Origin of the sequence: Candidatus Accumulibacter sp. ACC007 (genome assembly GCF_907163205.1) — a bacterium.
GTDB classification, from domain to species: Bacteria; Pseudomonadota; Gammaproteobacteria; order Burkholderiales; family Rhodocyclaceae; genus Accumulibacter; species Accumulibacter regalis.
The window spans coordinates 115,343-341,480 of record NZ_CAJQUD010000008.1 but is presented as its reverse complement, the minus strand read 5'-3'; the positions used below and the strand labels follow the sequence as shown (position 1 = coordinate 341,480).

Genomic DNA, 226,138 nt, shown 5'->3' with positions numbered 1-226,138 from the left:
ATGACCTTCGACAAGGAGCAGGCGACGACCGTCGGCAGGATCTTCGGCCTGCCGGCCGACGCCGTCGCCTTGCTGCAAGTCGTTCCGTACAAGGGCTCACTGCCGACCGCCGTGCCGGCGGACCCGCTGCTCTATCGTTTTTACGAGTTGATCAACGTCTACGGGACGACCTTCAAGGAATTGATTCACGAGGAATTCGGCGACGGCATCATGTCGGCGATTGACTTCAACGTGAACCTGACGCGCGAAGCAAACGCCGCCGGCGACCGCGTGAGCATCGTCATGTCGGGGAAGTTCCTGCCCTACAAGAGCTACTGATCGCTGAACGAGGCGAACGGCTTGCCTATGGCCTGGCCAGCGCGGGGGCCGGTGAACCGGCGCGGATCCCGCTTCCACTCGCATGAGCACCGGCACGGGTAACCGGCTTTCCTTGGGTTGACTCCGTGCCGTGACCCGCTCCGCGCAAGCTGGGCCGCTACACCGCGGTTCAGGTGGATAACCAGTGTCGCCCAGTCAGCGCCAGTGACTTATCTCCGCATCATGCTCAACCAAGAAAGGGTGCTATCCTGCGCAACATCCCGCCATGGATTGAGATTTCATGATCCGTTCTCACCTCGTCGAACTCATGCGCCGCCATCAGCTGAAAACGACCGAGTTGGCGCGGCTGGCGAGCGTCAATCGCAGCACGGTGGCCGCATTGACGCGCGATCGGGCGACCCGGGTCGATCTCACCGCGCTGGAGCGAATCTGCACGGTCCTCGGCTGCGGGCTCGGTGAGTTGCTGGAAATCGTCCCGGACGAGCCTCGGCAAAACGACAACCCGCCGACTGCGGGAGCGACCTGAATGCCCATGAGCCTCAGCCGCTGGCAGGCCGTCTCACAGTCGCAGTTCGCCTGGGAGCGCGAGGCTCTGGACTGGCTTCGCAACCACCTTCCCGATCGCGAGCCCTGGCACGCCTGGACCAACTTCGAGTTCATCGACGAGGAGGGCAAGGTCAACGAGGTTGACGCCCTGGTCCTCACGCCAGCGGGTCTCTTCCTCATCGAGATCAAGAGCCGGCCTGGCGACGTCACCGGCGACGCGCATACCTGGCTGTGGGTCACCGACGGTCGTGAGCGGGCCTACGACAACCCGCTGATCCTCGCCAACCGCAAGTCGAAGCGACTGGCCAGCCTGTTGCGGCGGCAGTCATCGGTATTCAAGGCGAAGGTGCGCTTGCCCTTCGTTGAGCCGCTGATCTTCCTGTCGGCCACCAGCCTTCACTGCAAACTAAGTGGCCCGGCCCGGTCAGGCACCTACCTGCGCGGTCAGCCGGACAGCGAGTCCGATACCAGCATCATCGACGCACTGCAAAACGGCAGTGGTAGTGCCCGCGCGATTCAGCCCAGCCGCATCGACCATCAACACGCCCGGGTGCTTGCCCGGGCCATGGCAGAGGCCGGCATAAGGCCCTCGAACAAGCATCGCAAGGTCGGCGATTACCAGCTCGGCGCGCTGTTGTCGGAAGGCGGCTCCTACCAGGACTGGGAGGGCACGCACACCGCGATGGCGGCTGTACGCCGGCGCGTTCGCATCTACACGGTTGCTGCCGCCACCACGCCTGAGGCGCGCAAGTCGCTGGTTCGCCAGGCGCAGCGAGAGTTCCAGATCCTCGAAGGCATCGACCACCCGGGCATCGTCAAGGTCAAGGACTACCAGGACACCGAACTCGGCCCGGCGCTCATCTTCGATCACGACCCCAAGGCAATCCGGCTCGACTTCCTGCTGCGCGAGCGTCCTGTTTCAGGACCTTGCCGGCGCAACGCCACGGCCGCGCATCATGAACTGGCAGACGGGTGCACGAGAGGGCACGCAGAGCAGCGGCACCATCGATCCAGCGCGCCGTACGGTCGGTGGCACCATGCACGTCGAGGAGTATGTCGAGGACCCCGGCCTGGTCTATCTGGCTCCAGAAACCTCGCAATCAGAGACGCAGCAAGGCCCCAGCCTGGATGTCTTCAGCCTGGGTGCGATCACCTATCACGTCTTCTCCGGCCAGCCACCGGCAAGCTCGGTGCTCGATCTCGCCGAAAAGCTGCGCATCGGGCAAGGCCTGCGGCTGTCGGACGTGCTCGATGGCTGTGGCAAGCAGCTGCAGGACCTCATCCAGTACGGCACCTGCCGTCGGGTACGCCGGATGCAAGCGAGCTGGTTTTCGAGGGCGGCCGTGTGAAAACGGCGTCCGGTAACGCGGTGGTGTGCACCTGGTCGGAAGGCGTACGCCACGGGGCCAAGAAGAACGGCTATCACGGCGGCGTCTCCGCGCAGGAGGTCGTCGTGCCGCTGAGCGTATTCACGCCGCGCAACATGGTGTTGAAGGGCTGGCAGGTGGCGGCGGCATCACAGCCGGATTGGTGGGCGCCGCTGGAAGTGCCATTGCCGGCAGGCGGTGCTGAAACGCCGGCGCTCCCCAAGAAGCTGCTGAAAGCGAAACCGCCGGCTGCACCCACACCGCAGATCGATCTGTTCGGTGGGGCGCTACCTGTTGCGGCAGTCGATCCTGAAGTGCACTGGATCGATGCACTTCAGGCGTCGCCCGCCTACAGGGCGCAGAAGGCGCTGGCAGCGCGGGTGGCACCGGCCGATGCCGACGTGCGCTCCCTGTTGGAGGCATTGGCGGCTCGTGGCGGGAAGCTTTCCAAAGCAGCGCTCGCGCAGCGCCTTGGTATGCCCGCAATGCGCATCAGCGGCTTTGTCAATGCCGCCAAGCGCGTGCTCAACGTTGATCAAGCCGCGGTACTGGTGCTCGACGAGACGGCGGGTACCGTGGAACTGAACCGGGAATTGTTGGGGCGGCAGTTTCGGGTGACGGTGCGATGATGGGCGGATTACGGCGGAAACTGCGGGTGGTTCCAGCCGCCAACCGGGCAGGGGTTCCGAAAAAGTTGACGGCGTACCGTAACCGCGGAGCGCCACCTGTTGCATTCCTTTACAACACCTATTGCTGTTGTTAGTATTTACAACATGCCAGCCGTGCTGATCCTCGATGACCGCTACCCGCTCGGGGATGATGCTTTCGTCGCTGTGCGTGTATTCCGGGTGCCAACCGAGGTACCCGGCAGCACGCACGATCTGAAATACAGTCTGGCCTACGTGGTGGATGGGGTGCGCGCGCTTCGCTTTGACAACGAGGCCGGCAAGGGCGACCACGTCCACCGTGGCGAAGCGGAGGCTCCCTACCTGTTTGCCTCGCTGGAACAGATTTTGGCGGACTTCTGGACCGCCGTCGATGATTGGAGAAAGTGACATGACAAACACCGTAACCATCGGCGTTGCGTCGCGCGCAGAGATCAATGCTCGTTTCATGCGCGCAATGACCACCGGCGAGCGCGCCGCGCCCTTTATCGGCTTTGTCGATGAGCGGGCGCTATGGCGCACGCTGACACCGCTGCGTTGGGACATCCTCAAGGTGATGACGGGTGCCGGGCCGCTCGCATTGCGGGAAATTGCGCGGCGTGTGGCGCGCGACGTGCGCGGTGTGCATACAGACGTGCATTCATTGCTGGCCGCCGGGCTGATCGAGCGAGACGAGGCAGGGTTTCGTTTTCCTTACGATGCGGTGCATGTGGATTTCATTCTGACGGCGGCGTGACTTTCGAGAACGCTAACGCTTGCGGCAAGTAAATGCAGGACCTTGCACTTTGTCCCCTCCCGGCCATTATGCATAGTTCCCAGTTATGACCAGTTGCGGTGCGGGCCGCGGCATCGCACGAGCACAGGGTCGGTGTACGATACCTGCGGCCTGCGCATAATTACAGGGTCTTCAGGAACTCGAGCAACGAGTTGGGTGCCTTGTAGCGCCTGATCGCGGCGTCTGGTTCCTGCAGTCTCCCCAGGGCCTGCTCCTTCATCGCGAGGTCAGCTTCGACGTATAGGTGAGTTGTCGTCGGGCTCTCGTGCCCCAGCCACAGCGCGATGACGCTGATGTCTACGCCGGACTGCAAGAGGTGCATTGCCGTCGTGTGGCGGATGAGGTGCGGGGAGACCCGACGCTTGGCAAGCTGCGGCTGCGCTACAGTCGCGGCCTTGACGGCGAGTGTGAGGCGCTGGGTGACGTTGCCACGCGTCATGGCGTGGCCATCGCGGTTGGGCAACAGCGCCGATGTTGGTTGCAGCTGCGGGTTTAGTCGCAGCCACGCCCGAATCTGCTTCACCGTCGATCGCCACAGCGGTACCGTGCGCTGCTTGCGCCCTTTGCCATGCAGTTGCACGCACGCTGCACCGTCAAGCACCACGTCGGCCAGCGTCACGCCGATGATCTCGGAGACCCGGGCGCCGGTGTTGTAGAGCATCCTGATGAGTAGGTGGTCGCGCTGGCTTGTCCAGGACTCGTCCGGCTTGCCGATGATCGCCAGCATCTCCTCGCGCGTCAGGAAGCCCAACATCGGCCGCTCGAAACGCTTCATCGGCACGGCTAGCGCCATCTCGACGGCATGCAAGGCGCTCATGTCGCGCCGACCGGCGAACTTCAGGAACGCGCGCAGCGCCGCCAGCCGGGCATTGCGGCTCCTCACCGCATTGCCGCGCTCGCACTCGAGGTGGTCGAGGAAGGCCAAGATCAGCCCCGGCGTGATCTCCTCGAGCCGGATCTCGGTAGGCTGCTTGCGCAGCCGCACCTGGGCGAAGTTCAGAAACAGCAAGAAGGCATCGCGATACGCGGCAACTGTGCGTGGGCTCATCGCCCGCTGCTGCTGCAAGTGCTCGGCGAAGAACGCCTGTACCAGGGCCGCGAAGCTGGGCGCCTGGACTGAATCGGGCTTAACCATCGTCGTCCTCCTCGGCTTCGTACGGATCGACGAAGTGCTCGAAGCGCCTGCTCACCACTTGCAGGAGTTCGGGCGTGCCCGTGAGGTACCAGTACGTGTTGGAGACCTTGGCGTGGCCCATGTAGGTCGACAACGCCAGCATGTGCTCGTGCACGTTCTCGCCCTGCTCATGCCAGCGCAACAGGCGGCGCACCGCAAAGCTGTGGCGCAGATCGTGGATGCGCGCCGCACCGTGGCCGCCGCGGGAGACCCAGCCCAGTTTCCGGCGCAGCTGATCGAAGATGCGGTGTGCCTGCCGATCACTGAGCGCCCGGCCGAGACGGCGGCCGCGGGTGGCGATGAAGAACCGCCCTTCAGGATCGGCAGGCACATACTTCGTCCGCTCACCGCGGTAAGCGCACAGGGCGGCCACTGCACTGGGGTGCAGCGGCACCAGCCGCGACTTGCCGAACTTGCTGCAGCGGACGGTCAGCAAGCCGACCTTGAGGTCGACATCCGCGTTGACCAGTGCCAGGGCTTCGGAGATGCGCAGACCTGTACAGGCGATCAGCCCGAACAACGTCCGCATGACGGCACTACGCAGTGGCGGCCCGACCTGCCCGGCCGCTTCGAGCAACGCCTCGACCTCCTCGTCGCGGAAGATGTGTGGGGTCAGCCGGCCCGGGACCGGCCCGAAGGTCGCCTCATCGGGCACCTCGGTGGCCGGCTCGAACTGCTGCAGCCAGCGCGTAAACGGCCTGAGCAGACGTAAAGCGCGAGTCGCCGTACCCCGATCACCTTGGCCACCCTTGGCCTGACGCGCCCAGGAAGCCATTAACTCGACGGTGAGCGGCCCGCGGTGACCGGCTGCCTCGGCATAGCGCGCGAACCGGCCGAGCGCTTGACCCATGTAATGAAGTTCGAACCCGAGGCGACGCCGCTCGGCCAGGTACTCCGCGATCCGCTCGGGAAGGGATATGCGCGCGCTCATGCTGCGCTCCCGGGCCAGGGCAACGCCACTTCAGCCAAGGCAACGCGATCGGTCTTCGCGTAGATGAGAGAGGTGTTCAGCGAGCGGTGGCGCAGCACGTCGGCGACTTCCTTGATCGAGCCGCCGCTGTTGACCAGCCGACAGGCCAAGGTGTGGCGCAGCGCGTGTGCCCGGCCATGCGGGATACCGGCACGGCTGAAGGCGTCGCGGATCACCCGCCGGATGGCATGAACGCTCACCGGCGCATCGTGCGGTGCTATGCAGCGTACGAACAGGGATCGGTTGCTGGTAGCCGGTCGCTCATGCCGCAGGTAGGCCTCCAGCGCCTTGCCCGTGAGTACCGGCAGCGGCAGGACATCCTGGCGGCGAGACTTCGTCCGCCTCAGCGTGAGCGTGCCGTGCGGCCAGTCGATGTCGTCCAACTGCAGCCGGTTGATCTCGATACAACGAAGGCCCAGATCAAGCGCCAAGCGGACGACCGCATAGCCGCGCTTGGGCGAGCGCAGCGTCTGGCTGAATGAGCTCAGGACACGGCCGACCTCATCGGGCTGCAGCGCTTGCGGCAGCGACGCATGAGCCCAGTTGGCGGGCGAGGCGATGACGCCCAGCAGCGTTTGCACCGGATCGCCGCAAGTGGAGCGCCAGCGCAGATAGTCACGCACGGCGGCGTTGATGGTCACCGCGTTGCTGATCGTGTTGCGCAGCTCCAACTGCTCGCCGACGAAGCGGCGGATGTCCTCCGGCCGCAGCTTGCGCAGATCCAGAGGGCGGCCTGCGAATTTGTGCACCAGTAGCCGCTCGATGATCCGCAGTCGGACGGAACGGGTGCCGCTCGCCAGCCCGCGGGTATCGAGCATGTAAGCGTCGTAGTGACTCAGTTCTTCGGCGATCGGACCCGACGCCGTCGGCAAGTCAGCGATCACGCCGCGCTGGCGAAGGATGGCCAGCAGGGGCATCAAGGCAGCATGTGCCTCGCGCGGATGCCGCATCACCGGCGCTCTGCAACCACAGTGTGGCAGGTGCTCCTGGAGAAATTGATCGATGCGGCTCTCGTCGAGCTTGGCCACCGGCAATCGGCACAGCGACATCCAGTGAGCGAAGTGTGAGACGGCGTTCAGACATCGCTGGCTTGTGCTGGATGCGTAGCGGCCGCGCTCCAGTCGTTCGCGGTAGGCCGGCACATACGCGGCCAGCGGACCATTGAGCAACCAGCCTCGCAGCGTCAGATGCAAGGAGGGGATCTTGGGCATGGTAATCTCCTATCCGGAAGAGGAGTTACCGTGCTGCTCCTGCGCCGGACTTATGTCCAGCCCAAGGCTCGTCAACGCTTCAGATTAGGAGCAAGGACAGGCCGATTCAGCCATTGCGGTGGGCCAACTGTTCATAACTGGGAACTATGCATAATGGCCGTTATGAACATCTATCCATAACGGCCACAACCTGCCGGTCGAGGTGGTCATCCAATTTGAATAGCCAAGGCGTTCCGTGACGCGGCTGAATGTCCGGAATTCGGCAAGCAACTTGATGCCTGCACTGTCTCGACACGGCCACAACCTGCCGGTCGAGGTGGTCATCCAACTTAAATAGCCAAGGCGTTCCCTGACGCGGCTGAATGTCCGGAATTCGGCAAGCAACTTGATGCTTGCACTGTCTCGACCCGGCCAGGAGCAGACGGGGGAAAAATCTGCCGAGAGCGGCCATTGAAGCGGCCTGCGTGTATGCTATCGACGCGCTCTGGAAATCGCCATTTCTCGCGATTTTTTTATCCTCTAGAATCAGTACCCACTGCGCGCAGAGCCTGCTACGCTAAGGCGTCCAACTCTCCCGAGCGACGTCAATTTCGGCCGAATATTCCGATGCCATGCAGCAAAGCCGCCGTCACAAAACAAAGTCATATTTCTCGATGCCACAACTTACTAGCAGACAGTTATGGAACTCAAAGACTTCAAAGAAGAATCTATCCGAAACATCGTCGATGGTGTCACCGAGGCTCAAGCTCTAATCAAAGAGAAGGGTGCTGAGATCAATCCCAGTAGGGTGCAATTTAGAGACGCTGGGCAGTACAACTACTTCAACAGCGGAAAGCCTCACTTTGTTGAGTTTGATGTTGACCTTGCATCAATTCGGAAATCTGGTACCAGCGAGGGCATCGGAGTTTTTCTTGGCAGTATCTCGCTCGGCAAGAAGAACGATGATGGTGGTGAGCATGCAGCCGTAACCCGAATCAAGTTCTCTCTCCCACTTGTGCTGCCGAGTGGTGGAGGGGAGTACCTTGAGTAGCCGTGGTGGACGGTTCATTGGACGGGGTCAGCTCTTGACTTTTGCCCACAGCACGGGGACAGACCTGACTCCCAACGTGGTCTATTCGTTAGCGCAATGTAACGAGCACGCAGCACCAATAATTATGTCAATTTCAACCAACCACTGATAGGAGGGAAAACATGAAAGCAAAAATGCTTTTTATTCTAGCAACTGCGGCAGCCTTGCCGTTCATTGTTCTCGCTAAAGAGACTCGTTCTGGCAGCCATGGCCCCGTTTCTGATGAAGTCATCTCACATCAACGTGCGAATTTGGCAAAGAACACCGAAGGTAAGGGTTTCGGGCCGCAAGCTCCCCGAGACATCGACTCAGAGTCTGGTAGTAATACTATTTCCTTCGGTACTGCCCCTGCCCACACAGAAATGAACTTGTGCAATATCCATTTCCACAAGAATGCCGAGCACAAAGGTGGCGAGTTCACTAAGTACGCTGGCAATGGCGATGGGCACGGTTATCAATCAGGATTTAAATATTCTGGTAAGTTAACCGAGACAGAGTTGTCGCCAGCTGATCATGAGGTCTGCCCCAGCGAGCACGGCCGTCTCCACTCAGGTGATACGATCGAAGTTCACTATGTACATTCATCAGCTCAAATCAAACCTGGACCTACATTGGGAGCGTGCTTAAATGAATCAATCAAAAATCCACAGCTGCGCGTAGAAACTCAAGTCTATGTTCTGGTGAATGATGCCAACGCTTTGGACTTTGGGGAATTGACCAAACATGGAGAGAAGAATGGATTTCAACAAGCCTTGGGTATCCCCAGCAATACTGGCAAGCCTATTCAGTATTCAGGGTCTACCACGGGGCCTAGCTATAATGAACAAGGCTCACCGTTCCAGGTTACCTGGAGCGTCCGACCCAAGGTTGCCAAAGTAAACATCCAGTCGGTAGGGAAGTGGTGCAAAGGCAATGTGTTCAAGGAAGACCATGCTCATGGCGTGCGCAACCTTGTTGTGAACCAGAAGCTCATTTCAAAGATCGCAGACTGAGTAGACGAACAAGTAAGAAGCGCTAACGAATAAGGATAGATCGTGCGAAGCCACGATCTGATCCGTTTGTTGGACGAGCCCGGGCCGGAGCGCTGGGCGCGCGCTCTGCAAATATCTTTTTTGGAGTTACCCCGGAAGCATGAACTCCGGAGGACCGGGAGCGAGAAGTCCCGGTGCGCTGCTGCACCATCAGCGAAGATCGTGTGCATCCGGCCGTTTTAGCGTTCCCGCCACCGAATTCCGAGCGAGCGCGTCACGCAGCTTGGGGAAACTGAAGTCCCGAACGCGGCCGGACAGCGCTGTGAAGGCGGCTTACATGATCAGCTGGCGACCCCGACGGCCGGTGGAACAACGACGCCGCCGGGCGACGTCGATCGAATCCGGGTCCTGACGATCGCCATCACGGCGCCACAGCACGAGCAAAGCATCGCTGGCCGCTCCTTGCGCGGTGGCGTGAAGCGGCTGGGATCGAACTTCAGCAAGCGCTGAAGCAAGCCGATCAGGCGTTTGCAATTGGCGTGCAGGAAGCCGAAATTGCGCGCGCGGCGAAAGCCCCTGGGCAGCACGTGCTGGAGGATCAGCCAGAGGAAATCGACACCGGCGAGCGCGCGTTTTTCCACCTTGCCGGTCTTCGCGTTGCGATAGCGGAAGCTCACCCGGCCATTGTCGCAGGCGAGGAGATCCTGTTCACGGATGACGCCGCGGTAGAGATAGCGACCGAGGTAGATCAGAGCCTTCTCGCCGCTACCCACCGATTTGCAGTGCGCCACCCATTCCCGCGGATAGCACGCCGGCAGGCGAATGCCGGCCGCCTCGATCGCCGCCAGCATCTTTGCCCGGAAGACCTTGGCCATCGCCTTCTCGTTGAACAGGTAGGTGCCGTTCTTGCCGCGCCGCTTGCGTCGCCAGCGCTGCTTCGCCGCATCGATCGCCGCCGCGGGGACGACGAGATGGACATGCGGGTGGAAGTCGAGCCGACGCGAGTGCGTGTGCAGGACCGCGATCGCCCCCGGCGTCCCCTGCAACTGCCGGTCGTTCCGACTGAAGCGGTGCACCGTTTCCCAGGCACGGCGCATCAAGCAATCGAAGACGACCTCGGCGTGCGCCGCAGCGAGCCCGCGCAATTCGGCCGGCAGCGTGAAGGTCAGCAGAAAGTAGTCGGCCGGGACGAGGCGCAGCATCTGACGTTCCAGCCATTGCTGGCTCTCGTGGTGCTGGCAGTGGGGGCAAAGGCGATGGCCGCAGGAATGCGGAACGAGTTTTTGCTGATCGCAGCCTTCGCACTGGAGCTGCATCATCGGGCTGGCCGGGCTGCGGCAATCGCGCATCGCCGAGAGCGCCCGAAGCTGCTCGAAGCTCAGCCGGTGGCGAAATTGCGTCATGAAGTCCGCTTCGAATTGGGCGATGACAGAGCCGAGGCGGATCATCGCGGCGTCCCCTTGGCCAGCGAATAGCGGTCCATCAGCGCGTTGATGCGCTCGATCGCGTGATGCTTGGTCTGATCCGTCAGATGGGTGTAGCGAACCGTCGTGAGAATCGAGTGATGGCCGAGAATTCTCTGAACCTCGGTGAGCTCGACGCCCGCCTCGACGAGGTGCGTGGCATAGGCGTGACGCAAGCTGTGTGGCGAAATGTTTTTTTTAGACCGCAGGATTCGACCACCGCCTTCAGTGCTTTCTGGACGCCGCTGCGGTCGAGCGGCGTCCTGGCCGTGCGCACGCGCGCCAAGCCGCCGTGGCGATTGGGAAACAGCAGGACGGGATGACGGTGGCGCTGCCAGAAACGGCGCAGGAGTTGGTAGGTGGCCGTCGGCAGCGGCACCAGGCGATCCTTGTTGCCCTTAGCGTCGCGGATATGCACGCGCTCGCGCGCCGCATCGATGTCGGCGACCGTCAGCCGTAACCCTTCGCCCAGGCGCAGGCCGAGACTGTAGAGGGTAAAGAAGAAAACGCGGTAACTGAGCACCTGCGTGGCCAGGAAAATGCGCTCGGTCTCCTCGACCGTGACGATGTCCGGCAGGCGCTGTGAGCGCGGCGGCTTGATCAGGCCGGGCGCCACCCAGGGTTTCTTCAGCACGTGCTCGTAGTAGAACTTGAGCCCGTACAGATCGAGCTTGAGCGAACTCCAGGAGTGCGTCTCACGCAGGTCGGCGAAGTAGTCCAACAGGTCGGCCTCGCTCAGATCGTCGATCTGATGAGCGAAGTAGTCTCCCACCCGGCGGATAGCGCGCGAATACGCGTCGATCGTCTTCGGCTGCAAGCCCTTGAGCTTCAGGTGCTTCTGGTGCAGCTCGTAGTTCGTGTCAAAATTCGTCGTTGCGACAGCGGACATGTCTTTCATCTTGCGGTAACCTCGCATTCGTCATGAACATCCCTCGGATGAGGGGCGAGGTCACATCTTGACTTCAGCACGACGACAGCACCGCGCTTTCCTCCGCGTAGCGGCTTCGTCCAACAATGCCTTGCAGCGGACGCAGTCGCTACCGCGCCTGCTACGCTGAAGGCTGGCGTTGAACGTCTGCTTTCCTTAGCGCCGGTGGTCGGCTATGGGTCGTCAGCACTCGATAATGAATGGCCGCTTCCGGGAAGCGAAGCTTCACTGACCGCTTTCCGGCGACGAAGTCGACGAGAGGTCGGTCGCATCACGACCCAAAGCCGACCTTCGTCGCGGCTGGAAGCAGTCGTTCAACGACAAAGCCCACCGGACGGCAGGTCCGCTACGCTCCATTGCCCTTTGTTTGCCCGATTCCACAACACCGCCAATCAAAGGCTACTGCTGCGAATCCATGCTCGCCAGCAAGCCCCCTTGAATCAGAAGGTGCCTCTTCGCAACCGTCGGCTTGGGACTGCAATGCGGCACCCTCTATGGCCAGCGAGGCCCAAGCGTCCCAACAAGGAAACTGAATCGCTCCGGGTCTCTATGTGTCGGAAAACTTTACACATCGCCTTTCACTGCTTCATAGGCGGCGGTCAGGGGGGCACCTTCGATCGATCGATACATCGCATGCAAAGCGCTGATTATAAGCATTGAAATTATCTGAACGCGAACCAGGCCGGCCAGAGTGTGACTTTTGGCACGTTTCGTGCTTTTTTTCTGCCGGCGCCATTTCTTCTGACTTACTTGACGCCGCTCATTGACAGAACTTCCCGGTAGCTGCCAGAAAAACACCCAAATTCTCTTCACAGGAGGGTCTCCCCCATGGGTCTTAGCACCACCTTCAGCCGCCACTTCGTCGGCATCCGCGCACGTCACGCCGTGCTTGCCGTCACGGCCTCACTCGTGGCATCCGCTGCGCTGGCCTTGCCCGAGCAAAGCCCGATCGATATCACCTCAACCAACGCGGTGTACAGTGTGTTGCCGCCGCTGCAGTTCGACTACGGCAATTCGGTCGCGCTGATTGTCGAGAACACCGGCTCCCCGGGTGAAGAAAAGACGATCCGCGCCAACGTCGGTGCCGGTACCCATTCGCTGTTGCTGTCGGGCGTCAACTACAACCTGCTGCAATTCCACTTCCACACAGAGGCCGAGCACGCCGTCAACGGTGTTCGCTCGGAAATGGAGATGCACTTCGTGCACCAAGCCACCGACGGCAGCGGCAAGTTGTTGGTGGTGGGTCGGTTCATTGAAGCGGGCGCCTTTAACGCCGCGCTCGATCCGATCTTCTCTGCATTGCCGCCGACAGAGGCCTCACCGCACTTGGATCTGCCCACCTTCGACCTCGGCGCGCTGCTGCCGTCCGACTTGTCTAGCTACCGCTATGCCGGCTCACTGACCACCTCGCCCTACACCGAGGGCGTGAGTTGGAACGTGCTGGCCAGCCCGGCGACGATGTCGCATGACCAGATTGATGCCTTCCGCACGCTGTTCCATGAGCCTGAAGGCAATACCCGAGCGCTGCAGAGCTTGGAGGGCCGCGTGGTGCTGACCGACGTGTCGGGGTTCGCCGTGCCTGAACCCGGCACCTGGCTGCTGATGCTTATTGGCCTTGCCGCTGTTGGCGGCGTCGCCGCCAAGCGTCGCCAGTCGGCCTGAGACCACAGCGGGGCGCATTGGCGCTGACGCACAAGGCAGGGCTGGTGGCAAACACCAGCCCTGCCGGTGAGTCTGGCGCCCTTTATTGTTTCTGCCACGCGGTGTGTGATGCGTGGGCGATCAATTGATCAGCGGCTCCCAAGTGCTACGCCCCCTACCATCAGTCGCTTCTCAGCGCTGAAACGGCGCCTCGCAAACTAGGTCGATAGCATGCATCCAGGCGGCTGCAATGGCTGCTTTCGGCAGACTTCTCCACCGTCTCTTCTTGGCCGGTAGGTTGAGGTCGCCAAGGGCCGCTTCGGAGCAGTCCAGTTCGCAGAATCTGGACCTGGCTGACTGGCCGGTTTGGAGAAAGCTGACCGACGGCTTGGGGTCGTCAGCACTCGATGATGAATGGCCGCTTCCGGGAAGTGAAGCTTGACTGACCGCTTTCCGGCGACGAAGTCGACGAGAGGTCGGTCGCATCACGACCCAAAAGGGCCGTTCGACCCTCGATGCACTGTAGGTCGGCTATCCGAGATGGAACCGCCGCTCGCAAACTCCTTAGCGCATTCGGCTTATCCGGCTTATCCGTCAATAGGGCTACACGAAACAGCCAAGTGCACCAACGTTCAACCAGACTCTCAGACCCCTCGAGACAAGTCCCAACGGCGTTCGCCCGCGCCCGCCAAGGGGATGTTGTGAAGGTGTCGAGCGGCAGTGAGCACGAAGCGCGAAAGCGCACGTAAATGCGAACCGCCTCGGTCGTGCGACTACGACGACGATTCCCCGTCATCGAAACCGGCAAGCTCCCTGACAAAACCTCGAATCGCTCGCAGATCCCCGCCAAGCTCTGCCGGATCACGGTCGACAAGCCACTGCAGATGCTCACGGAGCACTGCACTTGCGGCCCCGGTGTCCCCGGCCTGGTGTAGCGTGCCAAACAGATTCCACGCGGAGATCGCCGTATCCGGGTGCTCTTCGCCCAGCACCCGCTGACGCACCGCCAGCGCTTGTTCGTTGAGCACCCGCGCCCCGGACAGATCGCCCTGCTCCAGCACCGTGCCGGCCAGATTGTTCATCGAGGCGAGGGTGTCCGGGTGCTCCTCGCCCAGCACCCGCCGACGCACCACCAGCGCTTGTTCGTTGAGCGCCCGCGCCCCGGACAGATCGCCGTGCTCCCGCACCGTGACGGCCAGATTGTTCATCGAGACGAGGGTATCCGGGTGCTCCTCGCCCAGCACCCGCCGACGCACCGCCAGCGCTTGTTTGTTGAGCGCCCGCGCCTCCACCAGATCGCCCTGCGCCCGCAGCGTGAGGGCCAGATTGCTCATCGAGGTGAGAGTATCCGGGTGCTCCTCGCCCAGCACCCGCCGACACACCGATAGCTCCTGCTCCTGGAGCGCGCGCGCGCCGCACAGATCGCCCTGCGCCCACAGCGTGAGGGCCAGATTGCTCATCGAGGTGAGTGTGTTCTGGTGCTCCTCGCCAAAGGCGTTGCGGCTCAACGCAAGCGCCCGTTCGAACAGGTGCTTGGCCTGCAAATACAGGGCGGGACCGCGTTGCAGGTAGATCGCAATCCGATCCCACAGGTATCTCAGCCGGACCGGGTCCAGCGGAATGCGCTCGGGGAAGCGCGCAAGATTTACACCGTGTGGCCACAACGCGGCACAGCACGGCCAGGCGACAGGAAGTTCAACTTTCTCGGGCAGTGCGGCGTGGAGCGCTGCCAGCAGCGCTTCGGCGTCCCGCGGGGCATCGGCCAGCATCGCCCGCACTACCTGCTGCGTCAGCCGGTGCAGCGTCAGCGCATGCTCGCGCTTGCCATTGCTGGCGTCGAGCGCCTGGATATCGATCCGCTCGGCCAGCCCGTAACGGCGCAACTCGGCAACGGTGGCCTGCCAGGTCAGAGGGTTCGCGGCCACTGCGGCGAGTGCATCCGGCAGTCTGTCGGCCGCTTCAAGCAGAAAGCGTTCGGGCAAGGGCTCTGGCGCGGCGAAGGAGGCCAGGCGAAGCAGTTCTTGCGCAGCCGGTGCGAGTCGGGTGAAGGCCAGACACAGCGTCGCCGCCACGCTACGCTCGTAGCCGGTGCTGGCGTGGCCGGTGTCTAGCACCAGGGCGCCGGTATCGACGCCGGCCAGCAGCTGGCGGTATTCGGCGATTGCCATGCCGGTTTCCTCGAGATAGCTGGCGGCCTGTTCGAGTGCCAGCGGCAACCCGCCCAGGTCAGCGCTGAGCGTCCGCAAGTCATCGCGGCGCCGACCGGTCAGCCTCCCGTGGAGAAAGTCGGCGCCCTCTTCCTCGCTCCATGTCTCCAGGCGCAGCGGCTCGGCCAAGCCACCCCACGCTGGATTGCGCGAAGTGAGCAGCACGTGATGGCGATCGCCATCGGGAAGCAGGGGGCGCAACACGCTCGGCTCCTCGGCGTTGTCATAGACCAGCAGCCAGGCGGCCGGCTGGCCTGCGAGCCACCGCTTCAGTGCGGCGCTGGGGGCTTCGCCCTCGCGCTGGGGCGCAGCGACTTCTTCGCAGCAGGCCGCAGCGTCGGTCTCCAGCAGCTCCGTGTGCTCGGCACGAAACCACCACACGCCGGCATAGCGGTCACGAAAATCATGGCTGTATTTCAAGGCCAGCTGCGTCTTGCCCAGCCCGCCCATGCCATAGATCGCGGCGCGGGCGACCAGTGCCACCCGCTGCCCACCGGCCAGCGTTTCACGAAGCTGGCCGAGCTGACCGTGGGGGTCCTGAAAGTGCGGGCTGAGCACGTGATCGATCAGGCGGAACGGCTGCTCCATCCCGGCCGGCGATCGGAAGCGCGGCGACGGCATGCCGGGAAGCGTCTTCAGCTTGTCAAGTAGGCGCATGAACTGGAGCTGCCAGTCCGCATCCTTGCCGATGAATCGATGTACCTCGATCTCAGCCAGCGCTTGCAGCGATTCCGGCAGCGAGGTGAAGTTTGGCAGCGTTTCGCGGCCGAGTAGCAGCGGGATCAGCGCCTGTTCGCCGGCCGCGGCTCGGGCCAACCCGGTTTCGACTTCGCGCCGCACCCAGTCTAAGGCGGGTAACTTGGCGCGCTCCGCCAAGATGTTTTCCCACTCCGGCCCGATGACCACGAGCAGTACCGTCGCGCCGGTCAGCCCTTCATCCAAGACCTTGGGGAAATGTTCACCGCTGTCGATGTTGCCTTGGTCGTAGAACAGCGATTCGGCATCGAACCAATGCGCCAGTCGGTCGCGTAGCCGGCCAGCGTGGCCGCCGGCGTCGCTGCGGCGGTAGCTGATGAAGATTTGAGCGGGCATGTTCTTGTTCTCGGCTTGGCAGCCCAGGGCCAGGCCGCCCGAAGGGGTATCTTGTTTTCATATCCGGAACGACGCAAGCACAAAATGCTGTTGGCGCACAGGCGACGTCAGTGGCCGCGTGAACGATGGAGTCGTCCCCGCCAACAAATGGGGTCTTGAGTGATTGACTGGAATGACATGCTCGACGAAGCCGGTGTGCATGCTTGGATGTCTGGTTATGGGGTTGCTGCTGACGCTCATGATAGCGCCCTAATTCATCGGTGAGTGACCGCAACTGGCCGGTAGGTTGAGGTCGCCAAGGGCCGCTTCGGAGCAGTCCAGTTCGCAGAATCTGGACCTGGCTGACTGGCCGGTTTGGAGAAAGCTGACCGACGGCTTGGGGTCGGCAGCGGTCGTTCACAAGCCAAGGTGACAGCAGTTCAGCCGTGGTCGTCAGAGCCCCCGCTCGAGTTTGCATCGCTATTGGCAGCGGCTTTCTGCCGTTTCGGCGAGTCGGTTCCGGGTGGCATACGCAAGGAGGGTTTACAAGTGATCAGTCCGCAGCGCAGAGCCGAGGTCATCGACGCCTTGAGGCGAGGCACGGTCCCCAAAGCTGGCCTGGAAGCGCTGGCCGTGGGCTACGACCGCCTTCAAGGCACGCTTGATTACGAGTTGGACGCCGTGGCGACCGGGCGCGGCGCCTTCAAGGCTATTCGTGGTGAATACGGCTCGGGAAAGACGTTCTTTGGCCGTTGGCTGCAAGAACGAGCCCGGGCGCGCGGACTGGCAACCAGCGAGGTGCAAATCTCGGAAACCGAGACACCGCTGCATCGCCTGGAAACGGTGTATCGCCGATTGGTCGAGCGCATTGCCACAGCGGATAGCGGCGAGGGCGCCTTCCGCGGCATCGTCGATGGCTGGTTCTACGCGCTGGAGCGCGACGTTCTGGAGGACACCCGCCTGGACCCGACGGATGAAGTGAGCTTGCTCGCCAAGACCGAAGCTCTGATGGAGGCGAGGTTGGCCGGCGTGACCAAGGTAGCGCCGGCCTTTTCCGCCACGCTTCGGGCCTACCGCCGCGCACTGCAGGCCGGCGATAAGGCCACGGCCGATGGGCTGATGGCCTGGCTCAGCGGCCAACCCAATGTTGCGGCATCGATTCGGCGCTCGGCTGGCGTGAAGGGCAACATCGACCACTTCGGCGCGACCAACTTTCTCTCCGGGCTGCTGACCATGCTGCGCGACTCGGGCTATGGCGGTCTGCTACTGGTCCTGGATGAAGTCGAGACCCTGCAACGGATGCGCGCTGATACCCGCGAGCGGGGCCTGAACGCGCTGCGCCAGTGGATCGACGAAATCGACGCTGGCCACTTTCCGGGGCTTTATCTCTTGATCACCGGCACCCAGGCTTTTTACGAAGGTGCACAGGGCGTTCAACGTCTTGCACCGTTGGCGCAACGATTGCACGTTGATTTCGCCACCGACTCCCGATTCGACAATCCGCGGGCGGTGCAGGTACGTCTGCCTGCCTTCGGACACGATGCGCTGCTCGAAGTAGGGCGCAAGCTGCGGGACATCTATGCCGATGGCGCTGTTGCCGGCGATCGGGTTCGCGCTTTGGTTGACGATTCCTACGTCGAATCCCTGGCCAGGGCGGTCACTGGCAACCTGGGCGGCAAGGTGGGCGTGTCACCCCGGTTGTTCTTGAAGAAGCTGGTCTCCGACGTGATGGATCGTGTCGATCAGTTCGCGGACTTCGACCCTCGCCAGCACTATGCGCTGACGATTTCGGAGAGCGAGATGACCGCGCAGGAACGTGCGTCCGTGGGCGTGAGCTCGGTCGATGACATCGAGCTGTAAGCGGTCAGACCCTCTGGGCGGCTGTTCGTGAGTCTGGAGGCCTTCGAGCGCCTGCACGGGGCGTTGCAGTATCACATCGTCAATTCGATGGGCTGGACTGGTCTGCGCTCGACACAGGCTGATGCGGTAGTCCCGATCCTTGACGGCAAACATTGCCTGATCCTGGCGCCGACGGCCGGTGGCAAGACAGAGGCGGCATTCATCCCGGTGCTGTCGCGCATGGCCACGGAGGAGTGGCCGGGGCCGAGCGTTCTCTACGTGTGCCCGATCAAGGCGCTGCTTAACAACCTTGAGTCGAGGCTGTCGCGTTATGCCGGCTTCGTCGGCAGGACCGTGCAGGTGTGGCACGGTGATGTCGGGCAAGGTGCCAAGGCGCGGGCCCGGCGCTCGGCACCGGACATCCTTCTGACGACGCCTGAATCTCTCGAAGGGATGCTCATTTCGACAAAGGTCGATCGAGCGTCGTGGTTCGGCAGCGTCCGCGTCGTCATCGCTGATGAACTGCATGCATTCGCCGGTGACGACCGTGGGTGGCACCTGCGCGCCGTGATAAAGCGCATTGAGGCTTACGCCAGGCAGCCGATTCAGAGGCTTGGCTTGTCGGCGACGGTGGGCAATCCGGATGAACTGCTGGATTGGTTTGCCGGGTCGGGTGAGCGACAAATCGTCGGCTCGTCATCGGTCAGCACGGACGCCGATGTCACCATCGATCATGTGGGTTCGATGACCAATGCCGCGACGGTTATCTCACGGCTGCACCGTGGCTCGAAACGTCTGGTTTTCTGCGATAGCCGCTCCAAGGTGGAAGAGCTGGGGGTCGCGCTGCGCAGCTTGAACACCCGTACCTTCGTGTCGCATTCGTCCTTGAGTGCGTCCGAGCGAAGGCTTGCCGAGACCGCGTTCGCCGAAGAGCAGGACTGCGTGATCGTTGCCACCAGCACGCTGGAGTTGGGCATCGATGTCGGTGACCTGGATTACGTGATCCAGATCGACTCGCCGAGCACGGTGTCTTCGTTCCTGCAGCGCATGGGGCGCACCGGCCGGCGCACCGGCAGCCGCCGCAACTACCTGTTCCTGACGACAACCGACGAGGCTTTCCTGCTGGCTTGTGCGATCACCACGCTGTGGCGCGAGAAGTATGTCGAGCACATCACGCCACCTCCGCTGCCGTGGCACATGGTGGCGCAGCAGATGATGGCGCTCGTACTGGAGCGCCCTGGTCTACCGAGGCACGAGGTCGTGGGCGTGGCTCGAACACAGTTCCCCGATCTCGATCCGGAGACGGTGGCGACGGTGTTCGATTTCATGGAGGCCAAGGGCATCCTGTTCGTCAGTAGCGGCCTTGCGTCAATGGGACCTGAAGGCGAGAAGCTGTTCGGGCGTGCTCATTTCCTTGACCTGCTGTCGGCGTTTGCGAGCCCGATGGCACTGGCGGCGCGGCACGGCTCCACCGAACTGGGTAATGTTGATCCGATGGCGGTTCAGCAGCAAAAGGATGGCCCGACTGTCCTGCTGCTTGGCGGCCGAAGCTGGAAAGTGATTTCAGTTGAGTGGTCCAAGCGTACCGTGTGGGTGGAGCCGACGGACGAGAAGGGCAAGTCGCGCTGGCTCGGAACGTCTCGCTGGTTGGGTTTCGAGGTCTGTCAGGCCATGCGCCGGGTGTTGTTGAAGGAAGGCGATGCGGAGTTGGGCCTGTCGAAGCGGGGCATTCAGCAACTCGATGAAGTCTGCGATCTGATCACCGCGCCCGAGCGCCAGGGATCGCTCCTGCTTGAGCACCTGCCGTCTGGCCGGCATCGGTGGTGGACATTTGCCGGCGGTGCGGTCAATAGTGCATTGGTGCTGAGGCTAGGTGACAGTGGAAGCACGCGGGTAGACGATCTGTGGGTGGAAACAGACGCTGACGTCCCGGTGCCTAGCTTGATTCAGCAGCCGGCCGACCATTCCGCCATAGCCGCGTTTGGCGTGAGACTTGCGGAGCGCAGTGAATTGAAGTTCGCGGCTTGTCTTCGCTTCGACTTGGTGGCGACGGTGGTGGCGAGGAGGTTACTTGATGAAGCCAATTTGTGCCTTCTACTCGGGGTCGCCTCAGAAAACGGAAAATAAAGCACGCTAAGCCGGTTGTGTCGTTTTCGTTAGTCGACTGCACCAAATCGCCGAAACCGATCGCACTGCAGAAAAGGGAGCCGAAATCGTAAGCTAACGCCCGGCCACAGACGGCGGAAGAGACAGTGAAGAGGGCCGCCCCAAAGAGTTGGCCTGCTTCGGCAGGTTATCTATACTTTTTGCCGCACCAGGGAGAGCCGTGATGATAGAGACGCGTATTGCCAAGCTGTTCAAGAACGGCGCCAGCCAGGCGGTGCGTCTCCCCTCGGACTTCCGCTTTGAAGGGGACGAGGTCTATGTCACGCGCGGCTGTCGGGCTTGCTGAAAGCCTCGTCGGGAGGGCGGCAACACGCCAGCCCGCTCGTCATTGCGAGGAGGCGCAGCCGACGCGGCAATCCAGTTCCATCCTCTTACTATCTTCCGCCGCATCGACGACGCAAAGCGCAAAATCTCTGGGTTGCCACGTCGGCTTCGCCTCCTCGCAATGACGGTGTGGGGGCATGGGCGCCGTGGGTGGTGACGAGGGCCGCCCCGGCATGGACCCTGCGAGTTTCAGCCACCACCGGGTTTTCGCCCTGCTTGCAGCAGTCGCCAAGAGTCGCATCAGGAATGCAGCACTACACTAGCGCTGCTGCATATGCTGGACACCGACACGGCAAGCACCCTGATCAAGGGAAAATCGCGCGCGATAGAGGCGCCAAACTGGCGGCCCTCATGCCGTCGATGGTTTGCATCTCGGTGATGCCGCGGACTGGTACGCCGAAATCCGCCACCAACTCGTCAGCACGGGGCAACCGATCGGCGAACTGGATATGATGATCGCCGCAAACTCGTTGTCCGCCGGTGCCGTGTTAGTCACCAACAACAGTCGCCATTACGAGCGGATTGCTGCACCGCTCATCCTGGAGAACTGGGCGTAGCTCACCAACGGCTGTAGCCCTGGCTGATCTGACGATGACCAACAGCTGACCCGGTTTTCCGTTCTTATCCCGGTATCACTGACCGAGCTCATCCGGCTCGGCGGCATCGAGATCGCCCTGACGCGCAAGCGGGTCCAGAACGTCCACCTTGCCGTGCAATTGTTCGAGGGGGCTGCAAGAGCTACCAGCAGCGCACTGTTCCCCTGATCGTTCCCCCAGCCACCAGAAAGCAAAAGGGCCAATCCGAAGATTGGCCCTTTTGCTTGATTCTTTGGCGCGCCCGGAGCGATTCGAACGCCCTACCCCTTGGTTCGTAGTTAGGTACGATACTGATGCTTGGCACAATCTGAAACACTCATATGTCACGGAAAGCCATGTAACACACTGAACTATAAGCGTTGCTGTGGTATCCTTTTGGTCAGACGGTGCCAAGTCGTACCACACCAGCCCGTCAGAAAGTGTCACCATATGTGTCACCATTCGAGCCGGGGAGCTAGCCATGGGTATACTCAAGGATGTTCAGTGCAAGACTGCAAAGTCTGAACACAAGGATGTATTTCTCGCCGACGGGGGAGGTCTGTACTTGCGTGTCAGGCCCGGAGGAGGGACCAAGAAGGCTTGGCTTTACCGCTTCAAGAGCTTGACGGGGTCCGGGTCGCGATGGTTCGAGATAGGAACCTATCCCGACCTCTCGTTGGCGAAAGCGCGCTCGCTGGCCGCCGAACTGCTCGTGAAACGGCGGGCAGGTATAGACCCTATTGAGGAACGTAAAGCCGTTGAAGCGGCCGATGCGGCCAAGAAAGCGGATGCTCAAGCATCTGCGACGGCGGCGAAGGCTAAGGCAGCAGCTAGACTGTCAGTCTCTTCTCTACTTGATCGCTGGCAAGCTGACTACCTAGCGCGCCATCGCAAGGACGGCGGTGCGGAAATCCAGCGGTCGTTTGCCAAAGATGTGCTCCCGGCAATCGGCGCGGTTGCCGCCGACGATGTAAGCCGGGGCATGGTGGCGAGCATATTGGATGGCGTGGTTCGCCGAGGTTCTCCGGTTATCGCAAACTATCTGCTTGCCGACATGCGGCAAATGTTTGAGTTCGCGCGTGCTCGGCAAGTCATCGAAGTGAATCCTTGCGCTGGACTTCGTAAGGCGGACTTTGGCGGTTCGAAGGTTGAACGTGACCGCGTTCTCAGCGAGACGGAGATCAGGGAGCTTGTCGCCAGGATTCCGGGAGCACGGTTGCAGAAACGCACTGAAGCGGCCATCTGGTTGATGTTGGCTACGGGCTGCCGCGTGGGGGAGATCAGTCAAGCCAAGTGGTCTGCCATCGATCTGGGGGGTAGGGTCTGGACAATTCCGGCAGAGGTTGCCAAGAACGGTAAGGAACACAAGATTTACTTGTCCGCGTTCGCGGTCAAGTGGTTCGAGGTGCTGGGTCCTGCAGCGGGGTGTTCGCATTGGGTGTTTCCTGCCGTGAGCAAGAGCAAGTTGGGTGAGCATGTCTGCGTCAAGAGCTTCGCCAAGCAGATAGGCGACAGGCAGCGCGAAAGCTCTCCCATGCAAAACCGCACCCAAGCGGCGGCCTCGCTGAAGTTGAGCGGGGGCGACTGGACACCGCACGACCTCCGCAGGACAGCAGCAACTCTGGCGGGGGAGCTGGGGACTCCTCCATACGTCATCGAACGCATGTTGAACCACCAGCAGAGGAATCCGCTTGAACGCATCTATCAGCGGCAATCCCTGGAGGCTGAACAGCGGGAGGGCTGGCGAGTACTGGGCGAGCGGCTCGACATACTCACGTGCGGCATGTCAAATGTAGTGACGATCACGCGCTGTGCATGACCATGCGATACATGGCCCTACTCGGACCTAGGCTTGGCTGCACACCTGTTTCACGTTCGGACCAAGGGGTGTCTCGCGTCTGAAGTTTTCGCCGCCGTGACGCCTGCAACCAATTTAGTAGCTACCGGAGGGAATACAGCATGCCGATCAAGAGGGCGAAAGACGTAAAGGGGTTCTGGCGCTACGACGATGAAGATGAGGGCCTGTTTGCTTTCGTGGCTTTGCCCACCTACTCGATCGAAAGCATTGATGATTTCATCCAGGGGCTTCAGTGCGTGCAGGTTGACGCTGGCGGGGGAAAAACCAGCGATGGGGTCGCGGTGCGCCTAGATGACAGCGTCCAGGCCGCCTTGCTGGAAAAACGCGACGCCGCATTTTCGGCGTACAAGACCGCGGACTTTGACTTGATGATGGCATGGCTGGACGCCCTGCATTGGGCCTGCCGCTCCTACGGCATGCAGGAGGCTGCGCGGCCTGAAGTCCTCGTGGCCCGTCGCCAGCGACAAGCCAACCGCGGCAATGCAAAGAAACCTCGCGGTAGCATCAAGTTCGATGGAGAGTCGTTCAGCATCAACTCAATCATCAAGAAGCTTGCATGTCGCCTAGACGAACTTGGCGACTTCTTGCCTCCAAGTCAGTTATGGGGGGAGCTGATCAGCGAGCTAGATGGCCGACGACTGGAGCCCGACGAACGCAACGACTGCATTACGTATCACAAGAACGATGAGGGAGATCGCGCTCGGCTCACCAGAGCTTCGTTCGGTTCGATGCTCTCCAAAGCCCGCAAAAAAATCCGTCAACTTAGCGCGGCTAAGTTATAGCCATCCGGACAGTTCGTCTCATGCTGATAAATAGCGGGGCGCCGGAGAGCACGGCATAGCTTTCTGTAGCGTGGCGCCAAGCTGAGGACATTCACATGAAACGACACACCCTATCGACTGCGGTTCGAGAATTCGATGATTTCCCTGACAGCGCACTGGTAAGCATTGCCGCAGCTGGCACAGTCGCTACCCGCAGCCGCACTTCAATCTACCGGCACTTCAGAGCCGGTGATCTCACCCCTATCAAGGTCGGCAGTTCGACCCGAGTCCGCGTGGGCGACCTGCGCCGGTTGCTTGGCGTGACTCCTGCAAATCAAGGAGTCACAGCATGAATGCGCCCGACAACACCATGCACCCGACCGCCCACATCGCCATTGCTCACATCAGGGCTCAGGGCGTGCCAGTCAACCCTGAGTGCTTTGCTGCCCTCAACGCCCTGTTTGCCCCGGCGGTACCGGGCGACGACCAAGCACTTGAACGCGCGTGTATTTTGTCCTCCGAGCTGGCACAGCACGCAGTGATGGCTGCAGACGGGGGCACGCGCCAAACGGTGATTTTCGCCCCGGTGATGATCGATACGTTGATCGCTGTCGCCGATGAACTCGGCAAACTCATGGGGAGGCGTCAGGCATGCAGATCGGAAAACTGACCGTCTTCACGGCTGAACAACCGGACACGCTCGGCAAGGTCTTCAGCTTGAAGTCAGACGGCACGTTGCACAAGGAAGTTGCCGGCCATATGACAATCGGCGAATACGAGGTCGTCGACTTCACGAGCGCTGCGGACCTTGCGGCGCTCCTGGCGAGGGTGGCGACCAATCAGGCTATATCGGCATCGTTGCCGCTGGCCAGTTTGCCGCTGTCCGGGCATGTGGTTTCATCGAAGTTGCTGGCGGCCACCCCGGGTGCTGTTACTCGCTCGAAGGGCAATTTCGCATTTCAGAGCAACACCCCCGGCATAATGACGATTGACTACGACCCGCAGCCCGGTGACGTCGTTCTATCCCCTGAGCAACTGTGGTCCTTCCTGCAAAGCACTATCGGCGGACTCGCTGCTGCTGGCGTCGTCCATTGGCTTTCCGGTTCGTCGCATATCTGGAACGGTGAAACCGAGTTGCAAGGTCGGCGGGGCCAGCGCTTCTACATCCTCGTAGCCGACGCTGGTGACGTGCCGCGGGCATGTGAAACGCTCGCCGCCCGCCTCTGGCTGGCGGCGCATGGGCGCATCGTATTGTCAAAATCGGGGGCAAAGCTAATGCGCCATCTTTTCGACGACGCGATGGGGGAGGCTGCAAGGCTCGACTTCTGTGGCGGGGCCGTGTGCAAGCCGCCGCTGGTGCAGAGACGAGGCCCGCCGGTTGTCCTGTCGGACGGCGGTTTTCTCGATACCCGCGTCGCGCTGCCTGATCTGACGGCAAGCGAACAGGCCAGAGTCGAAGGGCTGCAACAGGCCGCCAGGGACGCCGCCGAGAGCGAAGCCGCGGCTGTGCGCGCCGCGTGGGCGCTGGCACGTGGGGAGGCACTCACCACGCGTCTCGTCAAGGCTGGCGTGCCAGTTACTGAAGCCCACGAACGCGCAACACAAGCGGCTCGCTCTGCCGGTGGCGGCACTTTGCTCGGCGACTACACCATCATCCTGGAAAGCGGGCGGGAAGTCTCCGTCGAGCAGATTCTTGATGCCAACGACAAGTACGACGGTGCCATCTGCCTAGACCCCTTAGAGCCAGACTATCGGGGAGGCAAAGCTACCGCCAAGCTGTATCTACGCGGCGCCGTTCCTGTGATCCATAGCTTCGCGCATGGCTCTGCAATTTACCGGCTGCGTCGTCAGCCTGTACGTATCTTCTTGAAGGCCGGACGTCGCGCCGAGACGGCCAACGAAATCAGAGAGAAGCTGGCCGCGGAGCAAGACTTGTTTGTTCGCGGAGGCGTTCTGGTACGCCTGGACGGGGGGCGATTGTTGCCCATCAAGCGGTCGGCTGCGCTGTCATATCTTGTTGGTCTGCGTTATGCCCTCTACAAGCACGCCCGCGACGGGGCGGCCATTGCCGCCGACCTCGACGATCAGACGGCAGCGATGCTGCTCACCGCTCTGGAGGCATGATGAAAGTGCTTAAATCGTTGGTCACGGCACCGTTCTGTACCGCCTCCGAGGTCGTAACCCGCCCTGGTTATCATGCGGCGACCTGCACCTATGCCGCCTATGACCCGGACCTAATGGACACCTTCCCATTGCAGCCGGATCGGGGGGCGCTGGTAGCTGCGTTGCGTCAAATCTGGCGCCCTTGGATCGCCTTCAAGTTTGCGACGCCGGAAGATCGAGGGGCCATGCTCGCTGCCATTATCGGCGCCCTGGCGCGGCCGGGCTTGTCCGATGCGCCCGGGGTCCTGATGGACGCCCCGTGCCCCGGCTCAGGAAAAACTATCTGTGCTGCCGCAGTAGGTGCTCTGGTTCTTGGTCGGCGGGCGCCCGTAACACCGTTCAGCGGAGTCGATGACACTGAGCTGAAGAAGCAGATGATCGCTAACGCGCTGGACGGGTTCGACTGGCTGCTCCTCGACAATGTCGTCGGCGTATATGACAGCGCGGTAATGGCTGCGGTCCTGACCGGGGGCGCTCTCCGGGATCGTGTGCTGGGCTCTAGCCTGATGTTTGACGGCGAGATCCGGCTAAACGTCTTCCTCACGAGCAATAACGCGGCACTCAGTCGAGATCTTCACCGGCGTTTCATCCGCGTGCGGCTCGATACAGGTGTGGAATGTCCGCAAGCCTTGGAGTTCGACTTCAATCCGGTCGATCGCGCCCTGGTCGAGCGTCTGGCAATTGCTCGCGCAGTGTGTGTTGCGGTTCAAGGCTTCTTTGCTGGCGGTTCTCCGCGAATTGGGCGCGGCGATGCCGGATTCGCGACGTGGTCCCGGCTCGTCCGGGATTGCGTGCTGTGGTGCCAGCGCGAGGGGCTCAGCGAAGAAGCAGGCATCGGTGACCTTGGCGACCCTGCCCACCAGATCATCGTCGAAGCTGGACGCAGCGACCCATCTTCACAAGCGCTGAGCTTGCTGCTTCATGGGCTGCAAGAATGCTACGGGCATGACTGGTTCTACGCACGCGAGATCATGGGCATTCTGGCTTGCTCGTCAGCTGCTGATGGTGGTGACTACATCAAAGAAGCCCTTGAGACACTTTGTCCCGCGCGCTCGCAGCTCACGGCCCGCACCGTCGGCAATCTCCTGAAGTTCCGCGTGGACACTCACTGCGACGGGCTGGTGTTGAGGATGACCGACGGCGTGCACAAGACCAACCGGTATTGCGTCGAACGGGGGTAATGGGGGAGCGGGGGGATTTGGGGGACCATTTCCACCAGTACAGGAAATTACAAAATTTCCCCAGTGTACGGGGTTACTCCCACTACTCCCCCCAGTCCCCCCCTTTCCGATAGCTGAACTGAAAACTGAAAGATAGGAGGCCGCATGGCCGATCCAAACACACCAAACACACAGGCTGAGCTTATCTATCAACTCATTCGAGCCCAGACCGCAAACGGCAAACCAACATTGCCGCCGCAACCCATAGACGCCGACGAGGCCGCAGCGCAATGCCTTGCCCTACTGACGGACCCGGAGAGCCGAGTTCTTCCCGCGGAGGCGTTCCGCGAACTGGCAAGACGAAACGCCGCGCTACTCGACGCGCCGCGCGAAGAAATAAGAGGGGCGCTTGCTCGGCAGGCCGTACTTCTGGAAGCGGCCGCGACGCGTTTCATGAGCAAGGCTGCTATTGCCACCACCGTGGATCACGCGTGCGCCCTCACCAAGCTCAGCCTCAGCGCCAGCCGGTCGCTAGTTGCCACGTTGGGCGCGATCAACTCTATGAACCGGGACCACGCCGACGAGGAAGCGATAGATGGCACTATCGCCTGAGGAACACGCGACCGTCGTTTCGCGTTGCAACAAAGAAAGGCGGGCACACGAAAAACTACAGGGTTTGCAGACCGGCCCGAAGTCGGCGGCCGGTAAAGCTGCGAGCGCAGCTCGCAGCCTGAAACATGGCGCAAGGTCGGCGGGCGGTCTAGAAATGCAGCGGTGGATAGCTTCGGTCAACCGACTTGCGAGCGTGCTAGATCGGTGCAGCAGCCCTTGAGTTTGGCAATGGGAAAGCAGAATCGATCAAAACGAAGAGGGCCATTGTCCGCTGCCAACTGGCGAAAAAACTCTAGCGACGGTTGGCTATTCTGCTAATTTTGAATTCTGGTTAGTTTTCCGTCCGTGAAATAAAGATAATTTCCATTACCATAAACCCATTGCTCCGACGTGCCGTATGAGGTTTGAGTCCGATTAATGTGCCGCGGTTTCCCCCAACTGCTTGCGATAGCGTCCTCTTCACTCATCCCCAGACTAACGCCATCTCTCTTTCGAGTTGCTACAGCGGACTTAGTCGCGGCAACCTCGCTATCTCGATTTTCTCGCTCAGCCTCGCCAGCTAATTGTAAGCGACGCTTCTTAAATTCAATGGCTTGGTCTGGATAATCTGATAAAAAGGAGTCCAGTGCTATCAGACGGCTTTGTGCCTCGGAACGCTTGTCGTTTATCAGTGCAATATAATTGCGTACCTCGGCGTCTGCCAACATCGTTTTCAGTGTTGGATCGTTCAATATTGCAGCACATGAACGAACGGTGGTTGCTGCCTCCCAGTATTTCTTCTGCGCAGTTAATTTCTTGTAGCGCTCTTTCTGTTCGTCCATCGCCGCTACACATGAGCTAGGCTGAATTCTAGCTTCTGCCTCGACTTTCGCTTCTGCTTCTGCCTTGACTTCTGCTTCTTCCTTGACTTTCGCTTTTGCTTCTGCCTTGACTTTCGCTAGTACCTTTTCCGTGAGCAATCGCTGTTCTACAGCCTTGTTCTTCACCTCTTGCTCATGATTGCCGCAAGCGGCGATGGTGGCTACTAAAAAAATCACTGAAATAGATAATAGACGTTTCTTCACGATGTTTCCTGCGAAACGCGAATAAAGATGGCGGGGTTTATAAAAAGAGGGTTAAGCGCTGGAGGCGTTCTAATGCGGCCGGCACTCCCTCTGTATGGCCGCTCCGATGGGCAGTAGTAGACTGCTAAATCACTCGTAGAATTTCCTCGTCCGACACATACCAGCCTCACACACGACTTGAGTTATCTGGTTTCCTGACCCTCTCGCTTCATAGTAACTAAGATTGTCTTTTTGCTTGAAGAGAACGGGCACCCCAACAACAGGGAAACCGTCATCTGCCAGAAACTGAACAACCTTGGCGGTCTCGGCATCTGCGGCAATAGCCGTGTTGGTGGATTTTTCGCCCATAGGGCGGGTTGACTGATCCGTGCGGTGAGGCGTGGATTGCTGTTGATAAGTCGCTGAAGGCCCCTTGACGTAGCGGAAGGCGATCATGGACACCGTTGCGGGTCCGTTGAATCCCGCAGGCGGGCTTCTCGACTCTATGTACACAGCGTTGCCGCCGCAGGCGCAGGCTTTGTCCTTGTGCTTGGAGACAGCGACCTCGTAGGTATGCACGAAGCTGAACATGGAGGTGCCCGTGATCACACACAATTCGTCGATCTCGCCGCCCTTCAGGGCCTGGGCACGGGTCTGGTATACCTTGACGTCGCAAGTTCCTTCGGTGACCTGTCCTTCCGACCCATCCATCATGGTCACGGATGAGCAACCATAGAGTGCCGCGACGGCAACTAGCGACAGGTTTCTGCGCGGCAATTTTTTCAACGGATGGCCCAGCGAAACGGAACGGTTGACAGGGACCCAAACTTGAGGAAGCTCTAGGTAAAAGCCAGTTATGCAAGTAGGGATTCAAGTATCAAACGCCAACGGCATCTAGTCAATGCATCTTTTTCGGGCCACGTGCAACGCCGGCCGGCGCTGACCATTTTTCGACCGATATGAAAGCCTGGTCCGTGCCGACCTGCCGACTTCGTAACCGTTTGCCGCTACCTGAAATCCCACGACGGCCTTGATGCGGGCAGACGGTTAATTGAAAAGTTTCAGAAATGCCGGCTGGTGCGGAGTGCAGTTGGTGCCTGCTTCGGTGGAACGGCCCGCGGAAAAGCTATGCCGTCTGCACTTGGGCGCGCTCCGCAATGAGGTCTGGTGGTCGAAGAACGTTGCGGCTGGTGTTCAGGATTGCGCCGCTGTAGAAGAACTGCTGCGACCACCTGCCAGTGTACGGCTTGGCGCAGATTCGAGCGTCCAGAATTCGCCATCAAGTTCATGTTCCAAATTTCGGCCGCCCCGGTTTCGTGCACCGATGGTGTTACCCGCTCAGAAGTGTCACCAGATGTGTCACCAACTGTCGCAAAACGCAAAAAGGCCAATCCGAAGATTGGCCTAAGTGCTTGAATCTATTGGCGCGCCCGGAGCGATTCGAACGCCCGACCCCTTGGTTCGTAGCCAAGTACTCTATCCAACTGAGCTACGGGCGCCTTGCCCTACTGAAGCGGCGAATTATACAGAGGCGTCCGGCCTCGCTCAAGCACTATCTTGCCGATTCCCGGGTCGGCTGTCGGGCGCGCGCGCTTCGCCGGCGCGGCGTGCGACGCCGGCCTACTGCTCCAGGGCCCGCCCGACGATCTCGCGTACGTCGGGCGACAGGCCTGCGAGCGAATGCAGTTTTTCAAGGGCGAAGCTGGCCTGTTGCTGACGCGGCTCGTCGAACTTCCGCCAGCGATCGAAGCGGCGTGCCAGACGCGCTGCGACCTGCGGGTTGAGGCGGTCGAGCTCGCCGATCTGCGTGGCGAGGAAGTGGTAGCCGCTGCCGTCGGCGGCGTGAAAACGGACATGGTTGTTGCCGAAGGTGTTGAGCAGCGCGTAGACCTTGTTCGGATTGCGCAGGTCGAAAGCCGGGTGCTCGAGCAGCCCCCTGACCACCGCAAGGGTGTCGGGAAGGTGACTCGCCGCCTGCACCGACAACCATTTGTCGACCACCAGCGCTTCGTCGTGCCAGCGCTCGTAGAAGCTGGCCAGCGCCAGCACGCGTTCCTGGCAGTCATCCTGCGCCAGAGTGGCCAGCGCGGCGAACTGGTCGGTCATGTTGTCGGCCGACTCGAACTGGCGCATGGCCAGGGCGCGTGACTCGTCGCTGTGCAGCTCGCCGAGGTAGCTCAGACAGACGTTGCGCAGCGCGCGCCGGCCGGCGGCAGCCGGCGTCGCCTGGTACGGGGCGTCGTCGGCGTGTGTGGCGTAGCAGTGCAGCAGCGCGTTGCCCAGTTGTTCGGCAACGAAGCGGCGCAGGCCGTTGCGGGCGTCGTGCAATGCGCTCGGGTCGACGACGGTCATCTCTTCGGCCAGCGTCGCTTCGCCGGGCAGGGTCAGCGCTTCGGCAGCGAAAGCGGGGTCGTCGCTGGCGTGTTCGAGCAGGCGTGCGGCGGCTTCGACGAAGCTCTGCGGCCAGTAGGCTGGGCGGCCGACCGAGAGGTCCTCGGCGGCCGCCAGGATCAGGCGGCTGGCCAGGCGTTGCCCGGCTTCCCAGCGGTTGAACGGGTCGCTGTCGTGGGCCAGCAGGTGAGCCAGCTCTTCGTCGCTCCAGGAGAAGTCGAGAATGACCGGCGCCGAGAAGTCGCGCAGCAGCGAAACGACGGGGGCGGCGGGCAGTTCTTCGAAGACGAACTGCTGCTCGAACTCGGTCAACGACAGGACGCGCGTCGTTCGGCCGCTGCCGGCGGCGGCGCCTTCGCCGGCGATCATCAGCGGCATGTCTTCGCCGTGGGCGCCGTTGAGGCCGACGGCCACCGGGATGTGAAACGGCGTGTGCAGCGGGCTCTGAAGCGGTTCGGCGTTCGCCGCAGTGGCGCTCGCCAGCAGCGATTGCGACAGCGTCAGGGTGTAGGTGCGTGCCTGCTCGTCGTAGTGGCCGCTGGCCCAGACGTGCGGCGTGCCGGCCTGGTCGTACCAGCGCTTGAACTGCGTCAGGTCGACGCCGGAAGCGTCGGCCATCGCCGCGACGAAGTCGTCGCAGGTGACCGCCTGGCTGTCATGGCGCTCGAAGTAGAGGTCCATGCCGCGCCGAAAAGCCTCCTTGCCGATCAGCGTTTCGATCATCCGCACCACTTCGGCGCCCTTGTCATAAACGGTGCTGGTGTAGAAGTTGTTGATCTCGATATACGAGTCGGGGCGCACCGGATGCGCCATCGGGCCGGCGTCCTCGGGGAACTGCATGGCGCGCAGGGCGCGCACTTCGCGAATGCGGGTGACCGCGCGACTGTGCATGTCGGCGCCGAATTCCTGGTCGCGATAGACGGTCAGCCCTTCCTTCAGCGACAGCTGGAACCAGTCGCGACAGGTGACGCGGTTGCCGGTCCAGTTGTGGAAGTACTCGTGCGCGACGACGCGGTCGATGTTCTGGTAGTCGGCGTCGGTGGCCGTGTCGGCGCGCGCCAGGACGTACTTGGTGTTGAAAACGTTCAGGCCCTTGTTTTCCATCGCCCCCATGTTGAAGTCGCCGACGGCGACGATCATGTAGTGGTCGAGATCGCATTCCAGGCCGAAGACTTCCTCGTCCCAGCGCATCGCACGCTGGAGTGCGTCGACGGCGTGCGCGCACTGGTCGAGCTTGCCGGGCTCGACGAATACGGCAAGCTGGACGCTGCGCCCGCTGCTGGTGGTGAATTCGTCGCGCAGCACGTCGAGGCGCGCGGCGACCAGCGCAAAGAGATAGCAGGGCTTGGCGAAGGGGTCTTCCCATTTTGCCCAGTGCCGGCCGTTTCCTTCGTCGCCACTGCCGGCCGGATTGCCGTTGGCGAGCAGCACGGGCAGGCTGGCCTTGTCGGCGTGCAGGGTGACCTGGTAGCGCGACATGATGTCGGGACGATCCGGGAACCAGGTGATGCGGCGGAATCCCTGCGCCTCGCACTGGGTGAAATAGCCGTCCTTCGAGCGATAAAGCCCGGAGAGGCTGCTGTTGTTGTCGGGGTCGATGCGCACCTGCGTGGTCAGCGTCAGCGCGTCCGGCGGATTGGCGATGGTCAGCGTCGAGCTCGTGCAGCGGTAGTCGTCGGTGCCAAGGGGCGTGCCGTTCATGGCCAGCGAGATCGTTTCCAGCCCCTGGCCATCGAGTTGCAGCGGCGCTGGCTGGGCCGCCGCCGCTGGGTTGCGCCGCAGTTGCAGCTGACTGCTGACCAGGACCTCGCCAGCGTTGAAATGCACGTCCAGTTCGACGCTGTCGACGAGGAAGGGCGGGGGTGTGTAGTCCTGGCGGTGGATTCGCTGCGCAGTTTCGCTGTTCATCGGGGGCTCCTTTTCTGCCGGCTTGTCCGGCAATGATCATCAGCCGGCGCGCCGACGAGTGCGTCGCCCGCTCAGGGCAACTCTTCGCGAGACAGCAGGAAGACGTACTGGTCGCCGGCCGTGGTGTCCAGCCAGGTAAAGGCGGTATCCGGGAAAGCCGCTTCGAGTTCTTCCCGGTTGTGGCCGATCTCGACCACCAGCAGGCCGTTCGGCCGGAGTCGTTGGCGTGCCGCGGCCAGGATGGCACGGGTCAGCTCGAGCCCGTCGTCGCCGCTGGCCAGGGCCAGTTCGGGCTCGCGTCGGTATTCGGCGGGCAGGCTGCGCATCGATTCGGCCTTGACGTAAGGCGGGTTGCTGACGATCAGGTCGTAGCGCTCCTTGCCGAGCGCGGCGAAGACGTCGCTCTCGATCAGCCGGATACGCTCTGCCAGATGGTAGTCGGCGACGTTGCGCGCGGCGACCGCCAGCGCGTCCGGCGAGATGTCGATGGCGTCCACACGGGCCTTCGGGAAGGCGTGCGCGGCGAAGATCGCCAGGCAGCCCGAGCCGGTGCACAGGTCGAGAACCGACGTCACGCCGTCGGGGTCTTCGATCCACGGCGCCAGTTGCTCGCACAGCAACTCGGCGATGAACGAGCGCGGCACGATGACCCGTTCATCGACGTAGAAGCGATACCCGGCCAGCCAGGCCTCGTTGGTCAGGTAGGCTGCCGGCAGGCGTTCGCCGATGCGGCGCTCGATGATGCGCAGCACGGCGGCACGCTCGTCGCCGGTCAGGTGCGCGTCGAGGAAAGGTTCGAGCCGGTCGAGCGGCAGGTGCAGGCTGTGCAGGAGCAGATAGGCCGCTTCGTCCCAGGCGTTGTCGGCACCGTGCCCGAAGAACAGTCCGGCCTCGTTGAAGCGGCTGACGGCAAAGCGCAGCAGGTCGCGCAGGGTCAGCAGTTCGTTTTGCGCCTGTTCAAACATGGCTCGGCAGCAGGCTTTCGAGAATCCGGCGGTAGATGGCGGCGAGCCGTGGCAGGGCGGCGATTTCGACGCCTTCGTTGACCTTGTGAATGCTGGCGTTGAGCGGCCCGATTTCGATCACCTGCGCGCAGATCTCGGCGATGAAACGGCCGTCCGACGTGCCACCACTGGTCGACAGCTCGGCCGTTACGCCGGTCTCGGCGCAAATCGCCTGCAGCGAGGCGTCGATCAGCGCGCCGTGGCCGGTCAGGAAGGGCTTGCCGCTCAGGTTCCACGCCAGCTCGTAGCTCAGCTCGTGGCGGTCCAGCAGCGCGCAGGTTCTCGCTTGCAGCTCCTCGGGCGCGCTGGCCGTTCCAAAGCGGAAATTGAACTGGATATCGACGCTCCCCGGAATGACGTTGCTGGCGCCGGTGCCGCCGTGGATGTTCGAGATTTGCCAGGTCGTCGGCGGGAAGAATTCGTTGCCCTGATCCCAGATGGTCCGGGTCAGCTCGGCGATCGCCGGCGCGGCCAGATGGATGGGGTTTTTCGCCAGATGCGGGTAGGCGATGTGCCCCTGCACGCCCTTGACGGTCAGTTTCCCGGACAGCGATCCGCGCCGCCCGTTCTTGATCGTGTCGCCGAGCGTATCGACCGACGTCGGTTCGCCGACGATGCAGTAGTCGATGGTCTCGCCACGCTGACGCAAGGCCTCGGTGACGGCGACGGTGCCGTCGATGGCGTCGCCTTCCTCGTCGGAAGTGAGCAGGAAGGCGATCGAGCCGCCGTGTGCGGGCTTGGCGGCGACGAAGGCTTCGGCGGCGGTCACGAAGGCCGCCAGTGACGCCTTCATGTCGGCGGCGCCGCGCCCGTAGAGCACGCCATCCTTGCGCAAGGGCAAGAAAGGGTCGCTATGCCATTGTTCGAGCGGACCGCTGGGGACGACGTCGGTATGGCCGGCCAGACAGAGCAGCGGCCTGCTGCGGCCGCGCCGCGCCCAGAGATTGCTGACCTGGCCGCGGTTGATGAACTCGCAGCTGAAGCCGATCGCTTCGAGGCGGCGCGCGATGATCGGCAGGCAACCGGCGTCGTCGGGAGTCACCGAGCGGCAGGCGATGAGTTGCTCGGCGAGGTCGAGCGTCACCTCGTCCTCGTCGGCGACTGCCGGCGTGCGGTTGTCGCCCCGGTCGGCGCTCTGCTCATTGCCCATTTCGCGCCCGCGCCTAGGGCTGCTCGTCGGCATCGTTGAGACTGAGAGAGAACTCCTTGAAGGAGGCGCTGCCGGGGTCGCTCGCCGATAGCTCGTACGATGCGATGTTGCGCTTTTCGTCGCTGCGCGGCGCCGGTGGCGCCTCGTAGTTGTTGATCAGCCAGGACAGGTTGGTCGGTGAGTCGGCATTGTTCAAGGCTTCCTCGAGGGTGATCACGTCGGCCCGGAAGAGTCGGAAGAGTGCCTGCTCAAACGTTTGCGAGCCGGGCGCGAGGCTCTGCTCCATGGCCTCCTTGAGGGCCGGGATGTCGCCGCGCTCGACCAGTTCCTGGACGTGGTAGCTGTTCAGGAGAACCTCGACCGCGGGTGCCAGTTTGCCTTCCTTCCTTTTCACCAGGCGCTGCGAGACGATTGCCTTGAGACTGACCGAGAGGTCCATGTACAGCGAGCTGCGGCTATCGAGCGGGAAGAAGTTGATCATCCGGTTGAGGGCGTGGTAGCTGTTGTTGGCGTGCAGCGTGCCGAGGCAGAGGTGGCCTGTCTGGGCGTAGGCAATCGCTGCCTGCATCGTTTCCTTGTCGCGGATTTCGCCGATCAGGATGCAGTCCGGTGCCTGCCGCATGGCGCTCTTCAGAGCGTTGTTCCAGCCCAGCGTATCCATGCCGATTTCACGCTGGTTGACGATCGACTTCTTGTGCTTGAACAGGTACTCGATCGGATCCTCGATGGTCAGGATGTGGCCCGCGCAATTGCTGTTGCGATGATCGAGCATGGAAGCAATGGTCGTCGATTTTCCCGAACCCGTCGAACCGACGATCAGGATCAGACCGCGCCTTTCCATGACCAGGTCGGCAAGCACCGGCGGCAGGAGCAGCGAATCGAGCGCCGGGATGTTGCCGAGGATGTAGCGCACGACGATCGAGATCGAGCCGCGCTGGCGAAACAGGTTGATGCGGAAGTTGCCAAGCTTGGGGACGCCGACCGAGAGGTTCATCTCCTTGGTCGCTTCGAAGGTGTGGGCCTGCTCCGGGCTCATCAGCTCGAGCGCGATCTTGTCGATCATCGCCGGTTCCATCTTCTGCTGATTGACCGGTACCGTTACGCCCTGAATCTTGATGTGGATCGGCGCGCCGGCGGAGATGAAGATATCCGACGCCTGCCGGTCGGCCATCACTTGAAAAAGCTTGTCGAGGAGCATGGGTTTTCCCAGCATCGCTTCAGGGCGCGGCGCGGGCGCGCTCAGTCGCTGCGCAGCAGATCGTTGATGCTCGTCTTGGCGCGTGTCTGGGCGTCGACCTTCTTGACGATCACCGCACAGTAGAGGCTGTAGCTGCCGCCCTTGCCCGGCATGCTGCCGGACACTACGACCGATCCCGGCGGCACGCGGCCATAGCTGACCTCGCCGGTTTCGCGGTCCAGGATCTTCGTCGACTGGCCAATGAAAACGCCCATCGAGATCACCGAACCTTCGCCGACGATGACCCCCTCGACGACTTCCGAGCGGGCGCCGACAAAACAGTTGTCCTCGATGATCGTCGGATTGCTCTGCAACGGTTCGAGGACGCCGCCGATGCCGACGCCACCGGAAAGATGCACGTTCTTGCCGATCTGCGCACAGGAGCCGACCGTGGCCCAGGTGTCGACCATCGTTCCTTCGTCGACGTAGGCGCCGATATTGACGTACGACGGCATCAGAACCACATTCCTGCCGATGAAAGAGCCGCGACGCGCGGTCGCCGGCGGCACGACACGGAAGCCGCCACTGGCGAACTTCTCGCGGTCGTAGTCGGCAAACTTGCTCGGCACCTTGTCGAAATAGCGCAGCGGACCGGCTTCGATCACGCTGTTGTCGGTCAGGCGGAAGGAGAGCAGGACGGCTTTCTTGATCCATTGGTGCGTCACCCACTCGCCGTCGATCTTCTCGGCAACGCGCAGGCCGCCCTCGTCGAGTTGCCTGAGGACGGCGGCCACGCTCTGGCGGATGCTCTCGTCGGCGCTACCGGGTTGCAGCGAGGCGCGGTTTTCCCAGGCCTCATCGATGACTTGCTGGATTGCCTGCATGGCAGTTTCCCTAGAGTTTTGAAGCGAATGAATGGATTCGTTCGGCAGCTTCGACGCAATCGGCGAGTGGCGCGACCAGCGCGATGCGCACGAAACCGGCGCCCGGGTTGATTCCCCGTGCGCTACGTGCCAGGGCGCTTCCGGGCAGAAGGACCACATTATAGTCAGCGAGCAGCGCACGGGCGAATTCGCCGTCGTCGATCGGCGTTTTCGCCCAGAGATAGAAGCCGGCGTCGGGCAGCGCGGTGTCCAGCACTTCGCCCAGGCGCGGTGTCACGGCAGCGAATTTCTCCCGGTACTGGCGACGGTTCTCGACGACATGCGCCTCGTCGTTCCAGGCCGCAACGCTCGCCGCCTGGACCGCCGGATTCATCGCGCTGCCGTGATAGGTGCGGTAGAGCAGGAAGGCCTTGAGGATCGCCGCGTCGCCGGCGACGAAGCCCGAGCGCATGCCGGGAACATTGGAGCGCTTGGACAGGCTGGAGAACATGACCAGACGCTCGTAGCCGCGACCGAGCAGGCGTGCTGCCTGCAGGCAGCCGAGCGGCGGCTGCGTCTCGTCAAAAAAAATCTCCGAGTAGCATTCGTCCGAGGCGATGACGAAGTCGTAACGGTCGGCGAGGGCGAACAACTGTCGCCAGTCGTCGAGACTGAGCACCTTGCCGGTCGGATTGCCTGGCGAGCAGACATAGAACAGTTGCACGCGCTGCCATTCCGCTGTGCTGAGGCTCGCGAAGTCGAAGGCGTAGTCGTCGTCCGGCAGGGTGTTGAGAAAGCGCGGCTCGGCGCCGGCAAGATACGTTGCCCCCTCGTAGATCTGGTAGAAGGGGTTGGGGCTGACGACCAGCGGCGTGTAGCCACGCGTGCGGTCGATGACCGTCTGGGCGAAAGCGAACAAGGCCTCGCGCGAGCCGTTCACCGGCATCACCTGCGTTTCCGCGTCGAGGTCGGTGAGGCCATAGCGGCGGCCCAGCCAGGCGGCCAGGCTGCGGCGCAGTTCGACGCTGCCGAGGGTGCTAGGATAGCTGGCCAGTCCGGCCAGGTTGGCGCTCAATGCCTCCTTGATGAAGGCCGGTGTGGCATGCTGCGGCTCGCCGATCGACAGCCTGATTTCGCGCAGCTCCGGATTTGGAGTGATGTCGGCGAAGAGTTGCCGGAGCTTCTCGAAGGGATAGGGTTGCAGCTTGCTGAGGTGGGGATTCACAGGCGTGGGTTTCTCGTCACGGGGCGCTGGATTGTGCCGACGATTATAAGGGGCATCGACTGACGGTGAAAGGAAAGGCGCGGCAGACAGCCGGCGGCAGTGGTGCTCGCCAGCAGCGTCTGGCCATCGGCGCCCTGCTCGGCGGGGCGCTGATCTGGGGCGTCATCTGGTACCCCTATCGCATCCTGCGCGATGCCGGCGTCGACGGCATCGCGTCCTCGACGCTGACCTATGGCGTCGCTTTCGTCCTCGGCCTGCTGGTTTTTCGCCGTTCGCTGCTGGCCTGGGTGCCATCGTGGACGCTGCTCTGGCTGGCGCTGGCGGCCGCGGCCTGCAACCTCGGCTACGTGCTGGCAACACTCAGCGGCGAAGTCGTGCGCGTCCTGCTGCTCTTTTACCTGGCGCCTTTGTGGACCGTTCTGCTATCGCGCCTGTTGCTCGGCGAGCGCCTCAGCCGCGCCGGCGCCGGCGTCGTCGCCCTGTCGCTGCTCGGCGCCGCGACCATGCTCTGGGAGCCGCAGGCTGGCCTGCCGGCAGCGCCGGATCACGCTGACTGGCTCGGCCTGATCGCCGGCTTCTCGTTCGCCCTGTTCAACGTTCTCTGCCGGCGGGCCGGCCACTTGAGCATCGAAAGCAAGGCCATGGCCGCCTTCGCCGGGGTCGCGGTCACCGGCACGCTGCTCCTGCTGGCGGGCGTCGGCAGCCTGCGCCTGCCCGCCGCGCCGTCGCTCTGGCTGCTCGTCGCCGTACTCGGCTGCGTGCTGGTGGTCGCCAACGTCATCGTTCAGTTTGGTCTGGTGCGCGTTGCCGCCAACCGCGCGGTGGTCATCATGCTGACCGAAATCGGCTTTGCCGCCGTCGCCGCCTGGCTGCTCGCCGGCGAGGCGCTGGCGCCGCGCGACTGGGTGGGTGGGGCGCTGGTCGTCGCCGCCAGCCTGTTCTCGGCGCGCATGGACGAGCGCCCGGCAGGGTGCCGCTTCGATCGCGAAGGCTGACGATGGCGCGGCGGTGGCGGCAGCGCTACGCGCCGCAGCATTTCTTGAATTTCTTGCCGCTGCCGCAAGGGCAGGGGTCGTTGCGCCCGACCTTTGGGGTCTCGCGGCGGATGGTCTTGATGCTCCGCTGGGCGACCCAGAAGCGGTAGATCTCGGTCACCGCCTGCGGCAGCTTCTCCTCGCATTCCACTTGCAGGTGTTCGAGTTCCTCGCCCGACAGCCAGTCCTCGCCAGCAGCGAGGGCGGCCGCCTCGGCGTCGCCGGTGAGCATGAACAGCGGAAAGAGCTGCTCGTCGAGGTAGCAGATTTCGTCACTGTCTTCCTTGCCCTCTTCTGCTCCCAGGGCGTCGAACCAGTCTTCCGCCGCCGCATCGACGCCGTGCAGGTAGGCCTGGCACCAGGGCAGGTAGTTGCCGGCACCGCTTTCGTCGCCGTCGATGGCGTAGAGCAGCAGGACCGGTGCCTGGCCACGCGCCAGTTCGCTTTCCAGTTCGGCGACGAAAGGGCGCAGCAGGTCGGCTGCCTCGCGGCGGAGGTCTTCGCTGCCGGCCTGGGCATCGCCAAGCACTTCGCTAAGCCATTGCTCCTCGGCTATTGGACGCGGACCCGACAGCGCGGCACAAAGATAGCCGTGCGCTTCGTCGAGGCGCATTGCCTCAGGCAGTGCGGGGTCGCCGAGCAGCTGTTCGAGGCGCAGGAGGAGGGGGTCGGGGAGGGGCGCGGGCAGGCTCATGGTCTTAGCCTCGGGTGGTCGATTGCGTGTCGAAGGCGGCGAGTGCAACGCTTGGCGCAGGAGTCCAGCCCGGTTTGCGGTGTTCGGCAACGACCGTGGTGAAGATGCCGCCGCGCACGTAGAAGCGCGCGGTGAGCTGCATGTAGCGTGGCTGGGTAGCGCTGACCAGATCGTCAAGAATGCGGTTGGTGACGTCTTCGTGGAAGCAGCCGGTGTTGCGGAAAGACCAGATGTAGAGCTTCAGGCTCTTCAGCTCGACGCAGCTCTGCTCGGGGATGTAGTCGAGGATCAGGGTCGCGAAGTCCGGCTGCCCGGTCTTCGGGCACAGGCAGGTAAATTCGGGGATTTCCATGTGGATGCGGAAATCCCGTTGTGGGGCGGGATTGGCGAAGGTGGCAAGCGTTTCGGCCGGCGTTGTGCTCATGGTGGTTCCGAGTGGTGCTCCGCGCGGGGCGGGAGGGGCGAAGGGCCGGCAAATTGGCCAGGCAGAATGCTATTATAGGCGACCCATTTTGCACCCGGCTGGAATGTTGCTTGTCATGAGCTTTGCCGGTGCGAGGCGTCATGCGCCCGCGGCAAGGTTTTACCGATTTCTTCCAGCGCGGCTGTGCAGGCCGCGCTTCAGTGTTGATGCGCCTGACCAGACTGAAACTCGCCGGCTTCAAATCCTTTGTTGATCCCACGAACATCGCGCTGCCCGGGCAGTTGATCGGCGTCGTTGGGCCCAATGGTTGCGGCAAGTCGAACGTGATCGACTCGGTGCGCTGGGTGCTGGGCGAATCGAAAGCGTCGGAGTTGCGCGGCGAATCGATGCAGGATGTGATCTTCAACGGTTCGGGATCGCGCAAACCGGTGTCGCGGGCGGCGGTCGAGCTGGTCTTCGACAACACCCTCGGGCGGCTTTCCGGGCAGTGGTCGCAATACGCCGAGCTGTCGGTGAAGCGCCTGCTGACCCGTAGCGGCCAGTCCGAGTACTACATCAACAACCTGCACGTTCGCCGCAAGGACGTGACCGACCTTTTTCTGGGTACCGGCCTCGGTCCGCGCGCCTACGCGATCATCGGGCAGGGCACCATTTCGCGGATCATCGAAGCCAGACCTGACGAGCTGCGCGTCTTCCTCGAAGAAGCGGCCGGCGTGACGCGCTACAAGGAGCGGCGCAAGGAAACCGGGCATCGCCTTGCCGACACCCGCGACAACCTGACCCGCGTCGAGGACATCCGCCTCGAACTGGCCTCGCAGATGGAGCGGCTCGAAGGGCAGGCCGGCGTCGCTCGCCAGTATCGCGCTTACAGCGACGAGCTGACGCGCAAGCAGCAGCTGCTCTGGTTTCTGCGTCGTAACGAGGCGCAGCTCGAGCGTGAACGGCTGGCGCGCGAAGTCGAACAGGCGAGCACGGGTCTCGAAGCGCAGAACGCCGCGCTGCGCAATCTCGAGGCGCGTATCGAGGCGGCGCGCGAAGCACATTTCGCCGCCAGCGACGGCGTTCATGCCGCGCAGGGCGAACTGTTTGCCGCCAACGCCGAAGTCGCCCGGCTGGAAGCCGAGATCCGGCATCGCCGCGAAGCGCAGCGCGAGTACGAGACGCGTCTGGCCCAGCTCACCGCCGATCGACAGAATTGGCAGGCGCAGGCCGAGACACTGGCCGGCGACGAGCAACGCTGGCAGGGCCTGCTGGCGGTGGCCGACGAGCGCGTCGAGCAGGGGCGGCTGCGCCTCGAGGCGCAGCAGGAACGCCTGCCGCTGGCCGAGGACAGCCACGCCGCTGCGCGCCAGGAAGCAAGTCGCCAGCGCGCCGAGATCGTCCAGGCCGAGCGGCGGCTGCACGTCGAGCAGGCGAATCGTGGGCACGCGCAGCGTTCCTTGCAGAGCATCGCCAGCCGGCGCGAACGCCTGGCGCTCGAGCGCCAGGCGCTGGCCGCCCCCGACGAACGCGAGTTGACCGACAAACAGGGCGAACTGCTCGCCCTGCGTGCCGCGATCAGCGTCGCGCTGGACGAGCAAAAAGGCCTGCAACAGGCCCTGCCACAGGTCGAGCAACAGCGGCGCGAGATTCTCGCCGAAGTGCAGCACGCGCAGAAAGAGCGCGCCGAGGCGACGGCGCGCCGCAACGCCCTGCAACAGCTGCAGCAGCGGCTGCAGGCGGACGGCAAACTGGGCGACTGGGTGCATCGGCATGGTTTGCAGAACGGCGAGGCGCTGTGGAAATCGCTGCACGTCGAAGCCGGCTGGGAAGATGCCGTCGAAGCCGTGCTGCGCGAGCGACTCGGCGCGCTGCCGGCCGACGCCGCCGACCCGGCGTGGAGCACCGACCGGCCGGGTAGCAAACTGACTTTGCTGCTGCCCTTGGTCGGCGGCGCAGCCAGCCGCGTCGTTGGCGGCGACACCCTGCTGGCGCGTATTCGTTGCGACTCGCCGCAGTTGTCGGCCATTCTTGCCGACTGGCTTGGCGAAGTGCTCACCGCGCCCGATCTGGAAGCCGCTCTGGCGCAGCGCAGCGCGTTGCCGGCCAGCGCCTGTTGCGTGACCTCTGGCGGCGACCTCGTCAGCCGGCAGAGCGTGACCCTGTTCGCTCCGGATAGTGGTGAGCACGGATTACTCGAGCGGCAGCGCGAGATCGACGGGCTGGCGGCGGTGATCGGCGAGCGCGAGGAGAGGCTCGCACAGGCGCAGGCGAGGCTGGGCGAAAACGAGCAGCGGCTGCAGGATAGCCAGCACACCCTGCAGGAGTCCGGCCATCAGCTCGGCGTTCTGCAGAATCGGGCGCACGCCCTGCAGGTGGAGACGCTGAAGCTGGCGCAGGCAGGCGAACGCTTCAGCGAGCGGCAGGCGCAGATCGACGATAGCCTGGCTGAACTGGCTGTCGAGGAAGAGAGCGAAAGCGAGCGCCTGTTCGTTACCGACGAGGCGATCGATGCGCACGGCGAGCAGCTCCGCCAACTGCAGACGCTGATGCACACGGCGCAGATGCTTTTCGAGCACAGCGAAGGCGTCGTGCGTGAGCAGCGCGAGCAGCTCGGCGGCTGCGAACGCGAACTGCGCGAAGCCGAGTTTTCGCAACGCGAGTCACGCAGCAAGTTGCAGGAGCTGGCCGCTGGCCGTGAGCTCGCCAGCCAGCAACTGGCACGCGTTGTGGACGAGCTGAAGCGCTGCGCGGAGAACGCCTCGGCACTGCAGGCAGACGAACTGGAGCCCCGCTTGCAGGCGGCGCTCGATCATCGCGTCGCCCGCGAGCACGCGCTGGCGAGTGCCCGTGACGCCCTGGAGATGGCGACCAATGCCCTGCGCGGCCTCGACGAAGAGCGCCTCAAGGCCGAGCAGAGCCTCGACCCGCTGCGCAACCGGATCGGCGAACTGAAGCTCAAGGAGCAGGCTGCGGCGCTCAACGTCGAGCAGGCGGCGACGCAGCTGGCCGAGGCCAAGGCCGACGAGCCGTCGCTGGCCGGCGAACTGGGCGGCTGGCGGGCGGCGCCTTTGCAGGGCGCGATCACCGCTTTGCAGCGCTCGATCGACGCGCTCGGCGCGGTCAACCTGGCGGCGCTGGACGAACTGGAAGCGGCGCGCGAACGCAAGGGCTATCTGGATGCGCAGTCGGAAGACCTGACGCAGGCCATGGAAACGCTGGAAAATGCGATTCGCCGTATCGATCGTGAAACGCGCGACCTGCTGCAAAGCACCTACGACGCAGTGAACCGCAGCTTTGGCGAGCTGTTTCCAGCGCTTTTCGGTGGTGGCGAGGCGCGCCTGATCATGACCGGCGAGGAAATTCTCGACGCTGGATTGCAGGTGATGGCACAGCCGCCGGGGAAAAAGAACTCGACGATTCACCTTCTATCCGGCGGCGAGAAGGCCTTGACGGCGATCGCCCTGGTGTTTTCAATGTTTCAGCTCAACCCGGCACCGTTTTGTCTGCTTGACGAAGTCGACGCGCCGCTTGACGATACGAATACCGAACGTTTCTGCTCGATGGTGCGACGGATGTCGATCAACACGCAGTTTCTGTTCATCAGCCACAACAAGATTACGATGGAGATGGCGCAACAGCTCGTCGGAGTGACCATGCAGGAATCCGGCGTCTCGCGCATCGTTGAAGTCGATATGGAAGAGGCGCTACGCATGCGCGAGCAACTCGTTTAGGAATAGATATGACCGACTTGCAGATGGGTTTGATCGGCTTCGGCGGTGTCGCCGTGCTGGGAGTGCTGGCTTACAACAAATGGCAGGAGCGCAAGCACCGCAAAATGGCCGAGGAGCTGCTCAGCGCACGCCAGACCGACGTCCTGCTCGATGAGCCGGGCAGCGCAAGCAGCGGCGGCTTGGCGAATGAGGGCGCGCCTCCTGGCGATCAGGAACGCATCGAACCCTTGCTGCGCGCGCATCCGGACGAGTTCCGGGAGCCGGATGCGTCGGCGGCGACGCAGGAAACGGCGAGCGAGGCAAGCGCCGCGGCGGTTGCAGGCAGGTCCGCAAGTCACGCAGAAACGGCCGCCGCGGTCGCATCGCCGACGCCTGCTGCCGGCGACCGGGCGGAAGCCAGGGATAGTCCGGCGCCGCTTTGCGTGCTGTCGCCGAAGATCGACTACATCGCCGCGATTCAGGTCGTCGAACCGATCGCCGGCTACCGCATCCGTGAAGCACAGCGCGCCACGCTGACGCGGCTGAGCAAGGCAGTGCACTGGATCGGCCACAACGAAGACTCGCACGCCTGGGAGCCGATCCTCGAGGACAGCGAACACGAGTACCGGCACATTCGCGTCGGCGCGCAGCTGGTAGACCGCAAAGGCCCGCTGGCCGACCGTGAACTATCGGTTTTCAAGGTCGCCATGCAGGAAATGGCGACCGAACTGATGGGACTTGTCGAGTTGCCGGCACGCGAGCAGGCCTTGCAGCTTGCCGCCCAGCTGGACGACTTCTGCGCCGGCGTCGATATCCAGATCGGTGTCAACGTGATCAGCCAGGGACAGGTTTTCGCGGGCACCAAGCTGCGTGCGCTCGCCGAGTCGACGGGAATGGTCATGGACAGCGCCGGGCGTTTTGCCCGCTGCGATGAGAGCGGCAACGTGCTCTACATATTGGTGAATCAGGAGGCCGACGAATTCTCGGCAGAGTCGATTAAGACGCTGAGCACGCACGGGGTGACCTTTCTGCTCGACGTGCCACGTGTGGCCAATGGTGACCGGGTTTTGACCCAGATGTTCGAGCTGGCACGGCGGTTTGCCGAAGCACTGAATGGCGCGCTGGTCGACGATAACCGTCGCCCCTTGTCGGAGGCCGCACTGGACCCGATTCGTCAGCAGGTGACACAGTTCCAGGCGGCGATGGCGGCGCGAGAGCTGCCGGCGGGCGGCGCGCTGGCGCAGCGCCTGTTTTCCTGACTCCCGAAAGTGCCGGGATGAGTGCCAGCGATCGCGTTCAGCGCTTGCGGGAGGCGATCGAGCGGCACAACGAAGCGTACTACTGCCACGACGCGCCGCTGGTCAGCGATGCCGAGTACGATCGCCTGTTCGCTCAATTGGCGGCGCTCGAGGCCGCCCATCCGGAATTGCTGAGCGTCGATTCGCCGACCCAGCGCGTGGGTGCAGCGCCATTGCCCGAGTTCGCTGCGCTCGCCCACGCGACGCCGATGCTGTCGCTGAACAATGCTTTTGCCGACGACGAAGTCGCCGCTTTCGACCGCCGGGTTCGCGAGGGGCTGGCGAACGGCGACGAGAGCGAGATCCAGTACTCGGCCGAACCCAAGTTCGACGGTCTGGCAGTCAGCCTGATCTATGCGGACGGTCGCCTGCTGCGCGGCGCGACGCGTGGCGATGGTTCCACCGGCGAGGAGGTCACCGCCAATCTGCGCACCTTGCGCAGCATTCCCCTGCGCCTGCGCGGCGACGACTGGCCGGCCATGCTCGACGTTCGCGGCGAGGTGCTGATGCTGCGCGGTGACTTTGCGCAGATGAACGAGCGGCAGCGCGAGAAAGGCGAGAAAGAGTTCGTCAACCCGCGCAACGCGGCTGCTGGCAGCCTGCGCCAGCTCGACCCCCGCATCACCGCGACGCGTCCGTTGCGATTCTTCGCCTACGGCATCGGGGTCGCCACAGGTGCTGCCCTGCCGGCGACGCATTTTGAATTGCTCGATCGGCTCGTCGCCTGGGGCTTTCCGGTCGCCCGCGAGCGGCGCCGCGTCTCCGGACTTGCCGGCCTGCTCGCCTACTACGCCGACATCGGTCGCCAGCGCGCCGCACTGCCCTACGCTATCGACGGCGTGGTCTTCAAGGTCGACGACCTGGCGGCGCAGGCGCGGCTGGGTTTCGTTTCGCGCGCGCCGCGTTTCGCGCTGGCGCACAAATTTGCCGCCGAGGAGGCGGTCACCGAGCTGCTCGAGATCAGCATTCAGGTCGGGCGCACCGGCGCCCTGACCCCGGTGGCGAGGCTCAAACCGGTGTTCGTCGGCGGGGTGACGGTGATCAACGCGACTTTGCACAACGAGGACGAGATTCGCCGCAAGGACGTACACATCGGTGACACTGTCGTCGTTCGCCGGGCCGGCGACGTGATTCCGGAAGTCGTTCGCGTGCTGGTCGACAAGCGGCCCGTTGCTGCGCGTCGTTTCAGCATGCCGGAGAACTGTCCGGTCTGCGGCTCGCGCGTCGTGCGCAGCGACGACGAGAGTGGCGTCAAGGGCGTCGCGGCGGTGGCGCGCTGCTCGGGGGGGCTGTATTGCCCGGCGCAGCGCAAGCAGGCCCTGCTGCACTTTGCCTCGCGGCGGGCAATGGACATCGAAGGACTGGGCGACAAGCTGGTCGAGCAGCTGGTCGACAACGCGATCGTGCGTACGCCGGCCGACCTCTACCAGCTCGGTCTTGTCGCGCTGGCGAAGCTTGACCGCCTGGCCGAGAAGTCGGCCGGGAATATTCTCGCGGCAATCGAGAAGAGCAAGCGGACGACGCTGGCGCGCTTCATCTACGCGCTCGGAATCCGCAACGTCGGCGAAGCGACGGCCAGGGATCTGGCGCGTCACTTCGGTTGTCTGGAGGGCCTGCTGGCCGCCGACGAAGGGCTGCTGCAACAGGTTCCCGACGTCGGTCCGACCGTCGCACAGTGCATTCGCCAGTTCTGCAGCGAGGCGCACAACCGGACGGTCATCGAGCAGCTGCGGGCCGCCGGGGTGAGCTGGAGCGAAAGCGAGCCGGCCGTGTCCAGCGCTGGTGCAGTCACCGGCAAGGTCTTCGTGCTCACCGGTGCGCTGCCGTCGCTGACGCGCGATGACGCCGGCCGACTGATCATCGCGGCGGGGGGCAAAGTGACTTCGGCGGTGTCGAAGAAGACCGATTTCGTCGTTGCCGGCGCCGACGCCGGCAGCAAGCTCGAGAAGGCGCAGCAGCTCGGCGTGGCGGTGCTTGACGAAGGGCAGTTGCTGGCCCTGCTGCAGGCAGGCGCGGAGGTGCCGGCGCAATGACGGCGAGGAGCGCACGGCGAGCCGCCGCCGGCCGTGGCCGTGCGCCAAGCCCGCCAGCAGCTCGGCAAGGCGCATGATGGACGGGCAGGCGGCAATGACGCTTCTGGCCAGGGCCGAGCTGATCCATTCGGCCGAGACGGTTTCTGCGGCCGTGAGCCGTGTCGCGCGCGAGATCAGCAGCAGGCTGCACGACTGCCAGCCGCTGTTGTTGTGCGTCATGAAGGGCGGTGTGCCTTTTGCCGGCCAGCTGTTGACGCAGCTGAATTTTCCCCTTGACTTCGACTACCTCGACGTCAGTCGCTACGGTCCGGCGACGACTGGCGGCGCGCTGTCGTGGCGCGTCGCGCCGTCGTTGCCGGTGGCTGGGCGTACGCTGCTGGTGGTTGACGACATTCTCGACGAAGGCGTGACGATGGCCGCGATTCGCGATCGCTTACTGCATATGGGGGCGGCGGCCTGCTTCACGGCCGTTCTCGCCGACAAGCTGCACGGCCGGGAAAAGCCCCTGCGCGCCGATTTCGTTGCGCTGACCGTTCCCGATCGTTTCGTTTTTGGCTACGGCATGGACGCGCGCGGGGCGTGGCGCAATCTGCCCGCGATCTACGCCATGCGGGAGGATTGACATGCTGGCAATCATCGGCGGCAGCGGTCTTAGCCGGCTCGCCAGGCTTGCCGTCTCGCATCGGCAGGTCGTGAGTACGCCCTACGGCGAGCCCTCCGCGGCGCTGAGCTTTGGCCATCTCGCCGGTCGGCCGGTGGTTTTCCTGGCGCGTCATGGCGACCAGCACGGCATTCCCCCACACCAGGTCAATTATCGGGCCAACATATGGGCGCTGGGCGAGGCGCGGGTGCTGGGCATCGTTGCCGTCGCTGCCGTCGGCAGCATTCGTGCGGATCTCAAGCCTGGCGATCTGGTCCTTCCGGAGCAGATCATCGACTACACCTGGGGGCGCCCGTCGACCTTCCACGAAGGACCCGGCGCTACCGTCGCGCACATTGATTTCACCGAACCCTACGACCATGCCCTGCGCCAGCGGCTGCGCGCCGCGGCGGCAGCGACGGGCAGCAGGCTCGCCGATGCGGCGGTCTACGCGGCGACCCAGGGACCGCGCCTGGAATCGGCCGCCGAGATCAACCGTCTCGAGCGCGATGGCGCCGATGTCGTCGGCATGACCGGAATGCCCGAGGCGGCTCTCGCACGCGAGCTGGCGCTGCCTTACGCGGCGATCAATGTGGTCGCCAATTTTGCCGCCGGGCGCGGCGACAGTCGTGCCGGCATCAGCCTCGAAGCGATCCACGCGGTGCTGGCGGCGTCGATGCAGCAGGTCCACGCCATCATCGAGAGGATGCTCGGAGACGATGATTAGACCGGTGCTGAAAATGGGCGACCCGCGTCTGTGGCAGCAGGCCAGGGTCGTTGAGCGCTTCGCCACCGAGGAACTCGCGGCGTTGATCGTCGATATGCAGGACACCATGCGCGCGCTCGACGGTGCCGGCCTGGCCGCGCCGCAGATCGGCGTCGATCTGCGCGTCGTGATTTTCGGAATCGATGGCAACCCGCGCTATCCTGACGCCGAAACGGTACCACGCACGGTGTTGATCAACCCGCTGCTGACACCGCTCTCGGCAGAGGTCGAAGAGGGCTGGGAAGGCTGTCTCTCGGTGCCCGGGCTGCGCGGCTCGGTGCCGCGCTGGAAATATCTGCGCTACAGCGGCTTCGACGTTTGTGGTCGGGCCATCGAGCGCACCGTCTGCGACTTTCACGCCCGCGTCGTGCAGCACGAATGCGATCACCTCGACGGTATTCTCTATCCGATGCGGATCAAGGACTTCCGTCGATTCGGTTTCGTTGACGCCTTGTTCCCCGAGGGCGGCGCGGCTGCCGCCGAGTAGCTGCGGCGGCAAGTGCGCTGCTGCGCTGCGAAGCGTCGAGTGTGGAAAAGTTACCTGCTGGATCTGTGAAGGAACGACCTGTAATGAGCAAGAGTGCCACATCCCCCCGTTACCGAATTCTCTTTGTCTGCATGGGCAACATCTGTCGCTCGCCGATGGCTGCCGTGGTCACCAGTACGCTGGCTCAGCGCGAGGGACTGGGCGCCCTGCTGGAAACCGATGCGGCGGGGACGCACGGCCATTACCACGCGGGCGAAGCGCCGGACCCGCGGGCGCGCAAGGTCGGCGCCAAGCGTGGCTACGATCTTTCCAGGATGCGCGCGCGGCGGGTCATCGCCGCCGATTTCGATCGCTTCGACCGGATTCTGGCGATGGACCACGAGAATATGGCCAATCTGCTGCGCTTGTGTCCGGAAGAAAGCCGCGCGAAGCTGGGGATGTTCCTCGACTACGTCCCCGATCTTGGCGTTTCCGACGTTCCCGATCCGTACTACGGCGCCGAGTCCGGATTCGAACGCGTTCTCGACCTCTGCGAGCTGGCGGCAAGAGGTCTGCTCGCCGCCTGTGAACACGGGCAGCTTGCCCGCTGAGCGGCGGCTTCAGGGGAGTCGGCTAGCGGTCCTCGACTGATGCGTCGTCGGCGCGCACCAGCCGGGGCAGCAGTTCTGGCGGCAGCTGAAGTCGCGAGAGCAGCGTTTCACGGCTGATGTTTAGCAGGCTTTCGATCGCCGCGAAGTCGTCCGGGATGGCGGCATCCGTCCAGCCGTTAACCGAGTGGCGTGCCAGGTTGACCGCCAGTTTGACGTTCTGCACGCGCGGCAGCTGCGCACTCGCGTCGTCCATCAGCGCGGTGAGCAGATCGGGCAGCTGCCAGGCGTGGCAGAGTGCCAACTGCAGCTCGGCGAGCGGAAATCCGAGAACCTCGCACTGCACTGCGCTGCTGCGCAAGCTCTTCCCGGCCTGCAGTCGGGCGCGGATGGCGATCGCCTGTTCGGGAGCAAAGCACCACAGCAGGACTTCCGCGAGGTCGTAGAGCAGCGCTGCGAGCGCAACTTCCTCACCGTTCATGTCGTGGCGGGCGAAGGCCCAGTCGTGCGCGTAGCGCGACGCGCGCTGGCAGCGCACGACGACCTGCAGGACGCCAAGTAGCGCCTGCGGGTTGCGGCCGAGCATGGTTTCGATGGTCGCCGGGTTTTCGAACTTGCGGAAGAAGGGCTCAACGCCAAGCATCATCACCGCAGTGGCGATATTGGTGACGTCGCTGCGCAGGTGCTTGCTGCCGAAGGACTGAATGTAGGCCAGCACGCGGATGGCGAGCAGGGGATCCTGCAGGACGATAGCGGTAATGTCGCGACCGCTGACGCGGTCGATATGCTGCCGCGCCTCATCGAGGCGACGGGCGGTCTGGCGCAGGATGGGCATCTCGGCGCCGCTGAACAAGGTCAGCCAGGCGGCAAGGTCCCGGGGTGCTTGCGTATCGAGCATTGTACTGGCCTTGAACAGGACCGTCGGGGACCCTCGGAGCGATGCGCTGACAGGGCTTTCCCAGTGGGCGGCGGAATCAGGGCAGATGGTAGCCGCAGCTCGCCCGGGCTGCAAGCACGGTGGTCGCGCACTTGCGGCGGCGGGTCTCTCAGGCGTCAGAAGCGCTCGTCCTCGCGCAGATAGCGCCACTGCCCGGGCGGTAGCTTGCCCAGCGAGACGCTGCCGATACGAACGCGCTTGATGTCGGTGACTTGCAGGCCGACCAGTTCGCACATCCGCTCAATCTGCCCCTTCTTCCCGGCCAGCAGGACGAAGCGCATTTGTTGATCGCTGAGCCATGAGACCTGCGCCCGCGGCAGTTTGACGTTGTCGAGCGACAGTCCATGGCGCAGCAGATCGAGGCCGTCGGCGGCCAGTTCGCCTTCGACGCGCACGTGATATTCCTTCTCCAGCCGCGAATCGCCACCGCTCAAGCGACGCGCGACGCTGCCTTCCTGGGTGAAGGCGAGCATCCCGCCCTCGTCGGCTTCGAGTTTTCCGGCCTGTGCCAGACCGCGCAGATGGCTGGCCTGGAAGGTGAACGGGCTAGGGTCGTCGGACCAGCGGTTGTCGGCGCGGATCAAGGCGGCGATGGCTTCGCGGCCTGCTTCGGCCGGCGGGCCGGGAAGGTCGCGCGGCTTGTTGAAGACGATGCTGACGCTTTCGCTGGTGTGCGCGCTGGCAATTTCCTTGATCTTGATTTTTGCCTTGGGGTTTACGCGCGCGCCCAGCCGGTTGACGACCACGCCATCGACGCTTACCCAGCCGTTCTCGATCCACTCGTCGGCTTCGCGTCGCGAGCACTGCGCCAACTGGCTGACCAGCTTCGACAGCCGCGGCGACTCCTTCGCCAGGCCGCGAGTCTGGCCGCTTGCCTCGTGCACCGCTTCGCGCTGTGGCGTCGCCCGCGGACCTTGCCTTGCTTCGCTCGGCGGCCCCTTGTGCTGGGCGCTGGCGGGCGTCGCATCGGCGTCGCCGTCGGCGGGATTTTCTGGTGCTGGCCGGAAGGCACGTGCGCCGGTGCTGCGCGCGATCCCGCGTGGAGGATAGGCCTTCTTGGCGGGTTTGCCAGGTCGATCGGTGGTACGGCGAGGCGCTGCGAATCTTTCCTTGCCCGCCCGTCTCGGGTGATCTTCGCTGCTGCCGGGCGCCTCGCTCGCCGCTGACGGGTGGTCGGTTGCCGGGGAGTCCGGCTGCGCTGGCTGTTGGGCTGGCAGGGAGATGTCCCTCTTCGCCACAGCGTTCTTGCCGGTGCTCCGCGGCGCTTGGCTGCGCTTCGCCTCGTCTGCGCTGCGCCCGCCGCGCGGCGTGCTGCCGTCCTCTTGTCTCGCCCGGGGGGGGGGCGCCTCTGCGGCGGCCGGCTGGCTGTCGGCACGGCGGGTACTTGCGCGTTTTGACGGCGGCGCGCCGCCACGGACAGGTTTGCGCCCTGGCCATCGGCCTGGCTGTGCAGCGCTGTCGGTCGCGGTCGTCTTCGGGAGTTTCAGGGTCGGGCGGGGCATGGCAGCGTTTTCTGTTCGGTCGGGCCCGTAGTGTACGCCAGAAGTTGCCAGCGTCCCGAGCGAATCGCATCCGGCGCGCTCGCCAGGCTGCGGGCTGGCAGGCCGGCAAGCCGCTTGGCGGGTTTGGCTAGCGCGGCGGCGGTGGCGGTGGCGCGCCCCGCGGTGGCGGCGGCGCTGGCGGTGCGCCGCGTGGCGGAGGCGGCGGGGGCGGAAGAGGCGAGGCGGCGGGTCTGTTGATGGAGTCCTCCGGCAACGCGAAAGCGCCGACCACAGGTACCTTGTGACCGCGCGAGTACATGCACTGGACGTAGCTCTGGTCGTAACGTTCCTGCACGTTATAAGCGGAGGCGTTGCTGGCAGCGACTCCGCCGACGCTGCCAGCGAGCAGGCCGACGCCCGCGCCGACCGCTGCGCCGCTCGAGCCATCGATCGCGGCGCCCACGGCCGCACCGACGACCGTGCCTAGCGCAGCGCTGGCGACGCCGGCGTTGGCGGCTGAAGTTGCCGGCGTCGTGCCACCAATCGCCTGGTTCGCGTAGTGCCGGCAAAATCCGTCGTCGCCGCGAAACTTGGCGAACGACTGCCCCGATCCGGGCAAGGCCATCACGCTGGGTCCGTCCGGCGGAAAGCTGGCGCAGGCGGCAAGGAAGATGGCGAACAACGGTGTTAATACACGTCGGCTGGGCATGGCTGAACTCGGCAAGGGGTTTGCGCTGCACGCGGAAGCGAGGAGCGTGGGCGATAGTGAATGTAACGCAGTCGCCGCTTGCGCGCTGACCTGCGCGCTGAATGCGCCGCTGTCGAACTGGGCAGGTTGGCAGGCGAACGTCGGTTTCTGGTACGCTGCAAGCAGTCGCGCCGGGCTCGGCGCCCAATTGATCGTCGAGCACGCGCGATCCCGCTGCGCGGTGGGCCGGCACAGGAATTGTCAAGCCGGCCTTGGTGGGCGAATCGCAGGGCGCCCGACGCGCCGCGTCGCCAGCGCAAACGGAGAAAGCCACCGTACCCAGCAACCGACATTGAGCTGAATGCACGATGACCATGCCAGACCAACCGAAAAGTGCCATCGGCAATCTTGTCGACCTCGAGGATGGACAGATTGCCTTGTCGCGCTATATCGTCAAGCGGGCGGACGGCCTGTATGTGACCTTGTCGCGGCTTGATTCGCCGGTTGATTTCGTCGACTTCGTCGATCGCACCTTTGCCTTGGGGCTCTATTTCCGGGCGCTGGATTATGCGCAATTCCAGTCGCTCCTGTACGACGATGCGGCGAGTCGCGACAAGGCGGCGCCCGACGAGGTGTTCCTGGCGCTGGATATCGCCACCTTTCAGCCGCAGCGCCAGTCGCTCTACAAGGATCTGCGGATTCAGCGCGGCGAGGCGGCCTATCTGTTCGAACCGATCTATCGCGACGCGGCGCCCGACGAAGCGTCGACTGAAGGCAGCGGCAACGGTCCGCAGGGGATGCTCGCCGGCTCGCCGCAGGAGGTACGTGTCTGGCTGGATTTCGACGAGTTCGTCGCCAGCGCGTGGGCCAAGGGGGTGCGCTTCGGAATCGACGTTGCGGCGGTCCAGGAAGGCATCCAGCTCGACCGGCCAGAGCGGCGTGTCGTGGCTCGCGGCCGGCCCTTCGTGGCGGGCAAGGACGCCACGATTACCGAGCAGGCGCCTGGCCTGCGCCGCAACAACGCACCGCGTCGCCTGTTCGGTGACCGGGTCGATCTGCGCCAGTTCGAGACGCGCTATCCGCAGGTGGCCGCCGGGCTGCGTCTGGTGAAGAAGACGCCGCGTACACCTGGCGTCGACGGGCGGGACGTCACCGGCGAAGCGCTGCCCGCGCCCTTGCCCAAGGATTTCGACCTGCAGCGCATGGCCGGTGCCGGGACTCAGCTCAGTCGGGAAAAGGACGGCGAATACCTGCTCGCCTCGGTCTGTGGTTTCCTCACCATCGATACGCGCAGCCACCAGTTCTCGGTGACTGACAAGATCGTCAGTCACGAGGGGGTCAGCGCACGTACCACCGGTGACCTGATGTTGACCGGCGAAGTGTACGAACAGCACGGTGAAATCCAGGAGAAGCGTGTCGTCACCTGTCGCAGCATCACCGCTTTCGCCGATGTCTTTGGCAACATCGTGTCCACCGGCGGTACCGTGCGCTTGAAACAGAATCTGGTTGGCGGCAGCGCCAGCAATGACGACGGCGACATCGTCGTCGAAGGTGTTGCCTCCGGAGCGACGCTGATCGCGCCGCACGGCTGCGTGACCTTGAAACGGGCGGACAACTGCGTGATCATCGCCCGCCAGGTCGTCATTGCCCGGGCGACGCTGTGCGATATCGTTGCCCAGGTCCTGTCGCTTGAGCAGGCAGAAGCCTGCGCTGCGGCAGCCAGGAATATCCAGGTGCGCTTCGCCCGCGCGTACCGGGAGGTTGGCAACGTCTTTCTGGTCCTGCTGCCCGACGCCTCGACCGAGGACGCCGGCATTGTTGCTTTGCGGGAAAAGCGTGCCGAACTCGAAGAGGCGATCGCCGGCCATCGCGCCAGGGTCGAGGCCTTGCGCGGTGACAAGGATGTCACCGCGTACCTGCGCCTGGCGGGCAAGTTGCGACGCGGCGAAGTGACCCTGAGTCCCGAGCAGGAGGTCGGTTGGCGCCGCCTCTCGGCGGTCGTCGCTCCGGTCTTGAAGACGCTGTCGCTCCTGTCTGCAGCGGTCAACGAGCTGGTTGCCGAGTCGGCTGCCATGGCTGTGGAAATTGACGAAGGCCGGGCCGCAGCAGAGCAGGCGTGTGGCGAGCTGGCGTGCACGGTTGAGCGTGTCGAAGGCGAGACGCGGATCAGTACCTTACTGGTCAAGCAGGCCGACACGCCGCTGGGCGCCCTTCCGCGCAAGGAACTGAAGGTCCGGCTACGGGCGACGGACGCGGCGACCAATAAATTGTTCTTCGCCTCGTCTGGCCATTTCTCCTGGACCTACCAGGCGCCACAAGCGCCAGCCTGACGGCCGGCGGCAGGTCCGGAGCAGCGAGAAGAGGTCGTTTCAGCCCTCGGCAAGCCGTTTGCCGATGTGTTCGAGAGCCTCCTCTATCTGATCGATCAGGATCAGGCACAGGTCGCCTGGCTGCAATTGGGCAAGGGCGGTATCGATCGCCAGAAACTCGCCATGGACTTCCTGGACTTCGGACGCTCGCGTGGCGTTGAGCAAGCCCTGCTGCAGCAGGGCCAGCACTTCACCATCGGCGCGTCCGCGCTGGCACTGATCCTGGTAGAGAACGACGCGATCGAAGGCGCCGCCGAGAATCTCGGTCTGGCCGCGGATATCTTCATCACGCCGGTCGCCAGCGCCGCTGATGACGACCGAGCGGCGACTGTCGGGGGGGGCCGGCAGGTTGTCGATGGCCTCGACCAGGGCCTGGATGGCGTCCGGGTTGTGGCCGTAGTCGGCGACCAGGGTGGCGCCGCGATAGCTGAAGACGTTGAAGCGGCCGGGCGCCGTCTGGGCGTCGTTGACGAAACCGGCCAGAGCGCCGTGTATCGTTTCCCAGGGGACTTCCAAAGCCCAGGCGGCGGCAATGGCGGCCATCGCGTTTTCGACCTGGAAGCCGATGGCGCCATGCTGGGTGACCGGAATGTTGGCCAGCGCGATGCGGTGTTCGACGCCGCCTCCCGAGGCGACAATCGACGCGCCGTCGCGGTAGACGACGCGCTTTCTTTGTGCGCGGTGCAGCGCCATCAGCGGATGATTGCGGTCACAAGCGAAGAAGATGACGCTGCCGGGGCAGGTGTCGGCCATTCGCGAAACCATCGGATCGGCGGCGTTGAGCACGGCGACGCCGGTCTCCGGCCTGACGTTCTGAACGATGACCCGCTTGACCACCGCCAGGTCCTCTACCGTACTGATGTAGGAAAGTCCAAGGTGGTCGCCGAGACCGATGTTGGTGACCACGGCGACATCACAGCGGTCGAAGCCGAGCCCCTCGCGCAGCACCCCGCCACGAGCGGTTTCCAGCACCGCAGCGTCGACATGGGGGTGGAAGAGGACGTTTCTGGCACTCTTCGGACCGCTGCAGTCGCCGGTGTCGATGCGTCGCCCCTCGACATAGATGCCGTCGGTGGTGGTCATGCCGACGCGCAGCCCCTGGGCGGTGAAAATGTGGGCGATCAGACGGACGGTGGTCGTCTTGCCGTTGGTTCCGGCCACCGCAACCAGCGGGATGCGTGCTTCGTCGCCGTCGGCGAACATGTTGCCGATGATCGCTTCGCCCACCGGCCGCCCCTTGCCGAACGACGGTTGCAGGTGCATGCGCAGGCCTGGCGCGGCGTTGAGTTCGACGATCCCGCCCCCCTGTTCCTCGAGCGGCCGCAGGACGCTGTCACAGACGACGTCGACGCCGGCGATATCGAGGCCGATGGTCCGTGCCGCGGCAACCGCCTGCGCGGCAAACTCGGGATGCACGTCGTCGGTGACGTCGGTCGCCGTACCGCCGGTCGATAGATTTGCGTTGTTGCGCAGGACGACGCGCGAACCTCTGGGCGGCACCGACTCCGGAGTCAGCCCGCCGCTCGCCAGGCGTGCCAGGGCGACTTCGTCGAGGCGAATCCGGGTCAGGGAGGTGGCGTGACCTACGCCACGCCGCGGGTCATTGTTGACCCGCTCGACGAGCTCGCGGATATCGTGCACGCCGTCGCCGACGACCAGCGGCGGGTCGCGGCGGGCGGCGGCGATCAGCTTGTCGCCGACCACCAGGAGGCGGTAGTCGTGGCCCGGGATGTAACGTTCGACGAGGACTTCGTCGCTGACCTGGAAAGCGATCGCGTAGGCCGCCTCGATCTGTTCGCGGCTGACCAGATTGACGGCGACTCCCTTGCCCTGGTTGCCATCCTGAGGTTTGACGACCACCGGGCCGTCGATCTCGCAGGCTGCTGCCCAGGCGTCTTCGGCGCTCAATACCGGTCGCCCGGCGGGAACCGGGACGCCGGCCGCGTGCAGCAGGATCTTGCTCAGCTCCTTGTCCTGCGCGATGGCTTCGGCAACGGCGCTGGTGCGATCGGTTTCGGCGGCCTGGATGCGTCGCTGGCGACTGCCCCAGCCGAACTGGACCATGCTTCCTTCGGTCAGCCGGCGACAAGGGATGTTGCGCGCCATCGCCGCATAGACGATGGCTCCGGTACTCGGGCCGAGGCGGACGTCCTCGTCGAGTTCGCGCAAGCGGTTGAGCGCGTCGTCGAGGTCGAAAGGTGCATCGTCGACCGCGGTATGGCAGAGGTCCTGGGCAAGTTCGAAAGCCAGGCGGCCAACGACCTCTTCGCTGTATTCGACGATCACCTGATAGGTGCCGGCTTCCAGCGTCCTGGCCGTGCGGCTGAAGGTGACCGGGCAGCCCGCCTGCGCCTGCAAGCCGAGGGCGGCGAACTCCAGCGCCTGGGCCATCGATACCGCTTCATCATGACCCGCCGGGCGCAGCATCGCCAGTTCCGGAAAGCGCGCGCGCAGACGATCCTCGAAGCCAGGCAGGTCGTCGATACTGCGCTCGTCTTCGGCGCAACAGACAATCGCCTCGATCGCCGTGTGCCGGCTCCAGAGGTTGGGGCCGCGCAGAGCGCGGATACGCGATACTTCCATGAACAGTTTCCCTTTCTGCTTCGCTGCGGACGACGGCCAGATAGGTCCGCATGGCTGCCGTGTTTCCGGTTCGGCGCGCGCCGATCAAGCTATTGCGCGGCCGGTCTGTGGCTCACTTCTTCACTCCTGGTGGCTGGTCAGTCGATCATCGTCAGGCGACGGTGAAGGTCTCCAGCCCGGTGCGGATCAATTCCGGTCCGATGCCCAGCGCCCACGCCGCAGCGGTGGCGGCGAGCACGTTCTCGATCTCGAAGTCGACGCTGCCACCATCGGTCAGAGGTATCCCCTGCAGGCTGACGATGGGCGTCTCGTCGTTGCCACTGGCGAGGACCACCTGCCCGCGGCGAACGAACACCGCGCGCTTGCCCAGCGCCCGGTGGTCGACGAGCGCCGGCTGCTCGGGGTCAGCGGCAAAGAAAATGACCTCGCCGTCGCACAAGGCGGCCATTTCGACGAGCATTGGATGGCCAGCATTGAGCACCGCGGCGCCGCCTGGCAGAACCAGGTCTACCTGTGTACGCAGGACCGTGAACACCTGCTCGGGTGTTTCGATGTGGTAGCGGCCAACATGCCTGGCGGGGTCCACGTTGGTGATCACGCCGATCAGGCAGCGATCGTAAGCCAGGCCTTCGTCGAGAAGGGTGTCGCTGCCATTTTCCAGCACCGCCGCGTCTACGGCACGGTTCATCAGGATGCGGTTCGCTGCTCCCCAAGTGGCGTTGTCGCCCTTGGCGATGCAACGCCGATCGAGGAACAGGCCGTCGCTGCAGGCCAGCCCGGTATGCTTGCCGGAGAGCGTCAGGAAGCGCGCGACGAGGTTGGCGACGGTGGTCTTGCCAAAGCTGCCGCTGACGCCGATGACCGGGATGCGGCCGTCGTCACCGTTGGGGAATAACTGCTCGACGATGGCGCGACCGACCGGGCGCGGCTCGCCGCTTTCCGGTTTCAGGTGCATGAGCAGCCCGGGGCCGGCGTTGACCTCGACGATCGCGCCGCGCTGCTCGTCGAGCGGCCGGGAAATGTCTTCGCAGACCAGGTCCACGCCGGCGATGTCGAGGCCGACGATGCGCGCGGCGAGTGACGCGGTGGCAGCGGTGTCGGGGTGTACGCTGTCGGTGATGTCGTCGGTGTGGTTGCCGCTGCGCACGATCAGTACTTCGCGACCGGCGGGCGGGATCGAATCGCCGCTGAAACCCTGGCGCGTGACTTCGAGTCGGGCGACCGGGTTATCGCTGAGAGAGAGGATGTCCAGCGGATACTCCTCTTCGGCGCCGCGGCGGGGGTCGGAGTTGATCTGGCTGTCGATCAGCTGGTCGATGGTCGACTCGCCGTCACCCGTGACTTTGGCCGTCTCGCCGCGGGCGGCGGCGACCAGCTTGCCACCGATGACCAGCAGGCGGTGCTCCGAGCCGCATACATAGCGTTCGACGATGACACCGCTCCCTTCCGTGACGGCGGCAGCATACGCCGACTCGACTTCGGCGGGGCTCATCAGGTTGGTGAATACGCCACGGGCATGGTTGCCGTCGGAGGGCTTGACGACCACCGGATAGCCAATGTCTTCGGCGGCTTCCCAGGCGTCGTTGGCGCTGTCGACCAGGCGTCCTTCGGGGACCGGTACGCCGCACGACGAGAGCAGGCTCTTGGTAAGGTCCTTGTCGCGCGAGATGCCCTCGGCAATGGCGCTGGTGCGGTCGGTTTCTGCGGTCCAGATACGTCGGCTGCGCGAACCGTAGCCAAGCTGCACGAGATTGCCGGTGGCGAGCAGGCGAATCGCCGGTATGCGCCGGTCTTTGGCCGTTGCCGCGTCGACAATGCAACTGGTGCTCGGTCCGAGCAGTTTGCGCTCGGCCATGTCGGTCAAGTGCGCGACCGCGGCGGCAACGTCGAAAGGCGTCTCGTGAATGGCGGCCAGGAGCAGCTCGCGGCCGGAAAACAGGCAGGCGCGGGTCACCTCGTCGTGCCAGGCGCGAACGACGACCTTGTACACGCCACGGGTGGAGGTTTCTCGGGCTTTGCCGAAACCACCGGGCATGCCGGCGAGGTTCTGCAATTCGAGGGTGACGTGTTCGAGGATGTGCGCCGGCCAGGTGCCTTCCTGGACGCGGCGCAGGAAGCCTCCGCGCTCGCCGTAGCTGCAGCGATGGTCGATCAGCGACGGAAGCAGCCCGGTGAGGCGTTCGTAGAAGCCGGGGATGGTGTTCGATGGAAAGTCCTCAAGTTCGCCGATATCGACGACCGCCTCGATGACCGGGCGGTAGGTCCAGATGTTCGGACCGCGCAGGTAGCGGATCTCGAGGAACTTGATGTCTTTGTTTTTCATGGGGTCATTCCAGGCACGGACGGGTGGGCGCGCCTTGGCGCAAGAGGGGCTGCGGGTGATCTGCTCGGAGGCCCGAGCGAGCTTATCGTGGCTATAACGCGGCAGCTGCGAATCGGCTGACCGGGCTCGGGGCCGGATGCGGTAGTGGCCGTTGCCAGGTTCACAGGAAGCGGTCCAGAAGTCGCCGGCTGGGTGCATCGAGTGCGTAGCGGTCGCGGATCAGGAAGTGAATGCCGTGGCTGTCGGCGATCAGCAGGGCCGGCGAGTCGAGGCGGCGGATGTCTTCCTCGCCCTTGAGGACGAAACTGGTCGTGCTGCGATCGGTCTCCACCTGCCAGGTACTTGGCGTGGCAAAACTGGAAACGCTGATCAGGCGCTTGATCTCGGGGATGAATTCACGACCGCTCAGCTCGCTTTCGACCAGCGCACGCATGTCGTCCGGCAGCTCGCTGAGCTGCTCGATCCACGCCAGTTCATGGCCATGCGGGTCGACCAGGCCGATGCCGTCGTCAGGAGCGCTGATCGGAAAGGCTCGAACAGGCACCACTCCGGCGTGCGTCTCACCGCCGGCAGTGGTCAGCTCGAGTCGTCCGAAGGCGTTGCGTTGCAAGCGATAGTCGGGCGCGGTGATCACAGGCGTTCTCCGTCGGCGGCGCGCGCGAGGTTGAGGCTGCTCAAGCTGTCTTCATTGTCGACGTTGCGCGCCTGCGCCAGGTAGAGGCGGTAGTAGTGGCCCTCGCAAGCCATCAACTGGTCATGGCTGCCGACTTCGACGACGCTGCCGCGGTCGAGAACGACCAGGCGATCGGCGTCACGCAGGGTGGATAGGCGGTGCGCGATGGCAATCGTGGTCCGCCCGCGAACCAGATTGTCGAGGGCTTTCTGGATCTCTTTCTCGGTGGTTGTGTCGACCGACGAGGTGGCTTCGTCGAGAATCAGGATGGGCGGGTCGATGAGCAGCGCGCGGGCGATAGAGATGCGCTGTCGTTCGCCGCCCGAGAGTGCCTGGCCGCGTTCGCCGACCAGCGAATCGTAGCCGTGCGGCAGGCGCAGAATGAATTCGTGCGCGTGCGCGGCGCGGGCCGCGGCGATGATTTCGGCGCGCGTCGCCGCGGGCTTTCCGTAGGCGATGTTTTCGGCAATGGTGCCGAAAAAGAGGAACGGCTCCTGCAGCACCAGGCCGATATGCTTGCGGTACTCGGCCACCGGCAGCGAGCGGATGTCCACGCCATCAATCAGGATGGCGCCTTCGCTGACGTCATAGAAGCGGCAGATCAGGTTGACCAGCGTGCTCTTTCCGGACCCGCTGTGGCCGACCAGGCCGACCATCTCGCCGGGGGCAATGTCGATGCTGATGTCGCGGGTGACGCTGCGCGTTCCGTAGCGGAAGCCGACGCCGCGCAGTTCGATACGCCCGGTGACTTTCTCCAGGTGCACCGGCGTTGACGGCTCGGGAACGCTGGACACGTGGTCGAGAATGTCGAAGATGCGCTTGGCGCCCGCGGCGGCCTTCTGGGTGACCGAGACGATACGGCTCATCGAGTCCAGGCGCAGGTAGAAGCGGCTGATGTAGGCAAGGAATGCGGTCAGCACACCGACCGTGATGTGGTCGCTGGCAATCTGCCAGATGCCGAAAGCCCAGACGATGAGCAGGCCTATCTCGGTGAGCAGGGTGACGCTTGGCGAAAACAGCGACCAGACTTTGTTGACCCGGTCGTTCACCTCGAGATTGTGCGCGTTGGCGGTGCGGAAACGGCTGGTCTCGCGCGCTTCCTGGGCGAAGGCCTTGACGACGCGAATACCGGGAATGGTGTCGGCGAGGACGTTGGTCACTTCCGCCCACACGCGGTCCACGCGCTCGAAGCCGGTGCGCAGTCTCTCGCGCACGACGTGGATCAGCCAGGCGATGATCGGTAGCGGCAAGAGGGTCACCAGTGCCAGTCTGACGTCGATCGACATGAGGATGACGGTGGTCATCACGATCATCAGTATGTCGGTGGCGAAATCGAGCAGGTGCAACGATAGAAAGACGTTGATGCGATCGGTCTCCGAGCCGATGCGGGCCATCAGGTCGCCGGTTCGCTTGCCGCCGAAGTACTCCTGCGAAAGCGTCAACAGGTGTTCGTAGGTGGCGGTGCGCAGGTCGGCTCCGATGCGCTCGGAGACCAGCGCCAGGATGTAGGTGCGTGCCCAGCCGAGGATCCAGGCGACCAGGGCAGCGCCGAGCAGGCCGGAGAGATAGAGCGCGACCAGTGCCGGGTCGATCGCCTGACCGTTCTGGTAGGGGATCAGGACCTTGTCCATCAGCGGCATGGTCAGGTAGGGGGGCACCAGGGTGGCCGCGGTGCTCAGCAGCGAGAGCGTGAAGCCGGCGAGAAGTTGCCCGCGGTAGGGTCTCGCGAAGCGGCCAAGGCGTAGCAGGGTCCAGGTCGAAGGCGGTCGGTGAATTTCCTTGCTGCATACCGGACACTGCTCATCGCCGGCGAGGAGTGGCGTTTCGCAGCTTGGGCAGACGCCTTGTGCTGCCGGTGCTGGCAGCCTGCCAGTGAGGTGGAAATTCAACTTCCGCGTGAAGTGGTCGATCAGCCGTCCGGCGGCGACGTCCGTGCCGAGCGTGTAGCGCCAGTGCGCCAGGCGCGCATCGGTGGCGCACAGTTCGAGCGTGCCGACCCCGGCGTGGTCGCTGCGCGTCAGGGTGAGGCCTGGCTGGTAAGGCCAGCTGCGCACGCTCTCGTCGCCAGACCCCATGGCCATCAGGCGGGCGTTGCTGACCAGTACGATGCCGGCAGAAAAGCGCAGGCTTGCGTCGAGGTCGAGTTCCAGCCATGCCAGTACCTCCTCGTCGGCGGCCAATTGGGGTTGCACGCGTTCTGACCATGCGGCGGGCAGCGGCGGTGCGGAAAACTTGGCGAGGGCGACGCCCTGGGAGGTGGATGCGTGGTTGGCTGCGGTCATCGATGGGTGTTTTTCAAGCAAGGCTGCCGGCGGTGTTTTCGTTGCAGGCGGCAAGTATACTCGCCTTCAGAGTGCTGCCGGCGATGCCCGCCAGCGGGGTCATGCCTCAGCGATCAGATCGTCAAGCGATCGCCCTGGTAGCGGCGCGCGACTTGCAGGCGGGCGATGGTTGGCAGGAGATTCAGTCCGCTCGCTGCCCGGCACTGATCGGCGCGGCGGATCAGTTCGTCGAAGCTGCTGTCGACCGGGTCACCGGCTGCCGCAAAGGCGATGGTATTGCCGCTGTCGCAGGACGGAAAGACGAGCGCGCGACCGTCGAATGCGTCGCTGATGCGCTGGCTGCTGGCCTGGAAGCCGCGTTCGCGGCCGAGCAGATTGACGGCCAGCAGCCCGCTATCGCTCAGGCGCGAGCGACAGGCCTGGTAGAAAGGGAGGGTGTCGAGTACGCCGGCGCGGGCCTTCTTGTCAAAGCCGTCGACCAGGATGTAGTCGTAGCGGCTGTCGCCGGCAAGCATGTGCGCCGCGCCGTCACCGATCAGCACGCGCAGACGCAAGGGATCGTCGGGGAGTCCGAAGTGCAGCCGGGCGACGACTTCGACCTGCGGATCGATTTCAACGACGGTGATCTTGGTAGCCGGCAGCTGATGGTAGATGAATTTGGCCAGCGATCCGGGGCCCAGCCCGATCAGCAATGCCTCGCGCGGCCATGGCGGCTCGCGGAGGAGCAGCCCGGCCATCATCTCGCGCGTGTAGGGCAACTCGAGCGCGTTCGGACGCTGGATGCGCATCGCCCCCTGCACCCAGTCCGACGAGAAGTGGAGGTAGCGGACGCCGGCTCGTTCGCTGACGTCGATCAGGTTATGCGCCATTCGATCCATTGGCCGTTGTCGTTGCCTGGGAAGTCGCCTGGCGAGCGCCTGCAGCACGCGGCGAACGCGCGCCAGGAACGCGCCTTTACTCGGATCCAAGGGCGGGCGCGCCGGTCTTGTCGACCGTCGGTGCCGGATGTCGGGGAGATCATGGTGGTTTCTTCTTGCTGGCGCGCTTCACCGGTCGGGATCATGCAGGCCGGGTCTTCCTGGAGCGTGCCCGGATCGCCTGACCGGCCGACGCTCGCGCCGCCTGGCGGCCGCTGATGTCGTCAAGACGGCGATCGCCAATTGACCGGCGCCGCCCAAAATCGGTATACTACCAAAGTTTTTCTGGCCTTGGCGCGGCTGTGCGACGGGTGGACTAAGAGGTTATATGGAATATCTTTTTTCTGTGGTTCTGGCAGTGCACATCCTGGCGGCGGTGAGCGTGATTGGGCTCGTCCTGGTGCAGCACGGCAAGGGCGCCGACATGGGCGCAGCTTTCGGCAGTGGCTCATCGGGCAGCCTTTTCGGCGCGACGGGTTCCGCCAATTTCCTCAGTCGCGCGACGGCGGTGCTGGCCACGGTCTTCTTTGTGACGAGTTTGTCGCTGGCCTATCTGGCGTCGAGTGCGCCAAAAACGACTGGCAGTGTGATGGAGGATGCGGTAAGATCTGCGCCAGTTCCAGCGCCGCCGTCGGGTGGTGTTGAGCAGGGTAAAGTCCCTGCGAATCCTGATTCGAAGGCGAAGGATATTCCCCGGTAATCTGGTTTGAAAGCGGCTCCGAGAAAGGCTGTATTCCTCGATTTTCTCGCCTGCCGAGTGCGGTAATGCCGACGTGGTGAAATTGGTATACACGCTATCTTGAGGGGGTAGTGACTTCGGTCGTATGAGTTCGAGTCTCATCGTCGGCACCAGGAATGGCCATTCAACGTGGGTGGCTGTAAATCTGAATCGAAGCACCTGTGGGGCGGATCATGCTGGAAGGCTATTTCCCGGTACTTGTCTTCATATTGATTGGTGTCGCGTTCGGCGTGGCGCCGGTCATCACCGGTCTGCTTGTCGCCCCGCACCGTCCCGACAGCGAAAAGCTCTCCCCGTACGAGTGCGGCTTCGAGGCTTTTGAGGATGCGCGCATGAAGTTCGATGTGCGCTACTACCTGATCGCCATCATCTTCATCCTTTTTGACCTCGAGGTTGCTTTCCTCCTGCCGTGGGCGACGATCTTCAAGGAGATCGTCGAGACCGATTCGGTGAAGTGGTTTGGCTTCATCGAGATGCTGGTTTTCATCGCCATTCTGGTCGTTGGCTATATCTATGCCTGGGCCAAGGGCGCTCTGGACTGGGAGTGAGCGATGGGAATTGACGGCATTCTGCAGGAAGGCTTTGTCACTACGACGGCCGACCAGCTGATCAACTATGTGCGTACGGGTTCGATGTGGCCAATGAGCTTCGGGCTCGCCTGTTGCGCTATCGAGATGATTCATGCCGGCTGCTCGCGCTACGACCTGGATCGCTTCGGGATCGTCTTCCGCCCCAGTCCACGGCAGTCCGACGTGATGGTGGTTGCCGGCACACTGACCAACAAGATGGCGCCGGCCATGCGCAAGGTTTACGATCAGATGGCGGAGCCGCGCTGGGTGGTGTCGATGGGTTCCTGCGCCAATGGCGGTGGCTACTATCACTACGCCTATTCGGTGGTGCGCGGATGCGACCGCATCGTCCCCGTCGATATCTACGTTCCGGGCTGTCCGCCGACGGCCGAGGCGCTGATCTATGGTCTGATCCAGTTGCAGAACAAGATTCGTCGGACCAGTACCATCGCCCGCTGAAAACAATCAATTGAGAGTGTGAGTCATGTCCGCCAAGCTGGAAGCGCTTAGCCAGAACCTGCAGCAGTGTCTCGGTGATCGAGTGAAGTCCCTGAAGCTGGCGTTCGGCGAGGTGACTCTTGAGGTGGAAGCTGCCGATTACTTTTCGGTCATGCACTCCCTTCGCGACGAGCCTGACCTCGCCTTTGAAGAGCTGATTGATTTGTGCGGCGTCGACTATTCGGCGTATGGCAACGAGGCGCGCAAAGGCCTCCGTTTCGCGGCGGTCAGTCACCTGCTGTCGATCAGCAAGAACTGGCGTCTGCGCGTGCGCTGCTTTGCGCCTGACGACGACTTCCCGTCCTTGCCTTCGGTGACTTCCATCTGGAACAGCGTGAACTGGTTCGAGCGCGAAGCGTTCGATCTCTTCGGCATTGTTTTCCCGGGTCATGACGACCTGCGCAGGATCCTCACCGACTACGGTTTCATCGGGCATCCGTTCCGCAAGGATTTCCCGATTTCCGGCTACGTCGAAATGCGCTACGACCCCGAGCAGCAGCGCGTGATCTATCAACCGGTGACCATCGAGCCGCGCGAGATTACCCCGCGCATCGTTCGCGAAGCGACCTACGGGAACGCCGAAAATGCCTGAACTGCGCAACTTTACTTTGAACTTCGGGCCGCAGCATCCGGCTGCGCATGGCGTGCTGCGGATGGTTCTGGAGCTTGACGGCGAAGTCGTGATGCGTGCCGATCCGCATATCGGCCTGCTCCATCGGGCGACTGAAAAGCTCGCCGAAACAAAGACATGGATTCAGTCGGTGCCTTATATGGACCGCCTCGACTACATGTCGATGATGTGCAACGAACACGCTTACTGCATGGCCATCGAGCGTCTTCTGCAGGTCGAGGTGCCGATCCGTGCGCAGTACATCCGGGTGATGTTCGACGAAATCACGCGCATCCTGAATCACCTCCTGTGGATTGGTTGTCACGGCCTGGACGTCGGGGCGATGACCATGGTCCTCTACGCGTTTCGTGAACGCGAAGACCTGGTCGATGCCTACGAGGCGGTCTCCGGTGCGCGCATGCACGCGGCCTACTATCGGCCGGGCGGCGTCTACCGTGACCTGCCTGATCGCATGGCGCAATACCACGAGTCGAAGTGGAAGAGCGCCGCCCAGATCAAGCCCTTCAACGAGGCGCGCAGTGGTTCCCTGCTTGATTTCCTCGACGATTTTGCCAGCCGTTTTCCGAAGCTGCTCGACGAGTACGAGACGCTGCTCACCGACAACCGGATCTGGAAGCAGCGTCTGGTCGACGTGGCCATCGTTACGCCCGAGCGTGCCCTGCAGCGCGGCTTCACCGGTCCGATGTTGCGCGGCTCGGGTATCGCCTGGGACTTGCGCAAGAAGCAGCCCTATGAAGTCTATGACCGGGTCGACTTCGACATCCCGGTTGGCGTTACCGGGGATTCCTACGATCGCTACCTGGTGCGCATGGAAGAGATGCGCCAGTCGAATCGCATTCTCAAGCAGTGCATCGACTGGTTGCGGCAAAACCCGGGCCCGGTGATGTCCGACAACCACAAGGTTGCGCCACCGGATCGCGAGGCCATGAAGTCCAACATGGAAGAGCTGATTCACCACTTCAAGCTGTGTACGGAAGGCATGCACGTGCCCGAAGGCGAGGCCTACTCGGCGGTCGAGCATCCCAAGGGAGAGTTCGGCATCTACATTATTTCTGACGGGGCGAACAAGCCATACCGCTTGAAGATACGTGCTCCGGGCTATGTGCATCTTTCGGCAATGGACGAAATGGCGCGTGGCCACATGCTGGCCGATGTGGTGACCATCATTGGTTCGCAGGACGTTGTTTTTGGCGAGATTGACCGCTGATGCTGACCTCAGAATCCCTCAAGAAGATCGACCGCGAAATCGCCAAGTATCCGGCGGACCAGAAGCAGTCGGCAGTGATGGCCGCTCTGGCGATTGCCCAGGAAGAGAAGGGCTGGTTGTCCAGTGAAGCGATCGAGTGCGTGGCCAACTACCTCGGCATGGCCCCTGTGGCCGCCTACGAGGTGGCGACCTTCTACAACATGTACGACTTGAAACCGGTCGGCAAGTACAAGGTCTCGGTGTGCACCAACCTGCCGTGCATGCTCTCCGGTGGTGTCGATGCCGGAGAGTACCTCAAGAGCAAGCTTGGTATCGGCTATAACGAAACGACGCCGGACGGCCTGATCACCCTCAAGGAAGGCGAGTGCATGGGCGCTTGCGGCGATGCGCCGGTGATGATCGTCAACAATCGTCGGATGTGCAGCTGGATGAATCCCGAGCAAATCGACCAACTGCTGGCGGAGCTGAAGTAATGGCGATTCTCGGTGCAATCAACCCGATGTTGAGCCTTGATCTCGACGGCGACAATGCCTGGCGGCTTGCCGACTACGTCAAGCGCGGCGGTTACTCTGCCTTGCGGCGGATTCTCGAAGAGACGCAGACGCAGGAATTCGTCATCAACGAGGTCAAGAAATCGGTCTTGCGCGGTCGTGGCGGCGCTGGCTTTCCGACGGGTCTCAAGTGGAGTTTCATGCCCCGCTCGTTTCCCGGTGACAAGTACGTGGTCTGCAATTCCGACGAAGGTGAGCCGGGTACTTTCAAGGATCGCGACATCCTGCGCTACAACCCGCATTCGGTGATCGAAGGGATGGCCATCGCCGCCTACGCGATGGGCGCGGCGCGTGGTTACAACTACATCCACGGCGAAGTGTGGGAGATCTACGAGCGCTTCGAAGAGGCGCTCGACGAGGCGCGGGCGGCCGGATTCCTGGGCGCCAATCTGCTCGGTTCTGGATTCGATTTCGACCTCTTTGCCCATCACGGCTATGGTGCCTACATCTGTGGCGAGGAGACCGCGCTGCTCGAGTCGATCGAGGGGAAAAAGGGTCAGCCCCGCTTCAAGCCGCCTTTTCCCGCTTCCTTCGGCCTGTACGGCAAGCCGACCACCATCAATAACACCGAGACCTTCGCCTCGATCCCGTACATCATCAACCTTGGCGGCGAGACCTACCTGGAGGCGGGCAAGGCGAACAACGGGGGAACCAAGCTGTTCTCGATTTCGGGTCACGTCAACCGGCCCGGAAATTACGAGATCCCGCTCGGAACGCCATTCGCCACGCTGCTCGAGATGGCGGGTGGAATGCGCGGCGGTCGCCAGCTGAAGGCGTGCATTCCAGGCGGCTCGTCGTCTCCGGTAGTGCCCGCAGCGGCGATGATGGAGTGCACGATGGATTACGACTCGATCAGCAAGGCCGGCTCCATGCTCGGTTCGGGGGCGGTCATCGTCATGGACGAAACGACCTGCATGGTGAAAGCGCTGGAGCGCCTTTCCTTCTTCTACTACGAAGAATCCTGCGGGCAGTGCACCCCTTGCCGTGAGGGAACCAACTGGCTGTACAGGGTAGTGCACCGCATCGAGACCGGGCGCGGGCGCGCCGACGACCTCGACCTGCTGTCCAGCGTCACCACCAACATCATGGGTCGCACCATCTGCGCGCTTGGCGATGCCGCGTCCATGCCGGTACAGAGCTTCATCAAGCATTTTCACGACGAGTTCGCGTACCACATCGAACACAAGAAGTGCCTCGTGCCCGTTGACGTCCAGCGCGCCGGCAGCGGCTTCTTCACGGCAACGGTTTAAGGTACCAGACGATGGAAATCGAAATCGACGGCAAGGTCGCGCAGGTGCCTGATGGCAGCACCATCATGGACGCCGCACAGCAGCTTGGCGCCTATATCCCGCATTTCTGCTATCACAAGAAGCTGTCGATCGCGGCGAACTGCCGGATGTGCTTGGTGCAGGTCGAGAAAGCCCCGAAGCCGTTGCCGGCTTGCGCAACGCCGGTGACCAACGGCATGAAAGTGTTCACCCATTCCGAGCTGGCGGTGACGGCCCAGAAGGGCGTGATGGAGTTTCTGTTGATCAACCATCCGCTCGATTGCCCTATCTGTGATCAGGGTGGCGAGTGCCAGCTGCAGGATCTGGCGGTCGGTTACGGCGGCAGTGCTTCACGTTTTCAGGAAGGCAAGCGGGTCGTTTTCCACAAGGATGTCGGCCCACTGATTTCGATGCAGGAAATGGCGCGCTGCATCCACTGTACGCGCTGCGTTCGCTTCGGGCAGGAGATCGCCGGGGTCATGGAACTCGGCATGGCCAACCGCAACATGCACGCCGAGATCATGACCTTCGTCGGGCGCTCGATCGATTCCGAGCTGTCCGGCAACATGATCGATCTTTGCCCGGTCGGTGCGCTGACCTCGAAACCGTTCCGCTATTCCGCACGCAGTTGGGAGTTGTCGCGGCGCAAGTCGGTCAGTCCGCACGACAGCATCGGTGCCAACCTGGCGGTGCAGATCAAGAACAACGTCGTCATGCGCGTCCTGCCGCGTGAGAACGAAGAGGTCAATGAGTGCTGGATCTCGGACAAGGAGCGCTTCTCCTACGAGGCGCTTAATTCGCCGGCACGGCTGACTCGGCCGATGATTCGTGTCGATGGCGCGCTGCGCGAAGTCGAGTGGAACGTCGCCCTGGACTATGTAGCGCACGCGCTCAAGGATATCGCCGGCAGTCATGGTGGCGAGTCCCTGGCCGCACTGGCGTCGCCGCATGCCACTCTTGAAGAGCTCTATCTGCTGCAGAAGTTGATTCGCGGTCTGGGCTCGGGGAGTGTCGATTTCCGGCCTCGGCGGCGCGACTTCACCGCCGACGGCAAGCTTGGCGGAACGCCGTGGCTGGGTCTTCGCCTTGCCGAGATCAAGGACCTGGACGCGGCCCTGGTGATCGGCAGCTTCCTGCGCAAGGACCATCCGCTGTTCGCACAGCGTCTGCGTCAGCTGGGCAAGAAATGGGGCAAGGTGAGCCTGCTGTCGGTTAGTGCCGACGATCCCTTGATCAAGTTGCACACGCAGCTGACGGTGAGTCCAGCCGACCTGCCTTCGGCCCTGGCCAAGATCGTCAAGGCGGCCGCGCAACTGAAGAGCGAGCCGGTGCCCGAGGGCCTTGAGTCCGTCGCCCCCTGCGCGAGCAGCCAGGCCATCGCCAGCAGCCTGATCGAAGGCGAGAAGGGCGCGATCTTCCTCGGCAACGTCGCTGAACAGCATCCGCAGGCGGCGCAGCTGCACGCTCTGGCCAACGAACTGTCGCGGCTTACCGGCGCCAGTTGCGGCTTCATTGGCGAAGCCGCCAACAGTGTTGGCGGCTACATTGCCAAAGCCCTGCCGACGGCGTTGAATGCTCACCAAATGTTCGCGCAGCCGCGCAAGGCCTATCTCCTGCACGGGGTCGAGCCAGAGCTCGATTGCCATGATCCGCAACAGGCGTTGGCGGCGCTGAAACAGGCTGCCCTGGTGGTCATGCTGACGCCCTTCGCTGATGGCGCCGCGGCGGAGTACGCGGATGTTTTGCTGCCCATCGCCCCGTTTACCGAGACGTCGGGAACATTCGTCAACTGCGAAGGCCGCGTACAGAGTTTCAACGGCGTTGTCCGTCCTCTGGGTGACGCCCGTCCCGGCTGGAAGGTCCTGCGCGTTCTCGGCACTTTGCTGGCGGTGTCCGGCTTCGACTATGACTCAAGCGAACAGGTGCGTGACGAAATCGTCCCCGCAGGTAAGGACTTTGTCGACGGCCTGAGCACCGAGGTCAGTGCCGTTCCCTGCGTTTCCTGGTCGCTGACCAGTACCCCCGGAGGGCTGCAACGAGTAGCCGAAGTGCCGATCTATTTCGCCGATCCGCTCGCTCGTCGTGCTGCGGCACTTCAGAAGACCCGCGACGCGCTGGCTCCGAGCGCTCGGATGTGCGTCGAGACCCTGCAGGCGCTGGCGGTCAGCGACGGTGCCTCGGTACGTGTCCGGCAGGGGAGCGGCGACGTCGTACTGACGGCCAAGGCCGATCCAACGGTGCCGGCGGGCTGTGTTCGGGTGGCCGCGGCGCATGTGTCGACTGCTGCGCTGGGTGAGATGTTCGGCGCGATCAACGTGGAGCGTGCATGATGGTTGATGCGCTGCAGGTGTTTCTGCAAGGTCTGTTCGGATCGGTTTTCCCATTGGTCTGGGCGCTGCTCAAGATCGTTCTGATCATTGCGCCACTGCTGCTCTGCGTGGCTTACCTGACCTTTTGGGAAAGAAAGGTGATTGGCTGGATGCAGGTCCGCATCGGACCCAACCGGGTCGGTCCGTGGGGGCTTATCCAGCCGATTGCCGACGGCGTCAAGCTGCTGCTCAAGGAAGTTCTCATCCCGACCGGTTCGGACAAAAGCGTCTTTCTGATTGCGCCGATGTTCGCCTTTGCGCCGGCGCTGGCTGCCTGGGCAGTGGTGCCGTTCAACGACACGCTGGTGCTGGCCAACGTCAACGCCAGCCTGCTGTACATCATGTCGATCACCTCGATCGGCGTCTATGGGATCATCCTGGCCGGCTGGGCATCCAATTCCAAGTACGCCTTCCTCGGCGGTATGCGCTCGGCTGCGCAGATGATCTCGTACGAAATTTCGATGGGCCTGGCGCTGGTCGTCGTGCTGATGGTTTCCAATAGCCTCAACCTGGGGGATATCGTGCACAGTCAGGGCAAGGGCATCTTTGCCGACTACGGCCTTGGCTTCCTGTCGTGGAACTGGTTGCCGCTGCTGCCGATGTTTGCCGTCTATCTGGTGTCGATCGTCGCCGAAACCAACCGTGCGCCGTTCGATATGGCCGAAGGTGAGTCGGAGATCGTCGGTTTCCACTGCGAGTACTCGGGAATGGCGTTTGCGGTCTTCTTCCTGGCCGAATACGCCAACATGATTCTGGTCTCGACACTCACCTCGCTGCTGTTTCTCGGCGGCTGGTTGTCGCCGGTCGGCTTCCTCCCCGACGGCCTCCTGTGGCTGTTCGTCAAGATCGCCGCGGTCTTGTTTTTCTTCCTCTGGATTCGCGCCACTTTCCCGCGCTATCGCTACGACCAGATCATGCGTCTGGGCTGGAAGGTGTTCATCCCGCTGTGCCTGATCTGGTTGGTGGTGGTCGGTTGCTGGATGATGTCGCCGTTGAACATCTGGAAGTGAGAGGCTAGTCATGGGTTCGATGAAGGAAATTTTCAACAGCCTCCTGCTCAGGGAGTTGTTCAAGGGCATGTCGGTGACCGGGCGCTACATGTTCGCGCGCAAGATCACGGTCCAGTACCCGGAAGAAAAAACGCCACAAAGCTTCCGCTTCCGCGGCCTGCACGCGCTGCGTCGCTATCCCAATGGCGAGGAACGCTGCATCGCCTGCAAGTTGTGCGAAGCCGTTTGCCCGGCGCTGGCGATCACCATTGAGTCTGACCAGCGCGAGGACGACTCAAGGCGGACGACACGCTACGACATCGATCTGACCAAGTGCATTTTCTGCGGTTTCTGCGAGGAGGCCTGCCCGGTCGACGCCATTGTCGAGACCCGGATCTACGAGTATCACGGAGAAACGCGCGGTGATCTCTACTACACCAAGCCGATGTTGCTGGCCAATGGTGACCGCTACGAAGAGCAAATCGCCGCTGACCGCGAACTCGACTCGAAATACCGCTAACAGGCCCACGCGATGGAATTCAAGACCTTCGTTTTCTACTTCTTCTCGGCGATCCTGGTGTTCGCCGGACTGCGCGTGATCACCTCGCGCAATCCGGTGCATGCGGCGCTGTTCCTCGTCCTCGCCTTCTTCTCGGCAAGCGGCGTCTGGATGCTCTTGCAGGCCGAGTTTCTGGCCATAGCGCTGATCCTGATCTACGTCGGGGCGGTGATGGTGCTCTTTCTTTTCGTGGTGATGATGCTCGACATCAACCTCGATCGTCTGCGCGAAGGCTTCTGGAGCTACTTGCCGCTGGGCTCGATCATTGCCTTGCTGATGGTTGCCGAGATGGCCTTGATCCTTGGCGGTAACTACCTCGGCCTGCTCGAAAGCAGTGTTCCGCAGGCCAGCGCCGAGGCCAGCAACGTCAAGGCGATCGGCCGTCTGATTTTTACCGAATACGTCTATCCCTTCGAACTGGCGTCGGTCATCCTGCTCGTCGGCATTATCGCCGCGGTGGCGCTGACGCAGCGCGGCAAGCGCAAGAACAAGTCGGTCAGTCCATCGCAGCAGGTCTTCGTCAAGGCAGCGGACCGCCTTCGTGTCCTGCAGATGCCGGCCGAGAAGCGAGACTGAACGGAATGAACGGACTAAATGCGCCGTTGGCGCAACCACCACAAGACTGAGAATAAGAGCGGGTAGCGGAAAACGTGCTACCCCGAGCAGAAGGAATCAGGGAGGCACCTTGCTTACACTGTCCCATTTTTTGATCCTGGGCGCGATCATGTTCGCGATCAGCGTCGTCGGCATCTTTCTCAACCGCAAGAATCTGATCATCATTCTGATGTCGATCGAGTTGATGCTGCTGGCGGTGAACATGAACTTCATCGCCTTCTCGCACTTCATGCAGGACCTTGCCGGGCAGGTATTCGTCTTCTTCATCCTGACTGTTGCGGCCGCCGAGGCGGCGATCGGGCTGGCGATTCTGGTGGTGCTGTTCCGCAACCTGAAGACCATCCACGTGGATGATCTGGACAGCCTGAAGGGTTGAACATGGAAATGCAAAAGCTCTACCTGCTGGTTCCGCTGGCTCCACTTTTCGGGGCCATCATCGCCGGCCTCTTCTGTCGAGTGATCCCGCGCTGGGTGGCGCACACGGTGACCATCGCCGGCGTGGCGATTGCCTTCATCGCCTCCTATGTGATCTTCAGGGACGTGCTCGCCGGCAATACCTTCAACGGTCCGGTATACCGCTGGCTCACGTCTGGCGACTATCACTTCGAGGTCGGTTTCCTGATCGACCCATTGACGGTCACCATGATGCTGGTGGTCACCTTCGTCTCCTTGATGGTGCATATCTACACCATTGGCTACATGCAGGATGATCCCGGCTACAACCGCTTCTTCAGTTACATCTCGCTGTTTACCTTCTCCATGCTGATGCTCGTGATGAGCAACAACTTCATGCAGCTGTTTTTTGGTTGGGAGGCTGTCGGCCTGGTTTCCTACCTGCTGATCGGCTTCTGGTATACCCGGCCAACGGCAATTTTCGCGAACATGAAGGCCTTCCTGGTCAACCGCGTTGGCGACTTCGGTTTCATCCTTGGCATCGGCCTGATACTCAGCCACTTCGGCACTCTCGACTATGCTGCCGTCTTCGCCAAGGCGTCCGCCCTTGCCGAGACGACGATCCCGCTGTTCGGGGAGGGCTGTGCCGTGGCGCTGATGAGTGCCGTCTGCATTCTGCTGTTCATCGGTGCCATGGGCAAGTCGGCACAGGTGCCGCTACATGTCTGGCTGCCGGACTCCATGGAAGGCCCGACGCCGATTTCCGCACTGATTCACGCGGCGACCATGGTCACCGCCGGTATTTTCATGGTCGCGCGCATGTCGCCGCTGTTCGAGTTGTCCGACACCGCACTGTCATTCGTCATCGTCATCGGCGCGATCACGGCGCTGTTCATGGGCTTCCTCGGCGTCATCCAGAATGACATCAAGCGGGTCGTCGCCTATTCGACGCTGTCGCAGCTGGGCTACATGACCGTCGCGCTTGGTGCTTCGGCCTACTCGGTGGCGATTTTCCACCTCATGACCCACGCCTTCTTCAAGGCCTTGCTGTTCCTGGCCGCGGGCTCGGTGATCATCGGCATGCATCACGACCAGGATATCCGCAACATGGGCGGCCTGCGCAAGTACATGCCGATTACCTGGATTACCTCGCTCGTCGGCTCCCTGGCGCTGATCGGGACGCCCTTTTTTGCGGGCTTCTACTCCAAGGACTCAATCATCGAGGCGGTGGCCCTGTCGCACATTCCGGGTTCCGGCTTTGCCTACTTTGCGGTGATGGCGAGTGTCTTTGTCACCGCGCTCTACTCGTTCCGCATGTACTTCCTGGTCTTTCACGGTGAAGAGCGCTTCGGCAAGGCGGCCGCGCACGGGGATCATCACGCCGGCCACGCGACCAGCCACGCCAAGGACGAGCACCACGGCGACGATGCCCATCACGACGACGCACATGGCGACGAGCATCACGGTCTGGCACCGGGCCAGAAGCCGCACGAGACACCGTGGGTGGTGACACTGCCGCTGATCCTGCTCGCCATCCCCTCGGCGATCATCGGCTTCATGACCATTGAACCGATGTTGTTTGGCGACTTTTTCAAAGGTGCGATCTTCGTGGACAGCGAAGCGCATCCGGTGATGAAGGAGCTTGCCCATCATTTCCACGGTGCCTTCGCCATGGCGACGCACGCGCTGTCCACTGCCGTCTTCTGGCTGGCGCTTTCCGGTGTTGTCACGGCCTGGTACCTCTATATGAAACGTCCGGATATTCCCGTGGCGATCAAGGCCCGCTTTGGCGCGCTGTATACGCTGCTCGACAACAAGTACTATTTCGACAAGTTCAACGAGGTGGTCTTCGCCGGGGGCGCTCGCTTGCTCGGGCGAGGGCTGTGGAAGGGCGGTGACGCCGGAATTATCGACGGAATGATCGTCAACGGCGCTGTACGCCTGGTCAGCTGGTTCGCGACCCTGGCCCGCTTTTTCCAGACCGGCCATATTTACCACTATGCTTTTACGATGATTATCGGCGTGTTCGTCTTGATGACCCTGTGGGTCACGCGCGCTTGAGCTAGACAAAGACTGGGAACGATATGTTAGCCACGCCGCTTCTCTCGCTTGCCATCTGGGTACCGATCCTTGCCGGTTTTGTAGTCCTGGCGACCGGTGCCGATCGCAATGCGCCCCTCGCACGGATGCTCGCCCTGCTGGGTGCTGTTGCCGGCCTGCTGGTCACCATTCCGCTGTATACGGGCTTTGACCTGAATACGCCAGCCATGCAGTTCGTCGAACTGCACAACTGGATTCCCCGCTTCAACGTCAATTATCATCTCGGCGTCGACGGCATCTCGGTGCTCTTCGTGCTCCTCAACAGCTTCATCACGGTGACCGTGATTCTTGCCGGCTGGCAGGTCATCGATAGCCGGGTCGCACAGTACAACGCCGGCTTCCTGATCATGTCCGGCCTGTTGAACGGGATCTTTTCCTCGCTGGATGGCGTTCTGTTCTACGTTTTCTTCGAAGCTTCGCTGATTCCTCTGTACCTGATCATCGGTATCTGGGGCGGTTCCAACCGGGTTTATGCGGCGTTCAAGTTCTTTCTGTTCACCCTCATGGGCTCGCTGCTGTTCCTGATCGCGCTGCTCTACCTCTTCGTCGAGTCCGGTGGCAGCTTCTCGATTCTCGACTGGCACAAGCTGCCGCTCGGCCTGACCGCTCAGACCTGGCTTTTCCTCGCCTTCCTGGTCGCGTTCGCCGTCAAGGTGCCGATGTGGCCAGTGCATACCTGGTTGCCGGACGCGCACGTCGAAGCGCCGACCGGAGGCTCGATCGTTCTGGCCGCGATCGCCCTGAAGCTGGGTGCCTACGGTTTCCTGCGTTTTTCGCTACCCATTGCCCCTGACGCCTCGCATGAACTTTCCGGGCTGGTCATCGCGCTATCGCTGATCGCGATCATCTACATCGGCTTCGTCGCCCTGGTCCAGGAAGACATGAAAAAGCTGGTTGCCTATTCGTCGATCGCGCACATGGGCTTCGTTACCCTCGGCTTCTTCATGTTCAGCGCACTCGGGGTTGAAGGGGCGCTGGTACAGATGATCTCGCACGGTTTCGTGTCCGGCGCGATGTTCTTCGCCATCGGCGTCATGTACGACCGTGCCCACTCGCGACAGATTGCCGACTACGGCGGGGTGGTCAATTCGATGCCCAAATTCGCCGCCTTCTTCATGCTCTTTGCGATGGCCAACGCCGGGCTCCCGGCCACGTCGGGTTTCGTCGGCGAGTTCATGGTCATTCTGGCGGCCGTCGATTACAACTTCTGGGTCGCCTTCGCTGCGGCCACGACGATGATCGTTGGCGCCGCGTACACCCTGTGGATGTACAAGCGGGTGGTCTTCGGCGCGGTCGCCAACCACCACGTTGCCGAGCTTACCGACATCAACGGCCGGGAGTTCCTGATTTTTGCGTTGTTCGCCGCTGGCGCGCTGGGCATGGGTCTCTATCCGCAGCCCTTTACTGAAGTCATGCACAGCTCGGTCAATGAGCTGCTGCGTCACGTCGCTCTCAGCAAGATCCAATAATTGGTAGCCGCTATGACTCTTGCCGAAATGCAGTTCCAGATACCTGATCTTCGCCTCGCGAGCGCGGAGATTTTCATGTTGTTGATGGCTTGCGTGATCCTGATCGTCGACCTGTTCGTCAAGGACCGAAAGCGGACGGTGATCTTCGTCGCCACTCAGCTGACGCTGGTCGGAGCGGCAGTGGTTACCTTCGCCACCAGTTCCGGCGAGATCGGCTACACGTTCAGCAACATGTATGTCGGCGACCTCATGGGCGACCTGTTGAAACTGCTGGTCTACCTGACCGTCATCATCGTCCTCTTCTATTCGCGCGACTACATCCTCGAGCGTGAGCAGATGGCCCGCAGCGAGTACTACGTGCTGGCCCTGTTTGCCACCCTTGGCATGATGGTGATGATCTCGGCGAACCACTTCCTGACCGTCTATATCGGTCTCGAACTCCTCTCGCTGTCGCTTTACGCCCTGGTGGCGATGAATCGTGACTCGGTGCCGGCTACCGAGGCGGCCATGAAGTATTTCGTGCTCGGAGCCCTTGCTTCCGGCCTGCTCCTGTACGGGATGTCTATGATCTATGGAGCGACCGGCACGCTCGAGATCACGGCGGTTGCCGAACGCCTTTACATGGGTCAGGCGAACAAGTCGATTCTTGTTTTCGGTCTCGTTTTCCTGGTCTCTGGAATCGCCTTCAAGCTCGGCGTCGTTCCCTTTCACATGTGGATCCCCGACGTCTATCATGGTGCCCCGACGGCCGTCGCCCTGCTCATCGCCACCGCGCCGAAGCTCGCGGCCTTTGCGATCGTCATGCGGATGCTGGTCAACGGCCTGGTCGTTCTGGCGCAGGACTGGCAGACAATGCTGATCCTGCTGTCCGTCCTGTCGATGGCTGTCGGCAACATCGCGGCCATCGCGCAGACCAACCTGAAACGCATGCTCGCCTATTCAGCCATTTCGCACATGGGCTTCATGCTCCTCGGTCTGGTGACCGGCGTCGTTGGTGGTGACGCGCGTTTCGCCCTCAACGCCTACAGCTCTTCGATGTTCTATGTCATTACCTATGTGCTGACCAGCGCCGGGACCTTCGGCATGATTCTGTTGCTCGCCCGTGGCGGTCTCGAATCGGATCAAATAGACGACTTCAAGGGGCTCAACAAGCGCAGTCCGTGGTTCGCCGCGGTAATGATGATGATGATGTTCTCGATGGCGGGAATCCCGTTCTTTGTCGGCTTCTTCGCCAAGTTCTCGGTCCTGCAGGCGGTCGTTGCCGCCGGCTACCTGTGGCTGGCCGTCGTCGCCGTGCTCTTCTCGCTGATCGGTTGCTTCTACTATCTGCGGGTGGTCAAGATCATGTACTTCGATCCGCCGACCAATACCGCGCCGATTCAGGCGCCGCTCGACATGAAAATCCTGATGTCGGCCAACGGACTGGCGGTTGCCGTGCTGGGAATCTTCCCGCAGGCCTTGATGTCGCTTTGCGCCTTCGCGCTTCTGCGCTCGCTCTGAGAACCACGTATCTTGACCGAAACGCCCCGCCAGCCGGGGCGTTTTCATTGGGAGTTTCCGAATGAAAGACGATTACCCACACCTGCGCGAAGAGCCTCTCGAGAGCACGCAGGTCTTTCGCGGCCGTCTTCTCGACGTACGCCTTGACCGGGTGCGCTTGCCGGACGGCGAAGAGTGCCAGCGCGAATACGTGCGCCACCAGGGTGCCGTGGTCGTCATTGCGCAGCTGGACGATGGCCACCTGCTGCTCGTTCGCCAGCACCGTTATCCCCTGCGTCGCTCGATCCTCGAGTTACCGGCCGGCAAGATCGATCCCGGCGAGGCCATCCTCGACACCGCCAGCCGCGAGTTGCTCGAGGAAACCGGGCACCAGGCCGCCGACTGGCGCCATCTCGGCGTGATGCATCCCTGCGTCGGCTATTCGGACGAGCGCATCGAGATTTTTCTGGCGCGCGGCGTTCGTCGCGAAGGCGAGCAGAACCTGGACAGCGGTGAGTTCATGGACGTCCTCAGCCTTTCTCTGGACGACGCCCTGGCCGCAGTGAAGAGCGGCGAAATCACTGACGCCAAGACGATAACCGGTCTGTTCTGGGCCGAGAAGGCCATTCTCGCGGGCTGGTGAAGCGCCCCTTCAATGGCCAGTTTGGGCAGCGGCTCGCCTGCGCCTGCGGCTGTGTCCCTGCGTCATTCCCCGCAATGGGCGGCCTCCCTGTCGGTCGCCTCGTCACCAAAGAGACCACGTCGCGCGCCCTCGCTGACCGCAACCACGGCGGGGTGGGTCAGCAGTCTTTCCACGGAAATGGCGAAGAAGCGTTCCTGAACGTCGTCAGTCTGGCCAAGAGTGATCGTGCCGTACTGGCGTTCGACTTCGCGGGCGCGAGCCGCCGGAGCCGGAAAGATTCCCCGGCCGCTGTGGCCGAACGCCTTCATCAGGGCGCTGTCGTCGAATTCGCCGACGATGCGCGGCCGCACTTTCTGGCGTTCCAGCCAGCGCAGGAGTGGGGTCCGCAGAGCGCTGTCCTCGCCCGGAAGCAATAGCGGCGCGCCGTCGAGCTTGGCGGGAAAGCTGCCGCTCAACTGTGCTGCCAGATTCGGCGCGGCGAGAAAGGCAACGCCACACTGCCCAAGCGGATGGCTGTAGCCCTTGACGTCCATGTTTGCCGGCAGTGGACGGTCGGCCAAAACCATGTCCAGGCGATGAATGGCCAGTTCCGCCAACAAGCGGTCGAGCCGGTCCGCACGGCAAAGCAGCCGCACCGGCTCGGGCAGGCTCAGGGCTGGCGAAAGCAGGCGGTGGGCGATGGTCTTCGGCACCGCGTCGGCGATGCCGACGCGAAACGGCAGTCGGCGCTGCTCCGGACGCCTGCTCAACATTTCTTCGAGCTCCGCACCGACCTGGAAGATCTCGTCTGCGTAGGACAGCGCCAACTCTCCCGTCTCTGTCAACTCCATGCGCCGCCCGACGCGCCGAAACAGTGGCCTGCCAAGCTGCTGTTCGAATTGGCCGAGTTGCCCGGAGAGAGTTTGCGGAGTGAGGTGCAGGCGCTCGCTGGCGCGCGTGATGCCCCCGCATTTCGCGACACTCCAGAAATAATGCAGGTGCCGGTAGTTGAGCATTGCCGTTCTCTATCCTTCGCTGGTATCGAACATACCCCAAAGGATAATCGAATTTCCTTGGTGTTGGCGAAAGCGTAAACTTGCTTCCTGACCGAGCCCGCCCCATCACATCATCCGCAACCAGTCACCAGGAATACTTTATGAAAGACATTGCCCGATTCATCGCCGGATTCGAACGTTTTCAGGAGAAATACTTCGGTGAAGAGCGTGAGCTGTTCGAACAACTTACCCTGGGTCAGAGCCCCAAGACGCTGATCGTCGCCTGCGCCGATTCCCGGGTGGACCCGGCATTGCTGACCGGTGCCGAACCCGGCGATGTCTTTGTCGTGCGCAACGTCGCCAATCTGGTGCCTCCCTACCATCCCGGCGGTGACTTCGCGAGCGTGCCGGCGGCGCTTGAGTTCGCCGTTCTTTCTCTCAAGGTGGAGCACATCATCGTCCTTGGCCATGCCCGCTGTGGCGGCATCCATGCCCTGATGCAGGGTCTGGCCTCGGAGACGGAGTTCATCGGCAAGTGGGTCAGCATCGCGGAGCGTGCGCGGGAACGCGTGCAAGCCGAATTGCCGTCGAAATCACCGGAGCTGCAGGACCGCGCTTGCGAGCAGGCGGGCATCCTCGTCTCGCTCGAGAATCTGCTCACCTATCCGTGGATCGCCGAGCGCGTGCACGCTGGCAGTGTTCACTTGCACGGCTGGTATTTCGACCTCGCAGCCGGCGTCCTGCTGCACTACGATCCCCTGAGCAACGCCTTCGAGGCGCCGTCCCCCAGCTAGCCGGAAAGCCCGCCAGAATGCGTTCGGCATTCTGGCCGAGTGGCCTCCGACAAAGTAGAATTAGCGTCTCGCGACCGCTATGACATTTTGTCGGAGCCCCCTTGACGAGTCTTACGGCCTATCTTGAACGGTTGACCGTCTCTCGCCGCCTGTTGGCCTTGACGGCCGCGGCGGTGGTCGCGCTGCTTGCCGTCGCGGTGTGGATGTTTCCCGGCGTGCAGCGCTTTGATCAGGTCAGCGCCCGCCTCCATCAGCAGCGCAACGCGACGATCGCTGCGGTTAAGGATCTTGGCTACCAGCTGTTGTCCATGCAGGTGCTGTTGCGCGATCTGATCGCTGCAGAGAGCGCCGTCACGCGCGCGGCGCTCGACCAGGAACTGGCCGTCACCGACGGCCGCTTCGTCGAAGGCTTGCGCAAGTTGCGCGTTTTGCACGCGGGCGACGAGCAGGACACTTTGCGGGCGGAAACCTACTATCAAAAAGTGTCGCCGACCGAGCCGCCACGCTCGAAGGGCTGAAGAGCACTGCCATGCCGAGTGCCGGGCCAGGCAGGCTGGCACCGGCGGCGAGGGATTCCGTGCTGCTTCTGAGCCAACAACTTGACCGGATTGGCGAAGCAGCGTCGGCCGAAATTCAGGCGATGCAGGCCCTGGCCGCTGAGGTCCATGAGGGCCAACGGCCAGCGGCCATGTACCTGTTTCTCGCCTGCCTGGCGCTCTTTCTGGGTTCCACGTGGACCCTTGCTCAATCCATTACGCGGCCGCTGCGGCGCCTGGGTGGCAGTATCACCAGCCAGGCGCAGGGCCAACTGGCGCAGGTGATCCCCTGTCAGGATCAGCAAAACGAGATCGGCGAGATCGGGCGCAGCGTGGCCACGCTGATGAATGCCGATCAAGGGATGGCGGCGCAGCGCTGGATCAGGACCAACATCGCTGCCATTTCCGGAGAGCTGCGACCGGCGGCGAGTTTTACCGATCTCAGTCAGAAACTGATGGCTGGGTCCGATCAATGAGCAGGCGCCGAAGCTGCCCGGCGAAGTGCTTGGCGAGGGGGCGACCAGTGTTGACCAGGTGCGCTTGCAGCAGGTCTGTGGCAAGCTCTCGGCTTTGCTGGTGGACAGTGATTCGGAAGCGAGCGATCTCCTCGATCCCGAGGCCGCCACGCTACGATTGGCCTTTGGCGCCAGCTACCCGGCGATCGACCTCGCTGTGCACGCCTACGACTACGACTACGAAGCCGGGCTGGCAGCGTTGCGGACAGCCTCCGCAGCTGCCGGAATCGCAGTTTGAACGAGACGGGTGATGGATATGGATGTTCTCCGCTTCAACGACAAAGCCACCGTCCTGGTGGTCGACGACACGCCGGACAATCTGGCGCTGATGTCGGCGCTGCTCAAGAATACCTACAAGGTCAAAGTTGCCAACCACGGCGCGAAGGGACTCCAGATTGCCGCATCGGCGATCCCTCCCGACCTGATCCTCCTCGACGTCATGATGCCGGACATCGACGGGTACGAGGTTTGTCGGCGCCTCAAGGCCGATGCCCGGACCCGCAACATTCCGGTCATTTTCCTGTCCGCAAAATCCGAGCCCGAGGACGAGAAAAAGGGGCTCGAACTCGGTGCCGCCGACTACATCACTAAACCGATCAGCGCGCCGATCCTGCTCGCACGCGTGGCGACGCAGCTGACGCTGAAGGCCAGTGCCGACTTCCTGCGCGACCAGAACGACTTCCTGACCGCCGAGGTGGCCCGGCGGACCCGCGAACTCGAGGCGGTGCAGGACGTGACCATCCTGGCGCTGGCGTCGCTTGCGGAAACCCGTGACGCCGAAACCGGCAAGCACATCCTGCGCACACAGCGCTACGTCAAGGCCTTGGCGGAAAAGCTGCGGCCGCATCCGCGCTTCTCGAGCTTCCTCACCGAGGAGAACATCAAGACGCTATTCAAGTCGGCGCCTCTGCACGACATCGGGAAAGTGGGCATCCCCGACCGCATCTTGTTGAAGCCGGGTCGCTACGAGCCGCACGAGCTGGAAATCATGAAGAACCACACCCTGCTCGGCAGGGATGCCATCCAGCTCGCCGAGGACTGGCTCGGCGCGCAGGTCGGGTTTCTCACCATTGCCAAGGAGATTGCCCTCTGCCATCAGGAAAAATGGGATGGCAGCGGCTATCCGGAAGCGCGGGTCGGTGACAGTATTCCGGTCTCCGCTCGACTGATGGCCATCGCCGACGTCTATGACGCGCTGATCAGTCGGCGGGTTTACAAGGAGCGACTACCGCATGAGAAGGCGGCGCAGATCATCGTCGAGGGTCGTGGCAGCCACTTCGACCCGGACATGGTCGACGCTTTTATCGAGATTCAGGACGAATTTCGTGAAATTGCGCAGCTCTATCCGGATTCCGACGGCGACTTCCAGAAGAAAATCGAGTTTCTGGCGCAGGCCGTCGCCGACCAGGCCTGACGCGCGGTGCTCGCTCAGCGCTCCGCCGCTGTCGCAGGCGACGCAGGAGCGGCGCCTGTTGCGCCACCCAGGGCCTGGATGGCCGTGCGCAGTTCAGCGACGTCGCTTTCCAGTCGCGCCACCCTCTCTTCAAGTTCCGTGTTCGTCTTGTCCGGAGCCGTCGCCTCCGCTGCACCTGACGGGGCTGGCGTTCCGCAGAGCAGGTGCACCCAGCGATGTTCGCGTGAACCCGGCTGCTTGGGTAGTCGGCAGACCAGCGCGCCGCTGCTGCGCGCCGCCAGTTCCTCGAGATACGCTTCCACCGACGAGGCATCGTCGAAGCGGTACAGGCGTTCGCTGTTGGCGCGCAACTCGCTGACCGTTTGCGCGCCACGCAGCATCAGCATGGTCAGCAGGGTGACGCCGGCCGTCGGCAGGCCGTATACCTTGGCGAAATTCTGCGCGTAACGCAGCACGCGGCCGGAGGCGCCGTAGGTTTCGAGCACCAGCAGGCGACTGCGCAGTTCCTCGAGGGCCGCCTGCAGCTCGCTATCGCTGGCGCTCATCACCGGATCGCGCGCGGTTTTCTGGTTGCAACCGGCGCTCAGGCTGTTCAGCGTCAGCGGATAGGCGTCGGGTGTTGTCTTCTCTTTTTCGATCAACACCCCGAGGATGCGCGCTTCGAGGAAGCTCAGTTCTTGCAGGGGTTCGGATGCTTGCGCCATGACTGGCTCCATTTTCGGTCGCGTGGGTGGCGCGGCTGCCATGCGGCAGGGAATGAGGCGCTCAAGTGAGCAGCTGCCCGTGTTCGCGCGAGCTGTGGAAAGCGACCCCGGGCCACTTCTCGCTGGTCACCTCGAGGTTGTAGCGCGTGCTGGCCAGGTAAACCGGATTGCCGTCGACGTCCTTGGCCAGACGGTGCAACTGCTCGCGCTCGAAATTGCGGCGCGTATTGTCGTCGGGAAAGGTCAGCCAGCGCGCGGTGTAGATGTCCGCTGATTCAAAGATGGCATCAACCTTGTACTCGGTCTGCAGGCGCTGGGCGACGACTTCGAACTGCAGCGTGCCGACGGCGCCGAGCAGCAGCGCGCCGCTGCCGAGGTTCTCGAAGACCTGGATGGCGCCTTCCTCACCGAGTTCCTGCAGGCCTTTCTGCAACTGCTTGCTTTTCAGCGGGTCGCGCAAGCGCGCCACCCGGAAGAGCTCGGGCGAGAAGTAGGGGATGCCCTTGAAAGCCAGTGCCTCGCCTTCGCTCAGGCAGTCGCCGATGTGAAGGTTGCCGTGGTTATGGATGCCGATGATGTCGCCGGCGACGGCGTCCTCCATGAGCAGGCGTTCGTTGGCCATGAAGGTGAGTACGTTGGCCAGTTTCATCTCGCGGTCCAGGCGAACGTGTCTGACCTTCATTCCCGGTTTGTAGCGACCCGAGCAGACGCGGAAAAAAGCGATCCGGTCGCGGTGCTTGGGGTCCATGTTGGCCTGGATCTTGAACACGAAGCCGCTGAATTCCGCTTCAGCGGGTTGCACCAGGCGCTCACCACCGTTGCGTTCCTGCGGCGGCGGCGCCCAGTCGAGCAGCGCTTCCAGGATCTCCTGGACGCCAAAGTTGTTGATCGCCGAGCCGAAAAAGACCGGTGACTGGCGGCCGGCGAGAAAACCGGCGAGTTCGAAGGGGCCGCTCGCGCCCTGAATCAGCTCGACATCCTCGCGCAGCTTGGCCACTTCGGCGGGGAACTGCGCGTCGAGGAGCGGGTTGTCGAGTCCGTCGAGGCGCTCCGATTCGCTGCGTCTCTCCTGGCCAGCGGCGAAGTGCAGCAGGCGGTCGTTGAGCAGGTGATAGACGCCGCGAAAAGTCTTGCCCATGCCGATCGGCCAGGTGATCGGTGCGCATTCGATGCCCAGCACCGATTCGATTTCCTCGAGCAATTCGAAGGGCTCGCGGACTTCGCGGTCGAGCTTGTTCACGAAGGTGATGATTGGCGTGTCGCGCATGCGGCAGACGTTGAGCAGCTTGATCGTCTGCGCCTCGACGCCCTTGGCTGCGTCGATGACCATCACGGCCGCGTCGACGGCGGTCAGGACGCGGTAGGTGTCTTCGGAGAAATCCTCGTGACCCGGCGTATCGAGCAGGTTTACGGTGTGCCCGTGGTACTCGAACTGCATCACCGAACTGGTCACCGAAATGCCGCGCTGCTTCTCGACCTCCATCCAGTCGGAAGTGGCGTGGCGAGCGCTCTTGCGCCCCTTTACCGTCCCCGCGAGCTGGATCGCGCCACCGAAAAGCAGCAGCTTTTCGGTGAGCGTCGTCTTGCCGGCGTCCGGGTGGGAAATGATCGCAAAGGTCCGCCGCTTGGCGACATCACGCTGGATGTCTGGCGGAAAAGGGCTGTCGGTGCGGCTATCGTGCGGTGAATCGCTGGCGGTGGTGCTCATCAGGAAGCTTTCGGCGGCAGGAAAACAAAAGCCGCCGGTCGGGAAGATGAAGGCTGACCCGCTGGCGGTGCGCAGGCCGAACTATAGCAAGACTCAGCGCCTGCTGGAACCGCGCCGCTCCTTGCTGCTCACTTGATGTCGAGCGCCCACTGAATGAGGTATTTGGCGACGAAGCCAAGCATTCCGAAGGCCAGTCCCAGGAAAATCACGAAAGTTCCGAGCTTCCCGGCCTTCGATTCCCACGCCAGCTGTCCGACGATGAACAGCATGTAGAGCATGAACGAGCCGAGCCCGACGGAAAGGCCAAAAGCAGCAATCTGTTCTTCTGAAAATCCGAGCATGGGATCGCTCACCGAGCTCGCGGACGTTCCGGCAGGGCACTGGCATCGACCAGGGCGCGATACGCGTGCCAGCTGGCGTGGCCCAACAGGGGAATGAGCACGATCAGGCCGAGCATGAGCGTCGCGAAACTGATCAGCACCAGACACATGATCAGCGCCGCCCAGAGTGCCATCGGGCCAGGGTTGGCGAGAACCACACGCCAGCTCGTCAGGACGGCCATCAGCAGGTTGCTGCGCCGGTCGAGGAGCAGGGGCATCGAGACAATGCTCGAGGCAAAGATCGGCGCGGCAAGTATGCCCCCCATGGCCAGCCAGGTTTCGAACAGGAAGTTGTCCCTGCTCAAGACGACATGACGCAGGAAGTCCGGTGGCGCGTTGATCGGCGCCGGAGCGAGCAGCGTGATCAGAGCCGCCGACGTGACCACCCATCCCGTACCGGCCAGGGCCAGCAGCAGACCGAAGCGGACCAGGCACCAATACCCGCCCGACTCCATGAAGCGCGATTGTTGCCAGCTCAGCCAGGTGTCCCGCAGCAGCTGCCAGCCGATGGTGCCGCCATGCTCGACGGCCCGACTCATGGCGTACAGACTGGTGGCCAGCACTGGGGCCACGACCAGAAAGCCCGAGAAGGCACCGGCCAGCAGCCAGAAATGCTGGTAGGCCGTGGCCATCAGCGCAAGGCCGAAAGCCGCCAGAAAGAAGCCGTGTGCCAGACTCAAGCAGCCGCAACGCAGCAAGTCGCGCCAGCCCAGGATCAGCCACTGCACGGGAGCGGTCAGGGGGACGACGAGCACCTGCGGCTGCAACGCAGACGTCTCGGCCGGGGGAGAGGGCATGAGCTTCACGGGTTGGTCATCCAAGGAGAGAGAGTCTAGTGCACTGCGGCGCTCTTGGCGAGCCCGCGCGGACTGGTGACGTCGACCCTATTGCCGATCCGCGTGGTGGCCGCGGCGTTGCCCTCAGTTTCTCAGCCAGGCGCGCACCCCGCGGCCGGCCGCGTGTCCGCTGGCCAGGCAGGCGGTGAGCAGATAGCCGCCGGTCGGTGCTTCCCAGTCGAGCATTTCGCCGGCACAGAAAACGCCCGGAAGCTTCTTGAGCATCAGCCGCTCGTCAAGCGCTGCGAAGCAGACGCCGCCAGCGCTGCTGATGGCTTCGTCGAGCGGGCGCGTGGCGAGCAGGCGCAGCGGCAGGGCTTTGATTGCCGCCGCGAGCTGCGCCGGATCGGCAAACGCGTCGGCGGCCAGGCATTCGCGTAGCAGCGCAACCTTGGCGCCCTTGAGGCGCAGACGGCTTTGCAGATGGCTGGCCAGTGAGCGCGCGCCGCGTGCTCGCCCAACTTCGGCAAGGACGCGGGCCGCGTCGTGCTCGGGGAGCAGGTCGAGGTACAGCGTCGCGCTTCCGGTCGCGGCAATGGTGTCGCGCAGGGCGGCCGACAGGGCGTAGATCAGGCCACCTTCGACGCCGGTTGCCGTGAGCATGAACTCGCCGCGTCGGCGATGCTCGACGCCATTGGCGTCGAGCAAAGACGCGCTGACGGCCTTGATCGGCTGGCCGGCAAAGCGCTCGCGCAGGTGTTGGCTCCAGGCTGCCTCGAAGCCGCAGTTGGCCGGCCGCAGCGGCGCCAGTTCGATCCCCGCTTGTTCGAGGAGCGCGAACCACTTGCCGTCCGAGCCGAGTCTGGCCCAGCTGCCCCCCCCGAGCGCCAGGACGACGGCCTGCACCTGCGGCCGTTGTTCGCCCTGCGCGGTGGAGAACGCCAGTTGCAGCGTGCCATCGCCGGTCCGCATCCAGCCGCAGCAGCGATGGCGGACGTGAAAGCGTACGCCGGCAGCGCGCAGCCGCTGCAGCCAGGCGCGCAGGAGCGGCGCGGCTTTCATGTCGGTTGGGAAAACGCGCCCTGAGCTGCCGACAAAAGTGGTCACGCCGAGCTGGTGTACCCATTCGCGCAGGGCCGCCGGACCGAAAGCGTCGAGCAGTGGCGCGATCTCGCTCTGGCGCGCGCCGTAGCGGCTGCGAAAGTCTTCCTCAGGCTCGGCGTGGGTGATGTTCAGACCGCCCCTGCCAGCCATCAGAAGCTTGCGCCCGGCGGACGGCATGGCGTCGTAAACATCGACGCTGACGCCGCCGCTGGCGAGGACTTCGGCGGCCATCAGGCCGGCTGGACCGGCGCCGACGACGGCCACAACGGGTCGCGCCGATGAGGCGCAAGTGGTCGGCAGCCTCATGCGCTTGCCAGGCGTGCGGCCTGAGTCTGGCGAGCGCACAGGCAGCCCAGCCCGAGTGCCGGAAGGGCTGCCTGCAGTCGTTCCGGGTGTGCCGTGGCGAACAGCTCCAGGCGGCCGCAGCCGACTGCGGCGGCTCCGGCGAGGCGCACGCATTGGCGGGCGACGGCGTCAGCGACGTCGACCAGCGCTGCCTGGTGCGCGACCAGCGGTTCGAGAACCGGACGCAAAAAGGCGTAGTGCGTGCAGCCAAGAACGATCTGGTCGGCGCCGGCGGCGAGCAGTGGCGCCAGATACTGGCGTGCTTCCTCAGCGAACCCGGGGTCGTCGAGATGCAGGGTTTCGACGCGGGTTGCCCAGCCATCACAGGCGACGACGTCAACCTGCACGCCGCCTGCGTGCTGGCGGATCAGGTCGGCCAGACGTTGGCTGCGGGTGGTCGATACCGTCGCCAGCACCGCAATGCGGCCGCTGAGTGACGCCGCCGCGGCCGGTTTGACGCCAGGCTCGACGCCGACCACGGGGAGCGCGGGAAGAAGCTCGCGAAAGGCCGCCACGGCCGCCGCCGTGGCGGTATTGCAGGCGACGACGACAAGGCTGCACCCTTGTGCGACCAGGTGCTTGCCGATGGCCAGGACGCGTTCGCGGATGAAGGCGTCGGTCTTGTCACCGTAGGGAACGTGCGCGGTATCGGCGAAGTACAGCAGGTCGGCTTGCGGCAGTGCATGGGCGATGGCAGCGAGTACCGACAGCCCGCCGAGACCGCTGTCGAAAACGCCGATCATTTTCCGGTCGCCGCTTGCCCCGCGCGACCCGCGGGCGATGACGAAGGCAATTTCAACGACAAGGACGTGATGCGGCATTCGCGCCGCGACGAACACCGCGAGCACGGGGACTTGCCGTCGGTGCATGGGGCTGGAGAGCGCTGCAGGTGGTGACTTTCATGGGCAGTTTCTTCTCTGCAGACAGACGCAAGCCGGCGCGCGGCCGGCTTGCAGTCTGCTCGGTCAGTGTGTTCAGGCGGTAGTGACCGGGATCTTGCCGATTCTGCCCTGCCATTCCCGTGGTCCCGTATTGTGCACCGAGGTGCCGCTCGAATCGACGGCCACGGTGACCGGCATGTCCTTGACGTCGAACTCGTAGATGGCCTCCATGCCAAGATCGGCAAATCCGGCAACCCTGGCCGCCTTGATCCCTTTGGCGACCAGATACGCGGCGCCGCCGACGGCCATCAGATACGCCGACTTGTGCTTTCTGATCGCTTCGATCGCGCTTGGGCCGCGTTCGGCTTTGCCGACCATCGAGATCAGGCCCGTCTGCGCGAGCATCATTTCGGTGAACTTGTCCATCCGCGTCGCCGTCGTTGGCCCGGCCGGGCCAACGACTTCGTCGCCGACCGGATCGACCGGGCCAACGTAGTAGATCACCCGGTTGGTGAAGTCGACCGGCAATGGCTCGCCCTTGGCGAGCATGTCCTGGATGCGTTTGTGCGCGGCATCGCGACCGGTCAGCATCTTGCCGTTGAGCAACAGCGTTTGGCCCGGTTTCCAGGCGGCGACTTCGGCCGGCGTCAGCGTGTCGAGATTGACCCGCGTCGAGGTTTCGGTGTTCGGCGTCCAGTTCACCTTCGGCCACTGGTCGAGGTCCGGCGGGGTCAGCGTTGCCGGTCCGGAACCGTCAAGATGGAAGTGCGCGTGCCGGGTCGCCGCACAGTTGGGAATCATCGCTACCGGCAGGCTGGCAGCGTGCGTCGGGTAGTCGAGGATCTTGACGTCGAGGACGGTCGTCAGGCCGCCGAGGCCTTGCGCGCCGATCCCCAGGGCATTGACCTTTTCGTAGAGTTCGAGGCGTAGTTCCTCGACGCGATTGCTGGCGCCGCGGGCGATCAGTTCATGGATGTCGACCGGTGCCATCAGCGACTCCTTGGCCAGCAGCATGGCTTTTTCGGGCGTGCCACCGATGCCGATACCGAGGATTCCGGGCGGGCACCAGCCGGCGCCCATCGTCGGGACGGTCTTCAGGACCCAATCGACGATCGAGTCGGACGGGTTGAGCGCGTAGAACTTGGACTTGTTTTCGGAGCCGCCGCCCTTTGCCGCACAGATCACTTCCAGGTGGTCGCCGGGGACGACTTCGTAGTGCACCACGGCAGGGGTGTTGTCGCGCGAGTTCTTGCGCGCACCGGCGGGATCGAGAAGCACCGAAGCGCGCAGCGTGTTGTCGGGGTTGTTGTAGGCCCGGCGAACGCCCTCGTCGCACATTTCCTGGATCGACAGCTTGGCGTCCCAGCGCAGATCCATGCCCACCTTGAGGAAGATCACCGCGATCCCGGTGTCCTGGCAGATCGGCCGATGGCCTTCGGCGCACATCCGGCTATTGGTCAGGATCTGGGCGATGGCATCCTTGGCCGCCGGGCTCTGCTCGCGCTCGTAAGCGGCGCCGAGCGCCTTGATGTAGTCCAGGGGGTGATAGTAGCTGATGTACTGAAAGGCATCTGCGACGCTCTGGATGAAGTCTTCCTGCTTGATGGGTGTCATTTCAGGGTCTCTCTCGTGAGTGGCGGGGATCGATTACCCTACCCGCCGCGGGTGTTGGTCAGTGCCGCGCAGCGTGCTGCGCTTTGCTCATCGCCAGCGTCTGGGTCATTATTCGATCGACCCAGACCATGGCCAGGGCCGAACCCAGAAAAACGGCATGGATGATGACCTGCCATTTGATCGTGTGCTCGCTCATGTTTTCCGCGTTGATGAAGGTCTTCAAGAGATGGATCGAGGAAATGCCGATGATCGCCGTCGATAGCTTGATCTTGAGTACCCCGGCATTGACGTGCGAAAGCCATTCCGGCTGGTCGGGGTGGCCGTCGAGATGGAGCCGGGAAACGAAGGTTTCGTAACCGCCGATGATCACCATGATCAGCAGGTTGGCGATCATCACCACGTCGATCAGGCCAAGGACGACGAGCATCACCTCGGTTTCGTTGATCTGCTTGCCGCTGAAAAAGAGATTGCCGATCAGGTGCGACAGTTCGACCATGAACAGGTAGACATAGACGCCCTGGGCGATGATCAGGCCGAGATAGAGCGGTGCCTGCAGCCAGCGGCTCCAGAAGATGAACATCTCGAGTTTGTCGACGGTGGGTTTCAGAGAGGGCATTTCTTCACGGTTTCAGAGGTTCGGGAGGACAGATTCTAGCACCAAAGAAACGCTGATCCGGGGCGCACGGCGGGCCTCGGCGTAAGTGGTGTGTAAGATTGGCGGCGTTTAATCTTCGGCAGCTGGCCTGCCAGCAGGCGCTACTACCGGGTGAGTGTCGGCCGTTGGCGACGAACAGGGGGTACGCCCGGTTCTCATCAGCTTTTGTCTGCACCGCATTGCATCAACTTCTTGTTACCTCTACCAATACCGCACAGGAGATGGCACATGTCACAGAGCGAAGCCTTAACGTTTATTGACCCCTCCGCCGAGTTTGTCAAACAGGCGACGATTTCCGGCATGGACGCTTACAAGGCCCTGTGCGCCGAGGCAGAAAAGGATTACAGCGGTTTCTGGGCGCGGCTGGCCCGCGAACACGTTAGCTGGAAGACGCCGTTCACTCAGGTGCTTGACGAGTCCAACGCGCCGTTTTTCAAGTGGTTTGCCGATGGCACGTTGAACGCTTCGTACAATTGCCTGGACCGCAACGTGGAAGCCGGCCTCGGCGACAAGGTGGCGATCCTCTTCGAAGCTGACGACGGCGAGGTCAAACGGGTCACCTACAAGCAGCTGCTGTCGCAAGTCAGCCAGTTCGCCAATGGCCTGCGCGCGCGCGGCATCAAGAAGGGCGATCGCGTCGTCATCTACATGTCGATGGGTATTGAAGGTATCGTCGCCATGCAGGCCTGTGCGCGTATCGGGGCCATCCATTCGGTGGTTTTTGGCGGCTTCTCTTCACAGTCGGTGCGTGACCGGATCAACGACGCCGGCGCGGTGGCGGTGATTACGGCCGACGAGCAGTGCCGCGGCGGCAAGAAAATTCCGCTCAAGCCGGCGGTGGACGAGGGGATTGCACTGGGTGGCTGCGAGTCGATCAAGAGCGTCATCGTTTTCCAGCGCACCGGTGGTACCTGCAACATGGTCGCCGATCGTGACGTCTGGTGGCACGATGTGGTCGCCGGCCAGTCGGATGTCTGCGAACCCGAATGGGTCGAGGCCGAGCACCCGCTCTTCCTGCTGTATACCTCGGGATCGACCGGCAAGCCGAAGGGTGTCCAGCACTCGACCGGCGGTTACCTGCTGCACGCCATCGTGACCATGAAGTGGACATTCGACATCAAGCCCGACGACCTCTTCTGGTGTACCGCGGACATCGGCTGGGTGACAGGTCACACCTATATCACTTACGGACCGCTGGCCTGCGGAGCGACCGAAGTGGTCTTCGAAGGGATTCCGACCTACCCGGATGCCGGTCGTTTCTGGAAAATGATCCAGGACCACAAGGTCAACATCTTCTACACCGCGCCGACGGCGATCCGCTCGCTGGTCAAGGCCGCCGACGTCAATCCGGCGGTTGCCCCGACGCAGTACGACCTCTCGTCGCTGCGCCTGCTGGGTACGGTTGGCGAACCGATCAATCCCGCTGCCTGGCAGTGGTACTACGACAGCGTTGGTGGCGGTCGCTGCCCGATCGTCGATACCTTCTGGCAGACCGAAACCGGTGGTCACATGATCACGCCATTGCCAGGCGTGACGCCGATGGTGCCCGGTTCATGCACCCTGCCCTTCCCCGGCATCCAGGCGGCGGTCGTCGACGAGACGGGTACCGAACTCGACTGGGGCAAAGGCGGCCTGCTGGTCGTCAAGCGTCCGTGGCCGGCAATGATCCGCAACATCTGGGGTGACCCAGAGCGCTTCAAGAAGTCGTACTACCCGGATGATTTCAACGGCAAGCTGTATCTCGCCGGCGACGGTTCGATTCGCGACGTCAATACCGGCTACTTTACGATCACCGGTCGTATCGACGACGTGCTGAACGTTTCCGGGCACCGCATGGGAACCATGGAAATCGAGTCAGCTCTGGTTTCGCACCCGATGGTCGCCGAAGCCGCGGTGGTTGGCCGCCCCGATGACCTGACCGGTGAAGCGATCTGTGCCTTTGTGGTCCTGAAAGGCGCACGGCCAACGGGTGATGCGGCCAAGAAGATGATCAAGGAATTGCAGGATCACGTCGGCCGCGAGATCGGTCCAATCGCCAAACCGAAGGATCTGCGCTTCGGCGAGAACCTGCCCAAAACCCGTTCCGGCAAGATCATGCGCCGTCTGCTGCGCTCGCTGGCCAAGGGGGAGACCGTCGCACAGGACACTTCAACGCTTGAGAACCCGGCAATTCTCGACCAGTTGAGGGGCTGAACCAGCGATAGCGCGCGCCTGCGTTCGGCGGCGACGGCGAGCCGGATGATCGGCTCGCCGTCGCCGTGAGCGGCTTTTCCTGCCTGATTGCCGCGTCCGGGAAGTGCCCAGGCGCTGCCTGGCATGATCTGATCGGGCGTCGTTTTTCGGGCCGGCACGGCGGCGTGCCGGCCTGTTCATGTGCATCGAGCGAGGAGCCCGGATGAGCAACGAGGCGACTGAACTGCTGGTCTCCGCGTGCATCCAGTCATTGCAGGCTTACCCGCCGTTTGACCGGATGGAAGCCGAGGCGCTGCGCTTTCTCGCGCTGCGCGTGAAGCTCGCCCACTATCCGAAAGGCGCGCGGATTTTGGCCAAAGAGACGGGGGTGGCACGGACGCTGCACATTGTGCAGCGTGGCCGGGTGGACGTCGTGCGTGGTGGAGGCGAGCGCAAGTTGGAGTCGTCGTCGGCCAGGCTGGGTCCCGGGCAGAGCTTTTCGATTGGCGCGCTCATGGCGCAGCGTGAAACGGTCGGCGCCTACGTTGCCCACGACGATGTCTTCTGCTACGAACTGGCCGCCGACGACTTCTTCGCCCTGACCCAGAAGAGCACGGTCTTCAATCTCTTCTGTACGCAGTATATCGCGGGCTTGCTCAGACAATCGCAGCAGCAGTTGCAGCTGCAGCTTGCCCAGCGTGCGGCTGAGCAGAAGACGATGAATTCGCCCCTATCGATGGTCGTTGTCCGCGAACCGGTGGCCGTGGCGCTGGACACGAGCGTGCGCCGGGTGGTCGAGCTGATGGCCGGCCAGCACCTCGGCTCGATGGTCGTGGTGGACGCCGAGCGACGGCCGGTCGGTATCTTTACCCTCTCCGATATCCTCAAGCGCATCGTCCTCCCCGGGGCTTCGCTTGAGCAGGCGATTGCTGCGGTGATGTCGCCAGCGCCACAGACTTTGCCGCTGGCGGCAAATGCTCACGATGCGGCACTGGTGATGGCCATGCACCGCGTCCGCCACGTTCTTGCCGTGGACGAAGGAGGGCGCTTGCAGGGCGTCGTTTCGGAGCGTGACCTTTTCAAGCTGCAAGGTGCTGGGTTGCGGCAGATTCGACACTCGATCGACGCGGCGAGCAGTGTCGCGGTGCTGCAGCACGCCCGTGAGGACGTTCGCCAGCTGGCACTGACGATGCTGTCGGAGGGCGTCGGCGCCCAGGAGATCACCCAGTTCATCTCGACACTCAACGACGCGGTGACGCGCCGGGTGATCGAACTCAATCTTGATGGCGACGATTTCTACGGTATCGACTGGGCGTGGCTGGCGTTCGGTTCGGAGGGGCGCGACGAACAGACGTTCACCACCGATCAGGATAACGGAATTGTTTTCATCTGCACCGACATCATGGACCGGGAGCAGACGCAACTGCGCTTTCTCGACTTCGCCAGAGCGGTCAATGATGACCTCGACAAGTGCGGTTTCCCGCTCTGCAAGGGCAACATCATGGCCAGCAACCCCGAGCTGTGCCTGACGCTCGAGGAATGGGAAGAGAAGTTTTCCCATTGGGTGCGCATGCCGGAACCGCTGGCCTTGCTGAACGCAACGATTTTCTTCGATTTCCGCCCCCTCTACGGGCGCTTCAATCTGGCGCACCGGATGCGTCTGTCACTCCTTCGGCAGACGCAGGGCAATCCGCTGTTCCTGCGCATGCTGGCCCAGAATGCGCTCGAGGTCGCGCCACCGCTTGGCCGCATCCGCGACTTCGTGACCGGCGACGACCCCGAGCATCCGGGAACCATCGACCTCAAGAAATACGGCGTGCGTCTGTTTACCGACGCGGCACGCCTTTTCGCTCTGGCCAATCAGGTCGAGGCGACGAATACCGTGGCTCGTCTGAAGCGGGCGTGCAGCCTGATGAAAATTTCCTCGGACGAGGTGGCGGCAATCGTCGATGGCTTCAATTTCATTCAGATGCTGCGTTTGCGGCACCAGCATTTCGAGCAGGAGCACGGGCGCAGTGGCGACAATCTGATCAGGCCTGACGAGTTGAACGAGATTGAGAGGCATATCCTCAAAGAGTCCTTCCGGCAGGCGCGCAGGCTGCAGTCGCGTCTGAAGCTCGATTATCAGATCTGACCATGGTGTGGCTATCGAAACTATTTGCCGGCCACGACGCTCGGGTTGTGCCTTTGACGAGCGAGGTGCAGGAGCGGATTTCCGCCTGGCGGAAGCTGCCCGAGCCTGATCTAACGCGCTCGCACTATCGCAGCCGCTACGTGCTCATCGACATCGCCATTGCCGGCCCGGACTGGAAGAGCGGTCCCCTCGGTTCGATCGGTGCCCTGGCGCTGGTCGATGGCCTGATTGATTTCCAGGATGCCTTGCACCTGGCGATGGTGCACCCGGCGACGGACGCCGGGCAATCGCTTGCCGATCCGCCGCCGGCGACCCCGATCAGCGGCGAGCAACGCGGCGCCGCGCTGCTCTCCTTGCTGGGCTTCGTCGGCAAGGCACCGCTGGTTGCGTACCACGCTTCGTTCGTCGCCCGGCGGATCGAACGCGCTCTCGCCGAGGCCCTCGGTGTCGAGCTCAACCTGCCGTGGATCGATCTGGCGTGGGTCATGGCCGGTCTGTTTGGTGAGTTGGGCGAGAAGTCGGCGCAATTGGACGCCTGGCTTGAGCACTTCGCTATCGATAGCGTCCAGCGGCACAACCCGGTTTCGGACGCTTACGCCACGGCGCAGCTTCTGCAACTCACCGTGGCGCGTGCTGCGCACAAAGGTTTCGAGACCCCGGCCAGCCTCATCGCGATCGAAAAGGCACGCCGCCATCTGTACCAGAGTAGCTAGGCGAGCGCTGCGATGGCCGACTACACTACCGTCCCGCTACGCCGCTACTACGCTTTCTACACCGCGGGTTTTTTCATTTTCATCCTCATTCTGGCGTTCCTCGAGCGGCACGGACTGCCACCGCGCTGGATCGGCTATTCCTTCCTCTTTCTGACCATTTTTCTTTACGCGACGATCGGCATCCTGGCCCGCACGGCCAACGTTTCCGAGTACTACGTCGCCGGCAGGCGAGTGCCCGCGGTGTTCAATGGCATGGCGACCGGAGCCGACTGGATGAGCGCGGCGTCGTTCATGGGCCTCGCCGGAACACTGTACCTCTCGGGTTATCAGGGTCTGGCCTACGTGATGGGCTGGACCGGAGGCTACGTTCTGGTCGCCTTGCTGCTGGCGCCTTATCTACGGCGCTTCGGGCAGTACACGATCCCTGATTTTCTCGCTGCCCGCTATGGCGGCAATCCGGCGCGACTGGTCGGCGTCTTCGCGACTGTCCTGGCCTCCTTCGTTTATGTCGTCGCACAGATCTACGGAGTCGGGTTGATAACCAGCCGCTTCGTCGGGCTGCAGTTCGAGATCGGGGTCTTTGTCGGCCTGGCGGGTATCCTGGTGTGCTCGTTTCTCGGTGGCATGCGCGCGGTGACCTGGACGCAGGTGGCTCAGTACGCCATCCTGATCGTCGCCTATCTGGTTCCGGTAACCATCCTCTCGTACCAGGTCACCGGCATTCCGGTGCCGCAGCTGACCTATGGTCATGTGCTGCAGAAGGTGCAGGTCCTTGAAGAAAGGATCTTCGATGAACCCGCCGAGATCGAAGGACGGCGCATCTTCCGCGAACGCGCCGACGGCTATTTGGAGCGTATCCAGACCCTGCCCGAGTCTCTCGACGAAGAGAGGCTGCGCTTGTTCGAGCAGATCAACGATCTGAAAAGCAACAACGCGCAGATGCGCGAAGTCGTGGCCGTCGAGCGCGAACGCCGCGAGTTGCCGAAGAGCAGCGAGGCGGCCCGAATCTACTGGGACAAACTAATGCGCGAAGCAGCGCAACGTGGGGCCGATCCCGAGCACCACCTGACTCCCTTTCCGTCGGGTAGCGAGGAGGTGAGCAATACGGCGCGTCTCAACTTTCTCAGCCTGGTGTTCTGCCTGATGGTCGGTACGGCGGCTCTGCCGCACGTGCTGATGCGTTACTACACCACTCCCAGCGTCCGCGAGGCGCGCACTTCGGTTTTCTGGTCCTTGCTGTTCATTCTGGCGCTCTACCTGACGGCGCCGGCGTACGCCGCGTTTGCCAAGTACGAGATCTACTCGACGCTCATTGGTTCGTCGATCGCGCAGTTGCCTGTCTGGGTCAGTGCCTGGGGAAAGATTGGTCTGGTCTCGATCGAGGACGTCAACGGTGACGGCATTCTCCAACTCGTCGAGCTGGCGCTCAATCCGGACGTAATTCTGCTGGCTACGCCGGAAATTGCCGGTTTGCCATATGTCATTTCTGGCCTGGTCGCTGCCGGCGCCCTGGCTGCGGCCCTGTCTACGGCCGACGGCCTGCTGCTGACCATCGCCAGTGCCTTGTCGCACGACGTCTATTACAAGGTCTATCGTCCCGATGCGACCACGCAATGGCGGCTGGTGGTTTCGAAAACGCTGCTGCTGGTGGTCGCCGTGTTCGCGGCCACGGTGGCGTCGCAGAAGCCGGCGACGATCCTATCGATGGTGGCGTGGGCCTTCTCGCTGGCTGGCGCCGCGTTCTTTCCGGCGCTGATTCTTGGCGTCTTCTGGAAAAGAGCCAATGCGGCGGGCGCGGTGACTGGCATGGTCATCGGTCTGCTGGTGACCCTCTACTACATGGTTCGTGTCCAGGTGGATGCCATCCCCTGGCTTGGCATTCAGGGAATCGGCATGGACCCGTGGTGGGGAATCGAGTCCACATCGGCCGGGGTGTGGGGCGTTGCCGCCGGGTTCCTGACGATTATCGTGGTCAGTCTGTGTGGCCAGGCGCCAAGCAAGGCGACACAGGATTTTGTCGAAAGCGTCCGTTACCCGGAGCTCGAAGGCTCTTGAGCCGACGTCGGGCGGCGAGCGCGGGCTGGCCCGGGCGATTCCTCGGCCAGGCTTCATTGGCGGGGAGCCGCTGAATGCGCCTCGAACGTAAGCATCGCGACTATTGGCGGCGCAACCTCAAGCTGACGGCCTTGCTGCTGGCGACGTGGTTCGTGGTCAGTTTCGTGGTCAGCTTTTTCGCGCGCGAACTGGCCGAGATCACGATCATCGGTTTCCCGCTGGGGTTTTACATGGGGGCCCAGGGGGCGCCGCTGATCTATCTGGTGATCATCGGGTGGTATGCGCGCTATATGAACCGTCTCGATCGCCAGTACGGCGTCCGTGAAGGTGAGGCGGACGAGGACTGATCGATCGCCTCAGGATTTGGCTGGCTTCCTGGCTTCCTGGCTTGCGCGGCTTGCCCGCTTTACGACGCGACCGCTGTACGAACAGCGGCAGCCAGTGTCTCGGCGGCACTGGTGACCACTGCCGAATCCTGGCCTTCGACCATTACCCGCAGCAGCGGTTCGGTTCCCGAAGCACGCAGCAGAACCCGGCCACGGCCGTTCAGCGTGCTCTCCACCTGCCGGTGTACCGATCCGATCAACGGGTGATCCTGCCACGGAAAGCCTTTGCTCAGGGCGACGTTGATCAGCTTCTGTGGATAGAGTTTCAGGTCGCCGAGCAGCTCTTGCAGAGTGCCACCGCTGGCGCGCAGTGCTGAAAGCACTTGCAGAGCGGAAACGATGCCATCACCCGTTGAGTGCCTGTCGAGGCAGAGTATGTGCCCGGAGTTCTCGCCACCGTACAGCCAGCCTTTCTGGCGTAGCATGTCCATCACGTAGCGGTCGCCGACATCGGCGCGAACAAGCGGTATATCGAGTTCGGCCAGAGCGTGTTCGAGGGCAAGATTGGTCATCAGAGTCCCGACGACGCCTGCCACAGGACCTTGGCGGAGCCGGCTGCGGACGACGGCGAAGAGCAGTTGGTCGCCGTCGTAGAGCGTGCCTTCGGCATCGACCATCAAGACTCGGTCGGCATCGCCATCCAGGGCGATGCCGATGTCCGCGCCTTGTGCGCGGACGGCTTCGCGCAGGGCTTCGGGCGCCGTTGCCCCGACTTCGTGGTTGATGTTGAGGCCGTTGGGCTCGCTGCCGATGCTGCTCACTTCGGCGCCCAGCTCGTGAAACACGTGCGGGGCGATGTGGTAGGCGGCCCCGTTGGCGCAGTCGACGACGATCTTTAGGCCACGCAAGTCCTGCTCGAAGGGAAACGTGCCCTTGCAGAATTCGATGTAGCGGCCGTCCGCGTCGTCGATTCGACGTGCCCGGCCAAGAGCGGCCGAGTCGACGCAAGTCAGCGGCTCGTCGAGCGCCGCTTCGATCTCCAGTTCAAGCTCATCGGGAAGCTTGGTGCCCCGCGCCGAGAAGAACTTGATGCCATTATCGTAAAAAGGATTGTGCGATGCGGAGATGACGATTCCGGCCTGCAGGCGCAAAGCGCGGGTCAGGTAGGCGATGGCCGGCGTCGGCATTGGCCCGACCAGACAGACGTCGACGCCGGCAGCCGCAAAACCGGCTTCAAGCGCAGCTTCCAGCATATAGCCCGAAACGCGGGTGTCCTTGCCGATCAGTACCGCCGGACGCTCCGCTGTCTTGGTGTGCCCGCGTGCGGCAGCGTGGGCAACGAGAACCCTGCCCATGGCGTGACCCAGGCGCATGACGAAATCGGGCGTGATTGGGCTCTCGCCGACCCGCCCACGCACACCGTCGGTTCCAAAGTACTTTCTTGCCACGATTTCTCTCCCTCTAGCCGCCAAGGCGAATTTTTCTTCAACCAAGAATATTTTACGCAAACCGTGGCCGCGACACTGCCAACAAGTACACAGGCGATGACCGGTGCAGGTTCGCAGGCCGGGTCAGGGCCTTGCGCCTCTTGCGCCGGCACCTGACGGTGCACCGATGGCCTGCCAGACGGCCAAGGCGTCGCGCGTTTCGGCGACATCATGAACGCGCAAAATGCGTGCCCCGCGTTGTGCCGCCAGCAGCGCTGCAGCGAGACTGCCGGCCAGCCGCTGCTCGACCGGCCGCCCGGTGATTGTACCCAGCATGGATTTTCGTGAGACGCCGGCCAGCAGAGGCAGGCCGTCAAGCGACAATTCAGCAAAACGGCGCAGCAGGTCCAGATTGTGCTGGAGCGTCTTGCCAAAGCCAAAACCGGGATCGAGCAGCAGGCGGTCGCTGGTGATTCCTGCCGCCAGAGCCGCGCTGACGCGCGTGCGCAGGAAACCCTGGACCTCGGCAACGACATCGAGGTAGGCGGGTTGTTCCTGCATGGTCAATGGCGCGCCTTGCATATGCATCAGACAGATGGCGCAGTTGCTGTCGGCCACCACGGCCATCGCGCCGGGCGTGCGCAGGGCGTAGATGTCATTGATCATCGAGGCGCCATTGGCCAATGCGGCGCGCATCACCGTCGGCTTGTAGGTGTCCACCGAAATTGGCACTCCGCAGTCGCCAAGCGCCTCGAGTACCGGCAGCAGTCGCCGCAGTTCCTCGTTCTCCGCTGTGGGTGTCGCACCCGGGCGTGACGACTCGGCGCCAAGGTCGAGCAGATCGGCGCCGGCGTCAATCTGCCGGCGGGCCTGCGCAACGGCCTCTGCGATGTTGCTCGCAAGTCCGTCACCGGAAAAAGAGTCCGGGGTCAGATTGACGATGCCCATCAGCAGCGGGCGGGACAGCGGGAGTTGAAAGGCGCCGCAGCGGAGCATGGGGTTCAGCGTCGACGTCGCCGGGCGGGCCCCCGAGTGAGGGCCCTTCGCTACCGAGACGGACAGATCAATTGCTATATCCGCCGCCCGGTCTTGCCCGTCGTACGTTCAGGCAGGTGCGGGTGGTGCGCTTGGCGCCGCATCCGGCGTATTGCCGTCTGAGGGAGCGCTCGGCATCCTGGTCTGTGGCTGCTTCGGAGGGCGTGGCGGTTTGCCCGCCATGATGTCGTCGATCTGGTCGCTGTCGATCGTTTCAAGTTCGAGCAAGGCGGCTGCCATCGCCTCGACCTTGTCACGATGCTCCTCGAGGAGGTTGCGGGCGAGGCCGTACTGCTCATCGATGATACGGCGTATTTCCTGGTCGACCTTCTCCATCGTCGCTTCGGACATGTTCTTGTGCGTGGTTACCGAACGCCCGAGGAAGACCTCTCCCTCGTTCTCGCCATAAACCATCGGACCGAGGGCATCCGACATACCGTAGCGAGTGACCATGTCGCGCGCCATTTGCGTTGCCCGCTCGAAGTCGTTGGAGGCGCCGGTGGTCATCTGGTCCATGAACAGCTCTTCGGCGACGCGGCCACCAAAGAGGACCGCGATGCGACTCATCAGATAGACGCGATCGTAAGCGTAACGGTCCTCTTCCGGCAGTTGCATGGTCAGTCCAAGTGCCCGTCCGCGCGGGATAATGGTGACCTTGTGTACCGGGTCGGACTTCGGCATCAGCTTGGCAACCACGGCATGCCCGGACTCATGGAAAGCGGTATTGCGCTTCTCGTCCTCGTTCATGACCATGCTGCGGCGTTCGGCGCCCATCATGATCTTGTCCTTGGCTTTCTCGAAGTCATCCATGTCCACCAGACGCTTGTTGCCGCGCGCCGCAAACAAGGCTGCCTCGTTGACCAGGTTGGCCAGATCGGCTCCGGAAAAGCCGGGTGTGCCACGGGCAATGATGTCGGCCTTGACGTCTGGCGACAGGGGTACCTTGCGCATATGAACGATCAGAATCTGCTCGCGGCCACGAATGTCGGGCAGCGGTACCACCACCTGGCGGTCGAAGCGACCGGGACGCATCAGTGCCGGATCGAGGACGTCGGGACGGTTGGTGGCGGCGATGACGATGACCCCGACGCTGCCTTCGAAGCCGTCCATCTCGACCAGCATCTGGTTCAGCGTCTGCTCGCGCTCGTCGTTGCCTCCGCCCAGCCCGGCTCCCCGCTGCCGTCCGACGGCATCCAGTTCATCGATGAAGATAATGCACGGGGCGTGCTTCTTGGCGTTTTCGAACATGTCGCGGACGCGCGCCGCGCCGACACCGACAAACATCTCGACGAAGTCCGAACCGGAGATCGAGAAGAAAGGAACCTTGGCTTCGCCGGCAATGGCTTTCGCCAGCAGGGTCTTGCCGGTTCCCGGGTTGCCGACCAGCAGCACGCCTTTCGGGATGCGGCCACCGAGTTTCTGGAACTTCGAGGGGTCACGCAGGAAGTCCACCAGTTCGGAGACCTCTTCCTTGGCTTCGTCGCAACCGGCGACGTCGGCAAAGGTGATGGTATTGGTCGACTCGTCGAGGAGGCGTGCCTTGCTCTTGCCGAACGAGAAAGCCCCGCCGCGGCCACCGCCCTGCATCTGGCGCATAAAAAAGATCCAGACGCCAATCAGCAGCAGCATCGGGAACCAGCTGACGAAGATGCTCATCAGAAAGGACTGCTCCTCTTCCGGCTTGGCTTCGATGGTGACGCCATTCTTCAGCAGATCCGAGACCATCCACAGGTCTGGTGGCGCGTAGCTGGTCAGCTTGCGCCCATCGGTTGTCGTCGCCTTGAGCACCCGGCCCTCGATCACAACCTTGGCAATTGTTCCCTTGCCCACCTCGTCGATGAATTGTGAATACTCCATCGTCGATTGAGCGACCTGGCGGGTGTTGAACTGGTTGAAGACGGTCATCAAGACCAAGCCAATAACCAGCCAGACTGCCAGATTCTTGAACATGTTATTCAATACTTCACCTCTTCTACGTTGTCCGGCGCACCAGCGCCGGAAACCCTGCTGTTCCACGAACTCAGCATTCTAAACCGATTAATGCTCGTTGAAGCAAAGACGGCATTGTAGATGCTCTCACGTTTTCAAGGCCTTGCCCAGCAGGTAGACTTCCGGGCTACGATCCCTGGAGGCGTCCGGTTTGCGTGCAGACACGGTCTTGAAAGACTGGCGCATTTCCTGCAGGAATTCGCCGAAGCCGTGGCCCTGAAAAATTTTGACCAGAAAAGCGCCGTCGGGTTTCAGCCAGTTGCGCGCAAAGTCCAGGCCCAGCTCGGCCAGATGCATTACCCGGGCCTGGTCGCAGACGGCGATGCCCGATATATTGGGGGACATGTCTGAAAGAACAAGCCCCGGTCGGGCTCCGGCGAGCAATTCTTCCAGCGCGAGCAGGACGTCCTGCTCGCGAAAGTCGCCTTGCAGAAAAGTGACGCCGCGCATCGGCGCCATCTCCAGCAGATCCAGGGCGATGACGCGACCACTGCCCTGTAGCCTCTGCGCAGCGACTTGTGACCAGCCACCCGGGGCGGCGCCCAGATCGACGATCGCGTCGCCGCTGCGGATCAAGCCGTCCTTGTCGTCGATCTCCATCAGCTTGTACGACGCGCGCGAACGATAGCCTTCGGCTTTGGCCCGTTGCACATAGGCGTCGTTGACATGTTCGTTCAACCACGCGGTGCTTGATCTGCTTCGTTTCATAGGCTGAAACCCGCTAAAATGCGCTGCTCAAGAAAAGGTGTCCCGCATGCTCAATCTCAGCTCCGACGAGCGCCGCGTCCTGCGCGCCCGTGCGCACTCCCTGCAGCCGGTCGTTTCGATAAGCCAGAACGGTCTGTCCGAATCGGTCGTCCGCGAGGTCGATGTCAATCTAGGCAGCCACGAACTGATCAAGATTCGTGTCTATAACGACGACCGGCAGGTTCGCGAACAGTTTCTCGCGGCCCTCTGCGAGCGCCTCGAGGCTGCCCCGGTCCAACACATCGGAAAACTGCTGGTCATCTGGCGGCCGCGAGCAGACGATCCGGTGCCGCCCGCCAGGCCCCGCCCGAAACGCAGCGAGCCCCGCCGGAGCAAGCGCAGCTTCCAGGGCGGTTCGGGCGCCTGAGACGAACGTCCGGGCGAAAAAACTGGTCGCCAGCCCGGTCGCCCACTCTGCCTGGCTGGCCAGCTGCTCGCGCCGTGACCTATCTGACGGGACGCCGGAATACACTGATCAGGAGCACTCCAAGCAGGCTCTGCGCGACGTAGACGACGCCGGAGACGCCATGCCAGATGGCAAAGCGCTTGTTCAGCACGCTTTCCAGCGCTTGTCTTGCCACGGCGTCGGCCTTGATCTGCGCTAGCAGCGGCTGAATCCCGAACAGATTGACGACGGTGAGCAGCAGCATTCCGATCAGCAGCCAGAAGGTCCACCGGCGCAAGGCGGTCGTACCCATGCGCAGCAGGGTGTGTAGCAGGAGGTAGCTGGCACAGGCCAGACCCACCCAGCCGATCAAGGCAAACAACTTGCCGGCCAGCAGGCCGGCCAGCTGGCGATCACTGGCGAGGGCGGAAAAAAGTGTTGGCGCGACGAGAAAACCGATGGCCCACAAGCCGCCGACCCACAGCGTCAGCGTGATGTCATAGAGCGCGTCGGCGCAGCGTCGCATGGTCAGGATTATTCGTAGCGCACGGCGATGATTTCGTATTCGCGCACACCACCAGGCGCCTGCACTTCGGCAATGTCGCCAGCAAACTTGCCGATCAGCGCCCGCGCGATCGGCGAGTTGATCGAAATCTTGCCAGCCTTGATATCGGCTTCATCTTCGCCGACGATCTGATAGCTGACGCGTGCGCCGGTTTCCTGGTCGTCAAGATCGAGCGTTGCTCCGAAAACGCAACGCCCGTCGGCGTCGAGCAGTTTCGGGTCAATGATCTGGGCGTTGGCCAGTTTGCTCTCGACTTCCTGGATGCGCCCTTCGACAAAGCCTTGCCGCTCCTTGGCCGCATCGTACTCGGCGTTCTCCGAGAGATCGCCGTGCGAGCGTGCTTCGGCGATCGCGGCGATGGTTCGCGGCCGCTCGACGGTCTTCAGGTGACGCAGTTCGGCGGCAAGTTTTTCAGCGCCATTTACGGTCAGAGGTGTCTTGGTCATTTCTCTCGCTGCCAACGGCGAAGCGCCGACACCCGCCAGGCGGGTGGTCGCCACGCTTCGATGGATTAATCAACGCAATTGTGCGTGCAATTCCTGGATCGGATAGACGACCAATGCGCCGCGATTTCTGATTCCTGCGGCTGCTGCCTCGGCGCCCCAGATCGTGGTGTAGATGGTTACGCGCGCGGCCAGGCCGGAAGTCCGGATAGAGCGCGAGTCGTTGATCGCCGTGCGTTTTTCGTCCACGGTGTTGATGATCAGGACGACTTCGTTGTTCTTGATCATGTCGACGACGTGCGGGCGCCCTTCGGTGACCTTGTTAACCGGCGTTACCTCGATTCCCGCCGCGGCGATCGCGGCGGCCGTGCCGCGCGTCGCCAGCAGGGTGAACCCCTCCGCGCGCAGATCGCGGGCAATGGCTACGGCCTGTGGCTTGTCGGAGTCCTTGACACTGACGAATACCTGCCCTGAGCGGGGAAGGCGCACGCTGGCCGCCGTCTGGCTCTTGACGAAGGCCTCGGCAAAGCTGACCCCGACGCCCATGACCTCACCTGTCGATTTCATTTCCGGGCCAAGAATGGTGTCCACTCCGCGGAACTTGACGAAGGGGAAAACGGCTTCCTTGACCGAGAAGTAATTGGGGATGACTTCCTTGTTGAAACCCTGGCTGGCCAGTGACTGCCCGACCATGCAGCGCGCCGCAATCTTGGCCAGCTGCAGGCCGGTGGCCTTGGAGACAAAGGGAACGGTACGCGAGGCGCGCGGGTTGACCTCGAGGACAAAGACAACGTCGTCCTGGATGGCGAACTGGACGTTCATCAGGCCGCAGACGTTGAGGCCCTTGGCCATCAGCCGTGTCTGCCGGCGCATTTCATCCTGCAACTCGGCCGACAGTGAATGGGGAGGCAGCGAACACGCCGAATCACCGGAGTGGACCCCGGCCTGTTCAATGTGCTCCATGACGCCGCCGATGAGCACCTCGTCGCCATCGCAGAGGGCGTCGACGTCGACTTCGCAAGCGTCGTTGAGGAAGCGGTCGAGGAGGACCGGCGAGTCGTTGGAAACCTTCACTGCTTCACGCATGTAGCGTTCGAGGTCGCGCGGGTCATGGACGATTTCCATGGCCCGACCGCCGAGGACGTAGGACGGACGAACGACCAGCGGATAGCCGATCTCGGCGGCCAGGCGCAAGGCGTCGGGCTCGGTACGTGCGGTACGGTTGGCCGGCTGCCTGAGACCCAGATCGTGCAGCAGTTTCTGGAAGCGTTCACGGTCTTCGGCGGCATCGATCATGTCCGGGCTGGTGCCGATGATCGGGACGCCGTTGGCTTCGAGGTCGCGGGCCAGTTTCAGCGGGGTCTGCCCGCCATATTGTACGATGACGCCATAGGGCTTCTCGACGGCGACGATTTCCAGGACGTCTTCGAGTGTCAGCGGTTCGAAGTACAAGCGATCCGAGGTGTCATAGTCGGTCGATACGGTCTCCGGATTGCAGTTGACCATGATCGTCTCGTAGCCATCTTCGCGCAGTGCCAGTGCCGCATGCACGCAGCAGTAGTCGAACTCGATTCCCTGACCGATCCGGTTGGGGCCGCCGCCGAGGACCATGATCTTCTTGCGGTCGCTGGGATTCGACTCGCACTCGTCCTCATAGGTCGAGTACATGTAGGCGGTATCGGTTGAAAATTCGGCGGCGCAGGTGTCCACGCGCTTGTAAACCGGGCGAACCTGCAGCGCGTGGCGGCGCTCGCGAACCGCGGTCTGGGTGGTCTGCATCAGCGTCGCCAGACGCTTGTCCGAGAAGCCTGCACGCTTGAGGTGCCGCAATTCCTCGCGTGACAGCGACTCCAGCGGCTGGCCGCGGATTTGTTCTGCCTGCTTGTAGAGATCTTCTATTTGCGCCAGAAACCACGGGTCGATCGCCGTTAGGCGGTGAATTTCATCGAGGCTCATTCCGATGCGCATGGCGTCAGCGATGTACCAGATCCGTTCCGGGCGCGCTTCGCTGAGCGCCATCTCGATCTCTTCGCGGTCGGTCGTCCGCTCGTCGAAACCGTCGACGCCGATTTCCAGACCACGCAAGGCTTTTTGCAGCGACTCCTGAAAGGTCCGCCCGATGGCCATCACTTCGCCGACCGACTTCATTTGCGTGGTCAGGCGCGAGTCGGCCTCGGGGAACTTCTCGAAGGCGAAACGCGGTACCTTGGTGACCACGTAGTCGATCGACGGTTCGAACGACGCCGGGGTCTTGCCGCCGGTAATTTCGTTGGCCAGCTCGTCGAGCGTATAGCCGACTGCCAGCTTGGCGGCCACTTTGGCGATCGGGAAACCGGTGGCCTTCGAAGCCAGCGCCGACGAGCGCGAGACGCGTGGATTCATTTCGATGACGATCATTCGCCCGTCACGCGGGTTGATCGCGAACTGCACGTTGGAACCGCCGGTGTCGACGCCGATCTCGCGCAAGACCGCCACCGAGGCGTTACGCATGATCTGGTATTCCTTGTCGGTCAGCGTTTGCGTTGGCGCGACGGTGATCGAATCGCCGGTGTGCACGCCCATCGGGTCGAGGTTCTCGATTGCGCAGACGATGATGCAGTTGTCGTTGCGGTCGCGAACGACCTCCATCTCGAACTCTTTCCAGCCGATCAGCGACTCCTCGATGAGCAGCTCGCGGGTCGGGCTGGCCTCCAGGCCGCGCTCGCAGATGTCGAGGAATTCCTCCTGGTTGTAGGCAATGCCGCCGCCCGAACCGCCCATCGTGAACGATGGCCGGATGATGGTCGGATACCCAATCATCGCCTGCACCTGCAGCGCTTCCTCCATCGAGTGCGCCATTGCCGAGCGTGCCGAGCCGAGACCGATCCTGGTCATCGCCTGCTTGAACTTCTCCCGGTCTTCAGCCTTGTCGATGGCCTCCTTGGTGGCGCCGATCATCTCGACGCCGAACTTGTCGAGAACGCCATGCCTGGCCAGGTCAAGGGCGCAGTTCAGCGCCGTCTGCCCGCCCATCGTCGGCAGCAGCACGTCGGGCCGCTCGCGGCTGATGATCTTCTCGACGGTCTGCCAGTTGATCGGCTCGATGTAGGTCACGTCGGCCATGTCCGGATCGGTCATGATCGTCGCCGGGTTCGAGTTCACCAGGATTATCCGGTAGCCCTCCTCGCGCAGCGCCTTGCAGGCTTGCGCGCCCGAGTAATCGAACTCGCAGGCCTGACCGATGACGATCGGACCTGCGCCGATGATGAGAATGCTCTTGATGTCAGTGCGTTTGGGCATTTTGCCCCTTCTTGTCTTGCATCATCTGGACAAAGCGGTCGAACAGATGCGCGATGTCGTGTGGCCCCGGGCTGGCTTCCGGGTGGCCCTGAAAGGAAAAGGCGGCGACGTCGCTGCGCGCGATGCCCTGCAGCGAGCCGTCGAAGAGCGATACGTGCGTCGGCAGCAGCGTCGGTGGCAGCGTCTCGGCGTCCACCGCGAAACCGTGGTTCTGACTGGTGATCAATACTTGCCCGGTGCGCAGGTCCTTGACCGGGTGGTTGGCGCCATGATGACCGAACTTCATTTTCGTCGTTCTGGCGCCGGACGCCAGCGCCAGCAGCTGATGGCCAAGGCAGATACCGAAAGTCGGCACCCCGGCGGCAAGGATTTCGCGGATCGCCTCGATGGCGTAGGCGCAGGGTTCCGGGTCGCCTGGGCCATTGGACAGAAATACGCCATTGGGCTGTCGCCTGAGGACTTCGGCGGCCGGTGTTTGCGCCGGCACGACCGTGACCTGGCAGCCGCGATCGGCAAGCATGCGCAGAATGTTGTGCTTGACGCCGAAATCGTAGGCCAGGACATGAAACTGTCCCTTGGCGACCGCGCGATAGCCGTCCAGCGTCCATTCGCCGGCCGCCCATTCGTAGGGCGCTGCAGTGCTCACCACCTTGGCCAGGTCCATGCCGGCGAGACCGGGGAAGTTCCTTGCTGCGGCGATTGCCTCCTGGTCATCAACGTCGATGGCCATGATGCAGCCAGCCTGGGCACCGCCTTCGCGCAGAATGCGGGTGAGCTGGCGAGTGTCGATGCCGGCGATGGCGACGACACCGTGTTTCTGCAGGTAGTCGGGCAGGGTTTCCTGCAGGCGCCAGCTCTCGGCGCGAATCGGCAGGTCGCGAATGACCAGGCCGGCCGCGTAGTTGCCACGCGACTCGAAGTCTTCGGCGTTGCAGCCGACGTTACCGATGTGCGGGTAGGTGAGAGTAACGATCTGGCGGCAGTACGAGGGATCGGTAAGGATCTCCTGATAGCCGGACATCGCGGTGTTGAATACGACCTCGCCGCTGGTGCTGCCGCCGGCGCCGATGGCATGGCCGCGAAAAATCGTCCCATCGGCCAGTGCGAGAATCGCCGGCGGAAGAGTGGGTAACAAGGGCACGAAAGACTCCTGTTGATGCTGCTGGTGAATGCGTCGCCGGTCCGGGCTGAAGACATGCAAAAGCGGGACGGGCGCACGGCCCTCCCGCTCGGATCCTTGCAAGCCGAGGCATTATACGGGAGCGCACCCTTGTTGGGCAATCTGCGCCGTGCGTTGGTGTGTCGCGAGGTGCGTCGAAGGGAGCGTGGGGTGGGTCACCTGGAGGGCATCGACAGCGTCCTACACGGTCCGCTCGCCACGTACGAAACGATCCATTTCGGGTTTCAGCCGTTCCATTTCCTCGGCGAGCGCGTCAGCGAGCCGAATGCACTGCGACCAATCGACGTCGCCACCGGCGGCGGGCTTCGCTGCATGCTCGATAGCGAGCGCCAGACGGCGAGCCTTCTCGGCATGAAACATGGCGAGAAGGCTTTTCAGGGTATGCGCGCCCATCGACAATTGTGCGGCTTCCCGGTTGCGCAGACTGGTCGTTATCCACCCCATGTGCTGTTGCCATTCGGCGACCAGCATTCCGGCCATGGTCAGCAGCAACTCGCGATCACCCAGATCGCGCGCTGCCGCCGTCAGATCGAGCGAGGTGGCCGACAGCGTCGCATTCGGCAGTGGCGGTGCCGAATCCTCGTTGCTTTCCGGGGCCAGGCAGCGATCGATGGCTGCATACAGATCCTGTGGCCTGATCGGTTTGGCGACGTAGTCGTTCATCCCCGCTTCGAGGCATAACTCGCGGTCACCCTCCATGGCGTTGGCGGTCATGGCAATGATGCTCACCGATTTGAACTCGTGCGACATTACCCAGCTGCGCCGCATCTCGCGGGCGCGAATCGATTCGGTCGCTTCGATTCCGCCCATGACCGGCATCTGCACGTCCATCAGGATCAGATCGAAGGGCTGCTGCTCAAAGTGATCGATCGCTTCAGCGCCGTTGTTGGCCAGGGTTACCTGGTAGCCGCGCTTTTCCAGAAGACGTCGCGCAAGTTCCTGGTTGACCGGGTTGTCTTCCACCAACAAGGCGTTGATGTGCCGGGTGGTTGTCCGTCCCGCGTCCGCCACGAAGTCAAAGGGCGCCAGGATTTCCGTCCCTTCGTCACCGTCGCCGGAGACCAGCTTGAGAGCGGCGACCAAATCCTCGGCGGCGATCGGTTTGACCAGGTGCGTGCCGACGGCTAGCTCGCGCAGGCGATCGAGCTCTTGCCGCTGTTGTTCGGTGGTCAGCAGGACGATCAGTTTTTCGGGACAGCTGCCTCCTCGCCATGACTCGGCCAGGGCCAGTCCTCCCGGCGGCGGCATCAGCGCGTCGACCAGTACGTAGTCGTAGGGGAAGCCGATGGCGCGTGATTTTTCGATCGCCCGGATAGCGGCCTCGGAATCGCTGATTTTCGCCGTGTCAACGCCGCATTGCGCGAGCACTGTGGCCAGTTGCGCGGCAACGGTCGGGTGCCGTTCAAGCAGCAGGGCGCGTTGGCCGCTGAATTGCGTCATCGGCGGTGACCGTTGCGTGCTGGCATCGACACCAAGACGGGCGGTGAAATAGAAGCAGGAACCCTGGCCTTCGACACTGTCGAGCCACACCCGGCCCTTCATCATCTGTACCAGGTGGGTACAGATCGTCAGGCCCAGGCCGGTTCCACCAAAACGCCGCGTTGTCGAATCGTCTGCTTGCGAAAACGCGCCAAAAATGGCCGCCTGCCGGGACGCCGGAATGCCGATACCGGTATCGCGAACGGCAAAACGCAGGAGGGTCGACTCGGTCCTTGCTTCGTCGATCGAGACGGTTACCTCAATCTCCCCGTGCTCGGTGAACTTGATCGCGTTGCCAATGAGATTGCCGAGTACCTGACGCAGGCGCGCGGGGTCGCCAATTACCCTGCCCGGAACATCCGGCGCCAGCGAAATGATTAGTTCGAGTCCTTTCTTGTGGGCGGTGATCGCCTGCGTGCGGGCGGCGTCGAAAACCAGATTGGACAACGGAAAGGGGATTTCTTCAAAGCGCAGTTTGCCCGCTTCGATCTTGGAAAAGTCAAGAATGTCGTTGACGATGGCCAGCAGAGACTCAGCCGAAGACTTGACCGTTTTCAGATAGTGCCGCTGCTCGGCGTCCAGTTGCGTGTCGAGCGCGAGGTCGGTCATGCCGATGATCCCGTTCATCGGCGTGCGAATTTCGTGGCTCATGTTGGCCAGGAAGGTGCCGCGCGCCCGGTTGGCCGATTCGGCCGCTTCTTTGGCCACCAGGGCCGCTTCCTCGGCTTGTTTGAAGTCGCTGATGTCGCGCTGTAGAAGCAGCATTCGCAACGGGGCGCCATGCTCGTCGTGGGCGATGATCCGGCCTTTCAGCAGCAGCCATTTCCATTTGCCTGTTTTGGTGCGCAGACGACAGGTGCAATGGAAGACGGGTATCTCGCCCTGAGCGTGTGCGGCGACCACTGCATTGAAGGCCTTCAGATCCTCCGGATGAGCCAGCTTGCGCCAGGCAGCGATACTGTCGGCAAGTTCATCCTCGGCGTAGCCGAGAAGCTGTTTCCAGTTGCGCCCCGACTCGATGCGACCGCCGCCAAGGTGCCAATCCGAAAAGGCATCCCCCGAAAGTTCGGATTGCACGCCGTGCAGGCGCGCGTATTTCGATACCAGACTGTCGGCCGCTTCGAGAACGCGGGAAACGCTGGTCGCCAGGGCGGGCGACTGCTCGGCAAGCACGGACTGCAGATGCTCAAGCGCAGCCTCTGGATCGTCGCCCAGTACGCTGGCCAGTTTGCGCGCCAGTTGCGGGTTGTGCAGCGCCAAAGTCGGGGCCGTCGGTGGAAGGTTGGGGAAGCTTCAGCGCAGGCCGAGGACATCCTGCATGTCGAACAGGCCGTGCTTCACGCGCGACAGGAAATGGGCCGCACGCAGGCTGCCCAGCGCATACGGCATGCGGCTGCTTGCCTTGTGGCCGATCTCCACGCGTTCGCCGAGACCACAGAAGAGTACATCGTGGTCGCCGACGATATCGCCACCGCGGACGGTGGCAAAGCCGATGGTCGACGGCAGTCGCTCGCCGGTGACTCCCTGGCGACCGTAGATCGCGCAATCTCCCAGTTCGCGACCAAGCGCATGGGCGACGACCTCGCCCATGCGCAGTGCGGTTCCTGACGGCGCATCGATCTTCTGGCGGTGGTGCGCTTCGACGACCTCTACGTCATATCCCTCGTTCAGGATTCGGGCGGCCACGTCGAGCAGCTTGAAAACGACGTTGACGCCGACGCTCATGTTCGGTGCAAAGACCACCGGGATATCCTGCGCGGCGGCGGCAATCGCCTTTTTGCCGGCGGCATCAAATCCGGTGGTGCCGATGACAATTGCCGTACCATGTCGGCGACAGATTTCGAGGTGCTCAAGCGTGCCCTCGGGTCTGGTGAAGTCGATCAGGCAGCTGGCCAGGGCAATTCCGGCGTCGCTGTCGCTGCTGATTGCTACGCCGCAAGGTGAGCCCACCATTTCGCCCGCATCCTTGCCAAGCACTGCTGCGCCGGGCTGGTCGATTGCCGCTGCCAGCGTCGCGTGTGCGTCCTTGAGCGTGGCTTCAACCAGCATTCGCCCCATGCGCCCGCCAGCGCCTGCGATAGCGATTCTCAATGCGTTCATGTCACAGTCCCACGCTGTTCAACATTTTCCCAAAGAAGCCCGGTTCGTCCGGCGGCGGCACGGCTACACTTCCGTCGGTCGGGAGCGAGCCGAGGTCGATCTCCCGAATCCGGTTTTCGGGCGGCGCGGCACCGTCCCCTGGCTCCGCTGGCGCGACATCGCCAGCGACTCGCGCCAGCTTGCCGTCATCGTCAAAGAAAACGGCAAAACGCCGCGTCTCGGCCTTGGTGCTGTTGCCTTTCTTCAGCCAATAGAAATAATCCCAGCGATTGGCATGAAACATATCGACCAGGACCGGCGTACCCAGAATGAAGCGTACCTGATCCTTGGTCAGTCCGGGGCGCAACTGTGAAACCATCTCCTGGGTCAGCACGTTTCCCTGCTGTACGTCGATCCGATACTCGGAAATGATCCGCGGGACCTCGGAGCAAGCCGATAGCGCGCAGAGAACAAGGACGGTAGTGGCAAATCGCGGGAAGATCATGTTCTGGTCGGATCGTGGTAAGTGATCAAGGAGGAGTGAGTGTTGGCCTACGGGTAGCCACCACCGGTACCCGGATCGACCGTCAAACCGATGGAATACGTGCCGCGGCTGATCACGAGGGCAGTCGACGGTATATGATAACCGAAAAAAAGGCCCACTCCGTCCGCAGCTGACCAAGGTAAACGATGAGTAACTCCGACAATCTGAAGAGTATCGGGCTGAAAGCCACGCTTCCGCGCCTCAAGATTCTCGCCCTGTTCGAGAGGACTGAGGTCCGCCATCTGACGGCAGAGGATGTCTATCGGCTGCTGCTCGCCGAGAACCTCGACGTTGGCCTGGCGACCGTTTACCGCGTTCTCACCCAGTTCGAACAGGCGGGCTTGCTCGAACGTCACTATTTCGAATCGGGCAAAGCGGTTTTCGAACTCAGTGCCGGGCAACACCACGATCATCTGGTGTGCATCGACTGTGGACGCGTCGAGGAATTCTACGATGCCGAGATCGAGCGCCGACAAACGAAAATCGCCAAGGAGCGCGGCTTCCTGATTCGCGAACACGCGCTCTATCTTTACGCGGAATGCAGCAAGGCGCAATGCCCGCATCGCGCCAGTTCGACTAGCAATCCTGGCGAGCGCGACAAGCTGACGCCCACTGACTAAAGCGCGGCGTCGTCGATGCTCGATCCTCGAACCCGTAGGCCGAGCGCCCATGCGCAGGCCAGCGCTGACCGTCACCGACCACGTTCCGCGCAAACCTTGTTGACGATCCATGGCGTCAGCGTGCATTGCCGGATCTGGCCACGAACAGTTCCGGATTCACCATCGCGCCGTTGAGGATCACGCTCCAGTGGAGGTGGGGACCGGTGGCCCGGCCGGTCATTCCGGCAGCGCCGATGCGCTGCCCCTTGGCTACGGCGTCGCCGGGGTTCACTGCGGCGCTATCGAGATGGCAGTACATGCTGATCAGGCCGTTGCCGTGATCGACAAACACCGTCTTGCCGTTGAAGAAATAGTCATCAACGGCGAGCACCTGGCCATGCGCATTCGCCTTGACCGTAGCCCCGCGCGCGACGGCGATATCGAATCCGGCATGCGGTGAGCGGGGCTCGCCGTTGAAAAATCGGCGCAAGCCAAAACGCCCGCTGTGGCGTCCTTGCGCCGGCAGGACGAAAGCCAGGTCGGTGTCCGCGGCCTCCCGCCAGTGGCGCTTCAGGCGCTGAATGGTGGCCAGTTCCCCCTCGGCACGCGCCAGGTCGCTGGCCGACAGCTGCACCTTGCTGCTGTCCTTCATCGTGATCCGCTGCGCGGGATAGTCCTTGTCGGCGACCGTGAAGGCTTGCAACTGCCATTCGCCGGCCATGTCGACGAGCAACTCGTACGTCCCCGCCGCGGTCGCCAGGTCAAGGCCGACCACCGCGACCCACTGCCCGTCCTCGGCGGCCACCAGTACCTGCTGTTCGCCCAGCCAGGCCAGCGGCCGGGTGCTGTTGGCCGCAATCGGGCCAAGTACGATCAACGCCACGCCGCCCGGGACACTGGCTGCCGTGGGAAGGGCAGCGTGCGCTGAGGGTGCTGGCAACAGGGCCGTCAGCAGAGCCGTGCAGGAGAGGGCAGCGCTGGCGAAGATTCTGGCCATGCGCTCGGCCATCACAGCGACTCCGGCGAAAAAGTGTCGCATTGTCGGACGTCGCCGCTGTCCATGCCGCGCTTGAACCAGCGTACGCGTTGCCTGGACGTGCCGTGGGTGAACGATTCCGGCACCACCTGGCCCTGCGTTTGTCGTTGCAGGCGATCGTCGCCGATCGCCGCGGCTGCAGCCAGCGCCTGCTCCATTTCGCCGGGTTCGACGATCTGCTGCATGGTGTCGGCGCGATGACCCCAGACGCCGGCAAAGCAGTCGGCCTGCAGTTCGAGTCGCACCGACAGTTCATTGGCCGCCGCTTGTCGGCCGCCGCCTTGCTGTGCGGCGTGTATCTTGGCCGAGATGCCGAGCAGGTTCTGCACGTGGTGAGCCACTTCGTGGGCGATGACGTAAGCCTGGGCGAACTCGCCGGGGGCACGAAAGCGTTCCTGGAGGTCGCGGTAGAACGCCAGGTCGATGTAGACCTTCTGATCAGCGGGGCAGTAGAAGGGACCCAGCGCCGAACGGCCGGTGCCGCATGCGGTGGGCGTTGCGCCGGTGAACAGGACCAGCTTCGGTTCCTGGTAGCGCCGCCCCGCCTGCTGGAAGATGTCGTGCCAGACGATTTCGGTGCTGCCCAGCACTTTGCTGACAAAGGTTGTCATCTCGTCCGTGGTCGCTGGAGCCCTCGCCGGCCGACCGGCCGGCGAGGGCGTGCTGGTGCCCGACCCCGGATCCATAATCAGGGCAGGGTCGATGCCCAGGAAGTAGCTTGCGGCCAGCGCAATGACCAGGGCGACGCTGCCGCGCCGCATCGTTCCGCCGCGCCGGTCCTCAACATTCTGACTTTGCCGTTGATTGTCCAGGCGCATGATTTGTCCTCGGGGTGAACATTTTTTGCTGAAAATGCCATCGCAAAGTGTGCTAAACAAAATTTTCGTGCATAATCCGCCCACTTTTTACAAGTAGAGGTCCGCAGAGACCTTTTTTACAAGAAGGGTGCGTATGGATACTTTGTTCTGGATGGCTGTAGCCACAGTGGTGGTCGTGTTGATCTTCGACTACACCAACGGCTTTCATGATGCCGCAAATATCGTGGCCACGGTGATCGCGTCGCGGGCGATGACCCCGATTCAGGCCGTTTGCATCGTCGGTTTCTTCGAGTTCATGGGCCCACTGCTCGGCGGTACCGCGGTCGCCAACACCATCGGCAAGTTCGTCGATCTGGGGGATGTGCAGCCACAGCTTGCGGTGCTGATCATGTTCTGTGGCCTGCTCGGTGCCATCGTCTGGAACCTGGCGACCTGGCGACCTGGTGGCTCGGCATTCCGTCTTCGTCGTCGCATGCCCTGGTTGGTGGGCTGGCCGGCGCCGTGGTTGCGGCGGTCGGTTCCGACCATGTGATCTGGGGCTTCCAGGAACTGATGACTCAGGGCAAGCTGACCGGGGTGATGAAGGTTCTCCTGGCGCTGTTCGTTTCGCCCCTGCTCGGTTTCTGGGTCGGTTTCGGGATTCACCGCCTCGGGCGCCGGCTGCTGGCGGGCGCCAAACCGACGGCCAACGCGACCCTGCGCAAGATGCAGTTCGTTACCGCCGCCGGGCTGGCCTTTTCGCACGGCGCCAACGACGCACAGAAAAGCATGGGCATGCTCACCCTGGTGCTGTTGCTCGGCGGCTTCATCCCCACGTTCGAAGTGCCGTTCTGGGTGGTGCTGTCTTGCGCTGCGGCGATCACCCTGGGCATCATGTCCGGCGGCTGGCGCATCGTGCGTACCCTCGGCTTTGCCATCTATCGGGTTCGCCCCTTGCACGCTTTTGACTCGCAGCTCACTTCGGCGCTGCTGATCTTTTCCGCGTCGATGATCGGCGCGCCGGTATCCACGACGCACGTGGTTGCCACTTCGATCATGGGCATCGGCTACTCCGAGCGTCCACGTGCCGTACGCTGGAAAAAGGCGAAGGACATTGCCAAGACCTGGGTGATTACCATCCCGGCTTCGGCGCTCACGTCAATTGTTATTTATGCCATTACCAGAATCATGCTTGGCCAGACCACCTGACACCTGATACTTGAGGAGATGAACCATGGAAGAAAACGAGACCCACGCCAACAAGCCAATTTTTCGCCGTCTGTACGAGCGCGTCTTCCCGACGGTCGCCGACTTTTTCGGCATGCTTGCCGAACAGAGCGCCAACGCGGCCGAGACCACGCGTCTGCTGGTCGAGTTCATGGAGACCGGCGACGTGGCGGTGAGCCAGAAAGTTCGTGCCGACGAGCACCAGGCTGATCGCATGAAGGCCAGCAACCTGGGCGTCCTGGCGGAAGCGTTTTCGACGCCGATCGACCGCGAAGACATCCACCGCGCGATCATGACTCTTGACGACATTGTCAATTACTGCAAGTCGACTGTCGTCGAGATGGATGTTCTCGGCCTGCAGCCCGACAAGTACAGCCTCGAAATGGCGCTACACCTCAGGGAAGGTGCCGACGCGCTGGCGCGCGGCTTTGCACGCCTGGCGAGCGATCCGGCCGCTGCCGGCGTCGACGCCGCTGCCGCCCGGAAGGCTGAACGTACGGTCGAGAAAGCGTATCGGCGCGCTATTGTCGAGCTCTTCCAGGGCGACGACTACCTCAATATGTTCAAGCGGCGTGAGACCTATCGCCACATGTCCAATGCCGGGGATCGGGTGGCCGATGCCGCCAACGCCCTTGACGACATCGTCGTCAAGCTGTGCTAAAAACCGCTATTGCGATCGGGGTTGTATTGGCCAGACCTTAGGCCTACATTGGAGCTGCCAACGTCGGCACAGTCACGAGGAGATGCGTATGAAGAAGCTTACCGCCCGCCTGATGGCCTTGGCGTTGGCGCTGTCGAGTGCAACGGCTGTTGCCTGTTCGGCTGATGAAGCCAAGGATGGCCGGGCTGAAATGAGCACTCCGTCAAAACCCACGAGCTGACCGGTCGGGACCCTTTAACCACCGCGGCGCGTACCTCAGGTACGCGCCGCGTTCATTTTGTGGCTCGCGCTATGCTTGATGCTCAGCGTGGTCAGTCGCAACTCGCCTGGCAGGCGGCTGGGTGGCCAGCACAGTCGCCTTTGCCGGCGACGGTGCATTGCCGCCGCGAACGATAGCTGAAGCTGATGCCCTCGGCGTAGCTGCAGGTCAGCAGGCTTATCTTGCCCTGCTTGCCCGCCGCGATGCGTGATACCGGCATCGCCTTGATCGTTTCCGCTGCCAGGTCGCACGAGACGTAGGCGGAAAAGGCGCCGTCGGCCGATTCCCATTGGGCGACATTTTTCAGTTTTCGGTAGGCCTGATAGTCGGTGCACACGCTGGTGTCTTGCTCGTACATGCGTCGATTGTCGCTGCAGTAGCCGTTGAAGGTGTACTTGAGTTCTGCCTCGCTGGGGCAGGTGCCGACCTGGACGGCAGTGGCCAGGTCCGGGCACGACAAGGTTTCGGCGGCACTTTCGGCGGCTGCCGATGCGAGGACAAGAAAAGCGACAATAGCGGATGATTTCATTGCATGGTTCTCCGGTGGCAAGAGACTACTTTGAAGCGGGCGCCTGGCGCAGTCCGTTGCTGGCCATCATGTCGAGAATGTGCTCGGCAATCTGTGCCGCTGGCATAGCATAGGCAAACTTCCGGATAAAGCGACCGTCGGGACCGAGAAGAACCATTCCGGCGCTGTGGTCGACCGCGTACTGGTCAGGTGGAGCGTCAGGTTCGCGAACTTTTTCGTAGCGCACCTTGAAGTTGTCGGCAGCTTTCCGGACCAGCGCTGGCGAACCGGTCAAGGCGATGATGCGCGGGTCGAAAAAGGCAACGTAGCTGCGCAGGGTGTCCGCAGTGTCACGCTCCGGGTCCACAGTGATGAACAGCGCTTGCAGCGCCTCGGCGTTCTTGCCGAGCCGGTTGATGACCATCGCCATCTCGGCGAGCGTCGTCGGACAGACGTCCGGGCAGTAGGTATAGCCGAAGGTGAGCAACTGAAAGCGGCCGCGGAAGTCCTGGTTGCTGACCGCGCGCCCGTTGGCGTCCATCAACAGGTAGCGGCTATTGATGACGCCTGTTTCGCGCTCGGGGGGCAGCTGCTCTGCGGCAAGATCGACAGCCGCGGACGGTAGCGAAAGCCCTGCGGCAAGGGCCAGCAGGAGCAGCCTTTTTTTCATCATGTCCTACTGCCCTGCAGCTTGTGTCGCTGGCAGCAAGGTCTGCAAGCGGCTGGATAGCTCGTCTAGCCGGTCGGCAAAAGTCGCCGCCGAGGGGCAGGGCGCACGGTCTTTCTGACCCTGGGCGAGGAAGGCGGCATTGGTCTGCTCCTCGAAGGTTTCGCCGTAATGACGGCTTTTCGGCGCATGCCGGATGACCAGTTTCTTGGCCTCGCCGGCGGTCGCCATCGCGCCACAGGCCAGCGCCTGGCCGTTCAGCTGTCCGAGATCGCCGATCGTGGCGAGTGCGGAAGCGGCGGCTTGCGGCGTCGCCACGGCCGGCCCGGCGAGAAAGCAAAAGGCGGCGAACAAGGTCAGGCGTTTCATGGCGGCTCCAGTGCGGACGGTGCAGTATACGGCGCTTGATTATAGGGGCTGCCGGCCGGGGCATTCGTTGATGGCGCTCAAAAAGTCCCCTGCCGAGTGCAGCGCTGGACGGCCAGCAGGCACCGATATATCGGCACGAGCACGCAGCGCTGATGGGCGTAGCGGGTGTGGCTGGTGTACACTGCGCCGCTCTTACCTCATTGCCGCTTGGACATAGCGCCGGGCGCTGGATACCCCGCATGGCCCAACTCGTCCTTTTGCCGGGCAAGGATCGTTCTCTTGCCCGCCGTCATCCGTGGATCTTCGCTGTTTCGGTCGACCGCTTGCGGGGTCGCGCCCGCCCCGGCGACACCGTTGATGTCGTCGCCGCCAACGGTCGGCCGCTGGCAAAGGCCGCCTGGAGCCCGGAATCGAAGATCCGCGCCAGGGTGTGGAGCTTCAATGCCGACGAAATCATTGACGACGCTTTCTTCAAGCGGCGCATTCTGACGGCCGTCGAGCGCCGCCGACTGGTGCCGGGACTGAGCAGCGAGGGAGGCATGCGCTTGATTCACGGCGAGTCCGACGGCCTGCCGGGCCTGATTGCCGATCGCTATGGCGATACGGTGGTCGTGCAGCTGACCGCCACCGGTCCGGAAAAGTGGCGCGCGGCGATTGCCGGCGCGCTGCAACTGGCAACGGGCTGCAAGCGCATCTACGAGCGATCCGATTCGGACGTCCGCCGGCTGGAAGGGCTGGAACCGGTGAGCGGCTGGCTGCTCGGCGAGGCGTCGGAAGCAGCGCTGCTCATCGTCGAAAACGGTGTGCGTATCAAGGTTGACGTCGTTACTGGCCACAAGACCGGCTTCTATCTGGACCAGCGCGACAACCGCCTGCTCACTCGTCAGCTTTCTGCCGGCCGCTCGGTGCTCAACTGCTTCTGCTACACCGGCGCATTTTCACTGCAGGCGCTGGCCGGTGGCGCGGCGAGCGTGCTGTCGATCGATTCCTCGGGGCCGGCGCTGGCCATGGCCGCCGACAACATGGCGCTCAACCCGCAGCTCGATGCAGACCGCGCCTTGTGGCGCGAGGCCGATGTCTTCGAGACCTTGCGCGCGCTGAAAAGCGATGGCCAGCGTTTCGACCTGGTCATTCTCGATCCGCCCAAGTTCGCGCCATCGGCGGCGCACGCCGAACGGGCCGCGCGCGCCTATCGGGATATCAATGTGTTTGGTTTTCGCCTGCTCAACCCGGGTGGATTGTTGATGACTTATTCATGCTCCGGCGGCATTCGCAGCGAGCATTTCCAGCAGATCGTCGCCGACGCCGCGGTCTCTGCCGGTTGCGATGCTCGTATCCTGCGCCGCCTGTCGGCGCCGCCCGATCACCCGGTGGCGCTGCACTTCAGCGAGGGCGAATACCTCAAGGGCTTGCTCTGCCAAGTGGATTGACGATTGCCAGACGGCTCGGTGCCTGCCTGGCTGTCGCGACTAGCGACTACCCCACAGGTTCTGCACCCGGATATCGCGTCCGCAACCGCTGCGGTAATAGGCGTAGCGGACAGGGTTCTTCCTATAGTAATCCTGGTGATACTCCTCGGCCAGGTAGAAGGTCGAGGCCGGCTGCAATTCGGTCTCGATGCGCGTGATCTTGCCGCTCTTGAGAAGAGCGTCGCGACTGCTTTCGACAACCTTCCGCTCGGCGTCGTTTTGCCAGTAAACACCACTACGGTACTGGCTGCCGACGTCGCAGAACTGGCGGTCCTTGACCGTCGGGTCGATGTGCCGCCAGAAGTATTCGACCAACTGCGAGTAGCTGACCTGTTGCGGGTCGTAGCGCACGCGGACCGCTTCGGTATGTCCGGTGCCTCCCGCACTGACCTGTTCGTAGGTCGGGTTGACGGTCTGGCCAGCGGTGTAGCCGGACTCGACGGCAATCACCCCGGGTAGCTTTTCGAAATCGGCTTCGATGCACCAGAAGCAACCGCCGGCAAAGATCGCCGTCTGTGGCGTGGCCGGGCCGGGCGCCGTCGTCACTTTGGCGGGCCGGTCCGTAGTCTCCGTTGCTGTTCCCGCGGCGCCGGCTGTGGTGCCGAGAACCAGCATGGACAGTGCCGCCAAGAGTCGCCGAGCGCTCATGTCCGCAGCTCCGGCAGTTTCTCGTTACGCGCCACGAACTGCAGCGCGACGCCATTGTTGCAGAAGCGCTTACCCGTTGGTTTGGGGCCGTCGTTGAAGACGTGCCCCTGATGCCCTCCGCAGCGCGTGCAGTGATATTCGGTACGCGGATAGAAGAGCTTGAAGTCGGTCCTGGTGGCCACGGACTGTGGCAGGTGCGCCCAGAAACTCGGCCAGCCGGTACCGCTTTCGTACTTCGTCGAGCTGTCGAACAAGGGCAGGTAGCAAGCGGCGCAGATGAACATTCCGTCACGCTTTTCCTGGTTCAGGGGGCTAGTACCCGCGCGTTCCGTATCCTCCTCGAAAAGGACGCGATAAGCGGCCGCTGGCAGCAAGTCGGCCCATTCCGTTTTCGATTTTGACAGCCCGGTGGTGGCTGCGGCGCCGCTGCCTGCCCAGCTGGTGCCGGGAGCCGCAACCGGCAGGATGAAGGCGGTCAAGCCGCCCAGCCATTTCAGTGATTGACGACGGTCCATTGTTTTCTCCAAAGAAAGATCAGCTTCGTGCTGCCGTAGCGGCGGCCGGCTGCAGGCAGCCAGGCATGGCTAGCGCTTGTAATACCTCACCGCCTTGCGGATCCTGCACAAAGGCCGCGACGCCGAGCTGCTTGCGCTGCCAGTCGGCCGGGATTTTCAGTGTCTGCCGCCAGAGTGCGCTTCCGTCTGCATTGCCGAGCGGAAAGGCTATCGACCAGAAGCGGACCACTCGGTCGTGTTGCAGCGTGACGCCGCTGTTTTCGCCGGCACGAATGTCGCTGCGCAGCTGGTTCTCGTAAATGATCACGATTGCTTCCGCCGCGCGCCCCGCACGCGCGCCTTCGCGGAGCGTGAAGCGTGCCTCCAGATCAACGGCGTTATCGCCTGCCTGCCGCATCTGCAGAGCGATGTCGGCAGCCGCGGGCAGCCGGTTGATCTTCTCGACGCGCTCGGCGAAGTGGGCCGGGGTGTGCCATGCGCGCAATTCCTTCATGCTCGTAAACACCTCGGGGGTGTACACCGTACTTGACTTGGCCAGACGCGCCAGCCAGCGCTGCCGTTCGGCGAAGGCTGGCTGGGCGAAGGGATCCTGCCAGCCAATGTAGTCCCAGTAGTCGACGTGCAGCGACAGCGCGACCAGCTGTTCGGCCGAAAAGCGTTGCGACAGTTCCCCCAGCCACTGGTCTGCGGGTGGGCAGCTGCTGCAGCCCTCGGAGGTGTACAACTCGACCAGCGCGACGCGGTGCGCGGGACTCTGTTTCGCGCAGCCCGCCGCTTGCGCAGCGGGTGACGGCGCCAGACAGAGTACGGCCAGCACAGCAACTGCTGGTGACCATCTGCGCGTGGAAGACATCGTTTTCTCCTGGTTGGATTTTCCAGATGGTCGTAGCAAGACGGGAAAACCTTACTCTTTTTTCGTCAGGCAAAGGCTGCACTGCCTGACACCATGCTTGACAGAGAACATCGTCTGCGCTGTTAATTTGCAGCCATGATGACCAGCCCCACTTTCTCGAAGCCTGTCCGCGAAGCGTTTGTTGCTGGAAACGTTGCCCTGTTGATTCTCCTGGCGGTGCTTGCGCGTTCCGCCGGTGCGCAGGGACTGCAGCCATGCCACGCGTAGACCTGCAGCGGGCCATTCCGGTCACCCTGCTGACTGGTTTTCTCGGTGCTGGCAAGACGACACTGCTCAATCATCTGCTGCGGCAGCCGGAGCTCGCCGACGCGGCGGTGATGATTAACGAGTTCGGCGAAGTCGCGGTAGATCATCGCCTGGTCGACAAAGTTGACGACAATCTCATCGTTCTCGCTTCCGGCTGCCTTTGTTGCAGCGTTCGTGGCGAACTTGCGCGTAGCCTGCGCGACCTGTTCATGCGCCGCTTGCGCCGCGAAATTCCCGCTTTCTCGCGGGTGCTGATCGAAACTACGGGTCTCGCCGATCCGGCACCTGTGTTGTACACCTTGCTCGAAGACTTTTTCATTGCCGAGCGCTTTCGTATCGACGGAGTGGTCACGGCGGTCGATGTCACGCACGCGGATGGCCAACTCGGGCGCCATTTCGAGGCCGTCCGCCAGGTGGCGATGGCTGACCGCCTTTTGCTCACCAAATGCGATCTGGCGACGCCCGAGGAGATTGCCCGTGTGGCCCGGCGGTTGGCGCGTGCCAATCCTGGTGCGACACAAATCGAGGTCCGTCTGGGGAGCGTCGACGCCGCGCAGCTGATCGGCTGCGGCCTCTACGATCCGCTGACCCGTAGCGCCGACGTTCGCCGTTGGCTGGCCGAGGAGAAGATTGCTGCCATACGCGCCGGGCAGCCGCGAGCGCACGTCCATGACATCAATCGTCACGATGCCCAGGTGCATGCTTTCGTGCTGCGTTTCGAGCAGCCTTTCGCCTGGCCGGACTTTGCCGAAGCGATCGACGTGCTGCTCTCCACTTGCGGCGAGCGCATCCTGCGCGTCAAGGGCCTGATCCACGTCGAGGGCGAGACCGCGCCGCGCATCGTTCATTGCGTAGAGCATGTCCGCTATCCGGAATTGGCGCTGCCGGAGTGGCCGGACGAAGACCATCGCAGTCGTCTGGTGTTCATCGTTCGGGCCCTGGCGCAAGACGTCGTCGAAGACGCGTTTGCCATGTTCTGCGGGGTCGTGGTCGGAAGTCCCGGCGACTGACTGGTGCAAGTTCGGGGCCGCGCCTGACCGGAATTGACATCGCGCCAGCTGCCGAAGGCGCCTCGGCTGCTCATTTCGCTGATTTTGCCGAAGTCGCCGGATGTCTCGAATCCGGGTTCAAATTGCAGTGTGCTGGACGATGTGTTACAAGGGGATTCCATCGCAAAATCATCTGCATTCCCTCTCGCCCATGGTCTTTTCATTTTTCAAGAAGCAGCCGGAAAAGATAATGCGTGCCCGGCCGGCAGCTGTCCCGCAGCCAACAAACGATCGCGGCTCGGCCACTGGCGTGTCGTCCAAGGAAAAGGCGAAGCCGGTCGCTGCTCCGGTGGGTCTGGCCCGCTCCGATATCCCCTTCGCCACGCCGGCGCCCACCAGCGAAAATCCGCCGCTGGATCTCAGCGAGTTCGTGTTCAGCGAGATTGCTGCCGAGTTTCAGGTCGAAGCAGAACTCGATCCGCTTGACGCCGAAGCCGAAGAGGCGGCGATGTTTTTTGCCAATGGGCAGGACTCTGCGGCTCGCTCGTTGCTGGAAAAGTCGACCAGCGTACGTCGCTCTGGCCCGGGGGAGCGGTTGTGGCTGATGCTTTTTGATCTCCTCCGCCTGACCGGGCAGAAATCCGCCTTCGAGGCACTTGAGGTCGAGTACGCGCAAGCCTTCGAGAAGCAGCCTCCGGTCTGGCGCGACGCCGCAGTCGGCGCACGCGAGGCGGGAAAAGTGGTTGGAACGGCGCTCTTCAAGGGTGACTTGCTCGGCGACAACGAGGCCGGCTTTGAGGCGGTTCGCCTGGCCCTCAAGACGAATCCGCAGCTTCGCCTTGATTTGTCGAAGGTGCGTCAGCTGGAGGCGGCGGGCTGTGAACGGCTTCTCGCGCTGCTGCAGCAAGCGCGTCGGGGTAGGGGCGCGATCGATTTGCTGGGTCGCGATGGTCTTGGTGCTTTGCTCGACAGCCGCATTGCTGCCGGCCGCCCGGAAGACCGGGCTTGCTGGCTGCTGAAGCTCGAACTTTGCCAGCTGCGCGGGCAGCTGGAAGTGTTCGAGGAAATGGCGATCAACTACGCGGTGACCTTTGAAATATCTCCGCCGTCCTGGGAGTTTGAGCGAGTGGCCGATAGCGAGCCTGCGCCGCTGGAGCTGGCGGCTGCCGATCAACTGCTGACCGAGGCCTATGTCATCAAGGGCGAAATCAGGGGTGCCCGTTTCAGCGACCTGCAGGCGTACGCTGCGGCCAAAGATCCGGTACTGATTGACTGTTCGACGGTGACGCGCATGGACTTCCTCAGTGCCGGAGCCTTGCTCAACGCTTTGACCACGGTCAAACGCTCGGGGCGACAGATCATTGTCCGTCATCCCAACCACCTGCTTGCCGAGTTGTTCCGGGTCGTGGGCTTGCGCAGCGTGGCGGAAATCGATCTGGCCAGGAATTAACAAACCACGGGAGTTGTTGATGGATCAGTACCACGGGACGACGATTCTGTCGGTTCGCCGCGGCAAGCGTGTGGCCATGGGCGGCGACGGGCAGGTGACACTGGGCAACCTGGTGATCAAGGCCAGCGCGCGCAAAGTTCGCCGCATACACCAGGGCGAGATTCTCGCCGGTTTTGCGGGTGGCACAGCGGATGCCTTTACGCTTTTCGAACGCTTTGAAGCGAAGCTCGACAAGCACCAGGGAAACCTTATGCGTTCGGCGGTCGAACTGGCCAAGGACTGGCGCAGCGATCGGGCGCTGCGGCGCCTTGAGGCGATGCTCGCCGTTGCCGACCGGGAGAATTCGCTGATCATCACCGGCAATGGAGACGTCGTCGAACCGGAATACGGAATCGTTGCCATTGGCTCCGGCGGCGCTTTTGCACATTCGGCGGCGCGGGCACTGGTCGAGAACAGTGAGCTTGATCCGACCGAGGTGGTCCGCAAGTCGCTACAGATTGCCAGCGATCTTTGTATCTACACCAATCAGAATTTCACCATCGAGGTGCTGGAATAAACATGTCGTCCATGACTCCGCAGGAAATCGTCCACGAACTCGACAAGCACATCGTTGGTCAGGGCAAGGCCAAGAAGGCCGTGGCCATTGCCCTGCGCAACCGCTGGCGGCGGGCGCAGGTGGCCGAGCCGCTGCGGCAGGAGATCACCCCCAAGAACATCCTGATGATCGGCCCCACTGGCGTTGGCAAGACGGAGATCGCGCGGCGCCTGGCGCGGCTGGCGAACGCGCCCTTCATCAAGATCGAGGCCAGCAAGTTCACCGAGGTTGGCTACGTCGGGCGCGACGTCGAGACGATTATTCGTGACCTGGTCGAGATTGCCATCAAGAGTGTACGTGAGCAGGCGATGACGGGCGTTCGCGAGCGCGCCCAGGACGCCGCCGAAGAGCGCGTTCTCGACGCTTTGCTACCATCCGCGCGTGCGACCTACTTCAATGACACGCAGGCGAGTGAAGAGAGCACGACAAGGCAGAAGTTTCGCAAGAAGCTGCGCGAAGGCGAGCTCGATGACAAGGAAATTGAAATCGAGGTGGCAGCACCATCTATGCAGGCCGAGATCTTTGCGCCGCCAGGAATGGAGGAGCTGACCTCGCAAATCCAGGGCATGTTCCAGAACATGGGTGGCGGTCGCAAGAAGTCGCGCAAGCTGAAGATTTCCGAGGCGCGCCGGCTGTTGGTCGACGAGGAAGCCGCGAAGCTGGTCAACGATGAGGACGTCAAGCTGACGGCGGTCAGAAACGTCGAGCAGAACGGCATCGTCTTTCTCGACGAAATCGACAAAATCGCCTCGCGTAGCGATACTCAGGGCGTCGACGTCTCGCGTCAGGGCGTGCAGCGTGACTTGCTGCCGCTGGTCGAAGGTACGACAGTGTCGACCAAGTACGGGATGATTCGTACCGACCACGTGCTGTTCATTGCCAGCGGCGCTTTCCACCTGGCCAAGCCCTCCGATTTGATTCCCGAGTTGCAGGGCCGCTTTCCGATCCGTGTCGAACTCGATTCGCTGTCGGTGGCCGACTTCGAGTGCATTCTGACGCAGACCGACGCCTGCCTGACCAAGCAGTACGAGGCGTTGTTGACCACCGAAGGCGTGACCCTCGACTTTTCGGACGAGGGTGTCAGACGGCTGGCCGAGATTGCCTGGTCGGTCAATGAGCGAACCGAAAACATCGGCGCCCGCCGGCTGCATACGGTGATGGAGCGCTTGCTTGAGGAGGTGTCGTTTGTTGCCAGCGAGGGCCGCTTCGAGAGAGTGGCCATCGACGCCGCCTACGTTGACGCCCGTCTCGCCGAACTGGCGAAGAACGAGGATCTGTCGCGCTACGTCTTGTAGTCCTTGTCGCAGGCGGTGACCGCCGTCACCTCGATGAGCGCCTCCGCGCAGCCCTTCGGCAGATTGTTCCTCGAGTCGGACTGACGAAGTCGCCGCGTGACGAGCGCGCGGCGTTGGCTATTTGATCACGACGACTGGCAGCTCGGACAGATGTACGACCCGCGTGGTGACCGAGCCGAGCAGGATGCCGGCGACCGAGCCGAGACCACGTGAGCCCATGACGATCAGCGTGCAGTCGTGCTCTCTGGCGTAATCAGCGACTGCCTGAGAGGCTTCGCCGACCAGGATGTGCTTCGAGTAAGCGAGGCCCGCCGCCTCCAGTCTGGCGCAGGCTTTCGCCAACGCCGCCTCGCCGGATTCCCGGTGGTAGTCGTCGACGTTTTTCTTGCTGACAAAACGCGTGATGTCCGAGGGCAGTGCCGCCTGCACGTTCACCAGACTGATCGTCGGCGTGGCGGTAGCGGACGGCGCCTGGCGCACGACATGTTCGACGGCACGCAGACTGGGCGCTGAACCGTCGACAGGAACCAGCCAGTGTGCTTTCACTTCGGTTTTCCTTCCATTAGTTCTCTGCCGCTTGCCGTGGTGAGCTCACTACTCGGATGTCCTTGATGCTGCCGGCTCGCCAGTACCTTTCCGGTCAGGACCACCATCAGTGCACCCAGCGCTGACGCCAGGTAAGTACTGTAGGGAACGATCTCGCGCCAGCTTGCCGGGATGGTCGGGTCGGTAAGCAGCATGCCGCCGCCGATCCAGCCCAGCAGTCCGCCGCCGGCGGTGATCACCACCGGGTAGCGATCCATCAGCAGCAGGACCAGTTTGCTGCCCCAGACGACGATAGGGACCGAAACCGCGATGCCAAAGACCACGAGAAGGATCGATCCGTGTGACGCTGCAGCGACGGCGATGACGTTGTCGACGCTCATGACGGCGTCGGCGACGATGATGGTCTTGATTGCACCGGCCAATGTCGCGCTGGTCGCGACGTTGCCATGTCCCTCGTCGTTCTCCGGGATCACCAGTTTGATGCCGATCCAGAAGAGCAGCAATCCGCCGACGATCTTGAGGTAAGGAACGGCAAGGAGTTGCAGGGCGAAATAGATCAGGACAACCCGCAGGCCGATCGCTCCGACTACCCCCCAGAAAATACCTTTGTTGCGCTGCGCGTCGGGCAGCTTGCGGCAGGCCAGCGCAATGACCACGGCGTTGTCCCCGCCGAGCAGAATGTCGATGGCGATAATCTGCAGGACTGCGATCCAGAAGGTCGGTGAGGCGAGGTCGAGCATGGGTGTGTCTATCCTTGTTGCCGCTTCCACCGGCCGCCCGTCCGCGTGCGGGGAGGTTCGGACATCGGAGGCGCGATGCGAGGGTGATGCGCTTGGGCGTGCAGAGCTTGCTGATTGTCTCACACCTGCCCGGACGGATTGACCCCGTCGATTCGGTTGGTGACGGCCTGGAAAGCCTTCGCATGGCGGCTTTGCGCAGGAAGAGGGCGGACACGGGATTGGCCAATGGACAACGAAAAACGGCGCCGCGTACGCACGGCGCCGTTTCAGGGAGCTTTTCGCGCCGCCCTCAGTCCATCGCTTCGTACAGCGGCAGGGTCAGGAACTCGGGGTACTCGGCGCTCAGCGACATCTTGTCGAAGATCACCGCCGCCTGGTCGTAGGTGGCGGTGTCTTCACCCTGTTCGCTGACCGCCGCCTTCACCTTCGCCAGTTCCTCGGCAATCATGGCGCGCACCATTTCGGCGGTAACCTTGCGGCCATCGTCGAGAACGCCTTTCGGGGACACCACCCATTGCCAGACTTGCGAGCGCGAGATCTCGGCTGTTGCCGCGTCTTCCATCAGATTGTGGATGGGCACGCAACCGTTACCTGCGAGCCAGCTACCGAGGTAGTGGATACCGACGTTGATGTTGTTGCGCACGCCCGCTTCGGTGATCGGTTGCGAGGGCTGGAAGTCGAGGAAGTCGGCCGCGGTAAACACCTCGTGGCGCTGTTTTTCCCATTGGTTCGGGCGATCGCCGAGCACTTTCTGAAACTCCTCGGCGGCGATCGAGACCAGGCCAGGGTGGGCGACCCAGCCGCCGTCGAAGCCGTCTTTGGCATCGCGCGCCTTGTCGTGGCGGATGCCGGCGAGTGCCTTTTCGTTGGCCTGCGGATCGTTCTTGATCGGAATCAGTGCGCTCATGCCACCCATCGCCGGTGCGCCGCGTGAGTGACAAATCTTGACCAGTTGCAGCGCATAGCTGCGCATGAAGGGAACTTCCATGGTGATCGCGGCACGGTTGGCGAGGCAGAAGTCCGGGTTCTTCTTGAACTTCTTGATGCATGAAAAAATATAGTCCCAGCGGCCGGCATTGAGACCTGCCGAGTGTTCGCGCAGTTCGTAGAGGATTTCTTCCATCTCGAAGGTCGCCAGAACGGTCTCCACCAGGACCGTCGCCTTGATCGTGCCGCGCGGCAGGCCGACATGCTCCTGAGCCATGACGAAGATGTCGTTCCACAGACGTGCTTCGAGGTGCGACTCCATCTTCGGCAGGTAGTAGAAGGGGCCGGCGCCGCGCGCGATCTGCTCTTTGGCGTTGTGGAAGAAGACCAGCGCGAAGTCGAAGATGCCGCCGGAAACGCGTCGGCCGTCGACGGTCACGTGCTTCTCGTCGAGGTGCCAGCCGCGCGGACGAATCTGCAACGTGGCGACCTTGTCGTTGAGCCGATACTCCTTGCCGGCTTCGTTGACGAACGACAGCTCGCGCCGGATGGCCTTGTAGAGGTTGACCTGGCCCTGAATCTGGTTGTCCCACTTCGGGCTGTTCGAGTCTTCGAAGTCGGCCATGTACGAGTCGGCGCCGGAGTTGAAGGCGTTGATGACCATCTTCGCTTCGACCGGACCGGTGATTTCGCTGCGCCGCCGCTCGAGTGCCTTGGGCAGCGGGGAAACGCTCCAGTCGCCCTCGCGGATATTCCTGGTCTCAGGCAGGAAGTCGGGCATTTCGCCCGCGTCGATCGCCGCCTGGCGGTCGATGCGCGCCTGCAGCAACTCCTGGCGGATGCCTTCGTAGGCACGGTGCAGTTTGGCGACCAGAGCCAGCGCTTCAGCAGTCAGGATGGTTTCGTAACCGGGCTTGATGGGGGCGTTGATTTCCATTCCAGCGGGCAGATTGAGGCTCATGTGGTGGCTCCTGTCGAAGGTTTATGATGCAGTGCACCGATTCTATTAGACGCAGCATTGAAAGAGAAGACCGATTAGAATCAAATGATCTTTTACTTCCGGTATGTAATCGGCCACGTGGATCATCTCAAGCAAATTCGTGCCTTTGTTGATTCGGCGACGCGCGGCAGCCTGTCGGCGGCTGCCAGGGTGGAGGGCGTCACTCCCGCGGTGATCGGACGCCGCCTTGACGCGCTCGAGGCGCGCCTTGGCGTCAAGTTGCTGCTGCGCACGACGCGAAGGCTGTCCTTGAGCTTCGAGGGACAGGCCTTTCTCGAAGACTGCCAACGCATCATCAATGAACTGGCGAATGCCGAAGCGGCGGTTTCTCTTGGTGGCATTCGTGCCAGCGGTCACCTCAAGGTTTCAGCGCCAGCGGGTTTCGGACGGCGGCACGTGGCGCCACAGGTGATCGCTTTCATTGAGGAGAACCCCGGCGTCAGCGTACGGCTGGACCTCAGCGATCGCGTCGTCGACCTGCTGAACGAGGGCGTTGACTGTGCAGTGCGTATCGGCGAAATGGCGGATTCGAGTCTGGCCAGCAGCAAGCTCGGCGAAATGCGGCGGGTGGTGGTAGCCAGTCCCGCTTATCTGGCCAGGCACGGGCAACCCTTGGATCCTGCCGATCTGGCGGTGCATAACTGCCTGTCGCTTGACCAGCAGCGTGGTTGGACCTTGCGCGAAACACCGGCCGGAGAGGTCGTGCAGCGCAAAGTGTCGGGAGCATTCGAGTGCAACGATGGCGCGGTTCTGCACGAGTGGGCACTGGCCGGCAAGGGCCTGGCCTGGCGATCAGTATGGGAAGTGGGTGACGACCTGCGCTGCGGGCGACTGGTTTCCTTGCTCGACGACTATGCAGCACCGCCGGTGGGCATTTACGCGGTATTCCCGCAACGCCGCCATCTGCCACTGCGCGTACGCTTGTTCATTGACCGCTTGAAGACGACTTTCGGCAATCCGCAGTACTGGGGGCTCGGCCATTGAACCCCTGGCACGCATGCCTTGCGGTGGAGCTCGCTGCGCGAGTAATCGACTTCTGGCGGCGAGCCGGTGAAGTGCCGTGGCACCGGGCAAGAATTCCCGGCCAAGGGCGTGCTTGCTTGCCGGGCTGCCCAGCGCCGTCCGCCGTTCATTTAGAGGTGGCGGCAGCCTTCTTCGCAGCTCTCAGCAGGGCTTTGCGCGCTTTCTCGGCCTTGATGTGCGCTAGTGCCTGCGCACGGTTGCACTCCTTGCAGTAGGAATGCAGGCCATCGGCACTGCGCGAGTTCTTGTGGAACTCGAGCAGCGGCTTTTCCTGCTTGCACTTGACACAGACTTTCGTGGTCATGGGGGTTACCGGATCAGGGGAGTGGTTTTCGGAAAGGGGGCCGGCAAGCGTGCAGACTGTCTGCGACGGAGACGCGTAGGGGGCAGTGTCCTTGCCATCCTCGGCGGACAGGCCATGCTCGCGAATCTCGTTCAGGTAGCGTGGAAAAGGCGGTGGCGATCGGTCGATGCTCTTCGCTGGATCGCTTGGCGGGGGGGAAGTGAGCGTTTTCATCGGCTAAGTGAGTCGCGCAAAAGCTGCTCGGGGCAGCGGTTTTTCGGAACTATCGTGGTCACCATCGGGGTACGGCAATGCGCTCGGGCGGACAGCGGTAGAAAGCCTGCTTATGAACGTCATGGGTTTGTGCCTCGCCAAACAATCGTCGCCAGAACGTTCGCCGGCCAGGTGCATGGCGGCCCTTGCCGCCCGCCGACGATGGAGGCGCCGAGCGAAAGTAGTCTACGGAATCCGTGCTGGCGACAAGCGCATGCGCAGTTCCAGGACAGCAAAACGCCAGCGACTTGGTTAAAAAATCCCAGTCAGTTCAGTGGCCTAGCGCAGCGCCTGCGGCGCTCAACCAAGAAATCCCCGGGAGGTGGAAAGTTGTGGCGCTCGCCCGGTCTTCGCCCGGAAACCCGCCAGTTTTGTCAATCAGAGATAAGCAAGGACCATGCCGGAACATAAGCCAGGCTTATGGAATCATAGGGTTACAGGTTGGTTTATAAGGTCGTTTTTATGTTCCCCGCTGTCGCTGTAAAGAAAGCTGACAGTTTCCTACTGCCGGGCACGGGGCGACTGACGCCACCGCTCCATGGCGTCGTGTCGCAGCGCACGACCATTGCCGGAGGGGGGCGGGATTTTGATCAGGTTTGGGACGTGAGCGCCCGGAGTGCAGGGCTACGGGCGCCGGGCGTCAAGTGCCGCGAAACGCGTGTGTCGAAGGCACTTTCGGGAGCGCTGGCCAAGGCTCCGCCGGTCGCAGGCGAAGTGCAGGTTCCCTAACGCTTGTTCAGGAAAGCCTCGACGGTGCTGCGGAGCTGGGACAGCGTAAAGGGCTTTGCCAGGTAGCCGTCCATTCCTGCCGCGTAGCAGGCTTTGGCGTCCCCTTCGAAAGCGTTGGCCGTGACTGCGATCACCGGAATTCGCGGCAGGCCCAGTGCGGCCTCGCGCTGGCGAATCCTGCGAGTGGCCTCGAAGCCGTCCAAGACCGGCATCTGGCAATCCATCAGGACCAGCGCGAAGGAATCCGATGCCAACGTAGCGAGCGCCTCTTCGCCCTGGGTTGCCTCAACAACGGTGAAGCCTAGTGACGAAAGCATGCCGTTCCCGACCAGGCGATTGATCGCGTTGTCGTCGACCAGCAGCAGTTTTCCGACAAGTGAGGAAGCAGCCGTTCGGCTTGCCAAGCGCGCGGGAAGGTCTTCCTTTGCTGCCGTGGCGGAGGCCGCGAGCGCCGCCGGCTCGACATCTGGCTGCTCCTTATCGTTCGCCAGAGGCTGCTGGTAAGGAATTCGGACGAGGAAAGTCGATCCACTGTTTCCGGCTGCAGTGCTGCTGTGCCAGCCAATGCTACCGCCCATGGCGTCGACGAGCTGTTTTACCAACGCCAGGCCCAGACCTGTGCCTTGATGCTGCCTGGTGCTCGACTGGTCGCCCTGGCAGAATGGCTCAAAGAGAGCTGCGTGCCATTTCTCGTCAATGCCGACTCCGGTGTCGCGGACGGTAAACAGCATCATCGGCGACTGATCGTCGCTGGCGGCGTCTTCCTTCCTTACGGAGAGCGAGATTTCGCCGCGCTCGGTGAACTTGAGCGCGTTGCCCAGCAGGTTAAGCAGAATCTGCCGGGTGCGCGCCGCATCGCCGATCAATCGTCGCGGGAGGTCTGGTGCCAGGGTGGCAAACAAGCGCACGCGCTTGCCCGCCGCAGCTGCCGAAAAGAGGGCTACGGCTGCCTCGGCGACAGCAGCAGGGGAAAACTCCTCCTCGCGAAGCCGCAGCTTTCCGGCCTCGATCGACGACAGGTCGAGGACATCGTTGATGACCTCGAGCAGTGCGTGGCTGGAAGACACCGCTGTATGCACCCACCGCTCTTGCGTCGCCGTCAGTGGGGAGTTGGCCAGCAGATCGAGCGTGCCGATCATGCCGTTCATTGGCGTGCGGATCTCGTGGCTCATGGTCGCCAGGAAGCGCGACTTGGCCAAGTTCGCGTCGTCGGCCTGTTGTTTGGCCAATGCCAGCGCCGTGGCGGCATTTTCGAGAGCGACCCGTTGCCGAATCTCGGCAGTGGCCGCCGCGAGCTGGTCGCGTGCAGCGCGGGCAGTGATCAGCCCGTAAACGGGCGCCACGGCGGCCAGGGCGTAGCCGTGGCCGTCACCCTGGAGCAGTGAAACGATCATCGTGGTCAACAAGGGGGGCAGAAGCCAGAGCAGGAGTGCCCACCTGACAAGGGTGAGAAACAAGGCGGCGACGGTGAGCGCGGCGAGAAGGACGATGAGAACCAGCGCTGCCGCCTGCGCGGGTACTTGCGGATAGACCGTCGCAATGCTGAGCACGTTGATCGTTGCCAGCACGCTGACCATACCCAGGAAGCTCAAGCGCGCGCGCCGGAAGCCCGTCGCGGTCGAGGACATCAGTGGCCACTTGTGGTGCAGGGCGCGCCGCCAGCCGGCGACAAGTATCGCCGTCGTCAGGATCAGCAGGGCGATCACCTGCGAGACGTAGAGCCAGGCGATCACGGCGACGATGGCTTGACCAAAGACCATTGCCAGCGCCGAGGCGCTGGCCTTCTGGATGGCGCTACCGGTCAGGTCGAGGTCGACGCGATCAGCGTCAGAAGTCATCGTTCATCGGCGGCTTGTAGTCGGAGTCACGCGCTGCGTACTTTGCTGTTCGAGTGATCAGTTTACACCACCCTGTCGTAATGTCTTTTCCGACACCGATGTCGCGGATCGGCGGTAAGAACGTGCTGCGCGCGGCTGCCCGCCAGACAGCGGTGCTGAAAGCGAGGCAAAAAAAAACCGCGCTCGCGCGCGGTTTTTTTGCCTGCCCTTGTCGCTTAGTGGAACTGCTCTTCTTCGGTCGAGCCGGTCAGTGCGGTCACTGACGAGGTGCCGCCCTGGATGACCGTGGTCACGTCGTCGAAGTAGCCGGTACCGACTTCCTGCTGGTGCGACACGAAGCTGTAGCCGCGATCGCGTGCCGCGAATTCCGGCTCCTGGACTTTTTCGACGTAGGCGGTCATGCCGCGTTTGACGTAGTCCTGCGCCAGATCGAACATGTGGTACCACATGTTGTGGATGCCGGCGAGGGTGATGAACTGGTACTTGTAGCCCATCGCGCCGAGTTCCTTCTGGAATTTGGCGATCGTTGCGTCGTCGAGGTTCTTCTTCCAGTTGAACGATGGCGAGCAGTTGTAAGCGAGCATCTTGCCCGGGTGTTTGGCATGCACGGCTTCGGCAAACTGGCGCGCGAATTCCAGATCGGGCGTACCGGTCTCGCACCATACCAGGTCGGCGTACTCGGCGTAGGCGACGGCGCGCGAGATGGCCTGCTGCAGACCTTTCTTGGTCTTGTAGAAGCCTTCCGAAGTGCGCTCGCCGGTGACAAAGGGCTTGTCGTTGTCGTCGCAATCGGAGGTCAGCAGGTCGGCTGCTTCAGCGTCGGTACGGGCGATGACCAGGGTCGGTACGCCGCAGACGTCGGCGGCGAAGCGCGCGGCGAGCAGCTTCTGGACCGCTTCCTGCGTCGGCACCAGGACCTTGCCGCCCATGTGGCCGCACTTCTTGACCGAAGCCAACTGGTCTTCCCAGTGCACGCCGGCTGCGCCCGCGCGGATCATCGCCTTCATCAGTTCGAAAGCGTTCAGCACACCGCCAAAACCGGCCTCGGCATCGGCGACGATTGGCGCGAAATAGTCGATGTAGCTCTTGTCACCAGGACCGACGTCTTTTGAGCACTGGATTTCATCGGCACGACGGAATGAGTTGTTGATGCGCTCGACGACCTTGGGTACGGAGTCGACCGGATACAGCGACTGGTCGGGGTACATCGCCGCGTAGGAGTTGTTGTCGGCGGCAACCTGCCAGCCGGAGAGATAGATCGCTTTGACACCGGCCTTGACCTGTTGCATCGCCTGGCCGCCGGTGAGCGCGCCGAGGCAGTTGACGAAGGGCTCGTTGTTGACCAGGTTCCACAGCTTCTCGGCGCCGCGACGGGCGACGGTGTACTCGATAGGGAAGGAACCTCGCAGGCGCACGACATCGGCAGCCGAGTAGCCGCGCTTGATGCCCTTCCAGCGGGGATTCTCGGCCCAGTCTTTTTCGAGTTCGGCGATCTGCTGTTCTTTGGTACTCATGATTGGCTCTCCAAAATTAGGAAGTGCGGTTGCGACAAGAGTGGCGCCCGGGGGTCGAAGCAGCAAGGGGTCGGAGGCTCGACAGCGGGTAACCAATGGCATCCAGTATAACGGCCTTTGCTAATGCTCGCAATGGTCTTATATAAGACATAAGATATATTTTTTGTCGAAACAAAACAGCCCCTTGTCGTCACGTTTTCGCATTGCGGAACGTGATTGTCGTGTGCGAAATGCTTCATGCCTATGCTCAAGGGATTTCTGGTGCGAAGACGCGTCCCGCCAGGGTCACTTTCCAGCGTTCGCAGCATAGCTGACCGAGGGGCGCTCTCGCGGCAGTACTCGTCCAGCGCTTCGGTGAGCATCGCGACCCTCGGGCGCTCCGCTTGCCGGTCGAGCCGGACGGTGATCGCGCTGCTCGTGACCAGGCTGTTGGCGCCGCCGTTCAGCCAGACGAGTAAGGCCTGCGCTTCACGCCGGCGCCAGAACCGCGCGCTTTCCGCGTTGGCCATCTGCCCTGGAATGCAGTGCGCCGCGCACTGGCTGCAGCCATTTCCACACTCGCGCGCGGTCAGCGGTCAGCGTACAGCGTGTTCACTCGCCATCGCCGCTCCGGGATAGCAGTCGCGGGCGGGATCTGTGCCGCTACTTCTTGTCCATGTCGCGTGCCGCACGGATCAGGTCGGCATCGAGGACGGAGGTGTCCGTGCCGTAGCAGCGGATCATTTCGATTTCCTCGAAAACCGGGTGTTCGTCGCTCGACTCTGCTGCCTCGCTGGTGCTCGTCGCGCCATAGTGGCGCCCGCGCCAGCGCGCGATCAGCATTTCCTGGTCGGTCAGCCCGGTCGCCATCCCAGGTGGGACATCGGCCCCCAGTTCGATCAGTGCCTTCACAACTTCGGTCCGGCGACCACGAAGGGCCATCGACAAGGGCGAGGTAAGCTGGCCGTTGTCTGCTGTATTGACTTTTGCGCCGCGGCTGATGAGTTCCCGAACGATATCGACATGCCCCATGAAGCATGCAACACCCAGCGGTAAGCCGGGATCTCCCCGGCCGTCATCTATCTCGACCGAGGTCCCGGCGTCGAGCAGGGCTCGTACCTCTTGCAGGCGGCCTGTCCGGATCGCTTTGAGCAGGTCAATGGCAGTGGTCACAACTTATCTCCGATTCTCTTGGCAACTCCACGATCGCTGGCAGGCGAAGTATCTTCCGTGTCGCCCCTCTGGTCAATTCGTCGGTGCGGTCTTGACAATAGTGCCGATACGGGCGCGGGACCAGGTATTTCCGGTCTTCAGCAGCACATCCAGTGCCCGTACTCTGGCCGGCCAAGCAAGGGTGGCGGCGCGTTGGTGCGCTTGGCATCGATCACTGTCGCGGCGGGAGAGACGCCGCCACGTGCGCGCTCACGCAACTGTCGCGCTTGCGGGAAATGTTCAGCGTCAACCGCTGGCGGGTCCTCGCGCCGTTCAAGTCAGTGGCTGGTCGCTGACAACCAGGCCGTCGTCATCGACATAGATCCAGTCTCCGGGCCTGAAGGTCACGCCGCCAAAGCTTACCGCCAGATCTCGTTCGCCAATGCCCTTCTTGATGCTTTTCAACGGGTGCGTGTCAAGTGCACGCACCCCAATTTTGATTCCGCTTATGTCATGCGAATCGCGGATGCAACCGTAAACGACAATTCCATTCCACCGGTTCTGGTGCGCCAGGATGGCCAGCTGATCGCCGACCAGCGCGCAGCGCAGGGAGCCGCCACCATCGATGATCAGAACCTTTCCCTCACCATCCTCGGCAAGCGCTGCACGCACCAGAGAATTATCCTCGAAGACCTTCAGAGTGACGATCTCGCCACTGAACGTGCTTTGCCCGCCGTACGGATTGAACATTGGCGTCACGACGCGAACGCTTTCATCGTGAACCTTGCTTTCGTTGTCGTCGAGGAGATCGGCGGTCTTGAAACTCATTGTGCGTGCCTCGTGTGCTTGGTTTGCAGCTGTTCGACGAGCGGCGTGCTTGTCGCGTGGGGGCCGTCACGGCCTGCCATGATCAGGCAATGGCCTCGGACGCCTCTTCGAAAATCAGTTTCACTTTCTGGTCTTCGTCGAGGTCGACGGTGACGTGGCCCCCGTGCGATAGCCGGCCGAACAGCAACTCGTCAGCCAGCGAAGCGCGGATGGTGTCCTGAATCAGACGTGCCATCGGACGCGCGCCCATCATCGGGTCAAAGCCGTGCGTAGCCAGATGGGCCTTGATCGCTGCAGTGAAAATGGCTTCGACCTTCTTTTCGTGCAGCTGCGCTTCGAGCTGCATCAGGAACTTGTCCACGACCCGCAGGATGACTTCGTGATCGAGCGACTTGAAGGAAATCGTGGCGTCGAGCCGGTTACGAAACTCGGGCGTGAAGATGCGTTTGATCTCGATCATTTCATCGCCCGCCTGCCGCGATGCCGTGAAGCCCATTGTCGTTTTTTGGATTGCCTCTTGGCCGGCATTGGTGGTCATGATGATGATCACGTTGCGAAAATCAGCCTTGCGGCCGTTGTTGTCGGTAAGCGTGCCGTGATCCATCACTTGCAGCAGGATGTTGTAGATGTCCGGATGCGCTTTTTCGATCTCGTCAAGGAGCAGAACGCTATAGGGTTTCTTGGTAACGGCTTCGGTCAGCAGGCCGCCCTGGTCGAAGCCGACGTAGCCCGGTGGCGCGCCGATCAGCCGCGAAACCGCGTGCCGCTCCATGTACTCGGACATGTCGAAGCGTATCAGCTCGTTACCGAGGCAGTACGCAAGTTGCTTGGCGACTTCCGTTTTTCCGACGCCGGTGGGGCCCGAAAAAAGGAAGCTGCCGATGGGCTTGGCCGGGTTGCCGAGGCCCGAACGAGCCATCTTGATGGCCCTGGCCAGCGCGTCGATCGCCGCATTCTGACCAAAGACGATAGCCTTCAGATCGCGGTCGAGGTTGCGCAGGTTGTTGCGGTCGTCTGCTGAGACGTGCGTCGACGGGATACGTGCAATCTTGGCAACGATTTCCTCGATGTCGACTTTGCCAATCATCTTTTTCTGCCGCGACTTGGGCAGGATCCGCTGCGCGGCGCCGGCTTCGTCTATGACGTCGATCGCTTTGTCCGGCAGGTGACGGTCGGTGATGAAGCGCACCGACAGCTCGACCGCCGAACTCAGCGCGGCGGCCGAGTACTTGACGCCGTGGTGGGCTTCGAAGCGGGATTTCAAGCCCTTGAGAATGTCTACCGCTTCGGCACTCGACGGCTCGTTGACGTCGATCTTCTGGAATCGCCGCGAGAGCGCGTGGTCTTTCTCGAAAATACCGCGATATTCGTTGTAGGTGGTTGCGCCGATACACTTCAGCTGTCCTGAAGACAGCGCCGGCTTGAGCAGATTGGACGCGTCGAGGGTGCCGCCCGAGGCCGAGCCGGCACCAATCAAGGTATGGATCTCGTCAATGAACAAGATTGCCTGTGGATTCTCGCTGAGTTGCTTGAGAACGGCCTTCAGGCGCTGTTCGAAGTCGCCACGATACTTGGTGCCGGCGAGCAGAGATCCCATATCGAGGCAGTAAACGTTTGCTTTGCCGAGAATTTCGGGAATATCGCACTCGACGATTCGCCGCGCCAGCCCCTCGGCGATCGCTGTCTTGCCGACCCCGGCTTCGCCGACCAGCAGGGGGTTGTTCTTGCGCCGACGGCATAGCGTTTGGATGACCCGTTCAAGTTCCCGGTCGCGACCGATCAGCGGGTCTATCTTGCCCTGAAGAGCCAGGGCGTTGAGATTGATGGTATAGCTTTCGAGTGGCCCGGCAGCACTTTGCTGTTCGCCTTCGGGTTCGACTTCCGGCTCACCGCGTGGCGTGCTCTGTGGAATCCTGCTGATGCCGTGCGAGATGAAATTGACCACGTCGAGGCGGGTCACACCCTGTTTTTGCAGGTAATAAACCGCGTGCGAGTCCTTCTCGCCAAAGATCGCAACAAGAACGTTGGCCCCGTTGACCTCCTTGCGACCAGACGACTGGACGTGCAGGATGGCGCGCTGGATCACACGCTGGAAGCCGAGCGTCGGCTGCGTATCGATTTCGTCCTCGCCAGCGACGGTTGGCGTGTGTTCGCCGATGAAGCGGGTCAGATCCTTGCGCAGCTGCTCGATGCTGGCGCCGCAGGCGCGCATGGCTTCGGCTGCCGACGGGTTATCGAGCAGTGCGAGCAGGAGGTGCTCGACAGTGATGAACTCATGACGCTTCTGTCGCGCTTCAACGAAGGCCATGTGCAAACTTACCTCAAGTTCCTGCGCAATCATTCAGTTTTCCTCCATTACGCACGCCAGGGGGTGCTGGTTGCTTCGTGCGAAGGCTGTGACCTGTTCAACTTTCGTGGCCGCGACGTCGCGCGGATAGACTCCACACACGCCCCGTCCGTCGGTGTGAACTTTGAGCATGATTCGCGTCGCGTGTTCTCGATCCATCCCAAAAAACCGCTGCAGAACGACAATCACGAAATCCATCGGTGTGAAATCGTCGTTCAGCAACAGGACCTTGTAAAGTGGTGGCGGCTTGAGCTGCGTGCGCTGCGCTTGAAGTAGAGAGTTGTCCTGATGCTGTGTTGCCATGCGTGAATTCTAACCAGTCTTTCCGGATCCGCAATACCACCCGTCACCAATTCTCGGTAGCCGGGGGCGGCTGTGCAGGCGCCAGACGATGAAAACGCTTGACGCATCCGCCTGACTTGGCGTAAAAAGGTCGAATGTTTTTGTTCAGGGCTGTGTTCTGCCGGTTTTCGTTCCTGAAAATCCGTCAGCGCAGTGTTTGAATTGGAAACATGCAAGTCGGGCTCCGCCCGGATTTAGTCTTTTTTCAAGGAAGTGGCAATATGGCAACTGGTACAGTTAAGTGGTTCAATGACGCCAAAGGTTTTGGCTTCATTACTCCGGATGATGGTAGTGAAGATCTCTTCGCCCATTTCTCCGCGATCACCATGGGTGGATTCAAGACCCTCAAAGAGGGCGAGAAGGTTTCCTTCGACGTGACGCAGGGCCCGAAGGGCAAGCAAGCATCGAATATCGCGCGCGCCTGATTTTTTTGGGTGTGCAATAAGGGACCCGCCTCTGGCGGGTTTTTTTTCGCGGGTTCTTTTTGCCTTTCGGCGCTGTGTCGGCAGGCGTCAGTTTGCAGTCCAGTGGCCAGACTTGCCGCCGACTTTTTCAAGAAGTCTGATGTTCTCGATACGCATGCCGCGATCGACCGCCTTGCACATGTCGTAGATGGTCAGCAAGGCAATGCTGGTGGCACAAAGGGCTTCCATTTCGACGCCGGTGCGACCAACACACTCCGCCCGGGTCAGGCAATGTACCGTGTTGGCCTCGCTGTCGATCTCGAAGTCGACCGAAACCTTGCTCAGCGCGATTGGATGGCACAAGGGGATCAGGTCGGAGGTTCGCTTGGCGCCTTGTATGGCGGCAATTCTCGCGATGCCGAGAACGTCGCCCTTCTTCGCCGAACCGTCGACGATCAGAAGCAGGGTTTCAGGGCGCATCAGGATGCTGCCGGCGGCGCATGCCTGGCGGGCGGTCTCGGCCTTGTCGCCGACGTCAACCATCTGGGCCTGGCCCAGTGAATTGAAATGAGTAAGTGGACTGACTGACATAGGCGGTAGGGGAGGCATAAGGGTCGCTGATGGGGGTGATGCCAGTCGCGGGGATCACTTGACAACCAGCCGAGGGCGCCTAGTAACGCTTGGTGACAATTCACCAGAGCACAATTGGGTATCATAGCAAATCTTTGTCGGCGGGCGCCGAGGCGGGCCGGGGGGTGTCTTGAGCAGAATGATTTGTGCCGCAGTGTCCTTGACCTTTGCGGTTTTCGCGGGCAGTTCCTCGCCGGTTGCGGCCGATGGCCTTCCCGAGCTTGGTGACGCGTCGCGGGTTGACCTCTCGCCGCAGCTTGAGCGCAAGATCGGAGAGCGGATTTTCAATGACATACGCGTGCGCGAGCCGAGCTACGTTGACGACCCCGAGGTCAATGACTACCTGAATCTCCTTGGTGGCCGCCTGGTCGCCGCGAGTTCGAATGCGGCGGGCGATTACTATTTTTTTGCGATTCGTGACAACACGGTGAACGCCTTTGCAATGTTTGGCGGTTTCATCGGGGTCAACACCGGCACGCTGCTTACCGCGCAATCGGAGTCCGAGTTGGCCGGCGTGATCGCCCACGAGATTTCACACGTGAGCCAGAATCACCTCGCGCGGCAGATTGCCAGGGAAAAGCAGAGCTCGATCGCCACCATGGTCGCCATGGCCGTTGGTGTTCTTGCTGCGCGTTCAAACTCGCAGGTGGCGTCTGCGGCGATCGCCTCGGCGCAGGCCGCGTCGATTCAATCGCAACTGGCCTACAGTCGTGACTTCGAGCGCGAAGCCGACCGGCTCGGCTTTCAAACGCTGACCAAGGCCGGCTACGACGTGCGTGGTATGGGTGACTTCTTTGGCCGCATGCAGCTGGCAGGTCGGGTGTACGAGAACAACGCTCCGGTTTATCTGCGTTCGCACCCGCTGACCGTAGAGCGCATCTCCGACATGCAGAACAGGTCGCAGGATGCTTCCTACCGTCAGGTTGCCGACAGCGTTGATTTTCATCTGGTGCGGGCCAAGCTGCGGGCGCAGGCGGCGACGCCTGGCGAGGCGGTTAGCGAGTTCAGCAAGCTGCTGCGCGAAAAGAAATATGCTTCTGAGGTGGCGATCCGCTACGGGCTCGCGTATTCGCTATTGCAGGCCAAGGATGTCGCCGCCGCGCAGAAGGAGCTGGGCGCGCTGCTGGCGCTCAAGGCTTCATCGCCGATGATCGCCGGCCTGGCGGCACGCACCGAAATTGCCGCTGGCAATCAAGCCGGCGCGACAAAGATCTATCGCGACGCGCTGCAACGCTATCCACAGTCCAAGGCATTAGTTTATGGCTACGCGGACGCCCTGCTGGCGGGGCGGCAATACGAGCAGAGCTTGAAGTTTCTCGACTCGCAGCTACAGCTCTACAGCGCAGACTACAAGCTGTATGCTTTGCAGGCGAAGACTTTTGCGGCGCTTGGCAAGCGCCTGCAGCAACACCGTTCGCAGGCCGAGTCCTACCTGTTGCTGGGGCAGTTGGGTGCTGCCGTCGAACAGTTGCAGTTCGCGCAACAGGCTGGTGACGGCGACTTTTTCGAGAAATCCGCGGTCGACGCTCGCCTGCGCGACCTGCGCAAGCTGCTGGCGGAAGAGGTCAGCGAGAAGAAGCGCAATGGCGGTTAGAGTGGTTAGAATATGCCCTCGATTTTGTTCTGGACCACAACATGCATTGCGATCGCGAGCTCGACGTCAAAGGGCTGAAGTGCCCACTGCCGATTCTGCGTACGAAGAAGGCGCTGTCCGAGATGTCGTCGGGTGATGTGCTGCATGTCCTGGCGACTGACCCGGGTTCGGTCAAGGACTTTCAGGCTTTCGCCAAACAGACCGGCAACGAGCTGCTGTCGAACGCCGAAGGCAATCAGGTTTTCGAGTTCTACCTCAAGCGCAAGTAGTGTCCGCTGCTGGTGCGACGGAGTGCTTCAGCCGGCGCCGCTGGGCCAGGCTGGCACGCGCGGTCGATTCGCTGACTGATGCTGGCTGGCGCTCAGTTCGCGCTGTTCGATGGCGACGCTGGCCGTGCCGCCTTGCTGACGGGTTTCCAGCGCTCCTTTGTCCTTGCGGCTTCCGGCGACCCTGGCGCCGCTTTCAGCACGATTGAAGCGGCGCTTGCGGCCGGTCAGTGGCTGGCTGTGGCGGCCGACTACGCCCTCGGCGCATCCTTCGAGCCGACAGTGCCCGCGGCACCCGGCGACCGGCCGGTGTTGCGGGCCTGGGTATTTGCCGAGGGTCGAGTGCTCGATGCGCCGGCCGTCGCCGCCTTCCTTGCCGAGCAACTGGCGGCGCTGCCCGAGTACCAGCAGGTGGCGGGAATTGCGGACTTGTGTCCCGCCGTCGATGCGGCGAGGTATGCCGCGCAGGTCAGGCAGATTCATCGCTGGATCAGGGACGGCGATTGCTACCAAATCAACCTCACATTTCCGCTGACTTTCGGGTTTTACGGACATCCTCTGGCGCTCTATGCGCGCCTGCGCGAACGACAGCCGGTTCGTTATGGGGGCTTTCTCGGCAGCGGCGACGAAGCCATCCTTTCCTTCTCGCCGGAGTTGTTTTTCGAGCGCGTCGGCGACCACGTAGTCACTCGGCCGATGAAAGGAACGGCACCGCGCGGCAGGACGCCACCGGAAGATCAGGCGAATCGTGCGGCCTTGCTGGCGTCGGCCAAGGAGCGGGCGGAGAACATCATGATCGTCGATCTGCTGCGCAACGACCTGGGGCGCCTGGCGCAGCCCGGAAAGGTGACAGTCGAAGCCTTGTGTGCGGCGGAGGCCTACCCGACCCTGTGGCAGATGGTGTCTACCGTCGCCGCAGACTTGCCTGGCGTTGGGATCACCGAGCTCTTTGCCGCCCTGTTTCCCTGCGGCTCGATCACCGGGGCGCCGAAGATCAGAGCCATGCAGCGCATCGCCGAGCTTGAAGAGTCGCCGCGCGGGCTGTACACGGGAGCCCTTGGCTGGCTGGCGCCGGGCGGTGACTGTCGCTTCAACGTCGCCATTCGCACCGTCGAGGCCGGCCCGCATGGCCAGGCTCGACTAGGCGTGGGCAGTGGTATCGTGATTGACTCCGACGCGCAGCGCGAGTACGCGGAATGCCTGCTGAAAGCAAGCTTTCTGACCGCCTTCGATCCGGGATTCGAACTCGTCGAGACCCTGCGCCTTGAAGAAGGCGGCTATCCACTGCTGGACCTGCATCTCGAGCGCCTGCAGGCATCCGCACGCAGCCTCGGGTTCGCCTGCGCGCTGGTCAAGGTCGCGGCGGCGCTGTCTGCCGAGGCGGCGGCGCGGCCCAAAGCATTGTTTCGCGTTCGCTTGACCCTGGCACACAACGGGAGCTGCCGTGTCGAGGTCTCCGCTTTGCGCGAAGAACCCGGGCAAAGCTGGCGGGTGTGCCTGGCTAGCGAAGTGCTACCTGCTGATGACTATCTACTGCGCCACAAAACCACCGCGCGTGCCCGCTACGACCGCACGCTGGCGGGGCTCGCCGCGCGGCCAGCGCTGTTCGACGCGATCTTCCTCAACAGCCGCGGCGAGGTGTGTGAAGGTGCGCGCAGCAACGTTTTCGTCGAGCGCGACGGCGTGCTGCTGACTCCGCCGCTGGCTTGCGGGCTACTGCCAGGCGTCATGCGGCGCACGCTGCTCGAGTCCGGACGTGCCGTCGAGCAGGTCCTGCGGCGTGAGGACTTGCTGCAGGCGCCGGCCTTGTACGTCGGCAACGCCTTGCGCGGCCTGCTGCCGGTGGTCCTTGAAGCCGACCCGGGTTAGCGGCGCAGGCGTTCGCGCTGCGGGGCGAGTTTTTCCAGCGTTGCCAGGAAGTCGTCGAGACGCTTCTTTTCCTGTTCAACAACTGCCGCTGGGGCGCGCGCGACAAAGCTCTCGTTGGCGAGTTTGGCTCTCGCCTTGTCGATCTCGCCGCCCAGGCGGGCGATCTCCTTGTCGAGCCGCTGGCCTTCGACGGCGACGTCGATCTCAACCTGCAACATGAGCTTGGTTCGTCCGACGATGGCGATCGGTGCGCTGGCGTCGGCGGGCAGGTCGTCGACAACCTGCATTTCCGAGAGCTTGCAGAGCGGTTTCAGGTAAGGTGAGAAGGTGGCCAGCGTGGCGCTGTCGCCACTGGCGAGCAGGGGCACCTTTTGCGCCGGCGAAAGATTCATCTCCCCGCGCAGGTTGCGGCAGGCGTAGGCCAGGTCCTTCAATTGCTGGACGCTCGCTTCGCTGACCGGGTCGATTTTTTCCGGCTGCGCCTGTGGATAGGCAGCGAGCATCACCGAGTCGTGTGTCTTGCGGCCAGCAATCGGTGCCAGGGCCTGCCAGAGTTCTTCGGTAATGAATGGCAGCAGCGGATGCGCCAGGCGCAGGACGGTTTCCAGCACTCTTGCCAGCGTCCGTCGGGTGGCGCGAATTTCCTGTTCGTTGCCCCCCTGCAACTGAACTTTGGACAGTTCGACGTACCAGTCGCAGAACTCGTCCCAGACGAACTCGTAGACCGAGCGCGCCAGCAGGTCGAAGCGGTAATCGGCATAGTGCTGTGCGACCTCGGCTTCGGTGCGTTGCAGCTTGCTGACGATCCAGCGGTCGGCGAAGGAGAAGCTCAGGGCCGTCGAGCAGCTCTCCGGGGTGCAGGCCGACAGCCCGAGATCCTGGTCAGCCGTGTGCATCAGTACGTAGCGGGTCGCGTTCCACAGCTTGTTGCAGAAATTGCGGTAGCCTTCGCAGCGGCTGAGGTCGAACTTGATGTCGCGGCCGGGACTGGCCAGCGACAGGAAGGTGAAACGCAGGGCGTCGGTGCCGAAAGCCTGAATGCCCTCGGGGAATTCCTTGCGGGTGCGCTTTTCGATTTGCGCCGCCTGCTTGGGGTTCATCAGGCCGCTGGTCCGCTTGCTGATCAGCGCGTCGAGATCGATGCCATCGATGAGGTCGATCGGGTCGAGAACATTGCCCTTGGACTTGCTCATCTTCTGCCCTTCGGCATCGCGGATCAGCCCGTGCACGTAGACATGCTTGAACGGGATCTTGCCGGTGATGTGGCGGGTCATCATCACCATTCGCGCGACCCAGAAGAAAATGATGTCGAAACCGGTGACCAGCACCGTAGACGGCAGATACAGTTCTAGTGCGCTGTTCGTCTCCGCCGGCCACTGCGGCGTCCAGTCGAGCGTCGAGAAGGGCCACAGCGCGGACGAATACCAGGTGTCGAGGACGTCCGGATCGCGGCTCAGCCGGCCGTCATAGCCCTGTTCGTCGGCCTGGGCCCTGGCCTCGCCTTCATCATGGGCGACGAAGATACGCCCATCGTCGCCGTACCATGCCGGGATCTGGTGGCCCCACCACAATTGCCGCGATATGCACCAGTCCTGAATGTTGTTCAGCCACTGGTTGTAGGTGTTGACCCAGTTTTCAGGGAAGAACCTGATTTCACCCGAGGCCACGCATTCAAGAGCCTTGCCGGCGATGCTGCTGCCGTCGGCACCGGCCTTGCTCATGGCGACGAACCACTGATCGGTGAGCATCGGTTCGATGACCACACCGGTGCGGTCGCCGCGCGGCACTTTCAGGGTATGTGGCTCGACCTTGTCCAGGAAACCCTGTTCTTCGAGGTCGGCGACGACCTGCTGGCGAGCGGCAAAGCGATCCATGCCTTGGTAGCATGCCGGCGCATTCTCGTTGATGCGGGCGTCGAGTGTCAGGATCGGGATCATCGGCAGTTGGTGCCGCTGACCGACTGCGTAGTCGTTGAAGTCGTGTGCCGGAGTGACCTTGACGCAGCCGGTACCGAAGGCGGGGTCCACGTAGGCGTCGGCAATAATCGGAATTTCACGCTCGCAAAGCGGTAGTCTGACCATCTTGCCGAGCAGGTGACGATAGCGCTCGTCGTCCGGATGGACCATCAGGGCGGTATCGCCGAGCATCGTTTCCGGTCGTGTCGTGGCAACGGTCAGCGTCGCACTACCGTCGCTCAACGGGTAGCGAATGTGCCAGAGGTGGCCCTGCTCTTCCTCCTGCGCCACTTCGAGGTCGGAGACCGCCGTCTGCAGGACCGGATCCCAGTTGACCAGGCGCTTGCCGCGGTAGATCAGGCCTTCCTTGTACAGCCGGACGAAGGTCTCGGTGACCGTCTTCGACAGGCCTGCGTCCATGGTGAAGCGTTCGCGGCTCCAGTCCGGCGAGGTTCCCAGGCGACGCATCTGCTGGGTGATGGTGTTGCCCGAGAATTCCTTCCACTGCCAGACTTTCTCGAGAAACTTCTCGCGGCCGAGGTCGTGCCGGGAGATCCCCTGTCCGTCCAGCTGGCGCTCGACGACGATCTGGGTGGCGATGCCGGCGTGATCGGTTCCCGGTTGCCACAGCGTGTTGTCGCCGCGCATGCGATGGTAACGGGTGAGGGCGTCCATGATCGCCTGGTTGAAGCCGTGCCCCATGTGCAGGGTGCCGGTGACGTTTGGTGGCGGCAGCAGAATGCAGAAGGCTTCGGGTCTGTCGGTCGCGAGGCCGGCGCCGAAGTAGCCTCTGGCTTCCCATTCGGGGTACCAGCGACGCTCGATGTCGGCCGGTTCAAAGCTCTTGGCGAGTTCCATGGAGGAGGGTGAGGGTGGATTTCAGGAGCGCGCATTATACCGGATCGCGCTGCAGCTCCGGGCCACGACGCGCGGTGACGCTGACCCGGTCCAAGCCGATCCGCCCGACTCCTACTTCTGCTCCTGCTTGGCTTCGCCGCTCGCCGGCTCTTCCAGCGGCAGTTGCAGTTGCCCGCGCTGGGCAATGAAATCGCTTGCCGCAGTGGCGATGCTCGCTTCGATACCGTGGCGCAAGTTCTCGGCAGCCTCGGCAGTGGCGGCCTCGACCAGTGCCGGCAAGGCCGCGGCCAGATGTCGGTCGATGAGTTCCGCAAACTCCGCGGCAAGCGTCGGGCGCAGGTTCGCAGCGATGTCATCGACGCTTGTTTCGGGTTCAGCCTCGACCGCAACGACGACATCCGTCAACAGCGGCAGATCATCGTCTTCGCTGCCCCTGTGGCCAAAGCGCCGGCTGCCGTCCACATGGTCGGAATCTGCCGAGGCCAGGAAGCTGCGCCGCCGGCGCATCGGGCGCGCGCTGTTGGTCTGCTCGTCGCGCCTTGCCCCGGCGTCGGCGTTGATCAGCGAATTGGCGCGGTCGAGCAGGTCTTCGTCATCGGCCATCAGTGCTTTCCTGTGCAATCGACATATCTGACATCGTAGCCGCGATCCTTGTAGAAGCGGGCGCGCTTGCGGCCGTCGGCGCGTTCCTCATCGCCGCGGCCGACGATTTCAATCAGGCTCGTAAAACGGGAAAAGCCCGGCGGCACGTCGCTGGAAAGGTTGAAAAGCCGTTCGTCGTGGGGTAGTGACTCCAGCGTGCGGGTGATGACAACCGGCGTTTGAGCGGCCAGCGGCGAGTCGGCGCCGACGTGCGGGACGAAGCCCGTTGGCGGCTGCCCCCATAGCTGTCGGTCGAGCGCGGCCGCGATCTCGGCGTCGGGCGCGTAGACCAGCAAGGCCTTCTTCTGCGCGAAGGTCCTGCCGATGAGGAAGGCGGTCGTGCCGATGCGGTTCGCAGCGTTGTGGTAGAAGAAAATTTGTGTCACTTGAGTTTTCCGGCACGCTTGAGCAGGTAATGCATCAGCAGCGGTACCGGTCGTCCGGTGGCCCCCTTTTCGGCTCCCGACGTCCAGGCGGTGCCGGCGATGTCGAGGTGGGCCCAGACGTATTTCTTGGTGAAGCGGGCAAGAAAGCAGGCGGCGGTGATGCTGCCGCCCCAACGGCCGCCGATATTGGCCATGTCGGCGAAGGGGCTCTTGAGCAGTTCCTGGTAGTCATTCCAGAGCGGCATTTGCCAGGCGCGGTCGTGCGCTTCGTCACCCGCGTGTTCCAGCTCCCGGGCCAGCGTATCGTTGTTGGCGAACAGGCCGGTGGCGACATGACCAAGCGCGACGACGCAGGCGCCGGTGAGGGTGGCGACGTCGATCACCGTGTCCGGCTCGAAGCGTGCGGCGTAGGTCAGGGCGTCACAGAGAATCAGGCGGCCTTCCGCGTCGGTGTTGAGGATTTCGATGGTCTGCCCGGACATCGAGGTGACGATGTCGCCTGGTCGGCTGGCGCCACCGCCCGGCATGTTCTCCGTGCTCGGCACGATCACCGTCAGGTTGAGCGGCAGCTTCATCAGGGCCGCTGCCTTGATGGTGCCGAGTACGCTGGCAGCGCCGCACATGTCGTACTTCATCTCGTCCATTTCTGGCGCTGGTTTGAGCGAAATGCCGCCGCTATCGAAGGTGACGCCCTTGCCGACCAGGACGACCGGCTTCTCGTCGCTCTTGCCACCCTTGTACTGCAGGACAATGAGCTTCGGCGCCTGGTGTGAGCTCTGCGCGACCGAGAGCAGCGCGTGCATGCCCAGCGCAGCCATCTCCTCGCGTTCAAGAATCTGGCACTCGATCTGGTGTTCTTCGGCCAGCTTCTGCGCGGTTTCAGCGAGAAAGCTCGGGGTGCACACGTTGCCGGGAAGATTGGCAAGATCCTTGGCCAGCGACATACCTTCGGCGATGGCCTGCCCCTCGCACAGCGCTTCTTCGGCGGCGGCCAGTTCGTTCCGGCGATCGACAATGAAGGTCAGCTTGCGCAGCGGGCGACGGACTTTATCCTTCTTGCTCTTGAACTGGTCGAAGCGATAGACGGTTTGCTGTGCGACCAGCGCCGCCTGGCGTACGCGCCAGGCGGCGCTGCGCTTGCGGACGCTGGTTTCGGTGAGGAAGACCGTGCCGTCAAACGAGCCTGTTTCGTTTAGGGTTCTGACGGCGCTGCGAATCGCGTCGCAGTACTCCCGATCGCCAAATTCCTTTTCCTTGCCGAGGCCGACCAGAAGGACACGGTCGCAAAGTGTCCCCGGGACGTTGTGCAGCAGCAAGGTGGTGCCGGCCTTGCCCTCCATGTCGCCGCGGCGAATGATGTCCGAAAGATGGCTGCGTGCCGCGTTATCGATGAGCTCGGCGGCCAGCGTCAGCTTGCGAGGTTCGAAAACCCCGACCACCACACAGGCGCTGCGCTGCTTCTCCGGGTTACCGCTTTTTATGCTAAATTCCACTCACCCTCCCCAGGACAGGCGTGTTTCGTCGAAAACGCCGATTATCACTGCAGTTTTTCACCAAAGTCAAAAAATGATCTTCCAGCGTGCTGTCCGACGCGAGTTCGCCCACTCGACCGCCGGTGTTTTCATAGCGCTTTTTGCGATTCTGGTGACCACGCAGTTGATCCGCCTGCTCAACGAAGCTGCGCAGGGCGAAGTCGACCCAGGGGCTGTGGCCGCGCTGCTTGGTTTCGCAGCGCTCAATTATCTCCCGCCGCTGTTGTCGCTTTCCTTGTTCGTTGCCATTCTGTTGACCCTTTCGCGCAGCTATCGTGACTCGGAGATGGTCGTCTGGTTCTCTTCCGGGCTGTCGCTGACGGCCTGGATGCGACCGGTAGTCACCTTTGCCCTCCCCCTGGTAATCACCATCGGCTTGCTGTCGCTGTTTCTCTCGCCCTGGGCCTTGTCGCAGAGCGCCGAATACCGCGGCAAGCTGAGCAACCAGAAGGATGCCGGACAAATCTCTCCAGGAACCTTCCAGGAATCATCGGCGGGTGACCGGGTGATCTTTGTTGAAGCGGTGGCCGAAGACACCAGCCACGTGCGCAACGTCTTTGTCAGCGAAGCCGCACCCGAGCGCCTCGGGGTGACGATGGCCGGAACGGGCCATCAGGAGACGGCGGCCAACGGTGATCGCTTCATTGTCCTGCAGGACGGTCGTCGTTACGAGCTCGATCCGGGCACGGCCGGTTTCCGTATTCTCGAGTACGCACGCTATGCTGTTCGCCTGGAGACCAAGGAGGCGCGTGGCATCGAGCGGACACCCAAGAACATGCCGCCGCTGGAGTTGCTGCAACTCGACTTGCCTCCCTATCGGGCAGAGTTGCTGTGGCGCGTTGGCATGCCGCTTGCTGCCGCAGTGCTGGCCTTGTTGGCGATTCCGCTGTCGTTCGTCAACCCGCGCGCGGGTCGTTCGGCGAACATGCTCCTGGCCATACTGGTTTACGTGATCTACAACAATCTGCTGACCATCAGCCAGGGCTGGGTAGCCAGTGGCCAGGTGTCTTTTGCCGTCGGCGTCTTGGTGGTCCATCTGTTCATGCTGCTTCTCTTGCCGTTTCTTTTCTACAACCGTATAGCCGTGTCATCTTTCCTGCGCCTCGCCCGATGAAGATCTATCGTCGTTACCTGGTGCGTGAGGTGTCTGCCGCCATCCTCTTGGTCTTGCTGGCGTTTCTGGCGCTGTTTGCCTTTTTTGACATGCTTGGCGAGGTCAAGGACATCGGGCGGGGCGGCTACCAACTCCGCCATGCGTTTGGTTTCGTCATGCTACGCCTGCCGGGGCGGGTCTACGAGCTGATGCCGATTGCCGTTCTGATCGGGACGCTCTACGCCTTGTCGTCTTTGGCTCGTCATTCCGAGATTACCGTTCTCCGGGTTTCTGGTCTCTCTTCGGGAGCCCTGTTGCGCGGCTTGTTTCTGGTCGCCGGCTTGTTTGCCGTCGCCACCTTCCTGATCGGCGAGTATGTGGCGCCGACGGCCGAGCGAGAGGCCAACCAATTGCGCTTGAAAGCCAGGGGTCGAATGATCGGGCAGGACTTGCGTTCAGGATTGTGGGTCAAGGACGAGCGAAGTTTCATCAACGTGCGCGTTGTGCTGCCGGATACGCGTTTGCGGGGGATTCGCATTTACGAGTTCGACGAGGAGGCGAAGTTGCACTCGTTCACCGAGGCCGCCGAGGGCGAATACGTGCTTCCTGACAGCTGGCGCTTGAGCAATGTAGTGCAGACGGTCCTGCATGCCGAGCGTGCCGATGTTCAGCAGATCCCCGAGATGGTCTGGCATTCGGCGCTGAACCCGGACATCCTGGCGGTACTTATGGTTTCTCCCGATCGGATGTCGCTGCGACACTTGGCGACCTATACCAAGCACCTGTCCGACAATCGCCAGACCACCAACCGGTATGACATTGCATTGTGGAAAAAGGTGGTCTACCCACTCGCTGCGTTCGTGATGGTCGCTCTGGCCCTACCCTTTGGCGGTGCGCACTACCGATCTGACGCAGTGGGCCTCAAGATCTTCTCCGGGGTGATGATCGGCATCCTGTTCCACATGCTCAACGGCTTGTTTGCCAATCTTGGCGCGATCAATAGTTGGTCGCCATTGCTCAGTGCGGTCACGCCGTCGCTGCTCTTCCTGCTGGCCGCGATCACGATGATCTGGTGGGTCGAGCGACGCTGATTGGCGGAGTGCGTTGACCGGGGGGTCTGCACAAGGGCGCTTGAGCAGGCTATTGAAATCCTTGCCCGTCGCCGGATGGTTCGCCTAGCCAGTGACGGGCTATGGCTTCTTCGCCAGATCTCCGCTCAGTACGAGTTGCGTGCCGGCGAGACGGTCGTGCAGAAACAGGCGCTCGCGGTCCACCACTGCCCAAAGGATGCCAACTCCTCCCAGGATAATGCTTGGCCAGCACAGGAGGTAGCGCAGCAGCGCCTGGGCTGGCCGGACGGGTTGCCCGTCACGGGTCAGTAGGCGCATGCGCCAGGTCTTCATGGCCAGCGTTTGCCGCCCGTTACTCCAGAACCAGAGGCAGTAGACGAGCAGCACGATGAAGGTATGTGCCTGCACGAGGACCGGCGTCACCAGGCGATGGGTCAGCGCGCCGAGCAGGAAGTGTGGCACAACCAGCAGCGCGACAAGGACGCCGAACAGCAGCAAGGACTCGTACAGCATGCTGGCCAGACGACGCGTGATGCTCGGTCGCGTGACCGGGGTCTCCGCTGCCGCCATCAATCCTTGTCTTCCAATGCGCTTGCCGGCGCCGCCGTGGTGACGGGTGCCGGCGCAGAATGAAGGCTGCCGAGCGGCAATAGCGTCGTCGATGGCGGCGGCGAGGTCAGGTTGCCCGCTGTGCCGCCGCTGCCCGGCAGCCCCGGTTTGGTCGGCGCCGCCCGTTTGGCAGCTTGCTGCTTGAGCCTATCTTTCTCTTCGTCCGGCAGGCTCGAGTACTCCTGCCACTTCAGCCTGAGTTCCTGCTTCTTCTCGACGGGGAGCTTGTTGGCAGTGATGAAATTCTCGCGCGCGACTCGCCGTTGTTCGGGTGTCAGCTTCCCCCAGTCCTGCATCTGGACTTGCACTCGGCGCTGCTCGTCGGCGGTCATCTTGTAGAAGCGCCGCGTGATTCCCAGCCATTTCTTCTGGCGCGCATAGTCCATGCCGTCCCAGTCGTAACTGAGCGGTGCGAGGATTGTTTTCTGCTCGACCGTGAGTTCACCCCACTGCGGTTGCGCTGGCGTCGCAATGGCAGACGGGCTGAGCACATCGGCCCAGCCCGTGACGGCTACGAAGCTGCTGAGGATCAGTGCGACGCGGAGCTTTTCAACCATGCATCAAAGCCCCTGTCGGTGAAGGCCGCGATCGGCAAGTCGTCGGCGAGCAGGGCGCTATCAATGACCTCCAGTTCGGTGATGCTCCGGTCGGCCTGCCAGTAAGCGTAGAACACTACGCCGAGAACCAGCGCCAAGGCAACGAGAATTTGCCGCAGGTGCAAGCCTTCCGTGTGCTCGTGAACAAAGCTCCCCGCCGCCACCAGTATCGATTGGTGGACGGCAAGTTTTTGCCGCGCCAGCGCCCGCTCTCGGGCGGCCTGCAGGCGCGACTGCGTTGACGGTGGCAGTTGATGCAGCCCCCTGTTCAGGTGCTGCCTGGCTTTGAAGGCAAAATGTAGTTCGTTCATAGGGTAATTCCTTTTGCTTTCAGTGCGGCCGCGAGAGCGTGATTGGCACGTGAACAGTGTGTCTTGACGCTCCCCTCCGAGCAACCCATGATCGACGCTGTTTCGGCAACGTCCATATCCTCCCAGTAACGCAGAAGAAACGCTTCCCGTTGACGCCCAGGCAAAGATTCTATCTCTTTCTCGATCATTCCCAGGACTTGTGCCTGCTCAAACTGACCGTGCGGCGTTTTAGGGCCGTTGGGCCCTGATTCGCTGCTGATTGTTTCGAGTGGGTCGTGCTCCTCGTCATCATTCGGCGAAAGGGCGGAGAGGAGCGTTGTCCATAGCGAGCGGACCTTGCTGCGTCGATAGTAATCGCGAATCGTGTTCTGCAGGATCCGCTGGAAAAGCATGGGCAGTTCTGTTGGCGGGCGGTCACCGTATTTCTCGGCGAGCTTCATCATCGCATCCTGGACGATGTCGAGTGCGGACTCTTCGTTGCGCACTGCGAACATTGCTTGCTTGAAAGCGCGGCGTTCGACTGCTGTGAGGAAGTCTGACAGTTCGCGTTGGCTGGCCAGGGTGGAGATCCTTGCGGTTGTGGGGCGGGAAGCCTGCTTTCCCCGGCGTCGGTTTTCGTGAATGCCTTGACCAAACCACGTCTAAGCTTTAACGTTGCAGACTTTTTTCGAGCAATTTGCTTGCTGGGGCGACGGTAATGACAATGATGACCGGTGCGGAGATTGTAATCAGGTGCCTGCAGGAAGAAAAGGTCGAGTACGTATTCGGCTATCCTGGCGGGGCTGTCCTTCACATGTACGACGCGCTCTTCAAACAGGATCAGGTCAAGCACATTCTCGTTCGTCACGAGCAGGCGGCCGTGCATGCCGCCGACGGCCTGGCGCGTTCGACGCACAAGGTCGGCGTGGCATTGGTCACTTCAGGGCCCGGTGCGACCAATGCGGTGACCGGCATCGCCACGGCGTACATGGATTCGATTCCCCTGGTGGTCATCGCCGGGCAGGTGCCGACCGAGTACATCGGTCAGGACGCCTTCCAGGAGTGCGATACCGTTGGCATCACCCGCCCCTGCGTGAAGCACAACTTCCTGGTCAAGGACGTGCACGACCTGGCAGTGACCATAAAGAAGGCTTTCTTCATCGCCAACAGCGGTCGTCCGGGGCCGGTGGTGATCGATATCCCCAAGGATATTACCGCCGCCAAGTGCAAGTTCGAGTATCCGGAAACGATCCAGCTGCGCTCGTACAACCCGGTTGTCAAGGGGCATCTGGGGCAGATCAAGAAGGCCCTGCATCTCCTGCTCGAGGCCAAGCGGCCGATGGTCTACAGCGGCGGGGGAGTCATCCTTTCCAACGGTGCGGAGCAATTGACCAAGCTGGTACGGCGGCTCGGATTTCCGATTACCAACACCTTGATGGGTCTCGGTGCGTATCCGGCAAGCGACCCGCAGTTTCTTGGCATGCCGGGCATGCACGGTACCGTCGAAGCCAACCTTGCGATGCAGAACTGTGACGTCCTGCTGGCTATCGGTGCGCGCTTCGACGACCGGGTGATTGGTAATCCAGCCAACTTTTCGTCCATTCCACGCAAGATCATCCACATCGATATTGACCCATCGTCGATTTCCAAGCGCGTCAAGGTCGATGTGCCGATCGTCGGCAACGTCCCGGATGTCCTCGACGAAATGTCCAAGTTGCTCGATGCCGGCAATGCCACTCCGGATGCGGAGGTGCTGGCCGGCTGGTGGAAGCAGATCGATGAGTGGCGCGCCAAGAAGTGCATGAAATACCGCATGAAGAAGGGCGTCATCATGCCGCAGTACGTCATCGAAAAGCTCTATGAGGTGACTAAAGGCCAGGCGATCGTGACGTCCGACGTCGGTCAGCATCAGATGTGGGCCGCGCAGTACTACAAGTTTGATCAGCCGCGCCGCTGGCTCAACTCCGGTGGTCTTGGGACGATGGGGGTCGGCCTGCCTTACGCCATGGGGGCGGCGCTGGCGAACCCGGAAATGCAGGTTGCCTGCGTCACCGGCGAAGGCTCGATCCAGATGTGTATTCAGGAGCTGTCGACTGCCAAGCAGTTCCGCTTGCCGATCAAGATCATCAATCTCAACAACCGCTACCTGGGAATGGTTCGCCAGTGGCAGGAGATGTTCTATGGCAGCCGTTATTCGGAGTCGTACATGGACTCGCTGCCCGACTTCGTCAAGCTCGCCGAGGCGTATGGCCACGTCGGCATCCGCGTCGAGCGGCCGGAGGACGTCGAGGGTGCGCTGAAGAGGGCATTCATTGATCACAAGGATGACCTGGTATTCATCGACTTCATCACCGATCAGAAAGCGAATGTCTTTCCGATGGTGGCGGCTGGCAAAGGCCTGGCGGATATGCTCCTGACCGAAGATCTGTAAGGGAAAGACAAGATGCGACACATAATTTCAATCCTGCTGGAGAACGAAGCGGGAGCTCTGTCGCGGGTGGCCGGTCTGTTTTCGGCGCGCGGCTACAACATCGAGACCCTCACCGTGGCTCCCACCGAGGACGTTTCGCTGTCCCGCCTGACCATTGTCACTTCGGGGACCGACGCGGTGGTCGAGCAGATCACCAAGCAGCTGAACAAGCTGATCGACGTCATCAAGGTCGTCGATCTCTCCGAGGCGGCACACATCGAGCGCGAACTGATGCTGCTGAAGGTCCGCGCCACCGGCAAGGACCGCGAGGAACTCAAGCGCCTGACCGACATCTTTCGCGGGCACATCATCGATGTCACCGAATCGACCTATGTCATAGAACTGACCGCCAGCGGAGCAAAACTCGATTCCTTCATCCAGGCGATCGACGCGGGACTGATTCTTGAAACCGTTCGTACCGGCGTCTGCGGCATTGGCCGCGGCGAGCGCATCCTAAAAGTCTAATCAGACCGACCAGTAAATAGAGGAATTTGAATGAAAGTTTTCTACGACAAGGACGCCGACCTTTCCCTGATCAAGGGCAAGAAGGTCACCATCGTCGGTTACGGCTCCCAGGGGCACGCGCACGCGCAGAACCTCAGCGATTCCGGCGTCAAGGTGACGGTCGGTCTGCGCAAGGATGGCGTTTCGTGGAGCAAGGCCGAGAAGGCTGGCCTGAAAGTTGCCGAGGTCGCTGCCGCAGTCAAGGGCGCCGATGTGGTGATGATGCTGCTCCCCGACGAGACCATCCCGCAGGTCTACAACGCCGAGGTGGCGCCGAACATGAAGAAGGGTGCCGCACTGGCTTTTGCGCACGGCTTCAACGTTCATTACAACCAGGTTGTGGCACGTGACGATGTGGACGTGATCATGGTCGCCCCGAAGGGCCCTGGGCATACGGTGCGTTCCGAGTATCTCAAAGGTGGCGGCGTACCGTCGCTGATCGCTGTCCATCAGGACCGTTCCGGCAAAGCCCGCGACATTGCCCTTTCGTACGCCGCGGCCAATGGCGGCACAAAGGGCGGGGTGATCGAAACCAATTTTCGCGAAGAGACCGAGACCGACCTTTTCGGCGAGCAGGCGGTCCTCTGCGGGGGGGCTGTAGAGCTCGTGAAAATGGGCTTCGAGACGCTGGTCGAGGGCGGCTACGCGCCCGAGATGGCCTACTTCGAGTGCCTCCACGAACTCAAGTTGATCGTCGACCTGATGTACGAAGGCGGCATTGCCAACATGAACTATTCGATCTCGAACAACGCCGAGTACGGCGAATACGTGACCGGGCCCGAGGTGATCAACGAGCAGTCCCGCGTTGCCATGCGTGCGGCGCTCAAGCGAATCCAGAACGGCGATTACGCGAAAATGTTCATCCTCGAAGGGCGTACCAATTACCCGTCGATGACTGCCCGTCGCCGCCTGATGGCCCAGCACGAGGTCGAGATCGTCGGCGCCAAGTTGCGCGACATGATGCCCTGGATCAAGAAGAACAGGCTGGTTGATCAGAGCAAGAACTGACCGGCGCCGTGGCTTGTCCGGCGGCGGCGCGACGAGGGTCGCTCGCTCGTCGGGCAAGAATGCCGAGGCTTTGAATCCCTCATGACTTGTCTCTCTCCGCGTCCGATTCCCGTCCCGACAGCTGCTGCCTCCGGTTCCTTTCCTCCTCAACCGGCCTGAGCCAGCGGCCAAACGACGACTGCGCAATGCCCGAAATGAAACCTCGCAAGACCCTCTTCAACCCGGAGTTGCGGCGTCGAGGGATCTATCTGTTGCCGAACCTGTTTACCACCGCAGCGCTGTTTTGTGGCTTCTTCGCCATTGTCCAGGCGATGAAGGGTGGCTTCGAGGCAGCGGCCGTGGCGATCTTTGTGGCCATGGTGCTCGACGGTCTCGATGGGCGAGTGGCGCGCATGACGCGGACCCAGAGTGCCTTCGGCGCCGAGTACGATTCGCTTTCCGACATGGTTTCCTTTGGCGTTGCGCCGGCCCTGGTCAGCTACGCGTGGGCGCTCAAGGATCTTGGCCGGCTTGGCTGGATCGCTGCCTTCATTTACTGCGCCGGTGCGGCGCTGCGCCTGGCGCGCTTCAATACGACGCTGGAAGTCATCGACAAGCGTTACTTCCAGGGCCTGCCGAGCCCGGCGGCTGCGGCACTGGTGACTGCCTTCCTGTGGGTCATGATCGACAAGGACGTGGCCGCGGCTGACGTGCGCTGGGCGGCCTGCACACTGGTAATTTTTGCCGGCATCTCGATGGTCACCAACGTCCGCTTCTACAGCTTCAAGGACGTCAATCTGCGGCGCAGCGTGCCCTTCATCTTCGTAGTCGCCATTGCCCTTGGCTTTGCCTTCGTGTCCTACGACACACCGGTGGCCCTGTTTGGACTTTTCGTCGCTTATGCGCTTTCCGGCTACGTCCTGGCGCTGACGCACCGCCTTCGGCGCAAGGCGTCACCACCACCGATCGACCAGCGCGGCGCTGACGACTGACGGTTAATTCGCTATGGTCGCGCGTTGCCGGCAGCGCCGCCGCCGTGCGGCAGGCATTAGAATCGCTCCCGGCCTTGCCTGTTTCGGCCGCTTGCCGAACACCGGCCGTCACGCCGTGTATTGACACCCTCACTTGCGGAGTCGGGAAATGAAAGATCATCTGGTAATTTTCGATACCACCTTGCGCGACGGCGAACAGAGCCCCGGCGCTTCGATGACCAAGGAAGAAAAGCTGCGCGTCGCGCGCCAGCTCGAGCGCATGCAGGTCGATGTGATCGAAGCGGGTTTTGCCGCGGCTTCGCCGGGCGACTTCGATGCCATCAAGTCGATTGCCTCGATCGTCAGGGAGTCCACGGTGTGCTCCCTGGCTCGTTCCAACGAGAATGACATTCGTCGCGCGGGCGAGGCAATCAAGCCGGCGGTGAGCGGCCGTATTCATACCTTCATCGCCACCAGCCCAATCCATATGGAGAAGAAGCTGCGGATGACACCCGACCAGGTGGTCGAGTCGGCCATACGAGCCGTGCACTGGGCGCGCGAATACACCGATGACGTCGAGTTTTCCGCGGAAGACGCGGTGCGCTCGGACGTTGACTTCCTGTGCCGGATTTTCGAGGAAGTGATCAAGGCCGGAGCGCGGACGATCAACGTCCCCGATACGGTCGGCTATAGCGTCCCGTCGGTGTGGGGCGATCTGATGCGGACGCTGATCGAGCGCGTGCCCGGTGCCGGGCAGGTGGTGTGGTCAACGCACTGCCACAACGACCTGGGAATGGCGGTCGCCAATTCGCTGTCAGCGGTGCTCGCTGGCGCTCGCCAGGTCGAATGCACGATCAATGGCCTTGGTGAACGCGCCGGCAACGCTTCGCTCGAAGAGGTGGTGATGGCGGTAAGGACGCGCGCCGACATTTTTCCGGTGCAGACGCGTATCGATGCGACGCAGATCGTGCCGGCGTCCAAGCTCGTCTCGCAGATCACCGGCTATCCGGTGCAGCCCAACAAGGCAGTCGTTGGCGCCAATGCCTTTGCGCACGAATCGGGGATTCATCAGGACGGCGTCCTCAAACACCGAGAAACCTACGAGATCATGCGTGCCGAGGACGTCGGCTGGGCGCAGAACAAGCTCGTTCTCGGCAAACACTCGGGGCGCAATGCCTTCAAGTCGCGTCTGGCGGCGCTGGCGATCGTGCTCGATAGCGAAGAGGCTCTGAATGCCGCATTTGCCCGCTTCAAGGAACTCGCGGACAAGAAGCACGAGATCTTTGACGAAGATCTCCAGGCGCTGGTTTCCGACGAGGACGTCACGCAGGAGGGCGAGTACTACAAACTGGTTTATTCGCGCGTTTGCTCGGAAACCGGCGAGACGCCGGCTGCGGATGTCACGCTGAGCGTCGATGGCGTCGAGAAGAACGCGGCGGGGATCGGCAGCGGGCCGGTCGACGCGACCTTCAAGGCGATCGAGTCGGTGGCCGCAAGCGGCGCGCAGCTCTTGCTGTACTCGGTCAATGCGATTACTACGGGCACCGACGCACAGGGCGAAGTGACCGTTCGCCTGGGGAAAGGCGGCCGCATCGTGAACGGCAATGGTGCGGATACCGACATCGTCATCGCCTCGGCGAAAGCCTACCTCAACGCTTTGAACAAGCTGCAGATTCCCGATCGCGTCGACCCGCAGGGTGACGTTTGACGTCTGCCGCGAGCGAAGTGGCAGAGAGTGGCGGCTACGGGCGCGCCGGCGCTTCGATTTTCTGCGCCGACGGGCGCGTGAGTCTGGCGTAGGCGACGGTCGCACAGAAGAAGACCAGGGAGAGGACGGTTTCGGCGGTTGCCAGCAATTGTCCCATCCCCGTTTCGGTGGTGGCGCGCACGATACCCTCGGTGAAGTAGAGCAGAATCAGCATGCTGGCCCACTGGTACGAGTAGCGGCGGCCGTTGAGGATGCCGAACAAGGGTGCCAGCAGCGGCAGGCACTTCAACGCCAGCCATGAGCCGCCAGGCTGGATCGGTGCCAGCCGCAATTCCCAGGCCAGGCACAGGAAAATTAGCGCAATCAGGCTGCTGCACGCTGCCAGGTACAGGCCGCGGATCATCGCGCGCCGAGCTTCATGGCAATGGCAGCGAGTCGGCGCCCCTGCGCGAAGGCAAGTTGGCGCTCTTCCTCACTGAGCGTCGGGTTTCCCTCGGCACCGGCAAGATGGCTGGCGCCATACGGTGTGCCGCCACCGCGAGTGCTCGTCAAGGCAGCTTCGCTGTAGGGCAGGCCGACGAGCAGCATGCCGTGATGCAGCAGCGGCAGCATCATCGACAACAGCGTGCTCTCCTGTCCGCCGTGAGCGCTGGCCGTCGATGTGAAGACGCAGGCAGGCTTTCCGGCCAGGGTTGCAGACGACCACTGCGCGGCAGTGCCGTCCCAGAAATATTTCATCGGCGCCGCCATGTTTCCGAAGCGTGTCGGGCTGCCGAGCGCCAAGCCTATGCATTCGTCAAGGTCGGCGGCGACCACGTACGGTGCTCCGTCGTCCGGTATTTCCGGGGCGCTTGCCACACAAACGGACGACACCCTCGGAACAGTCCGCAGACGCGCTGTCGCGCCGTCCGTTGACTCTATACCGCGGGCGATGTGCTGGGCGAGAGCCCGCACCGACCCCCGGTGGCTGTAGTAGAGAACCAGTATTTCCGACATTGCGCCATTATCCCGGAAACTGCGGCGAACGGTTCTTTTCCACCGGCACTGGCGAGTGCCCGCTCACGTTGCCGGTCTTCGTGCTGCCATCTGTCGTGGGCAGCACGAGTGACGCTGCTAGAAGTGTCTCTTGTCGGGTTCTATCGACAGGATGTCAACGCTGCCGGTCTGCTCGTCGATGCCGATGCTCGTGACTTCACGAACCACCAGATTCTCGTCCTCGATAACCAGCACCAGTTTCTCGTTGTTCTGAGTCAGCACACCCGACGCGACTACCAGCAGCTGGCTGGTGCGCAGCAGAGGAATTTCCGGCAGCACGAGGACGCGCAGATGTTCCGTTCCTTCGCCCTCGACAGGACGGGCCAGAATCGCCGCGACAGCCTTCGGAGCCAGGATCTGCAGGCCAAGCTCCAGATCCTCCGGGTTTTCGGATACCGCCCAGCGCACCATGCAGATCTGCCAGTTCTTTTCGTCGCCCGTGCGCACCGCGACGACATTGCCGACCGAAAGGGTGCCGATCTTGCCGGCGACGTGCCTGATCGCATAGCCGTCCGGGCTTTCGTTGGTGATCATCCAGCTCGACAACTCGACAGCGGCCGAGTCGCCTTCCTTGCTCAGTTGCCAGAGTCCGTCGATGCCGGTACCCAGAACCGTCCGATAGCCCTGTCGCCGACGATGAAAGCGGCGCTTGCCGAAGTCGCTCCAGCGTCCAGCCAGGCGGCGCAGGACGCCGACGCCGGCGGGAGCGCTGGCCAGCTCTGGAAGCCCGATCTCTTCGGCTGGCGTGCCCGCGTTGAGCTGGGCAATCTGCGTCTTCAGCAGCAGGCCCAGGCGGGCGCACGAAAAGTACTCGAGGGGAGCCGTCGACGGCGCCAGCTTGCGCGAAAACGGCAGGGCGGGCGCGTCGCGCGTCGGATCGACCCAGAAGCTTCCCGGAGCGGTGGCGGCGGCTTCCGCCGAGATGGTCTCGATCTGGCCGGCGAAGCGCTCGAAGTAAGCGGCAAGGAAGAGCACCTCACGTGCTGTCAACGACGCTGGCTGGGCGCAGCCGAGCAGGATAGCCGCGTGGTAGATGTGCTGCAGCTTGCGTGACTGGCCGCGTGGGATGGCCGCTTCAAGCCGCCGGTCTCGTGCCCTGGCGTAGGTCTGATGCAGTTGCTGCCAGGCGCCGGTAGGTGCCGGAGAGGCGATCAGGTGACTGATCATCAGTTGTTGCGCGAGGGCATGCAGGCTACGCCACAGTGCCAGATCGGGCGCTTGATTGCGGTCGGTGGCATCGTACCGAGCGACGTCTTCGACGATCGCCAGCGTGTCGTCAGCGAGCATCTGCAGCAGATCGAGAACGCTGCGGACCAGGCGTCGTGACTTGCGTGGTATGGGCAAGGTCAGCTCGGTCAGTTCGGGAAGCAGTGCCGCAACAACCTTGGCGCTGCGCTCGTACAAACCGTCCAGGGCCAGCGCGCGCTGCTGTGGCGAGCCGCCGACCTCGTGCCAGGCCTTCACCTGCGCACGCAGCGAGGGGAACTCCTCGGCCGGGTGGGGCGCCATTGGCGACTCGAGCCATAGCAGAATGGTGCGTATGCCTGAGTGCGAAGTCACGGTTCCCGCTGCGCCATGCTGATTGAAAGCGGTGTTGGTCATCTTGCCACCTGCCAAACAAGTTTGTGTCGTCACGCCGTCCGTCGGATCGCTACCTTGCCTCTTCCCGCGCATGGGCAACTGCGGCTCGGTCGAGCAGCTGCTGCGCAAGCAACCTGCAGGCTGTCGACCCTTATACTCCCGATTATAGCCTGCAAGCTTCGACTACTGGCTGGCGGCAGAGGCTGCGGCGGGCCCCGCTCCTTGCTTCCCGGTCGACGCCCTGCACGGGCGCAGCAAGATCATGTTGAAAAGACTCTTTCTTGCTATAATCCGCCTCTTTTTCTGATTTCGGAAGAGCTGATCATGGTTGTCATTCGTCTTGCCCGTGGGGGCTCCAAGAAGCGCCCCTTCTACAATATGGTGGTCGCGGATTCGCGTTTCCGCCGCGATGGCCGTTTCATCGAGCGCATCGGCTTCTACAATCCGCTGGCTTCGGAGAAGGAAGAGGGCTTGCGCATCGCCACCGACCGTCTCAGCTACTGGCAGGAGCAGGGTGCGCAACTGTCGATGACCTGTGCTCGCCTGCTCAAGCAGTCGGCGGCCAAGGTCGCCGCCTGAGTTTTGTCCGCCAGTTCGCGGTCTGACGGGGCTGGCACTGTGGCTGTGGCAGGAATCGACGTCGATCCGGCTGCTGTCGAGGACATCGTCGTCCTCGGCAAGGTCGCCGGTGCGCACGGGCTGCAGGGTGCGGTGCGCGTTTATCCGTTTGCCGATGATCCCGCTGCCTGGTCCCGACTGCCGCAGTGGTGGCTGGGTCACGAGGGTGATGCGCCTGCGTTGTGGCGTCCGACGCGGCTGATCACTTGCCACCTGCGCAACGAGATGCTCATTGCCCAACTCGAATGTGTTGCTGACCGGTCTGCTGCCGAGGCCGTCGCCGGGGTGCTGGTTGGCGTTCCGCACCGGGCCTTGCCGCCGACCGCGAGCGACGAATACTACTGGGCCGATCTGCTTGGCCTTGCGGTGGTCAATACCCAGGGCCAGTCTCTGGGCCGGGTTCTCGGCTTGATCGAAACGCCGGCCAACGCGGTGTTGCGCGTTGGCGACGGCCAGGGCGTCGAGCGCTTGTTGCCTTTTGTCGCCGCGGTGGTACTGGAAGTTGAGCTTGCGCAAGAGCGAATTCGCGTTGATTGGGAATTCGACTGGTGATTTCGCCAGGCGGCGCGTCGCTGCCCGAGAGCCCGTTTGTCGTTGATGTGCTGAGCCTGTTTCCTGAGATGTTTACCGCGGTGAGCCACTCGGGGGTGACCAGGCGGGCGCTGGAGACCGGACGCTGGACCCTGCAGCTGTGGAATCCGCGGGACTTCACCGAGGATCGGCATCGCACCGTCGATGACCGTCCCTACGGCGGCGGCCCGGGGATGGTCATAATGGCCCAGCCGCTGGCGGCGGCGATTGCGGCGGCGAAGGCGCGGCAGCAGGGGGCGGGAGCGGCTTCCAGCCGTGTCATCTGCCTTTCGCCCCAGGGCTCGCTGCTCACGCACCAGCGGGTGATGGAACTGGCGCAGGGCGACGAAGCGCTGGTGCTGGTTTGCGGGCGCTACGAAGGGATCGACGAACGGCTGATCGACGCTGGCGTCGATGAGGAAATTTCTATCGGTGATTTCGTCCTTTCGGGTGGCGAAATACCGGCGATGGCGCTGATCGATGCCGTCGTCAGGCAGTTGCCGGGCGTGCTCAACGACGCCGAATCGGCACAACAGGATTCGTTTGTCGCGGGCTTGCTTGATTGCCCGCACTATACGCGGCCCGAGGAGTACGACGGGCGGCGGGTGCCGGATGTGCTCTTGTCCGGTCACCACGAGGAAATACGACGCTGGCGTCTGCAACAGGCACTGGGTCGGACGTGGCAGCGGCGTCCCGAGTTGTTGGCGGGGCGTTCGCTGTCGAAAACGGAAACGCAACTCCTGCGGCAGTTTCAGGAGCAATGCGGTCAGGACAAGAATGCGTAGTTCGCATACATGGAGTCAAGAATATGAATCTGATCGAGCAACTTGAGCAAGAAGAAATTGCCCGTCTGGGCAAAGTCATTCCCGTCTTTGCGCCGGGCGACACCGTCGTCGTCCAGGTCAAGGTGCGGGAAGGTACGCGCGAGCGTTTGCAGGCCTACGAAGGGGTCGTGATTGCCAAGCGCAATCGTGGTCTCAACTCCAGCTTCATCGTGCGCAAGGTTTCGTCGGGCGAGGGCGTCGAGCGCACCTTCCAGACCTACTCGCCGCTGGTCGCGGCGATCGAGGTCAAGCGTCGTGGCGACGTTCGTCGCGCCAAGCTTTACTACCTGCGTCAGCGTTCGGGCAAGTCGGCGCGGATCAAGGAAAAGCTGGTCCGCAAGCAGCGCTGAGCAGTCGCGCTGCTGGCGTAAACGAAAACGTGGCGGAGTCGAGAGACTCCGCCACGTTTTTTTGTTCTGCCTGGTTCACCAGCGCCGGGTCAGGCTGCTGCGGCGGCTCGCTTGTCGTTCTCGATCAGCGCGTACGCCGAATGATTGTGGATCGACTCGAAGTTCTCGGACTCGACCACGTAGGCGTCGATGCGGCATTCGGCGTTGAGGCGTGCGGCCACGTCGCGCACCATGTCCTCGACGAACTTCGGGTTGTCGTAGGCTCGTTCGGTCACGTACTTCTCGTCCGGGCGCTTGAGCAGGCCATAGAGCTCGCACGACGCCTGCGCTTCGACGAATTGCACCAGCTCTTCGATCCACAGGTGATCGTTGATGCTCACCGTGACCGTTACGTGCGAGCGCTGGTTGTGGGCGCCGCGCTCGGAAATCTCCTTTGAGCACGGGCACAGGCTGGTGACCGGCACCACCACCCTGATGGTCGACGTAATATCGCCATGGCCGATTTCGCCGACCAGAGTGACGTCGTAATCCATCAGGCTCTGCACCCCGGACACCGGAGCGGTCTTGTTGATGAAATACGGGAAGTTCATTTCGATGTGACCGGTTTCTGCTTCCAGCCGGTCGACCATGTCGCGCAACATGGCCGGGAAGTTTTCGACCGAAATCTCGCGTTCATGGCTGTTGAGGATCTCCACGAAGCGCGACATGTGCGTGCCCTTGAAATTGTGCGGCAGGCCGACGTACATGTTGAACAGGGCGATGGTGTGCTGTACGCCGCCGGATTTGTCGAGCACCTTGACCGGGTGCCGTATCGCCTTGATGCCAACCTTGTTGATGGCGATGCGGCGGGTATCGGCTGAGCCCTGGACGTCCACCATCGTGGTCGGTTGTGGGTTTTCTGGTGCGTTCATTACTGCTCCTGATTGTTTTCTATATGCTGCCCGCGACGATTTCCTCGGCTGCCCCTGCGCCGCTGTCTTGCCGCGCACGCACCGCAGCGACGATTCCGTCACGGTCCAGGCCAATTTCCGCCAGCAGCAGTGCCTGGTCGCCATGCTCGATGAAGCGGTCGGGGATCCCCAGGCGCAGGAGTCGAGTCGTGCCGGCAACTTCTTCGAGAACCCGCGCGACCTCGGAACCGGCGCCGCCGATCAAGGCATTCTCTTCGACGCTGACGAGCAGAGAATGTTCCGCGGCCAGGGCGATGATCAGCTCGCGGTCGATAGGCTTGACGAAGCGCATGTTGGCCACCGTCGCGTCGAGCTCTTCGCCTGCTTCGAGCGCCGGCGTCAGCATGCTGCCGAAAGCGAGCAGCGCTACCTGCGAACCGCGGCGACGGGTTTCGCCTTTGCCAAGCGGCAGCCCGACCAGCGCCTTGTCGATCGTCGCACCGGTACCGGTGCCGCGCGGGTAGCGCACGGCGCTCGGTCCGTCGAGGCGATAGGCGGTGGTCAGCATCTTGCGGCACTCGTCCTCGTCGCTGGGCGTCATCAGTACCATGTTCGGGATGCAGGTCAGGAAGGAAATGTCGAAGGCGCCGTGGTGCGTCGGGCCGTCGGCGCCGACCAGTCCGCCGCGGTCGAGGGCAAAGACCACCGGCAGGTTCTGCAGGGCCACATCGTGCACCAGCTGGTCGTAGCCGCGTTGCAGGAAGGTCGAGTAGATGGCCAGCACCGGTCGCATGCCTTCGCAGGCCAGGCCGGCGGCGAAGGTGACCGCATGCTGCTCGGCGATGCCGACATCGTAGTAGCGGTCCGGGTAACATTCGCTGAAGCGCAGCAGGCCGGAGCCTTCGCGCATCGCCGGGGTAATGCCGACGAGTCGCGGGTCGGCCGCCGCCATGTCGCACAGCCAGTCGCCAAAAACCTGCGCGTAGCTTGGCTTTGCGCCGGGCTTGCCGCCGGCAATCCCGACCTCCGGCTTGAACTTCGAGACACCGTGGTAGAGGATCGGATCGACCTCGGCAAGCTTGTAACCCTGGCCCTTCTTGGTGATGACGTGCAGAAACTGCGGGCCCTTGAGGTTCTTCAGGTTGAGCAGGGTCGGCACCAGCGATTCGAGATCGTGGCCGTCGATCGGGCCGATGTAGTTCAGGCCCAGTTCCTCGAACAGCGTTCCCGGGGTCAGCATTCCCTTGACGTGCTCCTCGGCGCGCTTGGCGAATTCGAGCAGCGACGGCGAAAAGTCGAGAATCTTCTCGCCGGCCTTGCGTGCCGCGTTGAAGGTGTTGCCGGAGAAGAGCCGCGCCAGGTAGCGGTTCAGTGCGCCTACGGGCGGCGAGATCGACATGTCGTTATCGTTGAGGACGACGAGCATGTCGGCGTCGGCGACGCCGGCGTTGTTGAGCGCCTCAAAGGCCTGGCCGGCCGACATCGCGCCGTCGCCGATGATGGCCACGACCTTGCGCGTTTCGTGCCTGATCTTGGCGGCGAGCGCCATGCCCAGGGCCGCCGAGATCGACGTCGACGAGTGGCCGACGCCGAAGGTGTCGTACCTGCTCTCGCTGCGCTTCGGGAAGCCGGAGATGCCGCCATGCATGCGCAGCTTGGCCATGCCCTCGCGGCGGCCGGTAAGCGCCTTGTGCGCATAGGTCTGGTGGCCGACGTCCCACACCAGGCGGTCGTGGGGGGTGTCGAAAACGTAGTGCAGGGCGACCGTCAGTTCGACCGTGCCGAGGTTCGACGACAGGTGGCCGCCGGTCCGGGAGACCGAATCGACCAGAAAGGCACGCAACTCGTCAGCCAGTTGTGGCAACTGGCGGCGGTCGAGCTTGCGCACTTGCGCCGGATCGCTGATGGTGTCGAGCAGAGGGTAGAGGGTCATGGTCTTGTTGGGTCCTGCAGAAGCGCTCGCCGGTGGCGGCGAGCAATGAGCGGAAGCGGTGCCTAGAACTTGCGCTGGGTGATGAAGCCGGTGAGCTCGACAAGGCGCTGGCGGCGTTCGCCGAAAGGCGCGAGTGCTTCGAGCGCCTGCTTTCTCAGATCGTCGGCAAACTCGCGGGCGCGTTCGAGGCCCAGCAGGCTGACGTAGGTCGGTTTCTCGGCAGCCGCATCCTTGCCGGCGGTCTTGCCGAGGGTGGCGGTACTGGCCGTGCAGTCGAGAATGTCGTCGACGACCTGGAAGAGCAGGCCGGCGCGTTTGGCAAAACGGTCCAGCGCAGCGCTTTCGCCGGTGCTCAGGGCTGCGCCGCACAGGGCGCCGAGCAATACTGCCGCGCGGATCAGGGCGCCGGTCTTGAGCGCGTGCATCAGTTCCAGCTCGGGCTGGTTCAGGCTCTTGCCGACGGCTTCGAGGTCGATCGACTGGCCGCCAGCCATGCCGCACGAGCCGCTGGCGCGCGCCAGCAGGCGCAGCATTTCCAGTTGCCGGCCCTGTTCACCGAAATCCTTGCGCGCCAGCAGTTCGAAAGCCAGCGCTTGCAGGCTGTCGCCCACCAGCAAGGCAGTCGCTTCGTCAAACTCGACGTGGCAGGTCGGGCGGCCGCGTCGCAGCACGTCGTCATCCATCGCCGGCAGGTCGTCATGGACCAGCGAATAGCTGTGGATCAGCTCGACCGCGCAGGCCGCGATTTGCAGTCGTTCCGCCGGGGCCGCGGTCAGCTCTCCGGCCGCGAAAACAAGCAGCGGGCGTATCCGTTTGCCACCATTCAGGCTGGCATAACGCATGGCCTGGTGCAGGCGCGCCGGAATGGCTTCCGCCGGTGGCAGGTGGCGAGCGAGGGCCGCTTCGACTTCTGCCTGGACGCGACGCATCCAGTCCGCGAAGGCAGGCGCCGCTGGCGCCGGCGGGACTTGCGTCGGCGCGCTCATCTGGCCTCGCCACCCGCGGGCTCGAAAGCGCGCAGCGCGCCATTCTCGAGCACCTGAATCTGGCGTTCGGCGTCGCTGAGTTGCTGCTGGCAATGGGTCAGAAGTTCGCTGCCACGGCGATACGCGGCCAGTGACTCCTCGAGCGGCAGGCGGCCACCCTCCATGTCCTGAACGATCTGTTCAAGTTCGGCGAGAGCCGCCTCAAACTTCAGTTTACCGACGTCTGTTTCTTCCATCGCGGGCGCGCTGGCGTCGACAGCTTTGTCGGAGTTCGGTCGTGGCATGGCAAGGGCTCGAATCAAACCGCCGAAAATAGCGTATTAGTGGCCTTGCGGTCAAATGGAAAGCATTCCCGCGAGTCCTGCGCGGGCTGCTCTGGCGACCCGCCCGGTGGCCACCGGCGATGGCCTGGGAGGCCGGCATCCGCCGGCGGCGCTCGCCATTGTCGCGCTCCCCTCCACCGGCCAGGTGCAGCACAAGCGTCAGCGCGGGGACTGGTGCTACACTTGCGCAACGAAAAAACGGGAGGATGCCATGATAGTCATCGAAAACCGACCGCGGCGGGTCGAGGTCACGGTTTATGCGGAATTCACGCTCGCCGATTATCAGGAGTTCGAAAACGCCGTCAATTACGTGATTCAGTTCGAGGGGCAGGTCGACCTGTTTTTCGACTTACGCGAGATGGCCGATTTCACCCTCGACGTGGCCTGGGAAGACATCGTCTTCTCGCGTGCCCACGCCAAGGATTTCAGCCGCATCGCCGTGCTCACCGAAAGTCAGTGGGTGGCGTGGAGTGCCTGGCTGTCGCAGATTTTCGTCGAAGCCGAGATGCGCGTCTTCGACGAGGAAGTCGAAGCGCGCGCGTGGCTGGCCGAAGGGGAAGGCGAGGGCCTGGCGTGAGCTACTCGACGGTGGTCAGTGCCGCTCTCCTGGCGCATCATCTCGACGATCCGGGCTGGCGCCTATTCGATTGTCGCCATCAGTTGAGCGATCCCGACGCCGGCGCCCGCGCCTACGCCACAGGGCATTTGCCCGGGGCGAGCTTCCTGCATCTGGATCGCGATCTGTCCGGGCCGATGAACGGCAGCAACGGCCGTCATCCCTTGCCCGACCCGCAGCTTCTTGCCGCCAGGCTGGGCGCCGCCGGCGTTTCGCAGGACACCCAGGTGGTGGCCTACGATGACGCTGGGGGCATGATCGCCAGTCGCTTGTGGTGGTTGCTGCGCTGGCTTGGTCACGAGCGTGTCGCGGTTCTCGATGGCGGCATCGAGCGCTGGGTGGCAGAGGGCCGGCCGTTGTCGACTGAATCACCCGCTGTTGCGGCCGTGCCCTTCGAGGGCGCGCCGCGTGACTGGGTGGCGACGACCCAGGAGGTGCTCGCCGATGTGCGCGAAGGCCAGTTCTGCCTGATCGACGCGCGCAGCCCGGATCGCTTCCGCGGCGAGAACGAAACGCTCGACCCGGTGGGCGGCCATATTCCCGGTGCGCGCAACCGCTTCTTTCGCGACAACCTCGATAGCGAGGGCTGTTTTCGTCCGGCCGCGGAACTGCGCCGCGAACTGCTGGCGCTGCTTGCCGGGACCGATCCGAAACAGGCGGTGATGACCTGCGGCTCGGGCGTCACCGCCTGTCACAACCTCCTGGCCATGGAAATCGCCGGCCTGCACGACGCGCGTCTCTACGCCGGTTCGTGGAGCGAATGGTGCAGTGACCCGGCACGGCCGGTCGCCAGCCAGGTTCCCTGAGGCATCGAACGGCGAACAGGTCGGCGGCGGACTCTCGCCTCCTGCCTGGCGATCCCTTGCGATTGAATTAATGCGTTTGTCCAAGATGTTGTTTTTTTGTGAGTTTCATTCGCCGGCGAGGCGATCTATACTGGCGTTTCCTGTTTCTCAACATCACGGGGGAAGAAAAAACATGAAAAAAGTTGCAGCTTTGGTAGCGGGGGGGTTGTTGCTGAGCGGGGGCGTTGGTGCTGCTGCGGCGGATTCTCGTTGTGAACCTTTTCAAGGTACGCTCACGCTGGTTCCAGTGCCGACTAATTGCACGGCCTTCACCACGATAATGCGAAAAGAGCGCATTTTTGAGGACGTGGATTTCGGTCCATCGGGGGCGCCGGCGGTCTGTTTTTCCGCGGTGATTTCGGGCACGTTTGGAGACCATGAAGTTACGGGCACGTCTCTATCAGCTGTGACGGCGGATAGCTTCTGTCATCTGAATGTTCCGCCAGGTGGAGAGGCAGCATGTGGACCAGGTCGCGTCCCACCTGACCCTAACCTGCCATTCCCCCGATTCCCCCAATTCACAGCGGCAACGGTGGTGACGATTACTGCGGACCGAGAAGCCAGAAAAGACAAAGAACTGGGCCAGATATTTCTGCGTGATACGGCTGTTTTGCGCGAGGACGGGTACGCGGTTGAGCAACTGATTGGCGTTGGTGGTACCAAGAAATTCTCCAAGGCGCGCGTTTCCATGGAGATCAGGGGCTACGAGACTGTAGGTGCTGACGTCAGCGGCACCATCTGCCGCTAAGCGACTCCGGCCAGCGAGGTGCACAGGAACCGCTGACCAACGGCGGTCGGCGCACCTCGCCCCGGTCGTATCCGCAGGTTCCACCGATGCAGGTATCGGGCGCCGTTTCGGAAGCCGCGGTGGGCGAGCGTGCCATCCTCGGCGGCCAGTTCCGGCCTGCTATAGCATGGAAGTGTCGTTCCGAGGGGAAAGAACGGTGGTAGAGGGGACCCGCAAGCATTACCCGATCATGCCTGTACGGCTGCTCATGGCTCTGGCAGCGTCTGCCTGCTGTCTGCCGCTGTCTTCGGCGACTGCCGCGACCGTCGGCAGCGTCTTCGTTTCCTACGCCGATGACGGGAGTCCTCGTTTTGCCAGCCAGCGTCTCGACGCCAGTTACCGCCTGTTCATTCGCGGCGCGACGGTGCGCCCAAAAGGCAGCGCGGCGCCAGGAACAGGAAGCCGCGCCAGCCGGCAACAGGGGCGGCAGAACTTGACGCCGTTGATCGAGCATTTCGCTCGCCTGCACCAGGTCGAGCCGCAACTGGTCGCGGCCGTGGTCGCCGTCGAATCCGGCTTTGACGCCGCTGCCGTTTCTCCGCAGGGGGCGACCGGTGCGATGCAGCTGATGCCGGCGACCGCGGCACGCTACGGGGTGACCAACGCCGCCGATCCGGCGCAGAACATCGACGCCGGCGTGCGCCACCTGAAGGACCTGCTCCGCCTGCACGGTGGCAACGTTGCCCTGGCGCTGGCGGCCTACAACGCCGGCCAGGGAGCGGTGGCCAGGAACGGCGGTCGCATTCCGCCCTATCGCGAAACCATGCTCTACGTGCCGGCGGTGCTGGCGGCGGCGGCAAGGGGGGGAGGGCTGTGAGCGGGACCCGGCAGCGTACTTTCCAGGCGCGCACCGCGGCCGGCTTCACCCTCCTCGAACTGCTCGTGGTGGTGACCATCATCGGCCTGCTGGCGGCCTACGTTGGACCGAAGTACTTCTCGCAGCTCGGGCGCTCCGAACAGGGAGTGGCCAAGGCGCAGGTCGAGGCCTTCGCGCGCGCGCTCGACACCTATCGCCTGGAAGTCGGCCGCTATCCGACGACTGAAGAAGGGCTCAACGCCTTGCTCAGCAAACCGGCAGGTGCGGCGCGCTGGAACGGCCCCTACCTGCAGAAGGCGGTGCCGGACGACCCCTGGGGCCACCCCTACCTCTATCGCTCGCCAGGCGTCACCGGCGACTTCGAGATCACCTCGTATGGCAAGGACGGCCAGCCCGGGGGGACCGGCGACGCCGCCGACGTCACCTATCAATGACAATCCGGCGGAGCGAGGATGCGCTTTGAGGTTCGTGCCCTATCTGCCGATAACCTGATCGAGACGCACAGCGTCGACGCCGCGGATGCCGGGGAGGTCGGCAGGCTGCTCCAGCAACGGCGGCTGCAGCCGTTGTCGATCAAGGCTGCCGGCGGAGCCGGTGACTCGGGGCGCCTGCCCGGACGTGGCCGGCGGTCGTTTTCCCTGCTCCTCTTCAGTGCCGAGCTGCTGGCCCTGCTCGAAGCCGGCCTGAGTCTGGTCGAAACCTTCGAGGCCCTGCTCGAGAAAGAAGGCTCACCGACCGCGCGCGCGGTGCTCGAACGGCTCACCGCCCACCTGCGCGAAGGCCTGCGCTTCTCGGCCGCGCTGGCCCGCCAACCCGAGGTCTTCCCGCCGCTCTACGTCGGCATCGTCAGGGCTGCCGAGGGGACCGGCGACCTGCCGCACGCCCTGGCGCGCTATATCGACTATCAGACGCGGCTCGACGCCGTGCGCAGCAAGGTGTTCAGCGCCGCCATCTACCCGGCCATCCTGCTCGCTGTCGGCGGTGCGGTGACCGTTTTTCTGATGGCCTACGTCGTGCCGCGCTTCGCTGGCGTGTACCAGGGCAGCGGCCGTTCGCTGCCCTGGCTGTCACAGCTCCTGCTCGACTGGGGACAATTGGTCAGCGAGCATAGCGACGTCGTATTCGGGGGACTGCTGGTCGTGGCGCTGGTCGCCGTTTTCTGGTTGCGGCACTTCATTCGCAGCGGGCGCTGGATCGTTTTCCTGACCCGCCTGCCGGGCATCGGCGAGCGCATCCGGCTGATCGAGTTGTCGCGCCTCTACCTGACCACCGGCATGCTCCTCGAAGGGGGCATTCCGATCCTTGCCGCGCTCGACATCGTTGGCGACACCGTTTCACCGACCACCCGCGAGGCGCTGCATTCCGCGCGGCGCACCATTTCCGACGGCGGTTCCCTGTCCGAAGCCTTCGAGCGCTGTGGCCTGGCCACGCCGGTCGCCCTGCGCCTGCTGCGCGTCGGCGAAAGATCGGGGCAGATGGGCGCCATGCTCACCCGCTCGGCGCTGTTCTATGAAGGCGAGAGTGCGCGCTGGATCGAGCGCTTCGCGAAGGTCTTCGAGCCGCTGCTGATGACCGCCATCGGGCTTCTCGTCGGGCTGATCGTGGTGCTCCTGTACATGCCCATTTTCGACCTTGCGGGTGCCCTGCAATGAACGCTCCCGGCGCTGCCGCCAACCAGGGCTTTGACGATACCCTGCTGCAGAAGGCCAGGAACCTGGCGCGGCTGTCCGGGCGCTCGCTGCTCGGCGAACTCGAGGCGCTGACCGCCGGCGAACCGCGCCAGCTGGTCGACGTCCTGGCGCGGCGTTTTCGCCTGCAGGTCATCGATACCACCGGGATGCTCGCCTGTGGCGCGGCCTTCGACCTGCTGCCGCTGGTCAGGGCGCAGCAGCGTGGCTGCCTGCTGCTGCGCGCGGTGGCTGACGACGACGCGGCTGAATGCCCGATCATCGCCGTCATCGCCGACCCTTTCGATAGCGACTGCATGGTCTGGCTGAGCAGCCTGGTCGGCACGGCGGTGCATTACCGTCTGGCGCTGGCGGCGGACATCCAGGCCTATCTGTCGAAGCACGAGGAGTCGGTGCATGCCGTGCAATCGCTGGTGCACGACGGCGCTGGCGTTGCCGAGAAGCATCGGGGTGCCGAGGTCCTCAGTTTCGCGTCACTCAGCGAAGCGTCGAGCCCGGCGGTAAAGCTGGTCAATTCGACCGTCTATGACGCCGTGCGGGCGGCGGCCAGCGACGTGCATCTGGAGAGCACGCCGACCGGCATCACCATCAAGTACCGTCTCGACGGGGTGCTCGACACGGTCGCGCAGATCAGCGGCGTGCTCCTCGCCGAGCAGGTGGTGTCACGGCTGAAAGTGCTCGCCGAGCTTGACATCGGCGAGCGGCGGACGCCCCAGGACGGCAGCTTCCGGGTGCAGGTCGCCGGCCGCGACATCGACCTGCGGGTGTCGATCATGCCCAGCATTCACGGCGAGGACGCGGTCGTCCGCATCCTCGACAAGCGCGGCGTCATCGAGGCGCATGGTTCGCTGACGCTGGACCTGCTCGGCTTCGACGCGCATTCGCTGAAAGCCCTGCGGCGCCTCGTCGAAGAGCCCTACGGGATGCTGCTGGTCACCGGTCCGACCGGTTCGGGCAAGACGACGACCCTGTACGGCGCTATTTCCGAGATCAACAGCGGTCGCGACAAGATCATCACCATCGAGGACCCGGTCGAGTACCAGTTGCCCGGCGTCCTGCAAATCCCGGTCAATGACAAGAAGGGCCTGACCTTTGCGCGCGGCCTGCGCTCGATCCTGCGTCACGATCCGGACAAGATCATGATCGGCGAAATCCGTGATCGCGAGACGGCCGAGATCGCGGTGCAGTCGGCGCTGACCGGGCACCTGGTGCTCACCACCGTGCATGCCAACAACGTTTTCGACGTTTTCGGCCGCTTCACGCACATGGGCATCGACCCCTACGCCTTTGCCTCGGCGCTGAACGGTATCTGGGCGCAGCGTCTGTTGCGCGTGAACTGCGCCCGCTGCAGCGAGTCCTATACGCCCGGCGACGCGGCGCTCGAACGTTACCTCATTGCCGCCGATGCGCTGGCCGGTTTCGACTTCCGCCGCGGTGGCGGTTGCGGCGATTGCCGGGGTACCGGCTATCGTGGGCGCAAGGCGATTGCCGAGATCCTGAATCTGAACGACGAGTTGCGCGAACTGATCATCGAAAAACGGCCGATCCGGCAACTCAAGGAAGTCGCCTACCGCAACGGCACGCGCAGCCTGACCGAAGCCGCCTTGCGTCTGGTCGCCAGCGGCGAGACCACTCTCGAGGAACTGCACCGTGTCACGCTTTCAGGCTAGGCGCCTGCTGCTCGGCTGCAGCGCCAGTGAAGTCGTCCTGCTGGCCGAGCCGGAAGCGGGCACGGCGGCGGCGCAGCTGCTCGTCGCGCAGGCCGTCGCTGCGGCGTCGGCGGCGCTCGCCGACGTCAGTGCGGCCTTGTGTGCGGCGCTGCAAACGCTGAAGACTGCCCGGCCCGACGCCTTCGCCAGCGTGCCGGACGCTCGCCTGCTGGTCGTGACCCTTGACGACAGCCTGGCCCGGAGTTTCGTCGTCACCCCGCCACGCGGGGCGCAGGGCCTTCGCGAATTGCGCGCCACGGCGGCGGCACGCTTTGCGGCACTCTACGGCGAGTCGGCCGACGATTTTCTGCTGGTTGGCGACTGGCATGCGACATCCCCATTCATCGTCTGTGCGCTGCCACGGCCGCTCCATCAGGCGCTCGACGAGCTGGCGCAGGCGCATTCCTGGCGGCTCGCTTCGCTGGCTCCGGCCCTAATCCGCGTGGGCAATCGGCTGTGCACGGCAATCCCGGCCGACGGCTGGCTGCTGGTCGGCTTCGGGCTGACGCTGACCTTGCTCAATACCTGTAACGACCGGGTCGCGGCGACACGCAGCCTGCGGCTGTCCAGCGCGCCGGATTTTGCCACGCTGGAAACCCTTGTCGAGCAGGAGCGCCTGCGCAGCCCGGGCTCGGGCGAGAGCGCCGGAGGACAGTCGCTGCTCTGGGCGGGCGCTGCCGACTGGTTGCCGGAGCCGACCACGATTGCCGGCCTGGAATCGCGGACGATGCCTTTGTCGGGCGTAGTTTCGCCGGCCGCAACGGGCTCGGCAGCGGCGCAGCTGGCGCTTGCGGGCCGTCGGCCATGAAGCCCATGCACGTCGATTTCGTCGTTCGTCCATTGTGGCGCCAGCCGGTGGCGGCGCGCGGAAGAGCGATTCTCATCGCCCTCGGCGCAGTGGCTGGCGTCGTGGCTGTTGCGTTGAGCTGGCAAATGCTGCACCTCGAACGGCAGATTGCTGAAACGGCGCAGGCCATTGCCCTGGCCCGACACGAGGTCGCCGCACGGACGCCACCGCCGCGACCGCCGCTGCTCCTGTCCGAGGCTCAGGTGCTGGCCATCAACGGCGCCATCGGCCAACTGAATACGCCCTGGCCGGCGATGCTCGACGCTTTCGAGAGCGTTGCCTCGGCCAAGGTCGCGCTGCTGCAGATCGAGCCGGACAACCGGCGGCGCCTGGTCAAGGGGGTCGCCGAGGCCCGGGATCACCAGGGGATGCTCGACTATCTTGCCGCGCTGGGATCGGCCGCCCCCTTTGTCAGGGCGGTGGTGAGCAAACAGGAAATCAACGACAGGGACCCGCATCGGCCCTTGCGCTTCAGCTTCGAGGCCCTGTTCGACGAGACGTCCGGCGACAGCGCGGCCGACAACGGCGCCGCAAACCGGGCCGCGCCAGGCGAGCATGGTCGGGAGCGCCAGTGAACAGGATTTCTCTGCTCGTCGACCGCCTGCGGCTGAGTGCCGAGATCGCCTTGCACCGGCACGGGCCGTGGTGGCTGCTTCTGGCGCTGACCGCCTGCTTGCTGCTGCTCGTGTCCGGAATACTCGTTCCCGCACTGCACGCCGAACTGGCGGAGAAGCAGCACAGTCTGCGTGCCTTGCAGGCGCCCGCGCCTGGAGGCGCGCCGCCCGTGGAAGCGCCGGAACCGGCGTCGGAACGCCACTACCAGGCTTTCCGGGACGTGCTCGCCGAAGAGCGTCAGGTCCTCGCGACGATTCAGGCGGTGCTCGATTCGGCAGTCAGGCATCAGCTGCTGAGCACGCGCGCCGAGTACCAGCGTGGCCGCGACCTGCAGGCGCAGGTCGATACCCTGCAGATGACCGTCCCGGTGAGCGGGCGCTACGCGGATGTGCGCCGCTGGATCGAGGAAATACTGGCGACGCAGGCCTTCGTCGCGGTCAATGAACTGGGATTCAAGCGCGACGAAATCGGCCGCAACGAGATCGAAGCGAAGGTTCGCCTGACCATTTGGCATCATCGGCCCACGCCGCCCGAGCGCCTCGGAGCGGCGAGTGTGGATGCGGCGGATGTGGCGGAAGCGGTGAGTGCGGCGGATGTGGTCAATGAGGTGGGGCGATGAACGCGCGTCGCCTGCTGCTCTTCGCCCTGCTGCCGGTCGCTGCCTGGCTGGCGCTGTTCGGCGACAAGACGCCGCCGGACAGGTCGCCAGTGGAGGTCGTCGCGCCGACCTCGCCGCGACGTGCGCCCGCGACCGAGCGCGCGGCAAAGGCCGCTGGAAAACTCGAAATCGCGGCGCTGATTGCGCGCGAGCAACTGATTCCCGGCGTCGGTGAGGCGCACGAAAGTCGCGATCTGTTCCCCTCGCTGAGCTGGAGGCCGCCGCCACCGCCCACGCCGGCGACGTCTGAAAAAGCACGCGCGCCAATGGCACCGCCGCCGCCCTTCGTGTACCTTGGCAACAAATTCGAAGCCGGGCAGTGGGAGGCCTACCTCGGACGCGGAGAGGAAGTGTTCATCGTTCGCGAGGGGATGACGCTCGAAAGGAACTACCGGGTCAAGGCGATTACCCCGTCCACGCTGACCCTGATCTACCTGCCGCTGAAGCAGTCGCAGACCATTTCCATCGGAGGATCGCCATCGTGAGCAAGGAGAAGTCGGAGCAGCGCAGACCGGCCGGCAGGTGGAGGGGCTGCCTGGGCGTGGCTGCGGCGCTGCTGCTGGCAGGCTGTGCTGCGCAGACGGCGTTCACCGAGGGCCAGGAGCTGCTCGCGGCCGAACAGGTCGACGCCGGGCTAGCCAGAATTCAGGACGCGATCGCCCTCGAACCAAGCTCCGCCGAGTATCGCATTGCCTATGTACGGGCGCAGGAGCGCTACGTCAATGCCAGCCTCGACAACGGCGAACGGGCCCTGGCGGAAGCGCGTTACGACGCCGCCAGCGCCGCTTTTCGACGCGCGCTGGCGTTGCAGCCGGGTAACGAGCGGGCGTTGGTCGGGCTGCAGTTGGTGGACGCGTCGCGTCGCCACGACATCCTGTACAGCGAAGCACTGGCCGCCTGGAGCAGGAGCGACGCTGCCGCGGCGCGCGCGAGCCTGCGCAAGATCCTCGCCACCAACCCCCGGCACGAGCGCGCGCTGGAGCTGCTGCGCGTCATTGACGAGAGCGGCGCTCGTGTCGCCAAGGAGTCGGTGCTGGAAACGGCCTACCGGAAACCGATCACCATCGAGTTCAGGGATACGCCGCTGAAAACCGTTTTCGAAGTGATTTCGCGCACCTCGGGGCTCAACTTCGTTTTCGACAAGGACTTGCGCGCCGATCAGAAAGTCACCATTTTCCTGCGCAACAGCAGCATCGAGGCGGCGATCAATCTGGTGCTGCTCACCAACCAGCTCGAACAGCGTGTCCTCGATGGCAACTCGATCCTGATCTACCCGAACACGGCGGTGAAACAGCGCGACTACCAGGCGCTGACGGTGAAGACCTTCTATCTGGCCAATTCCGACGCCAAGACCGTCGCCACCACGCTGAAGACAATCCTCAAGAGCAAGGATGTAGTGGTCGACGAGAAGCTGAATCTGCTCATGATTCGCGACAGCCCGGAAGCGATTCGCCTCGCCGAGAAGCTCGTTGCCCTGCAGGATGTGCCGGAGCCCGAAGTGATGCTCGAAGTGGAGATCCTCGAGGTCAAGCGTTCGCGACTTCGCGACCTGGGGGTCAACTGGCCGAACGCGCTGGCGCTGACTCCGCTGCCGTCGACGAGCGGCGGTACGCTGACCTTGAACGACCTGCGCAATCTCAACTCGTCGTCCATCGGCGCCGCCGTCGCTCCGGTCGTGATCCGCGCCAACCAGACCGACGCCGACGTCAATCTGCTGGCCAATCCGCGCATTCGCGCGCGCAACCGCGAGAAAGCCAAGATCCTGATTGGCGAACGCGTGCCCAACATCACCTCGACGGCCACGTCGACCGGCTTTGTCTCCGAGTCGATCACCTACATCGATGTCGGCCTCAAGCTGGACATCGAACCGACGATCTACCTCGACAACGAAGTGGCCATCAAGGTGACCCTCGAGGTGAGCAATATCGTCGATCGGGTGGAGACCAAGTCGGGTACCGTCGCCTATCGGATCGGCACGCGCACGGCGACCAGCGTCCTGCGTCTCAAGGACGGCGAGAACCAGTTGCTCGCCGGACTGATCAGCGACGAGGACCGCCGGACGGCCAGCAAGCTGCCCTTCCTCGGTGACATTCCGGTGCTCGGTCGCCTGTTCGGGGGGCATCACGACGAGGGAATCAAGACCGAGATCGTGCTCTCGATCACGCCGCGGGTGCTGCGCAACATCCAGCGGGCGGCGAACCATCTCGCCGAGTTCGACGGGGGCACCGAAACCAGCTTCCGTGGCCGGCCGGCTGCTCAGGGAGCGGCACTCGCTACCCCCGCGGACGCGGCGGCGCGCAGCGCATTGCCGCCGGGATTGCCGGGTCAGCCTCCAGGCGCGGCCGGTGCGCGCGGCGGAGCGCCGGGAAATCCCCTGGCGCAAACGGCCGCCGGCAACGGCGCTCAGTCAGCGTCGGCCGCCACTGCACAGGGCGCCCTGGCGGCGGCCCAGCCGGCCGTCCAGTCCGGCGGCGCGGCGCAGCTGCTCTGGCAGGGTCCGACGCAACTCACCGCCGGCGACAGCTTCGCGCTGCAGCTGATCATGCAGGCGGACCAACCGGTGGTCAGCCTGCCGCTGGCGATCGCTTTCGATCCGCGCGTGGTGCAGGTGGCCGACGTCAGCGAGGGGGGCTTCCTCAGGCAGAATGGCGGCGAGACCAGCTTCACCTATCGCGTCGATCCTGCCGGTCAGGTCCTGATCACCGGCACCCGTTCGGGTGACGGCGGCGCGACCTCACAGGACGTCGTCGCCACGCTCAACTTCCGCGCGCTGGCGCCCGGCGATTCACGCGTCGAGCTGATTACCGTCGCCCCGGTCGGTTCGCGCGGATCGGCGATCAGCGCCAGGCTGCCGCCGGCGCACCGCTTGCTTGTCGCCCCGTGAGTGACGATGAACGGGCTTGTCAGGCAACCGCCAACGCGTTTTTCGCCGCCGACAGGCGCGCTGCGCGGGGCTGGCTTTTCGCTGATCGAGCTGCTCATCACCCTGGCCATCGTCGCCGTCCTCGCCGGGGTCGTCGTGCCGGTCGCGCAGACCACCATCCAGCGCGGCAAGGAACAGGAGCTGAGACTCGCGCTGCGCGAGCTGCGCGCGGCCATCGACCACTACAAGCGGGCCGGGGACGAAGGGCGTATCCGGACGGTGACGAGCAACAGTGGCTATCCGGCGAATCTGCAGATTCTGCTCGAGGGAGAGGTCGACCTGCGCGACCCCAAGGGGCGAAAAATCTATTTCCTGCGGCGGATTCCCCGCGATCCGCTGCATACGGACACCCGCCTGCCGCCGGCCGACAGCTGGGGAAAACGCGCTTACGCCAGCGAAGCGGATAACCCGCGCGAGGGCGACGACGTGTATGACGTGTACTCGACATCCGGCGGCGTCGGCTTGAACGGCGTGCCCTACCGGCAATGGTGAATCGTCACCGGCAGCGGCTGCGCGGGCAGGGTTTCACGCTGATCGAGCTGCTCGTCGTGCTGTCGATCATCGCTCTGCTGCTCACTCTGGCCGTGCCAAGGTACTTCAACAGCATAGACGTCTCGAAGGAGGCGGTGCTGCGCGAAAACCTGCATCTGGTGCGCGAGACGATCGACAAGTTCTACGCTGACAAGGGACGCTACCCGGACAGCCTCGACGAGCTGGTCAGCGAGAAATACCTGCGCTCGCTGCCCCACGATCCGATCACCGGCAGTGCCCGCACCTGGTTGCTGATCGCGCCCGATTCGGTCGGCGTCGAGGGCCGGGTCTATGATCTGAAAAGCGGGGCCGCCGGAGCCACCCGGGACGGCCAGCCCTTCGCCGAACTGTAGCGATGGCGCGCGCTTGCCGAGGCCACTGCGAAGCCGGCTTCACCTACCTCGGGCTGCTGATCCTGGTGGCCATCCTGGCGCTGGCCACCAGCGCCACGCTGACCCTGGGCGGCATCGTGCAAAGGCGGGAGGCCGAGGAGAGGCTTCTCGACGTTGGCGGCGCGTATCGGAAGGCGATTGCCAGCTACCTGAACAGCAGCCCGGCCGGCGACCGCCGCTACCCGGGTGCGCTCGCCGACCTGCTCAGGGACCCGCGCTATCCGGGTGTGCGCCGACACCTGCGAAGGCTCTATCCGGACCCGATCAGCGGCAGTAACGAGTGGGGTCTGGTCGCCGCGCCGGGTGGCGGAATCATGGGCGTGCATAGCCTTTCGAACGCGAAACCGATCAAGGTCGCCGACTTCGATCTGGAAAACGAGGCTTTCGAGGAGGCGACGCGCTATACGCAATGGGTGTTTGTCGTCCGCCTGGCGGGCCGAGGCAGCGGCGCGATTCCGCCACTGGGAGGCCGGTCGCTGACCCCCGCCCCGGCCTTGACGCCGCCATCGCCGGTGCCGGCAGCGGCCGCGATGTTCGCCCCGCCGGGCGGCACCGCCGCGCCCTAAAGCTTGATCGCCGCACCGTTCGCGCGCCTATAATCGGATCACCGTTGCATTTTTGCGGCATGGGCAGCATTCGCAGGGGAACATCATGAGTGACAGAGAGAATTCGCTGATCAAGCTGCAGGATCTCGCCAGTTTTCTGGACGCAGGCAGCTTCGACGACAACATGCAGCAACTCGCAGCAATTGCCGCGCGCGTGCTCAACGCCGAGAACTGCTCGCTGATGCTGCTCACCGAGACCGAAGACGAGGCGGGCGAGATGAACGACCTGTGCCTGCGCGTCTGCGGCAGCTGCGGTCCGCTGCCAGCCGCGGCCTACAAGGAGACCACGCGCACCGGCGAGGGAATTGCCGGGCGGGTGGTCGCCACTGGCAAGGCTTTGCTGATCGAGGACATCGAGCGCTCCGAGTTTGCGCAGTGGGCACGGCGGGCCAGTGACCCGCGCAAGAGTCTGCTTTCCTCGCCGATAGCCATCGACGGCAAGACCATCGGCGTGATCAATATCAGCGGGCATCTGCAAGGGCGTAGCTTTACCAGGGACGACCTGAGTCTGCTCGACGTCGTCGCGCTGTTCGTCGGCAAGGCGATCCAGGTGGTGCAGCTGCAGAACATCCTGAAGTCGCGCTTCACCCAGATGGCACTGATGCAGTTCGCCGAGAAGGACATTGGCAGTGCACTGGAGTGTGCCGTGGCCAATCCTGACCAGGTGGCCAGAATCCTTGCCAAGTCTTTCTACAAGGAGATGACGCGCGCCGGTTTCGGCTCAAGCCAGATCATCAATGCCGCGTCGGAGATCGTTGGCCAACTGAGTGGCAGCCTCAGCCGGCATAGCAAGCGGATCGAGCAGAACACGCCCGGATAGGCCGAGCAGGGATGGGTCATCGCAGTAGCAGCAGGTAGGGCGACGACCTTGTTCTGAACGCCTTGCTACTCGCCGAATTTCTGGCCGATCAGTGCCCAGGCATCGTTGAATCCACTGCCAACGCCCCAGCCCAGGTTGCGCCCGGTTGCCCTGATCTCGCCCAGCTCGACGAGGAAGTGCTCGCGCTTGGCTTCCGGCAAGGTCATGACGGTGGTCAGCGCCTGCTCGAACATGCGCACCAGGGCGTCGAAATACTCCTGGTCGGCAACGCCAACTTCGGTGCTGAAACCGACGGCGTGCCGGCAGTAGAAGATCATCAGTTCGGCCAGACCCTCGGGGTCGCCAACCACCCGCTGGTAATCGGCAAGCGGTTTCTGCGCGTTGGCGACCGAATAGCTCTGGTTGCCGAATACGTCCGGCCACAGCCAGCGATCGATGATCGTCTTGTACGGTTTCAGGGCATCGCTCCCGAGCCCGAAACGGGAGTGCATGAAAGTCTGATTGTCCTTTCTGGCGGCGTACAGATCCTCGATCAGACCCAGCAGGTCGGCACGGTCGAAATCCTTCAGGGTGGCTTTGACGTCGCTCCACGTTGGTGGTTTCTTGCTGTTCACCATTGCGTTCTCCTTCTGCTGAATGCCTCGCCGGGCGCGCGGTGACGATCGGGCATTCTCCTGGTGAAACGCGCAGCGCCTCGTCCCATAGTAGACGTTTTTTTGCCGCAGACATTTCTTCTTCCGATGGCTTCAACGTCCCTTCCGTGTTCAGCGAGCCAGGCGGCGCGCTTCCCGTCACCGGGTGACGGTCGTCTGCGCGCCTTCGTCAGGGGTCGGATCAGCCACGCGATCAGACCGAGGAGCGCGCGTGCGCCTGCTTACAGCTGGCCCCGGCATTGCATGGCTACCTGCTCGTTGCCAGTGGCGTAAAGCGCGCCTGCTCGGCTGGCTGGCCGGGCAGCGTGAGCGTCACGACGACCTTCATGCCCGGTGTCGACGCGTACTTGGCGAAGCCTTTCAGGCGGTTGCCACCGTCGGCAGCCAGGGTCACCGTGGCCTTGATCTTGCCCGCCAGGAGCGTTGCCGTCGCCCTCGCTCCGGCGGTCGGAATGGCGACGCCGTCATGGTCCGAGACATGCAGAACGATCGGGTTTTCGCGCACCTCCCGGCTGTCGGTGGCGACCACCAGTTCAAGGTGATAGGGACCGGCGACGCGCAACTCGCCGCCGTTGGGTGCCTTCTGGGTCGCCAGAACCTCGTCGGTGTGGGCGAGCGAATTGTCGCTGGCGACGAGGAAAGCCACGCTGGCGAGAGAGAGAAAGAGAGTCCTGATTGGCGACATGGCTAGCTCCTGGCATGGGGCAGATGCCCGTAAACCTTCGGTCGTCTCCGCGCCGTAGGTCACCCCCGCCTCAGTGCCTCAGTGGCGCGCGTAGACGCTGGTCGATCCGTTGCGCTCAACCAGCAGGGTGTCGTAGGGAACCGGGCGCGGGCTCTCCATTCCCGGCGATCCTGCCGGCATCGACGGCACCGCGAGTCCGAGGGCTTTGGGCTTGTCCTTGAGCAGGCGCTTGATGTCCGCCGCCGGGACGTGGCCTTCGATCACGTAGCCGTCGACCTTCGCCGTGTGACACGAGCCCAGTTCCTCCGGCATGCCCAGCTTCTTGCGATTGGCGGGCACGTCGTCGATATCGTGGGTGGTCACGGCGAAGCCATTCTCGCGCAGGTGGTCGACCCAGCCGCCACAACAGCTGCAGGCGGCGTTCTTGTAGACCTCGACGCGCGGGGCGCTCTGGGCGAACGCGCCGGTGGCGGAAAGCAGCACAAGGGCGAAGAAGAGGCGAATCAGCGTCATGGCAGGATCTCGTTGGGTGGCCGGGGTGCGGCAGAAGAGGAGGTCAGGGACCGCAGCGGCTTGCGGCCAGCGTGCGTTGGCGAAGGAAAGGCGAATGGTGAACGCTTGGGAAGTAGGCATTTTGCGCAGGGCAAGCGTACCGCAAGCTGACAGCGAGATTACATTTTCGTAATTCTTTGCTCCAGGCATTTCAAGGCGTGCAGTTGAGCGCACAATCCACCGATTTGCGACCCACAGGTTTCACGATGAAGATTCTTCTCGTCGAAGACGAACCCAAGACCGGTGATTACCTGAGACAGGGCTTGAGCGAAGCCGGCTTCGTCGTCGACCTGGCGCGCGATGGTGCCGATGGCCTGCATCTGGGCAAGACGAACGAGTACGATCTGGCAATCCTCGATGTGATGCTGCCCAGCCTGGATGGCTGGCAGGTGCTGGCGGGAATGCGCAGCGCCGGCATTGGCATACCGGTCTTGTTTCTGACGGCTCGTGATCGCGTCGAGGATCGGGTGAAAGGCCTCGAGCTGGGCGCCGACGACTACCTGGTCAAGCCCTTTGCCTTTGCCGAACTGCTTGCCCGTGTGCGCACACTGCTGCGTCGCGGGACGTCGAGCAAGGAAGCGGAGCTGATGCAGGCCGCCGACCTGCAGCTCGACCTTCTCCGCCGCCGGGCCAGCCGCGGCGGGCGGCGCATCGACCTTACGGCGAAGGAGTTTGCGCTCCTTGAACTGCTGCTGCGCCGGCGCGGCGAAGTCCTGTCGCGCTCGCTGATCGCCTCGCAGGTCTGGGACATGAACTTCGACAGCGACACCAACGTCATCGATGTCGCCGTGCGCCGACTGCGCGCGAAAGTCGACGACGACTTCGAGCCCAAGCTGATCCGTACCGTGCGTGGCATGGGCTACGTGCTCGAGGTCGACTCGCGGTGAGGAGGCGACGCCGATGAACCGCTCTGTCCTCTACGCCTTGCTGGCCGCCGTTCTGTTCGGCGCCAGCACGCCGGTCGCCAAACTGCTGGTCGGCGACGTGCCGCCACTCCTGCTTGCCGGTCTGCTCTACCTCGGTAGCGGTATCGGGCTGAGTGTGGCGCGGCTGATTCGCGATCGGCGTTGGCAGCCTTCAGGTCTGGCGCGCGCGGAATGGCCGTGGTTGCTCGGCGCCATGCTCTTCGGCGGCGTCCTCGGACCGGTCGCCCTGCTCTACGGGCTGGTGCACACCAGCGGGGCGACGGCGTCGCTGCTGTTGAATCTCGAAGCTGTTCTCACCGCGCTCCTCGCCTGGCTGGCCTTCAAGGAAAATGCCGACCGGCGCATCGTCCTCGGCATGCTGGCCATTGTCGCCGGCGGCGTGCTGCTCTCGTGGCCGACCGGCGACACCGGGCAGGACAGTTGGCTTGGCCCGCTGGCGATCAGCGCTGCCTGCCTGTGCTGGGCGATCGACAACAATCTCACGCGCCACGTCTCCGCGTCCGACGCCCTGTTCATTGCCGGCAGCAAGGGTCTCGTCGCCGGCGGCGTCAACACGCTGCTGGCGCTGGCTCTGGGGATGACGCTACCCGGTGTGGCGACGCTGATCCCGGCGATGACTCTCGGCCTGCTCGGCTACGGGGTGAGTCTGGTGATGTTCGTGCTCGCCCTGCGCGGCCTCGGCGCTGCGCGTACCGGCGCCTACTTCTCGACCGCACCCTTCATCGGCGCCGCCGTTGCGCTGCTCCTTCTTGGCGAGTCCACTTCGCCGGTGTTCTGGGTCGCCTCCTCATTGATGGGCGTCGGCGTCTGGCTGCACCTCACCGAGCAGCACGGCCATCAGCATACTCACCACGACTTGCAACACGCCCACAGCCATCGTCACGACGAGCATCACCAGCACCCACATGACCCCGGCTGGGCTGGCGACGAGCCGCACAGTCATCACCACCGGCACCTGCCGATGGCGCACAGCCATCGTCACTTCCCCGATATCCATCACCGCCACGAGCATTGATCGGTCGGCAAGGGTAGCGACGTCGTAGGGGCGCCGCGCCGCAGGGGCCGCAAGCTTGTCCATACTGACAAGGCGCCGCCGGGCAGCGAGTGCCCGCGGCAGCACTGACTCAGGCATGCCACCCCGGCATTCCTCTCCGGGTTGCTATCGGTACCGGTAATTCCGGGGGCTCGGGTTGTTATTGATGATAGTGGTAGTAGTGTCTGGCTCGCGCATCCCGCACGCCGAATACATTCGCCGCTTCGCCGCTCCGATTGTCGCGCCAGTCGAACTATTGGACCCTGCTGCGAGGTCGTAGCTCCACTGTGCTCTTTCACACTCCTGACTACGCCTCGATTCGGCTCGCAGTTCGTCGTCTCTACGCTCGTACTGTCGCTCAGCGTCAGAAATCATTTGCCACTGCCTCTCGGTAACCGCCAAGCTCTTGGCTTTGCTGAAGTCGCGTGTAGCCAATGCTTCGGCGACTTTCGCATCGAGCATGCTGGTTTCGCGATCCCGTGTCCTGGCGACGTCCCGAGGGTTCGGGTAGGCTTGCCCCGACCCTTGGAAAACTTGCTCTTCGCGATTCCCGCCGGAGCAAGGGGCATCGGAGAAAACTGTTCCGCCTGACGGGGTTTTGCATTTGTAGTATGTCTGGCCGTTGGCCGTCGACAACATGGCAACACTCAAGACCAACAGGGCGGCAGCGGCTTTCAATTTCCATCCTTTCAGTGCGCGTAATGGCCTGTCCCATCTGTATAGCATGGCCGCGAAGTTCAAGGCAAGCGACCGGTAGCGGCTTTACCAATCAGGCGCCCGGTGGCTCGCCGGGTGTTGTCGTCGGCGGAATGGGCTTGGCGGGATTGATTCGGATTACCCTAATCTGGCTACATGGTGGTTACACAAACGCCAGACGACAAAAAGCCCGACCTTGTGAGCCGGGCTATCTGCTTGATTTTCTTGGTGGGTCGGGTGAGGCTCGAACTCACGACCAATGGATTAAAAGTCCAGTGCTCTACCGACTGAGCTACCGACCCCCGAGGAGGGCCGAATTATAGGCAAGGGGCAGATGCCTGTCAATGCTGCGGTGGATCGATCGGCGCGAAAGGTGCCGTCCCGTCGCGCCGACGAAAAAAGGCCCTGCGAAGGACCCTGCGACGCCGATGCGGCGGATTCGTCGGAGCCGGGCGCCGCTTCGCGCGATAATGCCGGCTGCCCGGCAGGTCTCTGCCTGCAACCGATTTCCTCCTGCCGGGTCTATTCCCGCTGCTGCCACCCGAACCCGTCCCTGGAAGCCCAATGGATCCCTTGACTCATGCTCTGCTCGGCGCCACTGCCGCACAGGTCGCCCTTGGCCCGCGCCTTGGCCGCCAGGCGTGGCTGCTCGGCGCCGTCGGTGGCGTGCTGCCCGATGCCGACATCCTGATCCGGAGTTCGGCAGACCCCTTGCTGGCGATTCAATACCATCGCCACTTCACGCACGCCCTGGCGTTCATTCCGGTCGGTGGCATCGTCGCCGCCCTGCCGTGGCTGGCGCGGCAGGCTCATCGTCCGAACTGGCGGCCAATCGTCGCGGCGACGACCATCGGCTACGCCACCCATGCCGTTCTCGACGCCTGTACCAACTACGGAACGCACCTGCTCTGGCCGTTCTCGCCGCTGCGCGTTGCATGGCACTGGATCACCACCATCGGCCCGCTGCTGACCCTGATGCTGCTCGTCGGGCTGATCTTCGCCGTCCGCCGCGGCGCGCGATTTCCGGCGGCCGTGGCGCTGCTGCTCAGCGTTGCCTACGTCGGCACGGCTGCCTGGCAGCGCGAGCGCGCGCTCGAGATGCAGGTGCGCATCGCCGCCGCCCGCGGCCATCCGCTCGACCGTGCCGAAATGTTCCCGACTGTCGGCAATCCGCTGCTCTGGCGATCGGTCTATCAATCCGGCGAAACGCTGTACACCGACCGGCTGCGCGTGGTGAGCCGCGCCGCGACGCGCTGGAAGGAGGGCAGCACGGTCGACCTTCTTCTGGAGAAGGATCTGCCGCCGCCGGCGCTCGCCGATGAACGTGTCCGCCGCGACTACGCGCGCTTCAGCTATTTCTCCGCCGGTTGGGTGGCGCGCGCCAGCGCCGACCCGAGCGTCATCGGCGACGCGCGCTACTCGCTGCGTACAGACGGCTTCGAGCCGATCTGGGGCGTCCGCTTCCACCCCGGCACGGCGACGCCCACCGAGTGGGTCGACCGGACGAGCAAGAACCGCGTGCCGATCAGCGAGTTGTGGCGGGAGCTGACGGGGACAGCAGCCGGTTACATGGCCGTGCCGCTGGCGCGCAACTGAGCGCGCCGATGCGACGGTCGATCGGCAAGGGCAGGCTAACGGCAGGGCAGCGCTTGCGCCATGGTGCGGATGGCACGACGGTGAATCGTCACCCCTGGCGGGAAAGAAATCAGCGAAAATCGGCGAGCTGATGGTGGCTGTCAGCGTCACAAATCCTTTCCCAAGGCACTCTGAATTTTCTATCCTTCATCGGTGCCGTGGGCGCGTGAAACGGACCTCAACCTTTTTCGAACATGGAGGCGAAATGGACAGCAGATTTTCAGTAGGGGGACGCGGACTCCTTGTTTTCACGGTCCTGTTGCTTGCCGCCTGCGCCGGTTACAGCGGCAGCAATCTCAAGCCGGGTGTGGCGACGCTTTCCGAGGTCGTGGCTTCCATGGGCGAGCCGGCGATGAGCTGGAAGGATGCCGATGGAAGCGAGCAGCTGGCTTACCCGCGCGGGCCGGCCGGCACGCAGACCTTCATGGCCTTTGTCGGCCCGGATGGCAAACTCCAGCGCATCGACAAGGTGCTGAACGCCGCCCATTTTGCGCGTGTCCAGGGCGGAATGACCAAGGATCAGGTGCTGCGCATCCTGGGTCCCTCGGGATCGCAATGGACGCAGTTCTACGCGCGCAGCAATCAACTCGCCTGGTCATGGCTGTTCTGCAACAGCTGGAATCAGCAGGAATTCTTTGACGTCATGTTCGATGCCAGTACCGGCATCGTGTATTCGACGGGGCAGCATCCGAATCTGAGCGGGCGAGACGGCAGTTCGCCGCCTTGCGGGCAGTGAGGGAAACGGCTGGAGGTGGCATTGGCCGGCACCGTGGATACGCCGGAGCCTCCGGGATCCGCGCTCCGTCCCCGGTTACCCGCGGTCGCCCGCTTGACATCACTTTGTGAGAGGCAGCGAGGATAAGCTCGGGAATCCGTCGCGTTCACGTGCCAGGTCGCCTTGGGTTTTGAGGTCAAAATCCGAGGCGTCATGGCGCTCGTGCAGCTGCCCTGAAGGCTCGCCCCAGTTGCGGTTCACCCTGCATCCGCGCTGGACGGCGGGGCGCTCAAGGATCTCGTCGGCCCAGCGGCGCAGGTTGATGTAGCTTTCGACCTGCAGAAACTCGCCCGCGCCATAGGCCTTGCCGAGCACCAGGTTGCCATACCAGGGCCAGGTGGCGATGTCGGCGATGGAGTATTCGTCGCCGCCCAGATAACGGTGCCCGGCCAATTCGCGGTCCAGCACGTCCATCTGGCGTTTCACCTCCATCGTGAAACGGTTGATCGGGTACTCGTATTTCTCGGGCGCGTAGGCGTAGAAGTGCCCGAACCCGCCGCCCAGATAGGGTGCCGAGCCCTGCAGCCAGAACAGCCAGTTCATGACCTCTGTGCGCGCCGCGGCGTCCCTGGGGAGGAAATGGCCGAATTTCTCGGCCAGATGGAGAAGGATCGCTCCGGACTCGAAAACTCGACTGCCGGTCTCGGTATCCAGGAGCGCCGGGATTTTCGAGTTTGGATTGATTTCGACGAAACCCGTCGAGAACTGCTCGCCGTCGCCAATCCGGATCAGGTGGGCGTCGTATTCCGCGCCCGTTTCGCCGAGAGCCAGCAACTCTTCGAGTAGGATGGTGACCTTCTGGCCATTCGGCGTGCCCATCGAATAGAGCTGCAACGGATGTCTGCCGCGCGGTAGCGCGGCCTCGTGCGTGGGCCCGGCGATAGGACGGTTGGTTTTGGCCCATTTCCCGCCATTTTCGGCGTCCCAGGTCCAGACCCTCGGGGGTTGGTATTGGCTGGTGTCAGACATGATCCTGAATTCCTTGATGTTTGTTAAGCGCTTGCTCGATCCTGCGTCGCGGCCAACTGTTCCAGAATGCGCCTGTAGTTTTCGACCCCTTGCGCACCGGTCAGTAGGTGGCGACGCTTGCAGATCATTGCCGGTACGCCGCGAACGCCCTGGTTCAGCCAGTAGTCTTCGGCATGGCTCAGCGGCCGCGCGTCGCTGTCAAGTGATCGACTGTCTGAATCGAGGGGCTTAAATATAGACGGATTCAACCGATCGGCCAGCACAATCTTTGTCGACGGCAAACTGAGCGAGTGCCGGGACGCGTCAGCGCAACCAGCGCTGCGCCGTCGAATGTGCCGCTGCTGCGCGGCGGGCGGGGCGGCGTCCTCGGCGCGAAGACCGTCGCTTGACGAGCGAGTGGCAAGTGCTAGCCTATGCTTTTCCTTGTACCGGAGACTGCGATGAAAATGCGACAACTGGGCCGCGACGGCCCGCAGGTATCGGCGCTTGGTCTGGGTTGCATGGGCATGAGCGATTTCTACGCCGGGCGCGATGACGGCGAATCGATCGCCACCATCCACCACGCACTCGACCTGGGCATCAACTTTCTCGACACTTCCGACATCTACGGCCCGCATACCAACGAGGAACTGGTCGGGCGGGCGATCAAGGGGCGGCGAAACGAGGTCTTCCTGGCGACCAAGTTCGGTATCCTGCGCGACCCGAACGATGCGTCGGTGCGCGGATTCGACAGCCGCCCCGAGTACGTGCGCAGTGCGGTCGAAGGCAGTCTGCGGCGCCTCGGTGTGACGACCATCGATCTCTATTACCAGCATCGGGTCGACCCCAGGGTGCCGATCGAGGAAACGGTCGGCGCGCTTTCCGAACTCGTCCACGCCGGCAAGGTGCGCTACCTCGGCCTGTCCGAAGCGTCCGCCAGCACGCTCGAACGCGCCTGCCGGGTGCACCCCGTCACTGCCTTGCAGAGCGAGTATTCCTTGTGGTCGCGTGACCCCGAGGCGGAGGTGCTGGCGGCGTGCCGGCGGCTTGGCGTCGGCCTGGTTCCGTACAGCCCGCTCGGCAGGGGCTTTCTTACCGGTGCGCTCAAGCGACCCGAGGATTTCGCCGCCGACGACTACCGGCGTTCGAGCCCGCGCTTCCAGGGTGAGAACTTCGCGCGCAATCTGGCGCTGGTCGACCGGGTCCGGGCGCTGGCCGCGGAGATCGGCTGTACTCCGGCCCAGCTCGCGCTGGCCTGGGTCCTTGCGCAGGGCGACGACATCGTACCGATCCCCGGTACCAAGCGGCGCAAGTATCTTGACGACAACGTCGGCGCGCTCGCCGTTCGCCTGACGCCCGCGCATCTGGCTGCGCTCGACGAGGCCTTCCCGATCAACGTCGCCGCCGGCGAGCGCTACCCGGCGAACATGATGGGCGCGGTGAATCGCTGAGCTTCGCGCCGACGAGTCGCGGCTCACCGCCGGCAGCTCGCTGGCTTTCCTTACGGTCGGTGCCGCGAGTATTTCGTAATGAACCTGAATGAGGTACGATCGACCTGTTTTCAGGTCTATGCCGCCCATGTCAAACCTTGCCAACAACGGAGTTTCCAATGCCTTGTTCAGCCGAACGCTGAGCGGGGTGCTGGCGCTGCTCTTCGGGCAGCCGGGAAACTCTTTCTACACGCGCGAAATCGTCCGACGCGTGGGGACTGGCGGTAGCCAGGTCCACAAGGACCTGGAGCGCCTGACCGGCGCCGGACTGATTCTCCGCGAGCCGCGCGGAAACCTCGTTTTCTATCGCGCCAATCCAGACGCGGCGGTGTATCCGGAACTCGTCGGCCTGGTCGGCAAGTCCTTTGGAATTGCCGACCGACTGCGCGCTTGTCTCGAGCCGGTCGCGAGCCGCATTCAGTGCGCGATCGTTTTTGGTTCGGTAGCCAGAGGAGAACAGCGCGCCGACAGCGACGTCGATCTGCTGCTTATCGGCGAAGTGCGCCTCTCCGAACTGGCCGTTCCCCTGCACGCGGCAGAAGAAGCGCTTGGCATGCGAATATCGCCGACGCTGATGAGCGTCGAGGAGTACCGGCGCAAGCGTCAGAATGACGACTACTTCTTGAAGAACGTCCTGGCGGGTGAGCTGATTACGCTTTGGGGCGCGCTTGACCCGACTGTGGCGTCGTGAGTGCTCTTGAAAACCTCGTGCGTATCGGCCAGCTCAAACTGGAACCCCCTTCCGACGACGAAATCGCCACTGCTCTGCGCAAGGCTGCCATCTACCTGGCCGACGCGGGCATTCCCTCGCTGAGTCCGCCGGGCCGTTTCATGCTTGCCTGCGATGCGGCACACGCTCTGGCTTTCGCTGCCTTGCGCGCCAGCGGCTACCGCCCCGATAGCGGGCGTGGCCATCGAGCCGTGGTTTTCCAGACCCTGGCGATCACCGTCAAAGCCCCGCCGCAAATCTGGATCACCCTCGATCGCTACCATACCCGGCGCAACGCGTCCGAATACGGAGGCATGGCCGAAGCCAGCGCCGGCGAGGCTGATGACCTGCTGGCCACGGCTCGCGCGCTTCAGGATCTGTTGCGAAGCTGGCTGGCGAGCCATCGTCCGTCTGCTCTGTCCTGATTGAGCCGCGTCGCGCATGAACGAGCAGGTGACCCCCCTCGGAGAACTTGAACAAACGAACCCTTTTGGGGAGTCTATGGTGACCAAGCCAAGAGCTGGTGGGCCAGTACTTGCGCCCGGCCAGTGTTCGCTACGGGATATATGTGCTCGGCAATACCGATCCCCTGCGACAATGGAAAGAGCCGGACAGCGGTGACCTGATCGGTTTTGACGAGTTGGTGAGACGCGTCGTGGCACACGCAGCGGCCCTGCAGACGAAGTTACCCGAAGAGGTTGATGCGCTGGAGGTGATCGCTATCGATTTCTCGGATCCCAGGCAGCGCGGGCGACCAGTGACCGAGGCTGCCGCCGCTTCGTGAGCAAACACTCAAGCGCTGAGTTGACGGCACTCAGCTTCGGGCCGCGGAGTGTGTCGGGTGCGCGGCGGTGCGACAAATGCTCGGATCAGTCGATCGGCGTCTCGACCGAGTCGGCGAACAGCAGCTCTTGCTGCCGCGCTGGCGCACGATCCTCGGCTGTACGGCGCGCCGACAGCGCACTGACCCGTACCCCGAGCAGGCGCAGCCTGCGGTCGAGCGGCACGCGGCGCAGGCATTCGCCGGCGGCGCGGCGGATCGCCTGCGCGTCGTCGATGGCGGCGGGCAGCGTCAGATCTCGGGTGACGGTCTGGAAGTCGGCGAAACGCAGCTTGACGCCGATCGTCCGCCCCTGGTAGTCCTTGCGGCGCAGGTCCTCGGCGACCTGTGTGCATAGCGCGGTGAAAATTCCGCTCAGCGTCTGGCGATCGGCGCGCGGATGAAGGTCGCGTTCGAAGGTCGTTTCGCGGCTGATCGATTTCGGCTCGGACGAGGTGCTCAGCGGTCGTTCGTCGATGCCGTGCGCGGCGGCAAGCAGCCAGCGGCCGTAGCTGCGGCCGAAGTGCTGCTGCAGGAAGGTGGCGTCGGCCTGCGCCAGATCGCCGATGCAGTGGATGCCCAGCGTCGCCAGCCGCGCGCTGGCTTTCGGGCCGATGCCGTTGATCTTGCGCGCGGGCAGTGGCCAGATGCGCTGTCCGAGGTCCTCCGCGTCGAGCAGCGTCAATCCGTCCGGCTTGTCGAGATCGGAGCCGATCTTGGCGAGCAGCTTGTTGGCGGCGACGCAGATCGAGCACGACAGCCCGGTAGCGGCGCGTACGGCGTCCTTGATGCGCTGCGCGAGGGCGCGCGTGTCTTCGGCGAGCGCGCTCAGGTCGATGTAGATTTCGTCGATGCCACGGTCTTCGATCTGTGGCGCGACCTGCGCGACGGCGGCCTTGAAGAGGCGCGAGTAGTGCCGGTAGGCGGGAAAATCGACCGCCAGGAGGATTGCCTCGGGTGCCAGTCTGGCTGCCTTCATGATTCCCATCGCCGAAAAAACGCCCAGGGCACGCGCTTCGTAGGTGGCGGTGGTGATCACGCCGCGGCCGGCGTAGTCGCGCAGGCGCGCAAAACGCCGCTCGCCGTCGGCGAGCAGCAGCGGCTGCTGCGCACGACTGCCGCCGATGACCACCGGCAGGCCGCGCAACTCCGGGTAGCGCAGCAACTCTACGGAGGCATAGAAGGCGTCCATGTCGAGATGGGCGATACGGCGCTGCGGCGACGCATCGGGCGGTGCGCCAGCGGCCGGCATCAGTAGAGCAGGAAGGCCTTGCGCGCGTCTTCCCAGGCGTCTTCGTCGGCGCGGGTCAGCGCGTCGAGGTCGGCCGGGGTTGCCGCCGGGTCGTCGACCCACTCACGCAGCAGCGGCGAGCCGTTGATCAGGTCGATGGCCAGGCGCTGGTGTTCGTATTCGTAGGCGAAATCGCGCCACAGGGGGTAGTCCGGCTGCACCTGGCGCAGCGCCTTGAAGGCCAGGCTCTGCAGGCGCCACGGGCGGAACCAGGCGTGCTGGTAGTGGGCGTTGTCGACGTGAATCTGTATTCCCTGGCAGAGCCTGCCGGCGTGCTTGTGGAAGGTCGGTTCGAACCAGCAGGCGCGCAGCCGGCAGCCGAGCAGCCAGTCCGGCGCCAGTGCGTTCATGGTCCTCAGCAGCTGGCCGGCGTCGATGTCGGGCGCGCCAAAAAGCTCCAGTGGGCGCGTCGTTCCGCGCCCTTCGGAGAGTGTCGTGCCTTCGAGCATGACCGTGCCGGCGTAGCAGCGCGCCATCGACACGTTCGGCGCGTTCGGGCTGGGGTTGATCCAGCTGCGCTGGTCGCCTGGCCAACCGTAGCCGGGCGCCGCGGCGGGTGCCCAGCCGTGCATGGCGATGACCGTGCAGTCGACGTCGAGGTCAAGCGTGGCGATGAACCAGCTCGCCAGCTCGCCCATCGTCAGGCCGTGGCGCATCGGCAGCGGTCCGGCGCCGACAAAGCTTTCCCAGCCCGGGCGCAGCAGCAATCCCTCCAGCGGGCGGCCGGCCGGGTTCGGGCGGTCGAGTATCCACACCTCCTTGCCGTGCTCGGCCGCGGCTTCGAGCAGGTAGCGCAGGGTGGTGATGAAGGTGTAGATGCGGCAGCCAAGGTCCTGCAGGTCGATCAGCAGGACGTCGAAGCTGCCCATCATCGCCGGCGTCGGACGGCGCACGTCGCCGTAGAGGCTGAACACCGGGATGCCGTGCTCCGGGTCGACGAAGTCGGGCGATTCGACCATGTTGTCCTGCTTGTCGCCGCGCAGCCCGTGTTGCGGCCCGAAGGCCGCGCTCAGCCGCAGGCCGGGCAGCGTGGCCAGGGCGTCTAGGGCGTGTGTCAGGTCGGCGCTGACCGACGCCGGGTGGGCGACGAGTGCGACACGGCGGCCGAGCAGCGGCTTGCGCAGCTGTGCCTCCTTGAGCAGGCGGTCGAGTCCGAACTCGATGGCGGGCATGCGACTTTCCTTCAGGCAGGAGACGACGGGGACGAAGACGACCGCGGCGGCAGTTCGAGGGCGAAACCGTCGCGGCGGTGAAAGTCGGGCAAGGGCGCGGGGTGGCGCAGCGCCCAGTAGCTGTGGCAGCCATCGACGGTGTCGGCGGCTTCGACGACTGCCGCCAGACCCACCTCCAGCGTCGCTGCGGCCGCCATCGGCGGCAGATCCTCGGGCGCAACGACGGCCTCGATTTCGAGCCGGCCGGCGAACCGTCTGGCGACGATCTGGGGTGCGCTGAAGCAGCGGACCGCTTCGTCTCGCTGCCGGTAGCCCGAGAAGGCATAGCTTGCCCATTGACCGGATGGCGAGAAGTTGAACTCGCGGTAGGCGGAATCGCCCGCGACGCCGACGAAAGCCTCGAAGCAGGTGTGTTCCCACAGGCCGTCGGCGCAGTCCGGCGTGCGCGGCTCCGGAATCAGCAAGCGCACCATGTCGCCGCGCAGGCACCACGCCAGTTCGAGATGTCCGTCGGTGCGCAGTGCGGCGTGCACGTCGATGCTGCGCACGACGGAGGCGGGAGTGGCGGGGTGCGGGCGCAGGGCGAGGGTGAATTCGGTCGGGAACATGGGGCGGAAGGGCGTTGTGGAAGGTGATCGGCGTGCTACCGCATGTCGCGTTTCAGAAGCTGTGGGTGGCTATGTTGGCGCAAGCCTTCGCGCAACGCAACGGCCGCGCCGGTCGGGGGCTGGAAGCGGCTTGCAGACTTCCGAACAGCATTATTGTGTCAGTTATGTTGCCAGATTCGTAAAGGCGAAGACGAGTGATATCCACCACAATGCCAGTGCCGGTAAGGGTCGAAGCCTCAATTCTCAGGGCCAGCTCGACATGTCGGAACCATTAAGGTTCAATATTTTAGTTGGCTAAACTTGCGATTGACCGGGCGCGAGAAACAGGTAGATACTGCGCCTCGCAGCGCGATGGCGTTCAATAATCACACTACGGAGGTGCCTGTGTTCGGTATCCTGGGAATTGTACTATCACTGGTGCTGCTGATCGCTCTCGCCTATCGCGGCTGGAACGTGATCATCATTGCGCCCATCTGCGCCATGGTCGGACTGCTCTTCGGCGGGCTCGATGCGCCGATCATCGCCACCTACACGCAGGTCTTCATGCCCGCACTGGGCAATTACCTGATCAAGTTCTTCCCGCTGTTCCTGCTCGGTGCGGTCTTCGGCAAGCTGATGGACGACTCCGGTTGCGCACGGACCATCGCCCACAAGATCGTCGAGTGGACCGGCAAGGAACGCGCGATCATCGCCATCATTCTCGCCTGCGGCGTCCTCACCTATGGCGGCGTCTCGCTTTTCGTCGTCGCTTTCGCGGTTTTCCCGGTCGCCATCCAGATGTTCCGTGAAGGCAACCTGCCGAAACGACTGATCCCGGCGGCCATAGCGCTCGGCTCGTTCACCTTCACAATGTCGGCATTGCCAGGTTCTCCGGCGATCCAGAACGCCATCCCGATGCCGTATTTCCATACCGACGCCTTCGCCGCGCCGGGTTTGGGCATCATCGCCGGGCTGGTGATGTTCGGTTGCGGCAGTGCCTGGCTGATGATGCGTGCGCGGCGCGCGCGCAATGCCGGCGAAGGTTACGGTGACGACGAGCCGGCCGCCGTCGCGGGCGACCCAGCGTCGATGCCCGCCGGTGACATGCCGTCATTCACGGTGGCGGTCATCCCGGTTCTTCTGGTCCTGGTGCTCAACTTCATTTTCAGCAAGTACATCATCCCGGCGATGGACACCGACTACCTGGCGCTGCCCAAATACGGCAAGACGACGGTCTCCGCTGTCGGCGGTACCTGGGCGATCATTCTGGCGATGCTGATCGCCTGCGTGGTGCTGATTGCTCTGACCTGGAAGCGTTTCCGCAACGTTCGCCAATCACTGACCGATGGCGCGCTCGGTTCGATGCTGCCGATTCTCAACGTCGGTTCCGAGGTCGCCTACGGCGGGGTGATCGCCAGCCTGGCATCGTTCATAATCATCAGGGACTGGCTGATGGCGCTCACCGACAACCCGGTTATTGGGCTGGCGATCGTGGTCAACGTCCTTGCCGGCATTACCGGATCGGCTTCCGGTGGCATGAGCATTGCGTTGCAGGCTGTCGGGCAGACCTACCTCGAGCTGGCGCAGGCGGCAGGCATCACGCCGCAAATCCTGCACCGCGTTGCCGCGCTCGCTTCGGGAGGCCTCGACGCGCTGCCACACAACGGTGCCGTGATCACCCTGCTGGCTATTTGCCGGTTGAATCACAAGCAGTCGTACTTCGACATCTTCATGGTCGCGGTGGCTTTCCCGCTGGTGGCGATGCTGCTGGTAATCGTTCTCAACGGCATGTTCGGCACTTTCTGAGGAGAACGCTGGTGCGTATTCTTTTCGCTTTCCTTGCCGCCTCGCTTGCCCTGGCGCCGCACTCCGGCGCGCGGGCGCAGGCGAGGGCGGACGAACTGCGTTTGCTGGCTGCGGAGCTTCCGCCCTACACTTTCCAGATCCCGCCAGTCAGCGTTACCGAGACGCCTGGCGTCAAGCAAGGCTTCGTTTTTGAGCTGGTGAGCGAAATGGCCAAGCGCGCCGGCCACAGCGGCGTCATCGAGTTCATGCCCTGGGACGCGGCGCAGCGGATCGCTCAAACCCAGCCGAACATCGGCATACTCGCCCTGACCCGCAGTCCCGAGCGGGAAGCCAAGTACAGCTGGCTGGCGAAGATCTACACCGACGATCTGGTCGTTGTCGGCGGCGCCGGCATCGATGTGTCGGGCCTGGACAAGGTCAAGGATCGCCCGATCGGCGTGCTCAGCAACTCTGGCGCCGAGGCACTGCTCGAGGAACGAGGTTTCAAGCGCATCCGGCCCCATCGCGAGGAGTGGATGAACGCGCGCCTGATGCAGCAACGGCGGATCGATGCCTGGCTCGCGCCGCGGCTGATGGTCATCTACGGCATGCGCGAAGTCGGCGCCAACCTCGAGGCGCTCAACTTCGGCGAGATCGTGCGCCAGAGCGAGATCTATCTCGCCGGATCGAAAGACCTGCCCGATGCCGAAGTGCAGAAATGGCGGAAGGCCCTTGAGGAGGTGAAGGCCGATGGCAGCTACCAGCGCATTGCGGATCAATACAACCGCCTGAAGGTCGAGCCGATTCCCGACGACATGCGGCTGCGGTTCAGTCAGCCGGTGTGGGAGTAGCGGGTTGGCGCGCTCGCTCGTGGCGCGAACCCGGCAATCTTCCGTGGCTTTTTTTCACGACCACGCAGGCGGCTCTGGCGAGACTCACCGGCCTCAGCAGCCGGCCAGTCCGTGCAGTTCGCACAGGACCCGCTTGACGTAGGCGAGCACGATCCACAGCCAGAACATCAGGAAGAAGGCGACGACGGGGACGTGGCGGTCGACAACCACCTTCGGCGTCAGCCAGCGAACCAGGCGGACGACCGGCCGGGTGACCACCTGGAAAAGCCGATAGATCGGATTGCCGGCGCGTCTGGCGCCGGAGAGCAGGCCGACGGCGCCTTGTCCGAGCAGTGAGAGCAGGGCGACTTCGACCAGCGCACGCAATATGGATACGACGAACAGATCGGGATGGCTCATGGTATCTTGGCGTTATCTTCTCGGCCTTGCTGCGGTGGCGTGTGCAGATGAATTTCGAGTATTGGCGACATTATGCCCGCGCCCGGCTGTGGCGCTTCTTCGGGCGCGACGAAAAGGCGTTTGCCGAGTATCTGATCGCCCATCGCCTGCGGCCAGACGACCTGTCGTCGGCGCACCATCTGGCGTGCATCGCGGCCGAGAGGGCGCGTTACGCGCTCGCCGGGGAATGGTTTGTCGAATGCCTGCGTCTGGCGCCCGAAGACGCCGAGATGCATTACAACCATGGTTTTGTCTGCGAGCAGGCCGGCGATCCGCGCGCGGCGATTGCCGCCTTTGCCGAGGCGGTTCGCCGCAAACCGGGGATCGACCGGGCCTGGTACGGGATGGGTCTGGCGCACGCTCGTCTTGGCGAACACGCTGCTGCAGCGGAGGCATTTGCACGTTCGGTCGAACTGCAACCCATGCACGGCGAGGCTTACTATCTGTGGGGAATGGCCTGTCATCGCGCGGCGCGTCCGCAACAGGTCGAGGAGGTCGTCGGACGCCTGGTCGATTTTGACGCCAGGCTCGCCGCCAGGCTGGTGCGCGACGTCGGGCGTGAAGAGGAACTGGGGCCGCTGCTTCCCGAGATGCCCGTCTGAGCGACGGGACGGCAGCAAGTGGGCGGGGGACGCGCGCTGCGGAGTTCCGGCGTCGTCGTGGTCGCTGGTCTATACTGTTTCTGTGTCATTACAAGGGCTTGGCGCGCTGCAGCCGCAGCTTGGCAACGGCAAGGCCCTGTCCTGCGCTGGGGTAGTGGTGGCGAGCGTCGGCTTCTCGGCGGCCGTCACGGGTTCGCAGGCTTGCTTTTTCCATTGACGTTGGTGGCGATGAGGAGAGGGGATATGTGGCGATTCGCAGAGGGGACGGCAGCAATAGGAGAGACGTTTCGGATCGGTCGCAGCGGCTTGCTGTTTGGGCTCGGGCTGCTGACTGTCGCAAGCGCCGCGCAGGCGGCTGTGCTGACCGCGATCCATGACTACCGCTATCTGGTCAGTGGCTTGCCTTCTCCGCAAAGGGAGTTTCCGTCCCTGGTCCATGAGTTCGAGGGCCTGGCGTTCACCAGCGACGGAAGTCTCTGGGCGTCGATCGCGCCCAATCCAACGGACGCCAGAAGGGAGTTGTGGCGGCTCGACCTGGCCAGCAATACGGTGGCCGAAGTGATTGCCGATAATCACGTGTCGGTCTTCGGCATTCCGGTCGCCAATCCCGTTGCCCTCGGCGCTGCCGGTGCGCAACTGATCGTCGGCGAGAATTTCCGCGCCGTGAGGGCGCGTGGCTTTGCTCTGAATGACGTAATCTGGGCGTTCACGCCAACGCTCAGTACGCCACAACTGCCAGACTGGAGTTTCTCGCTGCCGCCGGCGCTCTGTGATGGTGTGGAAGGTGCTGCGTCAGTCAATGGACAGGTTTACGTCAGCTGTGGGGGCAGCGGCAGGATTGTCGAGTTTGATCCGCTCAGAGCCCTGCTCGGCAGGCAGTTCTCCCTTGGCGCCTATGCTCTCGGGCTTGAGGCGCTCGACGACCATCGCCTGCTGGTCGGCGACTACAGCACCCACCAGTTACACATCTTCGATCTCGCCCTCGAGCGCATTACCGAGTCGATCGACCTGGCCGATCTTTTCCTGGGCGACAGCAGCGACTATTTTGGCCTGACCAATGAAGTCTATTCTGTCCAGGTGGTTCCTTCGGAGAGTCCCCGGCACATGCCTGATCCGGACGGCCTTGCCTACCGGGATGGATCGATCTACATGTCCTTCGATGGCGACCTGCGGATATTCCAGATCGCCTTGGACGTGCCCCGGCCCGGGACGGCTCCTGTGCCCCCGATCGCCTTGAACGTGCCCGAGCCGGGGACGATGGCTCTGGTTGCCATCGGCCTGCTTGGTTTGGCCGGGGCGTGTCGACGCTGGCGCGTATAGCATGGGCAGGGCCGCGGCCAGGGTGACGGCCGGCGGTCAACGAAGCACTGAAAAAGAGGGGCGCGGTGACCTTTGTCCGCTGCCGCGTGCCTTATCATCGCCACCTGCCCGCCGGCATTCATTTGATCGCCGGCCGTCCTCATCCCGTAAAGGAGACAAGCATGTCGCTTGACCGTCACCCCATGGCCGCTTCGCTGCGGGTTTCCGATACCGGCAAGGTGGTTTCGGCCAGCGCCGCGGTGCGCCTGATCAACGACGGCGACACCATCGCCACCAGCGGCTTCGTCGGCATCGGTTTTGCCGAGAATATCGCGGTGGCTCTCGAACAGCGCTTTCTCGATGCGGCCGAGGCTGATCCTTCCGGCCTCGGCAGCCCGCGCGACCTGACGCTGGTTTATGCCGCCGGACAGGGCGACGGCAAGGAGCGCGGTCTCAATCACCTCGGGCACGATGGTTTGCTCAGGCGCGTCGTCGGTGGCCACTGGGGGCTGGTTCCCAAGATGCAGCAACTGGCGGTGGCCAATCGTATCGAGGCTTACAACCTGCCGCAGGGAGTGATCACGCACATGTTCCGTGACATCGCCGCGGGCAAGCCGGGAACGATCACCCGCGTTGGACTCGGAACTTTCGTCGATCCGCGTTTTGGTGGCGGCAAGCTGAACGAAAAGACGACCGTCGAACTCGTGCGGCTGATGGAAATCGACGGCGAGGAGTACCTTTTCTACAAGTGCTTCCCGATCCACGTGGGCATCATTCGCGGCACGACCGCCGACGCCGACGGCAACGTGAGCATGGAACGCGAGGCGCTGACCCTCGAAGCACAGGCGATTGCCATGGCCGCCAGGAACTCGGGAGGGATGGTCATCGTGCAGGTCGAGCGCATCGCCGAACGCGGCACGCTGAACCCGCGCCAGGTCAAGATTCCCGGCATCCTGGTTGACTGCGTGGTGGTCGCCGAAAAACCCGAATACCACATGCAGACCTTCGTCGAGCAGTACAGCCCGGCCTTCGCCGGCGAGATCAAGGTGCCGATGTCGGCCATCGAAGCGATGCCGATGAGCGAGCGCAAGATCATCGCCCGGCGTGCGGCCCTCGAGTTGCGCACCAACGCGGTGGTGAATCTGGGTATCGGCATGCCGGAAGGGGTGGCCAATGTCGCCGCCGAGGAGCAGATCATCGACCTGCTGACGCTGACCGCCGAGCCGGGTGTCATCGGCGGCATTCCGGCCGGCGGGCTCAGTTTCGGCGCGGCGACCAATGCCCAGGCGATCATCGACCAGCCCAGCCAGTTCGATTTCTACGATGGCGGCGGCATCGACCTTGCGTTCCTCGGTCTGGCGCAGGCCGACCGCGAGGGTAACCTGAACGTTTCCAAGTTCGGCCCGCGTCTGGCCGGCGCGGGCGGCTTCATCAATATCTCGCAGAATGCCAAGAAGGTCGTTTTCGTCGGTACCTTCACTGCCGGGAACCTTCAGGTCGCCGTCGAAGACGGCAAGCTGCGCATTCTCGAAGACGGCAAGGCGACGAAGTTCGTCGCCGCCGTCGAGCACCGTACCTTCAGCGGCGAGCAGGCGGTGAAATGGGGCAAGACGGTGCTCTACGTCACCGAGCGCTGCGTTTTCCGGCTCTGTGCCGAAGGGCTCGAACTGGTCGAAATCGCTCCCGGCGTAGATCTGCACAAGGACATCCTCGAACGCATGGACTTCGTGCCGGTGATGCACTCCGCGCCCGTGCTGATGGACGCACGCATCTTCGCTGACCAGCCCATGGGTATTCGTCCGGACCTGCTGGCCATGCCGATGAGCGAGCGCCTTTCGTACGACAAAGAGAAGAATCTGTTCTTCATCGACTTTGCCGGTTTGAGCGTGCGGAGCGCGGCGGACGTCGAGCACATTCGGCAAGCGGTCGAAGAGCGTTTGGCGCCGCTCGGCCACAAGGTCAACGCGATCGTCAACTACGACCGCTTCTCGATCGTTCCGGAACTGGTCGACGACTACGTCAACATGGTCAAGGGCCTGATGGATCGTCATTACCACGACGTCACCCGCTACACGTCGAGCACCTTCCTGCGCATCAAGCTGGCCGAGGAGCTTGAAAAGCGGCAGGTGCCGGCGCATGTGTTCGCCAGCCAAGCCGAGGCGCACGGATACTTCCGCATGCCATGAAGTTTGCGGGTCGACCAGCGTGCTCGCCGCACGGCCCGTCGCCTGCATGCCAGATGGGTCGAGTTTTTCGGCGCGGGCGATTTGCCCCAAGGAATGTGATTTGGCCGGCAGCGTTCGTCTTTTCATGCCGCCAGCTTGCTGTGCGTAGCGATCTGCGGCATGATTTGGCCCGATGCCAACGCTGGCCCGCCACCTCCTTTTCTCCGTGAGCCGATGACCCGACTGCGCCAACGCCCCGCAAACCTGTCGTGCCGCCCGCTACCGGCCGGCGCCGGGATCTAGCCCGCGCATGGGGTCGCTGACACGCCTGATCCGGGAACTCCTCCAGGACGCCGGGAGGGATCTTGCACCAACGCTGATCGTCGTCGCCATTTTCCAGGCCTTCTTCATCCAGCGCATGCCGGAGAGCCTGGGCGCGCTGGTGGGCGGATTTGCCGCTGTCCTCATCGGCCTGGCGCTGTTCGTCAAGGGGCTGGACGCGGCGATCTTCCCGGCCGGCGAGACGATGGCCTTCGATTTTGCCCGCCGCGGCTCATTTCTGTGGCTGATGGCCTTTGCCTTTTGCATCAGCTTCGCCTCGGTGGCTGCCGAGCCGGCGCTGATGGCCGTAGCCTACAAGGCCGAGGCCGTTTCCGGCGGCAGCATGGGGGCACTGACCCTGCGCATGGTAGCGGCGCTGGCTGTTGGCCTGGCGATCATGATTGGCGTCTGGCGCATCGTCCTCGGGCATCCGATCGCGCTGTACCTTATTCCCGGATACCTGATCGTCGTTGGTCTGACGGCGCTATCCCCTCCGGAACTGGTCGGCCTGGCCTTCGATTCGGGCGGCGTCGTCGCTTCCACGGTCACGGCACCGCTGCTGACGGCCATGGGCGTCGGCCTGGCGGCGACCATCCGCGGCCGCAATCCGATGCTCGACGGCTTCGGCCTGATCGCCTTCGGCGCCCTCGCGCCAATGATCATCATCCAGCTCTACGGCATCATGTTCTTTGTTCCCGCCGAACATGGCACGGCGGTGATCATGATGCCGAGCGACGATGAGCACCATCTGGGTGCCATGGCGATGCTCCTCAGTTTCCTGAACATGGTCAAGAACCTGCTGCCGATCATCGCCGTCGTTCTCTTCTCGAGCTTCGTCGTCCTGCGCCGGCCGCTCGCCGACCCCAAGGGGCTGGCAGTCGGCATGCTCTTCGTTGCCGTAGGCCTGTATCTGTTCGACGAAGGCCTGCAGATTGGCCTCTTCCCGCTCGGCGACGAAATGACCAGCGGCCTGATGCAGGACGGCGCGGCGATGTGGGTGCTCTATCTCTACGGTTTCCTGATCGGCTTTGCGACGACCATGGCCGAGCCGGCGTTGATTGCGCTATCGATCAAGGCCGACGAAGTCAGCCTCGGCCAGTTGAAGGGTTTCTGGCTGCGCTCGCTGGTTTCCATCGGCGTCGGCGTCGGCCTGGTCATCGGCTGCGCGCGCATCGTCGATGGGACGCCGATTGCCTACTGGCTGATCCCCGGTTACCTGCTGGTGATTGCGATGACCAAGATCGCGCCGCGCTTCATCATTCCGATCGCCTTCGACTGTGGTGGCGTGACGACGTCGACGGTGACCGTGCCCCTGGTCACCGCACTTGGCGTCGGGCTCGCCGAGCGCACGCCCGGGCGCGATCCGATGATCGACGGCTTCGGTCTGATCGCCTTTGCCTCGCTAACGCCCATGATTATTGTCATGTCCTACGGCATCATTGCCACCTTGCTGCACAAGTCAAGGAAACGTGTCAGGGAGCAAACCTCATGAAATTCTCTGCTGTCGTGCTGATCGTTCCCGACGAGGACGAAAACAGCGCGGTCGAACTGCTCAAGCAGGCCGGAGCGACCGGCATCACGATCATCAAGGGCAAGGGCTTGCGGCACAACGAACGCAAGACCTTTCTCGGCCTCGGCCTGGAGCGCAAGGAGTCGCTGCTGCTGTGCGTCACGGAACAGCAGCTGGCGATGCGTATCCTGCGGGCGGTCAAGTTGCAGATGAAGCTTGATCTGCCGGGTGGCGGCCTGGCTTTCTCGATTGCGCTGGGCAGCGTCGTCGGCATCGGGCTGGAGCAGATGAAGCTCTTCCGTCGCGGAGTCGAGGACGGCCTTTAAGCGGTTGCGCGGCGCCGCCTGGGCGCCTTTCGATTACTGACCAGGACCATTGAGTAAAGGAGTTCTCGCAATGTTGGTTGCCGGAATAATGAAGAGAAGCGTCGTCACGATCAACCCGCTGGCTACCGTCCGCGAGGCGCTGATGGTGATGAAGGAAAGCGGGGTCAAGTCGCTGGTCGTCGAGAAGCGTCATTCCGGTGACGCCTATGGCCTGATCGCCTATCGCGACGTCGCCCGGGCGGTGATTGCCGACGACGGCGACATTGATCTGCTCAACGTCTATGACATCGCGCAGAAGCCGGCGCTGCAGGTTTCGCAGCACCTGGAAGTTCGCTATCTGGCGCGATTGATGATCCAGTACGCGGTGAAAAGCGTGCTGGTGATCGACAACAACGATCTGCAGGGCTTCGTCTCGGATACCGATGTCGTCGGCAGCCTCATCGAACGGGCAGCAAAGGAAGGCTAGAGTCCGCCAGCCATGGAAAAGAAAATTCGCCGCTATTCGGCTTTCATCCCCCGCTGGTGCCAGGCTTTTGGCGACCACGCGCCTGATCCCGGTGGCGAAGGCCGGGCCGTCGAATGGCTGCTTGGCGCCGACAGCGTCGGCGTTGTCGTCCTGCCCGACATTCGGCGCTTTCTGACCCACGAATTGCTTGGCGCGCAACAGCCCGCGCTCGAGCTTGGTGAACGCTTCGTACGCCTCAACCAGCGCACCTACGCCGAGATGAATATTCTCGGACATCCCGGTTACACCGCCCTGCGCCAGTTGCTGCTTGCTGCAGACGATGCGTACATGTTCCTCACCTATCATCTGATCTACCCGCCGGGGACGCGGATCATCACCATTTCACGCAAGCCGCCGCTGCCGCTGCTGTACAAGGAAATGGCGCCGCTGCCGATCACCGTCAGCGACTGAGCAGCGGGGCCGGTGACGACGCCGCCGGCGCTGGGCTTTGCCAGGCATGGCGGCGTTCCCTCGGCGTCGGGCGCGAAGTCGCCGGTGCTATAATCGCGGCTCTTTTTTGCGCGCTTTTCAGATGCTTATCACCCGCCGCCTGGAGTTCGACGCAGGCCACCGCATCCCCGACCACAAGAGCCAGTGCCGCCACCTGCACGGCCATCGCTACGCGCTCGAGATCACCCTTGGCGGTGAGATCATCGAGCAGAGCGGGGACCCGGCCAACGGCATGGTGATGGACTTCTCCGAAGTCAAGGCGCTGGCCATGCGCCATCTGGTCGACCTTTGGGATCACGCCTTCCTCGCCTGGGCAGGCGACCAGCCGGTAGTCGACTTCCTGCATTCGCTGCCCGAACACAAGACGGTACTGTTCGATTGCGTGCCGACGGCCGAGAACCTTGCCCAGCGAGCATTCGCGATTCTCGACGCCGTCTATCGCGACAGCTACGGCAATCACTTGCGCCTCGAACGCGTGCGCCTCTACGAGACGCCCAACTGCTGGGCAGAGGCGGTTCGCGGATAGGGTATTGCCTGTTGGTACTGCCTGTTCGGCGCCGGATTCTTGTACCATTCCGGGCAGGACAACCATCGCAAGGCTCCAACGACGATGAAAGCAGAGCATTCTGCGGGCGCCGCTGAAGGCAAGCGCGCCCTCGTTCGCTGTCCGCACGGCAGCATTCCGTACCTGCCGCCGGCATGCCGCAGCGACGTTGCCGCTCCTGCAGCAGACCGGGACCGGGTGCGACGATGAGCTTGCGCATGCTCGACGTCGGCGACACGGCGGTGACCATCGAGTTCGGCGACGGCGTCGATCGGCGCCTGCTGGCGGCGGTCGCCGCGCTTGATCAGGCCATCGCTCGCCAGGTGGCCAGCGGCCGTGCGCCGGGCATCGTCGAAACCGTGCCGACCTTCCGTTCGCTGACCGTGATCTACGATCCGCTGCGGACCACGCGCAGCGCCATCGAAGCCCTTGTGCGTGCCGCCAGCGAGTCGTCCCAAGACGCCATTCCCCCCGTCGGCCGGCACTGGCGACTGCCGGTCTGCTACGGCGACCAGAACGCCGCCTGTGGTCCCGATCTGGAGGCGCTGGCGGCCGCCTGCGCCTTGCCGTCGGAGGAGGTGCTGAGGCTGCATTCGACCACCACCTACGACGTCTACATGCTCGGCTTTCTGCCGGGCTTCGCGTTCATGGGTGATTTGCCCAAGGTGCTTGCGCAGCCGCGGCGCAGCGAGCCGCGGCTGCGCGTCCCGGCGGGCAGCGTCGCCACCGCCGGGACGCTGACCGCGATCTATCCCTGGGAGAGCCCGGGCGGCTGGCACCTGATCGGCGCCTGTCCGGTGCCCCTGTTCTCGCCGGCCTGGGCGCAGCCGGCACTGTTGCAGCCGGGTGACCGGGTGAGTTTCCGTGCCGTCGACGCAGCCGAATATCGCTCGTTGCTCGACGAACTGGCGGCAAGCCGCGCGTCACCAACCCCGCCGGACGCGTTTCTGGTCGCCGCCGGGGATGCGCGATGAGTGCCGTTCTGGAAGTCGTCAGCCCCGGCGCAATGGCCAGCATCCAGGACCTGGGTCGCCACCGGCTGCGCCGGGTCGGCGTGCCGACCGCCGGCGCACTCGAGCCCGGCTGGCTGCGCCTGGCCAATGCCTTGCTGGGCAATGAGCAGGGTGCGCCGGCGATCGAATTCCTCGGCGGTGGGTTGTCGCTGCGCGCGCTGGAGCGCCCCGTGCGCCTTGCCCTTGCCGGCTATTTCCGTGCTGAAGTCGTCGCCGCGGGCGGGCGCCGTCGCCTCGACTCGTGGCGCAGCGTGACCCTGGCCCCTGGCGAAACGCTCCGCTGCACGCACCTGACAGCAGGCAGGGTGGCTTACCTGGCGCTGGCCGGGATGCGCGTGCCGCAGCAACTCGGCAGCGCCTCGACCTATGCCCGCGCCGGCCTGGGCGGCGTCGATGGCGGTCTGCTGCTCGCCGGCGTGCGCTTGCTGGTTGGCGAGTGCTTCGGCGACGAGAAGGGCCTGCCGGCGCCGCCACTGCCTGATACGGCGCCGATTCGTGTCGTTCTCGGGCCGCAGGACGACTACTTCGAGCCGGCGTCGATCGCCTGCCTGCTGAGCGCCGCCTACCAGGTTTCCCCCGCGGCCGATCGCATGGGAATGCGACTCGACGGTCCCCTGCTCAGACATCGTCGCGAGAAAGGCGTCGAGATCACTTCCGACGCGACCGTACCGGGGTCGATTCAGGTGCCCGCTCAGGGCCAGCCAATCGTCCTTCTCGCCGACGGCCAGACGGCGGGAGGTTATGCGAAGATCGCCACCGTGATCTCGGCGGACCTGCCGCGCCTGGGTGTCATGGCGCCCGGCCAGGTGCTGCATTTCAGATCGGTGTCGGTGGCTGCCGCTGAACAGGCCGCGCGCCAACGCGAGGCTGCAGTGCAGGCGCTGCTTGCTGCCATCGCGCCGCTGGTCGAGCGGAGCGGGATCGACCTGCAGGCGATCTACGCCGCCAATCTGGTCAGCGGGGTGGTCGACGCACAGGCGATGGACGACGCCGTTGCGCTGGCGGACCCTCCAGGGAAGGAAGAACAATGAGCCGCAGGATCAATCTCAACGCCGATCTGGGTGAAAGTTTCGGAATCTGGGAAATGGGCAGCGATGCCGAATTGCTGACCATCGTCGGCGCGGCCAACATTGCCTGCGGCTTCCACGCCGGCGACCCCCTGGTCATGCGGCGCACGGTCAGGCAGGCGCTTGCCGCCGGGGTCAGTCTCGGCGCGCACCCGTCGTTTCCCGACCTGCAGGGTTTCGGGCGGCGGCCGATGCAGCTGCCGACCGCCGAGCTGGAGGCGATGCTGATCTACCAGATTGGCGCCTTGAGCGGTCTCGCCCAGGCCGAAGGCGGGCGGCTGACACACGTCAAGCCGCACGGCGCGCTGAACAACATGGCCTGCCAGGATGCGGCGCTGGCGAGCAGCGTGGTCGCCGCCATTCACAGCCTCGACCCGGCGTTGATCCTGCTCGCACCGGCGTTGTCGAAGCTGGCCCTGGCCGGTGAAGCGGTCGGCTTGCGCGTCGCCGCCGAGATATTTGCCGATCGTGCCTACGGCGAGGACGGCCACCTGGTGCCGCGCAGTCAGGTCGGCTCGGTGTTGCATAGTGCCGAAGAATGCGTCGCGCATGTGCGCCGAATGGTCGACGGCGGCGGCATCGTCACCCTCGGCGGGCAGTTGATCCGCACCGATTTTCACAGCATCTGCGTGCACGGCGACGGTGCCGAGGCGGTGGCCGCGGCGAGCGCCATTCATGCTTCGCTACGCGCTTCGGGCGTCAGCCTGTTGCCCCTCCCCGGAGTGCTCCGGGAGGCCGCCGACTCTGACGTGTCGCCGTCGATGCTTTAGAATATCGGCATCGCCGCAGCGCGAGCTGCCGACTGCCCCGCCGTCCAACGAGCCAGGTGCAAGGAGTGGCCAAATGGCCTCCGAGTGCCGGAAAGACGCTGATGCCCCACAGAATTCTCAAGGTTCCCGAGCGTGGCATGCTCGACGCTTACGAGCGCGTGCTGTCGTCGCGCAAGTTCACCGCCGACGCCGCGCAGCGCACCGCAGCCGAGCGTCTGCAGCGCCTGTACTACGAGCTGCTGTCGTTCAAGGTCGGGCGAAGCAGCAAGCTGCGCCGCTTCCTTGCGCCGCCGCCAGTGCCGCGCGGCGTCTATTTCTGGGGCGGGGTCGGTCGCGGCAAGAGCTTCCTGATGGACTGCTTCTACGACGCGGTCCCCTATCGTCGCAAGCGGCGGGTGCACTTCCACGCTTTCATGCACGACGTCCATCGCCAGCTGAAGCAGTTGAAGGGCGAAAAGGATCCGCTGGCCCGGTTGGCCGAGCGCATTGCCAGGCAGCTGCGGCTGCTCTGCTTTGACGAGTTCCACGTCTCCGACATCGCCGATGCGATGATCCTCGGCCGTTTGCTCGACGCGCTTTTCGAACGCGGCGTGGTCTTCGTGATGACCTCCAACTATCCGCCCGACAGGCTCTATCCGAATGGCCTGCAGCGCGAAAACTTCCTGCCCACGATCGCTTTGATCAAGTCGCGTATGGACGTTCTGGAGATCGATTCCGGCGTCGACTACCGCTTGCGGACGCTCGAGCAGGTCGAGATCTTCCATTACCCGGCGGGTGCCGCTGCCGAGTCGAAGATGGCCGGCTACTTCACCAGCATTGCGGCCGGAGCGGGGGCCGCCGGCGGTAGCGTCGAGATTCTTGGTCGCCAGATCCCGACCTTGCGGCGGGGCAACGGCGTCATCTGGTTCGACTTCAAGGCGCTCTGCGGCGGTCCGCGTTCGCAGAACGATTACCTTGAACTGGCGCTTGGCTACCATACGGTTCTGCTCTCGGCGATCCCGCGGATGTCGTCGACCATGGCCTCCGAGGCGCGGCGCTTCACCTGGCTGGTCGATATTTTCTACGATCACAAGGTCAAGCTGATCGCCACCGCCGACTGCGAGCCGGATCAGCTCTATACCGAGGGTACGCAGGCCAGCGAGTTCTTCCGCACGGCCAGCCGGCTGACCGAGATGCGCTCGCGCGAGTATCTCGGGCTGCCGCATCTGTCGTGATCGGCCGGCGCGGGGAAAAGAGGAAGACCCCGTGTCGTGGCGGGATTTCACCGGCTCCATTGCGCTGCCTTCTCGCAATGACCTTCGGGTTTCCCCTACTGCGTGCAACACCACTCTAGAAGAAATCGAGGTTGACGCAGAGCCGATTGCCTCCGGCGTCACGCGCCGCGGCGAGGAGCGAGCGCAGACGTTCGATCAGCGCCGCCGAGTCCTCGCTGGTGAACTCGCTGACTCCGCCGCTGATCGTCAATGCCTCCGCGGCGCTGTTCGCGTGCCGTGTTTCGACCAGCTCACGCAGACGTTCGAGTCCGCTGGTGGCGTCGTGCACGCGCACGTTGGGCAGGATCAGCAGGAATTGGTCGACGCGGAAGCGTCCGACCATGTCGGCATTGCGCAGACCTGCACAGAGCAATCGGCCGACCTCGGCCAGTGCGCGTTCGCCGGCCTGCGCGCCGCGCTGCCGGCAAAACTCCGGGAAGTGATCGATGCCGATCAGGGCGAGCGAGAACGGCGTGCCATAACGTGTTGACCGGCGGCCCTCGTCGTCGAGCAGCTGCACGATATCGGCCTGCGGGTAGATGCGGGTGAGCGGGTCCTGTGCTTCCCGTTGCAGGGCTTCGCCCGCTTGCGTCGACGGCGGGCCGAGGTCGCGCAGGGTGAGCAGAACGCAGCGCAGGCTGCCGTCTTCCGCCAACACCGGGAAAGCGCTGGCGTTGCAGCGAGTGGCTGCGGCCGAGGCCTCCTTTTTGATTCCGATGGTTCGTTTCCGGACCGCCTGGCGGGTTCGCAGGACCTGCATTTCGAGGCGTTGGTCGGCGCTCAGGGCGACGCCATTCTCGTCTTCCCACCGGGTTTCCGTATTGCCGAGCAAACTGCTCGCCTGCGGATTGCGGAGCTGCAAGCTGGCGTCGGCGTTGAAAACCAGCAGCCCGATTCCCAGGCTGTCGAGTAGTGCCGCATAACGCCCGACCTCGGCATCATCGGCACAGAGATCGACGAGAGGTAGTTGGACGGGGCTATTGGGCATCAACGGGCAGCTTGCGCGCAGGAAGATGAGCGCATCCTACTCCAGAATTCCCGCCGATGCGCGCCCGAAAAGCGGGTGATGGCAGGCGCGCATCAGCCCATCGACAGAACCTGCCGGTCCCGTCAGACGGCAGCCAGTGCCTGCTCCAGATCGGCAAGCAGGTCGTCGATATGCTCGATGCCGATCGACAGGCGAACCATTTCCTCGGAAACGCCGGCCTTGGCCAGTTCTGCCGGCGCGAGTTGACGATGGGTGGTCGACGCCGGGTGGCAGGCCAGCGACTTGCTATCGCCGATATTGACCAGGCGGGTAAACAGTTGCAGCGCATCCTGGAAGCGTGCACCGGCTTCGGCAGCGCTGCAATCGCTGCCCTTGACGCCAAAGGTGAGGATCCCGGAAGCCTTGCCCTGCATGTACTTCTCGACCAGCGCGTGGTCGCGGTGGTCAGGCAGGCCGGCGTAGTTGACCCACGCCACCTTGGCGTGTCCCTGCAGGTAGGCGGCGACTTTTTCGGCATTGGCACAAATGCGGTCCATGCGCAGGGGCAGGGTTTCCAGTCCCTGCAGGATCAGGAAGACGTTGAACGGCGAAATCGCCGCACCCATGTTACGCAGCGGCACGACACGGGCGCGACCGATGAAGGCTGCCGGGCCGAGCGCCTCCGTATACACCACGCCGTGGTAGGAAACGTCGGGTTCGTTGAGCCGCCGAAACCTCGCCTTGTGCTCGGCCCAGGGAAAGCGACCGCTGTCGACGATGATGCCGCCGATCGAGTTGCCGTGACCGCCGATGTACTTGGTCAGCGAGTGCACGACGATGTCGGCACCGTGTTCGAACGGCCGGCAGAGGTAGGGCGAGGGGACGGTGTTGTCGACGATCAAGGGGATGCCATGGCGGTGGGCAATCTCGGCGAGCTGCTCGAAATCGGTGACGTTGCCCAGCGGGTTGCCGACCGATTCGCAGTAAAGGGCCTTGGTTTTGTCGTCGATCAGCTTTTCAAAGCTGGCCGGATCGGCGTAGTCGGCGAAGCGTACGTCGAGCCCGTACTGTGGCAGCGTGTGGGCGAAAAGGTTATAGGTGCCGCCATAGAGTGTCGCCGCAGAGACGATGTTGTCGCCCGCTTCGGCAATCGTCTGGATGGCGTAAGTGATCGCCGCCTGCCCCGAGGCAACTGCCAGCGCGCCGACGCCGCCCTCGAGCGCGGCAACACGCTTTTCGAGCACGTCCTGCGTCGGGTTCATGATCCGCGTGTAGATGTTGCCAGCCACCTTGAGGTCGAACAGGTCGGCGCCGTGCTGCGTGCTGTCGAACGAGTACGAGGTCGTCTGGTAGATCGGCACGGCGACGGCCTTGGTCGTTGCTTCGGGGCTGTAGCCGGCGTGGACGGCGAGGGTTTCGAGTTTCATGCGCTTCCTCTCTGGGTGGGTTTGTGCGGTGTGTCGACTGGGCAGCATCTTAGCACCACAGCTTGCCGCTGTTGCCAGCCGGCCGCTTTGCTCGGCGGGCTTTGCCGGTACCACTGGCCAGCGCAGACGAATGCTGTCGACAAAGCTTACAGTCGTGTTCTCGGCGACGGCGGAATGGGCAATAAAGCAGGCGCTTGTCGTTGCGGCACGAGATTTGCTTGGAGGATCTTGGCCACCCATTTCGTGCACCGGCAAGCAACAAGCGATCGGGATGGCTGTTGGTTGGCTGGCAGGCAGGCTGCGTTTGCTGTGGCCATTGTCAACACCACAGGAGGAGGGTGTGGGCCGCGCCAGACATTGCGTTCTCGTCTTGTCGCCGGCTCCTTGTCTGCCGCTGCCGTGGAAACGGCGGTGGCAGACTTCTTTTTGCGGGTTGTCGGCCAGGCCAAGACGTTGGACTGCCGCGTCACCGTGCTCCTGGCCGTGACGGCTGGCTGTCGGCGCGTTGCCGCCGGCTCCTGCCGCGCAGCAGAAAGCGACCGGGGTCGACGGCGTTGACCAGGTCGTCGGGCAGCGGCAGCGGCGCGGCGGTGATCAGGCAGGCGAGCAGTTCGCCGGCGAGCGCCGACCAGACGATGCCGCGGGCGCCGAAGCCGTTGATCAGGTAGAGGCCCGGCAGGCGCGGCATTTCGGCGAGTGGCCGGGAGGGAGCGTCGGGGTCGATCGCCGCGGCGTCGCCGACGGCGCCGATCATCGGCAGGCGATCTGGCGATAGCGGCCGGAAGCCGACGCGGCCGGCGAGGTCGCGCGCCTCGATCCCCTTGCCGTAGCCGGGCAGGATGAAGTCGAGTTTGGCCAGGTTTTCGCTGTGGTCGGCTTCGCGCAGCGCGGCTTCTCCATCGTCGACGCTGAACGTGGCGCCGGCGCAGCGCAGGCCGTCGATTGCCGGTGTCACGTAGCCGAGCCGGCAGACGACGACGTCGGGGGCCGATCCTGGCCTCGCGCCGAGGTGCGAAACCTGCCCACGCGCTGCGCGCAGCGGCAGATGGGCGGTGACGGAAAAATATCGGGCGCTCGTTGCGTTGGCGAGGATCAGCACCGGCGCGGCGGCGATCACTTCGCCGGCGGCGTTGCGGGCGCGCCAGAGACCGGCCGGGCGGTCGATGTGCGCGACCTCGGTGTCGTAGTGGGCGCTGATCGCGTTGGCGTAGCGGGCGACGTTGGCGCGACACAGCGACCCCGGGTCGACCCAGCCACCGCCGGGGAACCACCAGCCGCCGCTGGCCACTGGCCAGGCGGCGAGCTTTCGCGCCTGCTGACGATCGACGAAGTAGAGCTCGTCGGCTGCCGCCTTCCGGATCTCGACGACCCGCTGCTGGGTCGCGGCGTGTGTTTCGTCGCGGGCCAGATGGAGGACGCCGGTCTGTCCCCAGCGCAGTGGCTGGCCGGCCGCGGTCAGCGCCGCGAAATGGCGGCAGGCGTGCTCGAAGCCCGCCCTGGTCAGGCGCGCCAGGCGGTTGTCGTCGAGCGAGGGGAGCGGTCGCAGGACGCCGGCGATGTTGCCCGATGCCCCCTGGCCGGGTTCGTGGGCACGCTCGATGACGTCGATTTTCCAGCCGCGCGCCGCCAGCCTTTCGGCGGCGCTGCTCCCGGCCAGCCCGGCGCCAATGACGATTGCGTGCGGGTTCACGGCCGCTTGGCTCGGCGACCTACTCGGGTCGCATTTGCGGGAAGAGGATCACGTCGCGAATGTTCGCCGAGTCGGTGAGCAGCATGATCAGGCGGTCGATGCCGATACCGCAGCCGGCGGTCGGCGGCAGTCCGTATTCGAGCGCGCGGACGTAGTCGGCGTCGTAGTACATCGCTTCCTCGTCGCCAGCGTCCTTGGCTTTGGCCTGTTCGAGGAAGCGTGCTGCCTGATCCTCGGGGTCGTTCAGCTCGGAGAAGCCGTTGGCGATTTCGCGGCCGGCGATGAACAGCTCGAAGCGTTCGGCGATCTCCGGGTTGCTGTCGCTGCGCCGCGCCAGCGGGCTGACCTCGGCGGGGTAGTCGATGATGAAGGTCGGGTCCCACAGCCCGGCTTCGGCGGTCTCCTCGAAGAGCAGGAGTTGCAGCGTGCCGAGGCCTGCTGCAGCACCCACCTCGACCTTCATTGCGGTCAGCTTGGCGCGCAGCCAGGCGGCGTCGACGAGTTGCTCGACGCTGTAGCCGGGCTGGTCCTTGCGGATCGCTTCGATGATCGTCAGGCGCGCAAAAGGCCTGGCGAAGTCGAGGGTACGGCCCTGATACTCGAAGACTTCAGTGCCCAGAGCCTCGCGGGCGCTGTGGCGCAGCAGCCCTTCGGTGAAGTTCATCAGGCGGCGATACTCGGAGTACGCCTCGTAGAACTCCATCATCGTGAATTCGGGGTTGTGGCGCGGGCTGATGCCCTCGTTGCGAAAATTGCGGTTGATCTCGAAGACTTTCTCGAGACCGCCGACGACCAGCCGCTTGAGGTACAGTTCCGGCGCGATGCGCAGGAAGAGCTCCATGTCGAGGGCGTTATGGTGCGTCTTGAAGGGCTTTGCCGACGCGCCGCCGGGGATCGGATGCATCATCGGCGTTTCGACTTCGAGGAAGCCGTCGTTCACCATGTAGCCGCGGATCGACTGCACGATGCGGCTGCGCACGGCGAAGGTGAAGCGCGAGCGCTCGTTGGTGATCAGGTCGACGTAGCGCATGCGGTATTTCTGTTCCTGGTCGGTCAGGCCGTGGAACTTCTCCGGCAGCGGCCGCAGCGATTTGGCCAGCAGCCGTACTTGCGAGCATTCGACGGTCAGTTCGCCGGTGCGCGTGCGGAAGAGCGTGCCGACGGCGCCAACCATGTCGCCCATGTCCCAGCGTTTGAAGGCCGTGTAGGCCTCCTCGCCGATCAGGTCGCGGCTGACGTAGGCCTGGATGCGTCCGGAGAGGTCCTGCAGGGTGATGAACGAGGCCTTGCCCATGACCCGCTTGAGCATGATGCGGCCGGCGACGCGCACTTCGACCGGCAGGGCGGCGAGTTCGTCACGCTCTTTTTCCGCGTAGAGCTCGTTGATCTTGCCGGCCGTGTTCTCGCGCGCGAAGTTGTTCGGATAGGCGCTGCCGGTCTGCCGCCACTCGGCGAGCTTCGCCCGTCGTTCGGCGATGATGCGATTCTCGTCCTGCTGCGCTGAGCCGTCCTGGGGAGTGTCGGTGTGGGACATGATGGCGGGGTCTCGGGTGATCAGTTCTTTGCTGGCGTGGCCAGTGTCTGGGCGTCGCCGATGGCACGCTCGAGCAGGAAGGCGCCGATGGCCTTGGCCGTAGCCTTGTCGGCAGGCATTCCGTACCAGCGCGAAAACGCGGTTCGCGTATCGTCGGGATTGTCGCTGGCTGGCGGCAGGAAGAAGAGACCGCTGGCGCGCCCGCCTTGCGGGTCGAAAAGGACGTAGAGGTGTTCGTCGAGGCAGCCCCTCGAACTGCACGCCGAGGTCAGGACGTAGCCGGTGCCGTCGATGTCCACGCGCTCGGCGCGCTTGCCGGCGGCCAGTCGCTGCGTCCATTCCGGCAGGTCGAGCTCGCCGACGGCGCTGCGGTAGGCCTTGGCGAAATCCGGCTGCGCGGCGAGCAGCGCTTCCGGTTGCTGGCCGACATAGGCGTCGAGCGACGCGGCGAAGGTCGGCGCGAAGGTTGGCACGATGAGTATGCTGGCCAGGGCGAAGCTGAGAAAAGGTCGTTGCACGGGTCACACTCCCTGTTTGAGGCTTGCTTCAATGAACTGGTCGAGGTCGCCGTCGAGCACCCCTTGCGTATTGCCGACCTCGACGTTGGTCCGCAAATCCTTGATTCGCGACTGGTCGAGAACGTAGGAGCGGATCTGGTGGCCCCAGCCGATATCCGATTTGGCGTCTTCGAGTTTCTGCTGCTCGGCCTGGCGACTGCGCATTTCGGCCTCGTAGATGCGCGACTTGAGCATGGCCATCGCTTCGGCACGGTTGCGATGCTGCGAGCGGTCATTCTGGCACTGGACCACGATATTGGTCGGCAGGTGCGTGATGCGCACCGCCGAATCGGTCTTGTTGATGTGCTGTCCGCCGGCGCCGGACGCGCGGTAGGTGTCGATACGCAGATCGGCCGGATTGATTTCGACTTCGAAGGAATCGTCGATCTCGGGGTAGGCGGTCACCGAACAGAAGCTGGTGTGGCGGCGGGCGTTGGAGTCGAACGGCGACTTGCGTACCAGGCGGTGAATGCCGGTTTCCGAGCGCAGCATGCCGTAGGCGTACTCACCGCTGAGCTTGATGCTGGCGGTCTTGATGCCGGCAACGTCGCCTTCGGACTCTTCGAGCACTTCGACGGCAAAGCCCTTGCGCTCGGCGTAGCGCACATACATGCGCAGGAGCATCGCCGCCCAGTCCTGCGCTTCGGTCCCGCCGGCGCCCGCCTGGATGTCGACAAAGCAATTGAGCGGGTCGGCCGGGTTGTTGAACATGCGCCGGAACTCGAGGTTGGCAACTTTCCTTTCGATGCCTGCGATGTCGGCAGCAATCGCCTGCAGCGTTTCGTCATCGTCTTCGTCGCGGGCCATGGCAAAGAGTTCGCTGGCGTCGCGCAGGCCATCGCCAACCTCATCGAGCGTCAGCACGACATTTTCGAGGGTGCGCTTCTCGCGCCCCAACTCCTGCGCGCGCTCAGCGTCGTCCCAGACCTTCGGATCTTCGAGTTCTAGCGAAACGGCCTTAAGTTCATCGGCTTTCTGGTCGTAGTCAAAGATACCTCCGTAGTTCGGTGGCCCGTTGACCAAGGTCGTCGAGCCGGTTTTCGATGAGGTTTAGTTGTTCGGCTTCCATGTTTTCTCTGATCGCTTGATGAATGAACCGCCCATTATATACGCGCCTCGCCATTGGCCGGTCGGCTGCTTCGGCGAGCGGAGGCTGGGCAGCGGCAGTTTGGTTTGCTGATCGGTGTCAGGCGGATAGAATCCGTGCGCACCAGAACCACTGGCTGCGCGTCACTACTGCCCGGTCCATTGCCCGGCCGGGAGAGGGCCGCAGTAGAGCGGTTTGAGTACCCGGTAATTCCCGGAACCAAGAAAACGAGGATGGTCATTTCATGTACAAGCTCAGCACAAAAGCCAAGTTCCTCCTGCTCGCCGTGGTCACCGCCGTGCTGCTCGCGGCGCTCGGTGGAACCGGGATCTACAGCATGCGCCACATGGCTGGAGAAATTCAGGACGATATCGAGGCGGCAAAGGTCGAGCGGACCTTGCTGATCGCCATCGAAAGCGCGCACTCGCACTTCAAGACGCAGGTGCAGGAGTGGAAGAACATCCTCATCCGCGGCGGCGACCCGACGAGCTTCGATAAATACCTGGCCCAGTTCACGGCTGAGGAAAAGGAGGTGCAGACCTTGTTGACCATCGCTGCGGCGGCGATGAAGGAACGCGCCATCGCCACCGCCGACGTCGACAAGCTGCTCGCCGACCATAGGGAAATGGGCGGCAAGTACCGTGAGGCGCTGAAGCTCTACTTCCAGGACGACAAGGCCGCGGCGCAGGCGGTCGACCGCATGGTCAAAGGGATGGACCGGGCCACCGGCGACGGCATGGAAAAGGCGGTTGCGCATGTCGAGCAATTGTCGGCCGAGCGCATGGCTGCGCAGGGCGTCAGCGCACAGGCCAGCTACGAAAATGCACGCGACGCTTTCGCGGTGCTCGTTCTCTTCGGTCTGCTGCTGGCCGGAACGCTGTCCTTCGTCATCCAGCGCGACATCATGCGCCTGCTTGGTGGCGAGCCTGCGTACGCGGCCAAGGTCACCTGCCGCATTGCGGCGGGCGACCTGACCGACACGGTGCGCACCGGCGCCGGCGACGAAGACAGCCTGCTGGCTGCGGTCAAGCAGATGCAGAGTTCGCTGAATGCCGTGATCCGCCAGATTCGCGACGCCGCGACACGCCTTGCCGATGATGCCGCCCGGATGAGCACTGCGTCCGAGAACGTCTCGCAGGGGTCGAACCAGCAGAACGAAGCGGCGGCTTCTATGGCCGCGGCGGTAGAGGAGCTGACCGCCAGCATCCGGCAGGTGTCGTCCAGTGCTGACGACGCTCGCCGCATGGCGGCCGAGGCCGGCACGCTGTCGCGCGACGGCGCGCTGGTGGTGAAAGGGGCGATCGTGGAGATCAACAAGATTGCCCACACCTTCAAGCATTCCAGCCAGCTGATCGCCGGGGTCGGAGAGCAGTCGGAGGAAATATCGGTGATCGTCAAGGTGATCAAGGAGATCGCCGATCAGACCAATCTGCTGGCCCTGAATGCAGCCATCGAGGCGGCACGCGCCGGCGAGCAGGGGCGTGGTTTTGCGGTCGTCGCCGATGAGGTCCGCAAGCTGGCCGAGCGTACGACGGCGGCCACGCTGAAGGTCGCGGGGATGATCGAGGCCATCCAGAATGGTGCGCGGGGGGCCATCCAGGGAATGAGCGAAGGCGGTGTCCAGCTGGACGAAGGCGTGCGCATGGCGGCCCGGGCGGGCGAGTCAATGACCCACATCGAAGCCGGTAGCCAGAGCGTTCTCGGTGCGGTCTCGGAGATCTCGTCGGCCTTGCAGGAGCAAAGCGCCACCAGCAACCTGCTCGCCGACAACGTCGAGAGAATTGCGCAGATGAGCCAGGAGAACACTGCCGCCGTCAATGGGGTGAATCAGGCGGCGAAGCATCTCGAGTCCCTGTCGGTGACGCTGAACGCCCTGGTCGGGCGCTTCAAGGTCTAGTGCGGTGCCGCATTCTTGTTGCCATGACTGCATCTTGATTGTGGAATCCCGTTCATGAGCCTCCTGACACGCTTCCAGCTCTATCGCGATGCGGCCCGGCTTCGTCGTGCTGGCCTGAAGCTGGCAACGCTCGCCCAGGTGCGCCATCGTTGTTTTCTGTGCATCGAACTGCCGGCATCGCTCGGCAGTGCGCGCGTCACTGCCATCAATGGTCCTGAGCAGCCGCTGCGGATTGGCGCCCACAGCTATGTTCGCAGTGGCTCGCTCAACATGGTTGGGGGCATCGGTCGCTTCTGCTCGATCGGTCAGAACGTTTCGCTCGGTGAGGACCCCCGCGCGCACCCCACCGATTGGGCTTCTACCAGCCCCGCCTTGATACACGGCTACGTCAGCCCGTTTCAGGAGCCAGAGCACTACGCCAACATCGGACACGACGTCTGGGTCGGTCACGGAGCGGTGGTCATGGCCGGGGTGACGGTGGCGACCGGCGCCATCATCGGCGGCAATGCGATGGTGACCCGGGACGTTCCCCCCTACCACATTGCAGCGGGCAATCCGGCACGGGTGGTGGGCATGCGCTTTCCCGAGGAAGTGGCGGCGGACCTGCTGGCCAGCCATTGGTGGGAGCTGCCGTACGTGGCGCTATGTACTCTGCAGCGCCGTGACCCGATCGCCTTTGCCGCGGCGGCCCGGTCGCTGCGGGTGGCAGCGTCGCCAGCGGAATACCCGACGGCGACGCTGTATCAAAGGCGGGTGGTCTCGATCAGCGGCGTTTGAGGCGGCCTCGACCCGTTCGGCCTTCGTCTTGCGCAGGAGATCGCTCCGACGGTTCATGGGCGATCTGCGCGCGGGCTGGGCATGTTCAGGGGAAAACCCTGTTTTAGGCCAGGTTTTCGTCCGCTGGCTGCTGATATTATGACTATTTATTGCTATTCTGACGGCGAGGCAGGTGTCGAGGAGGCTCTCTGCAACTGGCGGGCTCAGGCGCTTGACCGTGCAGCATGAATGCAGCGCCGTGCCCGCAGTGTGTTCAAATGAAAAATCTGATCTTGGGAGGAAACCATGTTGGTCTGGCTGATTGTTCTTTCCGGTTTGCTTGGCGTTGCGGCCTGGTTTTTCTGGCGCGCGCGCGCGCAACCGGCGCCCATGCGGGAGAAGCCTCAGGCTGATTCCCAGCAGCCGTTCCATGGCGTCTCGATAAGGCGCGGCAAGAAGGCCTGTGCCGCGGTACGGCAGCTTGGCGGGCAGCGATTCCTGGCCAGCGATGCGCCTCGCTTGCCCTTGAGGAATTGTGACGTGGACGCGTGTCAATGCCGCTACGCCCACTTCGATGACCGCCGGGAAGACGATCGCCGACAGATGCACGCCATGCAACGCGGCTTCATCGATGCTGTGGGCAACCGCGAGCGCCGC

Annotated in this window: 215 protein-coding genes, 3 tRNA genes and 4 pseudogenes (2 of these 222 cut by a window edge); 124 read left to right on the top strand and 98 right to left on the bottom strand. The window is 63.3% G+C overall.

Annotation, left to right across the window (positions count from 1 at the left end):
- The 3 genes and pseudogenes from cynS to QZ634_RS17690 form a co-directional block, all read left to right on the top strand.
- Positions 1-318, top strand: partial view of a cyanase gene (cynS, locus tag QZ634_RS17700; protein WP_291990661.1) — the 3' portion only. It extends 126 nt beyond the left edge of the window; only the last 318 of its 444 coding nucleotides appear in the window; the start codon falls outside the window, past its left edge; the stop codon is at positions 316-318.
- Between the two features lie 280 nt (positions 319-598).
- Positions 599-844, top strand: coding sequence for a helix-turn-helix transcriptional regulator (locus QZ634_RS17695; protein ID WP_291990659.1), 246 nt, complete (start codon positions 599-601; stop codon positions 842-844).
- Positions 845-1,186: pseudogene (locus QZ634_RS17690) on the top strand (NERD domain-containing protein); the annotation flags it as partial.
- A gap of 102 nt (positions 1,187-1,288) precedes the next feature.
- On the opposite strand, the gene QZ634_RS17685 reads toward QZ634_RS17690, so the two are convergent.
- Positions 1,289-1,735 carry a hypothetical protein gene (locus tag QZ634_RS17685; protein WP_291990703.1) on the bottom strand — a complete coding sequence of 149 codons (447 nt, stop codon included), beginning with the start codon at positions 1,733-1,735 and terminating at the stop codon, positions 1,289-1,291.
- Positions 1,736-1,820: 85 nt separating this feature from the next.
- On the opposite strand from QZ634_RS17685, the gene QZ634_RS17680 reads away from it, so the two are divergent.
- From QZ634_RS17680 to QZ634_RS17665, 4 genes are all read left to right on the top strand, one after another.
- On the top strand, positions 1,821-2,213 hold the full coding sequence (locus QZ634_RS17680; RefSeq protein ID WP_291990702.1) for a hypothetical protein: 393 nt from the start codon (positions 1,821-1,823) through the stop codon (positions 2,211-2,213).
- Positions 2,120-2,860, top strand: a complete 741-nt coding sequence (gene pglZ, locus QZ634_RS17675) for a BREX-2 system phosphatase PglZ (protein ID WP_291990700.1) — start codon at positions 2,120-2,122, stop codon at positions 2,858-2,860. Before QZ634_RS17680 ends, pglZ begins: the two co-directional genes overlap by 94 nt.
- 99 nt (positions 2,861-2,959) lie before the next feature.
- Positions 2,960-3,286, top strand: a complete 327-nt coding sequence (locus QZ634_RS17670; RefSeq protein WP_366145418.1) for a DUF6516 family protein — start codon at positions 2,960-2,962, stop codon at positions 3,284-3,286.
- Positions 3,270-3,632, top strand: coding sequence for a transcriptional regulator (locus QZ634_RS17665; protein WP_291981323.1), 363 nt, complete (start codon positions 3,270-3,272; stop codon positions 3,630-3,632). The genes QZ634_RS17670 and QZ634_RS17665 overlap by 17 nt, the downstream gene beginning before the upstream one ends.
- A 160-nt stretch (positions 3,633-3,792) precedes the next feature.
- Here the strand turns inward: QZ634_RS17665 and QZ634_RS17660 are convergent, their stop codons facing one another.
- From QZ634_RS17660 to QZ634_RS17650, 3 genes are read right to left on the bottom strand one after another with little or no spacing between them, the layout of a single operon-like run.
- On the bottom strand, positions 3,793-4,806 hold the full coding sequence (locus tag QZ634_RS17660; RefSeq protein WP_291985053.1) for a tyrosine-type recombinase/integrase: 1,014 nt from the start codon (positions 4,804-4,806) through the stop codon (positions 3,793-3,795).
- A complete protein-coding gene (locus QZ634_RS17655; protein WP_291985051.1) occupies positions 4,799-5,776 on the bottom strand; it encodes a tyrosine-type recombinase/integrase in 978 nt (325 codons plus the stop codon). Before QZ634_RS17655 ends, QZ634_RS17660 begins: the two co-directional genes overlap by 8 nt.
- Entirely contained in the window at positions 5,773-7,026 is a 1,254-nt protein-coding gene (locus QZ634_RS17650) for a site-specific integrase (protein WP_291985049.1), read from the bottom strand. Before QZ634_RS17650 ends, QZ634_RS17655 begins: the two co-directional genes overlap by 4 nt.
- A gap of 679 nt (positions 7,027-7,705) precedes the next feature.
- On the opposite strand from QZ634_RS17650, the gene QZ634_RS17645 reads away from it, so the two are divergent.
- Both QZ634_RS17645 and QZ634_RS17640 read left to right on the top strand, forming a co-directional pair.
- The gene (locus tag QZ634_RS17645) at positions 7,706-8,056 is read left to right on the top strand and encodes a hypothetical protein (protein WP_291990658.1); all 351 of its coding nucleotides are present in this window, start codon (positions 7,706-7,708) and stop codon (positions 8,054-8,056) included.
- A 161-nt stretch (positions 8,057-8,217) separates the two neighbouring features.
- A complete protein-coding gene (locus QZ634_RS17640) occupies positions 8,218-9,087 on the top strand; it encodes a delta-class carbonic anhydrase (RefSeq protein ID WP_291990656.1) in 870 nt (289 codons plus the stop codon).
- Positions 9,088-9,407: 320 nt separating this feature from the next.
- Here the strand turns inward: QZ634_RS17640 and QZ634_RS17635 are convergent, their stop codons facing one another.
- The 4 genes and pseudogenes from QZ634_RS17635 to QZ634_RS17620 form a co-directional block, all read right to left on the bottom strand.
- Entirely contained in the window at positions 9,408-10,514 is a 1,107-nt protein-coding gene (locus QZ634_RS17635) for a transposase (protein ID WP_291990654.1), read from the bottom strand.
- Positions 10,511-10,666, bottom strand: a pseudogene (locus QZ634_RS17630) (integrase); the annotation flags it as partial. The pseudogene QZ634_RS17630 and the gene QZ634_RS17635, both read right to left, overlap by 4 nt.
- The gene (locus tag QZ634_RS17625; protein WP_291985852.1) at positions 10,594-11,418 is read right to left on the bottom strand and encodes a site-specific integrase; all 825 of its coding nucleotides are present in this window, start codon (positions 11,416-11,418) and stop codon (positions 10,594-10,596) included. The gene QZ634_RS17625 and the pseudogene QZ634_RS17630, both read right to left, overlap by 73 nt.
- A 603-nt stretch (positions 11,419-12,021) precedes the next feature.
- Positions 12,022-12,270, bottom strand: a complete 249-nt coding sequence (locus QZ634_RS17620; protein WP_291990652.1) for a hypothetical protein — start codon at positions 12,268-12,270, stop codon at positions 12,022-12,024.
- A 15-nt stretch (positions 12,271-12,285) separates the two neighbouring features.
- On the opposite strand from QZ634_RS17620, the gene QZ634_RS17615 reads away from it, so the two are divergent.
- Positions 12,286-13,119, top strand: coding sequence for a carbonic anhydrase family protein (locus QZ634_RS17615; protein WP_291990650.1), 834 nt, complete (start codon positions 12,286-12,288; stop codon positions 13,117-13,119).
- A gap of 752 nt (positions 13,120-13,871) precedes the next feature.
- On the opposite strand, the gene fxsT is transcribed toward QZ634_RS17615, so the two are convergent.
- Entirely contained in the window at positions 13,872-16,397 is a 2,526-nt protein-coding gene (gene fxsT / locus QZ634_RS17610) for an FxSxx-COOH system tetratricopeptide repeat protein (protein WP_291990648.1), read from the bottom strand.
- Positions 16,398-16,925: 528 nt separating this feature from the next.
- On the opposite strand from fxsT, the gene brxD reads away from it, so the two are divergent.
- The 10 genes and pseudogenes from brxD (at position 16,926) to QZ634_RS17560 (ending at position 27,834) form a co-directional block, all read left to right on the top strand.
- Positions 16,926-18,236, top strand: a complete 1,311-nt coding sequence (gene brxD / locus QZ634_RS17605; RefSeq protein ID WP_291990646.1) for a BREX system ATP-binding protein BrxD — start codon at positions 16,926-16,928, stop codon at positions 18,234-18,236.
- Between the two features lie 27 nt (positions 18,237-18,263).
- Complete coding sequence (locus tag QZ634_RS17600; RefSeq protein ID WP_291990644.1) at positions 18,264-20,342, top strand: DEAD/DEAH box helicase; 2,079 nt, start codon at positions 18,264-18,266, stop codon at positions 20,340-20,342.
- A gap of 202 nt (positions 20,343-20,544) precedes the next feature.
- Positions 20,545-20,646: pseudogene (locus QZ634_RS17595) on the top strand (AbrB family transcriptional regulator); the annotation flags it as partial.
- Between the two features lie 424 nt (positions 20,647-21,070).
- Positions 21,071-21,262 carry a type II toxin-antitoxin system VapC family toxin gene (locus QZ634_RS17590; RefSeq protein ID WP_291990642.1) on the top strand — a complete coding sequence of 64 codons (192 nt, stop codon included), beginning with the start codon at positions 21,071-21,073 and terminating at the stop codon, positions 21,260-21,262.
- Positions 21,263-21,761: 499 nt separating this feature from the next.
- Positions 21,762-23,099 carry a site-specific integrase gene (locus QZ634_RS17585; protein ID WP_291990640.1) on the top strand — a complete coding sequence of 446 codons (1,338 nt, stop codon included), beginning with the start codon at positions 21,762-21,764 and terminating at the stop codon, positions 23,097-23,099.
- Positions 23,100-23,239: 140 nt separating this feature from the next.
- Positions 23,240-23,920 carry a hypothetical protein gene (locus QZ634_RS17580; RefSeq protein WP_291990638.1) on the top strand — a complete coding sequence of 227 codons (681 nt, stop codon included), beginning with the start codon at positions 23,240-23,242 and terminating at the stop codon, positions 23,918-23,920.
- Between the two features lie 328 nt (positions 23,921-24,248).
- Entirely contained in the window at positions 24,249-24,569 is a 321-nt protein-coding gene (locus QZ634_RS17575; RefSeq protein ID WP_291990636.1) for a hypothetical protein, read from the top strand.
- On the top strand, positions 24,551-26,023 hold the full coding sequence (locus QZ634_RS17570; protein WP_291990633.1) for a hypothetical protein: 1,473 nt from the start codon (positions 24,551-24,553) through the stop codon (positions 26,021-26,023). Before QZ634_RS17575 ends, QZ634_RS17570 begins: the two co-directional genes overlap by 19 nt.
- Positions 26,020-27,243, top strand: a complete 1,224-nt coding sequence (locus QZ634_RS17565; RefSeq protein WP_291990632.1) for a hypothetical protein — start codon at positions 26,020-26,022, stop codon at positions 27,241-27,243. Before QZ634_RS17570 ends, QZ634_RS17565 begins: the two co-directional genes overlap by 4 nt.
- Before the next feature lie 144 nt (positions 27,244-27,387).
- Positions 27,388-27,834, top strand: a complete 447-nt coding sequence (locus QZ634_RS17560) for a hypothetical protein (protein WP_291990630.1) — start codon at positions 27,388-27,390, stop codon at positions 27,832-27,834.
- A 314-nt stretch (positions 27,835-28,148) separates the two neighbouring features.
- Here QZ634_RS17560 and QZ634_RS17555 read toward each other — a convergent pair whose 3' ends face one another.
- The 9 genes from QZ634_RS17555 to dapC all read right to left on the bottom strand — a co-directional run bounded on the left by QZ634_RS17555 (position 28,149) and on the right by dapC (position 38,595).
- Entirely contained in the window at positions 28,149-28,898 is a 750-nt protein-coding gene (locus QZ634_RS17555; protein WP_291990629.1) for a hypothetical protein, read from the bottom strand.
- 129 nt (positions 28,899-29,027) lie between these two features.
- On the bottom strand, positions 29,028-29,663 hold the full coding sequence (locus QZ634_RS17550) for a hypothetical protein (RefSeq protein ID WP_291990627.1): 636 nt from the start codon (positions 29,661-29,663) through the stop codon (positions 29,028-29,030).
- A gap of 636 nt (positions 29,664-30,299) precedes the next feature.
- A tRNA-Arg gene (locus QZ634_RS17545) sits at positions 30,300-30,376 on the bottom strand.
- 121 nt (positions 30,377-30,497) lie between these two features.
- On the bottom strand, positions 30,498-33,176 hold the full coding sequence (gene pepN, locus QZ634_RS17540) for an aminopeptidase N (RefSeq protein ID WP_291990626.1): 2,679 nt from the start codon (positions 33,174-33,176) through the stop codon (positions 30,498-30,500).
- Between the two features lie 71 nt (positions 33,177-33,247).
- Complete coding sequence (gene prmB, locus QZ634_RS17535; RefSeq protein WP_291990625.1) at positions 33,248-34,141, bottom strand: 50S ribosomal protein L3 N(5)-glutamine methyltransferase; 894 nt, start codon at positions 34,139-34,141, stop codon at positions 33,248-33,250.
- Positions 34,134-35,330: a succinyl-diaminopimelate desuccinylase gene (gene dapE / locus QZ634_RS17530; RefSeq protein WP_291990623.1), complete on the bottom strand. Its 1,197-nt coding sequence runs from the start codon at positions 35,328-35,330 to the stop codon at positions 34,134-34,136. The genes prmB and dapE overlap by 8 nt, the downstream gene beginning before the upstream one ends.
- A gap of 13 nt (positions 35,331-35,343) precedes the next feature.
- On the bottom strand, positions 35,344-36,528 hold the full coding sequence (locus QZ634_RS17525; RefSeq protein WP_291990621.1) for a PilT/PilU family type 4a pilus ATPase: 1,185 nt from the start codon (positions 36,526-36,528) through the stop codon (positions 35,344-35,346).
- A 41-nt stretch (positions 36,529-36,569) separates the two neighbouring features.
- Positions 36,570-37,391: a 2,3,4,5-tetrahydropyridine-2,6-dicarboxylate N-succinyltransferase gene (gene dapD, locus QZ634_RS17520; RefSeq protein WP_291990619.1), complete on the bottom strand. Its 822-nt coding sequence runs from the start codon at positions 37,389-37,391 to the stop codon at positions 36,570-36,572.
- Positions 37,392-37,401: 10 nt separating this feature from the next.
- A complete protein-coding gene (dapC, locus tag QZ634_RS17515) occupies positions 37,402-38,595 on the bottom strand; it encodes a succinyldiaminopimelate transaminase (RefSeq protein ID WP_291990617.1) in 1,194 nt (397 codons plus the stop codon).
- Between the two features lie 65 nt (positions 38,596-38,660).
- Between dapC and QZ634_RS17510 the strand changes: the two genes are divergently transcribed.
- A complete protein-coding gene (locus QZ634_RS17510; protein WP_291990615.1) occupies positions 38,661-39,590 on the top strand; it encodes a DMT family transporter in 930 nt (309 codons plus the stop codon).
- 25 nt (positions 39,591-39,615) lie between these two features.
- Here the strand turns inward: QZ634_RS17510 and QZ634_RS17505 are convergent, their stop codons facing one another.
- Together QZ634_RS17505 and queF are read right to left on the bottom strand one after the other, a co-directional pair.
- Positions 39,616-40,323: a UPF0149 family protein gene (locus QZ634_RS17505; protein ID WP_291990613.1), complete on the bottom strand. Its 708-nt coding sequence runs from the start codon at positions 40,321-40,323 to the stop codon at positions 39,616-39,618.
- Between the two features lie 4 nt (positions 40,324-40,327).
- Entirely contained in the window at positions 40,328-40,747 is a 420-nt protein-coding gene (gene queF / locus QZ634_RS17500; protein WP_043569948.1) for a preQ(1) synthase, read from the bottom strand.
- Between the two features lie 206 nt (positions 40,748-40,953).
- Here queF and smc point away from each other — a divergent pair, with 206 nt between their 5' ends.
- The 7 genes from smc to QZ634_RS17465 all read left to right on the top strand — a co-directional run bounded on the left by smc (position 40,954) and on the right by QZ634_RS17465 (position 50,253).
- Entirely contained in the window at positions 40,954-44,460 is a 3,507-nt protein-coding gene (gene smc, locus QZ634_RS17495; RefSeq protein WP_291990696.1) for a chromosome segregation protein SMC, read from the top strand.
- A gap of 8 nt (positions 44,461-44,468) precedes the next feature.
- Positions 44,469-45,698, top strand: coding sequence for a cell division protein ZipA C-terminal FtsZ-binding domain-containing protein (locus QZ634_RS17490; RefSeq protein WP_291990611.1), 1,230 nt, complete (start codon positions 44,469-44,471; stop codon positions 45,696-45,698).
- A gap of 17 nt (positions 45,699-45,715) precedes the next feature.
- Complete coding sequence (ligA, locus tag QZ634_RS17485; protein WP_291990609.1) at positions 45,716-47,770, top strand: NAD-dependent DNA ligase LigA; 2,055 nt, start codon at positions 45,716-45,718, stop codon at positions 47,768-47,770.
- Positions 47,771-47,843: 73 nt separating this feature from the next.
- Positions 47,844-48,392, top strand: a complete 549-nt coding sequence (locus QZ634_RS17480; RefSeq protein ID WP_291990607.1) for a hypoxanthine-guanine phosphoribosyltransferase — start codon at positions 47,844-47,846, stop codon at positions 48,390-48,392.
- Between the two features lies 1 nt (position 48,393).
- Positions 48,394-49,137 (top strand): S-methyl-5'-thioinosine phosphorylase, encoded by a 744-nt coding sequence (locus QZ634_RS17475; RefSeq protein ID WP_291990605.1) that lies wholly within the window; start codon positions 48,394-48,396, stop codon positions 49,135-49,137.
- Positions 49,130-49,663 (top strand): peptide deformylase, encoded by a 534-nt coding sequence (gene def, locus QZ634_RS17470; RefSeq protein ID WP_291990603.1) that lies wholly within the window; start codon positions 49,130-49,132, stop codon positions 49,661-49,663. Before QZ634_RS17475 ends, def begins: the two co-directional genes overlap by 8 nt.
- A gap of 83 nt (positions 49,664-49,746) precedes the next feature.
- Positions 49,747-50,253 carry a low molecular weight protein-tyrosine-phosphatase gene (locus QZ634_RS17465; RefSeq protein ID WP_291990600.1) on the top strand — a complete coding sequence of 169 codons (507 nt, stop codon included), beginning with the start codon at positions 49,747-49,749 and terminating at the stop codon, positions 50,251-50,253.
- A 22-nt stretch (positions 50,254-50,275) separates the two neighbouring features.
- Here QZ634_RS17465 and QZ634_RS17460 read toward each other — a convergent pair whose 3' ends face one another.
- The 3 genes from QZ634_RS17460 to QZ634_RS17450 all read right to left on the bottom strand — a co-directional run bounded on the left by QZ634_RS17460 (position 50,276) and on the right by QZ634_RS17450 (position 53,377).
- Complete coding sequence (locus QZ634_RS17460) at positions 50,276-51,148, bottom strand: HDOD domain-containing protein (protein ID WP_291990598.1); 873 nt, start codon at positions 51,146-51,148, stop codon at positions 50,276-50,278.
- Positions 51,149-51,303: 155 nt separating this feature from the next.
- Positions 51,304-52,425, bottom strand: a complete 1,122-nt coding sequence (locus QZ634_RS17455; RefSeq protein ID WP_291990596.1) for a S4 domain-containing protein — start codon at positions 52,423-52,425, stop codon at positions 51,304-51,306.
- A 391-nt stretch (positions 52,426-52,816) separates the two neighbouring features.
- Positions 52,817-53,377 (bottom strand): glycine zipper family protein, encoded by a 561-nt coding sequence (locus tag QZ634_RS17450; protein WP_291990594.1) that lies wholly within the window; start codon positions 53,375-53,377, stop codon positions 52,817-52,819.
- Positions 53,378-53,724: 347 nt separating this feature from the next.
- Here QZ634_RS17450 and QZ634_RS17445 point away from each other — a divergent pair, with 347 nt between their 5' ends.
- Complete coding sequence (locus QZ634_RS17445; protein ID WP_291990592.1) at positions 53,725-55,686, top strand: flagellar assembly protein A; 1,962 nt, start codon at positions 53,725-53,727, stop codon at positions 55,684-55,686.
- A 39-nt stretch (positions 55,687-55,725) separates the two neighbouring features.
- Here the strand turns inward: QZ634_RS17445 and cphA (QZ634_RS17440) are convergent, their stop codons facing one another.
- The 5 genes and pseudogenes from cphA (QZ634_RS17440) to QZ634_RS17420 all read right to left on the bottom strand — a co-directional run bounded on the left by cphA (QZ634_RS17440) (position 55,726) and on the right by QZ634_RS17420 (position 64,455).
- On the bottom strand, positions 55,726-58,308 hold the full coding sequence (gene cphA, locus QZ634_RS17440) for a cyanophycin synthetase (protein WP_291990591.1): 2,583 nt from the start codon (positions 58,306-58,308) through the stop codon (positions 55,726-55,728).
- Between the two features lie 157 nt (positions 58,309-58,465).
- A pseudogene (gene cphA / locus QZ634_RS17435) lies at positions 58,466-60,631 on the bottom strand (cyanophycin synthetase); the annotation flags it as partial.
- Between the two features lie 160 nt (positions 60,632-60,791).
- Positions 60,792-61,262 (bottom strand): DUF1854 domain-containing protein, encoded by a 471-nt coding sequence (locus QZ634_RS17430; protein ID WP_291990694.1) that lies wholly within the window; start codon positions 61,260-61,262, stop codon positions 60,792-60,794.
- Positions 61,262-63,586 (bottom strand): ABC transporter ATP-binding protein, encoded by a 2,325-nt coding sequence (locus QZ634_RS17425; protein WP_291990589.1) that lies wholly within the window; start codon positions 63,584-63,586, stop codon positions 61,262-61,264. Before QZ634_RS17425 ends, QZ634_RS17430 begins: the two co-directional genes overlap by 1 nt.
- A 113-nt stretch (positions 63,587-63,699) precedes the next feature.
- The gene (locus QZ634_RS17420; RefSeq protein WP_043564150.1) at positions 63,700-64,455 is read right to left on the bottom strand and encodes a fused MFS/spermidine synthase; all 756 of its coding nucleotides are present in this window, start codon (positions 64,453-64,455) and stop codon (positions 63,700-63,702) included.
- A gap of 376 nt (positions 64,456-64,831) precedes the next feature.
- On the opposite strand from QZ634_RS17420, the gene secG reads away from it, so the two are divergent.
- The 17 genes from secG (at position 64,832) to QZ634_RS17335 (ending at position 80,582) form a co-directional block, all read left to right on the top strand.
- Positions 64,832-65,203, top strand: a complete 372-nt coding sequence (gene secG / locus QZ634_RS17415; protein WP_043564148.1) for a preprotein translocase subunit SecG — start codon at positions 64,832-64,834, stop codon at positions 65,201-65,203.
- 67 nt (positions 65,204-65,270) lie between these two features.
- Positions 65,271-65,355 (top strand) — tRNA-Leu (locus QZ634_RS17410).
- Between the two features lie 60 nt (positions 65,356-65,415).
- Positions 65,416-65,790 carry an NADH-quinone oxidoreductase subunit A gene (locus QZ634_RS17405; protein ID WP_291990587.1) on the top strand — a complete coding sequence of 125 codons (375 nt, stop codon included), beginning with the start codon at positions 65,416-65,418 and terminating at the stop codon, positions 65,788-65,790.
- Positions 65,791-65,793: 3 nt separating this feature from the next.
- Positions 65,794-66,270, top strand: a complete 477-nt coding sequence (locus tag QZ634_RS17400; protein WP_043564146.1) for an NADH-quinone oxidoreductase subunit B — start codon at positions 65,794-65,796, stop codon at positions 66,268-66,270.
- 25 nt (positions 66,271-66,295) lie between these two features.
- Positions 66,296-66,901, top strand: a complete 606-nt coding sequence (locus QZ634_RS17395; RefSeq protein ID WP_291990585.1) for an NADH-quinone oxidoreductase subunit C — start codon at positions 66,296-66,298, stop codon at positions 66,899-66,901.
- On the top strand, positions 66,894-68,147 hold the full coding sequence (locus QZ634_RS17390) for an NADH-quinone oxidoreductase subunit D (RefSeq protein ID WP_291990582.1): 1,254 nt from the start codon (positions 66,894-66,896) through the stop codon (positions 68,145-68,147). Before QZ634_RS17395 ends, QZ634_RS17390 begins: the two co-directional genes overlap by 8 nt.
- Positions 68,147-68,620 (top strand): NADH-quinone oxidoreductase subunit NuoE, encoded by a 474-nt coding sequence (gene nuoE / locus QZ634_RS17385; RefSeq protein WP_043564141.1) that lies wholly within the window; start codon positions 68,147-68,149, stop codon positions 68,618-68,620. Before QZ634_RS17390 ends, nuoE begins: the two co-directional genes overlap by 1 nt.
- Complete coding sequence (gene nuoF, locus QZ634_RS17380; RefSeq protein ID WP_291990580.1) at positions 68,620-69,948, top strand: NADH-quinone oxidoreductase subunit NuoF; 1,329 nt, start codon at positions 68,620-68,622, stop codon at positions 69,946-69,948. The genes nuoE and nuoF overlap by 1 nt, the downstream gene beginning before the upstream one ends.
- Positions 69,949-69,959: 11 nt before the next feature.
- On the top strand, positions 69,960-72,296 hold the full coding sequence (gene nuoG, locus QZ634_RS17375; RefSeq protein ID WP_291990578.1) for an NADH-quinone oxidoreductase subunit NuoG: 2,337 nt from the start codon (positions 69,960-69,962) through the stop codon (positions 72,294-72,296).
- Complete coding sequence (nuoH, locus tag QZ634_RS17370) at positions 72,293-73,345, top strand: NADH-quinone oxidoreductase subunit NuoH (protein ID WP_291990576.1); 1,053 nt, start codon at positions 72,293-72,295, stop codon at positions 73,343-73,345. The genes nuoG and nuoH overlap by 4 nt, the downstream gene beginning before the upstream one ends.
- A 10-nt stretch (positions 73,346-73,355) precedes the next feature.
- Entirely contained in the window at positions 73,356-73,844 is a 489-nt protein-coding gene (gene nuoI, locus QZ634_RS17365; RefSeq protein ID WP_291990574.1) for an NADH-quinone oxidoreductase subunit NuoI, read from the top strand.
- Positions 73,845-73,856: 12 nt separating this feature from the next.
- A complete protein-coding gene (locus QZ634_RS17360; RefSeq protein ID WP_291990572.1) occupies positions 73,857-74,459 on the top strand; it encodes an NADH-quinone oxidoreductase subunit J in 603 nt (200 codons plus the stop codon).
- Positions 74,460-74,568: 109 nt separating this feature from the next.
- Positions 74,569-74,874, top strand: a complete 306-nt coding sequence (nuoK, locus tag QZ634_RS17355; RefSeq protein ID WP_042335334.1) for an NADH-quinone oxidoreductase subunit NuoK — start codon at positions 74,569-74,571, stop codon at positions 74,872-74,874.
- Between the two features lie 2 nt (positions 74,875-74,876).
- On the top strand, positions 74,877-76,952 hold the full coding sequence (gene nuoL, locus QZ634_RS17350; protein ID WP_291990570.1) for an NADH-quinone oxidoreductase subunit L: 2,076 nt from the start codon (positions 74,877-74,879) through the stop codon (positions 76,950-76,952).
- 23 nt (positions 76,953-76,975) lie between these two features.
- Positions 76,976-78,460 (top strand): NADH-quinone oxidoreductase subunit M, encoded by a 1,485-nt coding sequence (locus QZ634_RS17345; protein ID WP_291990568.1) that lies wholly within the window; start codon positions 76,976-76,978, stop codon positions 78,458-78,460.
- 27 nt (positions 78,461-78,487) lie between these two features.
- Positions 78,488-79,960 carry an NADH-quinone oxidoreductase subunit NuoN gene (gene nuoN / locus QZ634_RS17340; RefSeq protein WP_291990692.1) on the top strand — a complete coding sequence of 491 codons (1,473 nt, stop codon included), beginning with the start codon at positions 78,488-78,490 and terminating at the stop codon, positions 79,958-79,960.
- 61 nt (positions 79,961-80,021) lie between these two features.
- On the top strand, positions 80,022-80,582 hold the full coding sequence (locus QZ634_RS17335; protein WP_291990566.1) for an NUDIX hydrolase: 561 nt from the start codon (positions 80,022-80,024) through the stop codon (positions 80,580-80,582).
- Between the two features lie 62 nt (positions 80,583-80,644).
- Here the strand turns inward: QZ634_RS17335 and nhaR are convergent, their stop codons facing one another.
- The gene (nhaR, locus tag QZ634_RS17330; RefSeq protein WP_291990564.1) at positions 80,645-81,577 is read right to left on the bottom strand and encodes a transcriptional activator NhaR; all 933 of its coding nucleotides are present in this window, start codon (positions 81,575-81,577) and stop codon (positions 80,645-80,647) included.
- 140 nt (positions 81,578-81,717) lie between these two features.
- Between nhaR and QZ634_RS17325 the strand changes: the two genes are divergently transcribed.
- The 5 genes from QZ634_RS17325 (at position 81,718) to QZ634_RS17305 (ending at position 84,815) form a co-directional block, all read left to right on the top strand.
- A complete protein-coding gene (locus tag QZ634_RS17325) occupies positions 81,718-82,350 on the top strand; it encodes a carbonic anhydrase (protein ID WP_291990562.1) in 633 nt (210 codons plus the stop codon).
- Positions 82,351-82,451: 101 nt separating this feature from the next.
- Positions 82,452-82,868: a hypothetical protein gene (locus tag QZ634_RS17320; protein WP_291990560.1), complete on the top strand. Its 417-nt coding sequence runs from the start codon at positions 82,452-82,454 to the stop codon at positions 82,866-82,868.
- Between the two features lie 59 nt (positions 82,869-82,927).
- Positions 82,928-83,362: a HAMP domain-containing protein gene (locus tag QZ634_RS17315; RefSeq protein WP_291990558.1), complete on the top strand. Its 435-nt coding sequence runs from the start codon at positions 82,928-82,930 to the stop codon at positions 83,360-83,362.
- Between the two features lie 25 nt (positions 83,363-83,387).
- Complete coding sequence (locus QZ634_RS17310; protein WP_291990556.1) at positions 83,388-83,639, top strand: hypothetical protein; 252 nt, start codon at positions 83,388-83,390, stop codon at positions 83,637-83,639.
- Positions 83,640-83,657: 18 nt separating this feature from the next.
- A complete protein-coding gene (locus tag QZ634_RS17305; protein ID WP_291990690.1) occupies positions 83,658-84,815 on the top strand; it encodes a two-component system response regulator in 1,158 nt (385 codons plus the stop codon).
- Between the two features lie 14 nt (positions 84,816-84,829).
- Here QZ634_RS17305 and QZ634_RS17300 read toward each other — a convergent pair whose 3' ends face one another.
- The 8 genes from QZ634_RS17300 to QZ634_RS17265 form a co-directional block, all read right to left on the bottom strand.
- Positions 84,830-85,519, bottom strand: a complete 690-nt coding sequence (locus QZ634_RS17300) for a YceH family protein (protein ID WP_291990555.1) — start codon at positions 85,517-85,519, stop codon at positions 84,830-84,832.
- Between the two features lie 61 nt (positions 85,520-85,580).
- Complete coding sequence (locus QZ634_RS17295) at positions 85,581-87,227, bottom strand: peptide chain release factor 3 (RefSeq protein ID WP_291990553.1); 1,647 nt, start codon at positions 87,225-87,227, stop codon at positions 85,581-85,583.
- 128 nt (positions 87,228-87,355) lie between these two features.
- On the bottom strand, positions 87,356-87,568 hold the full coding sequence (locus QZ634_RS17290; RefSeq protein ID WP_291990552.1) for a DUF2788 domain-containing protein: 213 nt from the start codon (positions 87,566-87,568) through the stop codon (positions 87,356-87,358).
- Positions 87,569-87,576: 8 nt separating this feature from the next.
- Positions 87,577-88,404: a DUF2189 domain-containing protein gene (locus QZ634_RS17285; protein ID WP_291990688.1), complete on the bottom strand. Its 828-nt coding sequence runs from the start codon at positions 88,402-88,404 to the stop codon at positions 87,577-87,579.
- A 123-nt stretch (positions 88,405-88,527) separates the two neighbouring features.
- Positions 88,528-89,793 carry a TIGR03862 family flavoprotein gene (locus tag QZ634_RS17280; RefSeq protein WP_291990549.1) on the bottom strand — a complete coding sequence of 422 codons (1,266 nt, stop codon included), beginning with the start codon at positions 89,791-89,793 and terminating at the stop codon, positions 88,528-88,530.
- Positions 89,790-90,680, bottom strand: coding sequence for a glutamate racemase (murI, locus tag QZ634_RS17275; RefSeq protein WP_291990547.1), 891 nt, complete (start codon positions 90,678-90,680; stop codon positions 89,790-89,792). The genes QZ634_RS17280 and murI overlap by 4 nt, the downstream gene beginning before the upstream one ends.
- A gap of 126 nt (positions 90,681-90,806) precedes the next feature.
- Positions 90,807-92,327: a fumarate hydratase gene (locus QZ634_RS17270; RefSeq protein ID WP_291990545.1), complete on the bottom strand. Its 1,521-nt coding sequence runs from the start codon at positions 92,325-92,327 to the stop codon at positions 90,807-90,809.
- A 58-nt stretch (positions 92,328-92,385) separates the two neighbouring features.
- On the bottom strand, positions 92,386-92,943 hold the full coding sequence (locus tag QZ634_RS17265; protein WP_291990543.1) for a TIGR00645 family protein: 558 nt from the start codon (positions 92,941-92,943) through the stop codon (positions 92,386-92,388).
- A 267-nt stretch (positions 92,944-93,210) separates the two neighbouring features.
- Between QZ634_RS17265 and acs the strand changes: the two genes are divergently transcribed.
- The 5 genes from acs (at position 93,211) to QZ634_RS17240 (ending at position 100,403) form a co-directional block, all read left to right on the top strand.
- Positions 93,211-95,175 (top strand): acetate--CoA ligase, encoded by a 1,965-nt coding sequence (gene acs, locus QZ634_RS17260; protein WP_291990541.1) that lies wholly within the window; start codon positions 93,211-93,213, stop codon positions 95,173-95,175.
- 202 nt (positions 95,176-95,377) lie between these two features.
- On the top strand, positions 95,378-97,288 hold the full coding sequence (locus tag QZ634_RS17255; protein ID WP_291990539.1) for a DUF294 nucleotidyltransferase-like domain-containing protein: 1,911 nt from the start codon (positions 95,378-95,380) through the stop codon (positions 97,286-97,288).
- Positions 97,289-97,335: 47 nt separating this feature from the next.
- Positions 97,336-98,001, top strand: coding sequence for a hypothetical protein (locus tag QZ634_RS17250; RefSeq protein WP_291990537.1), 666 nt, complete (start codon positions 97,336-97,338; stop codon positions 97,999-98,001).
- 12 nt (positions 98,002-98,013) lie between these two features.
- On the top strand, positions 98,014-100,056 hold the full coding sequence (locus tag QZ634_RS17245) for a sodium:solute symporter family protein (RefSeq protein WP_291990535.1): 2,043 nt from the start codon (positions 98,014-98,016) through the stop codon (positions 100,054-100,056).
- Between the two features lie 74 nt (positions 100,057-100,130).
- On the top strand, positions 100,131-100,403 hold the full coding sequence (locus tag QZ634_RS17240; RefSeq protein WP_291990533.1) for a DUF4212 domain-containing protein: 273 nt from the start codon (positions 100,131-100,133) through the stop codon (positions 100,401-100,403).
- Positions 100,404-100,462: 59 nt separating this feature from the next.
- Here QZ634_RS17240 and glmM read toward each other — a convergent pair whose 3' ends face one another.
- From glmM to QZ634_RS17220, 4 genes are all read right to left on the bottom strand, one after another.
- The gene (gene glmM / locus QZ634_RS17235) at positions 100,463-101,830 is read right to left on the bottom strand and encodes a phosphoglucosamine mutase (protein ID WP_291990531.1); all 1,368 of its coding nucleotides are present in this window, start codon (positions 101,828-101,830) and stop codon (positions 100,463-100,465) included.
- Between the two features lie 123 nt (positions 101,831-101,953).
- Entirely contained in the window at positions 101,954-102,805 is an 852-nt protein-coding gene (folP, locus tag QZ634_RS17230; RefSeq protein WP_291990530.1) for a dihydropteroate synthase, read from the bottom strand.
- Between the two features lie 108 nt (positions 102,806-102,913).
- Positions 102,914-104,803 carry an ATP-dependent zinc metalloprotease FtsH gene (gene ftsH / locus QZ634_RS17225; RefSeq protein WP_291990528.1) on the bottom strand — a complete coding sequence of 630 codons (1,890 nt, stop codon included), beginning with the start codon at positions 104,801-104,803 and terminating at the stop codon, positions 102,914-102,916.
- A 117-nt stretch (positions 104,804-104,920) separates the two neighbouring features.
- On the bottom strand, positions 104,921-105,541 hold the full coding sequence (locus QZ634_RS17220) for an SAM-dependent methyltransferase (RefSeq protein WP_291990526.1): 621 nt from the start codon (positions 105,539-105,541) through the stop codon (positions 104,921-104,923).
- A gap of 46 nt (positions 105,542-105,587) precedes the next feature.
- Between QZ634_RS17220 and QZ634_RS17215 the strand changes: the two genes are divergently transcribed.
- Positions 105,588-105,947: a YhbY family RNA-binding protein gene (locus QZ634_RS17215; protein WP_291990524.1), complete on the top strand. Its 360-nt coding sequence runs from the start codon at positions 105,588-105,590 to the stop codon at positions 105,945-105,947.
- Between the two features lie 79 nt (positions 105,948-106,026).
- Here the strand turns inward: QZ634_RS17215 and QZ634_RS17210 are convergent, their stop codons facing one another.
- The 7 genes from QZ634_RS17210 to QZ634_RS17180 all read right to left on the bottom strand — a co-directional run bounded on the left by QZ634_RS17210 (position 106,027) and on the right by QZ634_RS17180 (position 115,495).
- Positions 106,027-106,491 carry a DUF4149 domain-containing protein gene (locus QZ634_RS17210; protein WP_291990522.1) on the bottom strand — a complete coding sequence of 155 codons (465 nt, stop codon included), beginning with the start codon at positions 106,489-106,491 and terminating at the stop codon, positions 106,027-106,029.
- Positions 106,492-106,499: 8 nt separating this feature from the next.
- Positions 106,500-106,976, bottom strand: a complete 477-nt coding sequence (greA, locus tag QZ634_RS17205; protein ID WP_043564092.1) for a transcription elongation factor GreA — start codon at positions 106,974-106,976, stop codon at positions 106,500-106,502.
- Between the two features lie 69 nt (positions 106,977-107,045).
- A complete protein-coding gene (gene carB / locus QZ634_RS17200; RefSeq protein WP_291990519.1) occupies positions 107,046-110,252 on the bottom strand; it encodes a carbamoyl-phosphate synthase large subunit in 3,207 nt (1,068 codons plus the stop codon).
- Entirely contained in the window at positions 110,236-111,393 is a 1,158-nt protein-coding gene (carA, locus tag QZ634_RS17195; RefSeq protein WP_291990517.1) for a glutamine-hydrolyzing carbamoyl-phosphate synthase small subunit, read from the bottom strand. Before carA ends, carB begins: the two co-directional genes overlap by 17 nt.
- 219 nt (positions 111,394-111,612) lie before the next feature.
- Positions 111,613-114,171 (bottom strand): response regulator, encoded by a 2,559-nt coding sequence (locus tag QZ634_RS17190; RefSeq protein WP_291990514.1) that lies wholly within the window; start codon positions 114,169-114,171, stop codon positions 111,613-111,615.
- Positions 114,172-114,204: 33 nt separating this feature from the next.
- Positions 114,205-115,011 carry a 4-hydroxy-tetrahydrodipicolinate reductase gene (dapB, locus tag QZ634_RS17185; protein ID WP_291990512.1) on the bottom strand — a complete coding sequence of 269 codons (807 nt, stop codon included), beginning with the start codon at positions 115,009-115,011 and terminating at the stop codon, positions 114,205-114,207.
- Between the two features lies 1 nt (position 115,012).
- Positions 115,013-115,495 carry an outer membrane protein assembly factor BamE gene (locus QZ634_RS17180; protein WP_291990510.1) on the bottom strand — a complete coding sequence of 161 codons (483 nt, stop codon included), beginning with the start codon at positions 115,493-115,495 and terminating at the stop codon, positions 115,013-115,015.
- 185 nt (positions 115,496-115,680) lie between these two features.
- Here QZ634_RS17180 and fur point away from each other — a divergent pair, with 185 nt between their 5' ends.
- On the top strand, positions 115,681-116,154 hold the full coding sequence (fur, locus tag QZ634_RS17175; RefSeq protein WP_291990508.1) for a ferric iron uptake transcriptional regulator: 474 nt from the start codon (positions 115,681-115,683) through the stop codon (positions 116,152-116,154).
- A gap of 115 nt (positions 116,155-116,269) precedes the next feature.
- On the opposite strand, the gene QZ634_RS17170 is transcribed toward fur, so the two are convergent.
- Entirely contained in the window at positions 116,270-117,142 is an 873-nt protein-coding gene (locus QZ634_RS17170; protein ID WP_291990506.1) for a peptidoglycan DD-metalloendopeptidase family protein, read from the bottom strand.
- Positions 117,142-117,987, bottom strand: a complete 846-nt coding sequence (locus QZ634_RS17165; protein ID WP_291990503.1) for a neutral zinc metallopeptidase — start codon at positions 117,985-117,987, stop codon at positions 117,142-117,144. The genes QZ634_RS17170 and QZ634_RS17165 overlap by 1 nt, the downstream gene beginning before the upstream one ends.
- 133 nt (positions 117,988-118,120) lie before the next feature.
- Between QZ634_RS17165 and QZ634_RS21610 the strand changes: the two genes are divergently transcribed.
- The 4 genes from QZ634_RS21610 (at position 118,121) to QZ634_RS17150 (ending at position 120,074) form a co-directional block, all read left to right on the top strand.
- On the top strand, positions 118,121-118,519 hold the full coding sequence (locus tag QZ634_RS21610) for an inorganic phosphate transporter (protein WP_366145417.1): 399 nt from the start codon (positions 118,121-118,123) through the stop codon (positions 118,517-118,519).
- On the top strand, positions 118,489-119,175 hold the full coding sequence (locus QZ634_RS17160) for an inorganic phosphate transporter (protein WP_366145416.1): 687 nt from the start codon (positions 118,489-118,491) through the stop codon (positions 119,173-119,175). Before QZ634_RS21610 ends, QZ634_RS17160 begins: the two co-directional genes overlap by 31 nt.
- Before the next feature lie 25 nt (positions 119,176-119,200).
- Entirely contained in the window at positions 119,201-119,854 is a 654-nt protein-coding gene (locus QZ634_RS17155; protein WP_291990501.1) for a DUF47 family protein, read from the top strand.
- Positions 119,855-119,942: 88 nt separating this feature from the next.
- Entirely contained in the window at positions 119,943-120,074 is a 132-nt protein-coding gene (locus QZ634_RS17150) for a hypothetical protein (RefSeq protein WP_291990499.1), read from the top strand.
- 91 nt (positions 120,075-120,165) lie between these two features.
- Here QZ634_RS17150 and QZ634_RS17145 read toward each other — a convergent pair whose 3' ends face one another.
- Genes QZ634_RS17145 through QZ634_RS17135 form a run of 3 tightly spaced genes read right to left on the bottom strand, consistent with a single transcriptional unit; the run spans position 120,166 to position 121,657 of the window.
- The gene (locus QZ634_RS17145; protein ID WP_291990497.1) at positions 120,166-120,642 is read right to left on the bottom strand and encodes a hypothetical protein; all 477 of its coding nucleotides are present in this window, start codon (positions 120,640-120,642) and stop codon (positions 120,166-120,168) included.
- 25 nt (positions 120,643-120,667) lie between these two features.
- Positions 120,668-121,294, bottom strand: coding sequence for an SCO family protein (locus QZ634_RS17140; protein WP_291990495.1), 627 nt, complete (start codon positions 121,292-121,294; stop codon positions 120,668-120,670).
- Between the two features lie 3 nt (positions 121,295-121,297).
- Entirely contained in the window at positions 121,298-121,657 is a 360-nt protein-coding gene (locus tag QZ634_RS17135) for a hypothetical protein (RefSeq protein WP_291990493.1), read from the bottom strand.
- A 239-nt stretch (positions 121,658-121,896) separates the two neighbouring features.
- On the opposite strand from QZ634_RS17135, the gene QZ634_RS17130 reads away from it, so the two are divergent.
- Positions 121,897-123,087 carry a class I SAM-dependent rRNA methyltransferase gene (locus QZ634_RS17130; RefSeq protein WP_291990491.1) on the top strand — a complete coding sequence of 397 codons (1,191 nt, stop codon included), beginning with the start codon at positions 121,897-121,899 and terminating at the stop codon, positions 123,085-123,087.
- A 39-nt stretch (positions 123,088-123,126) separates the two neighbouring features.
- Here QZ634_RS17130 and msrA read toward each other — a convergent pair whose 3' ends face one another.
- Genes msrA through QZ634_RS17115 form a run of 3 tightly spaced genes read right to left on the bottom strand, consistent with a single transcriptional unit; the run spans position 123,127 to position 125,142 of the window.
- Positions 123,127-123,774 (bottom strand): peptide-methionine (S)-S-oxide reductase MsrA, encoded by a 648-nt coding sequence (gene msrA / locus QZ634_RS17125; protein WP_291990489.1) that lies wholly within the window; start codon positions 123,772-123,774, stop codon positions 123,127-123,129.
- Positions 123,771-124,289, bottom strand: a complete 519-nt coding sequence (gene msrB, locus QZ634_RS17120) for a peptide-methionine (R)-S-oxide reductase MsrB (protein WP_291990487.1) — start codon at positions 124,287-124,289, stop codon at positions 123,771-123,773. The genes msrA and msrB overlap by 4 nt, the downstream gene beginning before the upstream one ends.
- A 19-nt stretch (positions 124,290-124,308) precedes the next feature.
- Positions 124,309-125,142 carry a thioredoxin family protein gene (locus QZ634_RS17115; protein WP_291990485.1) on the bottom strand — a complete coding sequence of 278 codons (834 nt, stop codon included), beginning with the start codon at positions 125,140-125,142 and terminating at the stop codon, positions 124,309-124,311.
- A 254-nt stretch (positions 125,143-125,396) separates the two neighbouring features.
- Between QZ634_RS17115 and QZ634_RS17110 the strand changes: the two genes are divergently transcribed.
- The 4 genes from QZ634_RS17110 (at position 125,397) to hslU (ending at position 129,777) form a co-directional block, all read left to right on the top strand.
- A complete protein-coding gene (locus tag QZ634_RS17110; protein WP_291990483.1) occupies positions 125,397-126,458 on the top strand; it encodes a GTP-binding protein in 1,062 nt (353 codons plus the stop codon).
- 289 nt (positions 126,459-126,747) lie between these two features.
- On the top strand, positions 126,748-127,887 hold the full coding sequence (locus tag QZ634_RS17105; protein ID WP_291990481.1) for an STAS domain-containing protein: 1,140 nt from the start codon (positions 126,748-126,750) through the stop codon (positions 127,885-127,887).
- Positions 127,888-127,906: 19 nt separating this feature from the next.
- Positions 127,907-128,443 carry an ATP-dependent protease subunit HslV gene (gene hslV, locus QZ634_RS17100; protein WP_043564063.1) on the top strand — a complete coding sequence of 179 codons (537 nt, stop codon included), beginning with the start codon at positions 127,907-127,909 and terminating at the stop codon, positions 128,441-128,443.
- A 2-nt stretch (positions 128,444-128,445) separates the two neighbouring features.
- Positions 128,446-129,777 carry an ATP-dependent protease ATPase subunit HslU gene (gene hslU, locus QZ634_RS17095; RefSeq protein WP_291990479.1) on the top strand — a complete coding sequence of 444 codons (1,332 nt, stop codon included), beginning with the start codon at positions 128,446-128,448 and terminating at the stop codon, positions 129,775-129,777.
- Positions 129,778-129,894: 117 nt separating this feature from the next.
- Here hslU and QZ634_RS17090 read toward each other — a convergent pair whose 3' ends face one another.
- The 3 genes from QZ634_RS17090 to aceB form a co-directional block, all read right to left on the bottom strand.
- On the bottom strand, positions 129,895-130,323 hold the full coding sequence (locus QZ634_RS17090) for a universal stress protein (RefSeq protein WP_291990477.1): 429 nt from the start codon (positions 130,321-130,323) through the stop codon (positions 129,895-129,897).
- Positions 130,320-131,063, bottom strand: a complete 744-nt coding sequence (locus tag QZ634_RS17085) for a TerC family protein (RefSeq protein ID WP_291990475.1) — start codon at positions 131,061-131,063, stop codon at positions 130,320-130,322. The genes QZ634_RS17090 and QZ634_RS17085 overlap by 4 nt, the downstream gene beginning before the upstream one ends.
- 289 nt (positions 131,064-131,352) lie before the next feature.
- Positions 131,353-132,951, bottom strand: coding sequence for a malate synthase A (aceB, locus tag QZ634_RS17080; RefSeq protein ID WP_291990473.1), 1,599 nt, complete (start codon positions 132,949-132,951; stop codon positions 131,353-131,355).
- Positions 132,952-133,068: 117 nt separating this feature from the next.
- On the opposite strand from aceB, the gene QZ634_RS17075 reads away from it, so the two are divergent.
- A complete protein-coding gene (locus QZ634_RS17075) occupies positions 133,069-133,974 on the top strand; it encodes a LysR family transcriptional regulator (protein ID WP_291990686.1) in 906 nt (301 codons plus the stop codon).
- Positions 133,975-134,119: 145 nt separating this feature from the next.
- Here the strand turns inward: QZ634_RS17075 and QZ634_RS17070 are convergent, their stop codons facing one another.
- The 7 genes from QZ634_RS17070 to clpS form a co-directional block, all read right to left on the bottom strand.
- Positions 134,120-134,317: a hypothetical protein gene (locus QZ634_RS17070; RefSeq protein ID WP_291990471.1), complete on the bottom strand. Its 198-nt coding sequence runs from the start codon at positions 134,315-134,317 to the stop codon at positions 134,120-134,122.
- A gap of 977 nt (positions 134,318-135,294) precedes the next feature.
- Positions 135,295-137,136, bottom strand: a complete 1,842-nt coding sequence (locus QZ634_RS17065; RefSeq protein WP_291990469.1) for a response regulator — start codon at positions 137,134-137,136, stop codon at positions 135,295-135,297.
- Between the two features lie 215 nt (positions 137,137-137,351).
- The gene (gene aceA, locus QZ634_RS17060) at positions 137,352-138,650 is read right to left on the bottom strand and encodes an isocitrate lyase (protein WP_291990467.1); all 1,299 of its coding nucleotides are present in this window, start codon (positions 138,648-138,650) and stop codon (positions 137,352-137,354) included.
- 642 nt (positions 138,651-139,292) lie between these two features.
- Positions 139,293-139,802 carry an ankyrin repeat domain-containing protein gene (locus QZ634_RS17055; RefSeq protein ID WP_291990465.1) on the bottom strand — a complete coding sequence of 170 codons (510 nt, stop codon included), beginning with the start codon at positions 139,800-139,802 and terminating at the stop codon, positions 139,293-139,295.
- Positions 139,803-140,114: 312 nt separating this feature from the next.
- The gene (rraA, locus tag QZ634_RS17050; protein WP_291990463.1) at positions 140,115-140,609 is read right to left on the bottom strand and encodes a ribonuclease E activity regulator RraA; all 495 of its coding nucleotides are present in this window, start codon (positions 140,607-140,609) and stop codon (positions 140,115-140,117) included.
- Positions 140,610-140,691: 82 nt separating this feature from the next.
- Complete coding sequence (gene clpA, locus QZ634_RS17045) at positions 140,692-142,950, bottom strand: ATP-dependent Clp protease ATP-binding subunit ClpA (RefSeq protein WP_291990460.1); 2,259 nt, start codon at positions 142,948-142,950, stop codon at positions 140,692-140,694.
- Positions 142,951-143,259: an ATP-dependent Clp protease adapter ClpS gene (clpS, locus tag QZ634_RS17040; RefSeq protein ID WP_043564044.1), complete on the bottom strand. Its 309-nt coding sequence runs from the start codon at positions 143,257-143,259 to the stop codon at positions 142,951-142,953.
- A gap of 260 nt (positions 143,260-143,519) precedes the next feature.
- On the opposite strand from clpS, the gene QZ634_RS17035 reads away from it, so the two are divergent.
- Positions 143,520-143,723, top strand: coding sequence for a cold-shock protein (locus QZ634_RS17035; protein WP_042335273.1), 204 nt, complete (start codon positions 143,520-143,522; stop codon positions 143,721-143,723).
- 87 nt (positions 143,724-143,810) lie between these two features.
- Here QZ634_RS17035 and moaC read toward each other — a convergent pair whose 3' ends face one another.
- Complete coding sequence (gene moaC, locus QZ634_RS17030; protein ID WP_291990459.1) at positions 143,811-144,293, bottom strand: cyclic pyranopterin monophosphate synthase MoaC; 483 nt, start codon at positions 144,291-144,293, stop codon at positions 143,811-143,813.
- A gap of 178 nt (positions 144,294-144,471) precedes the next feature.
- On the opposite strand from moaC, the gene QZ634_RS17025 reads away from it, so the two are divergent.
- From QZ634_RS17025 to pabB, 3 genes are all read left to right on the top strand, one after another.
- A complete protein-coding gene (locus tag QZ634_RS17025) occupies positions 144,472-145,926 on the top strand; it encodes a M48 family metalloprotease (protein WP_291990684.1) in 1,455 nt (484 codons plus the stop codon).
- A 41-nt stretch (positions 145,927-145,967) separates the two neighbouring features.
- A complete protein-coding gene (locus tag QZ634_RS17020) occupies positions 145,968-146,195 on the top strand; it encodes a sulfurtransferase TusA family protein (RefSeq protein ID WP_291990457.1) in 228 nt (75 codons plus the stop codon).
- A gap of 78 nt (positions 146,196-146,273) precedes the next feature.
- Positions 146,274-148,061 carry an aminodeoxychorismate synthase component I gene (gene pabB / locus QZ634_RS17015; RefSeq protein WP_291990455.1) on the top strand — a complete coding sequence of 596 codons (1,788 nt, stop codon included), beginning with the start codon at positions 146,274-146,276 and terminating at the stop codon, positions 148,059-148,061.
- Here the strand turns inward: pabB and QZ634_RS17010 are convergent.
- The 4 genes from QZ634_RS17010 to QZ634_RS16995 all read right to left on the bottom strand — a co-directional run bounded on the left by QZ634_RS17010 (position 148,058) and on the right by QZ634_RS16995 (position 153,395).
- Positions 148,058-150,874, bottom strand: coding sequence for a valine--tRNA ligase (locus QZ634_RS17010; protein WP_291990453.1), 2,817 nt, complete (start codon positions 150,872-150,874; stop codon positions 148,058-148,060). The genes pabB and QZ634_RS17010 overlap by 4 nt on opposite strands.
- 111 nt (positions 150,875-150,985) lie before the next feature.
- Positions 150,986-151,477 (bottom strand): hypothetical protein, encoded by a 492-nt coding sequence (locus tag QZ634_RS17005; RefSeq protein WP_291990451.1) that lies wholly within the window; start codon positions 151,475-151,477, stop codon positions 150,986-150,988.
- Positions 151,477-151,902, bottom strand: a complete 426-nt coding sequence (locus tag QZ634_RS17000; RefSeq protein ID WP_291990449.1) for a DNA polymerase III subunit chi — start codon at positions 151,900-151,902, stop codon at positions 151,477-151,479. The genes QZ634_RS17005 and QZ634_RS17000 overlap by 1 nt, the downstream gene beginning before the upstream one ends.
- On the bottom strand, positions 151,899-153,395 hold the full coding sequence (locus QZ634_RS16995) for a leucyl aminopeptidase (protein ID WP_291990447.1): 1,497 nt from the start codon (positions 153,393-153,395) through the stop codon (positions 151,899-151,901). Before QZ634_RS16995 ends, QZ634_RS17000 begins: the two co-directional genes overlap by 4 nt.
- A gap of 73 nt (positions 153,396-153,468) precedes the next feature.
- Between QZ634_RS16995 and lptF the strand changes: the two genes are divergently transcribed.
- Together lptF and lptG are read left to right on the top strand one after the other, a co-directional pair.
- Positions 153,469-154,548, top strand: a complete 1,080-nt coding sequence (lptF, locus tag QZ634_RS16990; RefSeq protein ID WP_291990445.1) for an LPS export ABC transporter permease LptF — start codon at positions 153,469-153,471, stop codon at positions 154,546-154,548.
- Entirely contained in the window at positions 154,545-155,618 is a 1,074-nt protein-coding gene (gene lptG / locus QZ634_RS16985) for an LPS export ABC transporter permease LptG (RefSeq protein ID WP_291990444.1), read from the top strand. The genes lptF and lptG overlap by 4 nt, the downstream gene beginning before the upstream one ends.
- A gap of 99 nt (positions 155,619-155,717) precedes the next feature.
- Here the strand turns inward: lptG and QZ634_RS16980 are convergent, their stop codons facing one another.
- Genes QZ634_RS16980 through QZ634_RS16965 form a run of 4 tightly spaced genes read right to left on the bottom strand, consistent with a single transcriptional unit; the run spans position 155,718 to position 157,673 of the window.
- Positions 155,718-156,167 carry an RDD family protein gene (locus QZ634_RS16980; protein WP_291990442.1) on the bottom strand — a complete coding sequence of 150 codons (450 nt, stop codon included), beginning with the start codon at positions 156,165-156,167 and terminating at the stop codon, positions 155,718-155,720.
- A complete protein-coding gene (locus QZ634_RS16975) occupies positions 156,167-156,763 on the bottom strand; it encodes a DUF3106 domain-containing protein (RefSeq protein ID WP_291990440.1) in 597 nt (198 codons plus the stop codon). Before QZ634_RS16975 ends, QZ634_RS16980 begins: the two co-directional genes overlap by 1 nt.
- Positions 156,736-157,113, bottom strand: coding sequence for a DUF3619 family protein (locus QZ634_RS16970; RefSeq protein WP_291990438.1), 378 nt, complete (start codon positions 157,111-157,113; stop codon positions 156,736-156,738). Before QZ634_RS16970 ends, QZ634_RS16975 begins: the two co-directional genes overlap by 28 nt.
- Positions 157,110-157,673 (bottom strand): RNA polymerase sigma factor, encoded by a 564-nt coding sequence (locus tag QZ634_RS16965; protein ID WP_291990682.1) that lies wholly within the window; start codon positions 157,671-157,673, stop codon positions 157,110-157,112. The genes QZ634_RS16970 and QZ634_RS16965 overlap by 4 nt, the downstream gene beginning before the upstream one ends.
- Before the next feature lie 137 nt (positions 157,674-157,810).
- On the opposite strand from QZ634_RS16965, the gene ilvB reads away from it, so the two are divergent.
- The 5 genes from ilvB to QZ634_RS16940 all read left to right on the top strand — a co-directional run bounded on the left by ilvB (position 157,811) and on the right by QZ634_RS16940 (position 163,732).
- On the top strand, positions 157,811-159,523 hold the full coding sequence (gene ilvB / locus QZ634_RS16960; protein WP_291990436.1) for a biosynthetic-type acetolactate synthase large subunit: 1,713 nt from the start codon (positions 157,811-157,813) through the stop codon (positions 159,521-159,523).
- Between the two features lie 12 nt (positions 159,524-159,535).
- Positions 159,536-160,027 carry an acetolactate synthase small subunit gene (gene ilvN / locus QZ634_RS16955; protein ID WP_043564016.1) on the top strand — a complete coding sequence of 164 codons (492 nt, stop codon included), beginning with the start codon at positions 159,536-159,538 and terminating at the stop codon, positions 160,025-160,027.
- 30 nt (positions 160,028-160,057) lie between these two features.
- Positions 160,058-161,074, top strand: coding sequence for a ketol-acid reductoisomerase (gene ilvC / locus QZ634_RS16950; RefSeq protein ID WP_291983642.1), 1,017 nt, complete (start codon positions 160,058-160,060; stop codon positions 161,072-161,074).
- Positions 161,075-161,259: 185 nt separating this feature from the next.
- Positions 161,260-162,045 (top strand): CDP-diacylglycerol--serine O-phosphatidyltransferase, encoded by a 786-nt coding sequence (pssA, locus tag QZ634_RS16945; RefSeq protein WP_291990434.1) that lies wholly within the window; start codon positions 161,260-161,262, stop codon positions 162,043-162,045.
- A gap of 148 nt (positions 162,046-162,193) precedes the next feature.
- On the top strand, positions 162,194-163,732 hold the full coding sequence (locus tag QZ634_RS16940; RefSeq protein WP_291990432.1) for a 2-isopropylmalate synthase: 1,539 nt from the start codon (positions 162,194-162,196) through the stop codon (positions 163,730-163,732).
- 34 nt (positions 163,733-163,766) lie between these two features.
- Here QZ634_RS16940 and QZ634_RS16935 read toward each other — a convergent pair whose 3' ends face one another.
- The 3 genes from QZ634_RS16935 to QZ634_RS16925 all read right to left on the bottom strand — a co-directional run bounded on the left by QZ634_RS16935 (position 163,767) and on the right by QZ634_RS16925 (position 166,276).
- Positions 163,767-164,135, bottom strand: a complete 369-nt coding sequence (locus QZ634_RS16935) for a DUF2069 domain-containing protein (protein ID WP_291990430.1) — start codon at positions 164,133-164,135, stop codon at positions 163,767-163,769.
- Positions 164,132-164,728, bottom strand: coding sequence for an NAD(P)H:quinone oxidoreductase (gene wrbA, locus QZ634_RS16930; RefSeq protein WP_291990428.1), 597 nt, complete (start codon positions 164,726-164,728; stop codon positions 164,132-164,134). Before wrbA ends, QZ634_RS16935 begins: the two co-directional genes overlap by 4 nt.
- Before the next feature lie 117 nt (positions 164,729-164,845).
- Positions 164,846-166,276, bottom strand: a complete 1,431-nt coding sequence (locus QZ634_RS16925) for a hypothetical protein (protein WP_291990426.1) — start codon at positions 166,274-166,276, stop codon at positions 164,846-164,848.
- 396 nt (positions 166,277-166,672) lie between these two features.
- On the opposite strand from QZ634_RS16925, the gene rpsP reads away from it, so the two are divergent.
- The 4 genes from rpsP to rplS are packed head-to-tail and all read left to right on the top strand — an operon-like array spanning position 166,673 to position 168,710.
- Positions 166,673-166,927: a 30S ribosomal protein S16 gene (gene rpsP / locus QZ634_RS16920; protein ID WP_291990424.1), complete on the top strand. Its 255-nt coding sequence runs from the start codon at positions 166,673-166,675 to the stop codon at positions 166,925-166,927.
- Positions 166,928-166,972: 45 nt separating this feature from the next.
- Positions 166,973-167,518, top strand: a complete 546-nt coding sequence (gene rimM / locus QZ634_RS16915) for a ribosome maturation factor RimM (protein WP_291990422.1) — start codon at positions 166,973-166,975, stop codon at positions 167,516-167,518.
- Positions 167,515-168,321 (top strand): tRNA (guanosine(37)-N1)-methyltransferase TrmD, encoded by an 807-nt coding sequence (gene trmD / locus QZ634_RS16910; protein ID WP_291990420.1) that lies wholly within the window; start codon positions 167,515-167,517, stop codon positions 168,319-168,321. The genes rimM and trmD overlap by 4 nt, the downstream gene beginning before the upstream one ends.
- A 23-nt stretch (positions 168,322-168,344) precedes the next feature.
- Complete coding sequence (gene rplS / locus QZ634_RS16905; protein WP_043563996.1) at positions 168,345-168,710, top strand: 50S ribosomal protein L19; 366 nt, start codon at positions 168,345-168,347, stop codon at positions 168,708-168,710.
- An 89-nt stretch (positions 168,711-168,799) separates the two neighbouring features.
- On the opposite strand, the gene folE2 is transcribed toward rplS, so the two are convergent.
- From folE2 to QZ634_RS16885, 4 genes are all read right to left on the bottom strand, one after another.
- Positions 168,800-169,621, bottom strand: a complete 822-nt coding sequence (gene folE2 / locus QZ634_RS16900) for a GTP cyclohydrolase FolE2 (RefSeq protein WP_291990418.1) — start codon at positions 169,619-169,621, stop codon at positions 168,800-168,802.
- A gap of 19 nt (positions 169,622-169,640) precedes the next feature.
- The gene (gene dxs, locus QZ634_RS16895; protein WP_291990416.1) at positions 169,641-171,533 is read right to left on the bottom strand and encodes a 1-deoxy-D-xylulose-5-phosphate synthase; all 1,893 of its coding nucleotides are present in this window, start codon (positions 171,531-171,533) and stop codon (positions 169,641-169,643) included.
- 62 nt (positions 171,534-171,595) lie between these two features.
- Positions 171,596-172,519: a polyprenyl synthetase family protein gene (locus QZ634_RS16890; protein WP_291990414.1), complete on the bottom strand. Its 924-nt coding sequence runs from the start codon at positions 172,517-172,519 to the stop codon at positions 171,596-171,598.
- Positions 172,516-172,755, bottom strand: coding sequence for an exodeoxyribonuclease VII small subunit (locus QZ634_RS16885; protein ID WP_291990680.1), 240 nt, complete (start codon positions 172,753-172,755; stop codon positions 172,516-172,518). Before QZ634_RS16885 ends, QZ634_RS16890 begins: the two co-directional genes overlap by 4 nt.
- Before the next feature lie 298 nt (positions 172,756-173,053).
- Between QZ634_RS16885 and QZ634_RS16880 the strand changes: the two genes are divergently transcribed.
- The 16 genes from QZ634_RS16880 (at position 173,054) to QZ634_RS16805 (ending at position 186,695) form a co-directional block, all read left to right on the top strand.
- Positions 173,054-173,419: an STAS/SEC14 domain-containing protein gene (locus QZ634_RS16880; protein ID WP_043564163.1), complete on the top strand. Its 366-nt coding sequence runs from the start codon at positions 173,054-173,056 to the stop codon at positions 173,417-173,419.
- A complete protein-coding gene (locus QZ634_RS16875; protein ID WP_291990413.1) occupies positions 173,416-174,264 on the top strand; it encodes a sulfurtransferase in 849 nt (282 codons plus the stop codon). The genes QZ634_RS16880 and QZ634_RS16875 overlap by 4 nt, the downstream gene beginning before the upstream one ends.
- A gap of 172 nt (positions 174,265-174,436) precedes the next feature.
- Positions 174,437-175,051, top strand: a complete 615-nt coding sequence (locus QZ634_RS16870) for a hypothetical protein (protein ID WP_291990411.1) — start codon at positions 174,437-174,439, stop codon at positions 175,049-175,051.
- A 196-nt stretch (positions 175,052-175,247) separates the two neighbouring features.
- Complete coding sequence (locus QZ634_RS16865) at positions 175,248-175,907, top strand: lytic transglycosylase domain-containing protein (protein WP_291990409.1); 660 nt, start codon at positions 175,248-175,250, stop codon at positions 175,905-175,907.
- A complete protein-coding gene (gene gspG, locus QZ634_RS16860) occupies positions 175,904-176,341 on the top strand; it encodes a type II secretion system major pseudopilin GspG (protein WP_291990407.1) in 438 nt (145 codons plus the stop codon). The genes QZ634_RS16865 and gspG overlap by 4 nt, the downstream gene beginning before the upstream one ends.
- Before the next feature lie 18 nt (positions 176,342-176,359).
- Entirely contained in the window at positions 176,360-177,559 is a 1,200-nt protein-coding gene (locus tag QZ634_RS16855) for a type II secretion system F family protein (protein ID WP_291990405.1), read from the top strand.
- Positions 177,556-179,265 (top strand): GspE/PulE family protein, encoded by a 1,710-nt coding sequence (locus QZ634_RS16850; RefSeq protein WP_291990403.1) that lies wholly within the window; start codon positions 177,556-177,558, stop codon positions 179,263-179,265. Before QZ634_RS16855 ends, QZ634_RS16850 begins: the two co-directional genes overlap by 4 nt.
- The gene (locus QZ634_RS16845; RefSeq protein ID WP_291990401.1) at positions 179,246-180,112 is read left to right on the top strand and encodes a hypothetical protein; all 867 of its coding nucleotides are present in this window, start codon (positions 179,246-179,248) and stop codon (positions 180,110-180,112) included. The genes QZ634_RS16850 and QZ634_RS16845 overlap by 20 nt, the downstream gene beginning before the upstream one ends.
- Positions 180,109-180,726, top strand: coding sequence for a hypothetical protein (locus QZ634_RS16840; protein WP_291990399.1), 618 nt, complete (start codon positions 180,109-180,111; stop codon positions 180,724-180,726). The genes QZ634_RS16845 and QZ634_RS16840 overlap by 4 nt, the downstream gene beginning before the upstream one ends.
- The gene (locus QZ634_RS16835; protein ID WP_291990397.1) at positions 180,723-181,385 is read left to right on the top strand and encodes a hypothetical protein; all 663 of its coding nucleotides are present in this window, start codon (positions 180,723-180,725) and stop codon (positions 181,383-181,385) included. Before QZ634_RS16840 ends, QZ634_RS16835 begins: the two co-directional genes overlap by 4 nt.
- A complete protein-coding gene (locus tag QZ634_RS16830) occupies positions 181,382-181,909 on the top strand; it encodes a hypothetical protein (RefSeq protein ID WP_291990395.1) in 528 nt (175 codons plus the stop codon). Before QZ634_RS16835 ends, QZ634_RS16830 begins: the two co-directional genes overlap by 4 nt.
- Positions 181,906-184,308: a secretin N-terminal domain-containing protein gene (locus QZ634_RS16825; RefSeq protein WP_291990393.1), complete on the top strand. Its 2,403-nt coding sequence runs from the start codon at positions 181,906-181,908 to the stop codon at positions 184,306-184,308. Before QZ634_RS16830 ends, QZ634_RS16825 begins: the two co-directional genes overlap by 4 nt.
- Before the next feature lie 6 nt (positions 184,309-184,314).
- Positions 184,315-184,839 (top strand): type II secretion system protein, encoded by a 525-nt coding sequence (locus QZ634_RS16820; RefSeq protein ID WP_291990391.1) that lies wholly within the window; start codon positions 184,315-184,317, stop codon positions 184,837-184,839.
- Complete coding sequence (locus QZ634_RS16815; RefSeq protein WP_291990389.1) at positions 184,833-185,231, top strand: prepilin-type N-terminal cleavage/methylation domain-containing protein; 399 nt, start codon at positions 184,833-184,835, stop codon at positions 185,229-185,231. The genes QZ634_RS16820 and QZ634_RS16815 overlap by 7 nt, the downstream gene beginning before the upstream one ends.
- Before the next feature lie 2 nt (positions 185,232-185,233).
- Complete coding sequence (locus QZ634_RS16810; protein WP_291990387.1) at positions 185,234-185,836, top strand: type II secretion system protein; 603 nt, start codon at positions 185,234-185,236, stop codon at positions 185,834-185,836.
- An 85-nt stretch (positions 185,837-185,921) separates the two neighbouring features.
- Positions 185,922-186,695 carry a GAF domain-containing protein gene (locus QZ634_RS16805; RefSeq protein ID WP_291990385.1) on the top strand — a complete coding sequence of 258 codons (774 nt, stop codon included), beginning with the start codon at positions 185,922-185,924 and terminating at the stop codon, positions 186,693-186,695.
- A 65-nt stretch (positions 186,696-186,760) separates the two neighbouring features.
- On the opposite strand, the gene QZ634_RS16800 is transcribed toward QZ634_RS16805, so the two are convergent.
- From QZ634_RS16800 to QZ634_RS16790, 3 genes are all read right to left on the bottom strand, one after another.
- Positions 186,761-187,312 (bottom strand): hypothetical protein, encoded by a 552-nt coding sequence (locus QZ634_RS16800; protein WP_291990383.1) that lies wholly within the window; start codon positions 187,310-187,312, stop codon positions 186,761-186,763.
- 283 nt (positions 187,313-187,595) lie between these two features.
- Positions 187,596-188,033, bottom strand: a complete 438-nt coding sequence (locus QZ634_RS16795) for a hypothetical protein (protein ID WP_291990381.1) — start codon at positions 188,031-188,033, stop codon at positions 187,596-187,598.
- A gap of 78 nt (positions 188,034-188,111) precedes the next feature.
- Positions 188,112-188,546, bottom strand: coding sequence for a DUF411 domain-containing protein (locus tag QZ634_RS16790; protein WP_043563275.1), 435 nt, complete (start codon positions 188,544-188,546; stop codon positions 188,112-188,114).
- A gap of 245 nt (positions 188,547-188,791) precedes the next feature.
- Between QZ634_RS16790 and QZ634_RS16785 the strand changes: the two genes are divergently transcribed.
- The gene (locus QZ634_RS16785) at positions 188,792-189,472 is read left to right on the top strand and encodes a heavy metal response regulator transcription factor (RefSeq protein ID WP_043562949.1); all 681 of its coding nucleotides are present in this window, start codon (positions 188,792-188,794) and stop codon (positions 189,470-189,472) included.
- Between the two features lie 13 nt (positions 189,473-189,485).
- Complete coding sequence (locus QZ634_RS16780; protein WP_291990379.1) at positions 189,486-190,526, top strand: DMT family transporter; 1,041 nt, start codon at positions 189,486-189,488, stop codon at positions 190,524-190,526.
- 144 nt (positions 190,527-190,670) lie between these two features.
- Here QZ634_RS16780 and QZ634_RS21605 read toward each other — a convergent pair whose 3' ends face one another.
- Together QZ634_RS21605 and QZ634_RS16775 are read right to left on the bottom strand one after the other, a co-directional pair.
- Positions 190,671-191,183: a DUF4124 domain-containing protein gene (locus QZ634_RS21605; protein ID WP_366145419.1), complete on the bottom strand. Its 513-nt coding sequence runs from the start codon at positions 191,181-191,183 to the stop codon at positions 190,671-190,673.
- A 283-nt stretch (positions 191,184-191,466) separates the two neighbouring features.
- A tRNA-Lys gene (locus QZ634_RS16775) sits at positions 191,467-191,542 on the bottom strand.
- 262 nt (positions 191,543-191,804) lie between these two features.
- On the opposite strand from QZ634_RS16775, the gene QZ634_RS16770 reads away from it, so the two are divergent.
- A complete protein-coding gene (locus QZ634_RS16770) occupies positions 191,805-192,836 on the top strand; it encodes a metal-dependent hydrolase (protein ID WP_291990378.1) in 1,032 nt (343 codons plus the stop codon).
- A gap of 244 nt (positions 192,837-193,080) precedes the next feature.
- Positions 193,081-193,611 carry a hypothetical protein gene (locus tag QZ634_RS16765; RefSeq protein ID WP_291990376.1) on the top strand — a complete coding sequence of 177 codons (531 nt, stop codon included), beginning with the start codon at positions 193,081-193,083 and terminating at the stop codon, positions 193,609-193,611.
- Between the two features lie 99 nt (positions 193,612-193,710).
- On the opposite strand, the gene yghU is transcribed toward QZ634_RS16765, so the two are convergent.
- Complete coding sequence (gene yghU / locus QZ634_RS16760) at positions 193,711-194,619, bottom strand: glutathione-dependent disulfide-bond oxidoreductase (RefSeq protein WP_291990374.1); 909 nt, start codon at positions 194,617-194,619, stop codon at positions 193,711-193,713.
- A 440-nt stretch (positions 194,620-195,059) separates the two neighbouring features.
- Between yghU and QZ634_RS16755 the strand changes: the two genes are divergently transcribed.
- The 4 genes from QZ634_RS16755 (at position 195,060) to QZ634_RS16740 (ending at position 197,581) form a co-directional block, all read left to right on the top strand.
- Positions 195,060-196,049 (top strand): aldo/keto reductase, encoded by a 990-nt coding sequence (locus tag QZ634_RS16755; RefSeq protein ID WP_291990372.1) that lies wholly within the window; start codon positions 195,060-195,062, stop codon positions 196,047-196,049.
- A gap of 127 nt (positions 196,050-196,176) precedes the next feature.
- Positions 196,177-196,779, top strand: coding sequence for a nucleotidyltransferase domain-containing protein (locus QZ634_RS16750; RefSeq protein WP_291990370.1), 603 nt, complete (start codon positions 196,177-196,179; stop codon positions 196,777-196,779).
- On the top strand, positions 196,776-197,222 hold the full coding sequence (locus QZ634_RS16745; protein WP_291990367.1) for a hypothetical protein: 447 nt from the start codon (positions 196,776-196,778) through the stop codon (positions 197,220-197,222). Before QZ634_RS16750 ends, QZ634_RS16745 begins: the two co-directional genes overlap by 4 nt.
- Before the next feature lie 98 nt (positions 197,223-197,320).
- Positions 197,321-197,581, top strand: a complete 261-nt coding sequence (locus QZ634_RS16740; RefSeq protein ID WP_291990365.1) for a hypothetical protein — start codon at positions 197,321-197,323, stop codon at positions 197,579-197,581.
- A gap of 85 nt (positions 197,582-197,666) precedes the next feature.
- Here QZ634_RS16740 and dinB read toward each other — a convergent pair whose 3' ends face one another.
- From dinB to QZ634_RS16725, 3 genes are read right to left on the bottom strand one after another with little or no spacing between them, the layout of a single operon-like run.
- Positions 197,667-198,869 (bottom strand): DNA polymerase IV, encoded by a 1,203-nt coding sequence (gene dinB / locus QZ634_RS16735; RefSeq protein ID WP_291990363.1) that lies wholly within the window; start codon positions 198,867-198,869, stop codon positions 197,667-197,669.
- On the bottom strand, positions 198,869-200,080 hold the full coding sequence (locus QZ634_RS16730) for a DUF1343 domain-containing protein (protein ID WP_291990361.1): 1,212 nt from the start codon (positions 200,078-200,080) through the stop codon (positions 198,869-198,871). The genes dinB and QZ634_RS16730 overlap by 1 nt, the downstream gene beginning before the upstream one ends.
- Before the next feature lie 11 nt (positions 200,081-200,091).
- Complete coding sequence (locus tag QZ634_RS16725) at positions 200,092-200,688, bottom strand: DOMON-like domain-containing protein (RefSeq protein WP_291990359.1); 597 nt, start codon at positions 200,686-200,688, stop codon at positions 200,092-200,094.
- Between the two features lie 384 nt (positions 200,689-201,072).
- Here QZ634_RS16725 and QZ634_RS16720 point away from each other — a divergent pair, with 384 nt between their 5' ends.
- Together QZ634_RS16720 and QZ634_RS16715 are read left to right on the top strand one after the other, a co-directional pair.
- Entirely contained in the window at positions 201,073-202,473 is a 1,401-nt protein-coding gene (locus QZ634_RS16720) for a GntP family permease (protein WP_291990357.1), read from the top strand.
- Positions 202,474-202,484: 11 nt separating this feature from the next.
- Complete coding sequence (locus tag QZ634_RS16715) at positions 202,485-203,303, top strand: transporter substrate-binding domain-containing protein (RefSeq protein WP_291990355.1); 819 nt, start codon at positions 202,485-202,487, stop codon at positions 203,301-203,303.
- 93 nt (positions 203,304-203,396) lie between these two features.
- On the opposite strand, the gene QZ634_RS16710 is transcribed toward QZ634_RS16715, so the two are convergent.
- A complete protein-coding gene (locus QZ634_RS16710; RefSeq protein WP_291990353.1) occupies positions 203,397-203,702 on the bottom strand; it encodes a hypothetical protein in 306 nt (101 codons plus the stop codon).
- A gap of 47 nt (positions 203,703-203,749) precedes the next feature.
- Here QZ634_RS16710 and QZ634_RS16705 point away from each other — a divergent pair, with 47 nt between their 5' ends.
- From QZ634_RS16705 to zapE, 12 genes are all read left to right on the top strand, one after another.
- Positions 203,750-204,343, top strand: a complete 594-nt coding sequence (locus QZ634_RS16705; protein WP_291990351.1) for a tetratricopeptide repeat protein — start codon at positions 203,750-203,752, stop codon at positions 204,341-204,343.
- Between the two features lie 243 nt (positions 204,344-204,586).
- Positions 204,587-205,663, top strand: a complete 1,077-nt coding sequence (locus tag QZ634_RS16700; protein WP_291990348.1) for a PEP-CTERM sorting domain-containing protein — start codon at positions 204,587-204,589, stop codon at positions 205,661-205,663.
- A gap of 161 nt (positions 205,664-205,824) precedes the next feature.
- Entirely contained in the window at positions 205,825-207,828 is a 2,004-nt protein-coding gene (locus QZ634_RS16695; protein ID WP_291990346.1) for an acyl CoA:acetate/3-ketoacid CoA transferase, read from the top strand.
- Between the two features lie 289 nt (positions 207,829-208,117).
- A complete protein-coding gene (locus QZ634_RS16690; RefSeq protein WP_291990344.1) occupies positions 208,118-209,620 on the top strand; it encodes a DUF1538 domain-containing protein in 1,503 nt (500 codons plus the stop codon).
- Positions 209,617-209,964, top strand: coding sequence for a hypothetical protein (locus tag QZ634_RS16685; protein WP_291990342.1), 348 nt, complete (start codon positions 209,617-209,619; stop codon positions 209,962-209,964). The genes QZ634_RS16690 and QZ634_RS16685 overlap by 4 nt, the downstream gene beginning before the upstream one ends.
- A gap of 70 nt (positions 209,965-210,034) precedes the next feature.
- On the top strand, positions 210,035-210,430 hold the full coding sequence (locus QZ634_RS16680; RefSeq protein ID WP_043562994.1) for a CBS domain-containing protein: 396 nt from the start codon (positions 210,035-210,037) through the stop codon (positions 210,428-210,430).
- A gap of 12 nt (positions 210,431-210,442) precedes the next feature.
- A complete protein-coding gene (locus QZ634_RS16675) occupies positions 210,443-210,880 on the top strand; it encodes a hypothetical protein (protein WP_043562996.1) in 438 nt (145 codons plus the stop codon).
- A 121-nt stretch (positions 210,881-211,001) separates the two neighbouring features.
- On the top strand, positions 211,002-211,445 hold the full coding sequence (locus QZ634_RS16670; protein ID WP_291990340.1) for a 6-carboxytetrahydropterin synthase: 444 nt from the start codon (positions 211,002-211,004) through the stop codon (positions 211,443-211,445).
- A 224-nt stretch (positions 211,446-211,669) separates the two neighbouring features.
- Complete coding sequence (gene pxpB, locus QZ634_RS16665; RefSeq protein ID WP_291990338.1) at positions 211,670-212,437, top strand: 5-oxoprolinase subunit PxpB; 768 nt, start codon at positions 211,670-211,672, stop codon at positions 212,435-212,437.
- Positions 212,434-213,507 (top strand): biotin-dependent carboxyltransferase family protein, encoded by a 1,074-nt coding sequence (locus QZ634_RS16660; protein ID WP_291990336.1) that lies wholly within the window; start codon positions 212,434-212,436, stop codon positions 213,505-213,507. The genes pxpB and QZ634_RS16660 overlap by 4 nt, the downstream gene beginning before the upstream one ends.
- Entirely contained in the window at positions 213,504-214,313 is an 810-nt protein-coding gene (locus tag QZ634_RS16655) for a 5-oxoprolinase subunit PxpA (protein ID WP_291990334.1), read from the top strand. The genes QZ634_RS16660 and QZ634_RS16655 overlap by 4 nt, the downstream gene beginning before the upstream one ends.
- A gap of 101 nt (positions 214,314-214,414) precedes the next feature.
- The gene (gene zapE, locus QZ634_RS16650) at positions 214,415-215,527 is read left to right on the top strand and encodes a cell division protein ZapE (RefSeq protein ID WP_291990333.1); all 1,113 of its coding nucleotides are present in this window, start codon (positions 214,415-214,417) and stop codon (positions 215,525-215,527) included.
- 115 nt (positions 215,528-215,642) lie between these two features.
- On the opposite strand, the gene QZ634_RS16645 is transcribed toward zapE, so the two are convergent.
- The 6 genes from QZ634_RS16645 to prfB all read right to left on the bottom strand — a co-directional run bounded on the left by QZ634_RS16645 (position 215,643) and on the right by prfB (position 222,810).
- Complete coding sequence (locus tag QZ634_RS16645) at positions 215,643-216,554, bottom strand: diguanylate cyclase (RefSeq protein WP_291990331.1); 912 nt, start codon at positions 216,552-216,554, stop codon at positions 215,643-215,645.
- Between the two features lie 122 nt (positions 216,555-216,676).
- On the bottom strand, positions 216,677-217,960 hold the full coding sequence (locus QZ634_RS16640; RefSeq protein WP_043563004.1) for an aminotransferase class I/II-fold pyridoxal phosphate-dependent enzyme: 1,284 nt from the start codon (positions 217,958-217,960) through the stop codon (positions 216,677-216,679).
- 466 nt (positions 217,961-218,426) lie between these two features.
- The gene (gene mnmC / locus QZ634_RS16635; RefSeq protein WP_291990328.1) at positions 218,427-219,650 is read right to left on the bottom strand and encodes an FAD-dependent 5-carboxymethylaminomethyl-2-thiouridine(34) oxidoreductase MnmC; all 1,224 of its coding nucleotides are present in this window, start codon (positions 219,648-219,650) and stop codon (positions 218,427-218,429) included.
- Positions 219,651-219,669: 19 nt separating this feature from the next.
- Positions 219,670-221,184, bottom strand: a complete 1,515-nt coding sequence (gene lysS, locus QZ634_RS16630) for a lysine--tRNA ligase (protein WP_291990327.1) — start codon at positions 221,182-221,184, stop codon at positions 219,670-219,672.
- Between the two features lie 20 nt (positions 221,185-221,204).
- The gene (locus QZ634_RS16625) at positions 221,205-221,702 is read right to left on the bottom strand and encodes an Ivy family c-type lysozyme inhibitor (RefSeq protein ID WP_291990324.1); all 498 of its coding nucleotides are present in this window, start codon (positions 221,700-221,702) and stop codon (positions 221,205-221,207) included.
- A gap of 3 nt (positions 221,703-221,705) precedes the next feature.
- Positions 221,706-222,810, bottom strand: a protein-coding gene (prfB, locus tag QZ634_RS16620) for a peptide chain release factor 2 (protein ID WP_291990322.1) whose coding sequence is annotated in 2 segments (ribosomal slippage) — positions 221,706-222,728 and positions 222,730-222,810 — 1,104 coding nt in all. Because the reading frame shifts where the segments join, the coding sequence is not laid out codon by codon here.
- A gap of 262 nt (positions 222,811-223,072) precedes the next feature.
- On the opposite strand from prfB, the gene QZ634_RS16615 reads away from it, so the two are divergent.
- The 3 genes from QZ634_RS16615 to QZ634_RS16605 all read left to right on the top strand — a co-directional run.
- Positions 223,073-224,725 (top strand): methyl-accepting chemotaxis protein, encoded by a 1,653-nt coding sequence (locus tag QZ634_RS16615; protein WP_291990320.1) that lies wholly within the window; start codon positions 223,073-223,075, stop codon positions 224,723-224,725.
- A gap of 54 nt (positions 224,726-224,779) precedes the next feature.
- Complete coding sequence (locus QZ634_RS16610) at positions 224,780-225,502, top strand: CatB-related O-acetyltransferase (RefSeq protein ID WP_291990318.1); 723 nt, start codon at positions 224,780-224,782, stop codon at positions 225,500-225,502.
- A 285-nt stretch (positions 225,503-225,787) separates the two neighbouring features.
- Positions 225,788-226,138, top strand: the 5' portion of a protein-coding gene (locus QZ634_RS16605; RefSeq protein WP_291990316.1) for a hypothetical protein. It continues 39 nt past the right edge of the window; the window shows 351 of its 390 coding nt (coding positions 1-351); the start codon lies at positions 225,788-225,790; the stop codon falls past the right edge of the window.

Excerpts from the sequence above, each read along its gene's own strand:
- QZ634_RS17695 (WP_291990659.1), top strand. The coding sequence starts at position 599 with ATGATCCGTTCTCACCTCGTCGAACTCATGCGCCGCCATCAGCTGAAA.
- QZ634_RS17680 (WP_291990702.1), top strand. The coding sequence starts at position 1,821 with ATGAACTGGCAGACGGGTGCACGAGAGGGCACGCAGAGCAGCGGCACC.
- QZ634_RS17665 (WP_291981323.1), top strand. The coding sequence starts at position 3,270 with ATGATTGGAGAAAGTGACATGACAAACACCGTAACCATCGGCGTTGCG.
- QZ634_RS17660 (WP_291985053.1), bottom strand. The coding sequence starts at position 4,806 with ATGGTTAAGCCCGATTCAGTCCAGGCGCCCAGCTTCGCGGCCCTGGTA.
- QZ634_RS17655 (WP_291985051.1), bottom strand. The coding sequence starts at position 5,776 with ATGAGCGCGCGCATATCCCTTCCCGAGCGGATCGCGGAGTACCTGGCC.
- QZ634_RS17650 (WP_291985049.1), bottom strand. The coding sequence starts at position 7,026 with ATGCCCAAGATCCCCTCCTTGCATCTGACGCTGCGAGGCTGGTTGCTC.
- QZ634_RS17645 (WP_291990658.1), top strand. The coding sequence starts at position 7,706 with ATGGAACTCAAAGACTTCAAAGAAGAATCTATCCGAAACATCGTCGAT.
- QZ634_RS17640 (WP_291990656.1), top strand. The coding sequence starts at position 8,218 with ATGAAAGCAAAAATGCTTTTTATTCTAGCAACTGCGGCAGCCTTGCCG.
- QZ634_RS17635 (WP_291990654.1), bottom strand. The coding sequence starts at position 10,514 with ATGATCCGCCTCGGCTCTGTCATCGCCCAATTCGAAGCGGACTTCATG.
- QZ634_RS17625 (WP_291985852.1), bottom strand. The coding sequence starts at position 11,418 with ATGTCCGCTGTCGCAACGACGAATTTTGACACGAACTACGAGCTGCAC.
- QZ634_RS17615 (WP_291990650.1), top strand. The coding sequence starts at position 12,286 with ATGGGTCTTAGCACCACCTTCAGCCGCCACTTCGTCGGCATCCGCGCA.
- fxsT (WP_291990648.1), bottom strand. The coding sequence starts at position 16,397 with ATGCCCGCTCAAATCTTCATCAGCTACCGCCGCAGCGACGCCGGCGGC.
- QZ634_RS17585 (WP_291990640.1), top strand. The coding sequence starts at position 21,762 with ATGGGTATACTCAAGGATGTTCAGTGCAAGACTGCAAAGTCTGAACAC.
- QZ634_RS17580 (WP_291990638.1), top strand. The coding sequence starts at position 23,240 with ATGCCGATCAAGAGGGCGAAAGACGTAAAGGGGTTCTGGCGCTACGAC.
- QZ634_RS17575 (WP_291990636.1), top strand. The coding sequence starts at position 24,249 with ATGAATGCGCCCGACAACACCATGCACCCGACCGCCCACATCGCCATT.
- QZ634_RS17570 (WP_291990633.1), top strand. The coding sequence starts at position 24,551 with ATGCAGATCGGAAAACTGACCGTCTTCACGGCTGAACAACCGGACACG.
- QZ634_RS17565 (WP_291990632.1), top strand. The coding sequence starts at position 26,020 with ATGATGAAAGTGCTTAAATCGTTGGTCACGGCACCGTTCTGTACCGCC.
- QZ634_RS17560 (WP_291990630.1), top strand. The coding sequence starts at position 27,388 with ATGGCCGATCCAAACACACCAAACACACAGGCTGAGCTTATCTATCAA.
- pepN (WP_291990626.1), bottom strand. The coding sequence starts at position 33,176 with ATGAACAGCGAAACTGCGCAGCGAATCCACCGCCAGGACTACACACCC.
- prmB (WP_291990625.1), bottom strand. The coding sequence starts at position 34,141 with ATGTTTGAACAGGCGCAAAACGAACTGCTGACCCTGCGCGACCTGCTG.
- dapE (WP_291990623.1), bottom strand. The coding sequence starts at position 35,330 with ATGGGCAATGAGCAGAGCGCCGACCGGGGCGACAACCGCACGCCGGCA.
- QZ634_RS17525 (WP_291990621.1), bottom strand. The coding sequence starts at position 36,528 with ATGCTCCTCGACAAGCTTTTTCAAGTGATGGCCGACCGGCAGGCGTCG.
- dapD (WP_291990619.1), bottom strand. The coding sequence starts at position 37,391 with ATGCAGGCAATCCAGCAAGTCATCGATGAGGCCTGGGAAAACCGCGCC.
- QZ634_RS17505 (WP_291990613.1), bottom strand. The coding sequence starts at position 40,323 with ATGAGCCTGCCCGCGCCCCTCCCCGACCCCCTCCTCCTGCGCCTCGAA.
- queF (WP_043569948.1), bottom strand. The coding sequence starts at position 40,747 with ATGAGCACAACGCCGGCCGAAACGCTTGCCACCTTCGCCAATCCCGCC.
- smc (WP_291990696.1), top strand. The coding sequence starts at position 40,954 with ATGCGCCTGACCAGACTGAAACTCGCCGGCTTCAAATCCTTTGTTGAT.
- QZ634_RS17490 (WP_291990611.1), top strand. The coding sequence starts at position 44,469 with ATGACCGACTTGCAGATGGGTTTGATCGGCTTCGGCGGTGTCGCCGTG.
- ligA (WP_291990609.1), top strand. The coding sequence starts at position 45,716 with ATGAGTGCCAGCGATCGCGTTCAGCGCTTGCGGGAGGCGATCGAGCGG.
- QZ634_RS17480 (WP_291990607.1), top strand. The coding sequence starts at position 47,844 with ATGATGGACGGGCAGGCGGCAATGACGCTTCTGGCCAGGGCCGAGCTG.
- QZ634_RS17475 (WP_291990605.1), top strand. The coding sequence starts at position 48,394 with ATGCTGGCAATCATCGGCGGCAGCGGTCTTAGCCGGCTCGCCAGGCTT.
- def (WP_291990603.1), top strand. The coding sequence starts at position 49,130 with ATGATTAGACCGGTGCTGAAAATGGGCGACCCGCGTCTGTGGCAGCAG.
- QZ634_RS17465 (WP_291990600.1), top strand. The coding sequence starts at position 49,747 with ATGAGCAAGAGTGCCACATCCCCCCGTTACCGAATTCTCTTTGTCTGC.
- QZ634_RS17460 (WP_291990598.1), bottom strand. The coding sequence starts at position 51,148 with ATGCTCGATACGCAAGCACCCCGGGACCTTGCCGCCTGGCTGACCTTG.
- QZ634_RS17450 (WP_291990594.1), bottom strand. The coding sequence starts at position 53,377 with ATGCCCAGCCGACGTGTATTAACACCGTTGTTCGCCATCTTCCTTGCC.
- QZ634_RS17445 (WP_291990592.1), top strand. The coding sequence starts at position 53,725 with ATGACCATGCCAGACCAACCGAAAAGTGCCATCGGCAATCTTGTCGAC.
- cphA (WP_291990591.1), bottom strand. The coding sequence starts at position 58,308 with ATGGAAGTATCGCGTATCCGCGCTCTGCGCGGCCCCAACCTCTGGAGC.
- QZ634_RS17425 (WP_291990589.1), bottom strand. The coding sequence starts at position 63,586 with ATGACCGCAGCCAACCACGCATCCACCTCCCAGGGCGTCGCCCTCGCC.
- QZ634_RS17420 (WP_043564150.1), bottom strand. The coding sequence starts at position 64,455 with ATGGCGCATAACCTGATCGACGTCAGCGAACGAGCCGGCGTCCGCTAC.
- secG (WP_043564148.1), top strand. The coding sequence starts at position 64,832 with ATGGAATATCTTTTTTCTGTGGTTCTGGCAGTGCACATCCTGGCGGCG.
- QZ634_RS17405 (WP_291990587.1), top strand. The coding sequence starts at position 65,416 with ATGCTGGAAGGCTATTTCCCGGTACTTGTCTTCATATTGATTGGTGTC.
- QZ634_RS17400 (WP_043564146.1), top strand. The coding sequence starts at position 65,794 with ATGGGAATTGACGGCATTCTGCAGGAAGGCTTTGTCACTACGACGGCC.
- QZ634_RS17395 (WP_291990585.1), top strand. The coding sequence starts at position 66,296 with ATGTCCGCCAAGCTGGAAGCGCTTAGCCAGAACCTGCAGCAGTGTCTC.
- QZ634_RS17390 (WP_291990582.1), top strand. The coding sequence starts at position 66,894 with ATGCCTGAACTGCGCAACTTTACTTTGAACTTCGGGCCGCAGCATCCG.
- nuoE (WP_043564141.1), top strand. The coding sequence starts at position 68,147 with ATGCTGACCTCAGAATCCCTCAAGAAGATCGACCGCGAAATCGCCAAG.
- nuoF (WP_291990580.1), top strand. The coding sequence starts at position 68,620 with ATGGCGATTCTCGGTGCAATCAACCCGATGTTGAGCCTTGATCTCGAC.
- nuoG (WP_291990578.1), top strand. The coding sequence starts at position 69,960 with ATGGAAATCGAAATCGACGGCAAGGTCGCGCAGGTGCCTGATGGCAGC.
- nuoH (WP_291990576.1), top strand. The coding sequence starts at position 72,293 with ATGATGGTTGATGCGCTGCAGGTGTTTCTGCAAGGTCTGTTCGGATCG.
- nuoI (WP_291990574.1), top strand. The coding sequence starts at position 73,356 with ATGGGTTCGATGAAGGAAATTTTCAACAGCCTCCTGCTCAGGGAGTTG.
- QZ634_RS17360 (WP_291990572.1), top strand. The coding sequence starts at position 73,857 with ATGGAATTCAAGACCTTCGTTTTCTACTTCTTCTCGGCGATCCTGGTG.
- nuoL (WP_291990570.1), top strand. The coding sequence starts at position 74,877 with ATGGAAATGCAAAAGCTCTACCTGCTGGTTCCGCTGGCTCCACTTTTC.
- QZ634_RS17345 (WP_291990568.1), top strand. The coding sequence starts at position 76,976 with ATGTTAGCCACGCCGCTTCTCTCGCTTGCCATCTGGGTACCGATCCTT.
- nuoN (WP_291990692.1), top strand. The coding sequence starts at position 78,488 with ATGCAGTTCCAGATACCTGATCTTCGCCTCGCGAGCGCGGAGATTTTC.
- QZ634_RS17335 (WP_291990566.1), top strand. The coding sequence starts at position 80,022 with ATGAAAGACGATTACCCACACCTGCGCGAAGAGCCTCTCGAGAGCACG.
- nhaR (WP_291990564.1), bottom strand. The coding sequence starts at position 81,577 with ATGCTCAACTACCGGCACCTGCATTATTTCTGGAGTGTCGCGAAATGC.
- QZ634_RS17325 (WP_291990562.1), top strand. The coding sequence starts at position 81,718 with ATGAAAGACATTGCCCGATTCATCGCCGGATTCGAACGTTTTCAGGAG.
- QZ634_RS17305 (WP_291990690.1), top strand. The coding sequence starts at position 83,658 with ATGGATGTTCTCCGCTTCAACGACAAAGCCACCGTCCTGGTGGTCGAC.
- QZ634_RS17300 (WP_291990555.1), bottom strand. The coding sequence starts at position 85,519 with ATGGCGCAAGCATCCGAACCCCTGCAAGAACTGAGCTTCCTCGAAGCG.
- QZ634_RS17295 (WP_291990553.1), bottom strand. The coding sequence starts at position 87,227 with ATGAGCACCACCGCCAGCGATTCACCGCACGATAGCCGCACCGACAGC.
- QZ634_RS17290 (WP_291990552.1), bottom strand. The coding sequence starts at position 87,568 with ATGCTCGGATTTTCAGAAGAACAGATTGCTGCTTTTGGCCTTTCCGTC.
- QZ634_RS17285 (WP_291990688.1), bottom strand. The coding sequence starts at position 88,404 with ATGCCCTCTCCCCCGGCCGAGACGTCTGCGTTGCAGCCGCAGGTGCTC.
- QZ634_RS17280 (WP_291990549.1), bottom strand. The coding sequence starts at position 89,793 with ATGAGGCTGCCGACCACTTGCGCCTCATCGGCGCGACCCGTTGTGGCC.
- QZ634_RS17270 (WP_291990545.1), bottom strand. The coding sequence starts at position 92,327 with ATGACACCCATCAAGCAGGAAGACTTCATCCAGAGCGTCGCAGATGCC.
- QZ634_RS17265 (WP_291990543.1), bottom strand. The coding sequence starts at position 92,943 with ATGCCCTCTCTGAAACCCACCGTCGACAAACTCGAGATGTTCATCTTC.
- acs (WP_291990541.1), top strand. The coding sequence starts at position 93,211 with ATGTCACAGAGCGAAGCCTTAACGTTTATTGACCCCTCCGCCGAGTTT.
- QZ634_RS17255 (WP_291990539.1), top strand. The coding sequence starts at position 95,378 with ATGAGCAACGAGGCGACTGAACTGCTGGTCTCCGCGTGCATCCAGTCA.
- QZ634_RS17245 (WP_291990535.1), top strand. The coding sequence starts at position 98,014 with ATGGCCGACTACACTACCGTCCCGCTACGCCGCTACTACGCTTTCTAC.
- QZ634_RS17240 (WP_291990533.1), top strand. The coding sequence starts at position 100,131 with ATGCGCCTCGAACGTAAGCATCGCGACTATTGGCGGCGCAACCTCAAG.
- folP (WP_291990530.1), bottom strand. The coding sequence starts at position 102,805 with ATGCTCCGCTGCGGCGCCTTTCAACTCCCGCTGTCCCGCCCGCTGCTG.
- QZ634_RS17220 (WP_291990526.1), bottom strand. The coding sequence starts at position 105,541 with ATGAAACGAAGCAGATCAAGCACCGCGTGGTTGAACGAACATGTCAAC.
- QZ634_RS17215 (WP_291990524.1), top strand. The coding sequence starts at position 105,588 with ATGCTCAATCTCAGCTCCGACGAGCGCCGCGTCCTGCGCGCCCGTGCG.
- QZ634_RS17210 (WP_291990522.1), bottom strand. The coding sequence starts at position 106,491 with ATGCGACGCTGCGCCGACGCGCTCTATGACATCACGCTGACGCTGTGG.
- greA (WP_043564092.1), bottom strand. The coding sequence starts at position 106,976 with ATGACCAAGACACCTCTGACCGTAAATGGCGCTGAAAAACTTGCCGCC.
- carB (WP_291990519.1), bottom strand. The coding sequence starts at position 110,252 with ATGCCCAAACGCACTGACATCAAGAGCATTCTCATCATCGGCGCAGGT.
- dapB (WP_291990512.1), bottom strand. The coding sequence starts at position 115,011 with ATGAACGCATTGAGAATCGCTATCGCAGGCGCTGGCGGGCGCATGGGG.
- QZ634_RS17180 (WP_291990510.1), bottom strand. The coding sequence starts at position 115,495 with ATGATCTTCCCGCGATTTGCCACTACCGTCCTTGTTCTCTGCGCGCTA.
- fur (WP_291990508.1), top strand. The coding sequence starts at position 115,681 with ATGAGTAACTCCGACAATCTGAAGAGTATCGGGCTGAAAGCCACGCTT.
- QZ634_RS17170 (WP_291990506.1), bottom strand. The coding sequence starts at position 117,142 with ATGGCCGAGCGCATGGCCAGAATCTTCGCCAGCGCTGCCCTCTCCTGC.
- QZ634_RS17165 (WP_291990503.1), bottom strand. The coding sequence starts at position 117,987 with ATGCGCCTGGACAATCAACGGCAAAGTCAGAATGTTGAGGACCGGCGC.
- QZ634_RS21610 (WP_366145417.1), top strand. The coding sequence starts at position 118,121 with ATGGATACTTTGTTCTGGATGGCTGTAGCCACAGTGGTGGTCGTGTTG.
- QZ634_RS17155 (WP_291990501.1), top strand. The coding sequence starts at position 119,201 with ATGGAAGAAAACGAGACCCACGCCAACAAGCCAATTTTTCGCCGTCTG.
- QZ634_RS17150 (WP_291990499.1), top strand. The coding sequence starts at position 119,943 with ATGAAGAAGCTTACCGCCCGCCTGATGGCCTTGGCGTTGGCGCTGTCG.
- QZ634_RS17145 (WP_291990497.1), bottom strand. The coding sequence starts at position 120,642 with ATGAAATCATCCGCTATTGTCGCTTTTCTTGTCCTCGCATCGGCAGCC.
- QZ634_RS17140 (WP_291990495.1), bottom strand. The coding sequence starts at position 121,294 with ATGATGAAAAAAAGGCTGCTCCTGCTGGCCCTTGCCGCAGGGCTTTCG.
- QZ634_RS17135 (WP_291990493.1), bottom strand. The coding sequence starts at position 121,657 with ATGAAACGCCTGACCTTGTTCGCCGCCTTTTGCTTTCTCGCCGGGCCG.
- QZ634_RS17130 (WP_291990491.1), top strand. The coding sequence starts at position 121,897 with ATGGCCCAACTCGTCCTTTTGCCGGGCAAGGATCGTTCTCTTGCCCGC.
- msrA (WP_291990489.1), bottom strand. The coding sequence starts at position 123,774 with ATGAGCGCTCGGCGACTCTTGGCGGCACTGTCCATGCTGGTTCTCGGC.
- msrB (WP_291990487.1), bottom strand. The coding sequence starts at position 124,289 with ATGGACCGTCGTCAATCACTGAAATGGCTGGGCGGCTTGACCGCCTTC.
- QZ634_RS17115 (WP_291990485.1), bottom strand. The coding sequence starts at position 125,142 with ATGTCTTCCACGCGCAGATGGTCACCAGCAGTTGCTGTGCTGGCCGTA.
- QZ634_RS17110 (WP_291990483.1), top strand. The coding sequence starts at position 125,397 with ATGCCACGCGTAGACCTGCAGCGGGCCATTCCGGTCACCCTGCTGACT.
- hslV (WP_043564063.1), top strand. The coding sequence starts at position 127,907 with ATGGATCAGTACCACGGGACGACGATTCTGTCGGTTCGCCGCGGCAAG.
- hslU (WP_291990479.1), top strand. The coding sequence starts at position 128,446 with ATGTCGTCCATGACTCCGCAGGAAATCGTCCACGAACTCGACAAGCAC.
- QZ634_RS17085 (WP_291990475.1), bottom strand. The coding sequence starts at position 131,063 with ATGCTCGACCTCGCCTCACCGACCTTCTGGATCGCAGTCCTGCAGATT.
- aceB (WP_291990473.1), bottom strand. The coding sequence starts at position 132,951 with ATGAGCCTCAATCTGCCCGCTGGAATGGAAATCAACGCCCCCATCAAG.
- QZ634_RS17070 (WP_291990471.1), bottom strand. The coding sequence starts at position 134,317 with ATGACCACGAAAGTCTGTGTCAAGTGCAAGCAGGAAAAGCCGCTGCTC.
- QZ634_RS17065 (WP_291990469.1), bottom strand. The coding sequence starts at position 137,136 with ATGACTTCTGACGCTGATCGCGTCGACCTCGACCTGACCGGTAGCGCC.
- aceA (WP_291990467.1), bottom strand. The coding sequence starts at position 138,650 with ATGAGTACCAAAGAACAGCAGATCGCCGAACTCGAAAAAGACTGGGCC.
- rraA (WP_291990463.1), bottom strand. The coding sequence starts at position 140,609 with ATGAGTTTCAAGACCGCCGATCTCCTCGACGACAACGAAAGCAAGGTT.
- clpA (WP_291990460.1), bottom strand. The coding sequence starts at position 142,950 with ATGATTGCGCAGGAACTTGAGGTAAGTTTGCACATGGCCTTCGTTGAA.
- clpS (WP_043564044.1), bottom strand. The coding sequence starts at position 143,259 with ATGGCAACACAGCATCAGGACAACTCTCTACTTCAAGCGCAGCGCACG.
- QZ634_RS17035 (WP_042335273.1), top strand. The coding sequence starts at position 143,520 with ATGGCAACTGGTACAGTTAAGTGGTTCAATGACGCCAAAGGTTTTGGC.
- moaC (WP_291990459.1), bottom strand. The coding sequence starts at position 144,293 with ATGTCAGTCAGTCCACTTACTCATTTCAATTCACTGGGCCAGGCCCAG.
- QZ634_RS17025 (WP_291990684.1), top strand. The coding sequence starts at position 144,472 with ATGATTTGTGCCGCAGTGTCCTTGACCTTTGCGGTTTTCGCGGGCAGT.
- QZ634_RS17020 (WP_291990457.1), top strand. The coding sequence starts at position 145,968 with ATGCATTGCGATCGCGAGCTCGACGTCAAAGGGCTGAAGTGCCCACTG.
- pabB (WP_291990455.1), top strand. The coding sequence starts at position 146,274 with ATGCTGGCTGGCGCTCAGTTCGCGCTGTTCGATGGCGACGCTGGCCGT.
- QZ634_RS17010 (WP_291990453.1), bottom strand. The coding sequence starts at position 150,874 with ATGGAACTCGCCAAGAGCTTTGAACCGGCCGACATCGAGCGTCGCTGG.
- QZ634_RS17005 (WP_291990451.1), bottom strand. The coding sequence starts at position 151,477 with ATGGCCGATGACGAAGACCTGCTCGACCGCGCCAATTCGCTGATCAAC.
- lptF (WP_291990445.1), top strand. The coding sequence starts at position 153,469 with ATGATCTTCCAGCGTGCTGTCCGACGCGAGTTCGCCCACTCGACCGCC.
- lptG (WP_291990444.1), top strand. The coding sequence starts at position 154,545 with ATGAAGATCTATCGTCGTTACCTGGTGCGTGAGGTGTCTGCCGCCATC.
- QZ634_RS16980 (WP_291990442.1), bottom strand. The coding sequence starts at position 156,167 with ATGGCGGCAGCGGAGACCCCGGTCACGCGACCGAGCATCACGCGTCGT.
- QZ634_RS16975 (WP_291990440.1), bottom strand. The coding sequence starts at position 156,763 with ATGGTTGAAAAGCTCCGCGTCGCACTGATCCTCAGCAGCTTCGTAGCC.
- QZ634_RS16970 (WP_291990438.1), bottom strand. The coding sequence starts at position 157,113 with ATGAACGAACTACATTTTGCCTTCAAAGCCAGGCAGCACCTGAACAGG.
- ilvB (WP_291990436.1), top strand. The coding sequence starts at position 157,811 with ATGACAATGATGACCGGTGCGGAGATTGTAATCAGGTGCCTGCAGGAA.
- ilvN (WP_043564016.1), top strand. The coding sequence starts at position 159,536 with ATGCGACACATAATTTCAATCCTGCTGGAGAACGAAGCGGGAGCTCTG.
- ilvC (WP_291983642.1), top strand. The coding sequence starts at position 160,058 with ATGAAAGTTTTCTACGACAAGGACGCCGACCTTTCCCTGATCAAGGGC.
- pssA (WP_291990434.1), top strand. The coding sequence starts at position 161,260 with ATGCCCGAAATGAAACCTCGCAAGACCCTCTTCAACCCGGAGTTGCGG.
- QZ634_RS16940 (WP_291990432.1), top strand. The coding sequence starts at position 162,194 with ATGAAAGATCATCTGGTAATTTTCGATACCACCTTGCGCGACGGCGAA.
- QZ634_RS16935 (WP_291990430.1), bottom strand. The coding sequence starts at position 164,135 with ATGATCCGCGGCCTGTACCTGGCAGCGTGCAGCAGCCTGATTGCGCTA.
- wrbA (WP_291990428.1), bottom strand. The coding sequence starts at position 164,728 with ATGTCGGAAATACTGGTTCTCTACTACAGCCACCGGGGGTCGGTGCGG.
- QZ634_RS16925 (WP_291990426.1), bottom strand. The coding sequence starts at position 166,276 with ATGGCGCCCCACCCGGCCGAGGAGTTCCCCTCGCTGCGTGCGCAGGTG.
- rpsP (WP_291990424.1), top strand. The coding sequence starts at position 166,673 with ATGGTTGTCATTCGTCTTGCCCGTGGGGGCTCCAAGAAGCGCCCCTTC.
- rplS (WP_043563996.1), top strand. The coding sequence starts at position 168,345 with ATGAATCTGATCGAGCAACTTGAGCAAGAAGAAATTGCCCGTCTGGGC.
- folE2 (WP_291990418.1), bottom strand. The coding sequence starts at position 169,621 with ATGAACGCACCAGAAAACCCACAACCGACCACGATGGTGGACGTCCAG.
- dxs (WP_291990416.1), bottom strand. The coding sequence starts at position 171,533 with ATGACCCTCTACCCTCTGCTCGACACCATCAGCGATCCGGCGCAAGTG.
- QZ634_RS16890 (WP_291990414.1), bottom strand. The coding sequence starts at position 172,519 with ATGAGCGCGCCGACGCAAGTCCCGCCGGCGCCAGCGGCGCCTGCCTTC.
- QZ634_RS16885 (WP_291990680.1), bottom strand. The coding sequence starts at position 172,755 with ATGGAAGAAACAGACGTCGGTAAACTGAAGTTTGAGGCGGCTCTCGCC.
- QZ634_RS16880 (WP_043564163.1), top strand. The coding sequence starts at position 173,054 with ATGATAGTCATCGAAAACCGACCGCGGCGGGTCGAGGTCACGGTTTAT.
- QZ634_RS16870 (WP_291990411.1), top strand. The coding sequence starts at position 174,437 with ATGAAAAAAGTTGCAGCTTTGGTAGCGGGGGGGTTGTTGCTGAGCGGG.
- QZ634_RS16855 (WP_291990405.1), top strand. The coding sequence starts at position 176,360 with ATGCGCTTTGAGGTTCGTGCCCTATCTGCCGATAACCTGATCGAGACG.
- QZ634_RS16850 (WP_291990403.1), top strand. The coding sequence starts at position 177,556 with ATGAACGCTCCCGGCGCTGCCGCCAACCAGGGCTTTGACGATACCCTG.
- QZ634_RS16840 (WP_291990399.1), top strand. The coding sequence starts at position 180,109 with ATGAAGCCCATGCACGTCGATTTCGTCGTTCGTCCATTGTGGCGCCAG.
- QZ634_RS16830 (WP_291990395.1), top strand. The coding sequence starts at position 181,382 with ATGAACGCGCGTCGCCTGCTGCTCTTCGCCCTGCTGCCGGTCGCTGCC.
- QZ634_RS16820 (WP_291990391.1), top strand. The coding sequence starts at position 184,315 with ATGAACGGGCTTGTCAGGCAACCGCCAACGCGTTTTTCGCCGCCGACA.
- QZ634_RS16815 (WP_291990389.1), top strand. The coding sequence starts at position 184,833 with ATGGTGAATCGTCACCGGCAGCGGCTGCGCGGGCAGGGTTTCACGCTG.
- QZ634_RS16810 (WP_291990387.1), top strand. The coding sequence starts at position 185,234 with ATGGCGCGCGCTTGCCGAGGCCACTGCGAAGCCGGCTTCACCTACCTC.
- QZ634_RS16805 (WP_291990385.1), top strand. The coding sequence starts at position 185,922 with ATGAGTGACAGAGAGAATTCGCTGATCAAGCTGCAGGATCTCGCCAGT.
- QZ634_RS16800 (WP_291990383.1), bottom strand. The coding sequence starts at position 187,312 with ATGGTGAACAGCAAGAAACCACCAACGTGGAGCGACGTCAAAGCCACC.
- QZ634_RS16795 (WP_291990381.1), bottom strand. The coding sequence starts at position 188,033 with ATGTCGCCAATCAGGACTCTCTTTCTCTCTCTCGCCAGCGTGGCTTTC.
- QZ634_RS16790 (WP_043563275.1), bottom strand. The coding sequence starts at position 188,546 with ATGACGCTGATTCGCCTCTTCTTCGCCCTTGTGCTGCTTTCCGCCACC.
- QZ634_RS16785 (WP_043562949.1), top strand. The coding sequence starts at position 188,792 with ATGAAGATTCTTCTCGTCGAAGACGAACCCAAGACCGGTGATTACCTG.
- QZ634_RS16780 (WP_291990379.1), top strand. The coding sequence starts at position 189,486 with ATGAACCGCTCTGTCCTCTACGCCTTGCTGGCCGCCGTTCTGTTCGGC.
- QZ634_RS21605 (WP_366145419.1), bottom strand. The coding sequence starts at position 191,183 with ATGTTGTCGACGGCCAACGGCCAGACATACTACAAATGCAAAACCCCG.
- QZ634_RS16770 (WP_291990378.1), top strand. The coding sequence starts at position 191,805 with ATGGATCCCTTGACTCATGCTCTGCTCGGCGCCACTGCCGCACAGGTC.
- QZ634_RS16765 (WP_291990376.1), top strand. The coding sequence starts at position 193,081 with ATGGACAGCAGATTTTCAGTAGGGGGACGCGGACTCCTTGTTTTCACG.
- yghU (WP_291990374.1), bottom strand. The coding sequence starts at position 194,619 with ATGTCTGACACCAGCCAATACCAACCCCCGAGGGTCTGGACCTGGGAC.
- QZ634_RS16755 (WP_291990372.1), top strand. The coding sequence starts at position 195,060 with ATGAAAATGCGACAACTGGGCCGCGACGGCCCGCAGGTATCGGCGCTT.
- QZ634_RS16750 (WP_291990370.1), top strand. The coding sequence starts at position 196,177 with ATGTCAAACCTTGCCAACAACGGAGTTTCCAATGCCTTGTTCAGCCGA.
- dinB (WP_291990363.1), bottom strand. The coding sequence starts at position 198,869 with ATGCCGGCCGCTGGCGCACCGCCCGATGCGTCGCCGCAGCGCCGTATC.
- QZ634_RS16730 (WP_291990361.1), bottom strand. The coding sequence starts at position 200,080 with ATGCCCGCCATCGAGTTCGGACTCGACCGCCTGCTCAAGGAGGCACAG.
- QZ634_RS16725 (WP_291990359.1), bottom strand. The coding sequence starts at position 200,688 with ATGTTCCCGACCGAATTCACCCTCGCCCTGCGCCCGCACCCCGCCACT.
- QZ634_RS16710 (WP_291990353.1), bottom strand. The coding sequence starts at position 203,702 with ATGAGCCATCCCGATCTGTTCGTCGTATCCATATTGCGTGCGCTGGTC.
- QZ634_RS16705 (WP_291990351.1), top strand. The coding sequence starts at position 203,750 with ATGAATTTCGAGTATTGGCGACATTATGCCCGCGCCCGGCTGTGGCGC.
- QZ634_RS16700 (WP_291990348.1), top strand. The coding sequence starts at position 204,587 with ATGTGGCGATTCGCAGAGGGGACGGCAGCAATAGGAGAGACGTTTCGG.
- QZ634_RS16695 (WP_291990346.1), top strand. The coding sequence starts at position 205,825 with ATGTCGCTTGACCGTCACCCCATGGCCGCTTCGCTGCGGGTTTCCGAT.
- QZ634_RS16690 (WP_291990344.1), top strand. The coding sequence starts at position 208,118 with ATGGGGTCGCTGACACGCCTGATCCGGGAACTCCTCCAGGACGCCGGG.
- QZ634_RS16685 (WP_291990342.1), top strand. The coding sequence starts at position 209,617 with ATGAAATTCTCTGCTGTCGTGCTGATCGTTCCCGACGAGGACGAAAAC.
- QZ634_RS16680 (WP_043562994.1), top strand. The coding sequence starts at position 210,035 with ATGTTGGTTGCCGGAATAATGAAGAGAAGCGTCGTCACGATCAACCCG.
- QZ634_RS16675 (WP_043562996.1), top strand. The coding sequence starts at position 210,443 with ATGGAAAAGAAAATTCGCCGCTATTCGGCTTTCATCCCCCGCTGGTGC.
- QZ634_RS16670 (WP_291990340.1), top strand. The coding sequence starts at position 211,002 with ATGCTTATCACCCGCCGCCTGGAGTTCGACGCAGGCCACCGCATCCCC.
- pxpB (WP_291990338.1), top strand. The coding sequence starts at position 211,670 with ATGAGCTTGCGCATGCTCGACGTCGGCGACACGGCGGTGACCATCGAG.
- QZ634_RS16660 (WP_291990336.1), top strand. The coding sequence starts at position 212,434 with ATGAGTGCCGTTCTGGAAGTCGTCAGCCCCGGCGCAATGGCCAGCATC.
- QZ634_RS16655 (WP_291990334.1), top strand. The coding sequence starts at position 213,504 with ATGAGCCGCAGGATCAATCTCAACGCCGATCTGGGTGAAAGTTTCGGA.
- zapE (WP_291990333.1), top strand. The coding sequence starts at position 214,415 with ATGCCCCACAGAATTCTCAAGGTTCCCGAGCGTGGCATGCTCGACGCT.
- QZ634_RS16645 (WP_291990331.1), bottom strand. The coding sequence starts at position 216,554 with ATGCCCAATAGCCCCGTCCAACTACCTCTCGTCGATCTCTGTGCCGAT.
- QZ634_RS16640 (WP_043563004.1), bottom strand. The coding sequence starts at position 217,960 with ATGAAACTCGAAACCCTCGCCGTCCACGCCGGCTACAGCCCCGAAGCA.
- lysS (WP_291990327.1), bottom strand. The coding sequence starts at position 221,184 with ATGTCCCACACCGACACTCCCCAGGACGGCTCAGCGCAGCAGGACGAG.
- QZ634_RS16615 (WP_291990320.1), top strand. The coding sequence starts at position 223,073 with ATGTACAAGCTCAGCACAAAAGCCAAGTTCCTCCTGCTCGCCGTGGTC.
- QZ634_RS16610 (WP_291990318.1), top strand. The coding sequence starts at position 224,780 with ATGAGCCTCCTGACACGCTTCCAGCTCTATCGCGATGCGGCCCGGCTT.